Annotated in this window: 218 protein-coding genes, 2 tRNA genes and 2 pseudogenes (1 of these 222 cut by a window edge); 139 read left to right on the top strand and 83 right to left on the bottom strand. The window is 66.2% G+C overall.

The window, feature by feature from the left end; translation table 11 throughout:
- Positions 1-2,529 carry the 3' portion of an anti-phage defense-associated sirtuin Dsr1 gene (gene dsr1, locus AC5P6H_RS08205; protein ID WP_495202508.1) on the top strand. 1,302 nt of this gene lie to the left of the window's left edge, so only the last 2,529 of its 3,831 coding nucleotides appear in the window; its start codon lies off the left edge, out of view; its stop codon occupies positions 2,527-2,529.
- A gap of 171 nt (positions 2,530-2,700) precedes the next feature.
- On the opposite strand, the gene AC5P6H_RS08200 is transcribed toward dsr1, so the two are convergent.
- Entirely contained in the window at positions 2,701-3,057 is a 357-nt protein-coding gene (locus AC5P6H_RS08200) for a hypothetical protein (RefSeq protein WP_495202507.1), read from the bottom strand.
- Positions 3,058-3,603: 546 nt separating this feature from the next.
- A complete protein-coding gene (locus AC5P6H_RS08195; protein ID WP_495202506.1) occupies positions 3,604-4,521 on the bottom strand; it encodes a LysR family transcriptional regulator in 918 nt (305 codons plus the stop codon).
- Positions 4,522-4,618: 97 nt separating this feature from the next.
- On the opposite strand from AC5P6H_RS08195, the gene AC5P6H_RS08190 reads away from it, so the two are divergent.
- On the top strand, positions 4,619-5,458 hold the full coding sequence (locus AC5P6H_RS08190) for a type 1 glutamine amidotransferase domain-containing protein (RefSeq protein ID WP_495202505.1): 840 nt from the start codon (positions 4,619-4,621) through the stop codon (positions 5,456-5,458).
- Positions 5,459-5,552: 94 nt separating this feature from the next.
- Here the strand turns inward: AC5P6H_RS08190 and AC5P6H_RS08185 are convergent, their stop codons facing one another.
- Positions 5,553-6,128 (bottom strand): 5' nucleotidase, NT5C type, encoded by a 576-nt coding sequence (locus AC5P6H_RS08185; protein WP_495202504.1) that lies wholly within the window; start codon positions 6,126-6,128, stop codon positions 5,553-5,555.
- 717 nt (positions 6,129-6,845) lie between these two features.
- On the opposite strand from AC5P6H_RS08185, the gene AC5P6H_RS08180 reads away from it, so the two are divergent.
- The 4 genes and pseudogenes from AC5P6H_RS08180 (at position 6,846) to AC5P6H_RS08165 (ending at position 10,400) form a co-directional block, all read left to right on the top strand.
- Positions 6,846-7,349 (top strand): DUF1963 domain-containing protein, encoded by a 504-nt coding sequence (locus AC5P6H_RS08180; protein ID WP_495202503.1) that lies wholly within the window; start codon positions 6,846-6,848, stop codon positions 7,347-7,349.
- Positions 7,350-7,382: 33 nt separating this feature from the next.
- Positions 7,383-8,030, top strand: a complete 648-nt coding sequence (locus AC5P6H_RS08175; RefSeq protein WP_495202502.1) for a DUF1963 domain-containing protein — start codon at positions 7,383-7,385, stop codon at positions 8,028-8,030.
- A 357-nt stretch (positions 8,031-8,387) separates the two neighbouring features.
- On the top strand, positions 8,388-9,302 hold the full coding sequence (locus tag AC5P6H_RS08170; RefSeq protein WP_495202501.1) for a hypothetical protein: 915 nt from the start codon (positions 8,388-8,390) through the stop codon (positions 9,300-9,302).
- A gap of 364 nt (positions 9,303-9,666) precedes the next feature.
- Positions 9,667-10,400, top strand: a pseudogene (locus AC5P6H_RS08165) (hypothetical protein).
- A gap of 70 nt (positions 10,401-10,470) precedes the next feature.
- Here the strand turns inward: AC5P6H_RS08165 and AC5P6H_RS08160 are convergent.
- Both AC5P6H_RS08160 and AC5P6H_RS08155 read right to left on the bottom strand, forming a co-directional pair.
- Positions 10,471-12,354, bottom strand: coding sequence for a DNA/RNA helicase domain-containing protein (locus tag AC5P6H_RS08160; protein ID WP_495202500.1), 1,884 nt, complete (start codon positions 12,352-12,354; stop codon positions 10,471-10,473).
- Positions 12,351-12,725, bottom strand: coding sequence for a nucleotide pyrophosphohydrolase (locus tag AC5P6H_RS08155; RefSeq protein ID WP_401747866.1), 375 nt, complete (start codon positions 12,723-12,725; stop codon positions 12,351-12,353). Before AC5P6H_RS08155 ends, AC5P6H_RS08160 begins: the two co-directional genes overlap by 4 nt.
- 306 nt (positions 12,726-13,031) lie before the next feature.
- On the opposite strand from AC5P6H_RS08155, the gene AC5P6H_RS08150 reads away from it, so the two are divergent.
- Complete coding sequence (locus AC5P6H_RS08150; RefSeq protein WP_495202499.1) at positions 13,032-13,511, top strand: hypothetical protein; 480 nt, start codon at positions 13,032-13,034, stop codon at positions 13,509-13,511.
- 126 nt (positions 13,512-13,637) lie between these two features.
- Here AC5P6H_RS08150 and AC5P6H_RS08145 read toward each other — a convergent pair whose 3' ends face one another.
- Positions 13,638-15,014 carry a hypothetical protein gene (locus tag AC5P6H_RS08145; RefSeq protein WP_329767927.1) on the bottom strand — a complete coding sequence of 459 codons (1,377 nt, stop codon included), beginning with the start codon at positions 15,012-15,014 and terminating at the stop codon, positions 13,638-13,640.
- A gap of 166 nt (positions 15,015-15,180) precedes the next feature.
- On the opposite strand from AC5P6H_RS08145, the gene AC5P6H_RS08140 reads away from it, so the two are divergent.
- Together AC5P6H_RS08140 and AC5P6H_RS08135 are read left to right on the top strand one after the other, a co-directional pair.
- Positions 15,181-15,660, top strand: coding sequence for a tetratricopeptide repeat protein (locus tag AC5P6H_RS08140; protein WP_495202498.1), 480 nt, complete (start codon positions 15,181-15,183; stop codon positions 15,658-15,660).
- A 61-nt stretch (positions 15,661-15,721) separates the two neighbouring features.
- The gene (locus AC5P6H_RS08135; protein WP_495202497.1) at positions 15,722-16,504 is read left to right on the top strand and encodes a 3-hydroxybutyrate dehydrogenase; all 783 of its coding nucleotides are present in this window, start codon (positions 15,722-15,724) and stop codon (positions 16,502-16,504) included.
- Here the strand turns inward: AC5P6H_RS08135 and AC5P6H_RS08130 are convergent.
- Together AC5P6H_RS08130 and AC5P6H_RS08125 are read right to left on the bottom strand one after the other, a co-directional pair.
- Positions 16,501-17,265, bottom strand: a complete 765-nt coding sequence (locus AC5P6H_RS08130; protein ID WP_495202496.1) for a COG4705 family protein — start codon at positions 17,263-17,265, stop codon at positions 16,501-16,503. The two genes, AC5P6H_RS08135 and AC5P6H_RS08130, sit on opposite strands and share 4 nt — an antisense overlap.
- Positions 17,266-17,362: 97 nt before the next feature.
- Positions 17,363-17,740, bottom strand: coding sequence for a DUF4180 domain-containing protein (locus AC5P6H_RS08125; protein WP_197606635.1), 378 nt, complete (start codon positions 17,738-17,740; stop codon positions 17,363-17,365).
- 181 nt (positions 17,741-17,921) lie between these two features.
- Between AC5P6H_RS08125 and AC5P6H_RS08120 the strand changes: the two genes are divergently transcribed.
- Positions 17,922-19,172, top strand: a complete 1,251-nt coding sequence (locus AC5P6H_RS08120) for an alpha/beta hydrolase family protein (RefSeq protein ID WP_495202538.1) — start codon at positions 17,922-17,924, stop codon at positions 19,170-19,172.
- Positions 19,173-19,226: 54 nt separating this feature from the next.
- Here AC5P6H_RS08120 and AC5P6H_RS08115 read toward each other — a convergent pair whose 3' ends face one another.
- The 4 genes from AC5P6H_RS08115 to AC5P6H_RS08100 form a co-directional block, all read right to left on the bottom strand.
- Positions 19,227-19,685 (bottom strand): SRPBCC family protein, encoded by a 459-nt coding sequence (locus tag AC5P6H_RS08115; protein WP_069117095.1) that lies wholly within the window; start codon positions 19,683-19,685, stop codon positions 19,227-19,229.
- Between the two features lie 2 nt (positions 19,686-19,687).
- Complete coding sequence (locus tag AC5P6H_RS08110) at positions 19,688-20,020, bottom strand: ArsR/SmtB family transcription factor (protein ID WP_134808788.1); 333 nt, start codon at positions 20,018-20,020, stop codon at positions 19,688-19,690.
- Positions 20,021-20,030: 10 nt separating this feature from the next.
- A complete protein-coding gene (locus tag AC5P6H_RS08105) occupies positions 20,031-20,486 on the bottom strand; it encodes an SRPBCC family protein (RefSeq protein WP_197561650.1) in 456 nt (151 codons plus the stop codon).
- A gap of 182 nt (positions 20,487-20,668) precedes the next feature.
- A complete protein-coding gene (locus tag AC5P6H_RS08100) occupies positions 20,669-21,124 on the bottom strand; it encodes a MarR family winged helix-turn-helix transcriptional regulator (protein ID WP_014646885.1) in 456 nt (151 codons plus the stop codon).
- 38 nt (positions 21,125-21,162) lie between these two features.
- Between AC5P6H_RS08100 and AC5P6H_RS08095 the strand changes: the two genes are divergently transcribed.
- The 3 genes and pseudogenes from AC5P6H_RS08095 (at position 21,163) to AC5P6H_RS08085 (ending at position 24,935) form a co-directional block, all read left to right on the top strand.
- On the top strand, positions 21,163-22,299 hold the full coding sequence (locus tag AC5P6H_RS08095) for an FAD-dependent oxidoreductase (protein ID WP_495202495.1): 1,137 nt from the start codon (positions 21,163-21,165) through the stop codon (positions 22,297-22,299).
- A 200-nt stretch (positions 22,300-22,499) separates the two neighbouring features.
- A complete protein-coding gene (locus tag AC5P6H_RS08090; protein WP_014646887.1) occupies positions 22,500-23,024 on the top strand; it encodes a GNAT family N-acetyltransferase in 525 nt (174 codons plus the stop codon).
- Between the two features lie 141 nt (positions 23,025-23,165).
- Positions 23,166-24,935 (top strand): annotated as a pseudogene (locus AC5P6H_RS08085) (oleate hydratase).
- Between the two features lie 47 nt (positions 24,936-24,982).
- Here the strand turns inward: AC5P6H_RS08085 and AC5P6H_RS08080 are convergent.
- Positions 24,983-25,822 carry an oxidoreductase gene (locus AC5P6H_RS08080; RefSeq protein WP_134966714.1) on the bottom strand — a complete coding sequence of 280 codons (840 nt, stop codon included), beginning with the start codon at positions 25,820-25,822 and terminating at the stop codon, positions 24,983-24,985.
- Between the two features lie 108 nt (positions 25,823-25,930).
- Between AC5P6H_RS08080 and AC5P6H_RS08075 the strand changes: the two genes are divergently transcribed.
- The 3 genes from AC5P6H_RS08075 to AC5P6H_RS08065 all read left to right on the top strand — a co-directional run bounded on the left by AC5P6H_RS08075 (position 25,931) and on the right by AC5P6H_RS08065 (position 28,178).
- On the top strand, positions 25,931-26,875 hold the full coding sequence (locus AC5P6H_RS08075; RefSeq protein ID WP_136191653.1) for an AraC family transcriptional regulator: 945 nt from the start codon (positions 25,931-25,933) through the stop codon (positions 26,873-26,875).
- A gap of 122 nt (positions 26,876-26,997) precedes the next feature.
- Positions 26,998-27,585, top strand: coding sequence for a TetR/AcrR family transcriptional regulator (locus AC5P6H_RS08070; protein ID WP_481478963.1), 588 nt, complete (start codon positions 26,998-27,000; stop codon positions 27,583-27,585).
- A gap of 92 nt (positions 27,586-27,677) precedes the next feature.
- Positions 27,678-28,178, top strand: a complete 501-nt coding sequence (locus tag AC5P6H_RS08065; RefSeq protein WP_049440764.1) for a hypothetical protein — start codon at positions 27,678-27,680, stop codon at positions 28,176-28,178.
- A gap of 11 nt (positions 28,179-28,189) precedes the next feature.
- Here the strand turns inward: AC5P6H_RS08065 and AC5P6H_RS08060 are convergent, their stop codons facing one another.
- The 3 genes from AC5P6H_RS08060 to ftrA form a co-directional block, all read right to left on the bottom strand.
- The gene (locus tag AC5P6H_RS08060) at positions 28,190-28,657 is read right to left on the bottom strand and encodes a chemotaxis protein CheW (RefSeq protein ID WP_049440767.1); all 468 of its coding nucleotides are present in this window, start codon (positions 28,655-28,657) and stop codon (positions 28,190-28,192) included.
- Positions 28,658-28,764: 107 nt separating this feature from the next.
- Positions 28,765-29,199, bottom strand: a complete 435-nt coding sequence (locus AC5P6H_RS08055; RefSeq protein WP_049440768.1) for a BLUF domain-containing protein — start codon at positions 29,197-29,199, stop codon at positions 28,765-28,767.
- Between the two features lie 94 nt (positions 29,200-29,293).
- Complete coding sequence (ftrA, locus tag AC5P6H_RS08050; RefSeq protein ID WP_495202494.1) at positions 29,294-30,295, bottom strand: transcriptional regulator FtrA; 1,002 nt, start codon at positions 30,293-30,295, stop codon at positions 29,294-29,296.
- 328 nt (positions 30,296-30,623) lie between these two features.
- On the opposite strand from ftrA, the gene AC5P6H_RS08045 reads away from it, so the two are divergent.
- The 9 genes from AC5P6H_RS08045 (at position 30,624) to AC5P6H_RS08005 (ending at position 41,282) form a co-directional block, all read left to right on the top strand.
- Entirely contained in the window at positions 30,624-33,200 is a 2,577-nt protein-coding gene (locus AC5P6H_RS08045; protein WP_495202493.1) for a TonB-dependent receptor plug domain-containing protein, read from the top strand.
- A gap of 117 nt (positions 33,201-33,317) precedes the next feature.
- Complete coding sequence (gene msuE / locus AC5P6H_RS08040) at positions 33,318-33,899, top strand: FMN reductase (RefSeq protein ID WP_495202492.1); 582 nt, start codon at positions 33,318-33,320, stop codon at positions 33,897-33,899.
- A gap of 157 nt (positions 33,900-34,056) precedes the next feature.
- Positions 34,057-34,419: a DUF3088 family protein gene (locus tag AC5P6H_RS08035; RefSeq protein ID WP_197574368.1), complete on the top strand. Its 363-nt coding sequence runs from the start codon at positions 34,057-34,059 to the stop codon at positions 34,417-34,419.
- Between the two features lie 14 nt (positions 34,420-34,433).
- Complete coding sequence (locus AC5P6H_RS08030; protein WP_049440771.1) at positions 34,434-35,411, top strand: MsnO8 family LLM class oxidoreductase; 978 nt, start codon at positions 34,434-34,436, stop codon at positions 35,409-35,411.
- A gap of 18 nt (positions 35,412-35,429) precedes the next feature.
- Positions 35,430-36,773: an LLM class flavin-dependent oxidoreductase gene (locus AC5P6H_RS08025; RefSeq protein WP_049440772.1), complete on the top strand. Its 1,344-nt coding sequence runs from the start codon at positions 35,430-35,432 to the stop codon at positions 36,771-36,773.
- A gap of 4 nt (positions 36,774-36,777) precedes the next feature.
- Positions 36,778-37,998: an amidohydrolase gene (locus AC5P6H_RS08020; protein ID WP_197605070.1), complete on the top strand. Its 1,221-nt coding sequence runs from the start codon at positions 36,778-36,780 to the stop codon at positions 37,996-37,998.
- Complete coding sequence (locus tag AC5P6H_RS08015) at positions 37,995-38,546, top strand: GNAT family N-acetyltransferase (protein ID WP_014646902.1); 552 nt, start codon at positions 37,995-37,997, stop codon at positions 38,544-38,546. Before AC5P6H_RS08020 ends, AC5P6H_RS08015 begins: the two co-directional genes overlap by 4 nt.
- Complete coding sequence (locus AC5P6H_RS08010) at positions 38,543-40,288, top strand: amino acid ABC transporter permease/ATP-binding protein (RefSeq protein ID WP_495202491.1); 1,746 nt, start codon at positions 38,543-38,545, stop codon at positions 40,286-40,288. The genes AC5P6H_RS08015 and AC5P6H_RS08010 overlap by 4 nt, the downstream gene beginning before the upstream one ends.
- Before the next feature lie 16 nt (positions 40,289-40,304).
- Positions 40,305-41,282: an ABC transporter substrate-binding protein gene (locus tag AC5P6H_RS08005; protein WP_014646904.1), complete on the top strand. Its 978-nt coding sequence runs from the start codon at positions 40,305-40,307 to the stop codon at positions 41,280-41,282.
- Between the two features lie 59 nt (positions 41,283-41,341).
- Here the strand turns inward: AC5P6H_RS08005 and AC5P6H_RS08000 are convergent, their stop codons facing one another.
- Together AC5P6H_RS08000 and AC5P6H_RS07995 are read right to left on the bottom strand one after the other, a co-directional pair.
- Positions 41,342-44,461 carry a galactose-binding domain-containing protein gene (locus tag AC5P6H_RS08000; protein ID WP_495202490.1) on the bottom strand — a complete coding sequence of 1,040 codons (3,120 nt, stop codon included), beginning with the start codon at positions 44,459-44,461 and terminating at the stop codon, positions 41,342-41,344.
- Positions 44,462-44,627: 166 nt separating this feature from the next.
- Positions 44,628-45,704, bottom strand: a complete 1,077-nt coding sequence (locus AC5P6H_RS07995; RefSeq protein ID WP_495202489.1) for an MBL fold metallo-hydrolase — start codon at positions 45,702-45,704, stop codon at positions 44,628-44,630.
- A gap of 104 nt (positions 45,705-45,808) precedes the next feature.
- On the opposite strand from AC5P6H_RS07995, the gene AC5P6H_RS07990 reads away from it, so the two are divergent.
- Complete coding sequence (locus AC5P6H_RS07990; protein WP_495202488.1) at positions 45,809-46,420, top strand: TetR/AcrR family transcriptional regulator; 612 nt, start codon at positions 45,809-45,811, stop codon at positions 46,418-46,420.
- On the opposite strand, the gene AC5P6H_RS07985 is transcribed toward AC5P6H_RS07990, so the two are convergent.
- The 4 genes from AC5P6H_RS07985 to AC5P6H_RS07970 all read right to left on the bottom strand — a co-directional run bounded on the left by AC5P6H_RS07985 (position 46,417) and on the right by AC5P6H_RS07970 (position 50,611).
- Entirely contained in the window at positions 46,417-48,363 is a 1,947-nt protein-coding gene (locus AC5P6H_RS07985) for an EAL domain-containing protein (protein ID WP_495202487.1), read from the bottom strand. The two genes, AC5P6H_RS07990 and AC5P6H_RS07985, sit on opposite strands and share 4 nt — an antisense overlap.
- A 94-nt stretch (positions 48,364-48,457) precedes the next feature.
- On the bottom strand, positions 48,458-49,174 hold the full coding sequence (locus AC5P6H_RS07980) for an SDR family NAD(P)-dependent oxidoreductase (RefSeq protein WP_014646909.1): 717 nt from the start codon (positions 49,172-49,174) through the stop codon (positions 48,458-48,460).
- Positions 49,175-49,202: 28 nt separating this feature from the next.
- Positions 49,203-49,931 (bottom strand): GNAT family N-acetyltransferase, encoded by a 729-nt coding sequence (locus AC5P6H_RS07975; protein WP_495202486.1) that lies wholly within the window; start codon positions 49,929-49,931, stop codon positions 49,203-49,205.
- A 14-nt stretch (positions 49,932-49,945) separates the two neighbouring features.
- Positions 49,946-50,611, bottom strand: a complete 666-nt coding sequence (locus AC5P6H_RS07970; RefSeq protein WP_041863356.1) for an ArsR/SmtB family transcription factor — start codon at positions 50,609-50,611, stop codon at positions 49,946-49,948.
- 55 nt (positions 50,612-50,666) lie between these two features.
- Between AC5P6H_RS07970 and AC5P6H_RS07965 the strand changes: the two genes are divergently transcribed.
- The 5 genes from AC5P6H_RS07965 to AC5P6H_RS07945 all read left to right on the top strand — a co-directional run bounded on the left by AC5P6H_RS07965 (position 50,667) and on the right by AC5P6H_RS07945 (position 54,840).
- The gene (locus AC5P6H_RS07965) at positions 50,667-51,173 is read left to right on the top strand and encodes a DUF2938 domain-containing protein (protein WP_053494450.1); all 507 of its coding nucleotides are present in this window, start codon (positions 50,667-50,669) and stop codon (positions 51,171-51,173) included.
- Positions 51,174-51,213: 40 nt separating this feature from the next.
- Entirely contained in the window at positions 51,214-52,017 is an 804-nt protein-coding gene (locus tag AC5P6H_RS07960; RefSeq protein WP_495202485.1) for an APH(3')-II family aminoglycoside O-phosphotransferase, read from the top strand.
- Between the two features lie 97 nt (positions 52,018-52,114).
- Positions 52,115-52,705 carry a TetR/AcrR family transcriptional regulator gene (locus AC5P6H_RS07955; RefSeq protein ID WP_032959994.1) on the top strand — a complete coding sequence of 197 codons (591 nt, stop codon included), beginning with the start codon at positions 52,115-52,117 and terminating at the stop codon, positions 52,703-52,705.
- On the top strand, positions 52,702-53,736 hold the full coding sequence (locus AC5P6H_RS07950) for a DUF418 domain-containing protein (RefSeq protein ID WP_495202484.1): 1,035 nt from the start codon (positions 52,702-52,704) through the stop codon (positions 53,734-53,736). Before AC5P6H_RS07955 ends, AC5P6H_RS07950 begins: the two co-directional genes overlap by 4 nt.
- Positions 53,737-53,835: 99 nt before the next feature.
- A complete protein-coding gene (locus tag AC5P6H_RS07945) occupies positions 53,836-54,840 on the top strand; it encodes a phosphotransferase (protein WP_495202483.1) in 1,005 nt (334 codons plus the stop codon).
- Between the two features lie 111 nt (positions 54,841-54,951).
- Here AC5P6H_RS07945 and AC5P6H_RS07940 read toward each other — a convergent pair whose 3' ends face one another.
- From AC5P6H_RS07940 to amaB, 7 genes are all read right to left on the bottom strand, one after another.
- Positions 54,952-55,839: a DMT family transporter gene (locus tag AC5P6H_RS07940; RefSeq protein ID WP_014646917.1), complete on the bottom strand. Its 888-nt coding sequence runs from the start codon at positions 55,837-55,839 to the stop codon at positions 54,952-54,954.
- Between the two features lie 32 nt (positions 55,840-55,871).
- Positions 55,872-56,933, bottom strand: a complete 1,062-nt coding sequence (gene murB / locus AC5P6H_RS07935) for a UDP-N-acetylmuramate dehydrogenase (RefSeq protein WP_495202482.1) — start codon at positions 56,931-56,933, stop codon at positions 55,872-55,874.
- 8 nt (positions 56,934-56,941) lie between these two features.
- Positions 56,942-57,997 carry a quinone-dependent dihydroorotate dehydrogenase gene (locus AC5P6H_RS07930; RefSeq protein ID WP_049471279.1) on the bottom strand — a complete coding sequence of 352 codons (1,056 nt, stop codon included), beginning with the start codon at positions 57,995-57,997 and terminating at the stop codon, positions 56,942-56,944.
- 8 nt (positions 57,998-58,005) lie between these two features.
- Entirely contained in the window at positions 58,006-58,776 is a 771-nt protein-coding gene (locus AC5P6H_RS07925) for a class I SAM-dependent methyltransferase (RefSeq protein WP_495202481.1), read from the bottom strand.
- 4 nt (positions 58,777-58,780) lie between these two features.
- Positions 58,781-59,065: a DUF4190 domain-containing protein gene (locus AC5P6H_RS07920; RefSeq protein ID WP_495202480.1), complete on the bottom strand. Its 285-nt coding sequence runs from the start codon at positions 59,063-59,065 to the stop codon at positions 58,781-58,783.
- Positions 59,066-59,244: 179 nt separating this feature from the next.
- Positions 59,245-60,084 carry an SDR family NAD(P)-dependent oxidoreductase gene (locus tag AC5P6H_RS07915; RefSeq protein ID WP_041863358.1) on the bottom strand — a complete coding sequence of 280 codons (840 nt, stop codon included), beginning with the start codon at positions 60,082-60,084 and terminating at the stop codon, positions 59,245-59,247.
- The gene (amaB, locus tag AC5P6H_RS07910) at positions 60,084-61,616 is read right to left on the bottom strand and encodes an L-piperidine-6-carboxylate dehydrogenase (RefSeq protein WP_014646923.1); all 1,533 of its coding nucleotides are present in this window, start codon (positions 61,614-61,616) and stop codon (positions 60,084-60,086) included. The genes AC5P6H_RS07915 and amaB overlap by 1 nt, the downstream gene beginning before the upstream one ends.
- Before the next feature lie 183 nt (positions 61,617-61,799).
- On the opposite strand from amaB, the gene AC5P6H_RS07905 reads away from it, so the two are divergent.
- Positions 61,800-61,876, top strand: a tRNA-Arg gene (locus AC5P6H_RS07905).
- 93 nt (positions 61,877-61,969) lie between these two features.
- Here the strand turns inward: AC5P6H_RS07905 and AC5P6H_RS07900 are convergent.
- Genes AC5P6H_RS07900 through AC5P6H_RS07890 form a run of 3 tightly spaced genes read right to left on the bottom strand, consistent with a single transcriptional unit; the run spans position 61,970 to position 63,473 of the window.
- Positions 61,970-62,809 (bottom strand): tyrosine-type recombinase/integrase, encoded by an 840-nt coding sequence (locus AC5P6H_RS07900; RefSeq protein ID WP_495202479.1) that lies wholly within the window; start codon positions 62,807-62,809, stop codon positions 61,970-61,972.
- Between the two features lie 8 nt (positions 62,810-62,817).
- A complete protein-coding gene (locus tag AC5P6H_RS07895; protein ID WP_495202478.1) occupies positions 62,818-63,153 on the bottom strand; it encodes a hypothetical protein in 336 nt (111 codons plus the stop codon).
- Positions 63,154-63,164: 11 nt separating this feature from the next.
- A complete protein-coding gene (locus AC5P6H_RS07890; protein ID WP_288496656.1) occupies positions 63,165-63,473 on the bottom strand; it encodes a hypothetical protein in 309 nt (102 codons plus the stop codon).
- Positions 63,474-63,848: 375 nt separating this feature from the next.
- Here AC5P6H_RS07890 and AC5P6H_RS07885 point away from each other — a divergent pair, with 375 nt between their 5' ends.
- Positions 63,849-64,076 (top strand): hypothetical protein, encoded by a 228-nt coding sequence (locus tag AC5P6H_RS07885; protein ID WP_064239696.1) that lies wholly within the window; start codon positions 63,849-63,851, stop codon positions 64,074-64,076.
- Between the two features lie 441 nt (positions 64,077-64,517).
- Here the strand turns inward: AC5P6H_RS07885 and AC5P6H_RS07880 are convergent, their stop codons facing one another.
- The 7 genes from AC5P6H_RS07880 to AC5P6H_RS07850 form a co-directional block, all read right to left on the bottom strand.
- On the bottom strand, positions 64,518-65,390 hold the full coding sequence (locus AC5P6H_RS07880; RefSeq protein ID WP_495202477.1) for a hypothetical protein: 873 nt from the start codon (positions 65,388-65,390) through the stop codon (positions 64,518-64,520).
- Positions 65,387-65,599 carry a hypothetical protein gene (locus AC5P6H_RS07875; protein ID WP_161771697.1) on the bottom strand — a complete coding sequence of 71 codons (213 nt, stop codon included), beginning with the start codon at positions 65,597-65,599 and terminating at the stop codon, positions 65,387-65,389. The genes AC5P6H_RS07880 and AC5P6H_RS07875 overlap by 4 nt, the downstream gene beginning before the upstream one ends.
- A gap of 3 nt (positions 65,600-65,602) precedes the next feature.
- Complete coding sequence (locus tag AC5P6H_RS07870) at positions 65,603-65,986, bottom strand: hypothetical protein (RefSeq protein ID WP_329767951.1); 384 nt, start codon at positions 65,984-65,986, stop codon at positions 65,603-65,605.
- A 593-nt stretch (positions 65,987-66,579) separates the two neighbouring features.
- A complete protein-coding gene (locus AC5P6H_RS07865) occupies positions 66,580-66,795 on the bottom strand; it encodes a hypothetical protein (protein ID WP_099475733.1) in 216 nt (71 codons plus the stop codon).
- Positions 66,792-66,983: a hypothetical protein gene (locus tag AC5P6H_RS07860; RefSeq protein WP_197574486.1), complete on the bottom strand. Its 192-nt coding sequence runs from the start codon at positions 66,981-66,983 to the stop codon at positions 66,792-66,794. The genes AC5P6H_RS07865 and AC5P6H_RS07860 overlap by 4 nt, the downstream gene beginning before the upstream one ends.
- A gap of 150 nt (positions 66,984-67,133) precedes the next feature.
- A complete protein-coding gene (locus AC5P6H_RS07855) occupies positions 67,134-67,475 on the bottom strand; it encodes a hypothetical protein (RefSeq protein WP_495202476.1) in 342 nt (113 codons plus the stop codon).
- On the bottom strand, positions 67,417-67,914 hold the full coding sequence (locus AC5P6H_RS07850; protein ID WP_111201985.1) for a helix-turn-helix domain-containing protein: 498 nt from the start codon (positions 67,912-67,914) through the stop codon (positions 67,417-67,419). The genes AC5P6H_RS07855 and AC5P6H_RS07850 overlap by 59 nt, the downstream gene beginning before the upstream one ends.
- Before the next feature lie 81 nt (positions 67,915-67,995).
- On the opposite strand from AC5P6H_RS07850, the gene AC5P6H_RS07845 reads away from it, so the two are divergent.
- From AC5P6H_RS07845 to AC5P6H_RS07805, 9 genes are all read left to right on the top strand, one after another.
- Positions 67,996-68,427: a transcriptional regulator gene (locus tag AC5P6H_RS07845; protein WP_495202475.1), complete on the top strand. Its 432-nt coding sequence runs from the start codon at positions 67,996-67,998 to the stop codon at positions 68,425-68,427.
- Positions 68,428-68,533: 106 nt separating this feature from the next.
- Positions 68,534-69,064 carry a phage regulatory CII family protein gene (locus tag AC5P6H_RS07840; RefSeq protein ID WP_111190574.1) on the top strand — a complete coding sequence of 177 codons (531 nt, stop codon included), beginning with the start codon at positions 68,534-68,536 and terminating at the stop codon, positions 69,062-69,064.
- Positions 69,061-69,372 carry a hypothetical protein gene (locus AC5P6H_RS07835; RefSeq protein ID WP_069117011.1) on the top strand — a complete coding sequence of 104 codons (312 nt, stop codon included), beginning with the start codon at positions 69,061-69,063 and terminating at the stop codon, positions 69,370-69,372. Before AC5P6H_RS07840 ends, AC5P6H_RS07835 begins: the two co-directional genes overlap by 4 nt.
- 1 nt (position 69,373) lies before the next feature.
- Positions 69,374-70,264 (top strand): helix-turn-helix domain-containing protein, encoded by an 891-nt coding sequence (locus AC5P6H_RS07830; protein WP_495202474.1) that lies wholly within the window; start codon positions 69,374-69,376, stop codon positions 70,262-70,264.
- The gene (locus AC5P6H_RS07825) at positions 70,254-70,916 is read left to right on the top strand and encodes a hypothetical protein (RefSeq protein WP_495202473.1); all 663 of its coding nucleotides are present in this window, start codon (positions 70,254-70,256) and stop codon (positions 70,914-70,916) included. The genes AC5P6H_RS07830 and AC5P6H_RS07825 overlap by 11 nt, the downstream gene beginning before the upstream one ends.
- A complete protein-coding gene (locus AC5P6H_RS07820) occupies positions 70,913-71,107 on the top strand; it encodes a hypothetical protein (RefSeq protein WP_495202472.1) in 195 nt (64 codons plus the stop codon). The genes AC5P6H_RS07825 and AC5P6H_RS07820 overlap by 4 nt, the downstream gene beginning before the upstream one ends.
- Positions 71,107-71,475 carry a Ref family recombination enhancement nuclease gene (locus tag AC5P6H_RS07815; RefSeq protein ID WP_495202471.1) on the top strand — a complete coding sequence of 123 codons (369 nt, stop codon included), beginning with the start codon at positions 71,107-71,109 and terminating at the stop codon, positions 71,473-71,475. Before AC5P6H_RS07820 ends, AC5P6H_RS07815 begins: the two co-directional genes overlap by 1 nt.
- Positions 71,472-71,681 carry a hypothetical protein gene (locus tag AC5P6H_RS07810; RefSeq protein ID WP_495202470.1) on the top strand — a complete coding sequence of 70 codons (210 nt, stop codon included), beginning with the start codon at positions 71,472-71,474 and terminating at the stop codon, positions 71,679-71,681. The genes AC5P6H_RS07815 and AC5P6H_RS07810 overlap by 4 nt, the downstream gene beginning before the upstream one ends.
- A complete protein-coding gene (locus AC5P6H_RS07805) occupies positions 71,671-72,099 on the top strand; it encodes a hypothetical protein (RefSeq protein WP_495202469.1) in 429 nt (142 codons plus the stop codon). Before AC5P6H_RS07810 ends, AC5P6H_RS07805 begins: the two co-directional genes overlap by 11 nt.
- Here the strand turns inward: AC5P6H_RS07805 and AC5P6H_RS07800 are convergent.
- Positions 72,096-72,947, bottom strand: a complete 852-nt coding sequence (locus AC5P6H_RS07800) for a hypothetical protein (protein WP_495202468.1) — start codon at positions 72,945-72,947, stop codon at positions 72,096-72,098. The genes AC5P6H_RS07805 and AC5P6H_RS07800 overlap by 4 nt on opposite strands.
- A 130-nt stretch (positions 72,948-73,077) precedes the next feature.
- On the opposite strand from AC5P6H_RS07800, the gene AC5P6H_RS07795 reads away from it, so the two are divergent.
- The 21 genes from AC5P6H_RS07795 to AC5P6H_RS07695 all read left to right on the top strand — a co-directional run bounded on the left by AC5P6H_RS07795 (position 73,078) and on the right by AC5P6H_RS07695 (position 85,578).
- The gene (locus tag AC5P6H_RS07795) at positions 73,078-73,566 is read left to right on the top strand and encodes a glycoside hydrolase family 24 protein (RefSeq protein ID WP_495202467.1); all 489 of its coding nucleotides are present in this window, start codon (positions 73,078-73,080) and stop codon (positions 73,564-73,566) included.
- Complete coding sequence (locus AC5P6H_RS07790; protein ID WP_495202466.1) at positions 73,563-74,015, top strand: hypothetical protein; 453 nt, start codon at positions 73,563-73,565, stop codon at positions 74,013-74,015. Before AC5P6H_RS07795 ends, AC5P6H_RS07790 begins: the two co-directional genes overlap by 4 nt.
- Positions 74,012-74,356, top strand: a complete 345-nt coding sequence (locus tag AC5P6H_RS07785; RefSeq protein WP_495202465.1) for a DUF1064 domain-containing protein — start codon at positions 74,012-74,014, stop codon at positions 74,354-74,356. The genes AC5P6H_RS07790 and AC5P6H_RS07785 overlap by 4 nt, the downstream gene beginning before the upstream one ends.
- Before the next feature lie 162 nt (positions 74,357-74,518).
- The gene (locus tag AC5P6H_RS07780; RefSeq protein WP_495202464.1) at positions 74,519-74,782 is read left to right on the top strand and encodes a hypothetical protein; all 264 of its coding nucleotides are present in this window, start codon (positions 74,519-74,521) and stop codon (positions 74,780-74,782) included.
- Complete coding sequence (locus tag AC5P6H_RS07775) at positions 74,782-75,180, top strand: HNH endonuclease signature motif containing protein (RefSeq protein WP_495202463.1); 399 nt, start codon at positions 74,782-74,784, stop codon at positions 75,178-75,180. The genes AC5P6H_RS07780 and AC5P6H_RS07775 overlap by 1 nt, the downstream gene beginning before the upstream one ends.
- Before the next feature lie 82 nt (positions 75,181-75,262).
- A complete protein-coding gene (locus AC5P6H_RS07770; RefSeq protein ID WP_005408955.1) occupies positions 75,263-75,643 on the top strand; it encodes a hypothetical protein in 381 nt (126 codons plus the stop codon).
- Between the two features lie 3 nt (positions 75,644-75,646).
- Complete coding sequence (locus tag AC5P6H_RS07765) at positions 75,647-76,321, top strand: terminase large subunit domain-containing protein (RefSeq protein WP_495202462.1); 675 nt, start codon at positions 75,647-75,649, stop codon at positions 76,319-76,321.
- A 7-nt stretch (positions 76,322-76,328) separates the two neighbouring features.
- Positions 76,329-76,502, top strand: a complete 174-nt coding sequence (locus tag AC5P6H_RS07760) for an ATP-dependent Clp protease proteolytic subunit (RefSeq protein WP_495202461.1) — start codon at positions 76,329-76,331, stop codon at positions 76,500-76,502.
- A gap of 111 nt (positions 76,503-76,613) precedes the next feature.
- Positions 76,614-77,117, top strand: a complete 504-nt coding sequence (locus AC5P6H_RS07755; RefSeq protein WP_495202460.1) for an HK97-gp10 family putative phage morphogenesis protein — start codon at positions 76,614-76,616, stop codon at positions 77,115-77,117.
- Entirely contained in the window at positions 77,114-77,476 is a 363-nt protein-coding gene (gp17, locus tag AC5P6H_RS07750; RefSeq protein WP_372484115.1) for a tail completion protein gp17, read from the top strand. Before AC5P6H_RS07755 ends, gp17 begins: the two co-directional genes overlap by 4 nt.
- Before the next feature lie 78 nt (positions 77,477-77,554).
- A complete protein-coding gene (locus AC5P6H_RS07745) occupies positions 77,555-78,028 on the top strand; it encodes a phage tail tube protein (RefSeq protein ID WP_053497212.1) in 474 nt (157 codons plus the stop codon).
- Positions 78,029-78,151: 123 nt separating this feature from the next.
- Entirely contained in the window at positions 78,152-78,526 is a 375-nt protein-coding gene (locus tag AC5P6H_RS07740) for a hypothetical protein (RefSeq protein WP_495202459.1), read from the top strand.
- A 56-nt stretch (positions 78,527-78,582) separates the two neighbouring features.
- A complete protein-coding gene (locus AC5P6H_RS07735) occupies positions 78,583-78,819 on the top strand; it encodes a hypothetical protein (protein WP_231109155.1) in 237 nt (78 codons plus the stop codon).
- 2 nt (positions 78,820-78,821) lie between these two features.
- Positions 78,822-80,789 (top strand): hypothetical protein, encoded by a 1,968-nt coding sequence (locus AC5P6H_RS07730; RefSeq protein ID WP_495202458.1) that lies wholly within the window; start codon positions 78,822-78,824, stop codon positions 80,787-80,789.
- Positions 80,790-80,811: 22 nt separating this feature from the next.
- Positions 80,812-81,327, top strand: a complete 516-nt coding sequence (locus tag AC5P6H_RS07725) for a hypothetical protein (RefSeq protein ID WP_495202457.1) — start codon at positions 80,812-80,814, stop codon at positions 81,325-81,327.
- A gap of 68 nt (positions 81,328-81,395) precedes the next feature.
- Positions 81,396-82,088 carry a hypothetical protein gene (locus AC5P6H_RS07720; RefSeq protein WP_495202456.1) on the top strand — a complete coding sequence of 231 codons (693 nt, stop codon included), beginning with the start codon at positions 81,396-81,398 and terminating at the stop codon, positions 82,086-82,088.
- A gap of 2 nt (positions 82,089-82,090) precedes the next feature.
- Positions 82,091-82,561, top strand: a complete 471-nt coding sequence (locus AC5P6H_RS07715) for a hypothetical protein (RefSeq protein WP_495202455.1) — start codon at positions 82,091-82,093, stop codon at positions 82,559-82,561.
- 219 nt (positions 82,562-82,780) lie between these two features.
- A complete protein-coding gene (locus AC5P6H_RS07710) occupies positions 82,781-83,110 on the top strand; it encodes a hypothetical protein (protein WP_231109344.1) in 330 nt (109 codons plus the stop codon).
- A 427-nt stretch (positions 83,111-83,537) separates the two neighbouring features.
- Entirely contained in the window at positions 83,538-83,756 is a 219-nt protein-coding gene (locus tag AC5P6H_RS07705) for a hypothetical protein (protein ID WP_103282862.1), read from the top strand.
- A gap of 590 nt (positions 83,757-84,346) precedes the next feature.
- Positions 84,347-84,646 carry a hypothetical protein gene (locus AC5P6H_RS07700; RefSeq protein WP_346715502.1) on the top strand — a complete coding sequence of 100 codons (300 nt, stop codon included), beginning with the start codon at positions 84,347-84,349 and terminating at the stop codon, positions 84,644-84,646.
- Between the two features lie 482 nt (positions 84,647-85,128).
- On the top strand, positions 85,129-85,578 hold the full coding sequence (locus AC5P6H_RS07695; protein ID WP_495202454.1) for a BLUF domain-containing protein: 450 nt from the start codon (positions 85,129-85,131) through the stop codon (positions 85,576-85,578).
- On the opposite strand, the gene AC5P6H_RS07690 is transcribed toward AC5P6H_RS07695, so the two are convergent.
- Positions 85,575-85,850, bottom strand: a complete 276-nt coding sequence (locus AC5P6H_RS07690; RefSeq protein ID WP_103282856.1) for a hypothetical protein — start codon at positions 85,848-85,850, stop codon at positions 85,575-85,577. The two genes, AC5P6H_RS07695 and AC5P6H_RS07690, sit on opposite strands and share 4 nt — an antisense overlap.
- Positions 85,851-86,365: 515 nt before the next feature.
- Here AC5P6H_RS07690 and AC5P6H_RS07685 point away from each other — a divergent pair.
- Together AC5P6H_RS07685 and AC5P6H_RS07680 are read left to right on the top strand one after the other, a co-directional pair.
- A complete protein-coding gene (locus AC5P6H_RS07685) occupies positions 86,366-86,980 on the top strand; it encodes a hypothetical protein (RefSeq protein WP_312559301.1) in 615 nt (204 codons plus the stop codon).
- Positions 86,981-87,392: 412 nt separating this feature from the next.
- Positions 87,393-87,557, top strand: coding sequence for a hypothetical protein (locus tag AC5P6H_RS07680; RefSeq protein ID WP_495202453.1), 165 nt, complete (start codon positions 87,393-87,395; stop codon positions 87,555-87,557).
- Between the two features lie 46 nt (positions 87,558-87,603).
- Here the strand turns inward: AC5P6H_RS07680 and AC5P6H_RS07675 are convergent, their stop codons facing one another.
- Positions 87,604-88,308 (bottom strand): hypothetical protein, encoded by a 705-nt coding sequence (locus tag AC5P6H_RS07675; protein WP_495202452.1) that lies wholly within the window; start codon positions 88,306-88,308, stop codon positions 87,604-87,606.
- 50 nt (positions 88,309-88,358) lie between these two features.
- Between AC5P6H_RS07675 and AC5P6H_RS07670 the strand changes: the two genes are divergently transcribed.
- Both AC5P6H_RS07670 and AC5P6H_RS07665 read left to right on the top strand, forming a co-directional pair.
- Complete coding sequence (locus AC5P6H_RS07670; protein ID WP_495202451.1) at positions 88,359-88,871, top strand: hypothetical protein; 513 nt, start codon at positions 88,359-88,361, stop codon at positions 88,869-88,871.
- Positions 88,872-88,890: 19 nt separating this feature from the next.
- Positions 88,891-88,984, top strand: a tRNA-Ser gene (locus AC5P6H_RS07665).
- Between the two features lie 91 nt (positions 88,985-89,075).
- On the opposite strand, the gene AC5P6H_RS07660 is transcribed toward AC5P6H_RS07665, so the two are convergent.
- Positions 89,076-89,555 (bottom strand): tyrosine-type recombinase/integrase, encoded by a 480-nt coding sequence (locus AC5P6H_RS07660; RefSeq protein WP_495202450.1) that lies wholly within the window; start codon positions 89,553-89,555, stop codon positions 89,076-89,078.
- Positions 89,556-90,385: 830 nt separating this feature from the next.
- Between AC5P6H_RS07660 and AC5P6H_RS07655 the strand changes: the two genes are divergently transcribed.
- Together AC5P6H_RS07655 and AC5P6H_RS07650 are read left to right on the top strand one after the other, a co-directional pair.
- Positions 90,386-91,264: a hypothetical protein gene (locus AC5P6H_RS07655; RefSeq protein WP_495202449.1), complete on the top strand. Its 879-nt coding sequence runs from the start codon at positions 90,386-90,388 to the stop codon at positions 91,262-91,264.
- A 630-nt stretch (positions 91,265-91,894) separates the two neighbouring features.
- On the top strand, positions 91,895-92,359 hold the full coding sequence (locus AC5P6H_RS07650) for a GNAT family N-acetyltransferase (RefSeq protein ID WP_197561178.1): 465 nt from the start codon (positions 91,895-91,897) through the stop codon (positions 92,357-92,359).
- Positions 92,360-92,366: 7 nt separating this feature from the next.
- Here AC5P6H_RS07650 and AC5P6H_RS07645 read toward each other — a convergent pair whose 3' ends face one another.
- Entirely contained in the window at positions 92,367-92,927 is a 561-nt protein-coding gene (locus AC5P6H_RS07645; RefSeq protein ID WP_495202448.1) for a GNAT family N-acetyltransferase, read from the bottom strand.
- 146 nt (positions 92,928-93,073) lie between these two features.
- Here AC5P6H_RS07645 and AC5P6H_RS07640 point away from each other — a divergent pair, with 146 nt between their 5' ends.
- Positions 93,074-93,967 carry a helix-turn-helix domain-containing protein gene (locus tag AC5P6H_RS07640; RefSeq protein WP_197605195.1) on the top strand — a complete coding sequence of 298 codons (894 nt, stop codon included), beginning with the start codon at positions 93,074-93,076 and terminating at the stop codon, positions 93,965-93,967.
- Between the two features lie 85 nt (positions 93,968-94,052).
- On the opposite strand, the gene AC5P6H_RS07635 is transcribed toward AC5P6H_RS07640, so the two are convergent.
- Positions 94,053-94,412 (bottom strand): response regulator, encoded by a 360-nt coding sequence (locus AC5P6H_RS07635; protein ID WP_014646927.1) that lies wholly within the window; start codon positions 94,410-94,412, stop codon positions 94,053-94,055.
- On the bottom strand, positions 94,402-95,565 hold the full coding sequence (locus AC5P6H_RS07630) for a two-component system sensor histidine kinase NtrB (RefSeq protein WP_401730139.1): 1,164 nt from the start codon (positions 95,563-95,565) through the stop codon (positions 94,402-94,404). The genes AC5P6H_RS07635 and AC5P6H_RS07630 overlap by 11 nt, the downstream gene beginning before the upstream one ends.
- A 151-nt stretch (positions 95,566-95,716) precedes the next feature.
- Here AC5P6H_RS07630 and AC5P6H_RS07625 point away from each other — a divergent pair, with 151 nt between their 5' ends.
- From AC5P6H_RS07625 to AC5P6H_RS07605, 5 genes are all read left to right on the top strand, one after another.
- Positions 95,717-98,830: a response regulator gene (locus AC5P6H_RS07625; RefSeq protein ID WP_227864033.1), complete on the top strand. Its 3,114-nt coding sequence runs from the start codon at positions 95,717-95,719 to the stop codon at positions 98,828-98,830.
- Positions 98,827-99,651, top strand: coding sequence for a CheR family methyltransferase (locus tag AC5P6H_RS07620; RefSeq protein ID WP_049440811.1), 825 nt, complete (start codon positions 98,827-98,829; stop codon positions 99,649-99,651). The genes AC5P6H_RS07625 and AC5P6H_RS07620 overlap by 4 nt, the downstream gene beginning before the upstream one ends.
- Entirely contained in the window at positions 99,651-100,226 is a 576-nt protein-coding gene (locus AC5P6H_RS07615) for a chemotaxis protein CheB (protein WP_046430340.1), read from the top strand. The genes AC5P6H_RS07620 and AC5P6H_RS07615 overlap by 1 nt, the downstream gene beginning before the upstream one ends.
- Positions 100,223-101,356 carry a hybrid sensor histidine kinase/response regulator gene (locus AC5P6H_RS07610; protein ID WP_032957670.1) on the top strand — a complete coding sequence of 378 codons (1,134 nt, stop codon included), beginning with the start codon at positions 100,223-100,225 and terminating at the stop codon, positions 101,354-101,356. Before AC5P6H_RS07615 ends, AC5P6H_RS07610 begins: the two co-directional genes overlap by 4 nt.
- A gap of 83 nt (positions 101,357-101,439) precedes the next feature.
- On the top strand, positions 101,440-101,868 hold the full coding sequence (locus AC5P6H_RS07605) for a BLUF domain-containing protein (protein ID WP_075076807.1): 429 nt from the start codon (positions 101,440-101,442) through the stop codon (positions 101,866-101,868).
- A 3-nt stretch (positions 101,869-101,871) separates the two neighbouring features.
- On the opposite strand, the gene AC5P6H_RS07600 is transcribed toward AC5P6H_RS07605, so the two are convergent.
- Positions 101,872-102,195, bottom strand: a complete 324-nt coding sequence (locus tag AC5P6H_RS07600) for an ArsR/SmtB family transcription factor (RefSeq protein WP_049406519.1) — start codon at positions 102,193-102,195, stop codon at positions 101,872-101,874.
- Between the two features lie 86 nt (positions 102,196-102,281).
- Between AC5P6H_RS07600 and AC5P6H_RS07595 the strand changes: the two genes are divergently transcribed.
- The 3 genes from AC5P6H_RS07595 (at position 102,282) to AC5P6H_RS07585 (ending at position 104,249) form a co-directional block, all read left to right on the top strand.
- Positions 102,282-102,719 (top strand): YeeE/YedE family protein, encoded by a 438-nt coding sequence (locus tag AC5P6H_RS07595; RefSeq protein WP_049440812.1) that lies wholly within the window; start codon positions 102,282-102,284, stop codon positions 102,717-102,719.
- The gene (locus AC5P6H_RS07590; RefSeq protein WP_495202447.1) at positions 102,716-103,129 is read left to right on the top strand and encodes a DUF6691 family protein; all 414 of its coding nucleotides are present in this window, start codon (positions 102,716-102,718) and stop codon (positions 103,127-103,129) included. Before AC5P6H_RS07595 ends, AC5P6H_RS07590 begins: the two co-directional genes overlap by 4 nt.
- Before the next feature lie 67 nt (positions 103,130-103,196).
- Positions 103,197-104,249 (top strand): linear amide C-N hydrolase, encoded by a 1,053-nt coding sequence (locus tag AC5P6H_RS07585; RefSeq protein WP_014646937.1) that lies wholly within the window; start codon positions 103,197-103,199, stop codon positions 104,247-104,249.
- Here AC5P6H_RS07585 and AC5P6H_RS07580 read toward each other — a convergent pair.
- The gene (locus AC5P6H_RS07580) at positions 104,246-105,052 is read right to left on the bottom strand and encodes a DUF6491 family protein (RefSeq protein ID WP_049406516.1); all 807 of its coding nucleotides are present in this window, start codon (positions 105,050-105,052) and stop codon (positions 104,246-104,248) included. The genes AC5P6H_RS07585 and AC5P6H_RS07580 overlap by 4 nt on opposite strands.
- 103 nt (positions 105,053-105,155) lie before the next feature.
- Here AC5P6H_RS07580 and AC5P6H_RS07575 point away from each other — a divergent pair, with 103 nt between their 5' ends.
- Both AC5P6H_RS07575 and AC5P6H_RS07570 read left to right on the top strand, forming a co-directional pair.
- Positions 105,156-105,851: a helix-turn-helix transcriptional regulator gene (locus tag AC5P6H_RS07575; protein WP_014646939.1), complete on the top strand. Its 696-nt coding sequence runs from the start codon at positions 105,156-105,158 to the stop codon at positions 105,849-105,851.
- A 167-nt stretch (positions 105,852-106,018) separates the two neighbouring features.
- Complete coding sequence (locus AC5P6H_RS07570; RefSeq protein ID WP_241886759.1) at positions 106,019-106,969, top strand: DMT family transporter; 951 nt, start codon at positions 106,019-106,021, stop codon at positions 106,967-106,969.
- 9 nt (positions 106,970-106,978) lie between these two features.
- Here the strand turns inward: AC5P6H_RS07570 and AC5P6H_RS07565 are convergent, their stop codons facing one another.
- Positions 106,979-107,299, bottom strand: coding sequence for a hypothetical protein (locus tag AC5P6H_RS07565; RefSeq protein WP_164077554.1), 321 nt, complete (start codon positions 107,297-107,299; stop codon positions 106,979-106,981).
- Between the two features lie 27 nt (positions 107,300-107,326).
- On the opposite strand from AC5P6H_RS07565, the gene thrA reads away from it, so the two are divergent.
- The 3 genes from thrA to thrC are packed head-to-tail and all read left to right on the top strand — an operon-like array spanning position 107,327 to position 112,058.
- Positions 107,327-109,831: a bifunctional aspartate kinase/homoserine dehydrogenase I gene (thrA, locus tag AC5P6H_RS07560; RefSeq protein WP_329768006.1), complete on the top strand. Its 2,505-nt coding sequence runs from the start codon at positions 107,327-107,329 to the stop codon at positions 109,829-109,831.
- Complete coding sequence (locus AC5P6H_RS07555) at positions 109,828-110,742, top strand: homoserine kinase (protein WP_049406512.1); 915 nt, start codon at positions 109,828-109,830, stop codon at positions 110,740-110,742. The genes thrA and AC5P6H_RS07555 overlap by 4 nt, the downstream gene beginning before the upstream one ends.
- 29 nt (positions 110,743-110,771) lie before the next feature.
- Positions 110,772-112,058: a threonine synthase gene (thrC, locus tag AC5P6H_RS07550; RefSeq protein ID WP_495202446.1), complete on the top strand. Its 1,287-nt coding sequence runs from the start codon at positions 110,772-110,774 to the stop codon at positions 112,056-112,058.
- Positions 112,059-112,160: 102 nt separating this feature from the next.
- Here thrC and AC5P6H_RS07545 read toward each other — a convergent pair whose 3' ends face one another.
- Positions 112,161-112,913, bottom strand: coding sequence for a Crp/Fnr family transcriptional regulator (locus tag AC5P6H_RS07545; RefSeq protein ID WP_010482595.1), 753 nt, complete (start codon positions 112,911-112,913; stop codon positions 112,161-112,163).
- 127 nt (positions 112,914-113,040) lie between these two features.
- On the opposite strand from AC5P6H_RS07545, the gene hisS reads away from it, so the two are divergent.
- The 19 genes from hisS (at position 113,041) to cueR (ending at position 133,670) form a co-directional block, all read left to right on the top strand.
- Entirely contained in the window at positions 113,041-114,438 is a 1,398-nt protein-coding gene (hisS, locus tag AC5P6H_RS07540) for a histidine--tRNA ligase (RefSeq protein ID WP_032958002.1), read from the top strand.
- Positions 114,435-114,731 (top strand): hypothetical protein, encoded by a 297-nt coding sequence (locus AC5P6H_RS07535; protein ID WP_041863369.1) that lies wholly within the window; start codon positions 114,435-114,437, stop codon positions 114,729-114,731. The genes hisS and AC5P6H_RS07535 overlap by 4 nt, the downstream gene beginning before the upstream one ends.
- Before the next feature lie 198 nt (positions 114,732-114,929).
- A complete protein-coding gene (locus tag AC5P6H_RS07530; protein ID WP_005416326.1) occupies positions 114,930-115,238 on the top strand; it encodes a YerC/YecD family TrpR-related protein in 309 nt (102 codons plus the stop codon).
- A gap of 34 nt (positions 115,239-115,272) precedes the next feature.
- Entirely contained in the window at positions 115,273-116,184 is a 912-nt protein-coding gene (hisG, locus tag AC5P6H_RS07525; protein WP_010482592.1) for an ATP phosphoribosyltransferase, read from the top strand.
- Positions 116,181-117,476: a histidinol dehydrogenase gene (hisD, locus tag AC5P6H_RS07520; protein WP_227864041.1), complete on the top strand. Its 1,296-nt coding sequence runs from the start codon at positions 116,181-116,183 to the stop codon at positions 117,474-117,476. The genes hisG and hisD overlap by 4 nt, the downstream gene beginning before the upstream one ends.
- Positions 117,473-118,567 carry a histidinol-phosphate transaminase gene (hisC, locus tag AC5P6H_RS07515; protein WP_069118396.1) on the top strand — a complete coding sequence of 365 codons (1,095 nt, stop codon included), beginning with the start codon at positions 117,473-117,475 and terminating at the stop codon, positions 118,565-118,567. Before hisD ends, hisC begins: the two co-directional genes overlap by 4 nt.
- Positions 118,564-119,637: a bifunctional histidinol-phosphatase/imidazoleglycerol-phosphate dehydratase HisB gene (gene hisB, locus AC5P6H_RS07510; RefSeq protein WP_495202445.1), complete on the top strand. Its 1,074-nt coding sequence runs from the start codon at positions 118,564-118,566 to the stop codon at positions 119,635-119,637. The genes hisC and hisB overlap by 4 nt, the downstream gene beginning before the upstream one ends.
- A complete protein-coding gene (gene hisH / locus AC5P6H_RS07505) occupies positions 119,634-120,236 on the top strand; it encodes an imidazole glycerol phosphate synthase subunit HisH (RefSeq protein WP_032957991.1) in 603 nt (200 codons plus the stop codon). Before hisB ends, hisH begins: the two co-directional genes overlap by 4 nt.
- Complete coding sequence (hisA, locus tag AC5P6H_RS07500; protein WP_014646952.1) at positions 120,233-120,967, top strand: 1-(5-phosphoribosyl)-5-[(5-phosphoribosylamino)methylideneamino]imidazole-4-carboxamide isomerase; 735 nt, start codon at positions 120,233-120,235, stop codon at positions 120,965-120,967. Before hisH ends, hisA begins: the two co-directional genes overlap by 4 nt.
- Positions 120,961-121,737, top strand: a complete 777-nt coding sequence (gene hisF / locus AC5P6H_RS07495; RefSeq protein WP_014646953.1) for an imidazole glycerol phosphate synthase subunit HisF — start codon at positions 120,961-120,963, stop codon at positions 121,735-121,737. The genes hisA and hisF overlap by 7 nt, the downstream gene beginning before the upstream one ends.
- On the top strand, positions 121,727-122,347 hold the full coding sequence (hisIE, locus tag AC5P6H_RS07490; RefSeq protein WP_014646954.1) for a bifunctional phosphoribosyl-AMP cyclohydrolase/phosphoribosyl-ATP diphosphatase HisIE: 621 nt from the start codon (positions 121,727-121,729) through the stop codon (positions 122,345-122,347). Before hisF ends, hisIE begins: the two co-directional genes overlap by 11 nt.
- A 98-nt stretch (positions 122,348-122,445) precedes the next feature.
- Entirely contained in the window at positions 122,446-124,035 is a 1,590-nt protein-coding gene (locus AC5P6H_RS07485; RefSeq protein ID WP_495202444.1) for a calcineurin-like phosphoesterase C-terminal domain-containing protein, read from the top strand.
- Positions 124,036-124,071: 36 nt separating this feature from the next.
- Entirely contained in the window at positions 124,072-124,356 is a 285-nt protein-coding gene (locus AC5P6H_RS07480; protein ID WP_005409434.1) for a hypothetical protein, read from the top strand.
- Between the two features lie 84 nt (positions 124,357-124,440).
- On the top strand, positions 124,441-125,463 hold the full coding sequence (locus tag AC5P6H_RS07475; RefSeq protein ID WP_495202443.1) for a glucokinase: 1,023 nt from the start codon (positions 124,441-124,443) through the stop codon (positions 125,461-125,463).
- Positions 125,464-125,514: 51 nt separating this feature from the next.
- Entirely contained in the window at positions 125,515-126,513 is a 999-nt protein-coding gene (locus AC5P6H_RS07470; protein ID WP_041863371.1) for a glycosylasparaginase, read from the top strand.
- Positions 126,510-127,241: a copper homeostasis protein CutC gene (locus tag AC5P6H_RS07465; protein ID WP_495202442.1), complete on the top strand. Its 732-nt coding sequence runs from the start codon at positions 126,510-126,512 to the stop codon at positions 127,239-127,241. Before AC5P6H_RS07470 ends, AC5P6H_RS07465 begins: the two co-directional genes overlap by 4 nt.
- A 352-nt stretch (positions 127,242-127,593) precedes the next feature.
- Positions 127,594-130,551, top strand: a complete 2,958-nt coding sequence (locus tag AC5P6H_RS07460) for a TonB-dependent receptor plug domain-containing protein (protein WP_495202441.1) — start codon at positions 127,594-127,596, stop codon at positions 130,549-130,551.
- Between the two features lie 150 nt (positions 130,552-130,701).
- Positions 130,702-133,203, top strand: a complete 2,502-nt coding sequence (locus AC5P6H_RS07455) for a heavy metal translocating P-type ATPase (RefSeq protein ID WP_495202440.1) — start codon at positions 130,702-130,704, stop codon at positions 133,201-133,203.
- An 11-nt stretch (positions 133,204-133,214) separates the two neighbouring features.
- A complete protein-coding gene (gene cueR, locus AC5P6H_RS07450; RefSeq protein ID WP_329858196.1) occupies positions 133,215-133,670 on the top strand; it encodes a Cu(I)-responsive transcriptional regulator in 456 nt (151 codons plus the stop codon).
- A 78-nt stretch (positions 133,671-133,748) separates the two neighbouring features.
- Here the strand turns inward: cueR and AC5P6H_RS07445 are convergent, their stop codons facing one another.
- Both AC5P6H_RS07445 and AC5P6H_RS07440 read right to left on the bottom strand, forming a co-directional pair.
- Positions 133,749-133,943 (bottom strand): heavy-metal-associated domain-containing protein, encoded by a 195-nt coding sequence (locus AC5P6H_RS07445; RefSeq protein WP_008267227.1) that lies wholly within the window; start codon positions 133,941-133,943, stop codon positions 133,749-133,751.
- A 201-nt stretch (positions 133,944-134,144) separates the two neighbouring features.
- A complete protein-coding gene (locus AC5P6H_RS07440) occupies positions 134,145-137,222 on the bottom strand; it encodes a TonB-dependent receptor (RefSeq protein WP_495202439.1) in 3,078 nt (1,025 codons plus the stop codon).
- 1,080 nt (positions 137,223-138,302) lie between these two features.
- Here AC5P6H_RS07440 and AC5P6H_RS07435 point away from each other — a divergent pair.
- From AC5P6H_RS07435 to AC5P6H_RS07410, 6 genes are all read left to right on the top strand, one after another.
- Positions 138,303-140,768, top strand: a complete 2,466-nt coding sequence (locus AC5P6H_RS07435) for a GH92 family glycosyl hydrolase (RefSeq protein WP_329858202.1) — start codon at positions 138,303-138,305, stop codon at positions 140,766-140,768.
- Positions 140,769-140,864: 96 nt separating this feature from the next.
- On the top strand, positions 140,865-141,914 hold the full coding sequence (locus tag AC5P6H_RS07430; protein ID WP_014646964.1) for a LacI family DNA-binding transcriptional regulator: 1,050 nt from the start codon (positions 140,865-140,867) through the stop codon (positions 141,912-141,914).
- A gap of 60 nt (positions 141,915-141,974) precedes the next feature.
- Positions 141,975-143,288: an L-fucose:H+ symporter permease gene (fucP, locus tag AC5P6H_RS07425; protein WP_032957977.1), complete on the top strand. Its 1,314-nt coding sequence runs from the start codon at positions 141,975-141,977 to the stop codon at positions 143,286-143,288.
- Between the two features lie 7 nt (positions 143,289-143,295).
- On the top strand, positions 143,296-144,291 hold the full coding sequence (locus AC5P6H_RS07420) for a PfkB family carbohydrate kinase (RefSeq protein ID WP_169412503.1): 996 nt from the start codon (positions 143,296-143,298) through the stop codon (positions 144,289-144,291).
- Positions 144,288-145,514: an AGE family epimerase/isomerase gene (locus AC5P6H_RS07415; RefSeq protein ID WP_495202438.1), complete on the top strand. Its 1,227-nt coding sequence runs from the start codon at positions 144,288-144,290 to the stop codon at positions 145,512-145,514. The genes AC5P6H_RS07420 and AC5P6H_RS07415 overlap by 4 nt, the downstream gene beginning before the upstream one ends.
- 77 nt (positions 145,515-145,591) lie before the next feature.
- Positions 145,592-148,210, top strand: a complete 2,619-nt coding sequence (locus AC5P6H_RS07410) for a beta-mannosidase (protein ID WP_495202437.1) — start codon at positions 145,592-145,594, stop codon at positions 148,208-148,210.
- Between the two features lie 86 nt (positions 148,211-148,296).
- Here AC5P6H_RS07410 and mtnC read toward each other — a convergent pair whose 3' ends face one another.
- From mtnC to AC5P6H_RS07385, 5 genes are all read right to left on the bottom strand, one after another.
- Entirely contained in the window at positions 148,297-148,992 is a 696-nt protein-coding gene (gene mtnC, locus AC5P6H_RS07405; RefSeq protein WP_014646969.1) for an acireductone synthase, read from the bottom strand.
- Between the two features lie 3 nt (positions 148,993-148,995).
- A complete protein-coding gene (locus AC5P6H_RS07400; protein WP_005409451.1) occupies positions 148,996-149,553 on the bottom strand; it encodes a 1,2-dihydroxy-3-keto-5-methylthiopentene dioxygenase in 558 nt (185 codons plus the stop codon).
- Between the two features lie 92 nt (positions 149,554-149,645).
- Positions 149,646-150,287 carry a methylthioribulose 1-phosphate dehydratase gene (locus AC5P6H_RS07395; protein ID WP_041863375.1) on the bottom strand — a complete coding sequence of 214 codons (642 nt, stop codon included), beginning with the start codon at positions 150,285-150,287 and terminating at the stop codon, positions 149,646-149,648.
- A gap of 557 nt (positions 150,288-150,844) precedes the next feature.
- A complete protein-coding gene (locus AC5P6H_RS07390) occupies positions 150,845-152,272 on the bottom strand; it encodes an amino acid permease (RefSeq protein WP_046429981.1) in 1,428 nt (475 codons plus the stop codon).
- A gap of 81 nt (positions 152,273-152,353) precedes the next feature.
- The gene (locus AC5P6H_RS07385) at positions 152,354-153,829 is read right to left on the bottom strand and encodes an amino acid permease (protein ID WP_014646972.1); all 1,476 of its coding nucleotides are present in this window, start codon (positions 153,827-153,829) and stop codon (positions 152,354-152,356) included.
- A 131-nt stretch (positions 153,830-153,960) separates the two neighbouring features.
- On the opposite strand from AC5P6H_RS07385, the gene AC5P6H_RS07380 reads away from it, so the two are divergent.
- Both AC5P6H_RS07380 and AC5P6H_RS07375 read left to right on the top strand, forming a co-directional pair.
- Complete coding sequence (locus AC5P6H_RS07380; protein ID WP_197606707.1) at positions 153,961-154,575, top strand: NUDIX hydrolase; 615 nt, start codon at positions 153,961-153,963, stop codon at positions 154,573-154,575.
- Positions 154,575-154,967, top strand: coding sequence for a hypothetical protein (locus AC5P6H_RS07375; protein WP_197606709.1), 393 nt, complete (start codon positions 154,575-154,577; stop codon positions 154,965-154,967). The genes AC5P6H_RS07380 and AC5P6H_RS07375 overlap by 1 nt, the downstream gene beginning before the upstream one ends.
- A 125-nt stretch (positions 154,968-155,092) precedes the next feature.
- On the opposite strand, the gene serA is transcribed toward AC5P6H_RS07375, so the two are convergent.
- Positions 155,093-156,334 carry a phosphoglycerate dehydrogenase gene (gene serA, locus AC5P6H_RS07370; protein ID WP_005416356.1) on the bottom strand — a complete coding sequence of 414 codons (1,242 nt, stop codon included), beginning with the start codon at positions 156,332-156,334 and terminating at the stop codon, positions 155,093-155,095.
- Between the two features lie 168 nt (positions 156,335-156,502).
- On the opposite strand from serA, the gene AC5P6H_RS07365 reads away from it, so the two are divergent.
- The 3 genes from AC5P6H_RS07365 to AC5P6H_RS07355 all read left to right on the top strand — a co-directional run bounded on the left by AC5P6H_RS07365 (position 156,503) and on the right by AC5P6H_RS07355 (position 160,159).
- On the top strand, positions 156,503-157,891 hold the full coding sequence (locus AC5P6H_RS07365; RefSeq protein ID WP_495202436.1) for an FAD-binding oxidoreductase: 1,389 nt from the start codon (positions 156,503-156,505) through the stop codon (positions 157,889-157,891).
- 62 nt (positions 157,892-157,953) lie between these two features.
- The gene (locus AC5P6H_RS07360; RefSeq protein ID WP_014646975.1) at positions 157,954-158,253 is read left to right on the top strand and encodes a DUF2388 domain-containing protein; all 300 of its coding nucleotides are present in this window, start codon (positions 157,954-157,956) and stop codon (positions 158,251-158,253) included.
- A gap of 10 nt (positions 158,254-158,263) precedes the next feature.
- Positions 158,264-160,159, top strand: coding sequence for a DUF7844 domain-containing protein (locus AC5P6H_RS07355; protein ID WP_495202435.1), 1,896 nt, complete (start codon positions 158,264-158,266; stop codon positions 160,157-160,159).
- Here the strand turns inward: AC5P6H_RS07355 and AC5P6H_RS07350 are convergent.
- Together AC5P6H_RS07350 and AC5P6H_RS07345 are read right to left on the bottom strand one after the other, a co-directional pair.
- Positions 160,137-161,213, bottom strand: a complete 1,077-nt coding sequence (locus AC5P6H_RS07350; protein ID WP_495202434.1) for an ATP-binding protein — start codon at positions 161,211-161,213, stop codon at positions 160,137-160,139. The genes AC5P6H_RS07355 and AC5P6H_RS07350 overlap by 23 nt on opposite strands.
- Positions 161,213-161,929 carry a response regulator gene (locus tag AC5P6H_RS07345; protein WP_014646978.1) on the bottom strand — a complete coding sequence of 239 codons (717 nt, stop codon included), beginning with the start codon at positions 161,927-161,929 and terminating at the stop codon, positions 161,213-161,215. The genes AC5P6H_RS07350 and AC5P6H_RS07345 overlap by 1 nt, the downstream gene beginning before the upstream one ends.
- 129 nt (positions 161,930-162,058) lie before the next feature.
- Here AC5P6H_RS07345 and AC5P6H_RS07340 point away from each other — a divergent pair, with 129 nt between their 5' ends.
- The 4 genes from AC5P6H_RS07340 (at position 162,059) to AC5P6H_RS07325 (ending at position 167,551) form a co-directional block, all read left to right on the top strand.
- Positions 162,059-163,207, top strand: coding sequence for an efflux RND transporter periplasmic adaptor subunit (locus tag AC5P6H_RS07340; protein WP_126412060.1), 1,149 nt, complete (start codon positions 162,059-162,061; stop codon positions 163,205-163,207).
- A gap of 36 nt (positions 163,208-163,243) precedes the next feature.
- The gene (locus AC5P6H_RS07335; RefSeq protein WP_329768623.1) at positions 163,244-166,393 is read left to right on the top strand and encodes a multidrug efflux RND transporter permease subunit; all 3,150 of its coding nucleotides are present in this window, start codon (positions 163,244-163,246) and stop codon (positions 166,391-166,393) included.
- Positions 166,374-166,766 carry a nuclear transport factor 2 family protein gene (locus AC5P6H_RS07330; protein ID WP_046429967.1) on the top strand — a complete coding sequence of 131 codons (393 nt, stop codon included), beginning with the start codon at positions 166,374-166,376 and terminating at the stop codon, positions 166,764-166,766. The genes AC5P6H_RS07335 and AC5P6H_RS07330 overlap by 20 nt, the downstream gene beginning before the upstream one ends.
- A gap of 83 nt (positions 166,767-166,849) precedes the next feature.
- Positions 166,850-167,551 carry a COG3650 family protein gene (locus AC5P6H_RS07325; RefSeq protein WP_169411791.1) on the top strand — a complete coding sequence of 234 codons (702 nt, stop codon included), beginning with the start codon at positions 166,850-166,852 and terminating at the stop codon, positions 167,549-167,551.
- A 119-nt stretch (positions 167,552-167,670) separates the two neighbouring features.
- On the opposite strand, the gene yeiP is transcribed toward AC5P6H_RS07325, so the two are convergent.
- The 5 genes from yeiP to AC5P6H_RS07300 all read right to left on the bottom strand — a co-directional run bounded on the left by yeiP (position 167,671) and on the right by AC5P6H_RS07300 (position 171,244).
- Positions 167,671-168,237, bottom strand: a complete 567-nt coding sequence (gene yeiP / locus AC5P6H_RS07320) for an elongation factor P-like protein YeiP (protein WP_005409468.1) — start codon at positions 168,235-168,237, stop codon at positions 167,671-167,673.
- Between the two features lie 49 nt (positions 168,238-168,286).
- Positions 168,287-169,057 (bottom strand): SDR family oxidoreductase, encoded by a 771-nt coding sequence (locus AC5P6H_RS07315; RefSeq protein WP_014646983.1) that lies wholly within the window; start codon positions 169,055-169,057, stop codon positions 168,287-168,289.
- Between the two features lie 101 nt (positions 169,058-169,158).
- A complete protein-coding gene (locus tag AC5P6H_RS07310; protein WP_049440083.1) occupies positions 169,159-170,055 on the bottom strand; it encodes a hydroxymethylglutaryl-CoA lyase in 897 nt (298 codons plus the stop codon).
- Complete coding sequence (locus tag AC5P6H_RS07305; RefSeq protein ID WP_478409615.1) at positions 170,052-170,453, bottom strand: VOC family protein; 402 nt, start codon at positions 170,451-170,453, stop codon at positions 170,052-170,054. The genes AC5P6H_RS07310 and AC5P6H_RS07305 overlap by 4 nt, the downstream gene beginning before the upstream one ends.
- Before the next feature lie 2 nt (positions 170,454-170,455).
- Complete coding sequence (locus AC5P6H_RS07300) at positions 170,456-171,244, bottom strand: enoyl-CoA hydratase/isomerase family protein (protein ID WP_100449967.1); 789 nt, start codon at positions 171,242-171,244, stop codon at positions 170,456-170,458.
- 119 nt (positions 171,245-171,363) lie between these two features.
- On the opposite strand from AC5P6H_RS07300, the gene AC5P6H_RS07295 reads away from it, so the two are divergent.
- The 3 genes from AC5P6H_RS07295 to AC5P6H_RS07285 are packed head-to-tail and all read left to right on the top strand — an operon-like array spanning position 171,364 to position 173,725.
- A complete protein-coding gene (locus tag AC5P6H_RS07295) occupies positions 171,364-171,618 on the top strand; it encodes a FeoA family protein (RefSeq protein ID WP_005416370.1) in 255 nt (84 codons plus the stop codon).
- Complete coding sequence (feoB, locus tag AC5P6H_RS07290; RefSeq protein ID WP_032959475.1) at positions 171,615-173,480, top strand: ferrous iron transporter B; 1,866 nt, start codon at positions 171,615-171,617, stop codon at positions 173,478-173,480. Before AC5P6H_RS07295 ends, feoB begins: the two co-directional genes overlap by 4 nt.
- Positions 173,480-173,725, top strand: a complete 246-nt coding sequence (locus tag AC5P6H_RS07285) for a DUF6587 family protein (RefSeq protein ID WP_032959473.1) — start codon at positions 173,480-173,482, stop codon at positions 173,723-173,725. Before feoB ends, AC5P6H_RS07285 begins: the two co-directional genes overlap by 1 nt.
- A gap of 103 nt (positions 173,726-173,828) precedes the next feature.
- Here AC5P6H_RS07285 and AC5P6H_RS07280 read toward each other — a convergent pair whose 3' ends face one another.
- The 4 genes from AC5P6H_RS07280 to AC5P6H_RS07265 form a co-directional block, all read right to left on the bottom strand.
- Entirely contained in the window at positions 173,829-174,290 is a 462-nt protein-coding gene (locus AC5P6H_RS07280) for a DUF4304 domain-containing protein (protein ID WP_142234665.1), read from the bottom strand.
- A gap of 147 nt (positions 174,291-174,437) precedes the next feature.
- The gene (locus tag AC5P6H_RS07275) at positions 174,438-175,019 is read right to left on the bottom strand and encodes an NAD(P)H-dependent oxidoreductase (protein WP_049408776.1); all 582 of its coding nucleotides are present in this window, start codon (positions 175,017-175,019) and stop codon (positions 174,438-174,440) included.
- Positions 175,020-175,074: 55 nt separating this feature from the next.
- Positions 175,075-175,470, bottom strand: a complete 396-nt coding sequence (locus AC5P6H_RS07270) for a MerR family transcriptional regulator (protein WP_046429960.1) — start codon at positions 175,468-175,470, stop codon at positions 175,075-175,077.
- 4 nt (positions 175,471-175,474) lie between these two features.
- Positions 175,475-176,236, bottom strand: a complete 762-nt coding sequence (locus tag AC5P6H_RS07265) for a 3-oxoacyl-ACP reductase (RefSeq protein WP_495202433.1) — start codon at positions 176,234-176,236, stop codon at positions 175,475-175,477.
- A 90-nt stretch (positions 176,237-176,326) separates the two neighbouring features.
- On the opposite strand from AC5P6H_RS07265, the gene dapB reads away from it, so the two are divergent.
- The 5 genes from dapB (at position 176,327) to AC5P6H_RS07240 (ending at position 183,296) form a co-directional block, all read left to right on the top strand.
- Positions 176,327-177,046: a 4-hydroxy-tetrahydrodipicolinate reductase gene (dapB, locus tag AC5P6H_RS07260; RefSeq protein ID WP_080052982.1), complete on the top strand. Its 720-nt coding sequence runs from the start codon at positions 176,327-176,329 to the stop codon at positions 177,044-177,046.
- Between the two features lie 335 nt (positions 177,047-177,381).
- A complete protein-coding gene (gene carA / locus AC5P6H_RS07255; RefSeq protein ID WP_014646993.1) occupies positions 177,382-178,509 on the top strand; it encodes a glutamine-hydrolyzing carbamoyl-phosphate synthase small subunit in 1,128 nt (375 codons plus the stop codon).
- Positions 178,510-178,658: 149 nt separating this feature from the next.
- Complete coding sequence (gene carB, locus AC5P6H_RS07250) at positions 178,659-181,901, top strand: carbamoyl-phosphate synthase large subunit (RefSeq protein ID WP_014646994.1); 3,243 nt, start codon at positions 178,659-178,661, stop codon at positions 181,899-181,901.
- An 8-nt stretch (positions 181,902-181,909) separates the two neighbouring features.
- Positions 181,910-182,374 (top strand): transcription elongation factor GreA, encoded by a 465-nt coding sequence (gene greA, locus AC5P6H_RS07245; protein ID WP_181453298.1) that lies wholly within the window; start codon positions 181,910-181,912, stop codon positions 182,372-182,374.
- A 4-nt stretch (positions 182,375-182,378) separates the two neighbouring features.
- Positions 182,379-183,296 (top strand): Regulatory protein, RpfE type, encoded by a 918-nt coding sequence (locus AC5P6H_RS07240; protein WP_014646995.1) that lies wholly within the window; start codon positions 182,379-182,381, stop codon positions 183,294-183,296.
- Positions 183,297-183,408: 112 nt separating this feature from the next.
- On the opposite strand, the gene AC5P6H_RS07235 is transcribed toward AC5P6H_RS07240, so the two are convergent.
- On the bottom strand, positions 183,409-184,449 hold the full coding sequence (locus AC5P6H_RS07235; protein ID WP_049440092.1) for a DUF1176 domain-containing protein: 1,041 nt from the start codon (positions 184,447-184,449) through the stop codon (positions 183,409-183,411).
- A gap of 148 nt (positions 184,450-184,597) precedes the next feature.
- On the opposite strand from AC5P6H_RS07235, the gene recJ reads away from it, so the two are divergent.
- Together recJ and AC5P6H_RS07225 are read left to right on the top strand one after the other, a co-directional pair.
- A complete protein-coding gene (gene recJ, locus AC5P6H_RS07230; protein WP_241886774.1) occupies positions 184,598-186,355 on the top strand; it encodes a single-stranded-DNA-specific exonuclease RecJ in 1,758 nt (585 codons plus the stop codon).
- Between the two features lie 142 nt (positions 186,356-186,497).
- A complete protein-coding gene (locus AC5P6H_RS07225; RefSeq protein WP_227864418.1) occupies positions 186,498-189,410 on the top strand; it encodes a DUF2135 domain-containing protein in 2,913 nt (970 codons plus the stop codon).
- Between the two features lie 102 nt (positions 189,411-189,512).
- On the opposite strand, the gene AC5P6H_RS07220 is transcribed toward AC5P6H_RS07225, so the two are convergent.
- Positions 189,513-190,712 (bottom strand): acyltransferase family protein, encoded by a 1,200-nt coding sequence (locus AC5P6H_RS07220; RefSeq protein ID WP_495202432.1) that lies wholly within the window; start codon positions 190,710-190,712, stop codon positions 189,513-189,515.
- A gap of 175 nt (positions 190,713-190,887) precedes the next feature.
- On the opposite strand from AC5P6H_RS07220, the gene AC5P6H_RS07215 reads away from it, so the two are divergent.
- The 8 genes from AC5P6H_RS07215 (at position 190,888) to AC5P6H_RS07180 (ending at position 202,848) form a co-directional block, all read left to right on the top strand.
- Complete coding sequence (locus AC5P6H_RS07215; protein WP_032959458.1) at positions 190,888-191,748, top strand: LytTR family DNA-binding domain-containing protein; 861 nt, start codon at positions 190,888-190,890, stop codon at positions 191,746-191,748.
- A 70-nt stretch (positions 191,749-191,818) separates the two neighbouring features.
- Positions 191,819-192,944, top strand: a protein-coding gene (prfB, locus tag AC5P6H_RS07210) for a peptide chain release factor 2 (RefSeq protein ID WP_014037064.1) whose coding sequence is annotated in 2 segments (ribosomal slippage) — positions 191,819-191,893 and positions 191,895-192,944 — 1,125 coding nt in all. Because the reading frame shifts where the segments join, the coding sequence is not laid out codon by codon here.
- Positions 192,945-193,100: 156 nt separating this feature from the next.
- Positions 193,101-193,883 (top strand): helix-turn-helix transcriptional regulator, encoded by a 783-nt coding sequence (locus tag AC5P6H_RS07205; RefSeq protein ID WP_021204557.1) that lies wholly within the window; start codon positions 193,101-193,103, stop codon positions 193,881-193,883.
- Positions 193,884-194,535: 652 nt separating this feature from the next.
- A complete protein-coding gene (locus AC5P6H_RS07200) occupies positions 194,536-195,921 on the top strand; it encodes an NAD-dependent succinate-semialdehyde dehydrogenase (protein WP_049440099.1) in 1,386 nt (461 codons plus the stop codon).
- Between the two features lie 62 nt (positions 195,922-195,983).
- Positions 195,984-197,624: an acetolactate synthase large subunit gene (locus tag AC5P6H_RS07195; protein WP_478406475.1), complete on the top strand. Its 1,641-nt coding sequence runs from the start codon at positions 195,984-195,986 to the stop codon at positions 197,622-197,624.
- 187 nt (positions 197,625-197,811) lie between these two features.
- On the top strand, positions 197,812-199,323 hold the full coding sequence (lysS, locus tag AC5P6H_RS07190; RefSeq protein ID WP_012480078.1) for a lysine--tRNA ligase: 1,512 nt from the start codon (positions 197,812-197,814) through the stop codon (positions 199,321-199,323).
- Positions 199,324-199,528: 205 nt separating this feature from the next.
- Positions 199,529-200,674, top strand: coding sequence for a cyclic di-GMP phosphodiesterase response regulator RpfG (gene rpfG / locus AC5P6H_RS07185; RefSeq protein WP_032959453.1), 1,146 nt, complete (start codon positions 199,529-199,531; stop codon positions 200,672-200,674).
- The gene (locus AC5P6H_RS07180; protein WP_046430396.1) at positions 200,671-202,848 is read left to right on the top strand and encodes a response regulator; all 2,178 of its coding nucleotides are present in this window, start codon (positions 200,671-200,673) and stop codon (positions 202,846-202,848) included. Before rpfG ends, AC5P6H_RS07180 begins: the two co-directional genes overlap by 4 nt.
- Before the next feature lie 70 nt (positions 202,849-202,918).
- On the opposite strand, the gene AC5P6H_RS07175 is transcribed toward AC5P6H_RS07180, so the two are convergent.
- The 5 genes from AC5P6H_RS07175 to betI form a co-directional block, all read right to left on the bottom strand.
- Positions 202,919-203,791 (bottom strand): crotonase/enoyl-CoA hydratase family protein, encoded by an 873-nt coding sequence (locus tag AC5P6H_RS07175; RefSeq protein WP_014647007.1) that lies wholly within the window; start codon positions 203,789-203,791, stop codon positions 202,919-202,921.
- Between the two features lie 161 nt (positions 203,792-203,952).
- Positions 203,953-205,629 carry a long-chain fatty acid--CoA ligase gene (locus AC5P6H_RS07170; RefSeq protein WP_014647008.1) on the bottom strand — a complete coding sequence of 559 codons (1,677 nt, stop codon included), beginning with the start codon at positions 205,627-205,629 and terminating at the stop codon, positions 203,953-203,955.
- Positions 205,630-205,850: 221 nt separating this feature from the next.
- Entirely contained in the window at positions 205,851-207,533 is a 1,683-nt protein-coding gene (gene betA / locus AC5P6H_RS07165; protein WP_014647009.1) for a choline dehydrogenase, read from the bottom strand.
- Positions 207,534-207,634: 101 nt separating this feature from the next.
- The gene (gene betB, locus AC5P6H_RS07160; RefSeq protein ID WP_014647010.1) at positions 207,635-209,107 is read right to left on the bottom strand and encodes a betaine-aldehyde dehydrogenase; all 1,473 of its coding nucleotides are present in this window, start codon (positions 209,105-209,107) and stop codon (positions 207,635-207,637) included.
- A 38-nt stretch (positions 209,108-209,145) separates the two neighbouring features.
- Positions 209,146-209,736 (bottom strand): transcriptional regulator BetI, encoded by a 591-nt coding sequence (betI, locus tag AC5P6H_RS07155; RefSeq protein WP_014647011.1) that lies wholly within the window; start codon positions 209,734-209,736, stop codon positions 209,146-209,148.
- Positions 209,737-209,904: 168 nt separating this feature from the next.
- Here betI and AC5P6H_RS07150 point away from each other — a divergent pair, with 168 nt between their 5' ends.
- A complete protein-coding gene (locus AC5P6H_RS07150) occupies positions 209,905-211,455 on the top strand; it encodes a BCCT family transporter (RefSeq protein WP_014647012.1) in 1,551 nt (516 codons plus the stop codon).
- Positions 211,456-211,583: 128 nt separating this feature from the next.
- Here AC5P6H_RS07150 and acnA read toward each other — a convergent pair whose 3' ends face one another.
- The gene (acnA, locus tag AC5P6H_RS07145) at positions 211,584-214,337 is read right to left on the bottom strand and encodes an aconitate hydratase AcnA (protein ID WP_495202431.1); all 2,754 of its coding nucleotides are present in this window, start codon (positions 214,335-214,337) and stop codon (positions 211,584-211,586) included.
- Between the two features lie 302 nt (positions 214,338-214,639).
- On the opposite strand from acnA, the gene AC5P6H_RS07140 reads away from it, so the two are divergent.
- From AC5P6H_RS07140 to acnB, 3 genes are read left to right on the top strand one after another with little or no spacing between them, the layout of a single operon-like run.
- Positions 214,640-214,864 carry an AbrB/MazE/SpoVT family DNA-binding domain-containing protein gene (locus tag AC5P6H_RS07140; RefSeq protein WP_005409505.1) on the top strand — a complete coding sequence of 75 codons (225 nt, stop codon included), beginning with the start codon at positions 214,640-214,642 and terminating at the stop codon, positions 214,862-214,864.
- Positions 214,865-214,870: 6 nt separating this feature from the next.
- Positions 214,871-215,269 carry a type II toxin-antitoxin system VapC family toxin gene (locus AC5P6H_RS07135; RefSeq protein ID WP_005416402.1) on the top strand — a complete coding sequence of 133 codons (399 nt, stop codon included), beginning with the start codon at positions 214,871-214,873 and terminating at the stop codon, positions 215,267-215,269.
- Between the two features lie 43 nt (positions 215,270-215,312).
- A complete protein-coding gene (gene acnB, locus AC5P6H_RS07130; protein ID WP_169411803.1) occupies positions 215,313-217,904 on the top strand; it encodes a bifunctional aconitate hydratase 2/2-methylisocitrate dehydratase in 2,592 nt (863 codons plus the stop codon).
- A gap of 144 nt (positions 217,905-218,048) precedes the next feature.
- Here the strand turns inward: acnB and AC5P6H_RS07125 are convergent, their stop codons facing one another.
- From AC5P6H_RS07125 to AC5P6H_RS07100, 6 genes are all read right to left on the bottom strand, one after another.
- Complete coding sequence (locus AC5P6H_RS07125) at positions 218,049-219,524, bottom strand: XVIPCD domain-containing protein (RefSeq protein ID WP_262224578.1); 1,476 nt, start codon at positions 219,522-219,524, stop codon at positions 218,049-218,051.
- On the bottom strand, positions 219,521-220,159 hold the full coding sequence (locus AC5P6H_RS07120) for a hypothetical protein (protein WP_495202430.1): 639 nt from the start codon (positions 220,157-220,159) through the stop codon (positions 219,521-219,523). The genes AC5P6H_RS07125 and AC5P6H_RS07120 overlap by 4 nt, the downstream gene beginning before the upstream one ends.
- Positions 220,160-220,573: 414 nt before the next feature.
- Positions 220,574-221,647 (bottom strand): protein-glutamate methylesterase/protein-glutamine glutaminase, encoded by a 1,074-nt coding sequence (locus AC5P6H_RS07115; protein WP_197606439.1) that lies wholly within the window; start codon positions 221,645-221,647, stop codon positions 220,574-220,576.
- On the bottom strand, positions 221,644-222,240 hold the full coding sequence (gene cheD, locus AC5P6H_RS07110; RefSeq protein WP_014037083.1) for a chemoreceptor glutamine deamidase CheD: 597 nt from the start codon (positions 222,238-222,240) through the stop codon (positions 221,644-221,646). The genes AC5P6H_RS07115 and cheD overlap by 4 nt, the downstream gene beginning before the upstream one ends.
- The gene (locus tag AC5P6H_RS07105) at positions 222,237-223,106 is read right to left on the bottom strand and encodes a CheR family methyltransferase (protein WP_049416359.1); all 870 of its coding nucleotides are present in this window, start codon (positions 223,104-223,106) and stop codon (positions 222,237-222,239) included. The genes cheD and AC5P6H_RS07105 overlap by 4 nt, the downstream gene beginning before the upstream one ends.
- Positions 223,107-223,143: 37 nt before the next feature.
- A partial coding sequence (locus tag AC5P6H_RS07100; protein WP_495202429.1) for a methyl-accepting chemotaxis protein occupies positions 223,144-223,642 on the bottom strand: 499 nt, incomplete at its 5' end.

The raw sequence follows: 223,642 nt of genomic DNA, 5'->3' as shown, positions 1-223,642 counted from the left end.
ATTGCCGAGCGCGGGGGGCAGTTGCATGACCGCTGGAAGTGGTTGATCGAGCACCAGCTCGATCTCGTTGCAAGGCTGGAGCGCGATGGCAATACCTCTGAACTCGACGAAATTCGCTTGCAATCACCCAAAGCTGTTCCCGGTTTGTTGATCCGCACCTTGTGGCGACTTCTGCTTAGTGGACGGTTGAAGTCACATTGGCGCAATGGCGATCTGTACCGATGGAAAGGTCGTCTAAAGCGTGAGGGGTTGACCACTACCATGCGCCTAGAATTGCGAGATTTGCTTGCGCCGAAGGTGGTATTGAAGAAGCCGTTTCGTTGGGGCGAGGACGATTCGAGTGACAGCCAGGAACTCACGCGCATCAAACAACTGGTTGACTGGGAGCTAGTGCTGAGCGCAGATCACGTGCACTCGACCTTGCGCGACCTTTCCGACGAGTCGTGGAAGTCTGTGTTGCCGGTTTTGCTCGAGGATATCCAGCAACTTCTACGTGACGCATTGGACTTGTCGAGAGAGTTGGGCGAGGCGGACGACCGCAGCGACCGCTCATACTGGGATTTGCCGTCCATCACGCCGCACTGGCAGAACCGTGGTTTCCACGACTGGGTAAGCCTGATCGAACTACTGCGCGATGCGTGGCTGATGGTCCGCTCAAGCGATAGCGCGCGCGCGCGCCGTTACGCCGAGGGCTGGTTCGAGTTGCCATACCCAACGTTCAAGAGGTTGGCTCTTTTCGCCGCAAGCGAAGAAGACTGCGTCCAGCCCGAGCAATGGGTGGACTGGTTGCTGGCAAACGAAACTTGGTGGCTGTGGTCGCCTAACACGGGGCGCGAAGTATTTAGGCTACTCGTTCTGCGGGGCAGGCACTTGGAGGGGGAGTTGCAGGGGCGTCTGGAAAGCGCGATCTTGGCTGGTCCACCGCGTGAAATGTACCGCGACGACTTGGAAGCGGGGCGCTGGCAAGAGTTGGTGACTCGGTCCATCTGGCTACACTTGGCTAAACTGAGTTCATCGGGACTTGTTCTGGGTGTGCCAGCGGCGGAGCGTTTGGCTGAAATATCCGTTTCTTATCCGCAATGGCGGTTGGCCACCAACGAGCGTGACGAGTTCTCACATTGGATGAGCGGCACCGGTGACCCTGACTACCAAGAGACCCGCGACGTCGACATTGCGCCCCGGAAGCGGCAGGAACTAGTGCAGTGGCTAGCAAAGCCAATACCCGAGCGGCGGCCTTTCTACGAAGATACGTGGCGTGACGTCTGCCGTACGCGCTTCTTCCACAGCTTGTTCGCCCTTGGCGATCTAGCAAGAGAAGATGTGTGGCCAGCTGAGCGATGGCGCGACGCGCTTCAGACTTGGGCCGAGGATGAGACGGTCGCGCGATCTTGGCATTACGCCGCGCCGATAGTAGTGACAATGCCTGATGCCGTGTTTCAGGAAGCTAGCCGCGCCATCACGTGGTGGTTGGAGGCTGCCTCTAAGTCCATCAGTTGCCATGAAGAAATCCTACTTAGCATCTGCCGGCGCGTCTTGGCGCTTCCGCTGGATGAAGATTTAGGCTCTCGCCTCATACGTGATGGAGTGGAGGTGTATAACCCCGTCGGCGCTGCGATCAATCATCCCGTCGGACAGGCTACGCAGGCCTTGATCAACCTGTGGTTCAAGGATGCTCCAAGTGACAATGATCTGCTTGCAGTGAACATCAAGCCGATCTTTACCCTTCTGTGCGACGTGGAGGTAGATCGATTCCGCCACGGTCGAGTTTTGCTTGGGTCACGGCTCATAGCAATCTTTCGAGTTGATCGACCCTGGACCGAACAGTACCTCCTGCCGCTGTTCAGCTGGGATAATCCCGCTGAAGCGCAGGCTCTGTGGGAAGGTTTTCTTTGGTCGCCACGCTTGTATCAACCGTTGTTGATGGCCTTCAAGTCGCAGTTCCTGGATAGCGCAAATCACTACCTCGATTTGGGAGAGCATCGGCGGCAGTTTGCGACCTTCTTGACATACGCCGCGTTGGGGCTAGTCGATGGATACACCGCTGAAGAGTTCCGATCTGCGTTTGGCGCGCTCCCACAAGAAGGCTTGGAAGAATGCGCCCAAGCGCTATTGCAAGCACTTGAAGGCGCAGCCGATCAGCGTGAAGACTACTGGAAGAACCGTGTGCAACCTTTCTGGCATGAGGTTTGGCCAAAATCTCGCGACATTGCTACGCCGCGCATTGCCGATTCATTGACCCGTCTGGTGATTGCTGCCCGCGGCGAATTTCCGGCAGCCGTAGGTGCAGTGCAGGATTGGCTACAGCCGGTCGAGCACCCGGACTATATCCTGTACCTTTTGCACGAGTCGGGCCTGTGCAGAGCCTTCGCGGACGTTGCATTGACCCTGCTGAATGCCGTGATTTGCGATCCACAAGGGGTGCCAGTCGAGCTAAGTCAGTGCTTAGATGAGATTGCAGAGGCTGTGACAGAGCTTGAGCAGGATGCACGTTACCTGCGGCTTCGCGAAATCACGCGCAGACGCGGTTAATCGCCGAGCGCGATCTGTGCTCCAGTTTGCTGGTTTTGGTAATCAATGGCAGTGAATGGAGTTTTCCCGTCGCCTAACAGAACGTTCTGTGCGTCCGCTACTAGTCGGAAGCGGACATTGTTCGATGTGATGCTCGACGAAGTCTGCCGTAGGTATGGTCCGGAAAGCACGTCACTCCGGTCTGACTTCGTGGCAAGCCCACTCAACCAACCCCCGGCAAGCCAGAAACAACCCATCCACTACCCCTTCATCCAAATGCCGCTCCGGATCCGCTGCCACGCGGCAGCGGTCTGCAGCGTGCAGCAGTTCCAGGACCGTGAGTGCCCCGACCACCGCGCGCTCCGTCCTCGCCAGGCTCACACGGCGGCCGGGTGACACATCGGTTTCCGGCCAAGGATGCCCATCTGCACCTTCGCAGCCGCGCATGCGCTTGAGGATGCCGAGGAGGTAGTTCAGGTCGGGCAGGGGAGTGTCGTCGTTGATGGGTTCAACAACGGTGTACGAAGAGAAGGTGTCGGATTCGTTCATGGCGTCGGCTTCCGTGGCTGTGCTTAACAGCGCCACCGCGAAGGGTGGCGGACGATGCGTGGCTGCAAACCGGAAGAAGCGATGTCATAAGACCGGCGGGCCCGAGGGCCCCCACGCACCGCCCGCCATACAGGCCGACGGATTGCCCGCCGGCACCGGTTAAGGACGGTGCCGACGGGCAAGCGCAAACTACAGACATCGCTTTCTTCGGGTTTGCAGACCCGACCACCCTTTGTCGGTGGCGCGCCATGGTGTTTACGCCGCCGCTTCGAATGCCAATAGAAATTCGCGAAGGAATCGCGGAATCCGAGAGCGAAGAGCTATTGTTGCACGCACCATTCGTGTAGCACGCGACACCAGCAGACGCATTCGCGCAGCTGCTCTGCTGATGGCGAATCAAAGTGGCGCAATCGACCATGCCACAAGCGAATAGCGCGACGGCCTTCTTTGCAACAGTTCTTAGTCCGCCTCGCCAGACAACGGCGCGCGATCAGCCGCACACCCCAAAAAAAGTTCAATCGCGACATCGTTAACAAGCCCCCGACCTCAACCAACGCCAGCCTCAGCCGCATTCCCCACCAGCAACTCGATCATCGCCCGGGCCGCCGCCGACTGCCGCCGATGCGGCGCATAGATCACCGAGAACGGGCGCGATCTCCCGCGCAGTTGCGGCAGCACTTCCACCAACTTCCCACGCAGCAACCGCTCGCGCACGATGAACGCATAGCTCTGGCAGATGCCGATGCCCTGTTCGGCCAGCGATACCACGCCCAGCACATCGTCGGAGGTCTCGATGGACGAACGCGGCAGCCAGTCCACGTCGCGCCCGTCGTCTCGGAAGATCCACGGGGCCAGCCGCCCGGTACGCGGCATCACGAAGGGCAGGCACAGGTGCTGCTGCAGGTCGTCCAGCGTCTGCGGCGTGCCGCGGCGTTGCAGGTAGTCCGGCGCGGCCACCAGCAGCAGCGGCGCGTCCTCCAGCTTTCGCCCCACGAGCCCGCTGTCCGGCAGCTGGCCCAGGCGGATGGCCAGGTCGAAGCCCTCAGCCACCAGGTCCACGTTGCGGTTGGTGATGTTCAGTTCCACCTGCACCTGCGGGTACTGCTGCGCAAAGCGCGCCAGCACGGGCGGCAGCCGGTAGTGGCCATAGGTGGTGGGCACGCTCAGGCGCACGCGGCCGGCCAGCGCACCGTCCTGGGCCAGTACGTCGCGCTCGGCGTCGTCCAGCAGCCCGAAGGCGGTGCGCACCTGTTCCAGATAGAGCCGCCCGGCGTCGGTCAGGCCCACGCGGCGGGTGGTCCGCTGCAGCAGCTGCCGGCCCAGCCGCGCTTCCAGGCGGGTGACCGCGCGGCTCAGCACCGAGGGTGTGGTGGATAGGGCCACCGCGCCGGCCGTAAACGAACCGTGCTCGACCACCGCAAGGAACACCTCCACATCGCCCAGGTAGTCGAACTTGCGGCTCATTTGGCTCTCCGAGGAACAGATGTTTTGCGATGGGGCCAATTTATCGCCGCTGGGGCGATGAATAAAGTGGCGGCCATTCCCCGATAGGAGCTACCCCATGAACCTGATGACCCGGCTGGCCGCAGCGCTGGCCCTGACCCTGGCGGCGACCGGCGCGCATGCCGCCAACGTGCTGGTGGTGCTGTCCGACGAAAACCACCTGGACTTGAAGGAAGGCAAGGTGCTGTCCACCGGCTTCTATCTCAACGAGTTGATGCAGCCGGTCAAGCTGCTGCTGGACGCCGGCCACGCGGTGACCTTCGCCACGCCGCAGGGGCGGGCGCCGACGGTGGATGCGTCCTCGGTGACGCCGGCGTACTTTGGCAACGATGCCGCGCAGCTGACGCTGCACAAGAATCTGCTGGAGAAACTGGCGCTGACCTCGCCGACGGCCTCGCCGGTGGTCAGCCTGGCGCGCGTGGAGCAGCAGGGCTACGGGCGTTTCGATGCGGTCTACATTCCCGGTGGCCACGCGCCGATGCAGGACCTGCTGAAGAGCCCGGCGCTGGGCCGGCTGCTTGCCGACTTCCACCAGCGCAACAAGACCACCGCGCTGGTCTGCCATGGGCCGATCGCACTGCTGTCCACGCTGCCGGATGCGGCGGGTTTCGTGGCGAAGCTGGAAGCGGGTGCGATGCCGGCTACGCCGAAGTGGATCTACAGCGGCTACCAGATGACGGTGATCAGCAAGCAGGAAGAAGAGCAGGCCAAGCCGCTGCTGGGCGGCGGTGAGATGAAGTTCTACCCGCAGACCGCGCTGCAGCGGGCGGGGGCGAAGTTCAGCAGCAACACCACGCCGTGGACCGGGCATGTGGTGGTGGACCGCGAGCTGATTACCGGGCAGAACCCGGCTTCTGCGCTGGAGGTGGGGCAGCGGTTGGTGGAGCGGTTGAAGTAGGGCGGGGCTGCACAGCAGGTTGCCAGCCTTGGGGCCGAGGGGCCAGCGCCTCGGCCTGTCTATGGAAGTGCCACCGTGGTCGGCAGAGAGGGCATCAGCCCTTCGCGAGCGCTATTCCTGACAGATCTTCAATCTGGGAAAGCGCGTGACGCGTCGCGGTCCAATCGCTGGCGTGCCTGATCGCCACGCCTCCGGCCGCTGTCCAGGCATCACAGTTCGCTTCGAAATCGTCGATCAGAACATCGCCCGGCTGGTGCATGAAAAGAGGCTTGTGCCTGCCGCCGAGTACCGGCAACACCAGGCAGGTTGCTGACAGGTGTTCGCGGACCCACTGTCGCTTCTGCATCGCGGCGAGCGGATAGTTCGATTTCGGGCAGGCTGTGAGAATCACCGGGTTCAAGTGGTGGATGCTGTGGAAGAACTCCACCGCACCGTGCATCGGCGGAAGGTCGCGGAAGAATGACGGGTGGTTGTTGATGTGCCCCCACATTTCATCGTCGGCGAGCACGCGGTGGTCCAGGCCAAACAGGGCGGGGAATGCCGCGTCGAAGTCGGCCATGACACCATCAAGATCTACGTAGATGGTGCGTCTGGATGCACTCGATCCATCTATGTGTTGGTTGGTGAGCGGGTCCATTACCGGCATGGTCTTCACATCATCAGCGTTCATTTGCGCGTTCTCCTTTCAAGAGTGGGCATTCTTCTTCATCGGTTCCCCAGTAGAGGGGCAAAGTGCTTGGTGATTGCGACAGATATGGCAGCAATCGCGATGCTGCCGGCGTCGGTCCAGAGCGAAAGAGTGATAGCCTGCAACCCCGCCAATGCGGAACGCCAGAGTGACTTTTGAGTCCATCAGGCGCTGCTGCAGCGGGATGGTGCACCGCGCCGTAACAACACAATATGGGCGCCACCAACCAGAATTGAAACTGAGATGGGCATCGCCTCACGGCGACGCCGCCCGGCAGATGCCGTAATCGGCACGCTTGAAACGCGGTATATATCGCCGCGATTCTTCAGAGGCATGCCGAGTGGCTGCTCCGGCCGTTGCCCAAGACGCATGGCCCCAGCCACTGGCTCATTTCGCAAACCAAGGAGCAATCTGGCGCGCTGGTGATTGGATAATCCCCAAGCGCTACGGAAAGGCCGAACGGGGATATGCCTGTGGCGCTCGTTCCAGACTCAAAAGGACGTCAACGAAATGGATGCTCAGCCACATTCAATGTACCACGCCGACCAGCGCGACCAACCCTGCCGAGGCGGTGCTTGAGGCCTTCTTCGCCAAGCACCGCACCCCGGCCTTGGTGCTGCAGCGTTTCTACCCGCCGGCGGCATTCCCCAGGGTTCGCAGCCGTCTAGGCGGTCTGCCGCAATTGCCCGATGGGATGGATTGGCCGGTTGGCGAGAGTTATGGCGAAGCGGCGCCGATGCACTTCCTGGCGCGATCGATTGGCCCGAGCTGCCACGCGTGGATCCCGATATGCCCTCGCAAGGCATGCTGTTCTTCTTCGCCATGAACGACGAAGAGCAGATATGGGACACGGACGAACCACAGCAACGCGTGCGAGTGCTGTACGCGGCTGAGGTCGCGGTCGGTCAGCACGTGGGTGCGCTGCCGGACGGTATGCGTCCGATTCTGGATGAAGGCCCCTCGGACCATGCGTACCGCAATCCCGCATGGCTGCTACCTGAGGAGGACGGGCCGTGCGTGCATGTTCAATGGCCCTTGGTGGCGCGGCGCATGGATACTTGGCCGGACGAGCTGGAGCTGCCGCCAGGTGAGGAAGATCGGCCGTATTACGATATCTACCCCTCGCGCCGGGACGAAATGCGCTTGGGTGCGGTGGTGGCGGTCACGGGCCTGTTTCCGCGCGCGGATGCAGCCACGGAATAGGAGCGCGCGCAGTCACCTGCGTGGACCTTCCCGGTGCAATGGCTGCGTTTCCAAGCCGATTTTCCCCAGGTAGGCATCATCATTGACCGCATTTCGCGGGTGATCGGCAATGAGCGGCGTGCAGGCAAGCGCGGGGGTATTGATTTCGCCGATATACGCGCATGGCTGAAGCGCGCCGCCGCCATTGGCCTGGATGAAGCCCTGGATGATGCAACGCGGGAGGCATTCCGTGAGTGGATTATCGGACAGATAAGCGGCGACTTCGGACGTATGACGCTGACCGACCTGGGCATGGGCCGGGCGTTCACAAAGGGGCTCCTGGCGGCGGTTGCCTACGCGGCAGGCTCACCCGTTGCGGCCGCACGCGTTCCTGCACTGATGTACCGCCACATGCAGGAAGAACATCTGCCGTTTGATGAAAGCCTAGGCACGTTGCCTGATGGCCGCAAGCGCTGCGCCGAGACGCGCGTGCACCAGATGCTGGGGCACGTACCGCGCTTGCACGGCATCGCGCCCGAGGTGGAGGGCAAGGGTGACGCGGTCTGCCTGCTGCAGTTGGCGTGTGATCCGGCGATTGATCTGGTCTTTGGTGACTGTGGCCAAGCCACGTTCTGGTTGAGTCGTGAGGATCTGCGCAACTGTAGGTTTGACCGCGCCGTGGGTCTGGTGGAGTTGCGCTGACAATCACGAGGCGCCCGTTGCGCTGGCGCGGTCATGCCGTGCCAGCAGCCTAAACCTGCTCGGCGGTGTCGCTGGGAGTGTTGGGCCATTTGTCCGGTAATGGGCCGCTAAGCAAAGCTAGAACAATTCGAGTCGGGTGATGTGGATCAGGAGTCCTACTGCTGTTGAGTCCGGGGAGAAATGATTGTTCGCTCCGTTCGTCGGTATATCGCTTGAATCTTAAGTCATACCCGCGCGCTGGGCTTGAATTGTTCATGACATTCTCTAAGATTGGCAGGAGCGCGGGGCAGCTTAGGGGAGGAGATTCACAGGTCGGCTCGATCCCGCGACCAGAAAATACTGGATAAAATAAGTGCTATGAACAAACCCAATGCAATAAAGTTTTCTTATTTTCTGAAGGGGTGGACCTTCCTGGGAGGCGACAAGTCTGAGCTGAAAGTCAAATCGGTCAAGGTGCTTCCCTCGGAGTACCTGCAGCACATGAAGGGGCACATCTTCTGCCCCGAATGCAGTGCGCCTCTCTTTCGTTCGCCGGAGGAGAAGGACTTCGCAAAGGATGGAAGGAAAGCATTCTTTGCCCATGCGCGGGGTATACAGACTGATTGTAGCTTGCGCGTGAAGAAAGTTGATGGGAAGCGGTACGAAAACGAGGAAGAAGCTGCAAAGGCAGTGGAGGATGATGAGCTGGTTGTGGTTCACGCTTTCATGCATGAAAGACCATTGCTACCTCAACTAGATGGTCCACTTGCTTACGACAGGGAGCCCAACGAAGACTCGAAGGGGCCACTGACAATTGCTCCGATTGGTCGGCATAATGGGGAAGAGTTTAAGTTGCCCAGCAGGGTAACTACTATTCGCGGACTGTGTCGAAATTTTGATAGCAATCTAAATAAGTATTTCTTGCTGCCTGGGCAGAGATCCGCGCGGGCTTTGCAAGATCAATTGATTCCCGTGAGCAATGTAATGGGGGTTGGCGAGACTCCGAGACTCTACGTTGGTCGCATTGCAGGATCGAAGAGCTATGGGTCCAATCCTTGGAATATGCGACTAACCTTCCTCGACTTCACAAACAAGAGCGAGTTCAAGGATTTTTGCCTAAAATCAAACAACAAGATAAGCGATGAGCACGGTATAGCAGACGATTCAAAGGGGCGAATTGCATTGGCTTACGGGAAGGTTACGGAGAGTGGCATAGGCTTGTGCATCGCAGATCTTGGATGGGGTGAAGTTGCATTGCTACCGAAGAAGTATGAGCACTTGTTGGATCTATAGAAGAGCCCGACTGGCATACTGAAGCGAAGGCCAAAATGGGCTGTGTCTCCAATTGCCTATGGGTCGGTTTTCATTACCAGTAGAGGTGGGCATCAGCTGATTCTGATGATTCCTCCTACATCTAGGAAATGTCAGAACAACTAGAGTCGGATGCATGGATCGGCAGTCTTGCTGCTGACGATTTGCGCAAGTCATTGATTGTTCGTTCCGCCCGGCACCGTTGCGCATGAACTTCAATCCCATGCCGCTCCGCGCTGGGGAGGCTCAGACTCTCCTTAGGCACAGGAGGTGCCGCATGGCATCATGCAAATGGGCTTTACTCTATGGGTGGGGCTGTTTCCCTAGGGAATTCATTCAACACGACATGCGAACGTCTTTTTTCATTCTCTCCGCCCTGTGCCTTGGACTGCTGTCTGGCTGCGCCAGTGGGCCGGACTACCACCATTCCAATCGCGAGATTACCGGCGCATTCGTGGCCGACGACGGTAAGCTGTACCTGCTGCCGGTCTATGACGAGTCGATGCGCTTCGACGCCGCGCCGTTCCGTGATTACCGCGCCTTGATGGACAGCCCGCTGCGCGAGGCCGTGGTCTGCGCGCAGCTGTACTTCCGTGAGGACTGGCGCGTGCCGGCCGACAGGACCAAGGTGCATGGCAGTTACGCGCTGCTGCTGCGACCGGAGCAGGTGACGCCGGAACAGGCAGCGCAGTTCAAGCTGGAGCGGTTGGAGATCAGCCCGCGGGTGGCCAAGGCCATCGCTGCGTTGACGCGCCAGCCATACATCCTTGAAGCCCGGACCCGCTACGAGCTGGCGGCCAACCCGGACTGCAATCTTTCCAGGAGGGCGGCAGCTATTACAGCGCGCTGTTCGAGAGTGATGGCGAGCGAGTGAAATTGCCGGATGCTGCGGCGCTGGCCGCGAAGGCGAAGCTGCCGCAGTCGATCACCGCGCGGGCGGAGCGGATTCGGCCGGACGATACGGACAAGCCGGGGGTTGGGACGGCGGCCGGAAAGGTGCTGGGTGCAGCGATGGTGCCGGTGGCGGTGCCGGTGTTTGTGTTGAGCCTGCCGTTCCTGGGGCCGGATCATTGGAAGTGATGGGGCGTTGAGGGAGCGCCATCCACGCACGGCGTGGCCCTACCGCCGGCCAGCTATCAGGTGGAGGCGCTCAGGCCTCCATCTCTACAGCCTGTTCATCAGCTGCCACGCACTGCAGTCGGGCCTTGAAGTATGCGGCAACCTGCGGGTCGGTCGCGTAGACGTAGCAGCCCTTCATCCCTCGGGTCATCAAGGTGCGGTAGGTGTTCTTGATGATGGTGTCTGCAAGCTCGGCTGCATGGGCGGGATGGGACTTTGAGAGCTTCACGAAGCCCTTCATGGTCTTGTCGTGCCGATCACGCGCGCGAGGCACGGTTCTGAGGGCGCCGTTCTCCATGATGAGGTCCGGCCCGATGATGACGCCGATGTAGTCGACTTCCAGCCCCTGGCAGGTATGGATGCATCCCACTTGGTCGATCGAGTCTGGCGAGATGATCCAGAGGCTTCCGTCGTCACTGAGGTTCCATTGCCGTCGGTAGTTGCCGATGACAATGTCCATATCCTTGCTGTTCTTCTTGCTGTTCCAGGGCCAGCAGTAACCTGCTACTACGCGTGCGCGGTTGCCGGCGTTCTTTGACTCGATGGCAGCATGCAGCGCGGTCGGGTCGTCGAATATTTGGAAGTCGTAATTGATCCCGTCCAGTGTAGGGTTCGCGGTTGGGCGGATCTGCAGCACGTCATCCAGCCATGCCAGGTAGCCGTCCGAGCCGGCGCAGCGGAACTGCGATGACAGGGCGTACTCTTCCACGGTAGCACCACGGGCAATCGCAAATTCCCGGATGGCTTCCTTGGTGCCGATATCCTTGAGCGTGACTCGTTGATCCTCATCAATGAAGAACACGCTGCACAGGGCAGCGTTGATCAGCTCCATGATCTGGTTCTTGCCCTCGTTTCCGTAGAATCCGCCTTGCTCGGTAAGCCGGTGTGCTTCGTCGACAATCAGCGCGTCGAATTCGTTCTCAGGGGAATCAATGAACGCCCCGGAACCGCCAAAGAAATGGTGCAGGCGCCCGTTGTCCTTCGATTTTCCAAGCGCATTGCTGTAGACCGCACGCGGTGCAGCATTCTTCGAGATGTACTTTACGTTCAGGCCATCGCGTAGCGTGGCCAGAAGATTCACAGCGACGACTGACTTGCCCGTACCTGGGCCGCCCTCAACAATGACGACACGGGGTTTCCTGTCTGCGTGGGCCTGAGCACATGCCGCCTTGGCTGCTTCGAATACATGTTTCTGCTCGTCCAGCAAGGTGAACGCGCTATTTCCCAACAGCAGCCGATACACTTCGTCGGCGAGTGCCTTGGAGGGTCGAATGCGCCCGCTGTCCAGTTCGGCCAGTACAGGCAGGCCGTTACCCTTGCCGGTGTACTGGCCAATGAAAGTGCGCAGATCCTCGAGGTCAGATGAGCCTTTCAGAAAGAGCGGCGCACGCTGGATGTAGGGCTGGTAGTGCGGCGAGTCGATTACGCCGTCCCGCGCATAGTTGTGCAGATAGGCACAGGGGTGAAGCTGGAGCTTGCCTTCATGGACAGCTTCGTTGAAGCCCTCCAAGAAGGCAGCATAGGACCACGCCTGATAACTGGGATGGACGCGCATGTCTCCCGGGCGTAGCTCGATCATGGCGTCGCGTGCGGAAGGCTTGATCGCCGACCATTGCTTAAGTTCTACGATGATGACGTGAGGCGACCCATCTGCGGCGTGACCGGTTAGGACAACATCGATGCGCTTTCGCGATTGCGGAAGAATGAACTCCACCGCCACGCCGATGTCCCCAGGAATGGAGGGGTGGTTCAGCGCGCGAGCAACGTATCCTAGTGAGGAACGCCAGGAATTGACCTCAGAATCGCTGACCTTGGTGCTCGTCGCTGCCTTGTAGCTGGCGAGGATGACTTCCTCGATCTCCTCATTGTTGCAGTGGCGAAGGAAGGCGTCCTTGTCCGCCTGATAAACGATCATGGCTGCGCCAGCTTGTTGTACTTGGTACTGACGCCACGCGAGAGATCGACCGGGTACTTGGCGGCATTCATGACCAGCTTGCTGCTGACGGCTTCATTCAGATCGATGCCGAGCACGTCCGACAGCCGGATGAGGTACAGGGCTACATCGGCGATCTCATCGCGCACGGCCTTGGCGGTGGCTTCTGAAGACGCTGCCTTGAAGGAGTCGGCCTCGGTCATCCACTGGAATATTTCGTTCAGCTCTCCGACTTCACCAGAGAGGGCCATGACAAGGTTCTTGGGGGAGTGGAACTGCGCCCAATCACGGGCTTCGGCAAATTCCTTGAGCGCTTGGGCAGCGCCCTGAACCTCGACAAGAGGGTGTTCCATGGCATGGCCTTATACGACACGATATGGCCAATTCTACCCATCCCGGCGGGGCGTAGGCGACATTTCACGCTGTGGCATCGGGAGAAGCGACGGGGATCTGGAGCAGATCTGGTGAGTCAAGGGTTGCGTTGCAACAGCGTCAGTAGGGCCGACGACAGTGGATACAATGGCTTTCTGCACCCGATGAAGCCCATCATCGTTGAAAGTAATGGGGCGATAAGGCGATAGCATCCACGCATGGTGTGGATCTATTAGGCCCGGCGAGCGGGTCGTCGCCCATGTTGAACGTTCATCCAGGAGATCTGTGTGCCCGGCGCACTGGAATCTGTTTTGAAGGCTGTTGCCCTCGTTGTCCTCGCGGCACTTCCGTTGGTGATCCTCTGGTTCATTCTTCGGCGAATGTCAGCGACCGCGCGTTCCGGGTTGGGATCCGGGCTGCGTTTGAATCCCCCTCGCCGGATTTCCGGTAAGTCCATGACCCTGGTGATGGTGGATGGAAAAGAGGATCGGGAGCACTACTTCTTTGATGCGGCGTCCTTTTACCTGCGGCGTGGGCCGGTGCCCACGGCGGTTCCGCTTTCGCAGATCAACTCAGTCACTCGCACCTCCGACAAGATCTACGGACGTTATGTCTGGCAGGTGTGCTTCAGCAAAGCATCGGGCAGAAAGTGCGTGACGTTCACCAACAACCTGACGCTGTTCAACCGCGACTTCCTGCTGTTCCTTGAGGCGGTGCGGAAGGCCAATCCACTGGCGACTGTGGATCAGGCGGGTCTGTTCTTCTGATTGCGCGGGGACATCAGCGGCGCTGATTGGCAAATGGAGGGGACAGGGGGCGAGTTGCCTTGGACACGGTGGTGGGCGATTCAGTTGTGCGGGCGTTGAGGGAGTTAATCCACGCATGACGTGGATCTACTGGCACCTCTGCCTGCCGCCAGCCACACAGCTTGCCCGCCAGCGCTCCCAGGTCTTGCCATCGATGCCGGCCTTCAGCGCAATGCCCTGCAGCTCGGCCCAGTTCCTCGGCGACGGCGCGGCCAGCAGCCCGCGCATGAAGGCCTGCATCTTCGCTTCGCCCACCTGTTTCTCCAGCGAGAGCAACAGCAAGGGGGCATAGACGTAGCGATACATCTCGCCCAGATCGGAGTTGCCGTCGATGGCATCGAATGCTGGCAACGGCTTGTCCTGCGTGTCGATGGCCGATTGCAGTCGCGCAATATAGCGATCGGCCGCGGCATCGCCACTGATCTCGCGCAGCGCCTTGATCGACAGGAACTCGGCGCTGGACTCCAGCAGCACCCAGAAATACGGCCCCTGCGGACGGTTCAGTGTGCCGAAATAGTAATGGCCCATTTCGTGTGCGATGTACTGCACGCGCCGTTCGGCCTGCTCGCCCCCGGCCAGCAGCGAGTCGGCCACGTTGCCGATGCTGCCGCTCATGGCGATGGTGGGCCAGGTGGCAAAGCCCCATTCGCTGCCTTCGCGATCGCGCTCGATCTGGTTGAGCGTGACCATGCGCAGGAAGGTGGGGCGGTCGGCCAGCGGCATGCCCATGTAGCGGCTGTGCACGTCGGCTACCTTCTGCACCGTGCTGGACAGTGCATCGACCTTGGCCGTGGGCAGGGTCTCGTTGAGGATCGTGACCTGCGCGGTGCGGGTGATCGGGCCGCTGCCGCCGAACAACAGGATCGGCCGCGCGTTGTCGCTGCGGAATCGCCCCTGCGCGCCTTCGATGGCCGGGCTGCCGTTGAGATACAGGAAGCGGCAGCCGGCGCAGTCCACCTGCAGGTCGTAGCGGCTTTCGTTGCTGCGCACGCGGGCCTTGGGGTCGAATGCCTGCGGCAGCCACGCGGACTGTTCGGTGAAACGGGCGCTGTCGCCGTTGAAGGCCATCATGCCCTTGAAGTCGCCCAGGGCATCGTGCTTCGGGTACAGCGGGAACGCGCCCACGTACTGCACGCAGAGCGTGGCGGTGGGCTCGGCCAGGGTGTAGACGCGCGCCTCGCCATCCACGCCCGGGTCGTACCAGCCATCGAACCCGACCGGTTTACCCTCGCCATCTGTGACCCGCGCGACGTTCAGGCCGGCGTTGAGTACGAACGCGCCCCTTGATTCGGCTGGGAGGTTGGACATGCAGACATCGCCCTCGACACGGCCGCTGGCAATATCCAGCCGCACGCTGCCGGTGGTGAGCGGTGTGGCCGGTTGTGCGGCCGGTGCGGCCACGCTGGTGGCGGGAGCGAGCAGCGCGATCAGGGCGGCAGGCAGTAGGGCGTTGCAGGGGTTCATCGGGCCATCCTTGGGTGGATGGCGTTGACTATAGGGCCAACATCGATGGACGCGGAGAGTCTTCTGGTCACCCGGTCTTGTGGGGCTGGCGCAATGCCCTGGCCTGGTGCAGGCATACTGTCAGCCGGGCGAATGGTTGCCCGCGAACAGGAAGGAAGCCTGTGCCATGACGAACATGCCAACCCAGCTCACGACCGACTTCGATGCGGTGCTCGACCGTGGTGACATTGCCGAGGCGCGGCGGCTGTTGGCTCCGCAGCTTGCACGCGGCTGTGCCGAAGCGTTGTTTCTCTCTTCCTCAATGCCTGTGGGGGAGGACCACGCACATGCCGAGGCGGACAGCTTCGCGGCTCTCAAGCAGGCCGCAGAGAAGGGCTATATGCCGGCGATCCATGCGGTAGGGCTGTGCCTGCTGACCGGTGACCGCGTCGAGCAGGACGTCATGCGGGCGGCCGCGCATTTTGAGCGGGCATCGGAGGCCGGCTATCCGTCGGCCATGTACGAATTTGGCCTGGCGTTGTTCCATGGCAAGGGTGTCCCCAGCGACGTGCCACGTGCGGTGTACCTGATCCGCGCTTCGGCGCAGGCGGGGAATGAGTACGCCAGGGAGTTCCTGCTGGCGTACTCGTTGGACGTGGGCACATAGGAGGAGGGTGCGGAGGCCGATAACGCTACACTGGCGTCCTACCCCCGATGGAAACTCACCCATGTTCAGTGGAAAGGTTGCGGTGGTCACCGGCTCCACCAGCGGTATCGGTCTTGGCATTGCCACCGCGCTGGCGCGGCAAGGCGCCGATATCGTGCTGAACGGCTTCGGCGATGCGGCGGAGATCGAGCGCATTCGTTCCCGGTTGGAAACCGAGTTCGGCGTACGGGTGGCGCATGACGGTGCCGATCTTTCCCGTGGCGAGGCAGTGCGCGGCATGATCGACCACGCCGTCGCGACGATGGGCCGCATCGACATCTTGTTAAACAACGCCGGCATCCAGCACACGGCGTCGATCGAGGAATTCCCCGTCGAGAAGTGGGACGCGATCCTGGCGCTGAATCTCTCGGCGGTGTTCCATGCAACGGCGGCGGCCTTGCCCCACATGAAGCAGCAGGGCGCCGGCCGCATCATCAACATTGCGTCGGTGCACGGGCTGGTGGGCTCGGTGAACAAGTCGGCCTACGTGGCGGCCAAGCATGGCGTGGTGGGCTTCACCAAGCTGACCGCGCTGGAGAATGCGGGTACCGGCATTACCGCCAATGCGATCTGCCCGGGCTGGGTGCGGACGGCGCTGGTCGAGCAGCAGATCACCGCGTTGGCCGAGCGCGAAGGCACGGATCAGGAGACCGCCGCGCGTGCGCTGCTGGCTGAGAAGCAGCCGTCGTTGCAGTTCGTGACGCCCGATCAGCTGGGTGAGACGGTGGTGTTCCTGGCCTCGGACGCTGCGGCGCAGATCACCGGAACGGCGCTGCCGGTGGATGGGGGCTGGACGGCGCGCTAGCTGGCTGGCTGCGCCTTGCGCTGCAGCATCGGCAGTGCCACCAGCGTGGCGAGCAGGGTGAACAGCACCAGCGACGAGCCGACTGTGCCGAAGCCCAGGCCGCCCTTTTTCAGCGGCTTTGTGAGCAGATCGCCGAAGGTGGCACCGAACGGGCGGGTGAGCACGAAGGCGATCCAGAACAGGATGACCCGGTCGATGCCCTTGATGCGGCTGGCCAGTGCGGTGAGCGCGATGAGGGTGCCGATCAGCAGTGCGCCGCCGGTGAAGCCCAGCCCGGAATCGTCGGCGAGGAAATCACCCAGCGCGGTGCCGAGCGTGTTGGAGAACAGCACGGCGGTCCAGTAGAAGCCTTCGGCGCGGCGCGATGCGATGTTGCTGACCGAGATCGACTTTTCCGACACCCGCCAAGCCAGCAGCACCAGCGCCAGGCAGCCGGCCAGCAGACTGGCGCCGGTGGCGTAGCCCAGGCCGAGCGTGCGGTCGATCAGGTCGGACAGGGTGGTGCCGGCGGTGCTGGTCGCCAGCACCACCGACCAGAACAGCACTGGGTGGAAGCGCCGCGCCGACAACTGCATGCCCAGCAGGCCGGCAAAGATCGCCAGCAGGATGGCCGAGCTGGCCACGTAACCGAGGTTGAGCGTCATCGACAGCAGGTCACCCGCAGTCTCGCCGAGGGTGGTGGCGGCGATCTTCATCACCCAGAAACCGAGAGTGACCGCCGCCACTTTGCTGTGCAGGGAATCTGCGTCTGAAGCGCGCATCGAACGTCGCCTGGGGAGCCCGCGGGTGATGCTGTGGCGGGCGGCGTCGGAGTGCAGTCGGAACCAGGTTTGGCGAGGGTGAGCGTGGGGGCGGCGTTCAGCCGGCGCTGGCGGGGGCCGAAAGGCGCGCCAGCAGGGCGCCCCAGCCGGCCACGAAGCAGCCGTCGCGGCCGCGGTTGCATTCGGTGATCCACGCGTCCAGCGATTCGCTCTGTGCGCGGTAGGCGCTGACATCGCCCAGGACGGCGAAGTGCAGGCGGTAGTTCACCAGCATCTGCAGCCATTGCCCGGCCATGCCGGAGCGCAGCTCGAAGAAGTCTGCCGATAGGCGCTGCACCGGCACGGCGATCCACTCGGCTTGGTGCCCAAGGGCATCGCCGACCAGGTCGCGCAGGGCGTTGCCATCCAGCAGCGGGCCTGTATCGGCGCTGCGCAGGACGCGGGTGCTGCCGATCTGTTCTACATGTGTGTGCATCGTGCGCTCTGAAGTTCGTATCGTCCGCCCAGTATGGCCATGGGAGAGGCCAACAGTAAGCAGATGCAGCATGAATCTGGCGAACGAACGCGCTAGGCTGCGCCCGGCACCTGCACGACGCAGGTTCATCGAAACGGGGAAGGGCATGGCAGGGTGGAGGAGTCGTTCGTTGTTGAGCGCGGTGCTGGTGTGTTCGGGGCTGCCGGTTGCAGCCGCCGAGCTGTGCACGGTCAGTGCCTACGGTGACGGGCAAGGCAACATCGTGGTGCTGGGCGCACCCGCTGCGGCGCCGGCCACAGGCCAGCGCTATCTGATGCTGGACGGGCGACGTGGCGCCACCGGTGATGCCAGCGCGCCGGTGAGCTGCAGCGACGATGTGGTCAGCTTCAGGTCGCCTGCGGGAGCGACGCAGCGCTGGCAGCGACTGCCGACCCGCGATACCGAGACGACCTTCAGCAGTGCGGGAGCCAAGCTGGTCGGGCAGTTGATCGAACCGGCCGGCCCGGCCGACCCCAAGCGGCCGTTGGTGGTGCTGGTGCACGGCTCGGAACGCACGATGGCAGTGGCGGCCATCTACCAGCGCATGCTGGTGGCGCAGGGAATCTCGGTGTTCGCCTACCAGAAGCGTGGCACCGGCGATTCGGAAGGCGAGTACACCCAGAACTTCGAGCTGCTGGCTGACGATGCAGCGGCGGCGCTTGCCAAGGCGCGCGAACTGGCGAGAGGCCGGTTCGGCCGCGCCGGCTACTTCGGTGGCAGCCAGGGCGGGTGGATCGCACCGCTTGCGGCGACGCGCTCGCAGGCGGATTTCGTGGCGATCGGTTTCGGGCTGGTGGTGTCGCCGATCGAGGAGGACCGCGAGCAGCTGTTCGAGGAGGCACGGCGCATGCAGCTGGATGCAACGGCGATGAAGCAGGTCGGCCAGCTTTCAGACGCGACCGCGCAGTTGATGCGCACGCATTTCAATGAAGGGTTCGAGGCGCTGGCGAAGGTGCGTACGCAGATCGGTGCCGCACCGTGGGCAAAGAACATCAGCGGCGAATACAGCGGCGACATGCTGCGCATGAGTGACGCTGACCTGCGCCGGATCGGTCGCGCGCGCTTCGACAACCTGGAGCTGATCTGGGACTACGACGCCGAGGCCGCGCTGCGCCGCCTGAAGGTGCCGTTGTTGTGGGTGCTGGCCGAGCAGGACCGCGCCGCGCCGATTACAGCCACCCGCAGCATCCTGGGGCGCCTGCGCGTATCGGGGCAACCGATCGACACCTACCTGTTCCCGGATACCGACCACGGCATGGTCGAGTTCCGCACCGATGCCGAGGGCAACCGGGTGTCGACGCGGATCACCGACGGCTACCTGCGCCTGCTGGCCGATTGGATCAAGCAGGATGTGCATGGCAGTTATGGACGTTCGCGCAGATTGAGCGATTGACCGGCCAGGGAGCGCTGGCGGCGGATGGCGCTCCGCCGCCGATTGCGGCACGACTCAGTTCGGCTTCGCAAACACATCCAGCCCCTTGCCCGTCTCCAGCAGCGACTTCAGGCTGGACAGCACGATCGGCCAGCCCTGGCGGATGCCGGTATCCATGCCGCTGCCGGGTTCCAGTTCCTCATGGGTAACCGTCAGCCGCACCATGTCCTGGTAGGGCACGATGTCGAAGGTGACGCGGCTGTAGGCAGCGGGATTGTCGGCCTGCGAGGCGGCTGCCCAGGTGATGACCAGGCGCGAGGGCGGGGTGCTTTCCACCACTTCGCCGACCAGCTCGACCGAGCGCGTTTCATTTGCACGCACGTGCTGCCAGCGCGAGCCCGGTTTCCAGTCCGAGACGTTCTCGTGGCCCCAGTAGCGACTGGCGATCTCGGGGCGGGTGATGGCCTCGAACACCTTCTGTGGCGTGGACGCGATATAGATCACGTGGATGAAGCGGGTTGACTCTGCGGACATCGTCATTCTCCTTCCAGTTCGCGTTTCAGGTCATGCAGCAGGCTCAGGCGCTGCTGCTCGAACTTGCGTACCCAGCGTTCGTAGACTTCATGCAGGGGCACCGGGTTGATGAAGTGCAGCTTCTCGCGGCCACGGCGCACGGTGCTGATCAGGTTGGCGTCTTCCAGCAGGCCCAGGTGCTGGGTGACCGATTGCCGGGCCATGTCCAGGTGTTCGCACAGCTGGCCCAGCGTCTGCCCGTTGTCCTTGCAGAGCAGATCCAGCAGCGTGCGGCGCGTGGGATCGGCCAGTGCCTTGAACACCTTGTCTGCGTCGCGTACGTGGTCTACCGCCATGGGGAGGTCTTCAATTCCAGTTGTCGATCCTGACGTCGTGTGGGTTGGGCTGGCCCTTGCCGGTTTCCAGCAGTGCCTTCAGGCTCATCAGGAACACCGCCCACTTGGTGCTGCAGTGGGAGGTGAACTCGACACGTTCCTTCCAGCCTTCGTGGGTGAACAGCACGATGCAGTAGTCGCCTTCCTGCTTCAGCGCGAAGCGCGCGTGGGTGCCGATCCATTCGGCGGGGCCGGCGTGGAACCGCCACAGCACGAGCTCGCCTGGAACAAGCTGCTCAAGCTTCATCTCCATGGCGCCGATTTCCTGGCCGTTGTTGGTGAAACGGACCTTGACCGTGCCGCCGGCTTCGCGGTCGCCGTGCGCGTCTTCGGCCCACCAGGCGGCCACGCCTTCGGGGGTGGCCAGCGCCTGGTACACCTGGCTTGCGGGGGCCTTGATGCCGACCCTGTGTGCGATATCCACCATTGCAGTTTCCTCGCGATGGGCTGGCAGGCGCCGCCCTCGAGTGGACTATATGCAGGTAAATGCCTGCATGTCAAACCCGCCACGAACGCCCTCGCGTGGTAGTGCCGGCCGCTGGCCGGCATCCCGGTGGCGTTGGGTGCGTGCAGTTGCCGGCCAGCGGCCGGCACTACCGGGGCGATGGCTCAGTTCTCCGCGTCCTGAAGGGCGGCATGCAGTTTGTCGGTGATCCGCTGCAGTGCGGCACGATCATCCGCGGAGAGATGGTCGAGAAAATACCGGCGGACACCGGCGGCGTGTACCGGCCGTGCCGCGCGCAGCTGCGCGTGCCCTTCTGTGGTCATGCGGATCACTACGACGTTTTCGCTGTCGGTATCGCGTTCGATCAGGCCACGGCCCGCCATGCGGGTCAGCTGGTGCGAGAGGCGCGTCTTGTCCCATTCCAGGTAGTCCAGCAGTTCGCGCTGGCGGCGGCAGCGATCCTTGGACTGGTTCAGCTCCATCAGCACGATGAAGTCGGCCCTTGAGAGCCCGGTGCTGCGGGTGATGTCCTGGACGATGCGGCCCGAGGTGATTTCTGCCATGCGCCGGAAGCCGCGCCAGGTGGCCCATTCGTCGGGTGTGATGCTGGGGGAGGTCATGGCCGAACGTTGCCGGGCAATGGTTGACATGTCAACCCTTGCGGCATACGGTTGACGTATCAACTAACCTGGATCGCCCCATGGAGCACCCTCCCCGTATTGCCGTCATCGGCGCAGGCCCCGCTGGCCTCACCGCTGCGCTCATCCTGCATCGGGGCGGTCACCGCGTGAGCGTGTACGAGGGCGAAGCATCCGGGCAGCAGCGCACACAGGGCGGCACGCTGGATCTGCACGACGATTCCGGGCAGGTGGCGCTGCAGCGCGCGGGCCTGCTGGAGGCCTTCCGTGCGGTGGCGCGGCATGAGGGGCAGGAGGCGCGGATGGGCGACCCGTGGTCCGGGGAGATCACCACCGGCGGGTTCGGGCCGGAAGGGAGCAAGGACAAGCCGGAGATCGACCGCGGCGACCTGCGCCAGCTGCTGCTGGACGCGCTGCCGGCGGACACGGTGCAGTGGGGCCACAGCCTGACCGCGCTGGTATCTGCACAGGCGAACGGCCACGGCCTGCGATTCGCCAACGGCGTGCAGCGCGAGGCGGACATCGTGATCGGTGCCGATGGTGCGTGGTCGAAAGTGCGCGCGGCCTTGAGTACGTGCCAGCCGGTGCCCACCGGCATTACCTTCTTCGAAGGTTGGATCGCACAGCCTGCTGCGGACATCGCAGCGATGGTCGGGCAGGGCAGCCTGTTCTGCTTTGGCGGCGAGGAGGCCCTGTTCGTGCAACGCAACAGCCGCGATCGGCTCTGCGTGTATGCGGCGCTGAAGCGCTCTTCCGAGTGGCTTGACGCGCAGATCGCGCAGCACGGCATACGGACGCTGGTGACAGGCTGCTATACCGGGTGGGCCACGAACCTTCGGCGCCTGCTGGAGGCCTGCACGGACTTCGTGCGGCGGCCGATCTACAGCCTGCCAGCGGATTTTTGCTGGACCCCGCGCGATGGCGTGACCTTGATCGGCGATGCGGCGCATCTGATGCCTCCGGTGGGCGTGGGCGTGAACCTGGCGATGCTGGACGCGTCGGATGTGGCGATGGCGTTGTGCGCGCGGCCGGATGCGATCAGCGCGATGCGCGACGCCGAAGTGCTGGTGCGTGAACGCGCCCGCGCCCTGATGCCGGATGCGGTCGAGGGGTTCCAGCGCTGGTTCATTGCCGGAGGGGATGCTCCACGCGGTTGATGAAGCATCGAGTCTGTACGCACCTGCGACACTGGGAACAGCAGCAGATTCCTGGCGGCGCGCTGGAAGTCACATGGACTTCCGACTGCTTTGGTCCGGTACAGGTGGCCACGCTGGGGTACGCGCTAGACTGGTTGAACCGGCCGATGCTCCCCCTGTTTTCCAGGGTTGGGGAGCGTGGTATGACAGGAGCGGAACCCATGACTGAAACCGGAAAGGACGCCTTGAACATCCGCCGCGCCAGCGCGGCCGATGCCCCCGCAGTGTTGGGGCTCTTTGACGAGGTGATCGAGTGGTTCGTGTCGATCGGCAATGTGCAGCAATGGGGCAGCGAACCGTGGTCGACGATGCCGCGCCGGATTGCCCAGGTCACCGAGGCGTGTGCACTGCCAGGCGCATGGGTGGCGCAGAACGAGCAGGGCGACGTGCGGGCGTTCCTTGCACTGGGCGAGTCGATGCCCTATGTGCCGGCCCCCACCGGGCCGGAGCTGTATGTGCGGGTTCTGGTGGCCTCGCGTGATGTGCGCGTGCGTGGCATCGGCCGCCGCCTGATGGCGTTTGCCGACGAGCAGGCGCGCGCTGCCGGTGTCGACCATCTGCGTGTGGACTGCTACGCCGGAGGCAGCGGCGACCTGGTGCGCTTCTATGAATCCTGCGGGTATACGCGCATCGCGCCGTTCAACGTGGACGGCTGGCCAGGCATGCTGCTGGGAAGGACGCTCTGACGCGGCTGCGTCATTCCGTCGCAGCCTGCGTGCAGGAAACGATAGACCGGTTCGGCGCTAGAGTAGGGTCATGACCTGCATCGGATGGCTGTGTCATTCCGCTGCCGGTTCCTGATGACCCCCTCCAGGAAGGTGCAACGCATGTATTACAGCAGTGGCAACTACGAAGCTTTCGCGCGCCCGCGCAAGCCGGCCGGTGTGGATGGCAAGCGCGCCTAGTTTGTGGGCTCGGGCCTGGCCTCGCTGGCCGGCGCCGCATTCCTGGTGCGCGACGGGCGCATGGCCGGTGAACGCATCACCATCCTTGAACAGCAGCAGATTCCTGGCGGCGCGCTGGATGGCCTGAAGGTGCCGGAGAAGGGCTTCGTGATCCGCGGCGGCCGCGAGATGGAAGACCACTTCGAGTGCCTGTGGGATCTGTTCCGCTCAATTCCGTCGCTGGAGATTGAAGATGCCAGCGTGCTGGACGAGTTCTACTGGTTGAACAAGGACGACCCGAACTATTCGCTGCAGCGTGCCACCATCAATCGCGGCGAAGATGCGCACACTGATGGCCTGTTCACGCTGACCGAGCAGGCCCAGAAGGACATCATCGCGCTGTTCCTGGCCACCCGGAAGGAGATGGAGAACAAGCGCATCGACGAGGTGCTAGGCCGCGACTTCCTGGACAGCAACTTCTGGCTGTACTGGCGCACCATGTTCGCGTTCGAGGAGTGGCACTCAGCGCTGGAGATGAAGCTGTACCTGCATCGCTTCATCCACCACATTGGCGGCCTGCCGGATTTCTCGGCGTTGAAGTTCACCCGGTACAACCAGTATGAATCGCTGGTGCTGCCGCTGGTGAAGTGGTTGCGGGACCAGGGCGTGGTGTTCCAGTACGGCACCGAGGTGACCGACGTCGACTTCGATCTGCAGCCGGGCCGCAAGCAGGCCACGCGTATCCACTGGATGCGTGATGGTGTAGCCGATGGCGTGGATCTGGGCGCCGATGATCTTGTTTTCATGACGATCGGTTCGCTGACCGAAAACTCGGATAATGGCGATCACCACACCGCGGCGCGTTTGAACGAAGGACCGGCGCCGGCCTGGGACCTGTGGCGCCGCATCGCCGCGAAGGATGCGGCGTTCGGGCGCCCGGATGTGTTCGGCGCGCATATCCCGCAGACCAAGTGGGAATCGGCGACAGTGACGACGCTGGATGCGCGCATTCCGGCTTACATCCAGAAGATCGCCAAGCGCGACCCGTTCAGTGGCAAGGTAGTGACCGGCGGCATCGTCAGCGTGCGCGACTCGCGCTGGCTGATGAGCTGGACGGTGAACCGCCAGCCGCATTTCAAGAACCAGCCCAAGGACCAGATCGTGGTCTGGGTGTACTCGCTGTTTGTGGATACGCCGGGCGACTATGTGAAAAAGCCGATGCAGGAGTGCACCGGCGAGGAGATCACCCGCGAGTGGCTGTACCACCTGGGCGTGCCGGTGGAAGAGATTGATGCGCTGGCCGCGACCGGTGCGAAGACGGTGCCGGTGATGATGCCGTACATCACGGCGTTCTTCATGCCACGCCAGGCCGGTGACCGCCCGGACGTGGTGCCGGACGGTGCGGTGAACTTCGCCTTCATCGGCCAGTTTGCCGAATCGAAGCAGCGCGACTGCATCTTCACCACCGAATATTCGGTGCGCACGCCGATGGAAGCGGTGTACACCCTGCTGGGGATCGAGCGCGGCGTGCCGGAGGTGTTCAATTCCACGTATGACGTGCGCTCGCTGCTGGCCGCCACCGGTCGCCTGCGCGATGGCAAGGAACTGGACATTCCCGGGCCTGCGTTCCTGCGCAATCTGCTGATGAACAAGCTGGACAAGACCCAGATCGGTGGCCTGCTGCGCGAGTTCAAGCTGGTGCAGGAAGACTGAGCGGGCAGGGGGAGGCCGCCGGTGAGGGCATCGGCGGCCTCAAGATCTCACGCTACGCCGTCGGTCGAACGGCTCAGCTGTTCCCACGCGTCGATGCTACCGGCCATCGATGCCAGCTTTGCCCTCACCAGCTGCAGTGCATCACTGCCCAGCAGCAAGTGGCGGGGAGGAGCGTCGCTGTCGATGACCTGCAGCATGGCCTGCGCAGCCTTCACTGGATCACCGGGCTGGTGGCCACTCTTCGCCTCACGCGCGTTGCGGATGGGATCGAACAATGCGTCGTAGTCGTCAATGCTGCGCGGTGCCCGCACCATCGAGCGGCCTGCCCAGTCGGTGCGGAAGGAACCCGGCGCGACGGCCGTGACGTGGATACCAAACGGCGCGACTTCCTTGCCAAGCACTTCACTGATGCCCTCCAGCGCGAACTTGCTGCCGCAGTACCACGCGATGCCCGGCATCGTGATGAAACCGCCCATGGAGGTGATGTTGAGGATATGGCCGCGGCGCCGGGCGCGCATGTGCGGCAGCACGGCCTTGATCAGCGCGGCCGGAGCGAACACGTTCACCTCGAATTGTTGCCGCAGCTCGGCGAGCGTGGATTCTTCGAGGATGCCTTCGTGGCCGTAGCCAGCGTTGTTGACCAGCACGTCGATGCTTCCGATGTTGGTTTCGATATCGGCGACGAGCGCATTGATGGCGGCGGTATCGGTTACGTCCAGCAGGCGACCGAATGCGCGGCCGGGAGCGAGCGCTTCGAGTACCTGGCGGTCGGTTTCGTTGCGCACGGTGCCGACCACGCGGTGGCCGGCCAGCAGGGCCTGCTGGGCAAGGGCGCGGCCGAATCCACTGCTGACACCGGTGATGAGGAGAAAGCGGGAAGGGGGCATGAGGGGGCGTTCGTGGTGGGCAGGGCTTGCACGTTAGTTCTTGAACGACCGGGGTCACAGGCCTAGGATTCGGCCATTCTTGCCTATTCCTCTGGAGTGCCTGTGCCTGTGGTCGATTCCCTGCAACGGCAGGTGCAGGCGCGCATGGTCGGCCTGCTGAAGACGCTGGCGGTGGAGGAGGGCTATACGCTCACGCGCCTGCCGGGGGTGCGGTTGCTGCGATCGGACCGGCCACTGGCGCGCACGCCGGTGTTGTACGACCCCGGCATCGTGATCGTCTGCCAGGGGGTGAAGCGTGGCTATCTGGGCGGGCAGGTCTACCAGTACGACGCGCAGCACTATCTGGCAGTGTCGGTGCCGGTGCCGTTCACGATGGAAACCGATGCGTCGGCCCAGGCGCCGCTGCTGGCGATCTATTTGCATCTGGATCTGCAGCTGGCGGCGGATCTGCTGATCGAACTGGGTGAACAGGAGGGCACCCCGGCGACACCGGCGCAGAGCATGATGTCCAGTCCGATGCAGGCGCCGATGCAGGCCACGGTGCTGCGCCTGCTGGAGGCACTGGCTGAACCGTTGGAGGCTGCCGTGCTCGGCCCTGCGTTGGTGCGTGAGGTGTACTTCCGCGTGCTGACGGGTGCACAGGGCGGCGCAATGCGCGAGGCGCTGGCCATGCGCGGGCGCTTCGGCAGCATCGGCAGAGTGCTGCGGACGATCCATGCCGGATATGCCACCACCCTGGACGTGGGGCAACTGGCCACCGAAGCGGGCATGAGTGTGGCGACCTTCCACGACTACTTCCGCGCGATTACCGGCACGTCGCCGAAGCAGTACGTGAAGTCGACCCGCCTGCACCAGGCACGGTTGCTGATGCTGCGGCAGGGGATGACTGCCGAAGCGGCATCGCTGGCGGTGGGGTATGCCAGCCCGTCGCAGTTCAACCGTGAGTTCAAGCGCCTGTTCGCGTTGCCGCCGGCGGCCGAGGTCGCGCGGATGCGGCGCAGTTTCGCGCTGCCACCTCCGCCAGCCGATGCGGTATACGTGTCTTCGCATTGAGGGGCAATCGAAGGTCACGTTGCCAGCAAGCCGGCCAGCGGCCGGCTCTGCCGGGAATGATGCCTGGCGGGTGCAGCAGAGAGGGGTTGACAGGCCGTCTACCTACTAGTAGGTTTATTTCCATGAAACAGTCGCTCTCGCCCAAGGCCCAGGAAATCCTGGCGCATGCCCGTGCGCTGCTGGAAGCCGGTGGCTACAACGGCTTCAGCTACGCCGACGTGTCGGCGCGGGTGAACATCAGCAAGGCCAGCATCCATCACCACTTCCCCAGCAAGGCGGATCTGGTGCGCACGGTGGTCGAGCTGTACCGGGCCGAGGCGCGCGAAGGCCTGGCGCTGCTGGACCGGCAGCTGGCCGACCCGCTGCAGGAGCTCAACGCCTATGTGGATTACTGGTCCAGCTGCATTGCAGGGGGTACGTCCTCGTTCTGCATCTGCGCGATGCTGGCCGCCGAAGCGCCGATGATTCCGGCAGAGATCGCTGAGGAAGTGCGCGGCCATTTCGAGGACCTGAGCGGTTGGCTGGCAGTGACGCTGGAGAAGGGCGTTTCGATGGGCCAACTGCAGTTGCAGGGCTCGGCGGCCGATGAGGCCAAGGCGTTCATGTCATCGGTGCACGGCGCGATGCTGGCCGCGCGCGGTTTCGGTGATGCGGCGACCTTCGCGGCACTGGCGCGGTTGGCGATCGCGCGGGTGAGCGCGGCGTCCTGAGAAATGTGTGGTGGGCCTGCGGCGACGCGGGCCTTCTTTTTGAGTCCTATGCCTACCTACTAGTAGGTTCATTCTGTCCCTGGAGATGTCCCATGTCCCACCCTCTGTCCACACTTGGCGTGATCCATACCGCTGTCAGCCTGATCCCGGTGTTGAGTGGCCTGTATGCCTTCATTCGCCACCGCGCAATCGATCCCGCCACGCGCGCGGGCAAGCTGTACCTGGTGGGGCTGGTGCTGTCGGTGGCCACCTCGTTCACCGTGTCCAGCACGGGCGGGATCAACGCCGGCCACGCATTCGGGGTGATCGTGCTGCTGGTGGCATTCGGCGGCGTGCTGGCCGCGCGGCTGCGCTGGCTGGGGCGCGCCGCGCGTTACCTGTCGACCTTCGCACTGTCGTTCAGCTTCCTGCTCTCGTTGGTGCCCGGCGTCAACGAAACGCTGACCCGCCTGCCGGCAGCGCATCCGATTGCGGCGGCGCCGATGGCCCCGGTGGTGCTGCACACGCTGCTGGCCTGCCTGGTGGTGTTCGTGATCGGCTTTGCCGCGCAGTGCTGGAGGCTGCGAAACCGTGGTTTGGCAGGACGATCCTGAGACGCCGCCGGTCAACCCGGCGCGGCAAGTGCGCCCAGCAGTGCCGCCGGTTCGATCAGTGCAGCCGAGCGCGCCGGATCGAGTTGAATGTGCCGGCTGCAGAAGCAGAACGATTGGCCCGCTGCAGGCTCGGGGGTGTTCGCGCTCGCGTCCGGCGTCTCGATCTCCAGCACTTCGTCCACGGCCAGCGCCAGGGTTGCGGTGCCGGCGTTGATCAACAGCATGGCCGGGCTGCCACCCTCGAATGCCGGTTGGCCGCTCATGCGGCGCAGGTCGACGACGGGTAATGGCTGCCCACGAACTTCCAGGGTCGGCCTGCCGTTGCGGTCTGCAGGGCCGAATGCCTCCGGACCGCGGATTTCGACCGCTGCCTGGATGTCGATGGCGAACAGGACGGTGCCTGCACGCACGACGACGATCTCGAACAGGTCGGCAGGCGATGCGCGTGTTTCCGTTACAGGGTGGGCGGGTACGGGCATGCGATGGGCGTGGCGAAGACGATGGGAAAGGAGATCTGGATGATGACGCCTGGACGCAACGCGCGGCCGCGTCGGCGTGCGCGTGCAAGGCGATGGTTCAGTGTCTATCAGGCGGCTGCGCGTGGCGCGCCGACGGTGCCGACGCGTGGAAAATGCGGACGCAGCAGGCCGACGAGCTGGTCCATGCCCGGAATGGAGTGGCCGAACTCGTCCCAGCGCGCATTCACCAGGCCGGACACCACGATCTGCCCGGTCTCGATGTGGGTCATTGCCCAGTACGGAACGGCACGCGCGCTGATGGCCATGTCCAGTACCGGCACGACGGCAGAATGCGAGCGGCTGTCATGGATGCGGCGCTTGACTGCTTCCAAGGCGTCGGGCGGGCCTTCGATGTACTGGAAAAACCGCTGCCCGTCGACGATCAGCGCACCGGTAACGTCCACCCGGCGATTGAACGTGGCAGATTGCGAGACGATCTGGTGGAGGGCTTGATTGGACAGCTCAGCCGACATGCGGCTGGAGTAAGCAAATGCATGGAGCATGGAAGGGGCTTCTTGTGACGCACGTCACTATACGCACGCAAGCCCGGACCGTCGTGAGGCTTTGCTCACGCCGCGATTGGCTCCGCGCACTGGATCAACAGCCCACCAACCGGTCGGCACCGAGACCGCCGCGATGCTGGCTGCGGTACTCGGTAGGGCTCGCGTCGACCTGACCGCGGAAGTGCCGACGGAACGATTCCTGCGAACCAAAGCCGGCCTGTTCTGCAATCCACTGCAGCGGCCGGTCAGTGGTTTCCAGCAGCTCGCGCGCGAAAGCCACGCGCTCGCGGATCAGCCAGTCGATCGGCGACAGGCCGGTGGCGTCCAGGAACTGCCGCTGCAGCGTGCGTTGGCTGAGCGCGGCCTGCTCGGCGAGGCTGCCCAGCGAGTGGGGCTCGCGCAGGTTGCGGCGCATCCATTCCATCAGCTTTGCCAAGCGGGTGGGCTCGCCGTGGGGAATGGCGCGGCTGACGCGCTGGCTGCGCCCGGCATCACGCCACGGTGCCAGGACCAGCCGTTCGGCCACCAGGTTGGCCACGCGCGCGCCGTAATCCTTGCGCACCATGTGCAGCATCATGTCCATGCCGGTGGCCGAGCCGGCCGAAGTGATGATGCTGCCGGTATCCACGTACAGCGCATCCTCGCGCACGTCGATGCGTGGGAACTCGCGTGCCAGCGCTTCGGTGAGGCGCCAGTGGGTGGTGGCCTGGCGGCCATCGAGCAGCCCGGCCCAGGCCAGCACGAAGGCACCGGAGCAGATCGAGGCGATGCGCGCACCACGTGCGTGGGCACGGATCAGTGCATCGAGCAGTGCCTGCGGTGGGCGCTCGCTGGGTTCGCGCCAACCGGGGATGACGATGATGTCGGCCTCATCAACCGCGCTGAGATCGTAGGGAAGCTGCACCTGCGCATTGCCGAGCATGCGCAGCGCACCGGGTTCGCCCGCGCACAGCTGGGTGCGGTACCAGGCCACGCCGAGTTCCGGCCGCACCGGCGCGAACAGGCCGACCGCGCAGCCGAATTCGAACAGCCCCTGGCCGTGGCAGGCGACGATGGCAACGAGCGGCGCGGTGGGATCGGCGGGTGGGCTGGGCATGGCCTGATGCTACGGGTGGCGGTGCGTGGCGTTGCGTGATGCGCGGGCATGAGGTGATGCCGGGCGGGCATATGGGAACCGGGGTCGGATCCCTTCCGCAGGAAGGGCTCTGACCCGGTGGTGGGGAGGCGTGCGTGGGGTCAGAGCCCTTTCCTATGGAAAGGGATCCGACTCCGTGGGGGACCCTGTGCGTGTGCGCCGCCTAACGTCATTACCAGCGGTCATGTGGGTGGCCGGATGTTACGGCTGGGTGACGCGATCGCGCCTGTCGCACCAGGTGAACAGGCCCTTGAATGGAAGCGTGTTTCCGGCCCCCCCACGAGCCCCCATGCCTGCCGCCCACGCCCCTGTCCTGAGCACTCTCGCTGTTCTGATCACAGCCATCCTTGCCGCCTCGCCCAGCCATGCGGCTGAAGCAGACGCAGATCCTGCTGCCACCGCCGCGACGGCCAACGTGGCCGCGTCCACGCTGGATGCGGTGGTGGTCACCGGCTCACGCACCAGCACGCGCACGGTGAAGAACAGTTCCACGCCCATCGATGTGATCTCTGCAGAGGACCTTGCCGCGACCGGGCAGGGCAACCTGCTGGAAGCGCTGCAACGTGCGCTGCCGTCGCTGAGCCAGATCGGCGGCTACCAGAGCGACCAGGAGAGCCTGATCCGTGGCTACCAGCTGCGCAACCTGTCACCGGGCTACACGCTGGTGCTGGTGAACGGCAAGCGCCGCAATGCCAGCGCTTACGTGAGTGGCGCAAACGGTGGTGGCTTTCCGGGCCACGCCTGGGCCGACCTGGCGTTGATTCCGGTCTCGGCCATCGACCACGTGGAGGTGCTGCGTGATGGTGCGTCGGCCATCTATGGCTCGGACGCGATCACCGGCGTGGTCAACGTGATCCTGAAATCGCAGGCGCACGGTGGCGATGTGTCGGTGGAGAGCGGGCAGAGCATCGATGGTGATGGTTCGCGTACCAGCGTGCGCGCCAATGTCGGGCTGCCGTGGGGCCAGGATGGCTTCGTCAACCTGTCCGGCGAGAACACGCGGCAGCACCACGCGATCCGCACCCGCCGCTACATCGATGGCTACCTGAGCTATCCGGCAGTAGATGCCAACGGCAACCGGGTCGCACTGCGCCCGAACAACCGCTTGCCGGTGGGTGCATCGCCGAACCCGGCCGAGGCCAACCGCGATGCCGAGGCCAACACCATCCTCAGTTCGCCGTCGTACGCGTTGAGGGCTTTCGCAGTGAATGCAGGCCATGGCCTGGGCGAGAGCGCGCAGTTCTACGCCAACGCCACGGCCAGTGACCGCACCGCGCAGGCGATCCAGAACTTCCGCCTGCCGGCGACCATCTTCACCACCTACAAGGCACCCGGCGTGCTGAGCGTGTTTCCCGATGGCTTCCTGCCGGTGCTGGAGACCAAGGAAAAGCAGTACACCGGCACTGCGGGCGTGAAGGGGCAGATCGCGGGCTGGGATTACGACGCCAGCCTGACCGGCAACCGCAGCACGGTGCGCACCTATACCCGCAATTCGGTGAACTACTCGCTGCCGTATCCCGGTTCGCCCACTGACTTCTATGACGGCAAGCTGGACTACCAGCAGGGGATCGCCAACCTCGACCTGCGCCGTGGCTTCGAGGTGGCCGCCTTTGCGTCGCCGCTGGAAGTGAGCGCAGGCGCCGAGTACCAGCACGAACAGTACGAACGCGGGGCCGGGCAGTGGGAGTCGTACACCGGCTTCGGTGCCGCAGCCTTCGTCGGCTATTCGACTGCCGACGCGGTGAAGGCGACGCGCAACAGCAAGGCGGTCTATGTGGGCGCGGCCAGCAACATCACCTCGCGCTGGTATCTGGATGCCGCGGCGCGCTGGGAAGATCATTCCGACTTCGGCAGCGTGTCCACTGGCCGCCTGACCACGCGCTTCGACTTCACCGACGCGTTGGGTGTACGCGCGACGGTCAGCAACGGCTTCCATGCGCCCAGCCTGGGCGCACAGTACTACCAGGCCACGGGCAGCTGCCCGTGCGGGACCACGCTGGTGGCGCAGGTGTCTTCACCGGCGGCGGTTGCGCTGGGTGCTGCGCCGCTGAAGCCCGAGAAAGCCACCAACTACAGCCTGGGCGTGACCTGGGACCCGAGCCCGGCGTTCCATCTGGCCGTGGATGCGTACCAGATCGACATCCGTGGCCAGCTGGGCCAGTCCAGCCAGATCGGCTACAACGCGCAGGATCCGGCGCGCATCACCGACAACAGCGGTACGGTGCTGAGCGCGGCGCAGAAGAACACCATCGATGCGCTGCTGGGTTCCGCCGGCATCAGCATCCTGCCGGGTGATGCGTTCTACGCCAGCTACTTCACCAATGTGGGCAATACCCGCACGCGCGGTGTCGAGCTGACCCTGGAAGCCAACCAGGACACTGCGTGGGGCAAGCTGCGCTGGAGCTACGCGGCCAACGTCGGCCGTACCACCATCCAGAAGGTGAGCGACATTCCGGCGGCGCTGCAGGGGCTGCCGAACATCAACCTGCTGACCAAGAGCAGCGAATACGCGCTGCGCTTCCGCACGCCCAGCTACACCCAGGTAGCCGGGCTGGGCTGGCAGAACGGGCGCTGGCGCTCGAACGTCGATTTCACCTACTACGGCCCGATCAAGCGCCTGAACAACGGCGTGGAGTACAAACAGCCGCCGGTGCTGGTGACCAACCTGTCCGGCGGCGTGGAGCTGGGGGCGGGCTGGAGCGCGGCGCTGGGGATCAACAATGTGTTCGACAAGCGCACGCGCAAGGTGCCGGAGTACGCGCGCAGTGCTACCGATGTGGCCAGCATCGAGACGACCTGGGACAACGGCGACGTGTTGGGCAACGTCGGGGCGTATTGGTATGGGCGGATCAGTTACCGGTTCTGATCTGGGGCAGCCGAGCATGGCTCGGCTCTACAAAGGCGGGAAGCAGCCGAGCATGGCTCGGCTCTACAAAAGACGAAGTGCGGCCGGAGGTAGTTCGGCATTATCGAGGAGCAGTTCATGTCTTCTGCATTGAAGGTGGTTGCATTGGTGGGGTCACCGACCAGTTCGGCGACATCGCGCACGTTGCTGCTGGTGCGGCATCTGCTGGCGTCGCTGCAGCAACGCGTGCATGCCAGCGTGGAGCTGGTGGAGCTGACGCCGATCGCGCGCTCGCTGGGCCAGTCGTTGTCGCGCGATGAGGCGGGGCCGGAGGTGGAGCAGGCGCTGCAGAGCATCGAGGCCGCAGAGCTGCTGGTGGTGGCCGCGCCGGTCTATCGCGGCTCGTATCCCGGGTTGTTCAAGCACCTGGTCGACTTCGTCGGGCTGGAGGCGCTGGTGGATACGCCGGTGCTGCTGGCGGCGACCGGTGGCAGCGAGCGCCATGCGCTGGTGATCGACCACCAGTTGCGGCCGTTGTTCAGTTTCCTGCAGGCGCACACGCTGCCGATCGGGGTGTATGCCACGCCTGCCGACTTCGACGGCGAGCACATCAACAGTGCTGCCTTGCAGGCACGCATCGCGCTGGCAGCCGAGCGTGCGGCCGGCCACCTGGCGACGCAGGCGCTGGCGGTAGCGGCGCCGCTGCGACGCATCGCCTGACGCCATAACCGGCGGCGCTTTGCTTATGGCCACGCTGCATCTGCATGGCCGGATCTGACCGCCGATTGTCGCCAGGCGTCGCTGCCGCAGCCGCAGGCATCTCTAGCATCGATATCGAAGCGGCATCGCATTGCCGGCCCAGATGAGGACCCCCCCAGTGAAGCTCGACGCAGCAAGCAAACCCATCCTGTTCCTGCTCGATCGCGAGTTCGAGGACGGCCAGATTCCCGGCCAGCGCTTCTTCTGCCGGCACAGCCTGTTGCTGGAAGGTGCACTGTCGAGCATCGACGGCCTTGATGCGCAGCTGGACGTACGTCGCATCGGCTTCGCGCGGCCGCGCCGCGAGGTGATCGCCGAGATCGGCGAGCAGGACCAGTCGTTGCCCAAGCTGGTGCTGCCGCAGGGCGTACGCAGCGACCTGGCCAGTGGCGCGCACCAGGACCGGCAGTACATCTCCGGTGCCGAACCGATCCTGGCCGCACTGAACGGATTGCTCGGCATTCCCGTGGCCCACCCCTGAGCGAGGACGCGACCGTGAGCTATCAGATCAGCGTGCTGGACAAGAGCCCGGTAGCCGAGGGCGCTTCGCCGGAGCAGGCGCTGCGCAACAGCCTGCAGCTGGCGCAGCGCGCCGAACAGCTGGGCTATCACCGCTACTGGTTTGCCGAGCACCATGCCGCACCGACGTTGGCCAGCCCTGCACCGGAAGTGCTGGCGGCCTGGGTGCTGGCGCAGACCCGGCGCATCCGCATCGGCAGTGGCGGGGTGATGCTGCGCCACTACGCGCCGTACAAGGTGGCGGAGAACTTCAACCTGCTGGCGGCGCTGGCGCCGGGGCGCGTGGATCTGGGCGTGGGCAAGGCCCCCGGCGGCCTGCCGGCCTCGACTGCCGCGCTGGCAGCCGGGCGTCCGCCGTTCGCTGATTTCGACCAGCAACTGCGCGACCTGGAGGGTTATCTGGCCGGCGCCGAAAGCGAGGCGCTGGCGCGGCCGCTTCCGCAGCAGGCGCCGGAGCGTTTCCTGCTCGGCGCAAGTCCACAGAGTGCAAAGCAGGCGGCCGAACTGGGCTGGCGCTTCGTCTACGCCGCGCACTTCGATGGTGACCCGAAGCACATCGAGGCCGCGTTCGACGCCTACCGCAGCGTCGCCTCGCAGCCGCCGCTGCTGGCCACGGTGGCCTTCGCCGCACCGACTGCGGAAGCCGCAGCGCGTCACATCGGTGCGCTGCGCGTCTACAAGCTGCACCTCGGTCCCGGGCAGGCGGTGAACCTGCCCAGCGCCGAGGCAGCTGCCGAGTACGCGCGCCAGGTGGGGGTGGCCGACTTCCGCATCGAGGAAACGCGCCCCAGCGTGCTGTCCGGTGATGCGCAGCACGTGCGCGGCGAACTGGATGCGCTGCACCGGCGTTTCGGCGTGGGCGAGTTCATCCTCGATGCGCCGGTGGCCGACCTCGACGCACGCCTGACATCCCTTGAACTGCTGTCGCCCGCGCCGCGCGCGGCGGTGGCCTGACCTGCAGGAGCGTTTCCCATGAGCACGACCCCGCGCCACGTTCCGTTCGGCATCATGCTGCAGGGCCCCGGCAGCCACATGCATGCCTGGAAGCACCCGTCCAACCCGGCCGATGCCAGCGTCAACCTGCAGTTCTACATCGACATCGCTCGCACCGCCGAAGACAATGGCATCGCCTTCGGCTTCGTGGCCGACGGCCTGTACATCAACGAGAAGTCGATCCCGCATTTCCTCAACCGCTTCGAGCCGATCTCGCTGCTGTCGGCGCTGGCCACGGCCACGAAGAAGATCGGCCTGGCCGGCACGCTGTCGACGTCCTACAGCGACCCATTCACCGTCGCCCGTCAATTCGCCTCGCTGGATCTGCTCAGCGGCGGCCGCGCCGGCTGGAACGTGGTGACGTCGCCGTTGGAGGGCTCGGGTCGCAATTATGGCCGCCCACATCCCGAGCATGCACTGCGCTACCAGATCGCCGACGAGTACCTGGAGGTGGTGCAGGGGCTGTGGGATTCCTGGGATGACGATGCCTTCGTGCGCGAGCGCGACAGCGGTACGTTCTTCGCGCCGGAAAAGTTCCGCCGCCTCGACCACAAGGGCCGCTTCTTCCAGGTGGAAGGCCCGCTCAACATCCAGCGTTCGCCACAGGGCCAGCCGGTGATCTTCCAGGCCGGTTCGTCCGACGATGGCATCGCGCTGGCCGGCAAGTACGCCGATGCGGTGTTCACCCATTCGCCGTCGCTGGAAGAAACCCGCGCGTTCACCCAGAAGGTGAAGAACTCGGCGATCGCGCATGGCCGCAGCGGCAACGACGTGAAGATCTTCCCGGGCATCGGCCCCATCGTCGGCCGTACCGCAGAGGAGGCCGAAGCCAAGTACCAGGCAATCGCCGCACTGGCCACGCTGGAGGATGCACTGGCGTACCTGGGACGCTTCTTCGATCACCACGATTTCAGCCAGTACGATCCGGACGCGCCGTTCCCGGAGCTGGGTGAGATCGGCAGCAACTCGTTCCGTTCCACCACCGATCGCATCAAGCAGGATGCGCGGGAGAAGGGGCTGAGCCTGCGCCAGGTGGCACTGGAAGCCGTGAGTCCACGACCGAACTTCATCGGCACGCCGGAGCACGTGGCCGATGAGTTGATCCGCTGGTTCGATGCCGGTGCCAGCGACGGCTTCATCCTCGGTTTCGCGGCGCAGCGCGAAGGCCTGGACGATTTCGTGACCCAGGTGCTGCCGATCCTGCAGGCGCGCGGCTACCACCAGCGCGAGCTGGAAGGGCAGACCCTGCGCGAGCATCTGGGCCTGCCGTACAAGGCCAGCCGCCATTCGACCGATGCCGAGCCGGCGCGGAAGGCGGGGTAGGGCAATGAGCGGAGACACTGCGGTAGCACCGGGGCATGCCCGGCGGATTTCCCAATCGACGGGCATATTGCCCGAGATCGCGGCACGCGCCGAGGCCACCATCGCGATCCGCCATGACCTGCACCGCCACCCGGAGCTGGCCTTCGAGGAGCACCGCACCAGCGCCCGTGTGGCCGAGTTGCTGCAGCAGTGGGGCTATGAGGTGACCACCGGTCTCGGCGGCACCGGCGTGGTCGGCACGTTGCAGCGTGGGCAGGGCAGCCGTCGGCTGGGGCTGCGTGCGGACATCGATGCCTTGCCGATCCACGAAGACTCGGGGCTGGCCTACGCCAGCCAGACCGACGGCCTGATGCATGCCTGCGGCCATGATGGTCACACCGCCATCCTGCTGTCTGCCGCGCATTACCTGGCCCATCACGGCACTATCGACGGCACCTTGCAGCTGGTGTTCCAGCCAGCCGAGGAAACCGGCTCGGGTGCATCGAAGATGATTGCCGACGGCCTGTTCGAGCGCTTCCCGGTGGATGCGATCTATGGGCTGCACAACTGGCCCGGCGTACCGGTCGGCCACTTCGGCTTCGTCGACGGCCCGGCGATGGCGTCGGTCGACTGGGCGCGGCTGAAGGTGATCGGCAAGGGCGGCCACGGTGCCGAGCCGCAGGGCAGCGTGGACCCGATCCTGGTCGCCGCGCACATCATCACTTCATTGCAGAGTGTGGTGTCGCGCAATGTCGACCCGCGGCAGATGGGCGTGGTCACCGTCGGTTCGATCCACGGTGGGCAGGCCGCCAATGTGATTCCGGACGTGGTCGAGCTGAAGCTGACCGTGCGCGCCTACCTGCCCGAGTTGCGCGACACGCTGCGCCGCCGGGTGACCGGGATTGCCGAGCAGACCGCTGCCGCTTTCGGGGCACGCGCCGAAATCGAGTTCCCGCGTGGCTTCCCCAGCGTGATCAACCACCCGCAGCAGACCGCCTACATCCGCGACGTGGCCGTGCAGGGCTTCGGCCACGAACAGGTGGTGCCGGAGTTCGCGCCGCGCACCGCCAGCGAGGACTTCGCTTTCCTGTTGCAGGCGCGGCCCGGGAGTTTCGTGTTCGTCGGCAACGGCGACAGCGCGCCGTTGCACAGCCCGCGCTATGTGTTCAACGACGCGGCCATCGCACCGGCCGCCAGCCTGTGGGCGCGACTGGCCGAAGACTATCTGGTGAAGGACGTGGCATGAGCAGCAACGAACGCTTCCTCTATACCTCGGTGGATGATCCATTGGCGCGGCCGCTGTTCGATGGCCTGGAGCAGGAGTACGACAGCCGCTACGCCGACGTGCGCCGACGCATCGGCGGCAGCGCCCGCGAGGAGCTGCAACGCTATCCGGCGCAGGCCTTCGCGGCGCCGGTAGGCGCGTTCGTGCTGCTGCTGCGCGATGGTGTGGCGATCTCCGGCGGCGCCTTCATGCCGCACCGCGATCCGGACACCGCCGAATTCAAACGCATCTGGACGCTGCCCGGGCTGCGCAGGCAGGGCATCGCGCGTCGCGTGCTTCAGGAACTGGAAGACCAGGCGGCGCGGCAAGGGTACCGTCGGGTGTTCCTGACCACCGGCTTCCGCCAGCCTGAAGCCGTCGGCCTGTACCTCAGCCACGGCTATACCGCGCTGTTCGACCTGCAGGCCGACCCGGAAACCATCGCGCATCTGCCGTTCGAGAAGCATCTACGTGCGCCGGCGCCAGTGCTTTCGCCGTCGCAGACCGTGTTGCACGGAGCCCACGCATGAGCACGCCTTCGACTGCGCTGGATGGCATTGCCGCACCCCCCGCGCCAGCACCGGCGCTGAAGATCGTGCCGGCCCGGCATCCGCTGCAGGTGGTCGGAACCCTTCTGGCGTTGGCGTTGATCCTGATCGGGCTGCAATCGGTGCTGGGCAATCCGCGCTGGGGCTGGGGCACGTTCGCCGAGTGGTTCTTCGCGCGCCCGGTGCTGGAAGGCCTGGGTCGCACGCTGCTGCTGACCGCACTCGGTACTGGCCTCGGTTTCGCGCTGGGCACCTTGCTGGCGTTGGCCCGCGTGTCCGGCTCGCCGCTGCTGTCGGCGGTGTCGTGGGGCTATGTATGGCTGTTCCGTTCGATCCCGCTGCTGGTGCTGTTGCTGCTGCTGAACAACCTGGGCTACCTGTACAGCACCATCGAACTGGGCGTGCCGTTCACCGGCATCAGCCTGTTCTCGTACCCGACCACGCAGCTGATCGGCGTGTTCACCGCCGCAGTGCTGGGCCTCACCTTGAATCAGGCCGCGTTCTCGGCCGAAGTGATCCGTGGTGGCATCCTCTCGGTCGACCATGGCCAGTACGAGGCGGCAGCGGCACTTGGCCTGCCGCGTGGCCGCCAGGTGCGCCGCATCATCCTGCCGCAGGCGATGCGTTCGATCCTGCCGGCCGCGTTCAACGATGTGATCGGCCTGGCCAAGAGCACCTCGGTGGTCTATGTGCTGGCGCTGCCGGAGCTGTTCTACACCGTGCAGGTGATCTACCGCCGCAATCTGGAAGTGGTGCCGCTGCTGATGGTGGCCACCGTCTGGTACCTGGTGATACTTACCGTGCTGTCGCTGTTGCAGCGGCGCGTGGAGCAACGCTTCGCGCGCGGCCAGCTGCAGCGCGAGCGCTCGGTGTCGCGGGTGTCATCGCCCCCGCGTGTGCAGAGCGAAGCCGCACCGCGCGCAGCAAGCCGCCCGCGTATCGCCCCCCAGGTTGAAGCGGGCGAGGGCGCGGCGGTGTCGCTGCATGGCGTAGGCAAGGTGTTTGGCGACCAGCCGGTGCTGGAAGACGTGAACCTGGACCTGCGCGCCGGCAGCGTGACCGTGCTGATCGGCCCTTCGGGCGCCGGCAAGTCCACGCTGCTGCGGCTGATCAACCACCTGGAACGCGCCGACGGCGGTTACGTGACTGTCGGCGGCCAGCTGATCGGCTACCGCCGCGAGGGCGACACCCTGTACGAGCTGCCCGAGCGCGAGATCCGACGCCGCCGTGCAGAAGTGGGCATGGTGTTCCAGGGCTTCAACCTGTTCCCGCACCTGACCGCGCTGGAGAACATCATCGAGGCACCGATCGCGGTGCGTGGCGTGCCGCGCGCGCAGGCCGGGCAGCAGGCGCGCACGCTGCTGGAACGGGTCGGCCTGGCCGACAAGGCCGATGCCTTCCCGCGCCAGCTGTCCGGTGGCCAGCAGCAGCGCATCGCGATTGCCCGCGCGCTGGCGCTGCAGCCCAAGGTGCTGCTGTTCGACGAACCGACCTCGGCGCTGGACCCGGAACTGGTGGCCGAGGTGCTGAGCGTGATCGAGGAGCTGGCCCGCTCCGGCACCACGCTGGTGATCGTCACCCATGAGCTGAGCTTCGCCCGCCGCGTGGCCGACCACGTGGTGATGATGGACCAGGGCCGGGTGATCGAGCAGGGCACGCCCGAGGTGCTGTTCGAACGCCCGCGCCAGCAGCGCACCGCCGATTTCCTGGCCAAGACCCTGTAACCGAGAAAGGAACACCATGAGCCCTGCAGCACCGCGTCGTCCCTCACGCAGCACCCTGTTGATCGTGGGCGTGCTGGTCATCGGCATCACCGGTATCGTCTATTCGCGCGTGCGGCAGGCACCGGATGCCGGCACCGTGGCCGCGACCAGCCTGGCCGGTGCGAACACGGCGGTGTTGAAAGGCACGTTCGATCCAGAGGCGCAGTCATTGATCCCCAAGGGGTATCGCTTCGTCACGCCCGGGTCGTTCACCGTGGCCACCCATCCAGGGCAGCTGCCGCTGGCCGACTACGGGGCCGACAGCAAGGACGTTGTGGGCATCGAGCCCGACATCGCGCGCCTGATCGCCGATGCGCTGGGCCTGAAGCTGGTGATCGTGCCGGTGGCCTGGGCCGACTGGCCGCTGGGTCTGGAATCAGGCAAGTACGATGCGGTGCTGTCGAACGTGACGGTTACCGAAGAGCGCAAGAAGAAGTTCGATTTCTCCAGCTACCGTTTCGACCTGCTGGGCATCTACACGCGCGCAGACGGGCCGATCCAGAAGATCGAGAAGCCGGCCGATGTGGCCGGGCTGAAGGTGGTGGTGGGTGCCAGCACCAACCAGGACCAGATCCTGCGGCAGTGGGACCAGCAGAACATCGCGGCGGGATTGAAACCGGTGGAGTACCAGTACTTCGATGACGCCGTGGTCGGGCGGCTGGCGGTGATCACCGGCCGTGCCGATGTGTCGTTCGAGCCCAACGCCACCGGCGCCTATTCCGCACGCGACGGTAAGGTGCGGCGCGTCGGCCTGTTCCCCGGTGGCTGGCCGAACGCTGCGGCGATCTCGGTGACCACGCGCAAGGGCAGCGGCCTGGCTGATGCAGTGACGCAGGCGCTGAACACCCAGATCGCCAGTGGCACCTACGCGCAGGCGCTGAAACGGTGGAATGTGGCCGAGGAAGCCGTGCCGCAGTCGCAGACCAACCCGCCGGGATTGCCGACGTTGCAATGACACCGGGCGTGGCCCGGCGCGACCTCCGCTTTTGTAGAGCCGAGCCATGCTCGGCTGCTTTACCAACGCGCCTCCAGCGTTCTGAACGGTTTCGCCAGGCGCACGCCCTCGGCGTCGAAGTCGGAAACGCTGCGTCCGTCCACACGCACCGTCTTCGGCATCGTGCGCGCCGGCCACCAGACCTTCACCGCCGTTCCGCCGCGCAGCCCTTTGCCAAGCCCCACCTTCAGCACCCCGTCGCGCTGCCGCGCCTGCATCTGCAATGCGCCATACGCCGTCGGCAGGCGTTCCACCGCCAATCCATTCCCCGCCACCCACGAAGGCGGTGTGCCCGGCAGCAGCGAGAGCGCATCATCGTCTTCGCGCATCAGCATGCCGAACAGGGTGCGGCCGTATTCGGCGCCGATCCAGGTATGCGGCATGTCGCCGAGGTAGCGCGGGAAGCGCAGCCGTGAATGCACTACTTCGGCCAGCACCTGCCATTCAAGCGGGCGCCGGTCATGAAGCAGGCCCTGCAGCAGCTCGTCAGCCACGTCTGGCTGGCCCAGGTGCACATAGCTCAGCACGTTGCGGATCTCGTACGGCGTGTAGGCATACAGCGCACCGGGCTGGCTGCGCTTGCGCACGTCTTCCAGGTAGCGGGCGAAGGTGGTCCGCAACGCATCTGCCGGCAACACGCTCTGCGCGCCGGTCGGGTCCAGGGCGATCGACACGCCGGTGGGGTCACCATCGCCAAGATCGGCCGATGACGGAATGAAGTCGATGCCCTTCCACGCCATCGTTGCGCGGATCGAGGCACGCAATGCGTCGTACAGCGCTTTGTACTGCTCGCGCGCCCAACGGGCGGTTTCGTGGTCGCCCAGCGCCTCGGCCAGCCACGCGCCGTCGTGCCACCCCTTCAGGCCCCAATAGTCATCCCAGTAGCTGTGGGTGGGTGATGGATAGCCCTCATGGCTGATCGATGGTGCAAGGATGCCCGCAAAGCGTTCCGGGGCAGGCTGGTCAGCCTTGTAACCGGGCACCAGCGTGCGCTCGCGCAGTTCCTGCAGGAAGTGCAGCGCGGCCTTCACCTTCGGCAGGTAGTCACGCACCGACTCGGGTCCGCCATCCAGCCGTGCAACGTCGGCGACCAGCGCCACGTACTGGCCCTGGCTGTCGTACTCGATGTCCGAACCGAAGCCGGTGTTGACGCTGCCATCGTCATTGAGGATCGGCGAGACCAGGCCGTTGGCATGTACGCCGTGTTCGCTGTACCAGGCCAGGTAGTCGCGCGCGACCTTGGCCTCGCCCATGCGCAGCAGCACGGCCGAGGTGGCCATGCCGTCGCGGATGAAGGAGCGGTTGTAGTTGCGCGGGCCGGGCTGCATCGCCGGGCCGGTCTGGTTGATCAGCATGTAGGCGGCCTGCGCGCGCAGCATGTCCACCAGTGATGGGTCGGGCAGGCGCAGGCCGACCTGGCCCAGCCGTGCCTGCCAGTCCGCGGACGCCTGCGTGGCCAGTGAATCGAACGCCGCATTGGCATCGCGGGGAAGCGTGGCCAGATCCAGCGCAGGCGCTTCGGGCAGCACGCCATTGGCATCCGCGGCGGCGGTGCCCAACGGGAACGCGACCACGATGGCATCGCTGGTTCCCGGCGCCAACGAGACGCGGTAGTCCAACGCAGCCGAGGCAAGACCCTGGTCATCATGCGCCTGTTGCGCGGAAGGCAGTTGGCCGGCAGCGATGTCCGCGGTGATTTCCGTGGCGCCATCCCTGCCGAACGGCGCCGCGCCGGACGCAGCCACTGGCGTGAGCGAGTGCAGCAGCGTGCGGCCATTGATGCGCACGGATTGCCTGTCGATGGCCACATCGCGGATCGGCGACAGCCCGCCGTTCTGCCATGGCGGGTTCATCTGCATCGGGCGCACGACCAGGCTGAGCGTGCCGTCGATCCGGGTTTTTCCGGTGTTGTGCAGGCGATGACGCAGGAACGTTACCGGCTGGCCGTTGCGCTCGATGGCGAATACCTCGCTGCGCAACTCCAGCCCGGGCTGCGGTGACCACGTAGCGGAGGGCATCGGCTTCCAGCCATCCCGCAGCGCGTGCTGTATCGGCTGTCCTGCCGCGCCAGCGGCGCGGCCGTCAGCACTTCGCCAGATCGGCTGCACCAGTGGCGCGCCCTTGAAGGCTTCCAGATTGCCGTATTCGTCGAAGATCGACTTCTGCCGGCCTGCATGCACGCCCACTGCGGTCCAATAGGTCTGCTGCATCTGCAACGACGCCGGGAACAACGCGCGCTGCGCGCCGCTGGCAGCGATCTGGTAGCGCTTCATCGGCGTCATCACGGCTTTCGGGCCGAGCAGGCGCAGGCGCGCGATCTGCGGTGCAGCGCCGTCCACGCTCAGGCGGAATGTACGTAAGGGTTGTGCTGCAGTGGCGGCCAGCCAGCTTTGTCGATGATTGGCCGCTTGTGCATCGTGTGCGAGGTCCTGCCAACGGCCCTGTGCATCCTGCACCTGCAGTCGCGCGGCGCCGCGCGCGCCATCGGCCCAGTCGACGACCAGGCCAGCCGTTGATTGGGCCCGCGGCAGCGTGATCTCGAACGTATGGGATCCATTTGCCCCGGCCGGCATCGCGACGGTGCCGCCGCCTTGCCAGAGCGCCGCTGCCTGCGTTGCATCGATACCGCTGATGCGTGCGCTGAGCGTGCTGTCCAGTGGCTCCATCTCGAAGATCGACACGCCCCAATCGGAGGTGCGCTGCGGGCTGGCCAGCCGCAGGTAGCGTGCCTGCCGCGGCGCGAAGTACAGCGTTTCCACGTCGCCCAGCGAATCGGCCATCGTGTACGCGGTCTGCCACTGCGTGCCGTCCAGCGAGGCCTGCAGTGAATAGCCTTCCGGATTGGAGACATCCCAGGTAAGGCGCGCACCGGCCAGCAGGGTGGGCGCGCCCAGATCGATCTGGAACCAGTGGCCGGGGCTGAAGGCGCCGCCGGTCACGGTCTTCGGGTCGCCGTCGATCAGGTGGCCGATCGCCATCGCCGGTACCTGCTGCGAGGAACTGCTGGCCTGCCATTGGTTGCGCGGGGGGAGGGTCTGTGCCTGTGCGTTGGAGGCCAGGGCGGCCAACAGCAGGGCGGCGGCAGATCGCCATGGGATAGCTGAGCGGGAGACCTTGGAGCGTTCGGCGCGCAACGTCATTACAGACAGCCTCGCAGGTTCGACCGGAATCGGGCGAGCGCTACGCTAGCAAGGGATGTAATCGGTTACATGACGCACTGCAGCGCCGCAGGCCGCTTCCGTGGTTGACGCAGCCGAGCATGGCTCGGCTCTACATGGCTTCCGGCAGGTCAAACGGCATCCCCCGCTAAAGCTCCACCGTCTCCCACCATCGCGTACCCGCCTGCGGCGCCTGCATGTCCAGTGCTTCGCCCATCATCGGCGTGGCCACCGGCACGTTCTTTGCGGCCGCCAATGCCGTGATGCGCTCGAACGGCTGCTGCCATGCGTGCAGGGCCAGGTCGAAGGTGCCGTTGTGGATCGGCAGCAGCCACTTTCCGCGCAGGTCCAGGTGCGCCTGCAGGGTCTGTTCCGGCTGCATGTGCACGAACGCCCAGCGCGGATCGTAGGCGCCGGTCTCGATCATGGTCAGGTCGAACGGTCCGTACTTCTCGCCGATGGCCTTCAAGCCATCGAAGTAGCCGGTGTCGCCGCTGAAGAAGATGCGGAAGTCGCCGTCCTGGATCACCCATGACGCCCACAGGCTGCGGTCGCTGTCACCCAGCCCGCGGCCGGAGAAGTGCTGGCCCGGGGTCGCGGTCAAGCGCAGGCCACTGGCTTCAGTCGACTGCCACCAGTCCAGCTGTTCCACCTTGCTGGCGTCCACACCCCATGCAATCAGCTGGTCGCCGACGCCGAGCGGTGCGATGAAGCGCGCGGTCTTGCCGGCCAGCTGCATTACCGCGGCATGGTCGAGATGGTCATAGTGGTTGTGCGAGAGGATCACGCCGGCGATGGGCGGCAGTTCGTCGATGCTGATCGGCGGTGCGTGGAAGCGCGCCGGCCCCATCCACTGCACCGGTGAGGCGCGCTCGGAGAACACCGGGTCGGTCAGCCAGTACTGGTCACGCAGCTTCAGCAGGATCGTGGAGTGCCCAAGCCGGAACAGGCTGCGATCCGGCGCAGCATCCAGGGAGGCGCGGTCCAGCGGCTTCACCGGAATCGGGTGGGCGGGCACGGTGCCCTTGGGCTTGTTGAACAGGAACGTCCACCAGATCTCCGCACCGTCGCGCAGGCCCATCGCCGGACGGGGCAGGGCATTGCGGAACTTGCCGTCGCGGTACTGCGGCGAATCGGGGAAGTCGGGGAGGGACCAGGACTTGCAGAAGGTGTAGGCGGTCACGGCGAGGATTCCAAGCAGGAGGACAAGGAGCAGGCGCTTCATGGGTGACGTCCGCTGGGTACACTGCACAGTGTAGTTTCGCATTTTTCAAAAGTACACTACCGGGTGTAAAATGGTGGCGTCCGTTCAGCTATCCGGTCTCCGCCATGCCCCGTGCCCCACAACGCCTGACCGACCGCAAACGCGAGGCCATCGTGCGCGCGGCGGTGGAGGAGTTCCGTGCATCGGGCTACGAGGCGACCAGCATGGACCGCATCGCCGAGGTGGCCGGGGTCTCCAAGCGCACCGTCTACAACCACTTCCCGAGCAAGGAAGCGCTGTTTTCGATGATCCTGGAGGAGCTGTGGGAACGCAGCGTGGCCAGCGACGCACTGCCGTATCGCGCGGACCAGCCGTTGCAGGCGCAGCTGCTGCAGTTGCTGGGCCAGAAGCTGGAACTGCTCAGCGATGCCAACTTCATCGACCTGGCACGGGTGGCGATGGCCGAGGTCATCCACTCACCGGAGCGGGCGCAGGCCATCGTCTGCCGCATGGGCGAGAAGGAAAGTGGCGAGAGTGCGTGGATCCGCGCAGCGATCGCCGATGGCCGGTTGCGAGAGGTTGATCCGGAATTCGCCGGCCACCAGCTGCATGGGCTGGTGAAGAGCCTTGCGTTCTGGCCGCAGGTGACGATGGGGCAGCCACCGTTGACCGCGCAGGAACGCGCACGCGTCGCCGAATCGGCGGTGGCCATGTTCCTGGGTTTCTACGCGGTCTAGCTGGCGGCGAAGCGACGGAACTCGTCGGCCGGCAGTGCGGCCGAGTACAGATAGCCCTGGCCGACATCCACGCCCAGCGCGCGCAGGTGCTGTTCCTGCGCCAGGGTTTCGGTCCCCTCGGCCACCACGATCGCGCCGCAGCGGTGCGCGACTTCGACGATGAAGCGAACGATCGACTGCGACTTGGCGTCGGACAGCGTGGCGATCAACGCCTGCTCGATCTTGACCTCGGCGATGGCCAGCTGCGAAAGCAGGATCAAGGTCGAATAGCCCGCGCCGAAATCATCCAGCGACAGGGTGACTCCGGCGGCCATCAGCTGTGCGATGTTGGCATCGACCACATCGCGCTCGACGATTTCGGTCCACTCGACGATTTCCAGGCGCAGCATCGCGCCGGGGATGTCGTGCAGCTGCAGCAGTTCCTGCAGGCGCAGGCCGAATTCGGGCAGGCGCAGGGATTCGGCTGACACATTGACTGCGATGGTCAGCGCCGCGCCGTCCTGCCGGCAGTGCTGCAGGAAGTGCACCGCCGACTGCAGCGTGGCCCATTCCAGGTCTGCCAGCCGGCCCTGCCGGCGCAGCAGCGAGATCACCCGCATCGGTGCAATCGGCCGGCCTTCGCCATCGCGCATGCGCAGCAGCGCTTCGGCGCCGACCAGCTGGCGGTCCTGCAGGCGATGCTTGGGCTGGTAGCACAGCGGTGCGTCGCCCTGCTGCAGCCAGCGTTCGAGGGCGACTTCGATCAGGGCGTCGATCTCGCCGTCGCGCTGGATCGGGTCGTCGAAGAACACGACGCCGGATTCGATCGCGCTCAGTGCCACGGTGATCGCGCGGAACGGAAGATGTCCTTCGTCGGCATCAACGGGGGGCTTCAATTCAACCACCGCACAACGGAACAGTGGCCGGAAGCCAGGCCAATCGCGGCCGACCCGATCGGCCAGGTTGCTGGCCAGCTCGGTGATCTGCGGTTGTATGCGCAGTTCGGACAAGGTCATGCCGCGCACCAGGATCGCCAGCGCGGCATCACCGAACTGGTAGACCTCCACGTCGTCCACCGCCAGCGATGGCAGCAACCGGTGGACGTCGGCCGGTGTATCGCGCTGCCACAGGCCGTTGTCCTGCAATGGCCCGTAGCGCAGGCGCAGATCGCGCAGGTTGCCCATCTCGGCCACGATCAGGCAGGCCTTGCCGATGCCGTCGTTGTCGCGCCAGTACCGCTGCAGGCGTTCACCGAGCGCACGCATGTTGGGCAGGCCGCTGATCGGATCGATGCGCAGCCACGCCTGTTCGCGCTGGCGCTGCGCATCGATCTGGGCATCGTTGTAGACCAGCGCGAACACTGCGCCGAGTACCAGCAGCGAGACCGGCAGTGCCAGCACGCGCTGGATTGCCAGTTCGGCCACCGGTAGTTGATCGGCCCCAATGATCGCCACACCCAGCGCCAGGCCCAGAGCGGTCATCCCGATACGCACGGACCACGCCTGCAGGATCATGCGTGGCGAGAGTTCGTTGAGCATGCGCGGGTGCAGGCGCCTGCGCAGCCAGACGCCGGCCACCATCTGCAACACGGCCTCGAGGCTGGCAGGCAGGAAGAACTGGGTGCCGACGAACTGGTAGCGGGCGAGCAGGGCGGCGGCCAGGCAGGCCAAGCCGCCGCGCCAGCCACCGAGCAGGCCACTGACCAGCAGGATGTCGAAGCCGAGGTGCAGCTTGACCACACCCTGGGTGTAACGGGCCACGAACCAGGAATTGAACAGGTAGATCAGGCCCAGCGCTACGCCGACATACAGGCGCCGTCCTTCAATGGCGTGCCCGGCGCGACGGGTGGCGATCAGCAGCACGCCGATCATGCCGATCACCGCCGTGGCCTGCAGCAGGTACAGCGGCAGGCTGGGCAGGGCGCTGTCCAGGACCTGGGCCGAGACCCGTGAAAGCGCATCCATAGCAGGTTCCCGCCTGTGACCGACGGCCAGTGACGAGCAGGGTAAACCACAGGCGCCTGTGCGGCCACCAAGGGCCAGGCCAAGGTCCCTGCGGTCAGTAGCGCGGGTCGGCGATGGCGGGCAGCACCAGTTCGCGCACGAAGGAGGACGGTGACAGCTGCAGCAGGGTGCGTACCATCGCCACGACATCATGGACCGGAACCAGTGCGCCGTCGCCGCGCGCTGCGGCGTCCGCTACCGGCACTGACAGTGCATCGTCGGTGTTGAGGTAGCCCAGCTGCAGGCTGGTTACCGCCAGGCGCCGATCCCGGAAGCCTTCGCGCAGCGCATCGGCGATGCCGTTGAGCGCGAACTTGGATGCGCCGAACGCCACTTCCGGGCGGCCGCTGCGCGGCAGCGCCGAGGTCGAGCCGGTCAGCACCAGCTGTGGACGTGCTGCGCCCAGTACCCTCGGCAGCAGGCGCCGCAGCAGCACCAGGGTGGCGGTGATGTTGACGTCGACCAGCTGGGCAAGCGCGGCATCGCTTTCGTCGAGGAAGGCGTACTCGTCGCTGAAGGCCGTCTCTTCCCAGATGCCCAGGTTGTGGATGAGCACATCCAGATCGGCCGGCGCCTGCGCTGCGATGTGATTGGCAGCAAGTGTGGGCTGGGACAGATCCGCTTCGATCCACTGCAGGGTGACGCCCTCGGGGCATTCAAGGTCGTGCGGGCGGCTGCGCGAAACGCCGATGACGGTGTCGCCCGCACTGCACAGGCCTTCGACGAACGCTCGACCGAGGCCCCTGCTGGCGCCGATGACCATCAATTTCATGTTGCTTCCTTGTTGTGCTGCGGCGGCCTCAGTCGGTCGCCAGAATGGTGTCCCAATCGGCGAACGCGCGCAGGCCGCTGCGTCCGGCGGTGATGATCGAGGCGGTGTTGTCGAGCTGGCAACGGTATTGCGGCTGCAGCCCGGACGCCCGCGCGGACACGGCCATGGCGTGTACCAGCTGTCGCGCGTGACCGCGACCGCGGGCCTCGGGCAGGGTCAGTACGCCCATATCGGCGAAGGCTGGATCCAGGCTCCAGGGGTACATGCTTCCCGCAGCGACCAGGCGCTCGCCGTCGAAGGCACCGAACACCTGCCAGTGATCCAGCTCGACCCATGCGGCATCGAGATCGTCCTCGCTGGCGGTGGCCTGGAACGCGTTGAACGCTGCCGCGTCGGTCGCGCCGAGGCGGCGGATATGTGGTGGGGCAGGGTGTTCGGCGAGGGCGGCGAGTGTTGCGGTGGGGAAGTAGAAGACACGATCCGCGCCGTGCGTATGCTGGCCGAGCTGCTGCAAGCGCTGTTGCAGCTGCGCCAGTGTCCAGTGCGGTTGCGCACGCAGTTGCAGGCGAGCGGCCAGGGCAGGACGCAACAGCGCTCGGGCGGGGCCCGCGACCGGCTGTAACAGCATGCCGTCCTCACCCTCATCGACATCATCGCTGCACGCCAGGTGCAGCTGCGGCCCCTGCTGCAACGTGCGCTGGCCGGCGAACACGCGTTGCCAGGCAGCATCGATCAACGGGGAAATCGCATCATCCATGACAAACGGTTCGCTCAGTGTCGGGGCAGTTCAACCTGCAGGCCTGCGGCCTTCCATTCGGGATAGCCGGCGGCCAGTCGCTGCGCGCTGAGGCCGGCTTCGCGCAGCATCATCACTGCATCGTTGGACAGCACGCAGTAGGGCCCGCGGCAGTACGCGACAATGTGGACGGCGCGCGGCAGTTCGTCCATCCGCGCGTGCAGTTCCGTAGCGGGAATGTTCAGCGCGCCGGGCAGGTGCCCCAGATCGAATTCCTCGCGCGGCCGCACGTCCAGCAGTACCACGCTGTCGCGTTGCTCCAGCAGCTGCTCGACGGTCAGCCCTTCCAGTGCATCGCGGCGCTGCAGGCTGTCGGTGAGGACGCCCTGCATTTCGCTGCGCTGGTGGTCGGCATAGTCGCGCAGCGCGGCCAACAGGTTGGCTAGTGGGCCGTCAGCGCTGCGGTAGAGGATGCGCTTGCCGTCACGGCGGGTCTGCACCAGGCCGGCACGACGCAGCTGCTGCAGGTGCTGGGAGGTATTGGCCACCGACAGGCCGCTCAGTTCGGCCAGGCGCTCGACCGCACGCTCGCCCTGGGCGATGTGCTCCAGCAGGGCCAGGCGGTGCGGGTGGCCCAGGGTGCGGGCGATCTCGGCCAGCGCTTCCAGCGCGGACGGCGGCAGCTCGGTTGCAGCGTTCATGCCGGGCACGCTAGCATCGCTCTATCATTCAAGCAAATAATTGAAGGTGGGCGGAATGAGTGGCTGGGCGACGACATTGGTGATCGATGCGGTAGTGATCGGCGTGGGCGCGACCGCGCTGATGGATCTGTGGGCGTTGCTGCAGTGCAGGCTGCTCGGCATTCCGTCGCTGGATTTTGCGATGGTCGGCCGCTGGCTCGGCCACCTGCGGCGTGGGCGCTTCCGCCATGAGGGCATTGGTCGTTCGCTGCCGGTGGCCGGCGAGCGCGCGCTGGGGTGGACCGCGCATTACGTGATCGGTGTGGTCTTCGCCGCGGTGTTGCTGGCCGTGGTCGGGAACGGTTGGGTGCAGGCACCGACCCTGTGGCCGGCGCTGGCCTTCGGCATTCTCAGCGTTGCGGCGCCGTTCTTCATTCTGCAGCCGGGCATGGGCGCCGGCATTGCCGCTTCGAAGACCCCGGCGCCTGGGAAGGCGCGGCTGCGCAGCCTGGTGGCACACAGCGTGTTCGGCGCAGGCATGTACCTTTCCGCGCTGCTGTTGGCCGGGGTCCGTGCAGGATGAGCGAGAATCCGTGGGTCACCGGCAGCAGGAGCATCCCGCCATGGAAGCACCCGATCCCTTCACTGATGGCATGCCGCTGCCGTGGGCGTGGCGGGAAACATTGGCCGATGCGCGCATCGAGCGACAGTCGATCGGCGTATCGCGCGCAGACGTCGCCCGTGTGCATCGCCCGGGACAGGCTGATGCCTTCCTGAAATCGGAAGTGATCGACGCCTTCAGTGAGCTGGGCGATGAAATTGCCCGCCTGCGTTGGCTGCAAGGCCAGGGGCAGCCGGCGCCTGCAGTGATTGCCACTGCCGAAGAAGCGGGCCGGCGCTGGTTGCTGATGAGCGCGCTGCCCGGCCGCGACCTGGCCTCGTCGCCTGAGCTTCCGCCCCAGCGCCTGGTGGAACTGCTGGCCGATGCGCTGCGGGGCCTGCATGCCATACCGGTGGCAGCCTGTCCGTTCGAACAGCGGCTGGCCTCGCGCCTGCAGGCCGCGCAGGCACGGGTCGAGGCGGGCCTGGTCGACGCCGATGACTTCGATGACGAGCGCCTGGGGCAGAGCGCACAGCAGGTGTTCGCCGAACTGCGCGCTACCCGGCCCGATCACGAGGATCTGGTGGTCAGCCACGGCGACGCCTGCCTGCCGAACCTGCTGGCAGCCGAAGCCCGTTTCAGCGGTTTCATCGACTGTGGCCGGCTGGGTGTGGCCGATCGCTACCAGGATCTGGCGCTCGCCGCGCGCAGCCTGGTCCAGAACTTCGGCGACACGCGCTGGGTCGCGCCGCTGTTCCGGCGCTATGGCGTTGTGCCCGACGAACGGCGGCTGGCGTTCTACCGTCTTCTCGACGAGTTCTTCTGAAACCGCACAGGGCAGCGTAGGGCAGGGCTGAACGGTGCCCTACTAGCGGATGCGCGCGCCCTCAAAAATGGACGAACGTTCGTTCACTATTTGTAGCATGAACCGAACCGACCGCAACGAGCAACGCATCGCGCAGATCCTGCAGGCCGCCCTGCAGTGCTTTCTCGTGAAGGGCTTCCACCAGACCAGCATGCGTGACATCGCGCAGGCGGCCGGCGTCAGCCTCGGCAATCTCTACAACCACTTCCCGGGCAAGGAGGCGATCATCCTTGCGGTGGCCGTGGCCGAAGGCGAGGAACTGGCACCGTTGCTGCAGCGACTGGCCGCGTCCGATGGCGAGCGCGCACGGGTGCTGGTTTTCCTTCAGGACTTCCACGCACTGTGCCAGCAACCGGAGTGGGCAACGCTCGCCGTCGAAGTGCTGGCCGAGAGCGCACGCAATCCGGCCGTGGCCGAGGCATTTGCGGCCAATCGCAGGCAATTGCAGGCGACGCTGGCCGAAGCCCTGCAGCAGGTGGCACGGCGCGAACGTCGGCGCCCCGTGCTGGCCCCGGCACTGCAGGCACAGGTGCTGCTGGATGCCATCGAAAGCGATGCCCTGCGCCGAGGGCTGGGCGAAGCCGGGGGCACCGATGAGGCATCGCTGGATCTCGGCCTGCTTGCGCTGCTGCTGGGCGCACGCGCATGAGCGCCGTCGACCGGCGACTGCACGGCGTTGATCTGGCGCGTTACCTGGCCTTGGCCGGCATGGTGCTGGTCAACTTCCGCCTGGCGATGGCCGTGCCGGCAGAGGGCGCCGGATGGTTGGCAGGCGTCTTCCACTTTCTGGAAGGCAAGGCTTCGGCGACGTTCGTTACGCTGGCCGGGTTGGGCCTGGTACTGGGCACGCATCGGCAGGGTTGGTGGCCGGCCAGTGTGCAGACCTGGCGGCGCGCACTGTTCCTGCTGGTGCTGGGCCTGCTCAACCTGACGCTGTTCCCGGCCGATATCCTGCATTACTACGCGGTGTATTTCGCGCTGGCCGTGCTGTGGCTGCGGGCCTCGCCGCGGGTGTTGCTGGCCAGCATCGTGGGGATCGCGGCCTGTTCGTTCTGGGCGTTGCTGCACTGGGACTACAGCCAGGGATGGAACTGGCAGACGCTGGAATACGCCGGTCTGTGGCAATGGCCGGGCGCGGCCCGCAACCTGCTGTTCAATGGGTTCCATCCGCTGCTGCCGTGGCTGTGCTTCTTCCTGCTGGGCATGCTGCTGGCGCGGCTGCAACTGTCGCAACCGCGGGTCCAGCGCGCGCTGCTGGTGCTGGGCCTGATGCTGATCGTGGCTGGACATGGCGTGCAGCAGCTTGCGCAGGGAACGCCCTGGCAGGCGTGGCTGGGAACGCAGCCGATGCCACCGGGACCGGCCTACGTACTCACAGGCGCGGGCGCGGCCTGCAGTGTCATTGCAGCCTGCCTGTGGCTGACGCGTGTACGACCGGGTGACTGGCTGGAACCGTTCACCGCGGCCGGGCGCATGACCCTGACCCTGTACGTCGGCCATATCCTGCTGGGCATGGGCACGCTGGAAGGCCTGGGCCTGCTCGATGGCAGTGCGTCGCTACCGACCGTGCTGCTGTGGGCGCTGTTGTTCCTGATGCTGGCCACGGGCGCAGCGTGGCTGTGGTCGTGGCGGTTCACGCGGGGGCCATTGGAAGCGGTGATGCGGCGCGTCGCCGGCTAGCACGTCGGTCGCGCAGGCACGATGTTGTGACGGACATGTCTGTGTCGTGGCGGGCACATCTGCGATAGTTGTCGCAGATAACACTTTCCGCTTGAATCCATGTCATTCGCTTCGGCGCAGCATCTCGGCGAAGTCCTCCAGCAGTCCTATGGCATCACCGCGATCGCCGTGGTGCCACGCCCGGTTGGCGCCGATGCCAACGCCAGTGTGTATCGCATCGATGCACGGCGCGGGCAATGGTGGTTGAAGTGCCGCAGTTACCAGGTTGCCCCTGCCGTCTGGGACACCCTGCATTGGCTGCGCGGCACGCTGGGCATCGAGGAAATCGTCGCGCCCTGGCCGGCCCTGACCGGTGGAGCGTCAGTGCAGCGCTGGGGCCTGCAGTTCACCCTGTTCCCGTATGTGGAAGGCCAGTCCGGCTTCGAGGCGGCGTTGAGCCGCACGCAGTGGCAACGATTGGGCGAGGTGCTGCGGCGCCTGCACGAGGCGTGCCCGCCACCGGCGCTGCAGGAGGCGCTGCCGAGCCTGCGGATGGAAACCGCGGCGCTTGATACGGTCGGGCAATGGCTGGCCGGCGAGGGCCTGGCGGCCGCCAGGGATGGGCTGGGGCGCGCCTTCGTATCCGTCTGGGACCAGCAGCATGCGCGCATCGCGGCGCTGCATGCGCAGGCACTGCAGCTGCACGCGGCGTTGCAGGATGTTCCGGTGCGGCTGCACCTGTGCCACACCGACCTGCATGCCGGCAATCTGCTGATGGGCAATGACGGCAGCCTGCACCTGATCGATTGGGATGGCCTGTCGCTGGCCCCGCGCGAGCGCGACCTGATGTTCATCGGTGGCGCGGTCGGTGGGCGCTGGGGGCGCGAGAACCCGTTGGGATTCGAGGAAGGCTATGGCAGCGACCGCGGCGACCCTCGCTGGATTGCCTGGTACCGTCACTGGCGCATCCTGCAGGACCTGATCGAGTTCCAGCAGGTCCTGCTGGGCAGCGATGGAGAGGATCGTTCGCCGCAGCTGCGCCGGCAGTCGCTGCACTATCTGAGCGAGCAGTTCGCACCGGGCAATGTATTCGACGCGGCCGAGCGGGTGTATCGCGCGCTGTAGATCCCACGCCATGCGTGGATGGCAGTTCCTACGATGAACCCTCACGCTGCGCGGCGGGTCGGGCATGGCCCAAATCTACAGGGGCGCGCGGTGTCTGCGCGGGGTGTGGATCTACTCTGCGGGCTTGGCCGCTGCAGAGGCGGCTGCGCTGGCGGCGCGGCGCGACAGTACGGCCTCGCGGTGGGCAATGTAGGCGTTGGCGGCGAGGATGATGCCGGCGCCGATGATCGTCCAGCGGTCCACGCTTTCGTTGAACAGCAGCCAGCCGAACAGCGTTACCAGCGGCAGCTGCAGGAAGCTGATCGGGGTCAGCGCCGAGACTTCACCCAGGCGCAGCGCCCGCGTCCACAACAGCTGGCCGATGGTGCCGAGCACGCCGGTGGCCAGCAGCCACAGCCAGGCCACGCCGCTCGGCCAGACCCAGACGAACAGCGCCGGAAGCAGCGACAGCGGCACCCAGAACACGTAGGTGTAGAGCACCACGGTATCGGCGCTGTCGACGCGGGTGAGCTGCTTGATCTGGATCGCCACCAGCGAACTGAGCACCGCGGCGGCCACGGCGACCAGGCTGCCCGCGGTGAAGCCGGCGGTACCGGGTCGCACGATCACCAGCACACCGATGAAGCCGACCACGACCGCGGCCCAGCGGCGCACGCGCACGGTTTCACCCAGCCACAGCACGGCGGCAATCGTGACGAACAGCGGCGTGGAGTACGACAGCGACACCGCCTGCGCCAACGGCAGGTGGCCCAGTGCCCAGAACGCGCACAGCATCGAGCCCAGGCCAATCGCACTACGCACGAAATAGCGCGGCAGCTGCTGCGTCTTCAGCGGCGCACGGCCCGGCCGCAGCAGCATCGGCAGCAACGCCAGCAGGCCGAAGGCATTGCGGAAGAACGCCACTTCCTGGGTAGGCACGTAGCGTGTGGCATAGCGGATCGCTACCGCCATCAGGCCGAACGCCATCGTACTGCCGAGCATCAACAGCGCCGCCCGCATCGGAGTGGCGCCGGGGGAGAGGGCGAGAGTGTTCACCACTGTGCGCCGAGCAGGCGGGGCTCCGGTTCGATCGGCACGCCGAACTTCTCCAGCACCGAGGCCGAGATGCGGCGCGCCAGCGCCAGCAGTTCAGCGCCGCTGGCATTGCCGTGGTTGACCAGCACCAGCGCGTGGCTGGGAGCCACGCCGGCATCGCCGTCGCGGAAGCCCTTCCAGCCGCAGGATTCGATCATCCAGGCCGCCGAGACCTTGCGCTTGTCGTCCTGCTCGGCCGGGAACACCGGCAGGTCGGGGAAATGCTGCAGCAGCACGTCGACCTGCTCCAGCGGCAGCACCGGGTTCTTGAAGAAGCTGCCGGCATTGCCGAGTACCTCCGGGTCGGGCAGCTTGCGGCGGCGGATCGCGATCACCGCATTGGCCACGTCCACCGCGCCCGGCAGCACCACGCCCTGCGTCTGCAGCTCTTCGCGGATGCCGGCGTAGTCCATGCGCAGATCGTGCAGCAGTGGCAGTTTCAGTTCGATGGCGGTGATCAGGTAGCGATCGGGCTGTTGCTTGAACACGCTGTCGCGGTAGGCGAAACCACACTGTTCGTTATCCAGGCGCACCCAGGCCTGTTCCTGGCAGTCCCAGGCTTCGACCGCCTGGATGAACTCGCCGACCTGCGCGCCATAGGCGCCGATGTTCTGGATCGGTGCGGCACCGGCGGTGCCGGGAATCAGCGCCAGGTTTTCCAGGCCGGACAGGCCTTCCTGCAGCGACCACATCACCAGGCCATGCCAGGGCACGCCGGCGCCGGCGCGGATCACGGCATGGTCGGCGCGGTGTTCAAGGAAACTGATGTCGCGGTTGCCGAACACCAGCACGGTACCGGGCAGGTCCTCGGCGATCAGGACGTTGCTGCCGGCACCCAGCACCAGCAGTGGGCCGTTGGCCACCTCGGGCAGTGCCAGCACCTCCGGCAGCAGCGCGGCATCGTGCAGTTCCAGCAGCTGTGCGGCGCTGGCCTGCACGTGGAAGGTGTTCAGTGCCCGCAGCGGCGCATTGCGGGTGAGTGTCCAGCGCAGCGGCGCGTTGCCGTCGATGGTGTCCATGGGCGCGCTCACAGTGGGGCCACCGCGCCGCGGCTGGGCGCTTCGCGGCGGCGACGGATCGCCTCCACGCATTCGGAAACCAGCGCCGGTCCACGGAAGATCAGGCCGCTGTAGCACTGCACCAGCGCGGCACCGGCCGCCATCTTGGCCACGGCATCGGCACCGGACAGGATGCCGCCGACGCCGACCAAGGGCACCGACTCGGGCAGGCGCGAGCGCAGGCGGCGCAGCACCAGCGTGGACTGCTCCAGCACCGGCGCGCCGGACAGGCCACCGGCCTCGTTGGCCAGCGGATCGCCGGCCACCTTGCTGTGGTCGATGGTGGTGTTGGTGGCGATCACGCCGTCCACCTGCAGCTCGCCCAGCACGCGGGCGGCGGCATCGATGTCGCGCTCGCTGAGGTCCGGCGCCACCTTCACCAGCATCGGTACGCGGCGGCCGTGGCGGGCCGCGAGCTCTTCCTGGCGGTCACGCAGCTGGCTGACCAGCTGGCGCAGCGCGGTTTCTTCCTGCAGCTCACGCAGGCCGGCGGTGTTGGGCGAGGAAATGTTGACAGTGATGTAGTCGGCCAGCGGGTACACCTTGTCCAGGCAGGCGATGTAATCGTCCACGGCCTGTTCGTTGGGGGTGTCCTTGTTCTTGCCGATGTTGATGCCGAGCAGGCCGCGGCGGTTGCGCGCGCGCTCGACGTTGCGCACCAGCGCGTCCACGCCCGCATTGTTGAAGCCCATGCGGTTGATGATCGCGTTGTGTTCCGGCAGGCGGAACAGGCGCGGCTGCGGATTGCCGGCCTGCGGGCGCGGGGTGATCGTGCCGATTTCGACGAAGCCGAAGCCGAGCGCGAACAGCGCATCGATGTGCTCCCCGTTCTTGTCCAGGCCGGCGGCCAGGCCGACCGGGTTGGGGAACGTCAGCCCGAACACCGTGCTGGGCATCGGCGCGATGCGTGCGGCCAGCAGCGGCGTGGTGCCGGTGCGATAGGCCAGGTCCAGTGCGGACAGGCCAAGGCCGTGGGCGCGCTCGGCGTCGAGCGAGAACAGGAAGGGGCGGGCAAGCGAATACATGCGTCGGTTCAGTCCAGCGTGCCGAGGAAGGCTCGGGTTCGATATTCAAAAGCGACCTGGCCGTCGACCGCGTGGGCGGCGAACAGGTGCTGCAGAGCGTCGATCATCGGTGCGTGGCGCGGATGACCGGATTGAGGGGCGTAGGAGGAGGACAGCAGGCGCCCGCGCAGGGCGTCGAAGTCCAGGTGCTGCACGTTCGGCAGCTCCACCCTGCCGCGCAGGCCAGCGCCGAACCAGGCCTGCATGGTGGCGTCGTCCTGGTAGCGCTCGGCCACGGCGGTGTAGTCGGTGCCGTAGTCCAGCAGCAGCTGTTCGTAGCCGACCAGGAACGGGCTGGCATCGAGGAGGCGAGAATTCCAGTAGATGAGGGCCTGGCCGCCGGGGCGCAGGATGCGCTGCCACTCGGCGCGTACCGCCACGGTGTCGAACCAATGGAAGGCCTGCGCGACGCTGACCAGATCGATGCTGGCATCGTCCAGTGCGGTGGCCTCGGCGCGGCCGTCCACCGCACGGAACTGCGGGTACTGCGGTGCCAGCCATTCTTTGGCCGCGCCCCGCATGGCCGCATTGGGTTCAACCGCGACAACAGGATGGCCGCTGGCCAGGAACAGGCGGCTGGAAATGCCGGTACCGGCGCCGATGTCAGCCACACGCGCCTGCTGGCTGACACCCACCGGGCCATGCAGCCACTCCAGCAGCGCGGGTGGGTAGTCGGGCCGGTAGCGGACGTAGTCGGCGACGCGGCTGCTGAAGCGTTCAGTGCTGTCGGAGGCGGTCATGGCGTCAGTTCGACACCGCCGCCAGCCACGCCAGGCCGCCGAAGAACAGGATGAAGACCACGATGGCGGCAAGTGCCGCGCCGACCATGACCCAGCCCAGCACCAGGCCGGTGACGGCCAGGCCATCGCCTTCCAGTTCGTGCGGGCGGCGGCGGATTTCGGCGCGGGCCATGTGGCCGGTGATGATGGCGAGGATGCTGGCCACGAAGGGCAGGACGGTCCAGCTGGCGATGCCCATGACCAGGCTGACCACGGCCAGGGCGCTTGTCTGTCGGGGTGCCACGCTCATCGGGGTCCTCCTTGGCAGTGTGCACATGATAGTGCCTCTGCCCCGGCAATCCCATGCCCGGCGGATGCGATGGCAGGCGTCGACCCTGGCCGACGAATGGGATTTCGGCCCTGGTAGGCGTCGACCTTGGTCGACGAAAGGCATGCCAACCAGGGTTGGCGGCTACCGAAGTGCCGGTATCAGCCCATCAACACCTGGCCGCCATCCACATTGAGCACGCTACCGGTGACCCAGCGCGCCAGCGGCGAGCACAGGAACAGGGCGGCGTCGGCGATCTCGCGCGGGTGGCCGAAGCGGCCGAACGGAATCTTCGCCAGGGTGCCGTGGTACAGCGCTGGGTCCTCGACGCGGCGACGGTCCCAGAGGCCGTCATCGAACTCGATCGAGCCCGGGGCGATGGCATTGACCCGGATCCGGTCCTTGGCCAGCGCCAGCGCCTGTGACGTGGTGTAGTGCGAAAGCGCCGCTTTGGCCGCAGCATACGGCGCGCCACCGGGGCGCGGCTGCTGCGCGGCAATCGACGACAGATTCAGGATGCAGGCGTCGCTGGAGGCACGCAGCCATGGCAGTGCCAGGCGCGAGGCACGCACGGCCGCCATCAGGTCGATCTGCAGGCTGGCCGCCCAGCCGTCCTCGTCATCGGCCATGCCGTAGCCGGTGGCATTGTTGACCAGTACATCGATACCGCCGAGGGCATCGGCAGCGGCCTGCAGCCAGGCCTGGATCTGGCCGGGATCGGCCAGATCGGTGGAAAACGCGTGCAGTTCGAAGCCCTGCGCCCGTGCATCGGCACGCAGGGCATCCAGGCCGGCCTGGCCGCGGGCGCAGACCGAGACCTGTGCGCCGGCGCCGGCAAAGGCCAGCGCCATTTCACGGCCAATGCCCTTGCTGCCGCCGGCGATGAGCACGCGGCGGCCGCTGAAATCGAGGGTCGGAGCCCCTGCGGGGATCCGACCCCTCGCTGGGGCCAGATCCCCGGAGGGGCTCTGGCCCACGGACGTGTCCGCGTCGTTTGCCATCACAGGTCGAACTTGATGCCCTGGGCCAGCGGCAGCGAATCCGAATAGTTGATGGTGTTGGTCTGGCGGCGCATGTAGACCTTCCACGCATCCGAACCGGACTCGCGGCCACCGCCGGTGTCCTTCTCGCCACCGAAGGCGCCGCCGATCTCCGCACCGGACGTGCCGATGTTGATGTTGGCGATGCCGCAGTCGCTGCCGGCGGCCGACAGGAACTTCTCGGCAGTCTTCAGGTTCTGGGTGAAGATCGAGGACGACAGGCCCTGCGGCACGCCGTTCTGCATGTCGATGGCTTCATCGAGGGTGTCGTACGGCATCACGTACAGGATCGGCGCGAAGGTCTCGTGCTGGACCACGGCGTCGCTGTTCTTCAGGCCGGAGACGATGGCCGGCAACACGAAGTTGCCCGGGCGGTCGATGCGGCTGCCACCGGTCTCGATGGTGCCGCCGGCCGCCTTGGCCTGGGCGATCGCATCGAGGAACTGCTGCACGGCGCCTTCGCTGTTCAGCGGGCCCATCAGGTTGGCCGCATCGGTCGGGTCGCCGATCTTGCCTTCCACCTGCTTGTAGGCCTTGACCAGGGTGGCCAGCACGTCGGCGTAGATCGAGCGGTGCACGATCAGGCGGCGGGTGGTGGTGCAGCGCTGGCCGGCGGTGCCGACGGCGCCGAACACGATGCCCGGCACGGCCAGCTTCAGGTCGGCGGTTTCGTCCAGGATGATGGCGTTGTTGCCGCCGAGTTCCAGCAGGCAGCGGCCGAGGCGGCGCGCGACCTTCTCGTTGACGGTGCGACCGACCTGGGTCGAGCCGGTGAAGCTGATCAGCGGCACGCGGCGGTCATCGACCATCTTTTCCGACAGCGCGGTGCCGGCATCGTTGATCAGGAAGAAGATGTCCGGGAAGCCGGCTTCGCGCAGGGCGTCGTTGCAGATCTTCAGCGAGGCGATGGCGGTCAGCGGTGTCTTGTTGGACGGCTTCCAGATGCATACGTCGCCACAGATGGCGGCCAGGAACGAGTTCCAGCTCCACACCGCGACCGGGAAGTTGAAGGCCGAGATGATGCCGACCAGGCCCAGCGGGTGGTACTGCTCGTACATGCGGTGGCCGGGGCGCTCGGAATGCATGGTGTAGCCGTACAGCATGCGGCTCTGGCCCACGGCGAAATCGGCGATGTCGATCATCTCCTGCACTTCGCCATCGCCTTCCGGCTTGCTCTTGCCCATTTCCAGCGCAACCAGCGAACCCAGGGCGTCCTTGTGCCTGCGCAGTGCTTCACCGCACAGGCGCACGGCTTCACCGCGGCGCGGGGCCGGCGTGGTGCGCCAGACCTTGAAGGCTTCCTGGGCGCGGGCCACGACGGTCTCGTACTCGGCCTCGGTGGTCGCGCGGACCTGCGCGATCGGCTCGCCGGTGGTCGGATTGACCGGGGTGATCAGCTCACCGCTGGTCGCGCTCGACCACTCCCCGTTGCCCAGGTACGTGCCAGCGTTGATCGCGTCCAGGCCAAGGGACTTGAGCAGCTCGGAAGACATGCAGACTCCTGTATTTCGTTACGTTGTTTGGTGCCATCGCGGGCAGGTGGGGGACGCGATGAACTGAATCGCCGATGGTAGCAGAGCGCCCCGGCCGGCCATGGTGCAACGCGCCAGTCAGGCCTGGCCGAACATGAATGCTTGGAGGGCAGGGCACGTTGCCTGTAAACTTCCCGGCTGCATGGCCCCGTAGCTCAGCTGGATAGAGCGTCCCCCTCCTAAGGGGAAGGTCGCCCGTTCGAATCGGGCCGGGGTCACCAGAATCAATAACTTAGGCAGACTCAGTGGTGAGCATTTCCCACTGTTTCCCGCATATCCACAGGATTTGGTCCCAGTGGTCCCATCGGTCCCGCCTAGTACTTGAGCTTTGCCACGGCGCCATCATCGCCCTCAGGCGTTAGGTGGGCATAGAACTTCTCGGTCGTGGCGTAATCAGCGTGCCCGGCCAGAATCTGCACCCTTCGCAATGGAACGCCGGCCATCACCATGTGGGCGCAGAAGGTGTGCCGTAGCCGGTGGAGGCTGCCGCCGATACCCGCCCGCTTAGCATCGGATGCGAACCAGTCAGACACGGTGTCCTTGTGGACGGCCACCAGCGGATCGGGAAGGTGGCGCAGCGCCCAGCGCGCATACCGGTTTAGTGGCACCTCGCGCCATTTGCCCGACTTCGTGCGTCCATGGCCATCTTCGTCTGGCTCGCTCTCGACCCTGAGCCTGCTCCCTGCAACCGAATCTTTGCCCAGTCCGACCAGCTCACCGCGGCGCAGCCCCGTGTGGGCCATGAACAGCCACAGGGGTGCCCGGGCGGGGTTCGCCCGGTACAGCTTGCGCATCGCGGCCCGGTCGTAGAATCGCACCGCCACGCTGCGAACGCCTCGCGGTGCCCGGGTTTCCTCCAGCGGGTTGAAGTCCAGCTCCTTCCACTGCACGCCACGCCGGAACGCGGCCTGCAGCCTGCGCACTTCCTTCCCCACAGTCTCCGGTGACACCTTGTCCTTGGTCAGGCGGTCCGCTTTGTAGGCCTCCATTTCCATCGGACGCAGCGTATCGATAGGGCGATGGCCGAAGCGGGCCATAAACAGCCGAACCTCGCTCTTGGCCTTGCCGTGCGTAGTGGGATGCTCGGCCTTGTACCACTCCAGGTAGGGCTCCAGGAAGTCGCGGACCGTGGGCAGCCGGGGAAGGATGCGCACTCCATGGGTCAGTTCCGCTTCTTTCGCCGCTCGTACGCCCTCAGCTTCGCGTGGGCTGACGCGACCAATGGCGACACGGCTTCGCTTGCCGCCCTCCCGCCAGTTGAGGTACGCGGCGCCATCGCGCCAGAAGATTGTGACCTTGACCATTGCTTGGAGCCGTAGATTGCAGAGTAGAGGGCAGCCTTCTCGTAGAGCTTCCTGCCCATGAAATTTCGTGGTTCGATGCCGTAGTCGGCGATGTTCGAATCGAACTGGCTTCGTGACACCCCGCAGTAGTGCGCGGCCTCGTCCACGGTCAGCCAGTCCTTTCCGACGATGTCCAGCTTTTCAGCAGCTCCCATCGGGTCCTCCTTCAGCTCGCCGCCAGCGCCGCGCGCTGGGCTTTTGGTTTGCGCTCGGCTAGGCCGAGCTGGAACTGCAGAACGTTGTCGCTCGCCTCAGGCACCGCTGCGGGCCGGGCGCTGCGCGCGGGCCGGTTGAGTCGGCGCCATGCTGCAATGGCTGCCGCGGGATTCGCATGCTTACTGGTTGACCTGCAGGCGCACTCGACCAGGTGACCACCGCCGGCGGACGCGCAGCGCTTGTCGTGGATGTGGCGCGCGCGGTGGCCGGCGGCGCAGTTCGGCAACCCTTCCGGGTGGCTGATATGTTCCTGGGTCATGGCTTCTTGCACTCCTCGATGTGGGCGACCAGCATTTCCAGCAGAAAGGCGGCTTGCGCAGCGCCAATTACGCGGTGACCGTCATCCATGGCTGGCTTCCTTCGGGCATTGGTTGCAAGGGGCTGTGTGAGGTGCGCGCAAGGAGAACCTGGTGCCTCGCACGTGCTCGCCGGGGCGGATCACGACGTGGCCGCACGACAACAGACATTGGAACCGAGCGGAGAGAGCGCTTGCGCCTGGCGAAGCAACGAACTGCGCGCTGGTGACGTTGCGTACTGGTGCGGCGATGGGGAGCGGCCCAGCCGCCAGACTGGATGCTGTCGCCTTGCCGCATTCAGCTGTACAGTGCTGCAAGTCCCCTACCGCGCTCGGCCCATGACTACCCGTGGCTTTCATCGAACCCTGCGCGGTTTCCACGATGGCTACCATTTCGTGCTGACCATCACGAGCAGCGTGGATCACGTTTTCTCGTACACAGCCGAAGTCGACGGCATCGCTGTCGAGTTGCGATCCGAGGGTGTGATCAGGAGCAAGGGCGACGCGATGCAGCTCGGCATGGCTGCGGTTGAGCGCCACGTGGCGGGCCTCGCGTCCAGGCGCTGAAGGCGCGCTGGTAGAAGCCGTGGTGAGCAACTGGTCAGCCATGGGCGGGGTCCCTCGCTGGACTGTCGCCCCCTGACCGGATGCGCGTGTCCGCAGCTCCTGACGGGCCGTTCACATGCTTCCTGCGTTTATTCGACAATAGGCACGCGGAGAGAGGGGTCTCACCGTTCTGGATGCCAACGTCACTCAGGGAGGGGGTGCGCGGTGTACGAGTCGGTGGGGCCGTATCTTGTTGAATGGCACGCGGTCGGGGAGCAGCGGGGACGGGATGGCGCTTGGATAGGGATGTGGCGCGTTCATTGGATCGGCGCACGTGATTGCAGCCGCCCGGTTGCTGAGGGGTCAACGAAAGCGGCATACAGTTACTGCGAGGCAGCAGAGGTTGCGAAGCGGTAGGCGTTGCATGCCGCTGCTGCGCTTTGTGCGATGGAGTAGGGGAGATCATTTGCCCACCGCCTGGCTGTCGATCTTGGACAGCACCTCCTCCATGACGGCGATCCCCTCGCGGTAGATACGCACGCCGTTGTTGTAGTCATGCTCGCCCTTGGTCTCAATCTCGCGGGTTCCAGGTGCGCCAGGATCGGCGGGCAGGTGCGAGCGCCACTGCTCAATCCGTCGCTGCAACAGTGCACGCATCGCGTCCAGGTCCACGGCCTGCGCGGGCTCGCCGATAGCAGGCGCGGTCCCGTCCAGCAGGATGCAGCCTTCTTCCTCGGCGCCGACGCATTCGCAGTAGAGGCCGGGTCCACTGTGGCCTGTTTCCGGCCAGAAAATCCGGACAAGGCTTCGATCTTCGAACGGGACATCCAGTTCGGGGTCACCCGCCATCAGCAACGCTTCATGCAGCTGGCACGCCGTCAGTTCGATTCCGCCCGAGTTGTACGGCTGCTCTTCGTCCCCCACCGGCTGGCGGGCGGCGAGTGCTTCGATTGCAGCTCGAACGGTTTCAAGATGGATCGGGTTTGGGTCTACGTCTTCGAAGTAGTCCTCAACGTCACGTAGCTCTGCCAACAGATCGCTGTCATCCCCCTGACCACCCGGGGAGGGCTGGGCGGAGAGGTACTGCCAAGCGCGCCACGCCCTTGCCGTCACTTCGAAGGCATAGCCACCGAGCTTGCCCCTGGCAAGCGGCAGACCTTCCGTGCGGCCCCACGCCTCAAACCGCGCCCGCTCGGCCTGATCCCCCAGCCTCACCCTCCCACCGGGCTGCACGTCCGCCAGGGTGGCGCGCGCTGCAGGCGGATTGGGCGTATCGATCGGCCCCATTGCGTCGTAGGGCTCGCGCGCGGCGGCCGTGATCTTGTCGTTGCTCATGCCTGCATGTCCTTGCTGTTGGTGGAGCGCGCGCCGCGCGCCCTGGCTTCAAGTTGTTCGGCCACGCCGAGGTAGTAGGCATGCCGTTCCAGACGGATCGATTCGGGGAACTGGAAGTGCCTCAGCGACTCTTCCGCCTGCACGCGCCAGGCGGCTGCCTCGCGCGCTGGGTCGTCGTCGAAAATGTCCATCTGGACCGGCTTGGCCATGGGTCAGTGCTTGTCGACGGCGCGGTGGCGGCTGTAGCCGACGCCTTCGATCGGGATGCCACACCAGGTGAGCGTGGCGCCCGGGATTGGCTCGGGCTTCGCTTCGCGCCATGGCTGCTTCGACCCGGCCTTGCGCGCCCGCATCCATGCTGCCTTGGCTTCATCACGATGAGGCTTCTGCATGCGGGCGAGGATCCGGCGCACACAGTGCTTCAGGTCTGAAGCCTGCACGACGATGCGCTGTGGCCGCTGGCCCTTGGCGGTGGTATAGCCCTCAACGAACCCGGCAACCTGCTCGCGGATCAGTTCAACTCGGGGGAGTTCGCCGTTCTCCTTCTTGGCGAACTCGGGCTCGTGCTGGAAATCGACAACGACTGAATCGGTCATGGCGGATCTCGATGTGGAATGGGTTGCCGGCTGCTGGAACCCGGCCGGCGCGGGTTCCCTGCGCTACAGGGGGAGAGCGCAGGGCAGGGGGGCAGTGGGTGTCGTCGGCGGGCAGCGGTGTGGGCGCTCTCTCTGCCGCGCGCTGCCGCATCTCGTCGCGGAACGCGGGCCAGTTGCGCCGCAGGTCGCGCACGCCGCACCAGGTGAAGAAGACAACGCCGGCACCAAACGGCGGCTGGAGGGAGCCGGCACCGGTGTAGATGGCGCGCGCGAGCAGCGCCAGCAGCAGGCCGACGACGGCGGCGCAGTAGAAGGGCAGGGCCAGGTGGCGCATCACTCTGCCCCGCCTTTGCCACGCGCCAAGGCGCGTTGGCAGCGAGGGCAGGTCACAGGATGCGATTCGCAAGCGGTCCAGCCCACGGAACGGCGGCCTGGGGCTGCTCCGCATAGGGCCTTGCCGGTGGCCTCGACATATCCACCATGGCGCCGCACCTGCGCGGACGGGATCGCATGCAGCTTGGTGCCCTGTCCCCGCTCGAGGCCGTTTGCACAGCGGCCGGCCAGCTTCGCCGCCAGCACTTCAGCAGCGGCGCTCATGCAGCACCTGCCTGCGCGCGCGCTGCGCGGCGAGCGGCGGCGACGGCGCCGGCAGCGCTCTTGCCCTGCCGCAGGACGGCATTGGCGGCGATGCTGGAGGCGATGACGACCTGGTAGGGGAGGAGGCCCCAGCGGCGGCCGGCGCGGGCGACGATGCCGGCGGCTGCAGCGGCGCGCTGAGCGGTGGAGTGGTTGGCGAGGGCGGCGCTCATGCGGCGGCGCCATGCTGCGCGGCGCGCAGCTGCTTGGCGGCTTCCAGCAGCTGGCCGGCATAGCGCTCGGCTTCGTCAGCGGACTGGAGGAGGCGGGCAGCGCCCAGGTCGGAAACCACCTTGGCGCTGAGGCTGTCGGCGGCGACGGTTGGCGTCGACTGGCGGACGCCGAGGGAAAGGATAGCCATGCGTGATCTCCTGCGCTGGCCCCGGAGTGAGGCGCTGTCGAGCGGCGCAAGTAAGATCACACAATGTGATTATCGATGCAACACGTTACGTGATTTTTGGTATTACAAATTCTGAACGACGTTGTTTTCGTTCAGACTTCAACGCGACGCCTAGTCAAACGTGTGCCGGATCAACCCAGCATCTTCAAACGAAATATCGTCCCTGATGCATTCGCGGGCGCGGTCGAGGGCACGGTGCAGCTCGATCAGATCATCGTCGCCGAGGTCATCAATGGAAGCGTGCCCCAAGGTTGCCTGGTCGATGATCAATTGCACCCCAAAGGGGCGGTATATCTTGGCAAGGCTGCGGATCATTCGCAGGTGACTCTCGCGCGCGACGGCATCAAAGTGCGTCGACCGCTTTCCAACCACCGCGCTGAGCGCGGGCTTTCTATCAGGCGCGGCGCTTATCCGTTCGACCAGCTTGTGCAGCAGCGCGTCCGTTTTGCTCATTTCTTGCAGCTCCCCTTTGTGAATCGCGCTTCTCGCGCCATGCAGCAAAATCCACCAGGTTGCGCTGATCTGCGGGTCGTTCATCCGACAGGATCCACTCGTACACGTCGGCGAACAGATCTGCCTCGGACTCAATGTCGAAGGCTTTGCCAAGCGTACCGAACGCCTTGTCCAGGAACCGGTGGGTTTCGGCAAGGATTGCAGGATCGGGTCGCGGGGACTGAGACGCTGGGGCCTCCCCAAAAAGGGACGCGATGCTCACCCCGAGCGCCGCAGCTAACAAGGGTACTTCCGAAACCTTGGGCTCGCGCGCGCTGGCTGCCGACGACTCGTAGTTGGCAATACGACTCTGACCCGACCATCCGCACGCAAGTGCCAGGGCTTCTTGGGTCATGCCAGCCTTGAGCCGGGCGGCGCGGAGGTTGTCGGAGAAGGCCATACCGAGATTCTTCACGGTATGTGATGCGATGCTAACACGAAATGTGTTGCGCGAAGGATCACGATATGTGATTCTCCCCGTATGGACGCACTCGACAGAGCCGTGAAAGCCGCGGGCGGGGTTACATCCCTTGCCACCCATCTTGGTGTTCGCCAAAGCGCTGTCAGCAATTGGCGCTCCCGGGGGCGCGTGCCCCCTGCAATGGCCATCCCCATCGAATCGGTTACGGGCGTCTCGCGCCATGACCTCTGCCCGGAAATTTTCGGGCCCTTGGCCGGACTGGCCCCAGTCACGAAGCGGGATCTTCTCGCCAAGCTCGGTCTGTCCAACGATGCACATCTCGCGGTCGTGCTGGGGTTGCCCGCAGACCGCGTCGCTGCTTGGGAGGTGGACGCAGCTGTGCCTGCCTTGCCGAGCGTTCTCGCCCTGCTGGGGCCCGCAGTTGGTGCTGCTTCGCCCTGCGTCGATACGGACCCCGACGTTGACCGCATCGGCCCTGTCGACAGTGCCTGAAAGGCCATCCATGGCCGTCGTCCCTGAGTTGATCTCCATGGCGCTCATCGTGCGCCACCCGGGCTCAGCCCGAAACCTTGAAACGCAGTCCACCCCAAGGTGACCCATGACCTGCCGCACATCCGCTCTCAACTGGCTCGACGTCCTCTACAACTCCGTGCGCAAGACGCCCGGTGGGGTCGTGGACGCGGCCGCTTTCCTGGCCGACCGACGCGGCAAATCCATGCACCCGGAGACGCTGCGCGCGAAGTTGCGCGGGCTGGAGGGTGAGTCCGTGACGATGGAGATAGCCGAACTGCTGACCGAGTGGATGCAGGAGAAGGCAGGCGGCAGCGATTACGCCCTGGACTGGATGCAGGCGCTGGCAGGGCAATTCGGCATGGCGGTGGCCACCGTTCCGCCTCCGCCGGAGGGTGGCTGGTCGGACGAGATCGGGGCCATCCAGACCAAGCTGCTGGAGATCACCACACGCGTAGGACGCTTGTCTGGCACCGCCGTGGACGCGATGGCCGATCACCATATCGACAGCGACGAAGCGAAGCTGATGGTGGAAGAGGCCAACTCGCTAATCACGATGGCACACCGGCTGATCCGTAACGTGTCGCGCGCTGCAGCGAAGGGGAGGGCACGCCAATGAACCACCCGGCCCGCTCCACTGATCCGCGGTCCAGTCACATTGCCGCCGCCGCGCTCGCTGAAAGCGGCGCGCTTCGTGTCCAGCATGCCAAGACCGAGGCTGCGGTGATCCGCCATCCTGGCCAGAGCAGCCTGCACCTGTCGACGCTGACTGGCCTTGATCGCCACATGTTGGGTCGCCGACTGCCTGAGCTGGCCCGCGAGGGACGCATTTGGCGCGGCCCGACCGCGCCGTGCGCAACCACCGGCAAGCCCGCATGCACCTGGTGGCCTGTTGCGCCGGGCGAGAACCTGACGCTGGGGCTCTGACATGTCGACCATCATCATGTCGCAGTGCTGGCCGCTGCAGGGCCTGAGCGTCACGCAGAAGGCTGTGCTGATCTCGCTGGCTGATCAGGCCAACGACGACGGTGTGTGCTGGCCGGCGGTGGGCACCATCGCCGCTCGCTGCTGCATGTCGGCGCGCGCTGTGCGTACGGCAATGGATCATCTGGAGGCCGTCGGCCTGCTGACCCGCGACCGCCGGTTCAACAGCAGCACGGTCTATAAGGTCACTCCGGCCAACTTCGACAAGGCCGCTGCGCCGTCGAAGGCTGGCCGTAAGTCTGGAAAAGCAGGTACTGCACCGGGCACAGGGGCTGCGCCCCATGCAGGGGGTGCGCCCGCTGCAGGAGGGGATGCGCCCCATGCAGGAGGGGATGCACCGGGCGCAGGTCCAGGGGTGCGCCCCGTGCCGCCTAACCGTCATATAACCCTCAATGAACCGTCAGGAGAACCGTCATTTCCGGCGGGCCTGCCGGCCGCGCCGCTGGCGGTGGTTTCCGAGACCGACCTACAGGCTGCGTGCCGTGCTACCTGGGCGGCCTACGCCAGTGCCTACCGTGACCGCCACGGTGTGGCACCGGTGCGCAACGCCAAGGTGAACAGCAACGTCCGGCATATCGTGCAGCGGCTCGGCCACGGCGAGGCCCCGCTGGTGGCCGCGTGGTTCCTGACCGTCAACGAGCGCTACGTGGTGCAGAACATGCACGACCTGGGCGCGCTGCTGGCGAAGTGCGAGGCATACCGCACGCAGTGGGCCACCGGCCGTCAGGTCACCGAAGAGGCCGCGCGGCAGACCGACAAGACGCAGACCAACCTCGGCGCCGCCGACGCGGCCAAGGCTCTGCTGGCACAGCGGAGGGCGGCACATGCTCGGTAATCAGGAGCAGGATCGGCTGGTCGATCTGCTGGTGGCCACCGCCGAGGTGATTGGCGACCAGCTCAGCCCGAACGCCGCGGCCTACATGGTTTCGGATCTGGCGCAGTACCCGCTGCCGATGCTGGAGCGCGCGCTGGCGTCGTGCCGCCGGGAGCTGAAGGCGCGACTTTCGCTGGCGGCGATCCTCGAACGCATCGAGGACGGCCACCCGGCACCGAATGAGGCATGGGCCAACGCGATCCGTGCCGCCGACGAAGGTGCGACCGTGGTGTGGACTGAGCAGACCCGCGATGCGTGGGCGGCAGCGTTGCCGCTGGTGCAGGCGGGCGACAGGATCGCGGCCCGGCCGGCATTCCTGGAGGTGTACACCCGGCTGGTGAAGGAAGCGCGCGCTGGGCACCGCACGGCCACCTACCAGCTGTCCCTCGGCGGCGACGGGTCCGGTCGGGACAGCGTACTGCGGGAAGCGGTGGCCGCTGGCCAGCTGTCGAAGGAACAGGTAGCGGAGTACCTGGCCCTTCCGCCCGCCACCCCAGCCTTCAACCCGCTTGCGCTGCTGGCCGGAACGGTTGAGGCATCGCCGACAGCGGACGAACGGACCCGTTCGCGCCTGGCCGAGATCGTCGCGCTGCTGGAGGGCAAAGCAGCATGAGCCCTGACCACTTCAACGTCGAAGTGCGCCCTGTGAGCGAGCCGGTGGCCGAGGCGGGCTGGTATCTGGCCTACGGCTACGGGATCAAGCCGCTGGTGGTCTACGCGACGCGCGGGATGACTGTCTGGCGCGAGGGCATGCGGCGTATCCCGATCACCCGCTACGCCGGCCCGATCCCGGAGCTGCGCTGATGTGGTCGAAGGCACCACAGCCGACCAGGGAAGAAGCCACCCGGATCGAGCTGGCCAAGACAGGACCGTGCATGGCCTGCCTGGCGCTGCAGATGCAGGAGCTGCTGGACCCGGAGCTGGTGGTCTACGGCTGCGACTACAACCACGCCAAGAGCGGGAACGTGCGGCGCGGTCACATGTTCGGCTACGCCCTCTGCAAGTGGCACCACATGCGGCATCCGATGGAGGGGAACACCTTCGCGACGATGCGCCAGATCTACGGCCCGAGCCTGATGGATGGCTCGCGGACCTTCCACGAGACGTACGGCTCTGACGACGAGCTGATTGCAAACCAGACCTACATCAACGAACTGAGGGCGGCAGCATGAAGAAGACGAAGGCCATCGCGCCGAGGGTCAATCCCCAGCGTGCGCCACGCGAGCGGCGGATGGACCACAACACGGTATCCCGGCCCAAGCGGGTGAAGCCGGGCGCGATCGCCAAGGGCCAGGACGAGACGGTGGAGCAGTTCAAGGCGCGCGGCGGCCAAGTTCAGTATCTGTCGACTAGCTGGGAGGCAGAATATGCAGCTTGATACGTTCGGCGTCTACGTTCGCGCGGAGCTGGAGCATTGGGGCGAAGAATTCGCACTTCACCGAGACCGCGACTATCTCGGGCGCGGGCCAAAGAGCGTGCTTGCACTGTTGATCGAACACAAGGGCGACATGCCCGTTAGGGCTCTCGGGTTCAAGCCGCTGGAGACTGGTGCTCGCGCTCAGATGATCGAGGACATTGTCACGAGCATAAGCCATGACAATGTCGCTATGGCATGCTCCCTGCGTGCGTACTACTGCGGTCGGGGGCGAAGAAAGGTGGAGCGCTTTGAGACGGCGATACTGCTACTGGCAAACTGCGGGCACCGCGCAGTATCGAACCGGCAGTATTTGAGCCTCGTGGAGCTGGGTTTCCAAAGAGTGCGTGGTCGCCTCGAGGGCTATTCGCAAGCAGCCTAGGGATTCTTCCGGTTCCATTTGTTCAACATCGTGATGGCGTTGGCCAGCTCAGTGTCGTCCCTAAGCGCAGATCCGAGCCTCTCGGCGGTCGCGAAAAGCACCGTTCTGACCACGCCGGCAACTTGAAGGCAGTCCTCGTCGCTCTCCGCATGCAGCCCTTGACTCAAGGCAGAGTGCAAGAGCTGAATTGGGTTGTGACCGTTGACTAAGAGGGAGGAGGGCAAGGCGTGTTTAATTGTGTCAAGCGATGTAGAGAATTGAGTCTCGTTTTTTGCTCTTTCCAGCTCAGGAATTATCCCATTGCTGGGATCGACTGCACTCAAAACACGAATGAACTCGTTGAAGATTCGTGACTTCTGATTCTCAATAACGCGTCTATAGTACGAGAACGCACCAACCCCCAAGCCTTGAAGCTCACACCTGCGTCCCTTTAGGAATAGATCCCTGTCTCCGCCGATAAGAGTCATAGCTTTTGAGGGGGTTGGAGGTCCGAACGCTGGCTCCTCGCCGAGCTTAAGCGCTTCAAAGTAAATTGCGCTGTCGGCAGACTTGGCCTTGAATCTCAAGGCGATCACCTTAACCTCGAAATCGCAGTCCTTGCAGACATAGACTGCAAAGGTCCTGAAAAATCGGCCCGGCACTACGTTTGCGAAGACAATTTCCGTCCGCGACTGAAATTGCCGTACGCCGTTGCAACCCTTTGACGAACAGTGAAGCCGTATATTCGGGAAAGTGAGCTTCGGAGGTGAGGAGGCACGGACAATAGCGTCCCGAGGGATATCAATTTCCAGTTCAACCCTCGTAGGCGATCCCGGTGGGACTTCAGTTAGAAAAGTGACGAGATCCATGTCAGACCGTAGTTGATTGGGATCCATACGATACCCGTTGACAGGTGCGCACCTCTAGCGTACATTTTTAGTCACGATGATATAGAAGCCCTCGGCGCGAGCCGAGGGCTTTTTCGTTTCCGGAGACGCTATGGCGCAGATCACTCCCCAACAGGCTGGCGGCGTGAACGTCGTGGCCTTCCTCGACATGCTTGCCTGGTCCGAAGGTACGGACAACGGCAAGCAGCCGACCAAAGACCGTGGCTACGACGTGATCGTTGGCGGGCAGTTGTTCAAGAGCTACGCCGACCATCCGCGCGTGCTGGTCGACCTTCCGAAGCTCAAGATCCAGTCCACTGCGGCAGGCCGCTACCAGCTGCTGCGCCGCTACTACGACGCCTACAAGAAGACGCTCGGCCTGAACGACTTCTCGCCTCTGAGCCAGGACCTGATTGCACTGCAGCAGATCCGGGAGCGCCGCGCGCTGCCGCTGATCCAGGCGGGCAAGATCGAGGAAGCCATCAAGGCCGTCCGCAAGATCTGGGCGAGCCTGCCCGGCGCGGGCTACGGCCAGCACGAACAGAAGCTTGCCGATCTGCTAGCCGTGTACCGCAAGGCCGGCGGGACGGTGGCGCCATGATCGGGGTCGACGTGGATTGGCAGGCAATCGGCACCGCCGTCGGCGGCCTGATGGTTGGGGCTGGCGGTGTGGCGCTGTGGTGGCGCAAGCAGTTCGTAGAGACAGCCAGAGAAGGGGCCGAGGTCAACGTGATCCAGCTGATGCGCGAGGAGGTGACCCGGCTGGGCGAACGGGTTGGCCGCATGGAGGCCAGGGAACTGCGCCTGACCGTCCCTGCTGCTGTTGTGGCTGACCTGCGCGCTGGGCGTCTCCAGCTGCGCGACGACCTCGCCACCTGCAGCACCAGCCTCCTGTCCCAAGCCGTCGCCGGCGCCGTCGAACGTGATGCGCACGCCGAACTACGAGCAGAAGTTGCGGGAGCTGCTGTTCAAATCGGCCGCGACGCCGACGACCACGTCCGCGCCAGTCAAGCAGTAATCGCGGCCGACCGGCAAACGGTGACGCAATGAATCGCCGGATGCTGGCCCTTGGCCGGCTGAAGACCGGCGAGATGAACAGGACCGAGGCAGCGTATGCCGAGCTCCTGCGCGCGCTGCAGGCCGTGGGCAAGGTCCAATGGCACCGGTTCGAGGGCATGAAGCTGCGCCTGGCGGACAACACGTTCTACACCCCGGACTTTGCGGTCATGGCTGCCGATGGCGTCATGGAGTGCCACGAGGTGAAGGGGCACTGGCAGGACGATGCACGGGCCAAGATCAAGATCGCAGCGGCCATGTACCCGTTCCGCTTCATTGCGGTGAAGGTCAGGCCCAAGCGCGACGGCGGTGGCTGGGCAGTGGAGGAGTTCTGATGACTGCGACAGTGCGGGCGTCGATATGCATGCGGTGGTGGCTTCGGTGGTATCTGGCTGCGGTGGTGTGGTTTGCCCGGGCCACGGGCATGGAACCGGACTGGGAGCGGGTTGAGTGGTGGATCCGCCGCGGCCTGGTGCTGCGAACGACGAGGGTTGGTGATGGACGCTGCACGGATTGAAGAGGCGGCGCGCGCTGCGGCCGCTACGGCCCTGGCGGGGCTGACTGAGAGCAGCACCGACAGCCGTATTGACCGACTGGTCGGGATCATCGAGCAGCAGGGCAAACAGATCGCCGAGCTAGCAATGCACGTTGGTCTGCTGGTGCAGGCCGTGGCGCAGCTGCTGGGCGAGGAGGCCGGCACGCCGGTGCATGACGAGGCTGCCGAGCCGGAGCGAGTCGACCTGGACGGGAAGCCTTACTGATGCCGACCCGGCCACCCCAGCACCGTGCGGCCGGCTGGCGCCCGTACAAGGAGACCACCGCCCAGGTCCGCAAGAGGCAGGCACGCCGCGCCCTGCCCACCAACTGCTCGCTGTGGCGCCGGCTCCGTGCGGTGGTGCTGGCTCGTGAGCCGCTGTGCAGATGCTGTGCGGAGCAGGGGAGGGTGCGGGCGGCCACTGAGGTCGACCACATTGACGGGGACGACGGCAACAACGCCGATAGCAACCTGCAGCCGCTGTGCCGGCCGTGCCATAGCGCCAAGACGGTGCGGGAGAACGGCGGGTTCGGCAGGGACGCGCGCCAGCAAGGCGGAGCTGAACCAGCGGCGAGTTATCCACCGAAAGCTGAACGGATAGGGAGGGGGGAGGGTCAAAGTTGAGGGCCTTCCTCGCCCGATACGCGCGCCCCCCTTTCTTCTCGCGTCCACAGAATTTGAATTTTGGATTCGGAGCTGACCGGCGATGGCCAGGCACAAGCAGCCCGCCGAGCTGGCAAAGCTCAAGGGGGCGGACAAGCGCAACCCGCAGCGTTACAGGGCCGAGGTGCCAAAGACGGGGAAGGCACTTGGCAAGGTTCCCGGCCATCTGCCGGACGAGGTCGCGGTGGTCTGGAAGGAGCTGGAGAAGTGCGCCCTGCCTGGCGTCCTGACCAGCGCCGACCGTTTCATCATGGAGGTGGCGTCATCGCTGCTTTCCGAGTTCCGTGCCAACCGCGGCGAGTTCGTTGCGGCCAAGTACTCCCACCTGATCGGCTGCCTGGCGCGCCTGGGCCTGACCCCGGCTGACCGTCAGAAGCTGGGGACCGAAAAGACCCCGGAGGGCAACCCATTCGACGAGTTCTGATCCATGACGCCGAGCGAATCAGCCAAGGCATACGCCAAGGGCGTCACGTCAGGAAAGATCCCGGCCGGCGAGTTCATCCGTCTGGCGTGCCAGCGGTTCCTGGATGACCTGAAGCGCAAGGGGGCCGACTGGCCCTACAAGTACGACGCCGAGAAGGCGGACCGCGCGGTGCGGTTCATGGAGAAGATGCCGCACACGAAAGGAAAGTGGGCGGCGCAGAAGCGCCTGCTGGTGCTGGAGCCCTGGCAGCACTTCATCGAGTGCAATCTGTTCGGCTGGGTCCACAAGAAGACCGGGCACCGGCGCTTCCGCCGCGCATACGAGGAGATCCCGCGCAAGAACGGCAAGTCGTTGCGACTGGCTGCCCGTGGCCTGTACCTGTTCTGCGCTGACGGCGAGGCGGGCGCGGAGGTCTATTCGGGCGCAACCAGCGAGAAACAGGCATACGAGGTGTTCCGCCCGGCCTGGCAGATGGTCCAGAAACTGCCGGCGCTGCGCGCCCGCTTCGGTATCGAACAGGCGGGCAACCCGAACTACGGCGTTTCCGTGTTCGAGCAGTTCCTGCTCGACCAGCTCGCCAAGGCAAAGCGGTCGGCCAGCAAGCAAAGCGCGTTCCGTACCAAGCACCTGAACGACTGGGTCGGCGCCAAGCTGGCATGGATGGTGGGGCGACATTGACGAGACAATGTTTGCCCAGGCCATGGCCGGCATCGAGGCGGACGTGATTCATCTGCGCATCGACTCGCCCGGCGGCGACGTGTTTGCGGCCCGGTCCATGATGACCGCCATCGCCCAGCACAAGGCCACTGTCATCGCCCACATCGATGGCTTGGCTGCCTCGGCTACCTGCCCGGGGTAGTGCCGACCATGCGCGTGATGTTCGACGGGCAGGTGTACGCGATTCGTGCGGTGCTGCCGGATGCGACGGCACGCGGGCATATCACGCTGATGGTCGATGCTGGGGTGTCCGATGGCTGAGCAGGTGAAGATCGACGGCCTGGACGGCCTCCTGCGTTCACTGCGGGAGGCACCCAAGGCGATTCAAGGGCGAGCTGTGCAAGCCGGTATGCGCAAGGGCGGCAACGTCATTCGCGACGACGCCCGGCGGCGGGCTCCGAGAGCATCGGGGTTCATGGCCTCGCAGATCGTCACCCGCCGGGCCAACACCAAAGGCCGGCAGCGGGCAGGTGTAGGCCAAGGCGGCGAGTACTTCACGGTTGGGGTTAAGACCGGTCGCCGCCGCAAGTACGCCAACACCAAGCGCAACCGGCGCCGCGGCCGCGTCGGGAAGGTCTATGAGGAGGCGGGCTGGGCCTATTACTGGCGCTTCTTGGAGTTCGGCACGAGGAAGATGCGGGCTTCGCCGTTCCTGACGCCCGCCGGCGAGGCCAAGGGGCCGGAGGCGGCGCAGGTGATCATCAATGAAACCTGGGCGGCGCTCGACAAGCAGCTGAAGAAGGATGGCTGGCGATGATGGTTCCCCTGATCCAGTCCCTGCTGCAGGGTGATGCAGCGGTTCGGCACGCGCTGGGCGACCCGATCCGATTGTGGCCGGGAACCGCGCCACAGGATGCAGCACTGCCCTACGCGACGTGGGAGGTGGTCGGCGGTTCGCCCACCGCGATGCTGTCCGAGGCGCCGCCGGCCGACGGCTGGCGAGTCCGATTGACCGTTTGGGGCAAAGCCCTGACGCAGGCCAACGGCGCGGCCGTCGCCATCCGCGACGCGATCGAGCGCGTAGGCAGCATCGAATCGTACAACCCGACGCCGGATAGCGACGACACGGATGCGATGGGCATTTCATTCGACGTGCGGCTGCTGCAACTGCGCTGAACCACACAACGGCAACCCACTGGCCCCGCAAGGGGCCTTTTTCATGCCCGGCGACGGGCGTAACACAAGGAAACCCCTATGGGACAGGTAATCAAGTCGAAGCATTCGCAGCTGTTCGTCGCCATCGCCGCGGCCGAGGTCATCAAGGTGACCCGCCTGCGTTCGGTCGGCTTCCCCGATGGCCAGGCGTCGGAGATCGATATCTCCGACTACGACGACGACTGGGACCAGTTCGTCGCCGGCCGCAAGCAGACCGGCAGCACCAGCATCGAGATCATCTACGACAGCGTCGACCACGAGAAGCTGGAAGAGCTGCACGAGACCGGTGCCGTCGTGAACTGGCTGGTGACTGCGCCGCTGTCGGAAACCGAAGGCGTGGCCAAGCCGACCGCCGTTGCCGGCAAGATCACCCCGCCGGACACCGTGCTGTCCAAGCAGTTCGACGGCTTCGTGCAGAACTTCGCGGTGACCAGCCAGGACAACGACGTCTGGAAGGCGACGATCACGATCCGCGGCTCCGGCGCCGTCACCACGCACCGCCCGACGCCGTAAGGCTGCGGCAACGGCGCACCCAGGCCCGCTCCGGCGGGCCATCTCTCTGACGGGGCGCGCGGATCCTCCGCGTGTTAGCCGTGCGCGGCCCGCGCGCCCTGTCGCCATTCAAGGAAACGGCCAATGAGCAAGCCCAACGAAACCACCCAAACCCAGCCGCAGCAGCCCGTGAGCATCCTGCAGTCGTTCACCAACCTGGGCATGTTCGCCTCCAAGGACGTTCGCGCCGACACGATCACCTTGCCCAACGGTGCCAAGGCGCAGTTCCATGTTCGCGAGCTGCCGGATGCGGAGTTCCGCAAGCTGTGGGGCGAGGGCGACCGCGCCAAGCTGATCGCAGCGACCATCTGCGACGAGGACGGCAAGCCCGTCATGAATGTGGAGCAGGCCGCCCAGCTCAAGCCGCTGGTTGCCGCTGAGCTGCAGCGTGTGGCTATGAAGCATTCCGGCTTCGGCGAGGATGCTGCCCAAGCCCAGGCCGACGCGGGAAACGGCTAAGGCAGCGCGGTGAGGACTGGTTCTGGAAGGTCCTCGCCGGCCACCTGCATCGCACGGTGTCTGAGCTGCAGGCGAGCATGTCGCGCCGGGAGTTCTTGGAATGGTGGGAGTTCCATAAGCGGAATCCCATCGACCCCGTAAGCCTGCACATTAAGCCCGCTGCCTTCGCCGCGTACATCACCGCCTCACACAGCCAGGGCGGCACCAAGCGCTCCTTTCAGGAGTACCTGGAAACCCTCGTACCACGTTCCGAGGAGGACGAGGCACAGGACTGGTTCGATCGACTGGGATAGCCATGACCGACACGTTTGGGCGCTTTGCCGCGCTCCCTATCGGCCCGCTGCTCGCTGCGCGCGACGGTGGACTCACTCTTGCCACGACGGCCGCAGCCGACCTCAAACGCTGCGCCCGGTCTGACTTTGCCCTCAGCGCCGGCGTTGTCGGCGTCGAGTTCGCGATGTGGGGCGATGACGACCTCTCGGCCGTCGTGGGTTTTGTCACGGCAGCAGCGCCCCTCAGCCAAGCGCCGGGCGCGAACGGGGAGGGTATCGGCTGGGAACTGGCCACCGGTCGCCTGATCCAAGGCATCGGCGCGATCGCGACCGGTCTGCCCCTGGTTGCGCTGGGCGATATCGTGGGGATGCGGGTCTCCTTCGGCAGTCCCTCCCGGCTCCACCTGTATCTAAACGGCGCGCTGGTCCACCAGCGCGACCTGCTGCTGGCCGGCCCGCTCCACTTCGCCGCCGCACTGGCTGCGACGAAGGCCGGTGGGCTGTGCCTGGCCGTGAACGCTGGGCAGTGGGGCGCCCGCAGCGATGCCGCTGTTGCCGGTTGGAAGCTGGACCAGGCCCAAACGCCGACCACTCGGCTGGCCGACGATGACTGGCTCTCCGCACCAGGCGATAGCCCGGCCAATGCCCGGTACGAAGGGCTGGTGGCCGAGGGCGTCAATCTCGTCCAGGAGCTGAGCTTCTGGCCGTGGGGTGGCGATCCGGTGTCTCAGATGGCGGCGGCGGAATGTGTGGTCGCCGACGCCGAGGGGCTGCTGGATGACCTGGCATTGTCCGGTGCCTCGGGGGCTGCGGTGCGCATCCTGCAGGTGCATGACGGCGGCATGCTGGCCGACGCCGCTCCGGTGTTCCGCTGTGTCATCGATCAGATCGAGGTGAACGACGACGGCAGCAAGACCCTGCACCTGCGCGACGCGCACGACTACCTGGGCCAGACCATCAACCGGGGCGTGTTCCTGCCCAACATCACCTCGCTGGCCTGGAAGCCGCAGCCGGTAGTCATCGGCGCGGTGGCCAGCGTGCCGGCAGCCGGCGCCAATTCCGATGCGACAGCGATGTTCCTGGCCGACAGCCCGGTGCACGTAAACGCTGTGATGGACCGCGGCGATCTGATGGAAGACGGCACCTTCAGCATGGCGACGGACGGCCAGCAGCTGCTGCTGAAATCTCCGCCCGTCACCCCTGTGGTGGTCGATGGGTCGAGCATCGGCCCCGGCATGGCCCCGGCGCGCCTGGAGCAGGCCGTGGGCGACGTGATGGCTCGCCTCGGGGCAGGGGCTTGGTCGGCAGCCGACTGCGCGGCCGTGGACGCTGCAACCGGCTACGCCGGTATCGGCTACTACGCCGGAGCGGCCATCACGGGCAGGGATGCCCTGAACGCGATGCTGCCCAGCTACGGTGTCGGGTGCTACCAGGATCCTAGCGGTGCACTACGCTTCGTGCAGGTGGTTGCTCCGGAGAGCTATCAGGGGCAGCCGGCGTTTGAGATCTCGGAAGCCGACATGGCCAGCGACCTGGTTGGCGTCCCGGACGACGCGCCCAACCTGACCCGGCGCATGGCCTACCGGCCGAACGCTCAGGCCCTCGGCGCCTCCGACCTCGTCACCGACGTGGTGGACCTGCCGCAGAGCCGCCGCGACGAGCTGACGGGCCTCTACCGAGGTCAGGTGTTCGCTGCGGGCGCACTGGACGCACACTACCGCCGCGCCGACGCCGCCGATCCGGTCATTTCGCTGTTCTGGCATGCCGCCGATGCGCAGGCCGAGATCAACCGCGTCGTGGCGATGTATCAGCGGCAGCGGTTCTTCTACCAGGTCGCCATTCGCGGCGATCAGGACATGGCCCCGCTCCCTGGTCAGATCGGCCGGCTGACCTACAGCCGCTACGGCCTGGCCGATGGCAAGCCGGTGCTGGTGCGGCGCGTAGAGCGCAACCCTGCCACGGGGGACGTGGTGCTTACCCTGTGGGGATGATGACGTGTTGATTGGATATGGCATGCCGGCGGTGGAAACGGCCACCCTCACCGGTGGAACGTGGTTGTCGGCCGACCAGGGCGCCGCGCTCTTCGATGGCAAGCCGGGGCGATCGTCGCGGATCCGGCGCACCGGTTCGCTAGCGATCACGATCACGCTGGCCGAGGCCGTTGTGCCGGGGATCATCGCCGTCCTCGGCCTCAACATCCCGCCCGGCGTTCAGCTGAGCGCTGCCGGCGCGACCGGGGCCACCGTGCGACTGCCCGACGGCAGTGTCTGCGCATGGCTGTTTCCGCAGGCCAGTGCCCCGGTGTCGACAGTGTCCGTCGAGATCGCCACAACTGCCACGAACGTGGACGTTGGCGAGGTCGCGATTTTCCGGGCAGTGGAGGTGGGCATCAGCGACGGCTGGGCGGTGGCCACGATCGACACCAGCGTGCACACCCGCACCAAGGGTGGGCAGGTCAACACGGTTCCTGGGCCTCTGTACCGCCGGCTGACGTGCACCCTGTCGGGTACCGTATCGAGAACGGTGTAAGGCTGCTTGCAGGAAAAACGGTTACCGTCAGTATGCTGGTGCGTGCATCGTCGGCTACCAAAATCGGAATGGAATTCGAAATGACGTTTGGTACGGGCGGCTCTCCGTCTGCATCGATCGTTGGAAATAGTCAGCTTGTAACGGGTATTACTGGTGGATGGCAACGTATCAGCAGGACGTTCACCCTTGCGGGTATCGCAGGCAAGACGTTCGGAACCACAACTGAGGGCTATCTTTCGCTGATCCTGTGGCTGGATGCGGGTAGCAATTGGGATGCTCGTGCTGCTGGCGTTGGGCGCCAAGCTGGTGATTTCCAGTTCTCCAACATTCAAATCGAAGTAGGTAGTGTTGCTACTGATTTTGAGCAACGCCCGGATGCCTTGGAATTGGCGTTGTGTCAGCGCTACTACCGCAAGTCATTTCCGACGGCTGTGGTCCCAGCGAACAACAGCAACTACTGTTTGCATCGGCCCGCTACTGCATACAATTCACAGGGGCTGCGTACGTCGGTTGGATTTGGCACGACGATGCGCGTTGCGCCTGCCGTCACTTTCTACGGTGGCAGTGAAGGTGGAAATCTGACCCCGGCAAGCAGCTGGCGCTGGTACGACTCCGCAGGCGGTGCATGGCGAGCCGCAACCGCCATGCAGGTTGTGGGTGTGTTCCAGAACGGATTTATCGTTGACAGTGTCACCACCGGTCACGCTGTCGCCGCCACCTACCTTGTTGCTGGTGAATACACCGCAGACGCGGAGCTTTGACTATGTATCAATTCACTGAAGATGCGGATGTGATCCGCTGCATCGAAACCGGCGCTTTTATTCCGCGCGGTCACTACCTATGGCCGACCGAATGGCTGGACGAGAACACGCCGTTGCCGGCATCTGCGCCGGGCCTTGGATTTGAGCTGCACACGCCCGCGCACTACCGCTACATCCGTGATCAAGCATTCGCCTGGATGCGCGCCGAGGCGGTAGAGCGCGGCTACGACGGCATCGAGTCGTGCGCCAGCTACTACAGCAGCGGCGTGGCCCGATATCGCGCGGAGGCGCGGGCGATGGTCGCCTGGCGCGATGCTGTGAACCAGGCGCTGGAGCAGCTGGTGCTGGCGCCGCCGGACGGCATCGAGACTTGGGAGCAGGTGCGCGCGCTGTTGCCTCAGCCGGAGTCGTTCGCCTGGCCGGAGAAGGCGGAGCTACCGCTGGATGGACTGGCACCGCAGCCCGTGACTTGATCCTTACGCGGCGGCAACGGCGCTTGCGGCGAGATGGCATCCATGTGCTATTCCGCCCAGATCACCCCTGCCTCCCTTAGGACGGCCATGGCCATCGTTGAACTGACCGGCTATCGAGACACGGGGGCGGGTTTGGCGTAAGGATGTGGGCTTTGCCAGATGGTGGATCCGAGTATTGTGGAGGATACTCAAACCAACTGTGAGCAAAGGGATCAACCGTTGAGCGCTTCCATGCTTCCGAGAATTGTCGGTTTCGATGTGCCGCAGCTGCATGAGCGCGTCGATTCCTCCACTGATGAGGCCATCATTGCGTTGTTGGATCTTGCGCCAGGAGCCCGCTGGACTGAACTCTTCGTGAGGAAGTGCGAGGCGCTGGCGTCTCAGCTCTCCTTGGCAGAAGTTCGGGTTGAAGGCTCCAGGATCTATTTTTACGGGTCAATCAGCGACTCAAGAGCGCTCGCCGATGCGGTCATGTCCATCGTTCACGTGCTGAATGATCAACTCATGCGAGAAGGGAACGACGCAGCCTCGCGGGAAGAAAACTCCTAGGAGCAAGAGAGGCGCGACCAGCATTGACCTGCAATATCCCCTGCGCCAGGGTGACCACGAAGACTGGATCGGGCCGCAAGTCTGCCCTCGAGGTCGTCCAACCATTCTGCGTGGGTTCCATGCGGATCCCTGACGTAGATGTCACATGCGATCCGGATGACCGGGTCAACCTCATGGCGAAAGCTAACAGCAGGTAGGGCACCAGAGTTGAATACCAAACTCCAGTGGGTGAGCTCGCGTTCGACGTCAACGAAATCCTTGTTCCTCATGCGTTCCATGTTCTGCTCCTATCGGGACTGCACTGTACACCCTTCAGAACATCGGCCTGTTCATGACACTTGTTCATACTTGCGCCAATCCGGCACGGCTGCGTAACGCTCTGGCGAGCACTGTGGGTTGGCAGCAGATGGCTGCATCGGAGTAAGACATGAACAATTCTCCCCAGAACCAAAACGACCGTCCCAACTCGGATGGCGAGAAGAAGCAGCCAGGCCAGCAGGGTCAGGTGGACGGGAACGAGCTTGGCGGTGAAGACCTCGCCGGAAAGCAAGGCCAGCAACAGCAGCAGCCGGGAAGCAAGGAGCGTGAACAGTCGACCCACGGTCAGGACCAAAAGGGCAGTGCTGGTCGCGATAGCCGCCGTTGACGTCTAAGGAGTGGCCGCGCCCAGCGCGGCTCCTTCTGTATCAATAGGAACGTTGATATGTCGTCCCATGCTCAAGCTGTGAACTTGATGACCAAGATCATGTATCAATCGCGCCCGGCGAGCACGACGACGATGGCTCAGTGCCGGACCTGTCAAGGGCAAAGCCCTGGTGGAATGGAGTGTGCGCGGTGTTTGACTGAAAAGCTGGGAAGGGTGATCGCCAATCGAGGCGCTGCTCTTTGCTGGCTTGAGTCTTTCCTGAAAGTTCAGCGAGACGAAGCACACGTGTTCATATGTGCAAAGAGAGTTGATGCGTCAGCCTTGTAGCAGTCGCATTCCGGCCTGACATTGCGCAAGCGTATGCTCATTACATCTAGGAGCAACGCTATGAATTTCCCGATATGCATCTACGATCGAACGGGTACGGGGCTCCGGCTTCCTTCCGAGTGGTGGATTGATCTGCAGTCAGATCTCCCCGCTCTAGTGAACGGTAGTGAGCGCATAGATCTGCCACGTGCCTCGAAAGATGAGCGCCCCCGCCTGGATCCTCAAGTTCTCAATGATCTATCCAGACGAATCCGGGGCTCGCAATGGCTAGATTAGATCCAGCTCAAGCGCCAGGCGTGCGTTGGCTTTTCTTCCGACTTCGCAATGGGCAGTCGATCAGCCCTGCTAGGCTAATGTCTGTCTGGCGCGAAGCTACGGAATCAACCGAGTGCGCAGTCCGCCGCGAAATCATTGATGGCGCTGGCTACGTATATGCTCTCTATGCACCAAATGGACTGCGCTCCCCCCGTCGTGTGGAGCTGCGCATGAGAGCACTTCTGGAAGAAGCCGGGTATGCCTTCACGATGGGGAGTTTGGCTGGGAGGCACCCAGCCGACGGCTGAGGTGCGACGCTGATTATGTCACCCGATTTGGCCACGAAGAATGGCCCTGGCAGCATGTGTTGCCGGGTCGTCGAGCCTTAGGACGTGGTCGAATTCGACCAAGCGCGCGTTACTGACCGCTTGCCGCTTCCCGCATCCTGCGCATGCGAGCAGGGTGCCTCCTGGCATGGTCTCCAAGCCAGGTGTTTTGGAATGCGTGATGTGTCGGCAGTGGTTGCAGCGGATGCTGATTGTGTTCACGCGTTCGATATTGCCTTCGTCGCGGCGCACCACATGTATATCCAGAACGTAGAAAAGGCCAGTGTCGGGCATTGCTTAGTACCGAGAACGTTCGTGCATGGTGCATGTCGCTGGGCCTGCATCATGTGACGAAGTTCCGAATTCAGCAACATGCGAACCTGACGCGTTCAGGGCTCGTCCGCCACCTCGCGCTGACATGAACCCGTTGCTAGTAAGCTGATCCCTCGTCAAGGAGGTGTGCCATGCCCATCAGGGCTGTCGCATACGTGAGCAGCGCTGGCGACGAGATCGCCGGCGACAGGCTGGGCTTGTCCAACGGAAAGCTGGATCAAGTTGTGGACGACGCGGCCCGGTTCAACCGTAATGCTGGGGTTACGGGGGTGCTCCTCTTCGATGGCGAACGGTTCCTCCAGTATCTGGAGGGACCGGAAGACGGGCTTTCGGTGTCCTATTCCCGAGTGCTGGGCGCCAGCAGCCACAACGGTGTTGTCGAGCTGCAGAGGGGCAGGGTGGGACAGCGCCGACTGCCGTTCTGGCCCATGAAGTGGCTTCCCGTGGAGCCGGAAGAGTTGCGGCGATTGGCCCACGCGGACTGGACCCGGTTCAATCAGCGCGGCAACGCGGACGACACGAACGCAACGGCGATGGATCTACTGACAGCGTTCGTGACGCCATTCGCCGTGGCAGCTTAGGAAGGCATGCTCTCGGCGCCTATCTGCTCAGTAAGAACCGTCAGAGATTGTTGGAAGGCGGCAGCGAAGAGCTCGCCGCCGTCATCTTTGTGCCTCGCAGCGATGCTGGGCAGCAGCTGGAGCCACGCTAGGTTCAACCGCTCGGGCTCTGGATGGGTGAGTACAGAAATCCGCAGCGCGTATTCCATTGCTTTCAGATAGCCACGGTGGACTTCAATCGCAACTTCACAGGAGTGGAGGCGGTCCAGAAGTTCAGAGACGGCATCGTTCATTTCGGGTCCTCGGTATCGAGTGGATGGTCGGGCGTTGGGTCGAAGAGCGCCAGTAGTCGTTCACGACGGCATTGCTCAAGCCAGTGATGCCAGATCTCTATTTCATCCATCAATCCTGTGGATCCGCAAGCTGGGCACTTCAGGGTCGTGCCCCTGACGTCCGTATGGAATCCAGCATCGTGGGCCAGTGATGACCTAAGCCCACAGTTCTTGCAGGTTGAGCGCACCTGCTCCAGGCGGATGATTGCGCCATTTGGCGCAAGCAGGGGCAGGATCGAGTGGATCCTGAAGGCATTGGGAGGATGCATAGCCGTGCCGCTGAGGGGGCTGGACACGGGAGCAAGGAATATTGCACCGGAGAAGAGCCGTGAGACAGCAGTGTCTACTACATGATGTGAGCCTCGCATCACACCAAGCTCAAGTGGACGCTCGCGCTTACTTCCCTGAGCCTCGTGGCTGGTGGACTCGAAGCGCTCAAGCTGCGATATTTCGCAGAACTTCCGGTTGCTTTCTAAATGAGCATCCTCAACGTTCTGCTCACTCGCGAACACCTAGTCGTCGCTGTAGACACGCTGGCAGAGGATGCCAGGACAGGGGCGCATTCCGCGGGGGCGAAGCTGCTGCTGATCCCTCAGCACAACCTGGTACTGGCCACTCGGGGTTCCACCCAGTTCTTTCTTCGCATATACGAGCTGGCACTGCAGGCCAGCTTCCGTGCGGACTTCACGATGGAGCAGTTGTCCGCCGAGCTGGGGTTGGTGGTGGATCAGCTATGGCCGAACTACGAGAAGGCGGCAGCGGAGGCCGGGCTGCCGCTCGACCAGCTCGGGACCGAGTTGGTGCTGGGCGGCTGGTCGCCCAAGAACGGCCGGATGATGGCCACGGGGTATGCCAAGAGCGACAGTCAGCGCCCGTGTACGGTCCAGGCGATCGACGGGCAGCTGGCGTCCCCCGGGGAGCCGCTTCAGGCTTTGACGCCGAGCATGGCTCAGGCCGATCTCATGGCCCATGCACGTCTGCAGGCTAGTTACCTCAATGAGCAGATGGGCCGGCAGGTGGCGGGAGGCCGGCTGTTAGCCGGCTTCCTGCAGGCGGGGCAGGCCGTGATCAAAGATCTAGGTGAGCTTTAGATCTTCGGGCGTTAGCCCGGCCAAGGCGAGGATCCTGTCCTGCCTCATCTGCTCGGCCCAGAGAATCCACGCTTGGTCTACGGTCAAAATCCCTGTCACCTGGCATGCCGGACACGTGAGCTCTACCCCTCCTTCCACCTCGGCAAGGCCATATCCTCGGGACATACGTGACTCGTCGCCGCATGAACCGCACTTGGCGTGCAGAGTTTCGACTTGCTCGATCGTTCCGTTGACGCGCAGCAGCGGGCGGATCCGAAGGACCCGGAAAGCTGTTAGGGGTGTCATGTGTCGTGCCTGTAGGGGGCTAGACACGGGGGCGAAGGATTTCGCGCCTGAGAGGAGCCAGATGGGTCAACCATACAGCATGAATCGTTAAGAACTTCGTGCTGGACAAATTCTCTACGACGGATGCTTGGCCGGCAAGCAGCTCAACCCGGAGCGGATCAACTGCGCCACGCCAGTGGCCATCCCGAACGATTCAGACATGTGCCTGCGGCTTAGCAGGATCTGCGACCGCCTGCTGGCCGCGTTCCTGCAAAAACGCCCAGCCGTCGTGAAGGATCTTGGGCCGCTGTAAAGCAGTGTCCCCGCTCGCGCGGGGACATATCGAGCTCAAGTACGAACTACTGGCAGACGTACTCTTCGGAGCTTTCGTAGAACCTGTCGTAGAAGTCGTCGGGCATGTGACCGGAGCCGAAGTAGACGAGTTCTCTGCGGTAGAGGTGGCTTACGCCATAGATCCCAGGCGAGCTACAGGTCGCCGGCATTGGGCCTTGGTAGGTCTGACCGCCGAAGGTGTGGTGGTTCTCTTCGCAGGAGTAGCCGCCACCAACGCCCTGGGGATCCGGTCTGCATGTGCCGCCGGAGCCCTTCATCTCCTGAAAACCGGTGTATGGGTCGGTCGGGCACGAGCCGAACCCTTCCGAACCCCAGTCGCCGTACAGGTAGACGCCGCTCGGCCCATCCACGCCGCCCTGGCAGAAGTTGGTATAGGCCACTGGGTAAGGCTGGATAGTTTCCGAATCCACCCAGAGTACTCGGCCTGTCGGCACCCATTGGCCGGCGAAGGCGCTCGGGGCAAAGCCCGCTGACAACAGAGCAAGTGACATGCCCAGCATCAGGCGGCGAGGGGTTGAGCGGGCGGTTCTGCAATCGCTTTGCATTGAGTTCACTTCCATCTCTCCATGAGTAGGGTAGTGCTGCACTGCCCGCGCAAGGTCGCAGCCCCTCATCAGGGGGGCAATCAGAAAACCGGCCATTTCCGTGTAGGTAAAGCCCGACGAAGGCGAGGGCTGTGACACGCGTTCGAATGTGACCGGTTCAGACATGTACCCGCCGCTTCGCAGGATCTGCGACGGCCAGCCGTATCCTTCCGGCCATGTATTCCTCCCACGCCTACCAAGGCTTCCGCACCGCCCCAATTCCCTCTGGCTGGGTCCAGACCGGCGAGCGCTGGGCGCTCTGGTACAACGGCCGCGAGACGGCCAGCGTCACGCCCGACGGCGGTCCCGGGGTCCGGCTATGGATGGAAGGCCAGAAGATGTGGCAGGTGAAGGAAGTGCGCGCGGCCAACGTCCGGCAGGCGAAGCGGTACGCCGAGCGCTGGTGTGCGGCCAGGCTCTATCCCGATCTGCCCCTGCGCCAGGCAGTCGCCCGGGTGACCGACAGCACCCCGACCCAGCCGCCGCTGCCACTGCCCGGCCTGCCGCCGACCCGCGAGCAGCAGCAACAGGCCCGGCGCCTGGCCGAGGCTGGGGCGAAGGAAATCGAGCGGATCAAGGCGGCGCTTGAACCGCGCGAGCCGCCGGCAGAGACGAAACCCCGCGCGAGGGACGTCCGCACCAAGGCGTGGGTGAGGGCAGGGCTGCAGCAGATGCGGCGGGGCATTTGAGCGAAAATGGACCCACGCCGGTCCCATCTGTCTCGTAAGCCATTGATTAAACGAACAGTGGAAGCCCCCTCCTAAGGGGAAGGTCGCCCGTTCGAATCGGGCCGGGGTCACCAGAGTCAATGGCTTGCGATAGCGGCTATATCGCCATGGGCCATATCAGGCCATCAGAAGGCACCACTTGGTCACGGTGGTCACAATGGCGAATCAATAGGTTAGCTTCGCCACCGCGCCATCATCGCCCTCAGGGGTGAGGTGTGCGTAGTACTTCTCTGTAGTGGCGTAATCAGCATGACCGGCCAGGAGCTGCACGCACCGCAATGGCACGCCAGCCATAACCATATGGGCGCAGAACGTGTGCCTCAGGCGGTGAAGACTCCCGCCAACGCCTGCCGCGGTCGCATCATCCTTGGACCAGTCGCTCACGGTGTCCTTGTGAACGCTTACCAGCGGATCGAGAAGGGTGGCTAGAGGTGCAGCGGCATGGGCGTTCAACGGCACCTCTCGCCAATTCCCTGACTTCGTGCGTCCGTCGCCGTCCTCGTCCGGATCGCTCTCGACCAGCAGGCGACCAGCAACCACGTTCTCGTGCCTCAGGTGCATCAGATCGCCGCGCCGGATTCCGGTGTGTGCCATGAACCGCCATAGGTTGGCCCGGGAGGCATTGGCCGCGTAGAGCTGCTGCATGGCATCAGCTGTATAGAACCGGACGGCAATGCTTCGCACCCCTCTTGGTGCCTGGATCCCCCCAAACGGGTTCGCATCCATTCCTTCCACTGCACGCCACGGCGGAGCGCGGCCTGCAGCCTGCGAACTTCCTTCCCCACAGTCTCCAAGCAAGCAAGCCAGGTCCACGCCTTCCACCTCGGGCAGAGCGTGCAACCTACCCGGAAGAGACCGAAGTCGATCAGTCTTGAGATTCTTCGCGTTCTTACTGAGAAGCTCGCGTGAACTGATGCTTCCGACGAAAGCGTCTTCGCAGAAATCCGCTCCCAGCCCCATAAACCCATATATCACCATCGTCCGCAGCTGCAACTCCTTAAGTTCCACGTTGCAATAGGCCAAAGCAACTGCTTTCTGACGATGCCAAGAAAGATGGTCGCAGACACCGCTACTACGGCGACGACAACCGAAGCGTGCAAATGAGATCGCAAGAAACTACTCGGATATGGCAGCCGAAGCCATTGGAGAACATGCTGCTAGTCCTGGACGCTGAAGTGGTTGCCGGCTTGTGGAAATCTCGCCGACTGCGCCGGCCGGGCGGTTGCTCGGTGCGTGTCGTCGGCGGGCAGCGGTGTTCGTGCTTTCTCTGCCGAGCGCTGCCGCATCTCGCAGAACGCGGGCCATCCGGGCGGCGCCGCAGCACAGGTGATCTCAGTACCTGGCATTGGCTGTGGTTATCGCGATCGCGATGGAATTGCCGACCTTTTTTCTTACCAAGCGATTGGGATAGCATCGACTTGGCTTTCGAGGGAAAGAAGCCTCGATCGCCGATCGGTCTAACATGGAGATGGACAATGCTTTTGAAATACGCTCTTGCTGGGATGCTTGGATTTGTTGGCTTAGGCGCTCTTGTCGCAGACGTGAATGCTGCCGCTGTCCGATGCGACACCTGTCGAATTGATGGTGACTATCGCGCTGAGGCCGTTCGTCAAGGGCCCGGGACTCACCTGATTTTTAATGTTACTGACAACCAGATTCAGCAGTACTACGTTGGTACAAGCTCCGGTGGCGGCGGTGGTGGCATTGAGCCGAGAGCCGCAGGACCTCTGGTTGTGCGGGAGAATCCACCGGCGGGTGCCGTTGAAGAGGTGAACCGAGCTCATCGCGTACAAGTCGTTGGTGGTGGCACACTTCGTCCCACGTTCATCGTGCCAATCGCGACGCTCGGCCTCAATCCGAGCGCAAGTGCTATGACGGCTTACGAGTACGTATCGGACTACAACCTCCGTGCAATGGTCGAAACTGCGACGGGTAGCACGGATGTCATTTCCAAGGTGGTCGGAACCGACGTTTTCACGGCAATGGCCGACCTACTGCAGCACGTTACGAACTACACAGGCCTGCGCGATCAAGCGAGGATCATAATGAAGGTCGTGTTTAAGGACGGTTCCTCGGTTGTTGTCGTCGTCAACCTCGAGCATCAGAATGGACAGTCCGAAGTCGGTAGTGAGCGTACCGCCGCAGGGCAGTTGATTCCGACCGATATTCAGCAGGTGAATGGTACCTGGACTGACTACGGCGGAGAGAATCTTGCAAGGATGGTCACCCATCTTCAAGGTCTCGGTGCAACGATGTCGGCATCTGGCCCGTCGTCGACGGGTAGTGTCAAGGCAATTACCTGTAGTGGCGCCGGGGTCGCTAAGGTTTGCAACGTCGAATATATGATCCGCTGATGGCGTGTTGGGCGACTTGCTATAGGCAAATGGGGCCGCTTTAGCGGCCCCATTTTGTTTGAACTCTCAATTGGCTTCTTATTTCTTGCGGCGACTGAGCGCAAGGACTATCGCAATAATCGCTACTGGGATCAGGATAACCGCCAGTAGGATGATCCAATGCCAGATGCTGAAACCACCCATGCTTTATATCCCTGTGAAGTGACGCTTGGATGGTAGCATCTCGAAGTCGATGCCTCTAAAGCGTGATTCGTATCGAATGACACAGATCAACCTCGCTGCCGCACGCTAGGATGCAGCACGACCGTGGTGCTTGAGCGGCGCCGTGCGAAGGAGTTGAGTCGAGCACGCCCATCGAGTCCACGCCAGCGGCTGCGAGTCGCTCGACCATCCCAGCGAAGGCGTGCAGGTCGATGCCCTATTCGGTCACCGGCGTAAGAGGCAAGGCGCTGAGGCCGTGGATCATGCCGGATCCCGAGGGCAGAAGGAAAAGAGGGGTTGTCAGGTGTGGCGGCGGTGGACGATCGGCATTGCTTATTACCCTGGGACAAAATTCAAGCGCTGCCGTGCAACGTGATTCGGCCACCGGGATCGCGCACCATGGCGGCCATCCTTCCTTGCGGGCACGCCATGAGTGAGTACCTTCGCCCCGTGCAGCCTCCGCACTTCGCCGCCATCGGCGCGTGGCTGGATTCGGCCAGCGCAACCCGGCGCTGGGCCGGTCCCGGCGTGGCGTATCCGCTCGTGCCGGACGCATTCGCGCAGGCACTGCAACTGCAGCAGCGCCCGGGTTGGGTGCTGTTGGATGCGCATGGCCACTGCCTTGGTTTCGGCCAGTACTGGCCAACGACCTCCGGCACGCTGCACCTGGGCCGCATCATCGTTTCGCCGCGGGCACGCGGGCGTGGACTGGGACGTGTACTGATGCAGGCGCTGATGGCGCAGGCGTTGCAGTCGGCCGGGGCGGAGCGGCTGACCCTGCGTGTCTATCGTGACAACGTCGCGGCGGTGACCCTGTATCGCGACCTGGGCTTTCAGCCGATGGAAGACGCTTCGACACCGGAACTGCTGTTCATGCAGCACCGTGCCGGCTGAGTGGTGATCACGCGCGCAGCGCGGAAGCCTGTTGCGCCTGCCATTGATCGCGGTTGATGCGGCTGATGTGTTCGGTGCGGTAGTCGCCGAGGAAGCTGTTGAACTTGTTCACTTCGGTATGGTGATGCTGGAAACCGCATTTGCTCTGTACGCTCAGGGACTGCAGGTTGTCGGCGAAGTAGCCGCACCACAGTGCGTCCAGGCGCAGGCCGAGGAAGGCGTGCCGCATCACTTCGCGCACTGCTTCGGGCACCAGGCCGCGCCCCCAGTACGGTACGCCGATCCAGTAGGCGATCTCGCCTTCGCGTTCGCCGATCTCGAAGTTGCTGTCGGCACCGATCAGGATGCCGACACAGCCGATGGCGCGGCCATCTTCGCGGCTCTGCAGCGCATAGACCTCCGGCCGGTTGAACACGGTGCGGATGATCTCGGTACTTTCCTCGACGCTGGTGTGGGCTGGCCATCCGGCGATGGGCCCGACGCGCAGGTCGCGGGCGTATTCGTACAGGTCGGCGGCGTCGGTGTCGCGCCAGGGGCGCAGGATCAAGCGTTCGGTATGCAGCGGCATGGCCGTTCCAGGGGCAGGGAGAGAGCGCACAGGCTAGGCCGCGTCGGGCGGAGGGCACAGGGCGGGACCTTGATGGTTTCGGTACTTTTCACAACTCCCCGGCGTTGCCCGGTATGCTGTGCCGCGGAATGCAGCCGGATCGGCCAATGGACCGCATACCCCAGCTTCTGGATCAGGACGAATCGATGCGCCTGGAGGTCAGTACGCTGGCCGAGGGGCAGGGGGTTCCGCTGTCGTTCGGGCACGCGTATCTGGCGGTACTGGTGTGCGTGTCCGGGCGTGCGCGCTTCGCACTGAACTTCCGTGAGGTGGCGGTGCAGCGGCACGACGTGCTGGTGCTGGCCGAGGACACGCTGGCGCTGCTGCGGAAGCGATCGCGTGGCTTCCTGGCGGTGGTCTGCCTGATGCCGAAGGCGCTGGCGTCGGAGGTGGCCTACGTACTGCCCAACGCGCTGTTCAAGTTCCTGCATGAGCATCCCCATTGCGTGCCGTCGCCGCTGGAGGTGCCGCTCCTGCAGGGCTGGCTGCAGCAGCTGATGGACGCGCAACATACTGGGGGCCGCTATCGGCACGTGATGCTGCGCAATCTACTGCAGACCTTTTTCCTGAAATTCGCCACGCTGTTGCCGGCACAGAAGGGGGCCGCAGCGTCGGTCAGCCGGCGCGAGCGCCTGGCCTGGAATTTCTGGGAACTGGTCGGCCAGCGCAGTACCCGCCAGCGCGACGTGCAGTCTTATGCCGATGCGTTGTGCATCACGCCGTTCTATCTTTCACAGCTGACCCGCGAGTGCTTCGGTGAAACACCCAAGGCGTTGATCGACCGCCAGGTGGTGCTGGAGATCAAGGCGCTGCTGAGCTACAGCGAGCTGCCGATCGGGCGCATCGCCGAGCGATTGTGCTTCGAGGATGCGTCCTACCTGTGCCGCTACTTCCGGCGGCACACCGGGCAGTCGCTGACCGGCTACCGCCGTGCGGGGCAGGGCGGCCCTAGTGGGATACGAACAGCGGTGCCGGCACTTCGGACAGCAGATCCTCGGTAACCCCGCCGAGCATGCGTTCGACCACGCAGTCGCGGCGGTAGGGCCCCGGCACCCGTAGATCGGCTTCGCCAGGCCTGGCGAAAGGTCAATCCTGCTTCAACAGCTCGACCAGCTGGCGCAGGCGATAGGGCTTGGGCAGGAACTCCACCTGCTCTGGCAGCGGCGGCAGCTGCGAGCGCGCATAGCCGGAGGACAGGATCATGCGTGCCTGCGGCTGTTCGCGGGCGACGTGCTCGCTGAGTTCGATGCCGGACATGCCGTTGGGCATGCTGACATCGCTGAACACCACGTCAAAACGCGCCTCGCCCTTGAGCAGCTCCGCCGCCTCGTGGCCATCGGCGGTGGTGGCGACCTCGATGCCGAAATCGCGCAGGGCCAGGCCGATCATCTCGCGCAGATCGTTCTGGTCCTCCACCATCAGTACGCGGATGGGTTCATCGGTCATGGGTTGCTTCCTCTGATGCGGGTAACAGCAGGCTTACCGTCGTGCCGACACCGGGCGTGGTGGACACATCGACGAAGCCGCCGCTCTGGGTAGTGAATCCGAACACCTGGCTCAGGCCCAGTCCGCTGCCCTTGCCGATGTCCTTGGTGGTGAAGAAGGGCTCGCTGGCGCGCTCGGCGATGTCGGCCGCCATGCCATGGCCTTCGTCACAGACGCTGAGGGTGACATAGCCGCGTTGCAGCGTAGTGTCCGCATCCGGGTCGAGCCGATGTTCCAGCGCGGTGCCGATCAGGATGCGCCCGCCATCGATGGTGGCCTCCACGGCATTTGCCACCAGGTTGGCCAGGGCAGCCTGCAGCTGCATCGCGTCGGTGCACACCTGCGGCAGGCCCGGCGTGAGGCAGGCGTCCAGCGTCACCGTGGGTGGGCAGGCGCGCTGCAGGCCCGGCAGCCATTGCTGTACCAGCGTGTTGATGTCCAGCGGTTCGCGGATCAGGGTCTGGCCCGTGCTGAAGGCCAGCAGCTGGCGGGTCAGCAGGGCGCCGCGGTCGGTGGCCGCCTGCGCAGCGTCCAGCAGCTCAGCGGCGCGTGCATCGTCACCGCGGACGCGTAGCGACAGCAGGTCCAGTGCGTTGCCGATGGTGGTCAGCAGGTTGTTGAACTCGTGCGACAGGCCGCGGCTGAGCCGGCCGACCGTCTCGAACTGCTGGGTGTTGCGCAGCGCACGCTGGGCATCGCGCAGCAGCCGCTGCGCCTGCCATTGCTCGGTGATGTCGCGGGTGATCTTGACGAAGCCAAGCAGTTCGCCCGCTTCAACGACCGGCTCGATGACCACGCTGGCGCGGAACGAGGAGCCGTCGCGGCGTACCCGCCAGCCCTCGCTGGCAACATGGCCCTGCTGCGCCGCGAGGCGGAGCAGGCGCTGCGGTTCGCCGGCCTCGCGCTCGGTGGCCAGGTAGAAGCGACCGAAGTGCGTACCCACCACTTCATCGGCTGAATAGCCCTTGATACGCTCGGCGCCCGGGTTCCAGCTGCAGACGATGCCTTCAGGATCAAGCAGGTACAGCGCATGGTCGCGCACGCTGTCGATCAGCAATCGCAGTTGTCGGGAAGGGTCCGTCAGCACGGACGTCGTAGAGGCAGCTGCGTCCACGTGTAGATAAGTGTTACCCCTGTGAGGGACGTGAAGCTAGGCATTCAAGTGTGAAGGATGCGTGCACACCTGACACGTGCCATTTGTCCTGTGCGGCTGAATGCGACACGGAGTACCATCTTCCACCCTTTGCCTTCTGGAACCGACCTGCATGCGTCCTGGTGCGACTACGCGTGACCGCTGGATCTGGATGACCTCTGCCGTATTGCTGGCGGCGACCATCGCGCTGGAACTGGTGGTGCCGCTGGGATACGCGGTCTGGCTGGCCTATTTCCTGGCCGTGGGCGTCACGGTGTTCCAGCGCAGTGCGCGCGCGCCGTTCGTGGTCGCGATGATCGCCTGTGTCCTGCTGGTGATCGGCTTCAACGTGGCGCCCGCCAGCAACAACTCGTCGTTCTCGTTCGTCAACCGCACCATCGGTGGCTGCGCCTTCCTGATGATCGCGCTGATCGTCTCGCGCGCCATCCAGGCCCGCCGCCAGGCCATGCGCGCGCTCTGGCTGCAGGAGGCCGAGAACGCGGTTGCGTCGAGCCTGCGCGGTGACCTGGGGCCGGAGCAGATCGCCGAGGCGGCTGCGACGAGCCTGGCCGGGCAGCTGGACGCGGAGGTCGGTGCGGTCTATCGGCTGGAAGGCGGACGGCTGCAGCTGACCGGTGGCATGGCGCTGCCTTCGGGCGCGCCGGCCTCGCTGGCCCTGCACGAAGGGCTGGCCGGGCAGGTCGCTCGTGATGAACGGATCCGCCACCTGCATGGCGACGATGCCGCCGTGCTTGAACTGCAGACCAGCCTGGGCCGGCTGCCGGTGCGCGAGCGCATCCTGGCGCCGCTCAGCAGCGACGGTGCCGTGGTCGGCATCATCGAACTGGGCCGCGCCCGGGTCGGTGAACAGCGTGATCTGGATCGCGAGCTGCTGGAGCGCTGTGCCGAGACCATCGGCATGGCGCTGCGCGCATCGCTGTTGCGTGCGCAACTGGTGGTGCTGCTGGAAGAGTCGCAGCGCCAGGGCGAGGAGCTGCAGGCCCAGCAGGAAGAGCTGCGCGTGGCCAACGAGGAACTGGAAGAGCAGAGCCGCAGCCTGCTGCAGTCGCAGAGCCACCTGGAAGAACAGCAGGCCGAGCTGGAACAGAGCAACGTGCAGCTGGAAGAGCGCACCCACGAGCTGGAGGCGCAGAAGCAGGCGCTGCTGGTCGCGCAGAGCCAGCTGGTGCGCAACAGCAACGAACTGGCCGCGACATCGCGCTACAAGTCCGAGTTCCTGGCCAACATGTCGCACGAACTGCGCACGCCGCTGAACAGCTCGCTGATCCTGGCCAAGCTGCTGGCCGACAACAAGGACGGCACGCTCACCGAGGAACAGGTGAAGTACGCCCGTGCGATCCTCTCGTCCAACAACGATCTGTTGGCACTGATCAACGACATCCTCGACCTGTCGCGCATCGAGGCCGGCCATGTCGAACTGTCCGATGAAGTGGTGGTGGTCGACAGCGCGCTGCAGCGCCTGCGCGAGACCTTCGAGCCGATGGCGCGGCAGAAGGGCCTGGCCCTGCAGATCGAAGCCGATGCGCTGGCACCGAGCCAGCTGGTGGTCGACAGCCAGCGGCTGCAGCAGATCCTGAAGAACCTGCTGGCCAACGCGGTGAAGTTCACCGAGCACGGAAAGGTCAGCCTGCACGTGCGTGCGGCCGGCAACGGCCGCATCCGGTTCGAGGTGTGCGACACCGGCATCGGCATCGCCCGCGAGCAGCTGGACGTCATCTTTGAAGCCTTCCGCCAGGCCGACGGCAGCACCCGCCGTCGCTACGGCGGTACCGGCCTGGGCCTGTCGATCTCGCGCGATCTGGCCGAGCGCATGGGCGGCCAGATCCAGGTCGACAGCGAGCCCGGGCGCGGGAGCTGCTTCATCCTGGAGCTGCCATTGCAAGGCGCCCCCGCGGCGAGCGCAGCCGAGGCTGCCGAGGCCCCCGTGGCAGTGCCGGCGCCGGCACGGACACCGGCCGTGCTGCCGCCCGCGCCGGTGCGCGCTGCCACTGCGGCGGCACCGGCCATTGCGTCGGCCGGCGTGGCCGACGACCGCGGCCGCCGCCAGCGCGCCGGGCGCCTGATCCTGGCGGTCGAGGACGATGCCACGTTCGCCGAAGCACTGGTGGCCCTGGCCCATGAACTGGACTTCGACTGCGTGGTGGCGGGTACGGCGGAAGAAGCGCTGACACTTGCCAGTGAGCTGCGTCCGAACGGCATCCTGCTTGATATCGGCCTGCCGGACGTGTCGGGCCTGAGCGTGCTGGAGCGCCTGAAGCGCAACCCCGAAACCCGCCACATCCCGGTGCATGTGGTCTCGGCAACGGACCGCAGCCAGGTGGCGCGCGAGCTGGGCGCGATCGGCTTCGCGATCAAGCCGACCACGCGCGAGCGGCTGGTGACGGCCATCGAGCAGCTGGAACAGACCAGCCAGCGCGACGTGCGGCGCCTGCTGATCGTCGAGGACGACAGCGAGCTGCGCAGCAACCTGGAACTGCTGCTGGGCCGCGACCAGCTGCAGATCGTCGCGGTGGGCACCCTGGCCGGCGCACTGGAACAGCTCAGCACGGTCACGTTCGACTGCATGGTGATGGACCTGTCGCTGCCCGACGGCAGCGGCTACGACCTGCTTGAACACATGGCCGGGAACGATGAGGTCGGTTTCCCGCCGGTGATCGTCTATACCGGCCGCGCGCTCAGCCGCGAGGAAGAGCAGCGCCTGCGCCGATATTCCAAGAGCATCATCATCAAGGGTGCGCGTTCGCCGGAACGCCTGCTGGATGAAGTGACCCTGTTCCTGCACAGCGTCGAGGCCAGCCTGCCGACCGACCAGCAGCGCCTGCTGCGCGAAGCGCGCCGGCGCGACACCGTGCTCGATGGCCGTACCGTGCTGCTGGCCGAAGACGATGTCCGTAACATCTTCGCGCTGTCCAGCGTGCTCGAACCGCTCGGCGTCACGCTGGAGATCGCGCGCAATGGCCAGGAAGCGGTGGATCGCCTGGCCGAGCGCGAGGTCGATCTGGTGCTGATGGACATCATGATGCCGGAGAAGGATGGGCTGGCCGCGATGCGCGAGATCCGCGCGCAGCGCCACCTGCAGGACCTGCCGATCATCGCGCTGACCGCCAAGGCCATGCCGGACGACCGTGAGCGATGCCTGCAGGCCGGTGCCAACGATTACATCGCCAAGCCCATCGATGTCGACAAGCTGGTCTCGCTGTGCCGTGTCTGGTGCTCGCGGCAATGAACGAGCAGGCGCTGTTCGACCTGGAACTGAAGGTGCTGCTGGAAGCGCTGTACCAGCGCTACCACTACGACTTCCGCAGCTACGCGGTATCGTCGCTGCGGCGGCGCATCCGCCAGGCCATGCAGCGCTACGAGTGCGAGCGGCTGGCCGACCTGCAGCACCGCCTGCTGCACGAGCCGGACCTGTTCGCGCAGGCGATGCAGTTCTTCACCGTGCAGGTGTCGGAGATGTTCCGTGACCCAGCCTATTTCCGTGAGCTGCGCGAGCAGGTGGTGCCGGTGCTGCGCACCTATCCCTCGGTGAAGCTGTGGGTGGCTGGCTGCAGTACGGGCGAGGAAGTGTGGTCACTGGCGATCCTGCTGCACGAGGAAGACCTGCTCGAGCGCAGCATCGTTTACGCCACCGACATCAATCCGGCAGCGCTGGCCACCGCCGAAGCCGGCGCCTATGGCATCGACCGCATGGCCCAGTTCAGCCGCAACTACCTGGCGGCCGGCGGCACCGCTTCGCTCTCCGACTACTACGCCACGGCCTACGATGGCGCGGTGTTCAACCGCCAGCTGCGCCGCAACGTGGTGTTCGCCGACCACAGCCTGGCCACCGACACCGTGTTCTCCGAAGTGCACCTGGTGTCGTGCCGCAACGTGCTGATCTATTTCAACCGCGACCTGCAGGATCGCGCGGTGGGCCTGTTCCGTGATGCGCTGGTGCATCGCGGCTTCCTTGGCCTGGGCAGCAAGGAGTCGCTGCAGTTCGGGCGCCACCAGGGTGTGTTCGAGGTCTGCTCGCGCGAGCATCGCCTGTACCGGAAAGTCGCCTGATGAGCCTGCCGATACGACCGGCCGTGCTGGTGATCGGGGCCTCTGCGGGTGGGGTCGCAGCGCTGCAGACGGTGCTTGGCGCGCTGCCTGCGGCACTGCCGGCGCCGGTGCTGGCAGTGCTGCACCTGCCACGCGATCGCAGCAGCCGCATCGCCGAAGTGCTGGCGCCGTACTGCGCGCTGCCGGTGCGCGAGGCCGAAGACAAGCAGCCGCTGCAGCCTGGCACGGTGACCTTTGCGCCACCGGACTATCACCTGCTGGTGGAAGACGCCGGTTCGCTGGCGCTGTCGGTGGACGCCCCGGTGCTGTTTTCTCGCCCGGCCATCGATCCGCTGTTCGAGTCGGCGGCCGCGGTGTTCGGCGCGCAGGTGCTGGCCTTGCTGCTGACCGGTGCCAGCAGTGATGGCAGCGAAGGCGTGGCCGCCGTGCGCGCCGCTGGTGGCCGCGCCTGGCTGCAATGTCCCGAGGAGGCCGAGGCATCGATGATGCCGGCCTCCGCCCTGCAGCACGCTGGCGCCGATGCCGTGCTGCCCCTTGAACTGATGTGCCGTCGCCTGAAGGAGTTGTTTGCATGAACCTGTTGCCACCGGACCCTGCGCAGTCGCAGACCCCGGTCAACCTGCTGATCGTCGATGACGTGCCGCAGAACCTGGTAGCCATGCAGGCGCTGCTGCAGCGCGAGGGCGTGAACCTGCTGCTTGCGGGCTCGGGTGCGCAGGCGCTGGAGCTGCTGCTGGAGCACGAGGTGGCGCTGGCATTGCTGGATGTGCACATGCCGGAGATCGATGGCTTCACCCTGGCCGAGCTGATGCGCGGTTCGCACCGCAGCCGCGATGTGCCGATCATCTTCCTGACCGCCTCGCCGGATGACCCGGTGCGTGCCTTCAAGGGCTACGAAACCGGTGCGGTCGATTTCCTGCACAAGCCGGTCGCACCGCAGGTGATCCTGAGCAAGGTCAACGTCTTCATCGAGCTCTACCAGCAGCGCCAGCTGCTGAAGGCGCGCAACGAGGCGCTGGAACGTTCGCTCAAGCTCAACGAGACGATGGCGGCCGTGCTCACCCATGACCTGCGCACGCCGCTGTCGGCGATCCTGCTGTGTGCCGACAAGCTGGCGCTGGAGCTTCCAGAGGACAATGCCGGTGCGCAGCAGACCCTGAAGCACCTGGAAGCCAGCACCCTGCGCATGGCGCGGATGGTCGAGCAGCTGCTGGACTTTTCGCGGATCCGCAGCGGCGGCCTGCGCCTGCAGGCAAGTGCCTGCGATCTTGCGGAAGTGACGCGTGCCGTGGTGGCCGAAGCGGGCAGCGCCCACGGCCACGCACGGGTGCATCTCGACATGCAGGGCGATACCCGCCTGCAGGGTGATCTGGATCGGCTTGGCCAGGTCGCCGCGAACCTGGTCGGCAACGCGCTTACCCATGGCAGCGAGGCGAGGGTGGAGGTGGACGGCCGCGATCCGCGCAGCGTGCTGCTGCGGGTAAGCAACGCCGGGCGGATCGACGACGCGCTGCTGCCGCGATTGTTCGAGCCGTTCAAGGCCAGTTTCCACCCCAGCAATGGCCTGGGGCTGGGCCTGTACATCGTTGATCAGTTCGTCCGCGCGCACGGCGGCCACATCGGCGCGCGCAACGAGGCGGGGCAGGTGGTGTTCGAGGCGACGCTGCCACGGCGCTCTGAAAGCCCGGCAACGGCGGCCAGCTGAATCCTTCAGCAAGCGACGCGTGGATCTGAGACGGGCTCGTCCGCAACTGCTACCGTGGCGGCAGATATTGCCAAGGAAGCACCATGCCACTGCGTGCGATCGCCTATGTCAGCCGGGCGCTGCCGGATCTCTCCGCTCGACGGCTGCAGGCGCTGGTCGACGATGCGGCCCGCTTCAACAAGATGGCCGGCGTGACCGGCGTGCTGCTGCACGACGGCGGGCGTTTCCTGCAGTACATCGAAGGGCCGCCGGATGGCATCGGTTCGGTCTACGAACGCATCCTGCAGGCCGGCAGCCATATCGACATCATTGAACTGGCGCGCGGCCGCCTGGGCCAGCGCCAGTTTCCGTACTGGTCGATGCGCGCGCTGCCGGTGGAGGAGGCGCTGTTGCGCCAGCTGTCATCCAGTGACTGGTCGGGCTTTACCCGTACGCTGCAGGGTGATCGCTCCGCGCCGACGCCGGTGGACCTGCTCGACAGCGTTGTGCAGCCAGCACTGCACGCCGGCTGAGCGTCAGCCCGAGGCGCCGCCGCCGCAATAGGCGGCATGCAGCGCCTGCAGCACGCCCAATGCGGGCCCTTCCTGCATGCGGTAGTGGATGGCCTGTGCTTCGCGCCGGGTCGCCACGATGTCCATATCGCGCAGCACAGCCAGGTGCTGCGACAGCGCGGACGCACTCAATCCGGTCAGCGCCTGCAGCTCCGGTACCGGCGCTTCGCCTTCGACCAGGCGGCACAGCACGCGCAAGCGGGCAGGATGGGCCAGGCGCTTGAGCAGGGCAGCGGCCTGCGCGGCGTGCTTGGCCATCGCGGCACTGTCGAGCGGGGTGCTGGGCATGGTTGACCTTTTTGTTTAGACGTGTCTAATTTAGATAAATCTAAATAAAAGGGCAATCCCATGAAGGGCGTGAATGAGGGCGGGGCATGAACCTGCCGTGGACTGCGGTAGCCGGCGGTGGGTTGATCGGCGCCGCCGCAGTGCTGTTGCTCGCCACCCTCGGGCGTGTGGCCGGTATCAGCGGGATCGCCGCAGGCAGCCTGCGCGCAGCGGAAGGCGAGCGCGGATGGCGCTGGGCCTTCCTGTCTGGCCTGCTCGCGGCGGCCGGGCTGGTGCTGTGGTGGCAGTCGCTGCCCGAAGCGTTGCCGCGGGTACAGTTGCGCGATGCCTTGCCTGCCTGGCAGTTGATCGGCGCCGGCCTGCTGGTGGGCTTCGGCACCCGCTTGGGCAGTGGCTGTACCAGTGGTCACGGCGTCTGTGGCATGGCTCGCGGCTCGAAGCGCTCGCTGCTGGCGGTGCTCGTGTTCATGGCCTGCGCGATGCTGACGACGTTCCTCATCCGCCACGGCGGAGGCCTGGCATGAGCCGCGCGACAGGGGCCGCGGCAGCGGCGGGTGCGCTGTTCGGTGCGGGGCTGGCGCTTTCGGGGATGACCGACGCGCGCCGTGTGCGCGGCTTCCTCGACATTGCGGGTGATTTCGATCCCACCCTGGTGTGGGTGCTGGGCTCGGCGCTGCTGGTCAGTGCGGTCGGCCAGCGCTGGGTGCTGCGCCGCGCGCAGCCGTGGTTCGCGCTGCGCTTCCAGCTGCCCAGAGCGCGTGATGTCGATGCGCGCCTGCTGCTGGGTGCCGCACTGTTCGGTATCGGCTGGGGATGGGCTGGCTATTGCCCGGGACCGGCCATCGCCGGGCTGGCAGTCGCATCGCGTGAAGCGCTGTGGTTCGTGCCTGCAATGCTTGCAGGTTTCTGGCTGCACGATCGGGTCGTACGCTGAGGCTTCACCCCTGTGTCACCCTGCGTGCGGTCAGATCCGGGGTTCACGGGGAAAGGAGCACAACGACATGGTACGGATGAAGTGGACGGGCAGGGCAATGCTGGCGGTCGCACTGGCCGCTGCGGTGGCACCGGCGCTGGCCTGCACGCGCGCGGTGTACCTGGGTGACAACGGTGATGTGATCACCGCACGCTCGATGGACTGGAAGGTCGACGTGGCGACCAACCTCTATGTGCTGCCGCGCGGCATCGCGCGCACCGGCCAGGCCGGACCGAAGTCGCTGGCCTGGACAGCGCGCTATGGTTCGGTGGTGGCCACCGGCTACGACGTGTCGACCACCGATGGCATGAACGAGAAGGGCTTGGTGGCCAACCTGCTGTGGCTGGTCGAATCGGAGTATCCGCAGCAGCGCGGCAACAAGCCGGGACTGGCGATTTCGCTGTGGGCGCAGTATGTGCTGGACAATTTCGCGACCGTGGACGAGGCGGTGGCGGCGCTGAAGCGTGAGCCGTACTCGATCGTCACCGACAAGGTGCCGGGCGAGGACCGCCAGGCAACGCTGCATCTGTCGCTGTCCGACGCGAGCGGCGACAGTGCCATCGTCGAGTACATCGGGGGGCGCCAGGTGATCCACCATGACCGGCGCTACCAGGTGATGACCAACTCGCCGATCTTCGAGCAGCAGCTGGCACTCAACAGCTACTGGCAGCAGATCGGTGGCACGGTGATGCTGCCAGGTACCAACCGCTCGTCCGACCGCTTCGCGCGTGCGTCGTTCTACATCAATGCCATTCCCAAGGCCGAGGACCCGGTGGAAGCGCTGGCCAGCGTGTTCAGCGTGATCCGCAATGCGTCGGTGCCGTATGGCATCACCACGCCGGGCGAGCCAAACATCTCATCGACGCGCTGGCGCACGGTGGCCGACCACAAGCGGCGGTTGTACTTCTTCGAATCGGCGCTGACCCCCAACACCTTCTGGATCGATCTGAACAAGGTCGATTTCGGCGGCCAGGTGCTCAAGCTCGACCTTGGCAAGGACCAGCGCAACACGTTCGCCGGCGATGCATTGGGTCACTTCGTACCCAGTGCACCGTTCGCCTTCCTCGGCGTGGACGGCTAGCGCGAGGCCTGGTCCGGCGCGTCCTTCGGATAGACCGCCAGCACGCTGCAGCCCGGGCGGGCGAAGCGCGGCGTGCTGGCGCGCATGTCGCCGGGGATTCCGGACGGCGTCTCCACGATGCGATCGCCCGGATTGCCACAGATCAGGCCGTTCTGGAAACCGGACTGGAATTCCACCGAGGTCGCCCCGGCCAGGATCGAGCAGCTGCCGGCCAGTTCGACGCGGTAGTAGCGATTGCCGCCATTGCGGCGCGGATTGGTCTCCACCACCACGCCTTGCGGATCCTCGTTCCAGCTGCGCACATGGCGGGTGGCGAAGCAGAACGCTGGCGAGGCCTGGAAGGTATGGCGCGGGCTGCTGCCGCCACGGCTGGGCTTGCCTGTGGCGGTCACGTTCACCGGCGGCAGGGTGGCCGCGTACAGGCGGCTGCTCTGGCGAGCGGTGCTGGCGAACTCCCGGTTGTCGATGGGGGTGACACTGCCGACGCCGCAGCGGCGGCCATCCACCATCACCTGTTCACTGGGGCGGCCGCAGGCCCAGCCCGAAGGCGCCTCCAGCCGCAGTGCGCTGGCTTCGTTGACACCCGGGCAGGCTGCGCTGAAGTCGATGCGGAAGGCCTGGCCCCTGCCATCACGGACCGCGATGGCGGTCGGTGTCTCCTGCTCGACCTGGCGTACGTCACGTGCGTCCAGGCAGTGCGGTGCAGGTGCGATGCGCTCGGCGGCCGATGGCGCGGATGGCGCCTGGGCCAGGGCGGCCAGGGGTAAGGCGCTGGCCAGTGCCAGCGGAAGCAATCGGATCATGCTGTTCATCCTGCCATCCCTGCGTCTGTAACTGGCTGGAACATAGCATGGCCGGTGCCGGGGCCGCGTTGCAGGGAAATGCCAGCACGCGCACACTCGTCATATGGGCGCGATCTTCCACCTGCGGCACTACGGCCAGGCCACCGGCCTGGACCGTCATGACTACGCGCAGTGGGTGCTGCCGCTGCAGGGCGAACTGCAGTTCGAGATGCAAGGCCGCGGTGGTCGCCTGGACCTGCTGCAGGGGGCCTTCGTCGCGGCTGGCGAAGCACACGACCAGATGGCCGATGGCCCGAATGCTTTCGTGATCGTCGACTGCCCCCCGGGTGTGCTCGATGACGGTACCCAGGAACACCTGTGCCGCCAGCGCTGGCTGCATCTGCCACTGGCGCTGCGACAGCGCCTGGCGCAGGTGTGTGAGGGCCAGGCACTGCCGGCCCTGTTGCCGCAGCTGCTCCAGGTGTTCGCACCGGCGGGCAGTGGTGCGCGCCTGCAGGGCCTGTGCGCGGCGGTGCAGGTTGATCCGGGCCAGGCGTGGCCGGTAGCACGCATGGCCGCCTTCGTCGGTGTCAGCGAAAGCCGGTTGCATGCGCTGTTCCAGCGGGAGTTCGGGCTGAGCCCGCAGGCCTGGCTCAGTGCAAGCCGGTTGCGTTGGGCCAAGCACCAACTGCGTACCAGTGCGGCGCCGATCAGCGATATCGCGCTGGCGGCAGGCTATTCCGAGCAGAGTGCACTGACCCGTGCGCTGCGTCGTGAGTGCGGGCAGACGCCGGCCGCCTGGCGCAGGGGCGCCATCTGACCTGTAGAGCCGAGCCCACGCTCGGCTGCCCTTATCTGCACAGCGGCCAATCGCAGCCGAGCATTGGCTCGGCTCTACAGAGATGACAAGGCAATAGCCTCGGTCAAGAGCGCCCGCTGGCCAGCGCTTACACTGCGCGGCCCGTTCTCTTCCCCCGAAGAACCCGAATGCGCAACAACCCGATGGCCCTGGGCATCGCCAATGGCGTTGCCGCTGGCGCGCTGTGGGGCGTGGTCTTTCTCGCCCCCGCCGTGCTGCAGTCGTTCAATGCCCTGCAACTGTCCGCCGGTCGCTACCTGGTCTATGGCCTGATTGCCATCGCTCTGCTGCTGCCGCGCTGGAAGCGGCTGGCACCGCGGCTGGGCCGCGCCGAATGGTTCGGGCTGCTGTGGCTGAGCCTGGCCGGCAACCTGGTGTACTTCCTGCTGCTGGCCACGGCGGTGCAGTGGGCCGGTGGCGCGGCGGCGTCATTGATTGTCGGCCTGATTCCGGTGGTGGTCACTTTGGTTGGCGTGCGCGAGCAGGGCGCGGTGCCGTTGAAGCAGCTGCTGCCGGCGCTGGGCCTGTGCGTGCTCGGCGTGGCGCTGGTGGGCTGGGAAGCATTGATGTCCGAACACCTCGCAACACCGTGGCGGCAGCGCCTGATTGGCCTGCTCTGTGCGTTCGGTGCGCTGTTCTCGTGGGCGCTGTACTCGATCGGCAACAGTCGTTGGCTGGCGCGCCGGCCGGACCTGTCCAGCCACGACTGGTCGTTGCTGACCGGCGTCACCACTGGCGGCCTGGCCCTGCTGCTGGTGCCGATGGCCTTCATCGGCCACAGCGGTACCCACACCGCGGCGCAGTGGAGTGGCTTCTGGGCGATCAGCGCCGGCGTGGCAGTGGTGGCCTCGATCCTCGGCAACGCGTTCTGGAACCGTGCCAGCCGCCTGCTGCCATTGACCCTGACCGGGCAGATGATCGTGTTCGAGACGCTGTTCGCGCTGGCGTATGCCTTCGCCTGGCAGCAGCGCTGGCCCTCGCTGCTGGAGGCGCTGGCGATCGTGTTCCTGGTGGCCGGCGTGATGCTGTGCGCGCATGCCCATCGCTCGCCACGGGCGATCGCCGAACATGCAGGCTGAATGTGGGCGTCAAGCGTGCTGATGTCGGCTTGGTCTCAGATGCAACCAAATGCCGGCACGTTGGCCGATGATCGCCGCAATGATTTTTTGCATCGCAGCACTTGACAGCGGACCGGCGCACAGTGTTTTCTGTGCGTCATGGTCCTTGATGCCGCCCACGCCAGCCTGATCGCCCCCGCCATTGCGGGCCGTCCGACTGCGCCGGTCGCCACCACCACCATTACCACCACCACCGTCACCACTGCCCTGGTGCGGCCCGTCGTCTTCGTGTAACTCCCGAAAACCACGGCCCCGCACCATCCAGGTGACGGGGAAACTCGACACCTGCATGCGACGGGGCCTCCTAACGAGGTCTGCATGTCTTCCCACGCCCCCGCCCATCCCGTTGCCCCGGCCGATCTGGCTGCACCGTCCACTGTCGTGCACAAGTTCGGCGGCACCTCGGTGGCCGATGCCGAACGCTATCGCCATGTTGCCGGCCTGCTGCTGGCCCGTCCTGAGTCGCTGCAGGTCACTGTCGTCTCGGCGATGAAGGGGGTCACCGACGCGCTGATCGATCTGGCGCAGCTGGCGGCAAAGGGTGACCAGGGTTGGCGCGAGGCCTGGCATGCCCTGCGCGCGCGCCACCGTGGCGCCGCCGTGGCGCTGCTGGGCGAGCAGGTCGGCGAGACGGTCGAATGGATCGACGCCCGCTTCGATCAGCTGGCCGAAGTGCTGGCGGCGCTGGCGGTGATCGGCGAGCTGCCGCGCGAGGTGCTGGACCGCGTGCAGGGCCTGGGCGAAGTGTTCTCCGCGCAGCTGCTTGGCACCCACCTGCGTGCCTTGGGCGAAGACTGTGCGGTGCTCGATGCGCGCGATGTGCTGGTGGTCGGGCATGGCGAGCTGGGCGTCGATGTCGACTGGGAAGCCAGCGCCGACCGCCTCGCGCAATGGCGCCTTCAACATCCTCAGCCGCGCCTGGTCGCCACCGGTTTCGTCGCGCGTGACCGTGATGACCGCATCACCACCCTGGGCCGCAACGGCAGTGACTACTCCGGAGCGGTCTTCGCCGCGCTGTTCAACGCCGATGAACTGCACATCTGGACCGACGTCGACGGCGTGCTGTCAGCCGACCCGCGGCTGGTACCCGAAGCCGTGCAGCTCGAATCGCTCAGCTACGACGAGGCCTGCGAACTGGCTTACTTCGGCGCCAAAGTGGTGCACCCGCAGACGATGTCGCCGGCGATCCGCCTGGGCCTGCCGATCTTCATCCGCAATACGTTCCAACCGGCGCATCCGGGTACGCGCATCAGTGCCGAGCGCTCGCCGCGTGGGCCGGTAAAGGGCCTGACCCTGAGCCCGGGCCTGGCCCTGTTGAACCTGGAAGGCACCGGCCTGATCGGCGTGCCAGGCACTGCAGAGCGCGTATTCGCTGCCCTGCGCCAGGCGCAGGTGTCGGTGGTGATGATCTCGCAGGGTTCGTCGGAACATTCGATCTGCTGCGTGGTGCGCGCCGCCGAAGCTGCACGTGGCCGCGAGGCGCTGCTGCATGCGTTTGCGCATGAGCTGTCGGTGGGCCAGGTGCAGCGCGTGCAGGTCAGCGAGGGCGTCAGCGTTCTGGCGGCGGTGGGCGACGGCATGGCCGGCCAACCTGGCGTGGCGGCACGCCTGTTCGAGGCGCTGGGCCGCGCACAGGTGAACATCCTGGCAATCGCGCAGGGCTCGTCCGAGCGCAACATTTCGGTGGCGGTGGACAGTGCCGATGCCACCCGCGCCCTGCGCGCCGCGCATGCCGGCTTCTGGCTGTCGCCGCAGACCTTCGCGGTGGGCGTGATCGGGCCTGGCAACGTCGGTGCCGCGCTGCTGGACCAGCTGCTGGCCGCGCGCCCGCAGTTGCTGGCCAAGGCCAATGTCGACCTGCGCCTGCGCGCACTGGCCTCGCGTTCGCGCATGCGGCTGGATGCGGATGGGCTGCATGCCGACTGGCGCGAAGCCCTTCAGCAGGCGGGTGAGCCCAGCGATCTGGATCGCTTCACCGAACACCTGCTGGCCGCGCACCTGCCGCATGCGGTGGTGATCGACTGCAGTGGCAGTGCCGAGGTGGCCGAGCGCTATGAGGGCTGGCTGGCAGCCGGCATCCACGTGGTCACCCCGAACAAACAGGCCGGCGCCGGGCCGCTGCCGCGCTACCAGCGCATCCGCGCCGCGGCGGCGGCCAGTGGTGCGCGTTTCCGCTACGAGGCCACGGTGGGCGCGGGCCTGCCGGTGATCACCACGCTGCGTGACCTGGTCGATACCGGTGACGAGGTGCTGGCCATCGAAGGCATCTTCTCCGGCACGCTGGCCTGGCTGTTCAACCGCTTCGATGGCAGCCAGCCATTCTCGCAGCTGGTCGCGCAGGCGCGGTCGATGGGCTACACCGAGCCGGACCCGCGTGACGATCTTTCGGGCGTGGACGTGGCGCGCAAGCTGGTGATCCTGGCCCGCGAAGCCGGCCACGCGCTCAGTCTTGAGCAGGTGGAAGTGGAAAGCCTGGTGCCGGCGCTGCTGCGCGAGGGCAGCGTGGATGACTTCATGGCGCGGCTGGGCGAGTCCGACGCCAGCCTGCTGCAACGCCTGCAGGATGCGCGGGCGCGTGGTGCGGTGCTGCGCTATGTGGCACAGCTGGGTGCCGACGGCGCCTCGGTGGGGCTGCAGGAACTGCCGGCCGATCATGCCTTCGCCAACCTGCGGCTGACCGACAACGTGGTGCAGTTCCGCACCCGTCGCTACTGCGACAACCCGTTGGTGGTGCAGGGGCCGGGTGCGGGTCCGGAGGTGACGGCAGCGGGTGTGTTCGCGGACCTGCTGCGGGTCGCCGCCGGTGAAGGAGCGCGGCTGTGATCGCACGTGCGTTCGCGCCTGCCTCGGTGGCCAACGTGGCAGTGGGCTTTGACATTCTCGGCCATGCCATTGCCGGTATCGGCGATACCGTGAGCGTGCGCCGCATCGACGAGCCGGCGGTGCGGATCGATGCGATCCGTGGCAGTGCCGTCGCGCTGCCACTGGACGCCGCCGGCAACACCGCCGGGGCTGCGCTGATGTCGCTGCGCGAAGGCCTGGGCCTGGATTTCGGTTTCGCGGTCGAGATCGACAAGGGCATACCGTTCGGTTCCGGCATGGGCGGTTCGGCAGCGTCGAGTGTCGCGGCGCTGGTCGCCGCCAATGCGCTGCTGCAGGCCCCGTTGCCGCGCGAGGCGCTGTACCCCTATGCGCTGGACGGTGAGGCGGTGGCCAGTGGTGGCCGTCACGGTGACAACGTCGGCCCGCTGCTGCTGGGTGGTCTGGCGCTGTGTACGGCCGATCGCCTGTTGCCGGTCCCGGTGCCTGCCAGCTGGCACAGCCTGCTGGTGCATCCGCACGCGGTGCTGGAAACGCGCCGTGCCCGCCAGGCCCTGCAGGGCAGCTATGCGCTGGGCGAGTTCGTGGCCCAGAGCGCGAACCTCGCGCTGGTGCTCAGTGGTTGCCATCGCAGTGATGCGACGCTGGTACGCGCGGGGCTGCGCGATGTGCTGGTCGAACCGCGACGGGCCGGATTGATTGCCGGCTTCGAGGCCGCCCGTGATGCAGCGCTGTCGGCCCATGCAATGGGCGCGGGCATCTCCGGTGCCGGACCCAGTGTGTTCGCCTGGTTCGAGGATGCTGACCAGGCCCGTGCCGCCGTGGCGCCGGTGCAGGCAGCGTTCGCTGCGGCCGGCTTCGACAGTGACGCCTGGGTATCGCCGCTGGATGCGCCGGGAGCCCGGCTGTGCTGAATCCTTCCCCTTCTCTGGATAACGATCCCATGCAATTTGTTTCGACCCGCGGCCAGTCTCCCGCCGTTGGCCTCAGCGCCGCGATCGCCGCCGGATTGGCGCCCGATGGCGGGCTGTATGTTCCCGCGCATCTGCCGGCCGCGCGCGAGCTGCAGGCCGGGGCGACCCTGGCCGATACCGCCGCCGATCTGCTGGCACCGTTCTTCGCGGGCGATGCACTCGAGACTGCGCTTCCGGGGATCTGCCGCGAAGCGTTCGACTTCCCGGTGCCGCTGCGTGCGCTCGGCGAGGGTGACCATGTGCTGGAGCTGTTCCATGGGCCGACGGCGGCATTCAAGGATATCGGCGCGCGCTTCCTGGCCGGTACGCTGTCGCGCCTGCAGGGCGGCAAGGATCGCGATCTGACGATCGTCGTCGCCACGTCCGGCGATACGGGTGCCGCCGTTGCGGCGGCCTTCCATCGCCAGCCGGGCGTGCGCGTGGTGGTGCTGTATCCGGAGGGTCGCGTGTCTCCGCGCCAGGCGCATCAGCTCGGTTGTTTCGGCGACAACATCCAGGCCCTGCGCGTGACGGGCGCATTCGACGATTGCCAGGCGATGGTCAAGCAGGCGCTGGCTGACCGCGAACTGCAGGCGCAGGTGCCGTTGAGCTCGGCCAACAGCATCAGCCTGGGCCGACTGCTGCCGCAGATGAGCTACTACGCGCATGCAGCGTTGACCCACTACGCCGCGCATCGTCGCCGGCTCAACCTGGTGGTGCCGACCGGCAATCTGGGCAACGCGATGGCGGCCGTGCTGGCGCGCGCGCTGGGCGTGCCGATCGGCCAGGTCGTGCTGGCCACCAATGCCAATGCCGTGCTGCCGGCGTACTTCAATGGTGGCGACTACCAGCCGCAGGCCAGTGTGGCGACGGTGGCCAATGCAATGGACGTGGGTGCGCCGAGCAACTTCGAGCGACTGCGCTGGCTCTACCACGGCGACGACGCAGAACTGCGTGCAGCTTTCCGCGCGTTCGCGGTAGATGACGTGACCATCCGCGCGACGATTGCCGCAGCGCATGCCAGCCGCGGCGAGCTGTTCTGCCCGCACACGGCGACGGCGGTGAAGGTGCTGCAGGATCTGCGCGCGCGCGGTGCCAAGGGCGACTGGGCGGCGGTGGCTACGGCGCATCCAGCCAAGTTCGAGGCTGTGGTCGAGCCGCTGATCGGCGAAACGGTGGCGGTGCCACCTGCGCTGGATGCCTTGCTGCAGCGACCAGCGCGCGCCGAACCATTGGCGGCAGATTACGCGGCCTTGCGCGAGGTGTTGCTGCGTTGATCGCAGATGGAGGTGGTTGCCGGCCAGCGGCCGGCACTACCCGTGTTGCATCCGTCCGGTAGTGCCGGCCGCTGGCCGGCAACCCAACCAACCGCGATACGGTCAGATCAACCCTTCACCGGCCAGCGTGCGCAGACCATCCTCGTCGAGGATCTCCACCACGTTCAGGTGGGGCAGGGCGATCAGCCCCTGCTGGCGTAGCTTGGTGAAGGTGCGGCTGACCGTTTCCATGGTCAGGCCCAGATGGTCGGCGATATCGCCGCGGCCCATCGGCAGCGACACGCGCAGGCCGTCGCCCCCCAGCTTGGCCTCGCGCGCGGCCAGGCGCAGCAGGAAATCGGCCAGCTTCTCGGCCGGCTGCAGGCGTGCCAGCGCCAGCGCAGCATCCTGTGCGGCATCCAGTTCCTGGCAGGCGCGCTGCAGCAGCTTGCGCTCCAGGTGCGGGAAGCGGCTGCGCAGGGCCTTCATCTGTGGCAGCGCGACACGGCACACGCGGCTGTCGGCGATGGCCTCGATGTCGTAGCGATGGTGGTCGCTGCCGCTCAGGCCCAGGTAGTCGCCGGGCAGCACGAAACCGTTGATCTGGCGCCGGCCGTCGGCCAGGGTGCGCACCAGGCGCAGTGCGCCGGCGGTCAATGTATAGACATGGTCGCGCTCTTCGCCGGTGCGGGCCAGCGTGCTGCCCATGCTGACCTGCTGCGAGACGGTGACCTGTTCCAGCGCCTGCACTTCGTCTGGCGACAGCGCCGAGCACACCGCAAGGTGCCGAACCGAGCAGTGCAGGCAGTCCAGCGTGGTGCAGGACGGCGAGGCGGGATCGTTGGTGGCGGGCGGAGCGCCGGAAGGCCGTGACATGTTGCGGGGGGCGTATCGCGGGCGGGGAGGGCCTTATGATACTTCAAGCGGCCGTTCGACCCTGCCGGAGGCGGGGGCGCTAGAATGTTGCCCCCTCCCACGTCCCGTTCCAGCAGGAGTTCCGCCCGTGATCAAGCCCCGTACCCCGCCCGGCACCCTTGAGCTGCTGCCGCGCGAGCAGATTGCGTTCCAGCGCATGCTGGACGTCATCCGCCGCAACTACGAGCGCTTCGGGTTCCTGCCGGTGGAGACGCCGGTGTTCGAGCTGTCCGACGTGCTGCTGACCAAGTCCGGTGGTGAGACCGAGCGCCAGGTGTATTTCGTGCAGTCCACCGGCGCGCTGGCCAACGCGGCCGAGTCGGGCGACCGTTCGCTGCCGGAAATGGCGCTGCGCTTCGACCTGACCGTGCCGCTGGCACGCTACGTGGCCGAGCACGAACACGAACTGACCTTCCCGTTCCGCCGTTACCAGATGCAGCGCGTGTACCGCGGCGAGCGTGCCCAGCGCGGTCGTTTCCGCGAGTTCTACCAGTGCGACATCGACGTGATCGGCAAGGACAGCCTGAGCGTGCGGTACGACGCTGAAGTGCTGGCGGTCATCCATGCGGTGTTCTCGGAACTGCGCATCGGTGACTTCAGCATCCAGCTGAACAACCGCAAGCTGATGCGCGGCTTCTTCGAGAGCCTGGGCGTGGCTGAAGGCGAGCGCCAGCTGGCGGTGCTGCGCGAAGTGGACAAGCTGGACAAGCGTGGCGCCGATTACGTTCGCGAGACGCTGGTGGGCGAGGGCTTCAACATCCCGGCAGAACAGGTCGAGAAGATCCTGGCCTTCGTCGCTGTGCGTTCGCAGGGCCATGCCGATGCGCTGGCGCAGCTGGCCACGCTGGAAGCCGACGCCGGTTCTTCGGAGATCCTGCGTACCGGCGTCGCCGAACTGCGCGAAGTGCTGCAGCTGGTGCAGGCGCTGGGCGTGCCGGAAACCGCATACTGCCTGAACTTCTCCATTGCGCGCGGCCTGGACTATTACACCGGCACCGTCTACGAGACCACGCTGACCGACCACCCGCAGATCGGCTCGATCTGTTCGGGCGGCCGTTACGAAGACCTGGCCAGCCACTACAGCAAGTCGAAGCTGCCGGGCGTGGGTATCTCCATCGGCCTGTCGCGCCTGTTCTGGCAGCTGCGCGAGGCGGGCCTGATCGACGGCATCGAAGCCAGCAGCGTGCAGGCGCTGGTGGCGCTGATGGACGAGCAGGGCATGCCGCAGTCGCTGGACATCGCGCGCCGCCTGCGCGCCGGTGGCATCAATACCGAAGTGCAGATGGAGCCGAAGAAGATCGGCAAGCAGTTCCAGTACGCGGCCAAGGCCGGCATCCGCTTCGTGGTGCTGGCCGGTGAAGACGAGCTCGCGCGCGGCGTGGTGGCGGTGAAGGACCTGCTGCGTGAACAGCAGTTCGAAGTGTCGCGCGACGAGCTGGCCAGCACCCTGCTGGTGGAGCTGGAGCAGTCCAGGGCGATGGTGTGAAGCCGGCCGTCGCAGGGGTACTCACCGTGCTCCTGTTGGCGGGCTGCCAGAGTGACCCGGTGCTGCGCAGTGATCGGCTGGGCCCGGCGCAGTACCGGCTGCAGGTTGATCGCTGTCACGTGATCGACCGCGCGCAGCTTGAGGGCGACCTGCGGGCCCTGGCCTCGCGGACGTGCCCGGCGGGTGCAGGGGCGTTGCAGAACATCCAGTCCCTGCCGAGCCGGCAGGGCAGTCTGTTCGGGGAGTGCCTGCGGCGCGGGACGCTGCAGGCGGAGGTGCGTTGCCTGCCCTGAGTCGAGCCAGGTTGTTGATTTGAAAGCAGAACGCCCGCCCTTTGGTGGGCGTTCTGCATTTCCGGCATCCGGTCCAGGGGTCAGATCCGTTTTCCTTTGGAAAACGGATCTGACCCCATGAGGCTCCGATTTGACGCACTGCGCAAGAATGCGCTAATGTACTAACGCGCTATTACATTGATGCATGGACCCGACCCCGTGAAAGCCCGCCCCGAGATTGCCGCCAAAGACCCGAAGGCCGACCTGGAAGCCCTGGCCCGGGCCTTTGCCGCGCTGCGCGAGCCGGAGCAGGTCGAGGCATTCCTGCGCGACCTGTGCACCCCGGCGGAGCTGGAGGCCATGGCCGACCGCTGGAAGGTGGTGCCGCTGCTGCAGCAGGGCGTGCCGTACCGCGAGATCCACGAGCGCACGGGCGTCAGCGTGACCACCACCGGACGGGTGGCACGCACGCTCGAGCATGGCCATCGAGGCTATGCCGCCGCCATCGACCGCCTTGCTTCGCGCTGATCCGCGCCCCGTTCCGAACTTCGAGACCTCCCCCATGAGTGCAACCCAGGCAGCGCCGGCACGAGACCGGCTGCGTATCGCCATCCAGAAGAGTGGCCGGCTGGCCGAGCCCGCCCGCAACCTGCTCAGCGCCTGTGGTCTGAGCTGGCGCGAAAGCCGCGACAAGCTGTTCTGCTACGGCGAATCGCTGCCGGTGGACCTGTTGCTGGTGCGCGACGACGACATCCCCGGCCTGATCGCCGATGGCGTCTGCGACCTCGGCATCGTCGGTCGCAATGAACTGGACGAGCAGGCCGCGGCACGCCGCCAGATCGGCCTGCCGGACGCCTACCAGGCGCTGCGCGGGCTGGGCTTCGGCCAGTGCCGGCTGATGCTGGCGGTGCCCGAGGAATGGCAGTGGCAGGGTCCGGCGCAGCTGGCCGGCACCCGCATCGCCACCAGCTACCCGGCCATCCTCAAGCAGTGGCTGGCGGAGCAGGGCGTGGACGCGCAGGTGGTCGAGCTGTCCGGGTCGGTGGAAATCGCCCCGCGCCTGGGTACCGCCGACCTGATCTGCGATCTGGTCTCCAGCGGCGCCACGCTGCGTGCCAACCAGTTGACCCCGGTACACAACCTGCTCGACAGCGAGGCGGTGCTGGCTGGTGCGGTGCGCGTTCCGGATGACGCACGTGCATCGCTGCGCGCGATGCTGCTGCGCCGCCTCGACGGCGTGGTGCAGCGCCAGGACCGCAAGCTGCTGATGTTCCGTGCCAGCGAAGATCGCGTCGACGCGCTGGCGCAGCTGCTGGCCGATGCCGAGCCGCTGGTGCGGCTGCCGGCCGATGGTGGCGCGCTGCGCCTGCAGACCATGTGCCCCGGCCCGCTGAGCTGGCAGCGCATGGAAGAACTCGAGCGCGCGGGCGCGCAGGGCCTGATGGTACTGAGCGTGGAGCGATCGCTGGCATGAACCGTCTGATCTGGTCCCGACTTGATGAGGCCGCGCGCAGCGCGGCATTGACCCGCCCGGTGCAGGCCGTGGCGCAGCAGACCCGCGATGCCGTAGCGGCCCTGATCGCGCAGGTGCGTGCACAGGGCGACGATGCGCTGCGTGCGATTACGGCGCGTTTCGATGGCGTCGAGCTGGCCTCGTTTGAAGTTTCCGAAGCCGAATTCGCCGCTGCCGAAGCCGCCGTGCCCGCCGAACTGCGACAGGCGATGGTGGACGCCGCCGAACGCATTGCGCGCTTCCACGCCGCTGGCATGGGCAAAGGCTATGCAGTTGAAACCGCGCCGGGCGTGGTCTGCGAACGCATGCTGCGCCCGATCGGCCGGGTGGGCCTGTACGTACCGGCTGGCAGCGCGCCGTTGCCGTCCACCGCGTTGATGCTGGGCGTTCCGGCGCAGCTGGCCGGTTGCCCGCAGGTGGTGCTGTGCACCCCGCCGCGCGCCGACGGCAGTGCCGATCCGGCAGTGCTGGTAGCCGCCCGCCTGACCGGCGTGCAGCGCGTGTTCAAGCTGGGCGGCGCGCAGGCGATCGCGGCGATGGCCTATGGCACGGCCAGCATTCCGGCCTGCGACAAGCTGTTCGGGCCGGGCAACAGCTTCGTTACCGAAGCCAAGCAGCAGGTCGCACAGGACGGGGCCGCCGCCATCGACATGCCTGCCGGTCCTTCGGAGGTGCTGGTGATTGCCGATGCTGGCGCCAATCCGGCGTTCGTCGCCGCCGACCTGCTGTCGCAGGCAGAGCACGGTCCGGATTCTCAGGTGCTGCTGCTGACCGACGACGCCGTGATGCTGGCGGCGGTCGAAGCCGAGGTTGAGCGCCAGGTGGCCCTGCTGCCGCGCCAGCAGATCGCGCGCCGGGCACTGTCGGCATCGCGGCTGGTGCAGGTCGATGCGCTGGACGAGGCGTTCGCGATCAGCAACCGCTATGCACCAGAGCACCTGATCCTGGCCCTGCGTGATCCGCGCGCATGGCTGGACAAGGTACAGGCGGCCGGCTCGGTGTTCCTGGGCGATTACACCCCCGAAGCACTGGGTGACTACTGCAGCGGCACCAACCACGTATTGCCCACCGCCGGTGCCGCGCGTGCCTACAGCGGCGTGAGCGTTGCCAGCTTCCAGAACCTGATCAGCGTGCAGAGCGCCAGCGCCGCCGGCCTGGCCGCGATCGGCGGCTGCGCGCGCATCATCGCCCGTGCCGAAGGCCTGGATGCGCACGAGCGTGCCGTTGCGTTGCGCATGGAGGTGGCGGCATGAGCGCGGCGATCGATGAGGTGCTGGCACTGGTGCGCCCGGACCTGCAGGCCTTCGCCGGCTACAGCTCGGCACGCAGCGCGGCGGTGCAGGGCGAGGTCTGGTTGAATGCCAATGAGTCGGCCTGGGCCAATGCGGCCGATCCCGCAGGCAGCAGCCGGCGCTATCCGGAGCCGCAGCCGCTCGCGCTGCGCGAGGGACTGGCGGCGCTGTACGGCGTGACGCCACAGCAGCTGCTGATCGGTCGCGGCAGCGACGAAGCCATTGATCTGCTGGTGCGCGCGCTGTGCGTGCCGGGTCGCGATGGCGTGCTGGTCACGCCGCCGGTGTTTGGCATGTACGCCGTCTGCGCACGCCTGCAGGGTGCCGCCTTGATTGAAGTGCCGCTGGTGGACAGCGAGGATGGACTGCGCACCGATCTGGATGCGGTGATCGACGCGGCCAAGGCGCAGGGTGCCAAGCTGGTGTTCCTGTGTGCGCCGTCGAACCCGGCCGGCAGTGACATCGCCCTGGATGAGGTCGAGCGCGTGGCGGTTGCGCTGCGCGGGCAGGCGCTGGTCGTGGTGGACGAGGCCTATGTCGAGTATGCACAACGGCCGTCGGCGACCACGTTGCTGGCCGCGCACGCCAATCTGGCGGTGCTGCGCACGCTGTCGAAGGCGCACGCGCTCGCGGCCGCCCGCGTTGGCACGCTGATCGCTGCCCCGGAGCTGATTGCCCTGCTGCGTCGCTGCCAGGCGCCGTACCCGGTGCCGACGCCGTGCGCGGAACTGGCCGTGCAGGCACTGCAGCCGGCCGCGCTGGCGCGCACCGCCGAGCGCGTGACCACGGTGATCGCCGAGCGCGAGCGCCTGCGTGCAGCCCTGGCCGGCCTGCCCGGCGTGTGCCGGGTGTATGCCTCGGCCGGCAACTACCTGCTGGTCCGCTTCGCCGATCCCCAGTCCGCGTTCGATACGCTGCTGGCTGCGGGCGTGGTGGTGCGCGACCAGCGCGCTGCGCCGCAGCTGGGTGATGCGCTGCGCATCAGCATCGGCAGCCCCGAAGAGAATGACCGCGTGCTTGCGGCCCTGTCGGCGCGGAGGGCCGCAGCATGACCCCGATCCTGTTCATTGACCGCGACGGTACCCTCATCGAGGAGCCGTCCGACTTCCAGATCGACGCCTACGAAAAGCTGCGCTTCGTGCCGCAGGTGATCCCGGCGCTGCTGAAGCTGCGTGATGCCGGCTACCAGTTCGTGATCGTCACCAACCAGGACGGCCTCGGCAGCGACAGCTACCCGCGCGCCAGCTTCGATGGCCCCAACGACCTGATGCTGCAGATCTTCGAGAGCCAGGGCATCACCTTCCGTGACGTGCTGATCGATTCCAGCTGGCCGCAGGACAATGCGCCGACCCGCAAGCCGGGCATCGGCCTGATGACCGCCTACCTGCAGGACCGCAGCATCGACTGGGCACGCTCGGGCATGGTCGGTGACCGGATCACCGACCTGCAGTTTGCCGCCAACCTCAACATCCGTGGTTTCCAGCTGCGCACCGCGCAGTTTGGTGGGGAGTGGGACTGGCCGGGCATCGCCCATGCGCTGGCCGACGCGCCGCGCACCGCCGTTGTCCAGCGCAACACCAAAGAAACGAAGATCCGCGTTGAGCTGGACCTGGACCGCGCGGGCGATGCACGCATTGCCACCGGCCTGCCGTTCTTCGACCACATGCTGGAGCAGATCGGCAAGCACGGCGGCTTCGCGCTGGACATCCAGGCCGAGGGTGACCTGCACATCGACGAGCACCACACCATCGAGGACACCGGGCTGGCCCTGGGCCAGGCCCTGCGCGAGGCGTTGGGCGACAAGCGCGGCATTGGCCGTTACGGCTTCACCCTGCCCATGGACGAGACCCTGGCCAGCGCTGCGCTGGACTTCAGCGGCCGTCCCTATTTCGTGTTCGAGGGCGAGTTCAAGCGCGAGCGCGTGGGCGATATGCCGACCGAGCTGGTGCCGCACTTCTTCCGTTCGCTGTGCGATGCCAGCGGTTTGAACCTAAACCTGCAGGTGTGCGGCGACAACGATCACCACAAGGTGGAGGCCTGCTTCAAGGCGCTGGCGCGCGCGCTGCGTCCGGCGCTGGCCCGGCAGGGCACGGCACTGCCGAGTACCAAGGGGGCGTTGTGAGCGATGTTGCGCTGATCGATGCCGGTGGCGCCAACCTGGGCTCGGTGCGCTACGCACTGGAGCGCCTGGGCGCGACGGTGCGGCTGGTGCGCGATGCGGACGGCCTGGTTGGTGCGCGGCGGGTGATCCTGCCCGGCGTCGGCGCCGCCGGTCCCGGCATGCAGCGCCTGCACGCTCAGGGCCTGGTGGAACCGCTGCAGCGACTGGAGGTGCCGTTGATGGGCATCTGCCTTGGCATGCAGCTGCTGTTCGAACGCTCCGAGGAAGCGGGCGTAGAGACACTGGGACTGATTCCGGGCGTGGTACGCAAGCTGGTGCCGGCCTGTGGCATCCGCGTGCCGCACATGGGCTGGAACCGCCTGCTGCCGCTGCGCGAATCGCTGTTGCTGCAGGGCGTGCCGGAACGCGCCAGCGCCTACTTCGTGCACAGCTATGCGGCGCCGCTCAATACCCACACCGTCGCTGCCTGCGACCACGGTGGCCTGTTCACCGCCGTGGTGGAGCAGGGGCGCTACTACGGCGCACAGTTCCATCCCGAGCGCTCCGGCGAGACCGGCTCGCTGATGCTGCGCAACTTCCTCGAGGGCACTGCTGCATGAGTTTCATCGTCTACCCCGCGCTGGATATCCGCGACGGCCGCGTGGTGCGGCTGCGCCAGGGCGACTACGCGCAGGAAACCTCCTATGGGGATGACCCTCTGCCGCGCGCGCAGGCCTTCGCCGCGCAGGGCGCGCAGTGGATGCATCTGGTCGACCTGGATGCCGCACGGGCCGGTGGCTACACGCTGGCGCCGCTGTTGGCATCCATTCGTGCGCAGACCCCGCTGCAGGTGCAGACCGGCGGTGGCGTGCGCGGCCGCGACGATGTGGCGCGCATCCTCGACGCTGGCGCCGGCCGCGTGGTGGTGGGTTCGCTGGCGGTGCGTCGTCCCGATGAAGTGGTCGGCTGGCTGGAGGAATTCGGCGCCGATCGCATCACGATTGCGCTGGACGCGCGCCAGGACGCACAGGGGCAGTGGCAGCTGCCGGTGCACGGATGGACCGAGAACGCCGGGGTGACCCTGGATGACCTGGCCCGGCGCTACGCGCGCGCCGGCATGCGCCATCTGCTGTGCACCGACATCGCCCGCGACGGCATGCTGGCCGGGCCCAACATCAGCCTCTACCAGCACCTGTCGGCGCTGTTGCCGGGTGTGGCGGTGCAGGCGTCCGGTGGCATCCGTGACGTGGCCGATGTGGCCGAGGCGCGTGCTGCCGGCTGCGGCGGTGCCATCCTCGGCAAGGCACTGCTGGAGCAGCGCATGGACCTGAGCGAGGCGTTGGCATGTTGAGCCGCCGCATCATTCCGTGCCTGGACGTGCGCGATGGCCGCGTGGTCAAGGGCGTGCGCTTCCGCGATCACGTCGACATGGGCGACATCGCCGAGTTGGCACAGCGCTATCGCGACCAGGGCGCGGACGAGCTGGTGTTCTATGACATCGGCGCCAGTCCCGAGGCACGGTCGGTTGACGTCGCCTGGATCGAGCGCATCGCGCGCCTGATCGACATTCCGTTCTGTGTGGCCGGTGGCATCGACAGCGTGGAAACCGCGCGCCGCGTGCTGTTCGCCGGTGCCGACAAGGTGTCGATCAATTCGCCGGCGCTGGGCCGGCCGGAGCTGATCACCGAGCTGGCGGACGAGTTCGGCGTGCAGTGCGTTGTGGTGGGGGTCGATTCGGTGCGCGAGGCCGACGGGCAATGGCGGGTGCGTCGTTTCAGCGGCGATCCGGACAAGACCCAGGCGGTGCCGCTGCGCACGCTCGACTGGATCGTCGAAGCGCAACGGCGTGGAGCCGGTGAGATCGTGCTGAACTGCATGGACAGCGACGGTGTGCGCCGTGGCTACGATGTCGTGCAGCTGCAGCAGGCGCGGGCGCTGTGCCAGGTGCCGCTGATTGCCTCCGGTGGTGCCGGAGCGATGGAGCACTTCGCCGACGCCTTCGACCAGGCCGACGTCGACGGTGCGTTGGCGGCCAGTGTGTTCCACAGCGGCGCCATCGCCATTCCAGAATTGAAGCGCTACCTGCGCGGACAGCAGATCGAGGTGCGGGATGTCTATTGAAGTGAGGCCATCGCTGGATGCGCTGCAGGCGCTGGACTGGGGCAAGGGCGACGGCCTGCTGCCGGCCGTGGTGCAGGATGCCGATACCCTGCAGGTGCTGATGCTGGGCTATGTCAGCGCCGAATCGCTGGCGGCCACGCTGGCCATCGGCCACATGACCTTTTTCAGCCGCAGCAAGCAGCGGTTGTGGACCAAGGGCGAGCAGTCCGGCAACGTGCTGGTGGTGCAGTCGATCCGTGTCGACTGCGACGCCGATACGCTGCTGGTGATGGCGCGCCCGGCCGGGCCGACCTGCCACACCGGTGCCGAGAGCTGTTTCGACCAGGCGCCGAAGGATTTCCTGGGTGGGCTGGGCCAGCTGGTGGCCATGCGTGACGCGCAGCGCCCTCCCGGCAGCTACACCACCAGCCTGTTTGAAGGCGGCATCCGCCGCATCGCGCAGAAGGTGGGTGAGGAGGGCGTGGAGACCGCATTGGCCGCCGTGGCGCAGGATGATGAGGCATTGCTGGGCGAGGCGTCGGACCTGCTGTACCACCTGCTGGTGCTGCTGCGCGCGCGCGGGCTGTCGCTGGATGATGCGCGCGCGGTGCTGGAAAAACGCCATCGTTGAGGAAGGCGTACGGACCAACGGTCCGCACCCACCTCTGCAATGCAGCCGAGCATGGCTCGGCTCTACAATAGGTGGTCTTCTTCTTTCCCGGACCGCCCATGAAACTGCCTGCCGCCTGGCTGTGCTGCCTGTTGCTGACCTCGCCGGCCTGGGCCGCGGACACCGTGGTCAGCGGCAAGGTGTATCTGGAGCGTGACGGCAAGCCCGGCCGCGGTGCGACCGATCCGGGCCTGGCCGGGGTGCAGGTTTCCAACGGCGAGACCATCGTCAAGACTGCCGCTGACGGCAGCTACAGCCTGCCGGTGCGCGACGGCCAGACCGTATTCGTGATCAAGCCCGATGCCTACGCCTTCCCGAAGGCGGCGGACGGCCTGCCTTCGTTCTGGCGCCACTACCGCCCGAACGGCTCGCCGGCGCTGAAGTACGGGGGCATCGCCGCGACCAGCGACGTCACCCGCAACTGGGACTTCGCCCTGCAGTCGGATCGGCATGACAGCCGTCGTGGTTTCCAGATGCTGGTGTTCACCGATTCGCAGACCGCCAGCCTGAAGGACATCGGCTACTACCAGCAGTCGATCGTGGCGCCACTGGTCGGCCAGACCAGGGCACGCATGGGCACCACCCTGGGCGACATCGTCAACGACGACCTGACCCTGTACCCGGCGATCAACAAGGTCACCACCGAACTCGGCGTGCCGTGGTTCCACGTGCCGGGCAACCATGACCTCGACTTCGATGCGGCCAGCGACGAACACTCACTGGACAGCTGGCGCAACATCTACGGCCCGGACACCTACGCGGTGGAAGAGGGCGGCGCCAGTTTCGTGTTCCTGGACGACGTGGTGTACAACCCCAAGGCCAGGCCGAAGTACATCGGCGGCCTGCGCGAAGACCAGTTCGCCTTCCTCGCCAGCTACCTGAAGGGCCTGCACAAGGACCGCCTGCTGGTGCTGGGCATGCACATCCCGCTGTTCGACGCGGCGCCGGGGCGCGAGACCTTCCGCCATGCTGACCGCCAGCGCCTGTTCGACCTGCTGAAGGACTTCCGCAACGTACTGGTGCTCAGCGGCCACAGCCACACCCAGCAGCACGTCTACCACGGCAAGGCCGAGGGCTGGAACGGCGACAAGCCGCTGCACGAATACAACGTCGGTGCCAACTGCGGTGCGTTCTGGTCGGGCGTGAAGAATGCCGCTGGCGTGCCGGACAGCACCATGAGCGACGGCACGCCGAAGGGCTATGCATTGCTCGACGTGGCCGGCAACGGCAGCTATCGCCTGCAGTACCGCGTGGCCGGCAGGCCGGCCAGCGAGCAGATCGGCCTGCACGCGCCGAAGGTGCTGCGCCAGGGGGCCTACCCGGCGTGGGGTGTCTACGCCAACGTCTACATGGGCGAGGATCGGAGCGTGGTCGAGTACCGTGTCGATGGCGGCGCCTGGCAGCCGATGAAGCAGGTCAGCCAGCCCGACCCGCGCCTGATGGTGGAGAACGTGGCCGATGATCTGGCCAGCAGCCTGCGCGGCTACGACCGTTCGCCGGAGGCCACTGCGTCGCCGCACCTGTGGCGTGGCGCGCTGCCGACCGATCTTGCAGTGGGCAGCCATAAGGTCGAGGTACGCTCCACCCAGCCTGATGGCGCAGTGTTCACCGCCACCACCAGCTACAGCCTGCAGACTGCCCAGCCCTGACCCCCGCGCACCAGCGCTCCAGCGAAAGGACCCCGCATGGATATCCGCTTCATGGCCGGCACCACACCGGTGACCCTCAGCCGCCACTGGTTCACCGGCGCGATGCTGCTGCAGAGCGCCACCGAGAAGGTCTGGGTGCAGCACCCGCTGCATCCGGGCACCCACTTCTCGTTCTCGCTGGTACAGTCGTGGCTGCGCCACATCGCCGGCCACGAAGTGCTGGTCGAGCGCACCCGGCCGCTGTTGTTCGCCGGCTTCCGCCCACAGCGCCTGCGCGTGCTGGTGGATGGGGTGCAGGTGGCCGAACAGGAAGGCATGTAGGTTCACCTGAACCACCGGCGCGCTAGGCAAAGCCGTCCCGATGCCTGAGAATCGGGGCGATTCAATCGATCCAAGCAGGCCAGCGTGACCATCGCAGCAGCGTCAACGGTTTCCTCCGACTCCGCCCGCGGCGGTCTTCCGCGCCGTCTGGTCGTCGCCGATGTCGGCGGCACCTTTGCCCGGCTCGCGCTGGCGGAAAGCCGACCCGGCCAGACGCCGCTGCTGGGCAGCCACCGTACCTATGCCTGTGCCGAGCATTCCAGCCTGGCCGCGATCCTCGCCGATTTCACCGCCGGCCTCGGCCACCCGGTGCAGACCGCGGTGGTCGCCATCGCTGGCCTGCTGGATGGCGATGTGCTGATCAACTCGAACCTGCCGTGGACGGTCTCGCTGTCGGCCACCCGCGCGCAGTCCGGGCTGCACGACCTGCAGCTGATCAATGATTTCGAAGCGGTGGCGCTGGCCATCCCCTACCTGCAGCCGGAAGCCCTGGTGCCACTGAACGGTGACGCCGATCCGGCGAAGGCCTTCCCGGCGCTGGTGCTGGGCGCGGGTACCGGGCTGGGCGCCGCGCTGCGTTTCGCTGATGGCGAGCGTCCGGTGCTGGCCAGCGAGATCGGTCATGCCGCGCTGGGCGCCGGCAACGCGCTGGAACTGCAGGTGCTGGGCCGTCTGCTGCAGCGTTGGCCGCACGTGGACAACGAACGCGTGCTGTCCGGCAGCGGCCTGATGAACCTGTATCCGTGCCTGTGCGAACTGCGCGGCGTCACCCCGGTGTGGAACAGTACGGAGGCGCTGATCGGCGCCGCGCGTGGCGGTGAGGATGCACTGGCGGTGGAAACGTTGCAGGTCTTCTGTGCGTGGCTGGGCAGCCTGGCCGGCGACGCGGCGATCGCCGTCGGCGCGCGCTCGGTGTACCTGGCCGGTGGCATTTCCGCGCATGTGCAGGATTTCCTGGCCGATGGCCGCTTCCGTGAGCGCTTCCTCAACAAGGGCGTGCTGACCGAGGTGCTGCGCCAGGTGCCGGTGTGGCGCGTGGAGCATGGCCAGCTGGGCGTGCTCGGCGCAGCGGTCTGGCACGCCGCACGGCAGCCCACGCACGACTGATCGGCAGGGTTGGCATCGGGCCGGCCGTGCATTGCAGACTGGGAGGGGAAAATGGTGGATCGCAGGCAGTTCCTGCAGGCCGGTGCACTGGCCGCAGGCATGGCGGCATTGCCGGGCGTGCAGGCGCGCACGCAGGGTGGGGCCCGGGTGGTCTCCACCTGGGACTTTGGCGTACCGGCCAACCAGGCCGCATGGAAGGTGCTGGCGCAGGGTGGCAGCGCGCTGGATGCGGTGGAGGCGGGCGCACGCTGGGCCGAGAGCGAGCTGTGCAACCCTACCGTTGGCCATTGCGGCAATCCGGATCGCGACGGCGTGCTGAGCCTGGATGCGAGCATCATGGACGGCGATGGCCGTTGTGGTGCAGTGGCCGCGCTGGTGGACATCCTGCATCCGGTGTCGGTGGCCCGCAAAGTGATGGAGAACAGCCCGCATGTGCTGCTGGTCGGCGAGGGCGCGCAGCAGTTCGCGGTGCAGCAGGGGTTCGAGCGCAAGCATCTGCTGACGCCGCAGGCCGAAGCGGCCTGGCGCGAGTGGCTGAAGACCGAGAAGTACCAGCCGCAGATCAATGCCGAGCGCCGTGGCATTCCCGGCAACAGCGACAACCACGACACCATCGGCATGCTGGCACTGGATGCCAAGGGCCAGCTGGCCGGTGCCTGCACCACCAGCGGCATGGCGTGGAAACTGCACGGTCGCGTTGGCGACAGTCCGATCATCGGCGCCGGCCTGTACGTCGACAACGACGTCGGCGCGGCCACTGCTTCGGGGGTGGGTGAAGAGATGATCCGCAACGCGGCTTCGTTCCTGGTGGTCGAGCTGATGCGCCAGGGGCGTTCACCGGCGCAGGCCTGCCGTGAAGCCATCGACCGCGTGGTGCGCAAGCGCCCGGAAGCGAGCAGAACGTTGCAGGTGTGCTTCCTGGCCATGAACAAGCAGGGCGAGGTCGGCGCCTACGCGCTGCATCGTGGCTTCGTCTATGCGGTGTGCGATGCGCAGCGCCAGGATGACCTGCGTGACTCGCCGTCGATCTACACGAGCACCCAGGCGTGAGTACGCGGCGGACCCTGGAGATCGCCAGCAACTCGCTGGCCTCGGCGCTGGCCGCGCAGGCCGGCGGCGCCGACCGCATCGAACTGTTCGACAACCTGGCCGAGGGCGGCACCACGCCGTCGTTCGCCAGCATCGCGATGGCCCGCGAGCGCCTGTCGATTCCGCTGTTCGTGCTGGTGCGGCCACGCCCGGGCGACTTCCACTACGACGCGCTGGAAACCGAACTGATGCTGCGTGACATCGCGCAGTGCCGCGCGCTGGGTTGCGATGGTGTGGTGATCGGCGCGCTGGACGTGCAGGGCGGCATCGACCTGGCGCTGTGCCGGGAACTTGTGCAGGCCGCCGGGCCGTTGCAGGTGACCTTCCATCGCGCCTTCGACGCCGCCCGCGATCTGCCGGCGGCGCTGGAGCAGGTGATCGGGCTGGGCTGCCAGCGCGTGCTGACCTCGGGCGGGCAGGTCAGCGTCGAGGCCGGTGCCGATGTGCTGGCGGGCCTGGTCACCCAGGCGGCGGGGCGCATCACGGTGATGGCTGGCGCCGGATTGGCCCCGGGCAACATCGCAACCGTCGCGCGGCAGACCGGCTGTACCGAACTGCACGCCTCCGCAAAAGGCCTGCGCCGCTCGGCGATGCAGTTCCAGAACCCGGCGCTGCGCGGTCTGGACCCGGACTGGAGCCAGACCGCCACCGCTACCGTGGCCGCGCTGCGGCAGGCGCTGGACGGCTGATCGCTGCCCAGGGTCGGATCCCTTCGCAGAAGGGCTCTGACCCCGGCGCTGTCCCGCGACGGACAAAACCGTTCCGCGCGCGGTTGTCGTGATCATGTCACTACTTCGTGCGCTGTTCTGTCAGCGATGTTTCGCAACCCTTTGATTGTTCTGGGCACCGGCAGCCGATAGCGGCAATCCGCCGGCTGTTGCTGCGTTGCCGCATGCCGGGCGTGGTTCAGCTGTGCTTTAGTTTGGATCGATCCACAGGGGAGGTGCCATATCGGTCGTGAACCGATCCAAGCGCCTGGATCCGTCGTAGTGCCGCGCCACCGCCCGCCCGTGCGTCCACATCTTCGAAGAGCAACCACCCATGGCTCAGATCGTCCACAAGCGTCGCCACCTGCTGTCCCAGGCCCTGATCCTGGCCCTGTTGCCGCTGGCAGCCAGCGCGCAGGAAGCTGCCAGTTCGTCCACCAAGGATCTGGACGCGGTCACCGTCACCGGCTCGCGCATCAAGCGCGCCAGCGTCGAGGGCCCGGCGCCGGTCAACGTGATCACCGCCGCGCAGATCCAGAAGGAAGGCTTTGTCAGCGTGTACGACGCGCTGAAGACCCTCACCGAGGCCACAGGCACCGTTGAAGCCGCATCGCAATGGGGCTCGCATACGCCCAATGCCAGCGGCCTGAACCTGCGCGGGATGGGCCCGAACCGCTCGCTGCTGCTGGTCAATGGCCGTCGTGTAGCGGATTACCCGCTGCCCTACGGTGGCGAAACCAACTTCTCCAACTACGGCAACATTCCGGCCGCGGCGGTGGAGCGCATTGAAGTGCTGACCGGTGGCGCCTCGGCCATCTACGGTTCGGATGCGATCGCCGGCGTGGTCAACGTCATCCTCAAAACCAACTACGACGGCGACGAAGTGCGCGTGCGCGGCGGCACTTCCAGCGAAGGCGGACGTGATACCTGGGATCTGTCCTGGGCCGGTGGCAAGACCGGCGAAAACTGGAGCGTGACCTACGCGCTGCAGTACACCAAGCGCGACCCGCTGTTCGGGCGTGATCGCCCGCAGATGGACGATGCCGACGATGCGCCGTACCCGTCCTGGAACATGGAACAACGCAAGGTCGGCTTCCGTCCCACCGCCGGTCTGGCGCTGATCGATCCGACCACGGGCCAGCGCCTGGCGCCGCCCACCGGCACCTGCGAAAAATTCGACGGCGAGTATTACACCGCCGATCGATTGGTCTACAACTACGCCGCCAACCGCATCACCAACACCGGCCGCCTGTGCGGCATGAGCGCCGACTACGCCAACTGGCTGCTTACCGGCGGCGCCGAGAACGTGTCCGGAAACCTGTACGCCACCTTCGATTTCAGCAATGACCTGCAGGCCTGGACCAACCTCGCGGTGTATCGCTCCGAAGCGATCTGGGGCACCAATCCGCCCGGCGTGTCGCTGATCGACGATGACAACGGCTATTACTGGGATGCCAACCGCAACCGGCCGATCCTGGGCGTGCGCCAGTTCACCCCGAACGAAGTCGGGGGCCTGGATACGCTGCGCAACACCAACCGCGAACTGTCCTGGGACTGGAGCGCGGGCCTGCGCGGGCGCCTGGCCGACCGTTTTGACTGGAGTGCCACGGTGGGGCGTTCCTATTACCGCGTGGAAGAACGGCAGAACGTGGTCGACAAGCAGAAGTCGTATGACTACTTCCTTGGCCCGCGCCTGGGCACCACCGCCGATGGCGAGGCGATCTATGCGTTGAACGAATCGCGCTGGTGGAACCCGCTGACGCCGGACCAGTACTGGCAGATGGGGACCGTGGCGAAGAACCGCGCGGCGTCATGGGTCAACCAGGCGTCGGCGGATATCACCGGCGAGCTGTTCCAGGGCTGGGCCGGCCCGATTTCGTTTGCGGCGGTGGCTGAAGTCGCGCAGCAGGGCTATCACCTCAGTCCGGACCCGCGCGCTGGCATCGACTTCGACCTGCAGAATGTCGATCGCGGCGGCGGCGAGCGTACCCGCTACTCGGCCGGCGTCGAGTTCAAGATCCCGCTGCTGGACAGCGTGACCGCCACTGCGGCCGCGCGCTACGACCGCTATGGCAACTACAAGGCCGATGACAGCAGCGAAGCGCTGGACATCGGCAGCCAGAAGGAAACCACCTGGAACGTCGGCCTCGAATGGCGCCCGGTCGAATCGCTGCTGGTGCGTGGCTCGTACGCCACCAGCTTCCATGCGCCGGACATGCATTACCTGCTGGGCCAGCCGAGCAGTTCGGAAGTGCAGACCTATGACCGCCTGCGCTGCATCCAGAGCGGCACGTACCTGGTCAACAACTGTGGCGTGGGCAACACCGACGTCTGGTACACGTTCGACGTGAACCGGCGTGGGACGCCGCTGCTGCGCTCGGAGACCGGTGATTCGTGGACGGTCGGCTTCGTCTGGGACGTGCTGCCGAACCTGTCGGTCAGTGCCGACTACTGGGCGATCAAGCTGGAAGACATGATCGTCGACGTCGGCGCCGATGAGGTGCTGGCCAGCGAGGCCGGCTGCCTGACCGGCAAGAACATGGACGGTACGCCATGGGCCAACCCGGCCGGTGGCGAGTACTGCGCCGGCATCCTGGCCCGCGTGAACCGTGACAGCAACGGTCGCCTGGTATCGATCGAGCGCGGCCCGTTCAACCTGGCCAGCCGCGAGGTGCGCGGCATCGACCTGACCGCGCGCTATCGCCTGGAAACCGCGCGGTGGGGCAGCTTCCAGCTGGGCGTGAACTACACCAACCAGATCTCGACCAAGGAGCAACGCTACGCCGCCGACCCGAATCCGGAACGCCGCGATCGTGACCTGCGCAGCAAGCTGCGCGCGAGCCTGGCCTGGCAGCGCGGCAACTGGAACGCCAATGTCTATGCCGACCGCATCGGTTCGGTGCCGGGCGTGCGCTACCACTGGGGTACCGACCGCTTGGACAACCCTGGTGGCTGCCTGCCGTTCGCCGATGGCTACGTGCCCAGTGACAGCCCGTCGCTGAACTGCCTGGAGCCGGCACGGCTGCCGGATGGTTCGGTGAACCCGAACCCCAACGCCGGGCAGCAGACGGCGCGCTACTACGGTCGAGTGGGGCCGTTCATCACCTGGAACTTCAACGTGGGCTACCAGGTGACCGAACACGCGAAGGTAAACGTGTACGTCAACAACGCCTTCAACGCCGCCAGCTGGAACCACAAGGACCCGTACAAGCTGGATTACGACTTCGCTCCGACCCGCCTGCTGGGCGCGGTCGGCCGCGAGTTCGCGTTGGAGTATGTGTTCACCTTCTGAGGTGACCTGCCTCCGCCGGTAGGTCCACGCCATGCGTGGATATGGACACCCGGGTGCCCATTCAGGAACTGCGGACAGGCTGGATTTGACCTTCCCACGATGGCAAGGTTTAGCCTGTCCGCATCCAGAAGGAGCCCCGGGAATCCGATCATGAGCACGCCCCGCGCCACTGCAGCCCCCGCAAGCCCTGCCACCATCAGCCTGCCCATCAAGGGCATGACCTGTGCCAGCTGTGTCGGCCGGGTCGAGGCGGCGCTGTCCAGGGTCGAAGGCGTGGGCAGTGTTTCGGTCAATCTGGCCACCGAGCGCGCGGATATCCGCCCGTCCGGTCCGGTCGATCGGGCCGCGTTGATCCAGGCGGTGGAGCGGGTGGGCTACGACGTGCCCGCTGCCACCACCGAGCTGTCGGTCGAGGGCATGACCTGTGCGTCCTGCGTGGGCCGAGTCGAACGTGCGCTGTTGGCCGTGCCCGGCGTCAGCCAGGCCAGCGTGAACCTGGCCACGGAGCGCGCCACGGTGCGTGGCGTGGCGGAAGTTGCAGCGCTGGTCGCCGCGATCGACAAGGCCGGCTATGACGCACGCGTGATTGAAGCCGGCGTGCAGTCCGATGACGAGGCCGCGGAAAAGAAGGATGCCGAGCGCGCCGAACTGAAGCGCGACCTGATCGTGGCGTCCGCGCTGGCGCTGCCGGTGTTCGTGCTGGAGATGGGGTCGCACCTGATCCCCGGCATGCACGAATGGGTGATGTCCACCATCGGCATGCAGGCCAGCTGGTACCTGCAGTTCGTGCTGACCGCGCTGGTGCTCGCCATCCCGGGCCGCCGCTTCTACCAGAAGGGCATCCCCGCGCTGCTGCGGCTGGCGCCGGACATGAATTCGCTGGTGGCGGTGGGCACTGCCGCAGCGTTTGGCTACTCGGTGGTGGCCACGTTCCTGCCGACGCTGTTGCCGGCGGGCACGGTGAACGTCTACTACGAAGCAGCGGCGGTGATCGTTGCGCTGATCCTGCTCGGCCGCTTCCTTGAGGCCCGGGCCAAGGGCCGCACCTCCGAGGCGATCAAGCGACTGGTCAATCTGCAGGCGAAGGTTGCCCACGTGGTCCGTGACGGCCGGACGGTGGATGTCCCGGTCAATGAAGTGCTGAGCGGCGACGTGGTGGAAGTGCGCCCGGGCGAGCGCGTGCCGGTCGACGGCGAGGTGGTCGAGGGCCGCAGCTACATCGACGAGTCGATGATCAGCGGCGAGCCGATCCCGGTCGAGAAGCAGCCGGGCAGCAGCGTGGTGGGCGGTACGGTCAACCAGAAGGGCGCACTGACGGTACGTGCCACGGCGGTGGGCGCGCAGACCATGCTGGCGCAGATCATCCGCATGGTCGAACAGGCGCAGGGCTCGAAGCTGCCGATCCAGGCGGTGGTCGACAAGGTCACCCTGTGGTTCGTGCCGGCGGTGATGCTGGCCGCGCTGGCGACCTTCGCAGTCTGGCTGATCTTCGGGCCCTCGCCAGCGCTGAGCTTCGCGCTGGTCAATGCGGTGGCGGTGCTGATCATTGCCTGCCCGTGCGCGATGGGGTTGGCGACGCCGACCTCGATCATGGTCGGGACCGGCCGTGGCGCTGAAATGGGCGTGTTGTTCCGCAAGGGCGAGGCGCTGCAGCTGCTGAAGGACGCGCAGGTGGTGGCGGTGGACAAGACCGGTACGCTGACCGAGGGCCGCCCGCGCTTGACCGATCTGGAGATCGCCAGCGGTTTTGATCACGGCACGGTGCTGGCGGCGGTGGCGGCGGTGGAGTCGCGCTCGGAGCATCCGATTGCCCGCGCCATCGTCGATGCAGCCACCGAGCAGGGCATCGCGCTGCCGTCGATGGTCGATTTCGAATCGGTCACCGGCATGGGCGTGCGTGCCAACGTTGATGGTGCGCGGGTGGAGGTCGGTGCCGATCGCTTCATGCGCGACCTGGGCGTGGACATCACTTTGTTTGCGACGCTGGCGGCAGAGCTGGGCACCCAGGGCAAGTCGCCGCTGTATGCCGCCATCGACGGCCGCCTGGCCGCAATCATCGCGGTATCCGATCCGATCAAGCCGAGCACGCCGGCCGCAATCGCGGCACTGCATCAGCTTGGCCTTAAGGTGGCGATGATCACCGGTGACAACGCCGGGACCGCGCAGGCGATCGCGCGTCAGCTCGGCATCGACGAAGTGGTGGCCGAGGTGCTGCCGGAAGGCAAGGTCGAGGCGGTGCGCCGCTTGAAGGCCACACATGGCCATGTCGCCTTCGTCGGCGACGGCATCAACGATGCGCCGGCGCTGGCCCAGGCCGATGTCGGCCTGGCCATCGGCACCGGCACCGATATCGCGGTCGAGTCGGCCGATGTGGTGCTGATGTCGGGCAACCTGCAGGGCGTGCCGAATGCCATTGCACTATCGAAGGCAACGCTGGGCAACATCCGCCAGAACCTGTTCTGGGCCTTCGCTTACAACACCGCATTGATTCCGGTGGCGGCCGGCGTGCTGTATCCGGTCTGGGGCGTGCTGTTGTCGCCGGTGTTCGCGGCCGGTGCGATGGCACTGTCCAGCGTGTTCGTGCTGGGCAACGCGCTGCGCCTGCGCCGCTTCCAGCCGCCGATGGCGGACGCCCCCGCCGCGATCCATTGAGGGAGAACCGCATGAATATCGGTGAAGCCGCCAAGGCCTCCAGCGTGTCGGCGAAAATGATCCGCTATTACGAACAGATCGGGCTGATTCCTGCGGCTGATCGCACCGAGTCGGGCTACCGGGCGTACTCGCAGGCGGACATCCACCGCCTGCGCTTCATCCGCCGCGCGCGCGATCTTGGCTTCCAGGTTGCCGAGATCACCGATCTGCTGGGCCTGTGGAACGACACCTCGCGGCACAGCGCCGACGTCAAGCACCTGGCCGAACAGCACATTGCCGACCTGGAGCAACGCATCGAGCACATGCGGCAGATGGCCGACACGTTGAAGTCGCTGATCAGCTGCTGCGCGGGCGACGAGCGCCCGGAATGCCCGATCCTGGAGCGGCTGGGCGAAGACCGTGATGCCCCGGTGCCGGTCGTCGCCGCCAAGACCGGCGCGGTGCGGCGACGCGCACAGAAGCATTGAATCGATATCGCGTGCATGAAAAAGCCCGCCCTGTGACAGTGCACGGGGCGGGCTTGGTTCTGGATGCAGTGCAGGAAATCAGGCAGTGCGAGGCGGGAAGCCGGCATCGTTCACCGCGGCGAACACCTGTTCCTGCGACGCGGTGGTCTGTACCTTGACCAGCCCGGTCGGCGGATCGGCGACCACGCTGGCGTTGGGATCGATCTGCTGGATCGCACGGGTCACGCTGCGCGCGCAGCCGCCGCAGGTCATGCCATCGACATGGAATTCCATCTGTAGCTCCTCCGGTGCTCTTGGGATGGAGTCAGTGTGCACCTTCCAACGATGGCAGGGTCAAGCGCCGGGCTGAACGACAGGCAAGGCGCCGACAAAAAACGGCAGCCACCTGTACCAGCGCGGCTGCCGTGGAGGAACGTCCCCGCCAGGGCGGGGCGTGGGGTGCACCGGGGCGCGCCCGGGCAACCCGGTGTTGCCTTAGAACTTCCAGGTAGCGCCGAAGTACAGCTGGCGGCCTGCATAGGTATTGGAGATCAGGCGTGCCTTGGTGTCGCTTCCCAGGTGCACGCGCTGCTCCGACTTGGTGGCATTGATCACCGAGGCGGTCAGGGTCCAGTCCGGGGTCAGGTTGTAGGCCACGTTCAGGTCCAGCTGGTCATACGGCTCGGTGTAGACCGTCATGCCGTTCTGCAGGCCGCCCACCACTTCGCCGCGACGGTTGAACGAGGCACGCGCAAGGAACTTGTCGTTCTCGTAGAACACCGTGACGTTGGCCTGGTTCTTGGCGCTGCCGACCAGCGGCGACGAGCCGATGTTCTGTCCGTCAATCACGATCGATGCCAGGTTGGTGTCGTTGTAGGTGTAGTTGGCCTGCACGCCGAAGCCGAAATCGAAGGTGTACTGGCCATACAGTTCCACGCCCTGCGAAACACCATCCTGGCCATTGGCCTTGGTCTTGTAGTTCTGCACGGTCACCACTTCGCCGCCGACAGCCATCTGCGTGTCGCGCACGACCGGCACGGTGAAGTTGCTCACGTCCTTGCGGAACAGGCCGACACCGGCCACGGCGCCCGGCTGGAAGTACCATTCCAGGCCCAGGTCGTACTGCGTGGCCTTGAACGGCTGCAGCTGCTTGTTGCTGCCTTCGCCGGCCCAACCCGGGTTCGGCGCACCGCCGGCGACGCGACGATCGTCGACGTACTCGGCGCTGTAGAAGCTCAGAGCGCCCGGAGTGGCGATATCGGTGTAGCCCGGACGGGCGATGACCTTTGACGCGGCGCCGCGCAGCACCAGAGTGTCAGTGATGTCCCAGGCAATGTTGAAGCTCGGCAGGATATCGGTATACGTGCGGTCGACGCCGATCAGTTCATGGGTCTTGCTCTGCGCCAGGTCATGCGGCAGGCGCACGAAGCCGCTCTCGCAGCTGTAGGTCGGGTAGGCCGCAGCGGCGGGGTCGGTGCACGCCATCGGCGCGCCGGACGCGTTGTCCAGGAAGTAGTCGTTGAACTTCTCGATCGAGTCGGAAGACTGCGCGAACTGCTTGGTGCGCACCACACGCACGCCGACATTGCCGCGCAGCCGCTCGGTGCGGAAGTTGGCCTGGAAGTAGCCGGAGTAGATCTTCTCGTTGACGTTGTAGACGAAGTCTTCCTCGGTACGGTTGTGCGAACCACCGTAGGTCTTGTTCAGATAGTCGATGTACGCCGGGTAGTTGATGCCCGGGAACACGTTGGCATTGAAGCCACCGGCAATGTTGCTGATCGGGTTCGACAGGAAGAAGCCGGGCTGCGCATCGCCGGCAGTCGGATCGCAGCCACTCTGGTAGCGGCTGTTGTCATAGTCGGCCGGGTCACGGCCCGGGCATACCCAGTAGGTGTTGCCCGTGTTGCGGTGGACCTTGCCATCACGGTATTTGGCACCGAACTGGATCGAATCCAGCCAACCGGACTCGAACAGCTTGGTCACGTCGGCCTGGAAGTAGTTCTGCTTGACCTCGGTGCGCTTCCACGACGAATCGGTCGAGCCGGTGTCGACTTCGGCGATGCCGTTCATCAATTGCTGCTGCAGGTCGGGCGAGAAGGTGGCAGACGGCGTGCCGGTCAGGTCCCATGCGCTGTACTGGTTACCGGACAGGTAGTCGTTGCCGACCTTGCGGCGCGGCTTGGCCGACATGCGGAAGTTCATCGACGGACCACCTTCGGACCAGGTGCGGCCACCGGTGAACGAGGCCTTCCACAGCGGGCTGATGTCCCAGTCGATGGTCAGGTCGGCGGTCTGCGACAACGCCTTTTCCTTGCTGTAGCCACCGGTCAGCTGCGGTGTCGGAATCGTGCAGTCGTCCGGGCCCCAGCCGCCGGGCTTGAGGCCGGCGGCCTTGGCCTGGTCTTCGCTGCAGTAGTAGGTCTTTCCAGCCAGCTTTTCGAATTGGGCACCCGTGACGGTGTTGCCGCTGGCATCGAAGTCCAGGCCATTGAGAAGGCGGCCTCCGGCCCAGTTGCCGTCCTGGTTGTAGCGCGCCATGCTCCATTCCGGAATCTTCAGCATGTTCTGGGTGTAGTCACCCTGCAGTTCGAAGCGGAAGTAGTTGGCGGTCATCGTGACGTTGTCGACCGGCTTGAACTGGAAGGTCAGCTGGCCGCCCTTGCGCTCGCGCTTTTCTTCCTTCACCGCGAAGTTGACCGAGGTCGGCATGAAGAAGTCGCTGTAGTTGCCGCCGGTCTGGTTGTTGAAGCCGGACTTGCCCCACCAGTAGTGGATGCCATCCTGCTGCTGCACGTTGCCATAGGCGTCGCGTGCCTTGCCGGCGCCGTACCACTGGTAGTCCTCGGTGCTGGCCTCCATGGTGCGGGTGGTGCGCTTCTGCTGGGTCACGCCGACCAGCACGCCGAAGCGCTCATCCTTGCTGTGCCACGAATACAGGGCCGAGGCCTGCGGGTCGATATCGTGGTGGGTATCGGAGGAGGTGCCCTCGAGCGTGACGAAGCCCGAGTTGGACTCCATGTCCAGCGGACGGCGCGTGTGCAGGATGACCGTGCCGCCGATGCCGCCTTCGTCGATGCGGGCTTCCGGCGACTTGAACAGCTCGGCGCTGGACAGCATGTTCGACGGCAGCAGGGTGTAGTTGAACGAACGGGTGGCTTCGTCGTTGGTTTCCGACGTGGCCACGTAGTTGCCATTCAACTGGGTCAGGGTCAGGTCCGGCGCAAGGCCGCGCACGCTGACACTCTTGCCTTCACCACCGCTGCGGGTGATGACCACGCCGGGCACGCGCTGCAGTGCGTCGGCCACGTTCTTGTCGGGGAACTTGCCGACGTCCTCGGCGGTGATCACTTCGACAACGGCGTTGGCGTCGCGCTTCTGCTCAAGGCTCTTTTCGATGGCGTAGCGGTAGCCGGTGACCTGGACGCTGTCCAGAGTCGTGGCGTCCTGCGAGCCGGTGGACGTGGCCTGCTGCGCGGCGGCGCCTGCCGGAATGACGGCGGCAGCCAGGGCCAGCGCGATGGCCAGCGACAATGCGTCCTGGCCGTGCGTACGTGTTGAATGCTTCATTCCCATCTCTCCCTCTCTCCTGGATTGATCCGGTGACGTGGCACGGACAACTTGAATCGATCTAATTTGAAGTGAATTTGTCGCTGTCGCCATGCAGTGGCAGTAGCACCGCACGCGTGGCCTGGTGTACGTCCTGTTGCTGCTCCCCCAACTCCCGGCCATCGCAGCGTCGTCTTGGATCGATCTAAGCGATGGGCGGGCGATTTTTAGCATGGGTCGTCCTTGGGCGCATGCTGCTCCGCAATATGGTACTGGCGTGGCGTAGGGATGACGGTTTGCTGAAATCAGTGAAATCGTTTTCGTGCGCAGGGAGGGGGGGGGGGGCGGGAGGGCTGCGCCCTGCACCTGCGGGTAGTGCCGGCCGCTGGCCGGCAAGAGCCAAAGCCAAAGCGGCTCTGGGTTGTCTGGGTTTGGCGGTGCGGTGTGGACTGGCAGGACACGCCGTAAACCCTTCCATGGGGGCTCGATGGCGCCATCCATGGCGCCAACGGTCCTGCCAGCCCACACCGCCCCACCTTTGACAGTTTCCCGGTGACGGTTGGACTGATCCTGGAACGACATGGGGTCATGGGGTCAGATCCGTTTTCCGTTGGAAAACGGATCTGACCCCGGATTGATTTCGATATCTGACAGAGATTCATCCACGCATGGCGTGGATCCATCCACAGATCGCGGAAATCTGTCGAAGGCGGGGTGGGTCCGGTTGCGGGGGTGTCCGCGGCATGGATGCCGCGGCCAAGCCCCCAGGGATGGGTTTACGGCGTCCCCCGCAACCGGACCCACCCCGCCATTCCACGGATCGCCGGCTTTTGCTGTTGCTTCGGCTGTTGCTTCTGAGGTTGCCGGCCAGCGGCCGGCACTACCGCAGGGTGCAGGGCGCAGCCGTGCCGAATACACCCTCATGCTGCGCCGCAGAATGCATTCGGCTGAACCTGCATGCTCTACTTGAATCGATCTAAATCCACGGTCACGTGGGTCGGGCGTCATTCCAGGGGGAGCCTTCTGCCGGTCCAGGCAGAGCTCAGCGGAACGGTGCCGGAAGGCCCGGGCCGTCTGTCTCTGCGTCATCGACTACAGGAACCCGACATGCGTCCAGTGCCGTCCGCTCCCGCCGTCCCATCATCCTCGCGCCCGCTGGTGCGCCTGGCCTGCCTGCTTGCGCTGTCGGCGGCGCCGATGCTGCTGCAGGCCGCGCCGGCAGCGCTGGAGCGCGAGGTCAACACCTTCATCGGCAGCAAGGACGACGGCAACACGTTCCCGGGTGCGTCGGCACCGTTCGGCCTGATCCAGGTCAGCCCGATCGGCAGCCACTATTCGGGTTGGCGCTATGACGACGAGAAGATCCGTGGCTTCGGCCACTCCTTCATCTCCGGTGCCGGCTGCTGGGAACAGGGCGGCCAGGTGTCGGTGCTGCCGGTCACAGGCTCGATCGGTCCGGGCGGCGATTTCGATACCGGCAACGCCAGGCAGTTCGACCACAAGGCCTACGCTGCGTCCTACACCCACGATGGCGAGGTCGGCCAGGCCGGCTACTACAAGGTGCGGCTGACCAGCTACGGCGGCATCGATGCCGAGGCGACCGCGCGTACCCGTGCCGCGGCCGAGCGCTACACCTTCAGCCAGCGCAGTGGCGATGGCCACGTGCTGGTCAATGTCGGCCAGGCCAACGAGCGCCATTCGGTGATCGGCAGCGTGGTCGATGTGGTCGGCGACCGCGTGGTCGAGGGCAAGCTGGTTACCAAGAGTTTCTGCGGCGGCCATCAGTACACCACCTGGTTCCGCATCGAGTTCGACCGTCCGTTCAAGGCGCATGGCACCTGGGGTGAGGGCGGCGGCCTGCCGGGCGCGCGCCACAGCATGGAAGGCGAGCAGAAGCCGAACGGTGCCTGGCTCAGCTTCGACCTGGCCAAGGGCCAGTCGGTGACGGCGGTCAGCGCGATCTCGCACGTGGATGCCGAAGGCGCGCGCACCAACCTGCGTGCCGAGGGCATGCAGGGTGGGTCGCTGCTCGGTTTCGACCGCATGCGCGCGCTGTCGCAGCAGGCCTGGCGTGAGCAGCTGGGCCGTGTACGCGTGCAGGGCGGCACCGCCGATGACCGCACCGTGTTCTACAGCGCGGTCTACCACGCGCTGCTGCAGCCGATGACCGGTAACGATGCCGATGGCCGCTACCGCGGCTATGACGATGGCATCCACCGTGCCGATGGCTGGACCTATTACGAGTACTTCTCGCTGTGGGATACCTATCGCGCGCAGAACCAGTGGCTGGCACTGACCCGCCCGGACGTGGCGCGCGACATCGGCCGCACCCTGCTGGCGATCGATGAGCAGGGCGGTTGGCTGCCGCGCTGGGGCTATGCCAACTTCGAAACCAACATCATGACCGGCGATCCGGTCACCCCGTTCATGGTCGACCTGTGGCGCTTCGGTGCACTCAAGGGCCGTGAATCGCAGGCGTGGGATGCGCTGCGCCGCAATGCCTTCGGCACGCCGCCGCTGAACTCGCGCATGGCCGGCCGCTCCGGCAACCCGACCTACCTGGACAAGGGCTACGTGGCCTATGACCGTGCATTCCCGTCCAAGGGCATGGACGTCGATCCGCACCACGGTGGTTCGGCCACGCTGGAGTACGCGCTGGCCGACTGCGCGCTCTCGCAGATGGCCGACGGCCTGGGCCATGCCCAGGATGCGGCGACGCTGCGCGAGCGCGGCCGCAACTGGCGCAAGGTGTGGGACCCGCAGGTGCGCGACGCCGAGACCGGCTTCACCGGGTTCCCGCGCCCGCGTACCGAGGACGGCCAGTGGTACACCCCGTCCGACGGCCATTACAGCCCGCGTTCGCACCACGGTTTCCACGAGGGCACGGCGTGGCAGTACCAGTGGCTGGCGCAGCAGGACGTGCCGGGCCTGGTCGAAGCGATGGACGGCCGCGAGCAGGCGGGCCGCCGCCTCGATGCGTTCTTCGCGATGGACGCGCTGCAGGCCGATCCGCTCAATGCCGCCCGCAAGGCGTGGGTGGTCGGGCCGTACAGCTACTACAACCAGTTCCGCTACAACCCGAACAACGAGCCGGACCTGCACTCGCCGTGGCTGTACACGCTGATCGGCCAGCCGTGGAAGACCGCGGCCGTGGTGCGTGCGGCGCAGCAGCTGTTCACCAATGCCCCCAACGGTGTGACCGGCAACGATGACCTCGGCACGATGTCGGCCTGGTACCTGTTCAGTGCCATCGGCGTGTACCCGGCGGTGCCGGGCAGCGGCCAGTTCCTGCTGCACACCCCGCGCTTCAGCAAGGTGGAAGTGGACATGGGCAATGGCCGCACCCTGCGCATCGACGCGCCGGGCGCCGATGGCCGCCGCCTGCAGTATGTGCAGGGCGTGCAGGTCGATGGCCAGGCGCATGCACCGGTGTGGCTGGACTGGAACCGCCTGCAGCAGGGCCCGCGCGTGCGCTTTGCGCTGGATGCGAAGGTGCCGGAGCAGGGCTGGGGCACGGCGGTGAAGGATCTGCCGGTATCCTGGTGCGCGGCACCGGGCAGCCAGCTGCGCTGAGCCGGACTGTGCCGTTCGCGGTGACCCAGCGAACGGCACGGCACGACACGGCCCTGATCCATTAGGCTTGAGCTTCCAGCGGAGTCCGGGAAGACGATGAACGACAACGGCAGCAGTCCCAGCAAGCGCGCCGGTAAGGCGGTGACGGTGACCGACATCGCGCGTGCGATCGGCGTGTCACGGGCAACCGTGTCGCTGGTGCTGCGCGGCAGCCCGCTGGTCAATGTCGATACCCGCGCCAAGGTCGAGGCCGAGCTGCGCCGCCAGCGCTATGTCTACAACCGCGCGGCGGCCAACCTGCGCCGGCGCACCTCGTCGAGCATCGCGCTGGTGATCAACGACCTGTCCAACCCGTTCTTCGCCGAATTCGCGTCAGGCGTGGACGAGGCGCTGGGCGGGCGCGGTTACGTGACGTTGCTGGGCAGCACCGGGGAATCGCCAGAGCGCCAGCAGGCCGTGCTGTCCACGCTGATGGAGCACACCCCGGCCGGCCTGATCCTGTCGCCTGCCGAGGGCAGCGACACCGCGCAGTTGCGGCAGGCGCTGGGCGCCAATGCCAACGTGCTGCTGTTCAACCGCGAACTGGCCGGGGCTGACTGGGACTTCCTGACCCTGGACAACCAGCACGGCGCCTATCTGGCCACGCGCCACCTGATCGAGCGCGGCCATCGCCAGATCGCCTTCTTCGGCGGCCACGCCGCATCCAGTTCCTGCCACCAGCGCCGCGCCGGTTTCCAGCAGGCGCTGGCCGAGGCCGGGCTGTCGCTGCCGCCGGGTTGGATGATCGAGTCGGCGCCGAACCGCCTGGAAGCAGCAGCGCGCACCGATGAACTGTTTGCCGATGGCCATCGTCCGAGTGCGGCGGTCTGCTACAACGACACCGTCGCGCTGGGCCTGATGCTGGGCTTGAACTCGCGTGGCATCCGTCCCGGTGGCGACTTTGCCGTTACTGGTTTCGATGACATTTCCGAGGCTGCGGTGGCGGTGCCACCGTTGACCACGCTCACTGCCGACCCGCGCGAGCGTGGCCGGCAAGCGGCCGCGCTGCTGCTGCAACGGCTGGACGAACCGGATGCGCCGCCACGGCGCACGGTCGCGCCGGTGCAGCTGCGCATCCGCGAAAGCAGTGCTGCGCGACCGAACTGATTCCTTTCATACACCCCTTCCACGCAACAACGACCTTCCGCGCATCGAGGCGCGTACCGCATGCCGATTTCCGCAACGCCCCGTCCATCGGGTTCCTCGGGCAACGCACCCGCCGTCACCAACGGCAAGGCGTTGGCTGTCGTCACCACGATCTTCTTCATGTGGGGCTTCCTGACCTGCCTCAATGACATCCTGATCCCGCACCTGAAGGCGGTGTTCGAACTGAACTACGCCAAGGCGATGCTGGTGCAGTTCACCTTCTTCGGCACCTATTTCCTGATGTCGCTGCCGGCGGGGCGGTTGGTGGCGGCGCTGGGCTACAAGAAAGGCATCGTCGCCGGCCTGGTGATCGCCGGCATCGGCGCGCTGGGCTTCTGGCCGGCGGCCGAACTGCGCGTCTATGGCGCCTTCCTCGGCGCACTGTTCGTGCTGGCCACCGGCATTACCGTGCTGCAGGTGGCCGCCAACCCCTATGTCGCGCTGCTGGGCCCGGAGCAGACCAGCTCCAGCCGCCTGACCCTGGCGCAGGCGCTGAACTCGCTGGGCACGGCCATCGCCCCGATCTTCGGCGGCATGCTGATCCTGTCCAACACGGTCAAGAGCGCTGACGACATCGCGGCGCTGCCGGCCGCCGAGCAGCTGGCCTACCGTGCCGCCGAGGCGCAGGCTGTGCAGGGTCCGTACGTGGGCCTGGCGGTGGCGCTGGTGCTGCTGGCGCTGTTCGTATTCCTGTTCCGCCTGCCGGCGCTGAGCGACGCCACCGAGCAGGCCGACCAGGGCCACCACCACAGCTACCTGGATGCGCTGCGCAAGCGCCACCTGCTGCTGGGCGTGCTGGGCATCTTCTTCTACGTCGGTGCCGAAGTGTCGATTGGCAGCTTCCTGGTCAACTACCTGTCGATGCCGAACATCGGTGGCTTCAGCGAGCAGCAGGCCACGCATTACGTGTCTGCCTACTGGACGATGGCGATGATCGGCCGCTTCGCCGGTTCGGCGCTGCTGGCGCGCTTCTCGCCCAGCCGTCTGCTGGCGATCTTCGCGCTGGTCAACGTGGCGCTGCTGGTCACCACCATGCTGAGCTCCGGCAACGTCGCGCTGTACTCGGTGGTGGCCATCGGCCTGTTCAACTCGATCATGTTCCCGACCATCTTCGCGCTGAGCATCGAGCGCCTCGGCCCGCTGACCAACAAGGGGTCCAGCCTGCTGATCATGGCCATCGTCGGCGGTGCCGTGGTGCCGTACCTGCAGGGCGTGCTGGCCGACCACATCGGTGTGCAGGCCAGCTTCATCCTGCCGCTGCTGTGCTACGGCTACATCATTTTCTACGGACTGGTCGGCGCGCGTACGCCGGCCTCCGCAACGCAGGGAGGCTGAGTCCGGAATGGGTGCCATCGTTTGCTTCGGCGAAATTTTGATCGATCTACTAGCACAGCCGCCGGCCTCGGCCGACACCCCGCGTGCGTTCCTGCAGTACGCCGGTGGGGCGCCGGCCAACGTCGCGGTGGCGGCTGCGCGGCTGGGTGCGAAGACCCAGTTTGTCGGCATGCTGGGCCGCGACATGTTCGGCGACTTCCTGGCCGACAGCCTGGTCGAGCACGGCGTGGGTACCGATTACATCGTGCGCACCGACGCGGCCAAGACCGCACTGGCCTTCGTGGCCCTGGATGCCAATGGCGAGCGCAGCTTCAGTTTCTACCGCCCGCCGGCGGCTGACCTGCTGTTCCGTGACAGCGACTTCCAGGCGGCGTGCCTCGACAGCGCGCAATGCTTCCACGTCTGTTCCAACAGCCTGACCGAGCCGGCCATCGCCGAGGCGACCTTCGCCGGCATGGAACGGGCCCGCGCTGCCGGTGCGGTGGTCAGCCTGGACCTCAACCTGCGTCCTGCCCTGTGGCCGGCGAACGAGGACCCGACGCCGCGCCTGTGGCAGGCGCTGGAACGCGCCGACCTGGTCAAGCTGTCGCGCGAGGAGCTGGACTACCTGGCCGCGCCGCTGGGCGCCGATGGCGAGGCGGCGGTGCTGCGGCGCCTGCTGGCCGCGCGGGCGCGCTGGGTGATCGTCACCGATGGTGCAGCCACGCTGCACTGGTACACCCGCGACAACCACGGCACTGTCACCAGCTTCCGCGTGGCCACGGTCGACACCACGGCGGCCGGTGATGCCTTCGTCGGTGGCGTGCTGGTTGGCCTGCTGGAGCGCGGCGGGGCCGGTGCCGGTTTTACCGCCTTCTGCCAGGACCCGGAGGCGATCACCGCCACGCTGCGCTTCGGCGCAGCGGTCGGCGCGCTGGCTGTTACCCGCAAGGGCGCGTTCGCCGCGATGCCCTCGCTCGATGAAGTGCAGCAGCTGCTGCAGGCACAGGACATTACTGCATGAGCACCTCGCCCGATTTCCGTTCGCCCGCGTTCCTGCGCGCGCACATCGCCGATACCATGGCGTTCTACCATCCGCGCTGCATCGATCCGGACGGTGGCTTCTTCCACTACTTCCGTGACGACGGCAGCATCTACGATGCCAGCCATCGCCACCTGGTGAGCAGCACCCGTTTCGTCTTCAACTACGCGATGGCCTACCGCGAGTTCGGCAATGCCGAGTACCGCGACGCGGTCGAGCACGGCGTGCGATACCTGCGCGAGGTGCACCGCAACCCCGCCACCGGCGGCTATGCCTGGACCCTGCGTGATGGCAAGGTCGAGGACGACATGAACCACTGCTACGGCGTGGCCTTCGTGCTGCTGGCCTACAGCTGCGCGCTGAAGGCAGGTATCGAGCAGGCGCGCGCGTGGATGGACGAGACCTGGCAGCTGCTGGAAGCGCGCTTCTGGGAGCCGCAGCACGGGCTCTACAAGGATGAAGCGGACGGCCAGTGGAACTTCACCGGCTACCGTGGACAGAACGCCAACATGCACATGTGCGAGGCGATGCTGGCCGCGTTCGAGGCCAGTGGCGAGCAGCGCTATGTGGAGCGCGCGCTGCAGCTGGCCGACAACATGACCCGCCGCCAGGCGGCCAAGGCCGGCGGGCTGGTCTGGGAACACTACGATGAGAACTGGGAGATCGACTGGGACTACAACCTGGACGACCCCAAGCACCTGTTCCGCCCGTGGGGCTTCCAACCGGGGCACCAGACCGAGTGGGCCAAGCTGCTGCTGATCCTCGATCGCCACGTGCAGGCCGACTGGCTGGTGCCGACCGCGCAGCACCTGTTCGACGTGGCCGTGGCGCGCAGCTGGGACGAAGCGCGAGGTGGCCTGTACTACGGCTTCGCACCGGAATCGCGCCGGCAGCCGGGCATGGATGGCGCGCCGATCGGTGGCGACAGCTTCGTCTGCGACGACGACAAGTACTTCTGGGTGCAGGCCGAAACGCTGGCGACCGCCGCACTGATGGCCAAGCGCACCGGCGATGACCGCTACTGGCAGTGGTACGAACGCATCTGGGCGTATTCGTGGGAACACTTCGTCGACCATCAGTTCGGCGCCTGGTTCCGCATCCTCGATGCCGACAACCGCAAGTACAGCGACGAGAAGAGCCCGGCCGGCAAGGTGGATTACCACACCATGGGCGCGTGCTACGAAGTGTTGAACGTGGTGCGTTGAGGCGCGTGTCGCCATACGCATGATGAATCGGAATCAGTAGCGCCGGGCCACGCCCGGCGGAAAAACAGGAGCTCCGCGTGCATCGTCTTTCCCTCGTTGTCCGTCTGCTCCTGCTGCTGGTCGCAACGTCGGCCTTCCCGGCAATTGCAGCGCCTCTGCAGGCACAGTGGGAGTTCCGCATGCTGCCCGGCGACGCGCAGGGCGCCGCCCACCCAGGCCTGCAGCAATGGCGTGCGGCAACGGTGCCGGGCAGCGTGCACACCGACCTGCTGGCGCATGCGCTGATCCGCGACCCGTACGTGGGTGCGCCCGAAGCGGAGCTGCAATGGATCGGCCTGGCGGCCTGGGAGTACCGCGCGCGCTTCGACGTGGACGCGGCGATGCTGGCCAAGCCCCATGCCGAACTGCGCTTCGACGGGCTGGACACTTATGCCGAAGTAAGCCTCAACGGCAAGCCGCTGCTGCGCGCGGACAACGCGCACCGGACCTGGCGCGCGCGCGTGGAAGGGCATCTGCGCGCCAGGGGCAATGAACTGCAGATCGTGTTCCGCTCACCGATCCGCACGCTGCTTCCGGGCGTACAGGCGATGCCACACAGGATCGCTGGCAACTACCCGTCGCCGTATGGCGATGAGCCGAAGGACGCGATGGTCGGAAACTTCGCGCGCAAGCCGGCCTACCACTTCGGTTGGGACTGGGGCCCGCGTTATGTCACCGCCGGGGTCTGGCGCGGGGTCGACCTGCAGGCCTGGGATACGCACCGCCTGACCAGTCTTGCCGTGCGCACCGATGCATTGAGCGCGGAGCAGGCGAAGCTGGCGGTGCTGCTGCAGGTGGAGCAGGGCAGCGCCACCGGTTCTGCGGTCGTCAATGTGGAAGTCCTCGATCCGCAGGGTCGCAGCGTGGCCCAGCAGCAGCGCACCGTACTGCTGAAGCCCGGGCAGAACAGTGTTGAACTACCGATTGAACTGGCGGAACCGAAGCGGTGGTGGCCGGTCGGCCATGGTGCGCAGGATCGCTATACCGTGCAGGCGCGCCTGGATGGCGGTGCCGACGCAACGCTGGTGCGCGAGCAGCGCATCGGCCTGCGCACGGTCGAACTGCGCCGCGAAGAGGACGGCAAGGGCGGGCAGGGCTTCGCCTTCGTCATCAACGGCGTGCCGATCTTCGCCAAGGGCGCCAACGTCATTCCGTTCGATGCCTTCCCCGCACGCGTCGACGCAGCACGTCTGCGCCAGGTGCTGACCGCCGCGCGCGACGCCAACATGAACATGCTGCGCAATTGGGGCGGTGGCTACTACGAGGACGACGCGTTCTTCGACATCGCCGACGAACTGGGCCTGCTGGTCTGGCAGGACTTCATGTTCGGCGGCGGCATGCAGCCGGGCTACGATCCGGCCTTCCGTGCCAGCGTGGTGGCCGAGGCGCGCGACAACGTGCGCAGGCTGCGCCATCACCCCAGCATCGTGCTGTGGTGTGGCAACAACGAGGAAGAAACCGCCTGGAAGGACTGGGGTCACGGCCGCGACCTGAAGGCGGCCGACCCGGCATTTGCGGCGAAGGTCTGGCAGGGCTATGTCGACCTGTTCGGCAACGACCTGCGCCAGGTGGTGGGCGAGGAAGGACTGGGCGTACCGTACTGGTCCAGTTCGCCCAGCAACGATCTGGACGAGAAGGCCAACGATTCCACCCGCGGCGACAAGCACTACTGGCAGGTCTGGGGCAATCCGGCGCTGCCGGTGCAGGCCTACCTGCGTGAGACGCCGCGCTTCATGTCCGAGTACGGGCTGCAGGCGTGGCCGTCGGTGGCGACGGTGGACCAGATCGCCACCCGCGCCGAACAGCGCATCGACAGCCCGGTGATCCGCGCGCACCAGAAATTCATGGCCGGCGAGGGCAACAGCCGCCTGCTGCACTACATCGAACAGGGCTATGGCACGCCGAAGGACTTCGAGGACTTCGTCTACCTCAGCCAGGTCATGCAGGCCGATGGCATTGCACTGGCGGCGCTGCATCATCGCGCCTCCCGGCCATACACGATGGGTTCGCTGTACTGGCAGCTCAACGATGTCTGGCCAGGCGCCTCGTGGTCCAGCGTGGATTACTTCGGCCGCTGGAAGGCGCTGCACTTCGCCGCGCGGCGCTTCTTCGCGCCGGTCACGGTAGCCGCGCTGCGCGATGAGGGCAGCACGCGGGTACGCCTGATCAATGACGGTGTGGCGCTGGATGCACGTTGGCGGCTGCGGGTGATGGACGTGGAAGGGAAGGTGCTGCGCCGTCGCGAGGATGCGGTGACGCTGGCGGCGTCGGGCGTCACCTCGATCGGTGATTTTCGCGATGCCGAGTTGCTGGCCGGTGCCGATCCGAAGCGCACGGTGGCGGTGTTTGAGCTGCTGCAGAACGGGGCGGTGAGCGCACGGCAGGTGGTCGGATTCGTCGAAGCCAAGGACCAGGTATTGCCGCGGCAGAAGCTCAAGGCCACCTTGTCCATCGAAGGCGACCACTATCGACTGCGGCTGGAAAGCGCGGCGTATGTGCGCGCGACGTGGATCGACTTCGGTGCGCTGGACGTGCAGGTCGAAGAAAACCTGCTGGATCTGCTGCCGGGTGAAATCCGCGATATCGCGGTGCGCGGCCCGGTGGATCTGGTTACCCTGCGCGAGGCGCTGAGGGTGAAGACCCTCAACGACCGTTGAGCAAAAAAGGGGACGGAGGGGATTAAGTCGTTTGTGGCACACATGGGCCACAAACGACTTAATCCCCTCCGTCCCCTTTTTCCTGCTTACAGCTGGATCTGCTGGAAGTTCTCGACCCGCTCGTGGCCGTTGGCGGACTGGCCGGTACGCGGCATCGGGTAGTCATCCAGGCGGTCGATCAGCCGGGTCTGCAGGCCGGCTTCGCGGGCAGCATCCAGTTCTTCGACCACATCGGACAGGAACAGGATCTCGCCGGCCGGCACGCCAATGGCCTGCACGATGCGGCGGTAGCTGTCGGCCTCACGTTTGCCACCCATCTCGGTATCGAACCAGCCCGACACCAGCGGGCTGAGGTCACCGGCATCGCTGAAGCCGAAGAACAGCTTCTGCGCCGGCACCGAGCCGGAGGAGTACACGTACAGCGGCAGGCCGGAGGCATGCCAGCCCTTCAGCACCGGTGCCACTTCCGGGTAGAAGTGCGCGGTGTAGTCGCCGCGACGGTAGCCCTCATCCCAGATCAGGCCCTGCAGCGCCTTCAGTGCGGTGTGCTTGCGGTCCTGGTCAATCCAGCCCTGCAGCGTCTCGGCCACCAGGCTGTCCTGGCAGGCGCCGCCGATCTCGGTAGCCACCGCGTCCAGCCAGCGGCGGACCTCCGGCTGCTGGCCATGTTCGGCGACGAACGCGGGCAAGGCCTTGCGGGCATAGGGGAACAGCACGTTCTTGACGAACGAGATGCTGCTGGTGGTGCCTTCGATGTCGGTCAGGATGACGCGGGGCTGCATGGATCAGGACGCCTGGGTAGGTACGTAACGGGGGAACTTCTGCGCGATGTCGGTGCCGGTGAAATGACCCACCCAGCCGTCCGGTTCGGTGAAGAAGCGGATCGCCACGAAGCTCGGTTCATCGCCCATGTCGAACCAGTGGGTGGTGCCATCGGGCACGGCGATCAGGTCGTCCTTCACGCACTCGATCTCATAGACCTTGTCACCCACGTGCAGGGTGAACAGGCCCGAGCCTGCGACGAAGAAGCGCACCTCGTCTTCCTTGTGGAAGTGCTCGTCGAGGAACTTCTTGCGCAGCTCGGCGCGGTTCGGGTTGTCCGGGGCGATCGAGGCCACGTCCACGCTCTTGAAGCCGCGCTCGGCGACCAGGCGGTCGATGTCCGCACGGTAGGCGGCGAACACTTCCTCCTGGCTGGCGCCCGGCGCGACTGGCGCGGTGGCCTGCCAGCGCTCGAAGGTGACGCCGATCTTCTGCAGCTCGGCAGCGATGACCGCGCCGTCCTGGGTGTCCAGCAGCGGCGATTCGGGGCGGGTGTCGTCGTAGATGCGCAGTCGGCTCATGGCGGCAGCTTGAACGTCTCGGGGGGAAGACAGGGTAGCAGGGTGGGGGCGAGGCGCAGATTCCGGATCGGCATCTGCACCTGCGCGCGGGCTCAGCCGCGCAGCTTGCGCAGCTCGAGCTCGCAGTGGAACAGGAATTCGAAGGCTTCCAGGTGCCGGCGCGCCTCGGCCATGTCACGGCCCCAGGCATACAGGCCGTGGCCGTCGATCAGGTAACCCCACAGGTTCTGCCGGTCGAGCAGGTCGTCGACCTGCGCCGAGAGCACGTTCATGTCCTGGGTGTTGGCGAACACCGGTACGTCGATGGCCATTTCATGGGTGCTGTTGCCGGCGAAGGCCTTCAGCAGCTCGTAGCCTTCCAGGCGGATATGACCCTGCGGCGCGTACAGGCGCGAAGCGATGGTCTGCACCGGCGAATGCGTATGCAGCACACAGCCGATTTCCGGGAAGCGGCGGTACAGCTGGGTGTGCAGCAGGGTCTCGGCGGACGGGCGCAGCGGGCGACCGACGGCCAGGCCGTCGAAGTCCACCACCATGATGTCGTCCTCGATCAGCCGGCCCTTGTCCTTGCCGGACACGGTGATCGCGGCGTGGCGGTCATCCAGGCGGTGGGAGAAATTGCTGCTGGTGGCCGGGGTCCAGCCGGCGTGCGCCAGTTCGCGGACGTTGTCGATCAGCAGCTGGGCCAGTTCGCTCAGGCGCGCGGTGTCGTACGGGAAGGTGGGGGCGTTCATGCCGGCGATTTTACTGGATTCGGCCAACGGCTGAGCCCCTCGTGGCGGGTCGTGTAGAGCGGTTCATGGGCGGGGCGGGGCGGGTGGGCCGTGCAGGGGACGCTGCAAGTACGTCCCTGTAAGCTCGATGGCGCCATACATGGCGCCAACGCCCCTGCACGGCCCACCCGCCCCGCCTCGGACAGGTTCCGGCGTGCGGCCAGCCACGGAGTGAAGAAGAAAAAGCGGAAAGCGGGTCGCGGCGCTGGGCTTGCTCGGAGCCGAGCATGGCTCGGCTCTACAGGGGATTCATCGACCGGAGAGAATTCATCTCTCAGACGCAATTCATCCACGCATGGCGTGGATCTACCGGACGTGCCAGGAGACTGTCGGAGGCGGGGAGGGGGGAGGTTGCGGGGGCGTGAGCCGCATGGATGCGGCGACCGAGCTTACAGGGATGTACTTGCAGCGTCCCCCGCAATCTCCCCCCTCCCCGCCAAACCCTCAGCCCAGCTCTTGCCGGCGCTCCGGCTTCAAAGGCGGGTGCAGGGCCGCAGGCCCTGCAATACAAAAACCCCTTACTGACCCCGCAGGCGGCTGTGCCGGAACCCGTAGCAGAAATAGATCACGAAACCGACGACCGTCCACACCCCCATCAGCATCCAGTTGTGCATCGTCATCGCCGACAGCAGCGCCAGGCAGCTCAGCACGCCCAGGCCGCAGATCAGCCACGCCATCGGCATGCGGAACGGGCGCGGCAGGTCCGGCTGGGTGCGGCGCAGGATCAGCACGCCGGCACAGACTGCGGCGAACGCGATCAGCGTGCCCATCGAGGTCAGCTCGCCCAGGATGTCCAGCGGGAACAGCGCCGCCAGCAGCGCGATGCCGATGCCGGTGATCACGGTGTTGATGTGCGGGGTGCGGTACTTCGGGTGGATCCTGGTGAACACCGGTGGCAGCAGGCCGTCGCGGCCCATGATCATGAAGATGCGCGGCTGGCCGATGATCATCACCAGCACCACCGAAGACAGGCCGACCAGCGCACCGACCTCGACCACCCAGCGCAGCCAGCCCAGCTGTGGGTGCGCGGCCACGGCAGTCACCACCGGCTCGTCGGTGCCCAGCAGCTGGAACGGCACCAGGCCAGTCATCACTGCGGCCATTGCGATATACAACACGGTGCAGATCACCAGCGACAGCATCATGCCGATCGGCATGTCACGCTGCGGGTTCTTCGATTCCTGCGCCGCCACCGATACCGCCTCGAAACCGATGTAGGCGAAGAACACCATCGCCGCGCCACGCAGCACGCCTTCCATGCCGTACTTGCCCGGGCCTTCATTGGCCGGAATGAACGGGGTCCAGTTGCTGGTGTCCACGTATTTCCAGCCGACCACGATGACCAGCACGATCAGGCCGGTCTTGAGCACGACCATCGCCATGTTCATCGCCGAGGACTTGCTGATGCCGACGTAGCACAGCCAGGTCAGCAGCAGCACCAGTGCGGCGGCGGGCAGGTTGGCGATCGCGCCGGTGGGGCGCAGCTGCGCGTCCAGTGGCGCGCTGACCAGTGCCGCCGGTAGATGGATGTCGAACTGGCTGAGCAGGCTGAGGAAATAACCGGTCCAGCTGACCGCCACCGCCGAGGCGGAGACGCCGTACTCGAGCACCAGCATCCAGCCGATGAACCAGGCCGAGAGCTCGCCGAAGGTGGCGTAGGTGTAGGTGTAGGCGCTGCCGGAGACCGGCACCATCGAGGCGAATTCGGCATAGGCCAGCGCGCAGAAGGCGCAGCAGATGGCGGCCAGCACGAAGGACAGCATGATCGCCGGGCCGGCGTGGTTGGCGGCGGCCTGGCCGGTGATGACGAAGATGCCGCCGCCGATCACCGCGCCGATGCCCAGGGCGGTCAGCCCCCAGGGGCCAAGGTGGCGACGCAGGCTCAGGCCGTTGGCGTCTTCATGGGCGGCATGCGGATGCTTGGTGGCCCACAGTTGCTTGAACATGTGTGGTGGTCTTGTCGAAGCGCGCCATGGGCGGCGCGCGGGAAAACGGACGGGCCGGCGCGAGGCCGGCCCGAAGGCGGATCAGGGCGACTTGGCGAGCTTGCTGTTGCGGATGCCGTAGCCCAGGTAAATCAGCAGGCCGAGCAGCGTCCAGCCAACGAACAGGTGCCAATGCACCACGAACGCCTGCCAGAACAGGAACAGGCAGGTGGCCGCGCCGAGCGGGCAGATGATCCAGACCATCGGCACGCGGAACGGGCGGTGCAGGTCCGGCTTGGAATAGCGCAGCACCAGCACGCCGATGCAGACCGTGGCGAAGGCCAGCAGGGTGCCCATCGAGACCAGCTCGCCCAGCACGTTCAGCGGCACCAGGCCGGCCAGCGCGGCGGCGATCACGCCGACCACGATGGTGGCGACGTACGGGGTGCGGAAGCGGGCGTGGACCTTGCCGAAGAACTTCGGCAGCAGGCCGTCGCGGGAGATGGTGTAGGCGATGCGGGTCTGGCCCATCATCATCACCAGCACCACCGAGGACAGGCCGGCGATGGCGCCGACTTCCACGAACGTCTTCAGCCAGGACAGGGTCGGGTAGGGCTCCAGCGCGGTCGCCACCGGCTTGTCGGTGCCCAGCAGGTGGTACGGCATCATGCCGGTCAGCACCGCACAGACGATGATGTAGACGATCGTGCACACGGCCAGCGAGCCGAGCAGGCCGATCGGCATGTTGCGTTGCGGGTCCTTGGTCTCGCCAGCAGCGGTGGAGACCGCATCGAAGCCGATGTACGCGAAGAACACGATGGTGGCGGCGCGGAAGATACCGCTCCAGCCGAACTCACCCGGCACGCCGGTGTTTTCCGGAATGAACGGGTGCCAGTTGGCCGGGTCGATGTGGGCCGCGCCGATGCCGATGAACAGGCAGATGACGGTGACCTTGATCGCCACGATGATCGCGTTGACGAACGCCGACTGGGTCACGCCCACGTACAGCAGGCCGGATACCGCCGCCACGATCAGCACCGCCGGCAGGTTGAACAGCTTGCCGGAGGAGACGAACTCGCTGCCGGTCCAGGCGATGGGCGCGGCGCTGAGCATGTCCGGGAAGGGCATGTGCAGCGTGGTGGTGATGAAGCTGATCAGGTAGGCCGACCAGCCCACCGCGACCGAGGCCGAGGCGAACAGGTACTCCAGCACCAGGCACCAGCCGATGAACCAGGCCATGCCTTCGCCGAGGGTGGCGTAGGAATAGGAGTAGGCACTGCCGGAGACCGGCATCATCGCCGCGAACTCGGCATAGCACAGGCCTGCCAGCGCACAGGCGAAACCGGCCAGCACGAACGACAGCATCACCGCCGGGCCCGCGTGGTTGGCTGCGGCCTGGCCGGTCAGCACGAAGATGCCTGCGCCGATCACCGCACCCACGCCCAGCAGGATGAGGTGTTTAGCCGTGAGGGTCCGTTTCAACGTGGCTTCGCCGTCCAGGCTGCCTTCGATGGGTTCGCCGGCATCGACGTGCCCGGCCGGCTCGACCGGCTTGACCCTCAACAGAGCTTTCAGCATGCAGTACTTCCTAGTGATCGGATGGGGTGGGCGGCCGATACGTTGCCGGCTGCCTTGATGGTGAAGGCCGTGCGAACGGCCCGCTGTACCTTAGCCAAAGCTGAAGCCAACGCACAAGCGCAATCGCAACAATGAACGGCGATAATGAGCAGTATTTTTCCGAACCGCCCCCATTCATGAGCCAGACCGCCGAAACCCTTGCCGCGCTTGACGATCGCCTGCGCGGCCTGCTCCGGGACTACGCGCGCCGCGAACCCGCCCACGACGCCCTGGCTGCCGAATTCGGCACATTGCTGGATGATCCGGAAGATCCGTTCCGCCGCGAGCGCCTGGCCGGCCACTTCACCGCCAGCTGCTGGCTGGTCAGCGCCGATGGCCAGCGCCTGCTGCTCACCCACCATCGCAAGCTGCAGCGCTGGCTGCAGCTGGGCGGCCACGCCGACGGTGACCGCGACCTGGCCCGGGTGGCGCTGAAGGAAGCCGAGGAGGAGTCCGGTCTGAGCGGCCTGGTACTGGAAGACCCCGCCATCTTCGATCTGGACAAGCACTGGATTCCCGAGCGCAAGGATGTGCCGGGGCACTGGCACTACGACGTGCGTTTCGTGATCCGGGCGCTCGGTGGCGAGGCATTCGTGCTCAGCGAGGAATCGCTGGACCTGGCCTGGCGGCCGGTAACCGAGGTCGCGGCCGACCCGGCGTCGGATGAATCCATGCAGCGCATGGCGCGCCGCTGGCTGGCACGTTGATGCTCTCGGACGGCTGTGCCGCGTTTGTTGCGGCTCATGCCTGTGGCGAGGCGAAGCACGATGCTGCCCTTGCGATGATCAAGGCTGCATTGCCAGTCATCACATCCATCGACTGGGAGCGCGTGCCATCGCGCCTGGAGGTCCCCGGGGTGGGGCGGGAGCGGCTGGCGCAGGAGTTGAGCGCCATTGCAGATGCTGTTGGCTTGCCAAGCGAGGCTGCGTTGACGGTTGTCCAGGTGGATGGGGCGGTACCTTCGCTGGGCAGCCGCCCGCAGGACTGGCTGGTTCATGCCGAGGAGCTGGATTTCGTCGATACGCTGTTCCTGTCGATGGAAGACAGGGTTCTGATCCATTGGGACTTTTACAAGAACCTCCACGCCGTAAGGTTCTGAGGTGTTCCATCCACGCATGGCGTGGATCTACTGCGGGATAGCGCGAAACGCCAGTAGATCCACGCCATGCGTGGATGGTGCGACGCCGGAAGCAATCCGCCGGGGCATGCCCGGCGACGCCTTGCTCAATACAAGATGCGCGTCCGCAGCGTGCCTGGAATCGCGGCCAGTTCGTCGCGGACGGCGGCGGCCTGCGCCTCGCTGGCGGTGATGTCAATCACCACGTAGCCCACCTTCGGGTCGGTGCGCAGGAACTGGCCGTCGATGTTGACGTTGTGGCGCGAGAAGATCTCGTTGACCCTGGACAGCACGCCCGGCACGTTCTGGTGGATGTGCAGCAGGCGCAGGCTGTCTTCGTGTTCGGGCAGGGTCACTTCCGGGAAATTGACCGCCGACAGGGTGCTGCCGTTGTCGCTGTAGCGCACCAGCTTGGCCGCCACCTCCACGCCGATGTTGTCCTGCGCTTCCAGCGTGCTGCCGCCCACGTGCGGGGTCAGGATCACGTTGTCGTGGCGGGTCAGCGGCGATTCGAAGATATCGCCATTGCCCTTCGGTTCGACCGGGAACACGTCCAGCGCGGCACCACCGACGTGGCCGCTGGCCAGGGCCGCGTCCAGTGCATCGATGTCGACCACGGTGCCGCGCGCGGCATTGATCAGGTGCGCGCCCTTGCGCATCTTCGCCAGCTCGGTGCTGCCGATCATCCACTGCGTGGCCGGGGTCTCCGGCACGTGCAGGGTGACGATGTCGGCGCGGGCCAGCAGATCGTCCAGGCTCGCCGCGGCACGGGCATTGCCCAGCGCCAGCTTGGTTTCCACGTCGTGGAAGATCACCTGCATGCCCAGCGATTCGGCCAGCACGCCGACCTGGGTGCCGATGTGGCCATAGCCGATGATGCCCAGGGTCTTGCCACGCACCTCATGGCTGCCGCTGGCCGACTTCGACCAGCCGCCGCGATGGCATTCGGCGTTCTTCTGCGGAATGCCACGGGTCAGCATGATCGCCTCGGCGATCACCAGCTCGGCCACGCTGCGGGTATTGGAGTAGGGCGCGTTGAACACCGGGATGCCGGCCAGCTCGGCCGCGTCCAGGTCGACCTGGTTGGTGCCGATGCAGAAGCAGCCCACCGCGATCAGGCGCTTGGCCTCGGCCAGCACCTCGGCGCTGAGCTGGGTGCGCGAACGGATGCCGACGATGTGCGCCTCGGCGATGCGCGCCTTCAGTTCGTCCTCGGGCAGTGCCTTGGTGTGCGCCTCGATCTGGCTGTAGCCGGCGGCGCTGAACACCTCCACGGCGGTCTGGCTGACCCCCTCCAGCAACAGCACGCGGATATCCTGCTTGGGGAACGAGGTCTTCTTCGGCGACATGGGGCAACACGGCCAGTGGGACAGGGGCTGACCACTATGCCAGATCGAAGCGCCCATGGTGCAGTGCGCAATTGGTTGCATCCGTAGCTATCTGTATCGCTGCGGGGCTGGACGCTGGCGCGTACCGCTGGCACGCTTGCCCGTCTTCACGCACCGCGTTGGACCGTCATGACCGATTCCCGCATTGCCTCGCTGCAGCAGGCCTGTCCCGGCCTGAAGCTGAAGATCGACCCGGCTGACCTGGAGCATTACGGGCGCGACTGGACCCGGCGCTGGACGCCGGCGCCGCTGGCGATCGCACTGCCGGCCACGGTGCAAGAGGTACAGGCGGTGATGCGCTGGAGTGCGGGCGAGGGCGTGCCCGTGGTGCCGTCCGGCGGCCGTACCGGCCTTTCCGGTGGCGCGGTGGCGGCCAATGGCGAGCTGGTGCTGAGCCTGGAGCGGATGAACAAGGCGCTGGCCTACGACGCGGTCGATCGCACCCTGGTGGTGCAGGCCGGCATGCCGCTGGAGGCCGTGCACAACGCCGCGCTGGACCACGGCCTGATCTACCCGGTGGACTTCGCCGCGCGCGGGTCGTGCACGATCGGCGGCAACATCGCCACCAATGCCGGCGGCATCCGCGTGATCCGCTACGGCAACACCCGCGAGTGGATCGCCGGGCTGAAGGTGGTTACCGCCAGCGGCGAACTGCTGGAGCTCAACAAGGGCCTGATCAAGAACTCCAGCGGCTATGACTTCCGCCAGCTGCTGATCGGTTCGGAAGGCACGCTGGGCGTGATCGTCGAGGCGACAGTGAAACTCACCGATCCGCCGCCGGCCAGCAACGTGATGCTGCTGGCAGTACCCAGCTTCGAGGTGCTGATGCAGGTGTTCGCCGCGTTCCGCGCGCGCCTGCAGCTGCAGGCCTTCGAGTTCTTCACCGACCGGGCGCTGGAGCACGTGCTGGCGCATGGCGCGCAGGCACCGTTCGGCGAGGTGCATCCGTACTACGTCGTCACCGAGTTCGCGGCCAACGACGAGGCACAGGAAGCCGCGGCGATGGCGGCCTTCGAGGACTGCATGGGCAACGGCTGGGTCAGCGACGGTGTGATCAGCGCCAGCGATGCCCAGGCCGCCCAGCTGTGGCGCCTGCGCGAAGGCATCACCGAATCGCTGGCGCGCTACAAGCCTTACAAGAATGACGTCTCGGTGCGGATCTCGGCGATGCCGGCGTTTCTGGCCGAGACCCAGGCACTGATCGGGCAGGCCTACCCGCACTTCGACGTGGTCTGGTTCGGCCATATCGGCGATGGCAACCTGCACATCAACGTGCTCAAGCCGGACGACACCAGCGACGCCGACTTCGTGGCGCAGTGCGAGCACGTGACCAAGCTGCTGGCGCAGGTGCTGGCCCGCTTCGATGGCAGCATCTCGGCCGAGCACGGCATCGGACTGGTCAAGAAGGGCTACCTGGACAGCACCCGCGGCCCCGCCGAGATCGCGCTCATGAAGGCGGTCAAACGCGCGTTCGATCCCCAAGCGCGGCTGAATCCCGGCAAGCTGTTCGACGCCTGAGCCGGGCAAATCCTTCACGTACCCGTTACGCTCCACGCACCTTCACAACCGGCTTCGAACCGATGACCCGTCCGCTTCTGCTGCTCGCCCTGCTGTCCCTGCCGCTGGCCGGCTTCGCTTCCAGCTTCGCTGGCACCTCGGCCGGTTCGGCGACCGGTGCCTCCTCCGGTTCCTCGGGCAGCAGCTCGGGCGACGACAAGGTGGTGCGAGCCGCGCGCGACGATGCCGCTGCGTTCGTCGCCAGCGACGGCCAGATCCGTGGCGCCCGCCTGCAGGCCGCGCTGGTCCACCTGCGCGAGCAGAGCGCTGCCGCACAGCAACAGAGCGACCTGGAACTGGCCCGCGCGCTGCTGGCGCGTTGATGCGGGCTGCATGACCTCGGCGTCATCGCGTTCTGCAGAGCCGAGCCATGCCCGGCTGGATGCCCGGCGCACCCGGATCGCAACAGCAGCCGAGCATGGCTCGGCTCTACGGAAGCACAGCGTGCGGTGCGGGTGGATCGCCGCATTGGCATGGCTGCTCATCCCTTCCGTCCACGCGGCTGATCGGCTGCAGCTCGATCCCTCCGGTCTCGATCCGACGCAGCAGCAGCTCGCCAGCCAGACCCTGGCCGACGTGCAGTCCCTGCTGCCGGAAGGCCTGCTGCGCGCTTTGCCGGCTCAGGTGCAGGTGCGCTGGAGTGATGACCTTCCCGCCGAGGTGCACGGGCGCGCTTTCGCCGGCCGCATTACGTTGCGCCGCACCCTGCTGGATGACGGCATGCCCGGCAACCGCCGCGCGCGCCGCAGTGCGCTGGTGCATGAACTGACCCACGTCGCCGACCGTGGCGGTGCGAACTGGTCGCAGAGCGTGCGATGGCGTGACCTTGCGGGCTGGCAGCGCAGGCCCTGGCACCTCGGCCGGGGCGATAACGATTTCCGTGATCGCAGCCCGGATGTCTATGAACTGGCGAACCCGGCCGAGTACCTGGCCGTGAATGCCGAGCATTTCGTGCTCGACGGCGAGTTCGCCTGCCGGCGGCCCGCGTTGGCGCAGTGGTACCAGGCGCATTTCGGAACACCACCGTCGCTGCCACGGCCGCGGTGCGCCACGACGCTGCCCCTGCTGCAGGCCGAATCGGAGGAGGGCGCTGCATCGCTGCTGCAGTTCGACCCGGCGCGCGTCTACGCGGTGGACTACCTGTTCGCCGAAGGCAGTGCGCAGCCGATGAGTCGCTGGGGCCACAGCATGCTGCGGCTGGTGGTCTGCAAGCCGGGCCGCGTACCTGGGCCGGACTGCCGCCTGGACCTGGAGTACCACCGCGTGCTGTCGTTCCGCGCGTTCGTGGGCGACGTGCAGATATCCAACTGGCGTGGCCTGACCGGCGGCTATCCGTCGCGGCTGTTCGTGCTGCCCCTGCAGCAGGTGGTGGACGAGTACACCAAGGTCGAGCTGCGCGGGCTGCAGTCGCTGCCGCTGCAGCTGGGCCGCAGCGAAATCGCCAGCCTGCTCGAGCGCACCGCGCAGGTGCACTGGAGCTATGACGGGCGCTATTACTTCGTCAGCAACAACTGCGCGGTGGAAACCGCCAAGCTGCTGCAGGCCGGGGTGCCGCGCCTTGGCGAGGCGGGCCTGGCCCAACTGAGTCCGCGCGGCCTGAAGCGGCGACTGGTGCGGCTGGATGTGCTCGACGAGAGGGTACTGGCGGACCGCACTGCAGCGCAGGCGCAGGGCTACTACTTCGCCTCGGCGCGCGACCACTACCAGCAGTTGTTCGCAGTGGCCGCGGCTCAGCTGGCCTTGCCCGCTCGTGATGTGCGCGGCTGGTTGAAGCTGTCTGCACAGCAACGCGCACCGTGGCTGCTGCAGGGTGACCTGCGTGCCAGTGCCGGCCTGTTGCTGCTGGAACAGGCCGCGCAGCGGCGCGCCGAGCTGCGCGCACGCGATGTGCTCAAGCGGCAGCTGCTGGCCGCACCGGACAGCGCTGAAACGCGCAGCCTGCGCGGGTTGCTGGAGCAGAGCGGGCAGTGGCTGCGCCCGGGGACGCTGCTGCAGGATGACGGCTATGGATTGCCGCTGGGCGACGAGCAGGCGCTGCTGTCCGCGGCCGTGGCCACTGCCAGTGCGCAGGCGGTCCCGGCGTGGCAGGCATTGCGTGGCCAGCTGCGCCAGCAGCTGCCGATCCGCCAGCGCGAGGAAATGGATGCGATCGACGCCAATCTGGCCGCACTCGGTGCACACCTGCGTACGCAGGCAGCCCGCCCGGCTACTGGCGCGGCAGTTCGATGACGAAGCGGCTGCCGCCGGCGCTGCCCTGGATGCAGTAGACGCGGCCACCGTGCGCGTCGGCGATGGCCTTGACCACCGCCAGGCCGAGCCCGCTGCCGCCGCCCTGTCGCGAACGCGAACCGTCGCCACGCATGAACGGGGTGAAGATATCCGCGTGCAGTTCCGGGTCGATGCCCGGACCCTCGTCTTCGATCGCCACCTGCACGTGGCCGGGCGTGTCATGCACTGCAATCCGCACCTTGCCCGGGCTGGCATAGCGCCGCGCGTTCTCCAGCAGCGCCAGCAATGCCTGGCGCAGGCGGGTCGGGTCGCAGTGCGCGTTGTGTTCCTCGCGGCTGGTTTCCAGCTCCAGCACGAAGCCGGCGGCGCGGAACTGTGGATCGACCAGGGTCATCACCGAATGCACCTCGGCCACCACGTCGGTGCGCGCGCGACGCACGTCCAGCCGCGCGTTGTCGGACAGGCTCAGCACGCGCAGGTCCTCGATCAGCCGTGACAGCCCTTCGACCTGGGCCAGCAGGCTGCGGAACTGCGACTCGTCTGGCTGGAACACACCCTCTGCCAGCCCCTGCAGGCGGCCACGCAGGATCGTCACCGGCGTGCGCAGCTCATGGGCGATGGCCGCGTGCCACATCGCGCGCTCGCTCTCCATGTGCTGCAGGCGGCGCGCCATCGCATTGAAGTCCTCGACCAGGGTCGCCACTTCGCCCGGCGAATTTTCCTCGACGCTGGCGCGTGCACCCAGGTCGCCGCCCGCGAGCGCACGCACGCTGTCCACCAGCGAATTCAGCGGCGACAGGATGCGGTGGGCGAGGCGGAACGAGGCGGCGATGGCCAGCGCCAGCCCGGTCAGGATCACGCCCACCATCCATGCCAGTTCCGGGCCGGTCGGCAGCCAGCTTTCCGGCTCCTCTGCACTGCCGGGGAAGAACTCGACCAGCACCGCGTACAGCAGCCACGATGACAGGATCATCATCACGATGACGCCGATCACCATCAGCGACATCGAAACGATGATGTGGCGGCTCAGCCCGGAGCGGCGCAGGGAGGGCATCAGCGATCGGCCATCAGCCGGTAGCCGACGCCACGCACGCTGGCTGGGACGTTGACCATGCCCACTTCATCCAGCTTGCGGCGCAGCTTGCTGACATGGCTGTCGACGGTGCGCTCCAGTGCTTCGCTTTCCGGCAGGCATTCGTGCATCAGCTCGCTGCGGCTGAAGATGCGCGTCGGCGCCAGCGCCATGCAGTGCAGCAGCTTGAACTCGGTGAGGGTGAGCAGCACTTCGTGGCTGTAGCCTTCGCCCTCCACGTGCACCGCGTGGGTGGCCGAGTCGATCAGCAGCGGGCCGACGCGCAACGCGGTGGGTGCGTCCACGCGCGCGGCGCGCAGCGTGCGCCGCAGTACGGCGCGCACGCGCGCGGCCACCTCGGCCGGGTTGAAGGGCTTGACCACGTAGTCATCAGCGCCCATCCGCAGCGCGGTCAGCTTGTCCAGGTCCTGGTCCAGTGCGGTCAGCATGATCACCGGCGTCTCGCCGCGCTGGCGCAGCTGGGTCAGCACGCTCCAGCCGTCCAGGCGCGGCAGCTGCACATCGAGCAGGACCAGGTCGGGCCGGGCGCTGCGGTGCAGGTCCAGTGCGCTGTGGCCATCGGCGGCGCGCAGCGTGCGCAGTCCTTCGCGTTCCAGGTAGGCGCAGAGAATGTCAGCGATCTCGGCCTCATCCTCGACGATCAGGACGAGGGCGGCGAGGGCAGGGGAGGCATGCATGCAGGGGCGGGGCCGTAAGGTGCTTGCCTCCATCGTATCTCCACAGTTCCTCCATCGAAACCCCATCATCGCCACGCAGACTGCGCGCTTCAGAACCTATCCCCCGCCTGCGCGGCATTGTGCACAGCAATGAGAACCTTCAGGACTCCGGTCGCGTTGATCGCGGCCCTCGCCTTGGCCATGACGGCCTGCTCCACTCCCGAAGCCACCCCCGAGGCGGCGCCGCGCGTCAGCGTGATCAGCGTCGGCCCGCAGGTGGTGCAACGTGACGACGAACTGCCAGGCCGCGTCGCGGCGGTGCGCACCGCGCAGATCCGCGCACAGGTGGGCGGCATCGTGCAGCGGCGCCTGTTCGACCAGGGGGCGGAAGTCAGTGTCGGCCAGGCCTTGTTCCAGATTGACCCGGCAGCGTTCCGGGCCGACGTCGATTCGGCGCTGGCCGCACTGCAGCGCAGTGAGGCGGCGTTGGGCCGCAGTCGCGTGCAGTCGCAGCGCCTGCACGCCCTGGCTGCCGCGCAGGCGGTCAGCCAGCAGCATCGGGACGACGCCAGCGCCGAGTACGAGCAGGCACGCGCGGCAGTGAATGAAGCGCGCGCGATCCTGTCCCGTCGCCAGCTCGACCTGCGCTATGCCACGGTCAGCGCACCGATTGCCGGCCGTATCGATCAGGCATTGGTGACCGAAGGTGCGCTGGTCGGCGTGGCCGATGCCGAGCCGATGGCCGTGGTACAGCAGATCGACCAGGTCTACGTGGATGTGCGCCAGCCGGCGGCACAGCTGGAGTCGCTGCAGCGCAGTGCGGCCGGCGGCGACAAGCTGCCGGTGACCATCATCGGTGCCGCCGGCAAGCCGCTGCCCGAGCGTGGCCAGCTGCTGTTCTCCGGTATCAATGTCGATGCACGGACGGGTGATGTGATCCTGCGCATCCTGGTGGACAACCCGCGGCGGCAGCTGCTGCCCGGCATGTATGTGCGCGCGAGGGTGCCGCGGGGTGCCCCGGCCAGCGCGTTGACCGTGCCACAGCAGGCGGTGCTGCGCAGCGCCGGTGGCCAGGCCTATGCCTGGGTGATCGGCGCCGACGGCAGGGCGGTGATCCGCACGCTGGAGGTGGACGGCAGCGTCGATCGCCAGTGGCTGGTGCGCGCGGGCCTGAAGGCCGGCGAGAAAGTGGTGGTCGAGGGCCAGGAGCGCCTGCAGGAAGGCGTGGTGGTCGATGCGCGCGACTGGCAGAAGCCGGTCGCCAGCGCCGGTGCGGTGCAGGCCGGCAGCAAGGGCTGAGCCTTTACCGGGACAGCCCCTCCAGGAAAATCCAACATGGCACGTTTCTTCATCGATCGCCCGGTGTTCGCCTGGGTGCTGGCGATCTTCATCATCCTGGCCGGCGCGCTGGCGATTCCGCGCCTGGCCGTGGAGCGCTATCCGGCGGTCGCGCCGCCCAGCGTCAGCATCTATGCCAGCTACCCGGGTGCGAGCCCGCAGACGTTGAACGATGCGGTGGTCGGCCTGATCGAGCGCGAGCTGTCCAGCGTCAAGCATCTGCTTTACTTCGAATCGTCGGTGGACACCTCCGGCGAAGCCTCGATCACCGCCACCTTCAAGCCCGGCACCAATCCGGAACTGGCGCAGGTGGACGTGCAGAACCGGATCAAGGCGATCGAGCCGCGCCTTCCGCGCAGCGTGCGGCAGAACGGCCTGTTCGTGGAGGCCGCCGATTCCGGCTTCCTGATGCTGGTCGGCCTGCGTTCGCCGGATGCCAGCGTCAGCGAGGCCGCGCTGGGCGATTTCATGGCGCGCAACATCATCGAAGAGCTGCGCCGCATCGATGGCGTCGGTCGCGTGCAGTTGTTCGGTGCCGAGCAGGCGATGCGCGTGTGGCTGGACCCGACCCGGTTGACCGGGTACGGCCTGACCATGGGCGATGTGGCCACTGCCATCGAGCAGCAGAACCTGGAGATCTCGCCGGGGCGCATCGGTGATTCGCCGGGTGTTCCAGGCCAGCGCATCACCGTGCCGCTCAGCGCCGACGGCCAGTTGTCCACGCCGGAACAGTTCGCGGCGATCGTACTGCGCGCCGGGGCCGACGGTTCACGGGTGGTGCTGGGTGATGTCGCCCGCGTCGAACTGGGCGCGCAGAGCTATGCCTGGGGCACCCGCGAGGACGGCCATCCGGCCACCGCCGCCGGGGTGCAGCTGCGGCCGGGCGCGAATGCGGTGCGCACGGCGTCGGCGGTCCGTGAGCGCATGGCCGAGCTGGCGCCGCTGTTGCCGCGCGGCGTGGAGGCGAGCATCCCGTTCGACACCGCGCCGTTCGTGAAGATCTCGATCCAGAAGGTGGTGCAGACGCTGCTGGAGGCGATGCTGCTGGTGTTCGCGGTGATGTACCTGTTCCTGCAGAACTGGCGCTACACGCTGATTCCGGCGCTGGTTGCACCGATCGCGCTGCTCGGTACCTTCGCGGTGATGCTGGCACTGGGCTTCTCGATCAACGTGCTGACCATGTTCGGCATGGTGCTGGCGATCGGCATCATCGTCGACGACGCGATCGTGGTGGTCGAGGGCGTGGAGCGGATCATGGCCGAGGAGGGCCTGCCGCCGCGCGAGGCGACCATCAAGGCGATGCGCGAGCTGACCGGCGCGGTGATCGGCATCACCCTGGTGCTGACCGCGGTGTTCATTCCGATGGCCTTGGCCAGCGGCTCGGTGGGCGCGATCTACCGCCAGTTCACCGTGGCGATGGCGGTGTCGATCCTGTTTTCGGCGCTGCTGGCACTGAGCCTGACACCGGCGCTGTGCGCGACCCTGCTGCGCCCGAACACCCACGGCCATCATGGTCGTGGCGGGCTGTTCGGCGCCTTCAATCGTGGCTTCGAGGCGTTGACCGGGCGCTACCAGCGTGGCGTGGCCTCCGTGCTGCAGCGAAGCGGCCGGGTGATGGGCGTGTTCGCCGCGCTGGTGGCGGCGCTGCTGCTGGGCCTGCACTGGCTGCCGGGCGCGTTCCTGCCGGAAGAGGACCAGGGCTATTTCATGACCTCGATCCAGCTGCCGGCCGAAGCCACCGCCGAACGCACGCTGGCGGTGGTCGAAGCCTACGAACGGCACGTGGCCTCGCGCCCGGGCATCGGCTCCAACCAGTCGATCCTCGGTTACAGCTTCTCCGGTTCCGGCCCGAGCGCGGCGCTGACCTACACCATGCTGAAGGACTGGGGCGAGCGTGCTGGCGCCACCGCGGCCGGCGAGGTGGAGGCCGCGCAGCAGGCGATGGCCACGGTTGCCGAGGGCGAGGTGATGAGCGTGATGCCGCCGGCGATCGACAGCCTGGGCCGTTCGTCCGGGTTCTCGCTGGCCCTGCAGGCGCGTACCGGGCAGAGCCAGGCCGAGCTGCGCGCGGCCCTGCAGCAGCTGCTGAAGCTGGCCGACGCCAGTCCGCTGCTGTCGGAGGTGCATGCCGATGGCCTGCCGGCAGGTACCAGCGTGCGGCTGGACATTGATCGCGCCAAGGCCGAGGCGATGGGCGTGGGCTTCGAGCACATCAGCAGCACGCTGTCAGCGGCGATGGGCTCGCAGTACGTCAATGATTTCCCCAACAAGGGCCGGTTGCAGCAGGTGATCCTGCAGGCCGACGCGCCGCATCGCATGGAACTGGAGGACGTGCTGAATCTGTACGTGCGCAACAGCGAGGGCGGCATGGTGGCGTTGTCGGAACTGGTGACCCCGCACTGGACCGAGGCGCCGCTGCAGCTGCAGCGCTACCTCGGCTTCCCGGCGTTGAATCTGTCCGGCGCACCGGCCTCCGGCGTGTCGACCGGCCAGGCCATGGCGGAGATGGAGCGGTTGGCCGGGAAGCTGCCGTCCGGTTTTGCCCTGCAGTGGACCAGCCAGTCGCTGCAGGAGCGTGAGTCGGGGGCGCAGGCGCCGTGGCTGCTGTTGTTGTCGATGCTGGTGGTGTTCCTGGTGCTGGCGGCGCTGTACGAGAGCTGGTCGATTCCGCTGGCGGTGATGCTGGTGGTGCCACTCGGCCTGCTCGGTGCGGTCGCCGCGGTGCTGTTGCGTGGCATGCCCAACGATGTGTTCTTCAAGGTCGGCATGATCACCGTGATCGGGCTGTCTGCGAAGAACGCGATCCTCATTGTCGAGTTCGCGCGGCAGCTGCAGCAGCAGGGGCGCGGCCTGGTCGAGGCGGCATTGGAGGCAGCCAGGCTGCGCCTGCGCCCGATCGTGATGACCTCGCTGGCATTCGCGCTGGGCGTGGTGCCGCTGATGCTGGCGCAGGGCGCGTCGAAGGAAACCCAGCAGGCGATTGGAACCGGTGTGTTCGGCGGCATGGTCAGTGCGACCGTGCTGGCGGTGTTCTTCGTGCCGGTCTTCTATGTAGTGGTGCAGGGCGCGCGGCAGTGGATCGCGCAGCGCCTGCGCAGGCGCCGGCCGATGCCGGGAGGAACCGTGGATGGAACGGAACATCGTTGAAGATCTGCATGAGCAGCAGTTGATGGCGCTGGAGCAGCGCCTGTGCGCTGCGCTGCTGGAAAATGACCACGATGCGTTGAACGCGCTGGTATCGCCGGCCTTGTTCATGATGGAAGGCCACGGCGGCCGCATGCTCGATCTGCCATGGCTGGGCGATTGGCTGGCCGGCAGCCTGCAGGTGCGAAGCCTGCAGCTGCACGCGGTGGAGACGCTGCTGTGTGGCCGCCTGGCGTTGCTGTCCAGCGACGTGCGGTTGTCCGTGTCGCGGCAGGGCCGGGAGCGTGAAGTGAAGCTGCGCCTGCTGCGGGTCTGGACCTGCAGTTCCGCCGGCAGCGGTGCGCAGCTGTTGTCGATGGCGGTACTGGCCGCGTGAGTACGGTCAGGCCGCTTTCAGGCCGCGCTCACCGGCAGGTGGTAGGGTCGAAGGTCTCTGTAGTGTCGACAAGGAGTCGAGCCATGCGTGTAGTTCCCAGTCTGTTGGCAGCCTCGCTCGGGTTGGTGCTGGCCGCGTGCCAGCCGGCCCAGGCACCCGCTGCGGGCGGCACCGATGCCGCGCCGCCGGCGGCGCCCGAACCGGCTGCCAGCACCAGCGCCGGTACCGGCAGCGAGACCACGTACCAGTGTGGTGATCTGAGCGTGCGCGCGACTTTCAATGGCGAGGATGCGGCCACGGTGGTGATCGGCGAACGTACCTTCGCCATGACCTCCGAACGTGCGGCGTCGGGTGCCAGGTACGGTGATGGCCAGGGCAACAGCTTCTGGACCAAGGGCAGCGATGACGGCCTGTTGAGCCTGAAGGGCGAGGCGGACCGCGAGTGCCATGCGGTCGAAGCGACCGAAGGCGATGGCAGCGCGGGCACGGCCGCGTTCCGCGCCACGGGCAACGAGCCGGGCTGGTTGGCGGTCGTCGATGGCGACGCGCCGGGCCTGCGGGTGGAAGTTGACTATGGCGAGCGTCGCTTCGACGTCGCCACGCCCACCGAAGGTGCTGACGGTTGGAGTGGCAAGGCGTCCGACGGTACCGACGTCAAGCTCAGCTTCCAGCGCACCACCTGCCAGGACGACATGAGCGGCGAGTCGTTCGATGCCAAGGTGAACCTGACCATCGGCACCCGCCAGTACCACGGCTGCGGCAACTTCGGTGCGAAGCAGCCGTAAGCCTTCTGTAGAGCCGAGCCCACGCTCGGCTCTACACGATCGCTACATCCGATGCGCTGCCCGCTGCCTGCGGCGAGCACGCCGCAAGCAGGGACAGGCAGCCGATCAGCGCAAGGCGCTTAGTCGGCGCGGCCGGCGAATTCGCCGGTGGCGGTGTTCACCAGCACGCGTTCGCCGTTGACGATGTATTCCGGCACCATGATCTCGATGCCGGTGTTGAGTTTGGCCGGCTTCGGGCGCTTGGTGGCAGTGCCGCCCTTCAGTTCCGGCGGGGTCTCGATCACTTCCAGCACCACCGAGGCCGGCAGCTGGATCGCCACCGGCTGCTCGTCGATCACCTGCACGTAGATGCCGGTCAGGCCGTCGGTGATGTAGCCGGCGTCGTCGCCGATCACGTCCGCGTCCAGGGTGTAGGGCGTGTAGTCCTCGTCATCGAGGAACACGAAGGCATCGCCGTCCTTGTACGAATAGGTGGACTGGCGGCGCAGCAGTTCGACCTCGACCAGGTTGTCGTCGGCATCGAAGCTGGCGTCGAGCTTGTTGCCGCCCGGCACGCTGTACATGATGAAGCGGAAGCGGACGTTGCCGCCGCGACCCTGCGGCGAGCTGCGCTCGATGTCGCGGATCTGGTACACGCCGTTGTTGTACTCGACGACGTTGCCCTTCTTGATGTCGTTGGCTTTCATGGTGATCTAGGTCGTTGGGGGAGGGCGCCGTCCCGGCGCCCGGGGGGAATCACTTCGGAGCGAGGCGGGTAGCGCCGTCCAGGCGGATGGTCTCGCCGTTGAGGTAGGTGTTGCCGAGGATGAAGCCGACCAGGCTGGCGAAGTCTTCCGGCTTGCCCAGGCGCGACGGGAACGGGATCGAGGCGGCCAGCGACTGCTGCACGGCTTCGGGCATGCCATCGACCATCGGCGTCCAGAACACGCCAGGAGCAATCGTATTGACGCGGATGCCGAAGCGCGACAGTTCGCGCGCCATCGGCAGCGTCATCGACACCACGCCGCCCTTGCTGGCGGCATACGCGGCCTGGCCGATCTGTCCTTCATAGGCAGCGATGCTGGCGGTGTTGATGATCACGCCGCGCTCGCCGTCTTCGCCGGCGTCGTTGTGCTGCATGCGGTTGGCCGCGGCCTTGGCCACGTTGAAGCTGCCGACCAGATTGACCATCACCGTGCCCTGGAAGCCGGCCAGCGGCATCGGGCCTTCCTTGCCGAGCACGCGACCGGCGCCGAGGATGCCGGCGCAGTTCATCGCCACGTTCAGGCCGCCGAGGAAATCGTGGGCCTGGTCGATGGCTGCAGCCACGGCCGCCTCATCGCTGACGTTGACATTGAAATAGCGGGCCTTGTCGGCACCCAGCCCGGCAACGGCAGCTGCACCCTTGTCGTCGTTGAGGTCGAACAGAGCCACCTTGCCGCCCTGGGCGACGAGGTGCTGGGCCACGGCCAGGCCGAGGCCGGAGACGCCGCCAGTGATCACGGCACGTACGGAAGACAGCTGCATTGAACGGTCCTGCAGGTTCGAGAACCGCCGATTCTAACGGAAGCGGCGACCGTCGCCGTTGTGCGCTGCGCCGCCCGAGCGGGAGCGGCGCAGCGGGGTGCTCAGCCGGTCGCTGCGAGCGCCTGGCCGGTGCGGCTGGCGGTGGCGCGGCCGAGCAGGCCGGCCAGCCAGCGGCCGGTCTCGGCCAGTGCCGGCAGGTCCACGCCACTGTCCAGGCCCAGGCCCTGCAGCAGGTAGACCACGTCCTCGCTGGCGACGTTGCCGCTGGCCCCCTTCGCGTACGGGCAGCCACCGGCGCCCGAGACTGCACTGTCGACCACGCGCACACCTGCTTCCAGGCAGGTGGCGATGTTGGCGATGGCCTGGCCGTAGGTGTCGTGGAAGTGCACGGCCAAGGCTTCCATCGGGATCTCGGCAGCGACCGCCTGCAGCATCGCCCGTGCCTTGCGTGGGGTGCCGACGCCGATGGTGTCGCCCAGCGAGATTTCGTAACAGCCCATCTGGTGCAGCGCGCGCGCCACCCGCACCACGTCGGCCAGCGGCACCTCGCCCTGGTAGGGGCAGCCGAGCACGGTGGAGACGTAGCCGCGCACGCGCACGCCATCGGCGGCGGCGCGGCGCAGGATCGGCTCGAACCGGGCCAGCGATTCGTCGATGCCGGCATTGGTGTTGGTGCGGTTGAAGGCCTCGGACGCAGCGGTGAACACCGCCACTTCCTCCACGCCCACCGCGCGGGCGCGGTCGTAGCCCTGTTCGTTCGGCACCAGTACCGGGTAGTGGATGCCCGGCCGGCGCTGGATGCCGGCGTAGACCTCGGCGGCATCGGCCAGCTGCGGAATCCACTTCGGGCTGACGAAACTGGTCGCCTCGATGCTGCGCAGGCCGGTGGCCGACAGGCGGTTGATCAGTTCGATCTTGTCGGCGGTGGACACCGACTGCTTTTCGTTCTGCAGGCCGTCACGCGGGCCGACCTCGACGATGCGGACGTAGTCGCTCATGCAGCCACCTCGCCGACGGGGCGATGGCAGACCGCTTCGATGTTGTTGCCGTCCGGGTCGAGCACGAAGGCGGCGTAGTAATCCGGGTGGTACCACGGGCGCAGGCCCGCCGCGCCGTTGTCGCGGCCACCGGCGGCGAGGGCGGCGGCGTGGAAGGCGTCCACCTGCGCGCGGCTGGCGCAGGCGAAGGCCACGTGCACGCCGTGGCTGGCGGTGCCGCCATTGCCGAGCCAGAAGAACGGCTTGCCGTCGCTGCCGAAGCCGATGTGGTCGTGGTCGCCGGTCTGTTCGGCGCTCACTTCCATCACCACGCCGATCTGCAGCGGCGCCAGCGCCTGCAGGAAGAAGGTCTTGCTGCGCGCCAGGTCGGCGCTGGTCAAACCAAGATGATCGAGCATGTTCAGGCTTCCGTGACCCAATGGGGGGCGCGCTTGTCGAGGAAGGCACCCAGGCCTTCCTGGCCCTCGGCGGACACCCGCAGGCGCGCGATCAGGGCGGCATTATCTCGATCCAGCGCATCGCGGTCATCGCTGTCGCGGACCTGCCGGACCAGCTGCTTTGCGGTGGACGAGGCGATCGGGCCGGCCTTGTCGAGCAGGGCCAGCTGGCGCTCCAGCGCCTCATCCAGGCGCTCGGGCTCGACCAGCTGGTGGACCAGGCCGATGCGCAGTGCGGTATCGGCGTCGAAGTGCTCGCCGGTGGCGAACCAGCGCCGCGCCTGGCGCGGGCCGATGGCCTCGATCACATAGGGCGAGATCACCGCCGGCAGCAGGCCGAGGCGGCTTTCGGTCAGGCCGAAGCGGGCCGAGGTGCTGGCGATGGCAATGTCGCAGCAGGCAACCAGGCCGACGCCGCCACCGAAGGCCGCGCCGTGGACCCGGGCCAGGGTCGGTTTGGGCAGCTCGTCCAGGGTGCGCATCAGCCGTGCCAGTGCCAGCGAGTCCTCGCGGTTGTCGGCCTCGCTGGCCGCCGCCATGCCGCGCATCCACTGCATGTCGGCGCCGGCCGAGAAGGAGGCGCCGTGGCCGGCGACCACCACGGCCCGGACCGAATCATCGCGGCCGGCGGCTTCCAGCGCGGCGGTCAGCCGGGCGATCAGGCTGGCGTCAAAGGCGTTGTGCAGCTCCGGCCGGTTCAGCCAGAGGGTGAGGACGGCGCCACGGCGCTCGATCTGCAAAGCATCGTTCATGGGATTCCAGGGTCACTCCATACCTGTATGGATCATAGCGGGCCATTGGTCATGGGCCATGACGCGACGCGGGAATGTTAGAATCGAGAACCATTTACATCCAGCAGAGAACACGCTAGATGACGCTGTCCGAACTGCCGCTGCACACCTCGGCCGTGGTCGAGTCCGTGCAGGACCTGCATGCCAACGATGCCATTGCCCGTCGCCTGCGCGAGCTGGGTTTCGTGAATGGCGAGGAAGTGCGCCTGGTGGCCAAGGGCCCGGTGGGCGGCGAGCCGCTGCTGGTGCAGGTCGGGTTCACCCGGTTCGCGCTGCGGATCAGTGAAGCCAAGCGGGTCGTGGTCGACGCCGCCAGCCAGGAACGACGTGCATGACCGCAATCGCCGCCACTGCCCCCCTGCGCATCGCGCTGGTCGGTAACCCCAACAGCGGCAAGACCGCGCTGTTCAACCAGCTGACCGGCAGCCGGCAGAAGGTCGCCAACTACACCGGCGTCACCGTCGAGCGCAAGGAGGGCCGCCTGCGCGCGCCGTCCGGCCGTGAATTCGCCGTGCTTGACCTGCCGGGCGCCTACAGCCTGCATCCGGCCAGCCTGGACGAGGCGATCACTCGTGACCTGTGCCGGGGCTTCTACCCGGGCGAGGCCGCGCCGGACGTGCTGCTGTGCGTGATCGACGCCACCAACCTGCGCCTGCACCTGCGCTTCGCGCTGGAGCTGCGCGAACTGGGCAAGCCGATGGTGGTGGCCCTGAACATGGTCGACGCGGCCCAGCGCCGCGGCATCCAGGTGGATGTGGCCGCGCTGGAACGCGAGCTGGGCGTGCCGGTGGTGGAGACCGTGGCGGTGCGCAAGCAGGGCGCCAAGGCCCTGGTCGAGCGCCTGGACGCCATGGTGCCGCACCTGGATGCGCCGGTGCCGGGCCCGGAAGGTGGCATCGATTACCACGCCAAGGTGCGCGGGATCCTGTCGGTCGCCGTGCGCATGCCGGCACGGACCGCGAAGATCGACGACGCGCTGGACCGCTGGCTGCTGCACCCGGTGTTCGGCCTGGTCAGCCTGGCGGTGGTGATGTTCCTGATCTTCCAGGCGGTGTACGCCTGGGCGACGCCGCTGATGGACGGCATCGAGGCTGGCTTCGCCTGGCTCGGCACCTTTGTTGGCAGCGTGCTGCCGGAAGGCCCGCTGGCCAGCCTGCTGACCGACGGCATCATCGCAGGCGTCGGCGGCGTGGTGGTGTTCCTGCCGCAGATCCTGATCCTGTTCTTCTTCATCCTGGTGCTGGAGGAGTCCGGCTACCTGCCGCGTGCGGCGTTCCTGCTCGACCGCATGATGGCGGCCGCCGGCCTGTCCGGCCGCTCGTTCATCCCGCTGCTGTCCAGCTTCGCCTGCGCGGTGCCGGGCATCATGTCCACGCGCAGCATCCAGGACCCGCGTGACCGCCTGGCCACGATCCTGGTGGCGCCGCTGATGACCTGCTCGGCGCGCCTGCCGGTGTACGCGCTGCTGATCGGTGCGTTCATTCCGCAGAAGACGGTGTGGGGCGTGTTCAACCAGCAGGGCCTGGTGCTGTTCGGCCTGTATGCGGCGGGCATTCTCAGCGCGCTGGCGATGTCGTGGATCATGAAGAAGTGGCGTCGCGACAAGAGCGAGCACCCGCTGATGCTGGAGCTGCCGTCGTACCGCCTGCCGCATGTGCGCGACCTGGCGGTGGGGCTGTACGAGCGCGGCATGATCTTCCTCAAGCGCGTCGGCGGCATCATCCTGGCGCTGACCATCCTGCTGTGGGTGCTGCTGTCGTTCCCGGCGGCACCGGCCGACGCCACGATGCCAGCCATCGACTACAGCTACGCCGGCCAGATCGGCCATGCGATGGCGGTGTTCTTCGCGCCGCTGGGCTTCAACTGGCAGATCTGCATCGCGCTGATCCCGGGCCTGGCCGCGCGCGAGGTGGCGGTGTCTTCGCTGGCCACCGTGTATGCGCTGTCGGCCGCCGATGACGATGCCGCCAGCCAGGCGCTGACCCCGCTGATCAGCGATGGCTGGTCGCTGGCGACCGCGCTGTCGCTGCTGGTCTGGTACATCTACGCCCCGATGTGCATCTCGACGCTGGCCACCATCAAGCGCGAGACCAATTCGTGGAAGCAGATGGGCTTTGCCGCGTTCTACCTGTTCGCAGCGGCTTATGTGGCCGCACTGATCACCTACCAGGTGACCAGGGCGCTGGGAGGCGGCTGATGGATACCGGCCTGCTGATCCAGTACCTGATCATCGCGGTGGCTGTGCTGGTCAGTGCCTGGGTGGTGCTGAAGAAGCAGTTCCCGGGCACCGTGCGCACGCTGCGCGGTGCGTTGGCGTTGGCCCTGTTGAAGCCGGGCCGCGCCGCCTGGCTGCAGGCGCTGGGGCGGAAGATCGCGCCGCCGGCAACGGGCGGTGGTGGTGCCTGTGGCGGTTGCGACAGCTGCGGGCCGACCAAGAAGTAGCGTCGAGCCATGCTCGACGGCCGGCCGGTGGGTGCGAACCTTCGGCCGGTGGTGCGGGCCTTCGCCCTGTGGGTGCGAACCTTGGTTCGCACGCTCTCGGGATTCAGACCTCTCTGCGGATGATCGCCCGGAAGTTCCCGTCCCGGTTCAATCGCCGCACCGATTCCCTGTTCCCATGGGCTGCCGCGAAACCTGCCACGTCGGCCAGGGCATCGAGCAGCAGGGCCTTCAACGCGTCGCGGTTACCGGCCTCCAGCAGATCTTCAAGATCCTGCTGGATGAAGGTCCGGCGCAGGCCCGGCGTTTCTTCGATCCGCCAGTCGACATGGGGCGTGGGGATGCTGGAGCGGTACCGGAAAGCCGTTTCAAGATCGTCAGGCGCGAGGGGATACGTGAGCAGTTCCGGAAAGTAGAGTCCAGCATTCACATAGAAGCCCCGGCTTTCGCTGGCGCGCTGGTGATTCACGACAAGCAGCGCGGCGTCCAGCAAGCGGTAGCGGGTCGTCGACGTCCCGGCAAAGCCGGTCTTCCTGGCGCACTTGCTGAAGACAGTCGAGGATTTCATGGGCTTTGCCTGGGCCGTAACAAGGGTCCACAGCCTTGAGGCGCAGTGCCTGACGGTCAATTGGCAAACGCGACACCCGCAACGAGCGCCCCAGGTGGGTGCGAACGCTCCAGGTGGGTGCGAACCTTGGTTCGCACGCTCTTCCAGCTAGTTGGCCCGTGAGCCCAGCTCCGCTGCCAACGCCAGCCACCGGTTGCGTTGCTCCGGCGAGCTGCTGCGCACCGCACCGAGTCGGCTGACCCGCACCGGGCGGATGCCGCAGAATTCCAGAATAGTGGCGCGGATCTGGGTGATGCCCGGGTCGCGGTAGATCCAGCGGTAATACCAGGGCGGCGTATCCAGCGTGGTGATCACCCGTGCGCTGCGACCGGCCAGCAGCCGGTCCCACCAGACTGAATCGCGCCGGTAGCGGAAGGCGTACCCCGGCAGCAGCACGCGATCGAAGAAGCCCTTCAGCAGCGCCGGCATCGCGCCCCACCAGGTGGGATAGACCAGCACCAGATGGTCGCAGGCCTCGATCGCATCCGCAGTGTCCTGCAGGTCGGCTTCCAGCGGCTGGATCTGGCGGTAGCCATGGCGCAGCACCGGATCGAACTCGAGTTCGCCCAGTGCGATCAGGCGCACCCGATGGCCAGCATTCTCGGCGGCGGTGGCGTAGCGCTGGGCGAGGGCACCGCACAGGCTGTCGCGGTCGGGATGGCCGAGCAGGATCAGGATGGAACGGGACACGGCAACCTCGGGCAATGGAAAGTGCGCGAGGTTGGGCTATGCCCTTGGGGCAGAGTCAACGACCAGCGGCGCAGCCGCTGGGTTCCAGGATGCAGTCACCGCTGCCGGAGTGCAGCCACTGCCGCAGTTCGTCGCTGACCTGCTGCAGGTCGAGCTCGACCTGCGCCAGCCGTGCCCGCTCGCTGGCGATGCGGCTGCGTTGTTGCTCAAGCAGGGCCAGCACCGCGGGCCAGTCGAGCCGTCCGTCGCGGCCCTGCAGGCGGGAGATCGCGGCCAGGGTGATGCCCAGCGCCAACGCCTGGCGGATCAGCTGCACCCAGGCCACATCCTGTTCGCTGTAGTCGCGATAGCGGTTCAGCCGAGGCACCGGCGGCAGTAGTCCGCGCGCCTCGTACAGGCGGATGGCCTTGGCGCTGGCGCCGGTCAGGCGGCTGACCTCGGAAATGCGCATTGGCTCAGTCCCGCACCAGCCCGCCATCGACCACCAGGTTCTGCCCGGTCACCGCGCGCGACCAGGGGCTGGCGAAGAACAGCGCGGCATCGGCGAATTCTGCTGGCGTGGTAACGCTGCGCAGTGGCGTGTTGGCGGCGATGTAGTCGAACACTGCCTCCGGCGTGGCAGCGCTGGCATCGGTGGTGCGCAGCAGGCCGCCGGACAGCATGTTCACGGTGATGCCATGTGGGCCGAGGTCGCCGGCCAGCGTGCGCGTGAGGGACAGTAGCGCGGCCTTGGCGGCGGTGTAGTCGTGGTAGGGCACGACCGGGTTCTGGAACAGGTTGGTGCCGATGTTGATGATGCGGCCGAAGCGGCGGGCCTGCATGCCGGGCAGGGCGGCCTGCACGGTGTTCAGCGCGCCGCGCACGCTGCCCTCGAACTGCGCCTGGAACGCCGACCAGCCGATATCGGCGGCGCCGTCGCGGGCATCACCATTGAACGAGAACGCGGCGAGCGCGTTGTTGACCACCGTGGTGACACCCTGGCCGAAGTGGGCCAGGGCGTGCTGCAGCATTGCATCGACCTGGCTGCGGTCGGTGACGTCGGCCGGCAGCGCGATCGCCTGTCCGCCCAGCTCGGTGGCCAGCGCCCGTGCGGGGCCTTCGCTGCGGTGGTAGTTGACGATGACGCGCGCACCCTGCGCCGCGAACGCGCGGGCGATGTGCTGGCCAAGGCCGCGGCCGGCGCCGGTGATCAGCACCAGCTGTTCGCTGATCTGCATGAGGGAGCTGCCATCCATTGCATGAAAGGGCATGCAGCGTAGCAGCGATGGCGCTTGCCGGAGCGGGCGTGCTGCCGCTAGCCTGCAGGCATGAACCAGACTCCTCTGCGATTGCTCATTCACGGTGCCTCCGGGCGCATGGGCCAGGCCCTGCTGCGGCTGGCCGCCGAACATCCTGAAACCCTGCAGATCGTGGCCGCAGTGACCGGCCGTGCGCCGGCACAGCGCGTAGTCGACGGCGTGCCGTTCTTCGGCGCCAGTGAGCTGCCCGGCGCGCCGGTGTTCGATGTGGCGATCGACTTCAGCCTGCCGGAGGGCTTCGACCCGATGCTGGCGCTGTGCGTGGAGCGGGGTGCCGGGCTGGTGTCGGGCACCACCGGTATCTCCAGCACGCAGCGCCAGGCGCTGGAGGCCGCGGCGGCGAAGATCCCGCTGGTATGGGCCTCGAACTTCAGCCTGGGCGTGGCGGTACTGGACGAGCTGGTGGAGCGCGCGGCGCAGGCGCTGGCCGGCTGGGACTGCGACATCGTCGAATCGCACCACACCCAGAAGAAGGATGCGCCATCGGGCACCGCGCTGACCCTGGGCGCGGCCGCGCAACGGGGCGGGGCGGAGCCGCACTACGCCAGCCTGCGTGCCGGTGACATCGTGGGCGAGCACCTGGTGCAGTTCACCGGTCTGGGCGAGCGCATCGAGCTGGTGCATCGGGCCACCAACCGCGACATCTTTGCCCGCGGCGCCCTGTTCGCCGCCCGCCAGCTGCAGGGGCGGGCGCCGGGCAGCTACCGGGTGCGGGACCTGCTGCAGTAGGGCGGGCTGATTCGTGGGGTCGGATCCCTTTCCTGCGGAAAGGTCTCTGACCCCATCCGAGGGCGCCTGGGGTCAGAGCCTTTCCCATTCGGGAAAGGATCCGACCCCGCCTCCGGCCTGCATACGCCGCCGGATTGAAATGAATGCGCAATCGCCTGTTCATGAAGCGCGATAACCGCTGGCGCGAGCGCCCCGGCAGCGCTACAATTCGCACTCGCCGAATCACGAAAGCCGGACCGGTCCCAGACCGTACGTCCGCGCTTTTTTGCAACCGGATTTCCGTGAAGCGCAGGCGTGACTTCGGCAGCCCCCTCGGTAGCCAAAGTGAGATTCCCGTGACCCAAGCCGCAATCCTCGTCCTCGAAGACGGCACCGTATTCGAGGGCGAATCCGTAGGCGCGCCCGGCCTGTCCGTCGGTGAGGTGGTGTTCAACACCGCCATGACCGGCTACCAGGAAGTGCTGACCGACCCGTCCTACGCCCGGCAGATGGTCACGCTGACCTATCCGCATATCGGTAACACCGGCATGACCGACCAGGACAACGAAGCGTCCAAGGTGTGGTCGGCCGGCCTGATCGTGCGCGACGTTCCGCGCCGCCCCAGCAACTGGCGCAGCCAGGTGTCGCTGCAGGACTGGCTGATCCAGCGTGGCGTGGTCGCCATCGCCGGCATCGACACCCGCAAGCTGACCCGCATCCTGCGCGAGAAGGGCGCGCAGAACGGTGCGCTGATGGCCGGCGACATCGACGTGGAAAAGGCACTGGAAGCCGCCCGCAAGTTCCCGGGGCTGAAGGGCATGGATCTGGCCAAGGTCGTCACTACCGAGAAGACCTACACCTGGACCGAGGGCCAGCTGGACCTGGATGCCAACGCTTTCGTCAGCGTGCCGGCCCGGTTCAAGGTCGTGGCCTACGACTTCGGCGTGAAGACCAACATCCTGCGCATGCTGGCCGAGCGTGGCTGCGAAGTGACCGTGGTACCGGCGCAGACCCCGGCCGCCGAAGTGCTGGCCCTGAAGCCGGACGGCGTGTTCCTGTCCAACGGCCCGGGTGACCCGGAGCCGTGTGACTACGCCATCGAAGCGATCAAGACCTTCATCGATGTGAAGATCCCGACCTTCGGCATCTGCCTGGGCCACCAGCTGCTGGGCCTGGCCTCGGGCGCGCAGACCATGAAGATGGGCCATGGCCACCACGGTGCCAATCACCCGGTGCAGGACCTGGACAGCGGCCGGGTGATGATCACCTCGCAGAACCACGGCTTCGCGATCGATGAAGCGACCCTGCCGCCGACCCTGCGCGTGACCCACCGTTCGCTGTTCGACGGCACCAACCAGGGTGTCGCCCGCACCGACGTGCCGGCGTTCTCGTTCCAGGGCCACCCGGAAGCGTCGCCGGGCCCGACCGATGTCGGTCCGCTGTTCGACCGCTTCGTGGTGCTGATGGAGCAGGCCAAGGCGTGATCAGTACGCCGCCGGCCCCCCGGTGGCGTCGCGATGGACCGTAAACCCCGCATCGCTGCTGCCCCCGGCGCGGCGCTGCGGATCAAGATTCCTGATCGACAGCGTGCGATCACTCCCCCTTGTCACGCTGTACTGACTTAGAGAAGAAAATGCCCAAGCGCACTGACCTCAAGACCATCCTCATCATCGGTGCTGGCCCGATCGTCATCGGCCAGGCCTGCGAGTTCGACTACTCCGGCGCCCAGGCCTGCAAGGCCCTGCGTGACGAGGGTTACCGCGTGGTGCTGGTCAACAGCAACCCGGCCACGATCATGACCGACCCGGAGATGGCCGACGCCGTCTACATCGAGCCGATCAACTGGCAGACGGTCGAGAAGATCATCGCCAAGGAAAAGCCCGATGCGCTGCTGCCGACCATGGGTGGCCAGACCGCGCTGAACTGCGCGCTGGACCTGGCCGACAACGGCGTGCTGGAGAAGTACAACGTCGAACTGATCGGCGCCAAGCGCGAAGCGATCCGCATGGCCGAAGACCGCGAGCTGTTCCGCGTGGCCATGGGTGAGATCGGCCTGGAATGCCCGACCGCCGCCGTCGCCCACACCCTGGACGAAGCGCTGGAGATCCAGACCCGCGTCGGCTACCCGACCATCATCCGCCCCAGCTTCACTCTGGGCGGCAGCGGTGGCGGCATCGCCTACAACCGCGAAGAGCTGGTCGAGATCGTCAGCCGCGGCCTGGAACTGTCGCCGACCACCGAGGTGCTGGTGGAAGAGTCGGTGCTGGGCTGGAAGGAATTCGAGATGGAAGTGGTCCGCGATACCGCGGACAACTGCATCATCGTCTGCTCGATCGAAAACCTTGACCCGATGGGCGTGCACACCGGTGACTCGATCACCGTGGCGCCGGCGCAGACCCTCACCGACAAGGAGTACCAGCGCCTGCGCGATGCCTCCATCGCCGTGCTGCGCAAGATCGGCGTCGATACCGGTGGCTCGAACGTGCAGTTCGGCATCAACCCGAAGACCGGCCGCGTGGTCGTCATCGAGATGAACCCGCGCGTGTCACGTTCCTCGGCGCTGGCCTCCAAGGCCACCGGCTTCCCGATCGCCAAGGTCGCCGCCAAGCTGGCCGTGGGTTACACCCTGGACGAACTGAAGAACGAAATCACCGGTGGCCTGACCCCGGCCTCGTTCGAACCGTCGATCGACTATGTCGTCACCAAGATCCCGCGTTTCGCCTTCGAGAAGTTCCCGGCCGCCGACGCCCGCCTGACCACCCAGATGAAGTCGGTGGGCGAGGTGATGGCGATGGGCCGTACCTTCCAGGAGTCGGTGCAGAAGGCCCTGCGTGGCCTGGAAACCGGCAAGGTCGGCTTCGACCCGACCGGCCTGGACCTGGCCAACGAAGACGACCTGCAGACCCTGCGTCGCGAGTTGAAGGCGCCGGGCCCGGAGCGCCTGTTCTTCGTCGCCGACGCGTTCCGCGCCGGCATGAGCGTGGAAGAGATCTACGCACTGTCGTTCATCGACCACTGGTTCCTGGACCAGATCGAGGAAATCATCGCTGCAGAAGGCGAAGTCGCTGCCGGTGGCATCGACGCGCTGGATGCCGCACGCCTGCGCAAGCTGAAGCGTGCTGGCTTCTCCGATGCGCGCCTGGCGCAGCTGACCGGCACCAATGAAGCCGCCATCCGCGCGCTGCGTCGTGCACACAAGGTGCGCCCGGTCTACAAGCGCGTGGACTCCTGTGCGGGTGAATTCTCCACCGGTACCGCCTACCTGTACTCGACCTACGAGGACGAGTGCGAGGCCGCGCCGAGCAACCGCGACAAGATCATGATCCTGGGCGGTGGCCCGAACCGCATCGGCCAGGGCATCGAGTTCGACTACTGCTGCGTGCACGCGGCACTGGCGCTGCGCGAGGATGGCTATGAAACCATCATGGTCAACTGCAACCCGGAAACCGTGTCGACCGACTACGACACCTCCGACCGCCTGTACTTCGAACCGCTGACCCTGGAAGACGTGCTGGAGATCGTCGAACTGGAACAGCCGAAGGGCGTGATCGTGCAGTACGGCGGCCAGACCCCGCTGAAGCTGGCGCGCGCGCTGGAAGCCAATGGCGTGCCGGTGATCGGCACCAGCCCGGACTCGATCGACCTGGCCGAAGACCGCGAGCGCTTCCAGCAGCTGGTCGACACGCTGGGCCTGAAGCAGCCGCCGAACCGCATCGCCCGCAACGACCAGGAAGCCCTGTTGCTGGCCCGCGAGATCGGCTACCCGCTGGTGGTGCGCCCGAGCTACGTGCTGGGCGGCCGTGCGATGGAAATCGTCTACGGCGAAGCCGACCTGGCCCGCTACGTGCGCGACGCGGTGAAGGTGTCCAACGATTCGCCGGTGCTGCTGGACCGCTTCCTCGACAACGCCGTGGAGTGCGACGTCGACATCATTGCCGATGCCCAGGGCAACGTCCTGATCGGTGGCGTGATGGAGCACATCGAAGAAGCCGGCGTGCACTCGGGCGATTCCTCGTGCTCGCTGCCGCCGTACTCGCTGTCGGCTGAAACCCAGGCCGAGCTGCGCCGCCAGGTGGTGGAGCTGGCCAAGGCCCTGAACGTGGTCGGCCTGATGAACACCCAGTTCGCGATCCAGACCAGCGACGAGGGTGCCGACACCATCTACCTGCTGGAAGTGAACCCGCGTGCCTCGCGCACCGTGCCGTTCGTGTCCAAGGCCACCGGCATGCCGCTGGCCAAGATCGCCGCCCGCTGCATGGCCGGCAAGACGCTGGCCGAGCAGGGCGCGACCAAGGAAATCGTGCCGGACTACTACTCGGTGAAGGAAGCGATCTTCCCGTTCGCCAAGTTCCAGGGCGTCGACCCGATCCTCGGGCCGGAGATGCGCTCCACCGGTGAGGTGATGGGCGTGGGCCGCACCTTCAACGCCGCCTTCGCGCGGGCGCAGGAAGCCGGCGGCATCAAGGCCCCGCCGGTTGGCAAGGCCTTCGTCTCGGTGCGTGATCCGGACAAGAAGCGCGTGCTGCCGGTGGCCAAGGCGCTGCTGGCGCGTGGCTACAGCCTGGTCGCTACCCGTGGCACCGCCGCCTGGCTGCAGCAGCACGGCATGGACTGCGAGATCATCAACAAGGTGGTCGAAGGCCGTCCGCACATCGTCGACTCGATCAAGAACGGCGAGATCGTCTACATCGTCAACACGACCGAAGGTCGTTCGGCGATCAACGACTCGTTCTCGATCCGTCGCGAGGCGCTGCAGCATCGCGTCACCTACTCGACCACCATTGCCGGCGCCAAGGCGCTGGTGGATTCACTGGAATTCCGCGGCACCGGTCCCGTCTGGTCGCTGCAGGAGCTGCACAAGGAGTTGAATGCATGAGAGCCCCCATCACCATGAAGGGCGCGCAGAAGCTGCGCGACGAACTGGATCACCTGAAGTCGGTCAAGCGCCCGAAGGTGATCGCCGCCATCGCCGAAGCGCGTGAGCATGGCGACCTGAAGGAGAACGCCGAGTACCACGCCGCGCGCGAGGAACAGGGCTTCATCGAAGGCCGCATCAAGCAGCTGGAAGGCGAGCTGTCGCACGCCGAGATCATCGACGTGAGCAAGCTCAACGCCGGCTCCAAGGTGGTGTTCGGCGCCAGCGTGACGCTGGCCGACGTGGAAACCGACGAAGAGAAGAAGTACCAGATCGTCGGTGACCTGGAAGCGGACATCAAGCAGGGCCTGATCGCGATTTCCTCGCCGGTGGCGCGCGCGATGATCGGCAAGCTGGAAGGCGATTCGATCGTGATCGACGCCCCGGCCGGCCAGCGCGAGTACGAGATCGTCAGCGTCAGCTACGTGGACTGACACGGTGGCAACGGCGACCCTGCTGTTGCCGGCCCGCAGCCGCTTTGCCGCGGCTGCGTTGCCGGACGATGTGGCACGTGCGCTCGGCCGTGCCACGACCGTGCAGGTCGCGCCTGGCGAACGCGCGCAGCTGACGCGCCATTTCGCGGTTGCCGCGCCGCACTGGCCGGTGGCCGCGTTGACCCGCCAGCGCGACGTCGGCGATGCGGCCGGCGCCAGCTGGCTGCGTGCCGATCCGGCCTGCATGGTGCCGGACATGCATGGCGCGCGGATGATGGCCTACGGCGAAACCCTGCGGCCGACGCTGGCCGACAGCCTGGCCCTGCTGCCGGTGCTGCAGCCCTTGTTTGCCGATGCCGGGTTCGTGCTTGACGCACCGGACCCGTCGCGCTGGTACCTGCGGCTTCCAATCGACCTGGTGCTGCCGGACTTCAATAGTCCGGACGAGGTGCTGGGCGATGACCTGTTCTCGCATCTGCCGGAGGGCGAGGGCGGCCGTCGCTGGCGGGCGCTGATGACCGAAGCGCAGGTACTGCTGCACAACCATTCCTGGAACCAGCAGCGCGCCGCTCAGGGACAACAGCCGATCAATTCGCTGTGGTTCTGGGGCGGTGGCGTGATGCCGGTGTCGGTCAGCACGCCGCACGCACAGGTGCGCAGCCGCGATGCCCTGCTGCAGGGCCTGGCCCTGGCGGCTGGCGTAGCCGTGGATGGCGAACAGGCGGTGGATGCACTGGTCGACCTGCGCCAGCTGCGTTCGCTGCAGCAGCTCGGCAATGATGCAATCCGGCCGCTGCTGGCCGCGCTCAAGCGTGGCGAGCTGCAGCGGCTGGTGCTCGATTTCGAGGACGGCCTGCAGTTCCAGCTGGACCGCGGCCAGCGCTGGCAGTTCTGGAAGAAGCCGCGGCAGCTTCACGATTGATCGGGGTCGACCGATCGGGGTCGGATCCGTTTTCCATCGGAAAACGGCTCTGACCCCCAGGGTTTGTCGGGGTTGCCGACCAGCGGCCGGCACTACCGCAGGTAGCGGCGCCTCAACGGACCTCGCTGACCACCGTCGGCAGTGTCCAGTGCCCGCCGAGCATATTGCGACACTGGCCCGTCGTGAAATCGCTGCTCTTCACGAAGCGCTCCCCGTCCCACACCCAGTCATTGGCGGAGATGCAATCGCCGACACCGCGGCCTCGGGAGCGGCCTCGCAGCGTAGCGTCATCGCGGTCAAAATCTTCGGCCAGGTTGGTGACAAAGGTCGCCTGGTAAGGCGATCTGTCTCGCACCACCCAGTAGGCGTTGCTCATGTTGTAGGCACCCACGAAGCAACTGGTGCTTGCCAGTACATGCTGGGCGTCCAGTCGCTGGATCTCGATCTCATCTGCCCCGCCATCGCTCAGGCGGCCGCACTCATCCGGCTTCGGCAGGCTGGCGATCAGCGCCTTGCGCAGGCCCGGTGCCTTGGCCAGCGCCGCGTCCGAGGCGCGCGGTGCCATCAGCGTGCCGCGCACGATCACTGGCACCGGCAACGCCGCAGGCACGCTCGCTTCGGGCTTGTCGCCACGCCGCACCAGCGCACCGGGCGTGCCCAGCCGGCCCTGGGCCTCGTCCATCTTCAGCAGTACGGCCGCTGCGCCGCTGTCGGAGATCGGCCACGCCTTGCCCTTGCCGTCGATGATCTCGATGCGTGCCTGGCGCGGCAGTGCGGCGACCAGTGCATCGGTCTGTGCCTGCTGCAACAACACGTTGTCCCCGTCGCCGGTGTCGTGCACCGGGCCCAGGTCCTTGCCGTTCAGGCGCAGGCGCAGCGCCCCGGTCGGCGTCGGGCTTTCGCCATCCTCGCCGTTGCGCAGCCGCGCGAGCACCTTCGTACCCGGGCCGCCCGCGCGTTCCAGCATCAGGCTGAGCAGATTGCCGGGTTCTTCCGGGCTGTAGCCGGCGGCGCGGCAGGTGCGGGTGTTGTCACAGGCCAGCGACCAGTCGTTGTGCTGGAACTGCACGCCGGCCTTCGGTTCGGGCGTGGCGGCGTGGGCGGCCGGGGCCAGTGCGAGGCCCAGCAGCGCGGGAAGCAGCGTGCGATGCATGCGTTGAAGTCCATTTCAGGGCCGACAAGCATGGAAGATATGCTGGCAGATTCCAAATGCTCGCGATCAGGGGGGGGGAGCCTCCTGCGGGCAGAGAGATCCGACCCCGCGCTATCATGGGGATGTCTTCCGCAACCCGGCGATGCCGATGTCCCTTGCCGCCGATGCTGTGCAGCCATTCCCTGATACGCCGACGATCCGCCGCCGCGATGCGGTTGCGCCCGGCAGCTGGCCGGAGGGCACGCTGCCGCTGCTGGCGCGTCTCTATGCCAACCGGGGCGCGGGTACACCGGAGTTGGCGCAGCCGAAACTGGGCCATCTGCACGCCCCCGAGCTGCTGACCGGCATCGATGATGCGGTGGGTCTGCTGATCGAGGCCATCGCCAATGACAAGCGCATCCTGGTGGTCGGCGATTTCGATTGCGATGGCGCCACCGCCTGTGCGGTCGGCGTGCGTGGCCTGCGCATGCTCGGCGCGCAGCATGTCTTCCACGCGGTGCCGAACCGAATGGTGCACGGCTACGGCCTGTCACCTTCTCTGGTGGAGGAGCTGGCCGAGCTGCAGCCGGACCTGCTGGTTACGGTCGACCACGGCATCGCCTGCCATGCGGGTGTGACCGCGGCCAAGGCGCGGGGCTGGCAGGTGCTGGTCACCGACCATCACCTACCCGGGCCGCAGCTGCCGCCGGCCGATGTCATCGTCGATCCCAATCTCGACGGTGATGCCTTCCCCAGCAAGTCGCTGGCCGGCGTCGGCGTGATCTTCTACGTGCTGATGGCGCTGCGCCGGCACATGCGCGAGGCCGGCGTCTTCGCCGATGGCAAGGGGCCGGACCTGACCACGCTGCTGGACCTGGTGGCGGTCGGCACCGTCGCCGACCTGGTGGCGCTGGATCCGAACAACCGGGCACTGGTCAGCGCGGGCCTGCGGCGTCTGCGCGCGGGGCAGGGCTGTGTCGGCCTGCGTGCGCTGATCGAAGCCAGCGGCCGTGATGCCGCGCGGCTCACAGCCACCGACATCGGCTTCGCGCTCGGCCCGCGCCTGAATGCCGCGGGCCGGCTGGAAGACATGGCGCTGGGCATCGCGCTGCTGCTGACCGAAGACCCGCGCCAGGCGCGCGAGATCGCGCAGACGCTGGAGCAGATCAATTCGGAACGGCGCGCCGTGCAGCAGTCGATGACCGACGATGCCGAGCAGGCGTTGACCCGGGTGGTGCTGGACATGGCCGGTCAGCGACCGGTGGCGGCCTGCCTGTTCGATGCCGACTGGCATCCGGGCGTGGTCGGCCTGGTCGCGTCGAAGATGAAGGACCGCCTGCATCGCCCGGTGATCGCCTTTGCCCCGGCCGAACCGGGCGCCGACACCCTGCGTGGCTCGGCGCGCTCGATTCCCGGCCTGCACATCCGTGACGCCCTGGCGCTGGTCGACGCGCGCCATCCGGGCCTGATCGAACGCTTCGGCGGCCACGCCATGGCGGCCGGGCTCAGCCTGCGGCGTGACCACGTCGATGACTTCAAGGCCGCCTTCGTCGCCGTGGTGCTGGAAATGCTCGATCCGGCGGCACTGCAGCAGCAGGTCCTCAGCGACGGTGAGCTGGCCGCCAACGAACTCGATCATCGCCATGCCGATGCGCTGCGTCTGGCAGGCCCATGGGGCCAGGGCTTCCCCGAGCCGCTGTTCGACGGCCACTTCGAAGTGGCCAACTGGCGCGTGCTGAAGGAGCGTCACCTGAAGCTGGAGCTGCGCCTGCCGGGCGTGCCCGGCACCATCAACGCGATCCACTTCGGCGGCTGGCACGGCAACGCGCCCGGTCGCCATGTGCATCTCGCCTATCGCCTCGCCTGCGACGACTATCGCGGCGGCAGCGCCATCCAGCTGATCGTGGAGCACTGCCTGCCCGCATAGAAAAAGGGGACGGAGGGGATTAAGTCGCTTGTGCCTTGTTTGCCACTTGCGACTTAATCCCCTCCGTCCCCTTTTTGGGGGCGCCAACCCCATTACGGTTGCTGGTGCGTTCAAAGGTTCACGATCCCACTGGAGTCCGCTCATGGTCTTCGTCCGTTGCTGCACTGTGTTGTTGCTGGCCCTCGCGGCCTGGCCCGCTGGCGCGCAGTCGCCGCCGATCTCCCGGCCGCAGGCCAGCATGCCTTTGCTGATTGCCCCGGCCGCCGAGCAGGCGGTGCAGCTGCGACACGCCCGCATCGAAGGCGAAGTCCAGGCCGGCATCGCCCAGACCCGGATCACACTGGAATTCCACAACCCGAACCGGCGCGTGCTGGAGGGCGAGCTGCAGTTCCCGCTGGCCGACGGTCAGCAGGTCAGCGGCTTCGCGCTGGATATCAACGGCGAGATGCGTGACGCGGTGCCGGTGCCCAAGGATCGCGGCCGCCAGGTGTTCGAGGAGATCGCCCGTCGCGGGGTCGACCCGGGCCTGCTGGAACAGACCGCCGGCAACCAGTTCCGGTTGCGCATCTACCCGCTGCCGGCCGGCGGTAGCCGGCGCGTGGAGCTGGTGATTCGCGAGCCGTTGGCCTTCGCCGGACAAGGCTGGCAGTGGACGCTGCCGCTGCAGTTCGCCGCCGGCGCGGCCTCGGTTGAACTGAAACTGCAGACACCCGGCGCGACCACTGCAGGTACGGCACCCTTCCGCATCAGCGCGGGCCAACTGCTGTGGCAGGGCAAGGGCGCGCAGTTGCCGCAGCAGCTGCAGTGGAACCTGCCGGCAGCACGTCAGGCGCAGGTCCAGGTGGCGCCCTGGCAGGATGGGCACTACCTGCTGGCACAACTGCCGGTGGCGGCCAGCAGTAAGCCGCGCACGCTGCCCAGCGAGATCGGCCTGCTGTGGGACGGCTCCGGATCGGCGGGACAGCGCGATCGCTCACGGGAGTTCGCCCTGCTGGATCGCTACTTCGCTGCGCTGGGTGACGGCACCGTGGCCTTGACCGTGCTGCGGGATCGCGCCGAGCCGGTAAGGCGCTTCCGCATCCGCGCCGGTAACTGGAGTGAGCTGCGTGCGGCACTGCAGGCCGTACGCCCGGACGGTGCCAGCGCGCTGGCGCAGTGGCAGCCGCAATCGAGCGTGAAGGAATACCTGCTGTTCAGCGATGGCCTGCTGACCTATGGGCCGGAACAGCTGCCGGCGATGGCGCCGGACCAACGCCTGTTTGCGGTCAGCAGCGCCGGCGCGCGCACCGATGCCGTGCGACTGCGTGGATGGAGCGAAGCGCATGGCGGTCGCTTCGTAGCGCTGGGGAAGGATGTCGAATTGGCCGCCCGTGAGCTGCTGTCGTCGCCGCTGGATGTGCAGGTCGATGCAGGGCGCGGCGTGCAGGACGTGGTGATCGATCGTCGCAGTGAAGCCCAGGGCTGGTTGTGGCTGCATGCACGACTGGCGGCCGACGGCGTGCCGATGCGGGTGCGCGTGGGTGGCGGCGAATGGCAGGCGCTGCCCGCCACGCAGAAGAGCAAAGACGGTGAACTGCTGGCAGGCTTGTGGGCGCAGGCGCGCCTGCAGCAGCTGGCCGCCGACCGCCGTGGCAACCGTGAGGCGATGCAGCGCCTGTCACAACAGTTCGGCCTGGTCGGGCCGGATACCTCGCTGATCGTGCTGGAGACGCTGGAGGACTACCTGCGCTATGCGATCCGCCCTTCGGGCACGTTGCGCGCCGAGTACGACGCCAGGTTTGCAGTGCAGGTAAGTGATCGCGCCGCAGCCGATCGCCAGCGCCTGGATGAAGTGGCCGCTCGCTGGAAGGAGCGCCAGCAGTGGTGGAACCGCAGCTGGCCGAAGGGTGTGCCGCCGCAGCCGAAGGGCGGGGCACTCGAAGTGGCCTCCGCGGACTACGCGATGGAATCAGCGCCGGTGGCGATGCTCGCCGCGCCGGCCCCGGCGGCACCACCCGCCCCGGCACCGATGGCCGCCGCCGCCGAGCAGCGCATGGAAGCCAGCAGCGCGCGTGCGCGTCGCTCAGCGCCTGCATCGAACAAGGCCCTGGATTCAATCACGGTCACTGGTGGCCGTGTCGCTGCGCCCGCTGCTGCCAACGACGGCCAACTCGGCATCCAGCTGGCGGCCTGGCAGCCGGACTCGGCCATCGCCCGGCGCCTGCGCGAGGGCCCGCCGTCGCAACTCTACGACCGCTATCTGGCCGAGCGCGATGCCCACGCCGACAGCAGCGCGTTCTTCCTCGATGTGGCCGACCTGCTGCTGGAGCAGGGCCAGCGCGAACTGGCACTGCGGGTACTGTCGAACCTGGCCGAGATGGATCTGGACAACCGGCATCTGCTGCGCGTGCTCGGCTACCGGCTGATGCAGGCTGATGCCCCGGCACTGGCGGTGCCGGTGTTCGAGCAGGTGCTGGCGATGGGCCAGGAAGAACCGCAGAGCTTCCGCGACCTGGGCCTGGCGCTGGCAGCGGCCGGCAAGCCGCAGCAGGCGCTGGCGCCGCTGTACCAGGTGGTGGTGCGGCCGTGGGACAGCCGCTTCGATGGCATCGCCCTGATCGCATTGGATGAGCTGACCAACCTGGTGGCGCGCAGCACGCCACGGCTGGATACCTCGGCCATCGACCCGCGCCTGCTGCAGGCAATGCCGCTGGACCTGCGCGTGGTGCTGTCCTGGGATGCCGACAACAGCGACATGGACCTGTGGGTGACCGACCCGAACGGCGAGCGTGCCTACTACGGCAACCGCCAGACCTACCAGGGCGGGCGGATGTCGCAGGACTTCACCGGCGGCTATGGCCCCGAGCAGTTCTCGCTGCGCAACGCCAAGCCGGGCAAGTACAAGGTCGAGGCGAACTATTTCGGCAGTCGCCAGCAGCTGGTGACCGGTGCGACGACGCTGATGCTGCGCCTGACCACCCATTGGGGCACGGCCAAGCAGAAGGACCAGATGGTGACGATGCGGCTGAAGGATCGCGCCGAAACCGTGCTGGTGGGCGAGTTCGAGGTGCGTTGATCGCTCGGGCACCCGTGTAGAGTCGAGCTGGCTCGACTGCCTCAATGTAGAGCCGAGCCTGCGCTCGGCTCATGGCAGAAGCAGCCGAGCGTGGGCTCGGCTCTACACTACTGCGGTGCGCGCCATTGGCGCCGCCGGCGGATTCGCACGCAGGCCGAACAGGGGCCGCAGCCAACGCACGCGACGGATCAGCAACTCATGGATCAGCAGGCAGCCGCCGACAGTACCGGCCAGCAGCAGGGCCGGTTCCATCCACGGGCCCAACTGAAGTGGCTTGAGCCAGAACAGCAGCACGATGATCAGGCTCTGGTGCAGCATGTACCAGGGATAGATCGCCTCGGTGCAGTACGGCAGCCAGCGGAACGGGCGATCGAGGAAGACCTTTCCCCAGCCGAGGATGGCCAGCAGCGCGGTCCATACGTAAAGCGACTGGCTGGCCCGGCCCTGCAGGTCCCAGAACGGTTCGGGCCATTGCCGCAGCTGGGAATCGGCGGGCAATACCTGGCCGAGGATGCGCAACCCCAGATACCAGCCGACGGCAGCCAGCGCCAGCCATAGCGTGGTGCGGCGCAGGGCGACCACGCGCTCCCAGAACACCGGTTCACGACCCAGCAGGTAGCCGGCCAGGAACACCGTCGCGTACTTCGCGTGCTGGTACCAGTCGCCGAGCAGGGCATTGGTGGACGGGTAGATCGGCTCCAGCCAGATCACCCAGGCCAGCAGCAGGGCGGACGGAAGGCCGATCAGCAGCATCGGCGATGCTGCGCAGAGCGCCATCGCGCGGCGAACCACCGCCGTTCCCAGCAATGGCATCAACAGGGCCAAGGCCAGCGTGTAGTTCCACAGATAGGCCAGGTACCACAGGTGGTTCCAGGTGATGCCGTACTGCCAGCCGGCGAAGCTGCCTTCCGGCCACGGCCGCACCTGCCAGTAGCGCAGCAGGAACTGGCCGAAGCCGGGTACCACGTGGCCGTTGGCCACGCCTTCGCAATAGGGCTGGATCGGCACGATCACGAACATGCCGAACAGCAGCGGCAGCAGCAGCCGCCAGGTGCGCAGGCCGGCGAAGCGCAGCAACCTGCCTTCCGGCCGCATCAGCGCGATGGCGATACCCGAGATCAGGAACAGCAGCGACATCCGCCAGCGGTTGACGAACAGCATCGGCCACTGCAGCCATTCGGCGGTATGCACGCTCTTGAGGTGAAAGCCCCAGTCGTCCACGTAGGCCATGGCGGTGTGGTAGAGGATCAGCAGGGCGAAGGCGAACACGCGCAGGGCGTCGATGTCGTAGCGTCGGGTCATGGTGGTGGTGTGCCGGAGAGTCGAGCCAAGGTGACGCCGCCCGGTCCGTGCGGCGACTGGCAAGGGGCCGCTGGAACCGACGCAGTGACCAATGGCGGGGGTGGTGGGATCAATGGAGCCGCTACCCTTTGTCCCTTGAGGCAGGCTGGAGCACCGCAACGACATGGATGCAGCAATGACTCAGGGCCGACCATCGCGCTGGCGTACTTCAACCCGGCTGCTGGTATGGGCGGCGATCCTGTCGGCCTCGGCAGTGACCAATGCGCTGGTGGAAGTGATGGACGCCAGTCGCCGCGGCGCCGATCTCGGGCTGTGGGAGCCGATGATCTGGGAGTTCAGCAGCCTCGGCCTGGTCCTGTTGACCCTGCCGCTGCTGTGGTGGGGCTGCGAGCGCTGGCCGCTGCATGCCGATACCTGGAAGCGGCGATTGCCGCTGTATCTGCTGGCCAGCGTCGGCTGGTCGCTGCTGCACGTGGTGGGGATGGTGCTGCTGCGGCACCTGGCCTACGGGTCGCTGGGCCATCGCTACCAGGATGATGCCGGCTGGCTGGAGCGTTTTGCCTACGAATACCTGAAGGATGTACGCACGTTTGCGATGTTCGTGGCACTGGAGCACTTTGCCAGCTGGTTCGGCCGGCGCAGGCAGGGCGAGGCGAGCCTGCTGGCCGAGCCGGACGTCGGCCCGCCGGTGGAGCCGGTCGAGCGCCCCCAGCACTTCCTGGTGCGCAAGCTGGGCAAGGAGTTCCTGGTCGCCACGGCGGACGTGGAGTATGCCCAGGCCGCGGGGAACTATGTGAACCTGCGGGTACGCGGCCACGACTATCCGCTGCGGATCACCATGGCGGTGCTGGAGCAGCGGCTCGACCCGGGCGAGTTCCTGCGCCCGCACCGCAGCTGGCTGATCCATCGGGGCCAGCTGCGCTCGATCGAGCCGCTGGACGGTGGCGAGGCCCTGCTGCACATGGCCGACGGGGCGAAAGTGCCGTGCAGCCGGCGCCAGCTGCCGCTGCTGCGGCAGGCGCTGGGGGCAGGGTGAGGCCCTCATTCCGGGCACCCGCAGCCTGCGGTATCATTACCAGTCATCTTTTGAATGCATAACCGCCGACATGATCGAACTGAATCCTGTCCGCCAGCGCATCACCGATCTGACCGATCGCGTGCTGTCGCTTCGGGGGTATCTTTGACTACGACGCCAAGAAAGAGCGTCTTGAAGAAGTAACGCGGGAGCTGGAAAGCCCCGACGTCTGGAACAACGCCGAGTACGCCCAGAACCTGGGCCGCGAACGTTCCAGCCTGGAAAAGACCGTGGGCGGCATCGCCTCGGTGCTCGATGGCCTGAACGATGCCACCGAGCTGCTGGAGCTGGCCGAGTCCGAGCAGGACGAGGACACCGCCCTGGCCGTGGTCGCCGACCTGGACAAGCACCAGGCCCACGTGGAGAAGCTGGAGTTCCAGCGCATGTTCTCCGGCGAGATGGACAATGCGGCGGCGTTCGTCGACATCCAGGCCGGTGCCGGCGGCACCGAAGCCCAGGACTGGGCCGAGATCCTGCTGCGCATGTACCTGCGCTGGTGCGAGTCGCGCGGCTGGAAGACCGAACTGATGGAAGTGTCCGGTGGCGACGTTGCCGGCATCAAGTCGGCCACGCTGCGCGTGGAAGGCGACTATGCCTATGGCTGGCTGAAGACCGAGACCGGCGTGCACCGCCTGGTGCGCAAGTCGCCGTTCGACTCGGACAACCGCCGCCACACCAGCTTCACCTCGGTGTTCGTGTCGCCGGAAATCGACGACAACATCGACATCACCATCAACCCGGCCGACCTGCGTACCGACGTGTACCGTTCGTCCGGTGCCGGTGGCCAGCACGTGAACAAGACCGAGTCGGCGGTGCGTATCACCCACATCCCGACCAACATCGTCGTGGCCTGCCAGACCGGCCGCAGCCAGCACCAGAACCGCGACAACGCGATGAAGATGCTGGCCGCCAAGCTGTATGAACTGGAGATCCAGAAGCGCAATGCCGAGAAGGACGCGGTGGAAGCCACCAAGTCCGACATCGGCTGGGGCAGCCAGATCCGCAACTACGTGCTCGACCAGAGCCGCATCAAGGACCTGCGCACCGGCATCGAACGGTCGGACACGCAGAAGGTGCTGGACGGCGACCTGGACGAGTTCGTCGAGGCCAGCCTGAAGGCCGGCCTGGCCGTGGGCTCCAAGCGCGTCGATGCCTGATCGGCGCGCCTGCGCGGATATCGTCACCCTCGTGCGCAACGCCGAGGGTGGCTGATCACGCTTCCGATGTGGGGCCGAGCCCATGCTCGGCTGCTGTTGGCGCAGTAGCAGATGCGTCGAGCATGGCTCGACGCTACAACGGGTACGGCGGTAGCGATGATGCGCAGCGAAAGTGAACGCAAGGAACTCGGCGGCTTTCTCAAGGCCTGCCGCGCCCGTGTCGATCCTGCCACGCTCGGCCTGCCGGCCGGGCGCCGGCGTACCCCGGGCCTGAAGCGCGAGGAAGTCGCGCTGGCGATCGGGGTGAGCGTCAGCTGGTACACCTGGATCGAGCAGGGCCGTGAAGTGCGCGCCTCGCCCGAGGTGCTGGAGCGCCTGGCGCAGGTGCTGCGCATGAGCGACGACGAACGCGCCTACGCGTTCGCGCTCTCCGGCTACGGCGTGCCGCTGGAATCACCGGACGAGAGCGTGACCGACGGCTTGCGCCAGCTGGTGGAGGCGATGCAGCCGATCCCGGCCTATGTGCGCAACACCCGCTTCGACATCCTGGCCTGGAACCCGGCCATCGCCGATCTGTTCGTGGACTACAGCCAACTGGCGCCGCATGAGCGCAACACGCTGCGGCTGATGTTCCTGTACCCGCCGTACCGCACGCTGATCCTCAACTGGGAAGAAATGACCCGCGGCCTGCTGGCAGGCTTCCGTGCGGCGATGGCGCAGGCGCCGGACAAGGCGCCGTTCCTGGCGCTGGTGGAGGACATCGCGGCGCATAGCGAGGAGTTCCGCCAGTGGTGGCCGGAGCACGACGTGCGCCGGTTCGATGAGGGTGCGAAGAAGCTGAACCATCCCACGCGCGGGCTGCTGGACCTGCAGTACGTGGCGCTGGTGCCGGAGAGCCGGCACGATCTTTCCCTGGTCACTTACCTGCCGCGTAGGTAGGTTGGTCGGCAGGGCTTGCAGCCCTGCACCTGCTCAATGCAACGGCCAAAGCCAAAGCCAGAGCCAGAGCTAGAGCTGGATTCCGTGGGTTGGCGGGGCGGTGTCGGAGTGCGGGGACGCCGTAAACCCGTCCCTGGGGGCTTGGCAGCCGCATGCATGCGGCTGACACCCCGCACTCCGACACCGCCCCACCTTTGAAAGGTTCACGCGGCTGTTGGTAGGTGTCGACCTTGGTCGACACATCTGTCAGATATCGAAAGAAATTCCGGGGTCAGATCCGTTTTCCTATGGAAAACGGATCTGACCCCAAGAGCATTTCCGACAGATCGCGGAAAACCGTCGAAGGCGGGGTGGGTCCGGTTGCGGGAGTGTCCGCGGCATGGATGCCGCGGCCAAGCCCCCAAGGACGGGTTTACGGCGTCTCCCGCAACCGGACCCACCTCGCCATCCCACGGATAGCCCGCTGTTGCTGCTGCTTCGGCTGTTGCCGTTGCCTCTGCGGGTGCAGGGCGCAGCCCTGCAAGAGCCCCCATTCAGACAGGTAAGTGCAGGTCACAGGATAAGCAGACGCCTTGTTGCCTCCGCCAATCGGGTCCACATTCCTGTGCAGGAGACGGGCCGCCGCCCGTCGTCGAGACACCAGGAGACCTGCATGTCCGCTGCCCCCACCACCGCCATTTCCCGCGATCCGGCCACCGGCCAGCAGATCGCCAGCCATCCCTTCGCCACGGATGCCGAGCTGGAAGCGATCCTCGATCGCGGTCAGGCCGGTTTCGCCGCCTGGAGCGCCCGCAGCCTGGAACAGCGAGCGCAGGTGTTGCGTGCGATGGCGGGCGTACTGCGCCGTGACCGCGAGACGCTGGCCGCGCTGGCCACTGCCGAAATGGGCAAGGTCCAGGCCGAAGCACTGGCCGAGATCGAGAAGTGTGCCGTGCTGTGCGACTGGTACGCCGACCACGGTGCGCAGTTCCTGCGCGACGAGCCGACCCAGGTGCCCGACGACAAGGCTAACGTGTCCTACCTGCCGCTGGGCGTGGTGCTGGGCATCATGCCGTGGAATTTCCCGTACTGGCAGGTGATGCGCGCGGCGGTACCGATCCTGATGGGCGGCAACGGCTTCCTGCTGAAGCCGGCCGAGAACATCGTCGGCACCGCGCAGCTGCTCGATGCCGCCTGGCGTGATGCCGGGCTGCCGGAAGGCACCTTCATCGCCGCCAACATCAGCCGCGAGGGTACCAGCCGTGCGATCGCCGATGACCGCATCGCCGCCGTCACCCTGACCGGCAGCGTGGCCGCAGGCCGCAGCATCGCTGCCCAGGCCGGGCAGGCGCTGAAGAAGGTGGTGCTGGAACTGGGCGGCTCGGATCCGTTCATCGTGCTGGCTGACGCTGACCTGGATGCGGCCGTCGATGCGGCGGTGACCTCGCGCTTCCAGAACACCGGGCAGGTCTGCATTGCCGGCAAGCGCATCATCGTTGAAGACGCGGTGTACGACCGCTTCGTGGCGCAGTTCTGCCAGAAAGTGCAGGCGCTGACCATCGGTGATGGCCGTGAAGCGGGCAATCGCATTGGTCCGATGGCACGCCAGGACCTGCTGGAACAGTTGGACGCGCAGGTGCGCGCCTCGGTGGACGCAGGCGCGAAGCTGCTCGTCGGCGGCCATCAGCTCGATCGTCCGGGCGCGTTCTATGCGCCCACCGTGCTGGCGGACGTGGAGCCGGGCATGCAGGCCTTTGACACGGAAACGTTCGGGCCGGTGGCCTCGATCAGCCGCGCCCGCGATGCCGACCACGCGGTGGAACTGGCCAACCAGAGCGAGTTCGGCCTCAGCGGCAACCTGTGGACCGGTGACCGCGCGCGGGCCATGCAGCTGGCGCGCCGGCTGCAGACCGGCGGTGTGTTCGTCAACGGCTTCTCCGCTTCCGACCCTCGCGTGCCGATCGGCGGTGTGAAGAAGAGCGGCTTCGGCCGCGAGCTCTCGCACTTCGGCATCCGTGAATTCGTCAACGCGCAGACAGTGTGGTTCGACAAGCATTGACGCGCGGCTCTCATCCTTCCTGCAACGATCCACCATCAGTCCAGCACAAAGGACGGCATCCGATGTCCAAGGGTTCAGATCTGCTCGTCGCCGCACTTGAGAACGAAGGCGTCGAGCGCATTTTCGGCATTCCCGGCGAAGAAAACCTCGACGTGGTCGAGTCGCTCCGCCATTCCAGCATCGAACTGGTCATCACCCGCCACGAACAGGCGGCGGTGTTCATGGCGGCCACTTACGGCCGCCTGACCGGCAAGCCGGGCGTATGCCTGGCCACGCTCGGCCCGGGCGCGCTCAACTTCACCACCGGCGCCGCCTATGCGCTGCTGGGTGCGTGGCCGGTGATCATGATCACCGGCCAGAAGGGCATCGTCGCCAGCAAGCAGGCGCGCTTCCAGATCGTCGACATCGTCGGCACGATGAAGCCGCTGACCAAACAGGCGCGGCAGATCGTCTCGGCACGCACCATTCCGACCATCGTCCGCGAGGCGTTCCGTGTCGCCCAGGAAGAGCGCCCGGGCCCGGTGTTGCTGGAGCTGCCCGAAGACATTGCTGCCGATGAGGTCGAGGGCGTGGCGCTGATTCCGCCGCACGCGGTGGACCGTCCCATTGCCAGCCCGGAGGCGCTGGATCGGGCAGCAGAGCTCATCCGCAATGCAAAGCGGCCGCTGCTGATGATCGCTTCGGCGGCCTCGCGGCCGCAGTCCAGCGACGCGCTGTCCGCGTTCGTGCTGCGCGCCGGCATCCCGTTCTTCACCACGCAGATGGGCAAGGGCGCGGTGGCCGGTGGTTCAGGCCTGTACATGGGCACCGCGGCGCTGACCGAGCGCGATTACGTGCACATGGCGATCGACCAGGCCGACGTGATCGTGACCATCGGCCACGAGGTCACCGAGAAGCCGCCATTCGTGATGCGCCCGGGTGGGCCGACGGTGATCCATATCGGGTACTCGCAGGCGGCGGTGGAACAGGTGTATTTCCCGCAGGTGGAGGTGATCGGCGATATCGGTCGTTCGCTGACCCAGCTGGCCGACCGCATCGAGGGCGCGGTGCCGAATGCCGCTGCGCTGCTGCCGCTGCGCGCGACCATCCTCGAACACCTGGCCGACCGGGCCGAAGAGGTCGGGTTCACCCCGCAGCGGCTGGTGCGCGACGTGCGCCAGGTGATGCCGCCGGATGGCATCGTGGCGCTGGACAACGGCATGTACAAGATCTGGTTCGCGCGCAACTACCGCACCCAGGTGGCCAACACGCTGCTGCTGGACAACGCGCTGGCGACGATGGGCGCGGGCCTGCCGTCGGCGATCATGGCCTCGATCCTGTATCCGCAGCGGCGGGTGCTGGCGGTGTGCGGCGACGGCGGCTTCATGATGAACAGCCAGGAGCTGGAGACGGCCCGCCGGCTGGGCCTGAACCTGGTGGTGCTGATCCTCAACGACGGTGCCTACGGCATGATCCGCTGGAAGCAGGCCGTGGACGGATTCACCGACTACGGCATGACCTTCAGCAACCCCGATTTCGTGAAGTACGCCGAGGCCTATGGCTGCAAGGGCCACGAGGTGACGGCCATCGAGCAGTTCATCCCGACCCTGGAAGCGGCCTTCAACGAGGGCGGGGTGCACCTGGTGTCGGTGCCGGTGGACTATTCGGAGAACCAGCGGGTGCTGGTGGATGAGTTGCGCCAGGCGTTCCCCGGCAACAGGTAGCGGCGGAGCAGGGCCGGCCGATCCGCCCGGTAGGTGTCGACCTTGGTCGACACGCACAGCGCCAACCAAGGTTGGCGGCTACCGGGGCGGGCCCGGCCCAGGGCTGGGACTGGGCGGTTTTGGTATGCTGGGCAACCGGCTGTGCCGGGCGCTGCATCCCCCCTCACTACACGATTCCCGCAGATCCATGAGCGAAGCTACCGATACCCCCCCCGTCGACGAAAACAAGTTGATCGCCGAGCGCCGTGAGAAACTCAAAGCGCTGCGTGGGCAGGGCATCGCGTACCCGAACGACTTCCGTCGCGAGGACTTCGCCGGCCGCCTGCAGGAAGAATTCGCAGATGCCGAAACCTGGACCGCCGAGGCCCTGGAAGGCAACGGCCGCCAGGTGAAGATGGCGGGCCGCCTGATGGCCAAGCGCATCATGGGCAAGGCCAGCTTCGCGCAGATCCAGGACGAGTCCGGCCGCATCCAGCTGTTCCTGCAGGGCGCGGTGCTGGGCGATGCCTATACCGCCTTCAAGGGCTGGGACGTGGGCGACATCATCGCCGTCGAAGGCGGCCTGACCCGTACCAAGACCGGCGAGCTGTCGGTCAAGGCCGAATCGATCCGCCTGCTGACCAAGTCGCTGCGCCCGCTGCCGGACAAGTGGCATGGCCTGGCCGACGTCGAGCAGCGTTACCGCCAGCGTTACGTCGACCTGATCGTGACCCCGGAGTCGCGCGCGGTGTTCATCAAGCGCTCGAAGATCATCCGCGCCATGCGCGCGTGGCTGGACAACCGCGACTTCCTGGAAGTCGAGACGCCGATGATGCATTACATCCCCGGCGGCGCGGCGGCCAAGCCGTTCACCACCCACCACAATGCGCTGGACCTGGACCTGTACCTGCGCGTGGCGCCGGAGCTGTACCTCAAGCGCCTGACCGTGGGTGGCCTTGAGCGCGTGTACGAGATCAACCGCAACTTCCGCAATGAAGGCGTCAGCACCCGCCACAACCCGGAATTCACCATGATGGAGCTGTACGAGGCCTATGCCACGTACAACGAGATCATGGACCTGACCGAAGGCGTGATCCGTGACGTGGCCAAGGCCGTCAACGGTGGCACCGAGGTCGAATGGGACGGCGCGAAGATCGACCTGGGCCCGGCATTCCGCCGCTGGCGCATGGACGAGGCGGTGCGCCACCACAATCCGGAAATCTCTGCGGCGGACTGCACCGACCGCGACGCGCTGCTGCGCCATTGCGAGCGCCTGAAGATCCGCGTCAAGCCGTCCTACGGCTGGGGCAAGCTGCTGCTGGAGATCTTCGAGGCCACCGTCGAGCACACCCTGATCCAGCCGACCTTCATCACCGACCATCCGGTGGAGGTCTCGCCGCTGGCCCGTGCCAACGACAATGACCCGGGCTACACCGACCGCTTCGAGCTGTTCGTCAACGGCAAGGAGCTGGCCAACGGCTTCTCCGAGCTGAACGATCCGGAAGACCAGGCCCAGCGCTTCCAGGCCCAGGTGGCGGCGAAGGAAGGTGGCGATGACGAGGCCATGCACTACGACGCCGACTACATCCGTGCGCTGGAGTACGGCATGGCACCGACCGGCGGCCTCGGCATCGGCGTGGATCGCCTGGTGATGCTGCTGACCGGCAGCAGCTCGATCCGCGATGTACTGCTGTTCCCGTACATGCGTCCGGAGCAGTAAGTCGCCTTTCTGACTCCCGATTGTGCGCGCCGTCCCGAAACGAGACGGCGCGATTGACGCGTCCCGCACTCGGCGTATCGTAATTGCACTACCTTGACGCCTGTTATGGCTTGATCGGCGCCAGGGGGAGGGCACGGTGTGGGGAGTCCGCTTCACATTGTGATGACGATCATGAATCGGGACGCATGACACGGGAGTCAGGCCGATGCAGGGTGCGAGCGTTCGCAGCGGCAGAGTATCCTCGCCTGCTGATGATCCAGCGTGGTCGAGAAACCAGGCAGAGTACGCGTTGAACATCGTCATCGTTGACGACCAGACTTCGGCCCGGACGATGCTGCGTCACGTCATCGAAGACATCGCGCCGGAACTGAGCGTGTATGACTTCGGAGACCCGCTGACCGCATTGGCCTGGTGCGAAGCCCATCCGGTCGACCTGCTGCTGCTCGATTACCGCATGCCGGAGATGGATGGGCTGGAATTCGCCCGTCGTTTCCGTCGCCTGCCCAAGCACCGTGACATTCCGGTGATCCTGATCACCGTGGTCGGTGACGAGCCGATCCGGCAAGCGGCACTGGAAGCAGGCGTCATCGACTTCCTGGTCAAGCCGATCCGCCCGCGCGAGCTGCGGGCGCGCTGCTACAACCTGCTGCAGCTGCGCCAGCAGACCGAGAACGTGAAGCAGCGGGCGCTGTCGCTGGAGCAGCGCCTGCTGGCCAGCATGCATGAGGTCGAAGAGCGCGAGCGCGAAACGCTGTCGCGGCTGGCACGCGCGATCGAGTTCCGTGATGCCGGCACCAGCGCCTACCTGGAGCGCATGGCGCGCGTGGCCGGACTGATCGCCGAACAGCTCGGGCTGCCCGAAGAGGAGGTGCGCCTGATCGAAATGGCTGCGCCGCTGCATGACATGGGCAAGATCGCCATTCCCGATGCGGTGCTGCTCAAGCAGGGCAAGCTCAACGAGGAAGAACTGGCGATCATGCGCCGGCACCCGCGGATTGGCCATGAACTGCTGAGCGGCAGCCAGAATCGCTTCATCCAGGTTGGCGCGTTGATCGCACTGCGTCATCATGAGCGCTATGACGGCAGTGGCTATCCCGATGGGCTGGTCGGCGACGCGATTCCGCTGGAAGCGCGCATCGTGGCCGTCGCCGATGTCTTCGACGCCCTGATTTCGCCCCGTCCGTACAAGGAAGCATGGACCATGGAAGCCACCCTGGCTTATCTCTACGCCCAGCGTGGCCGCCTGTTCGATCCCCGATGCGTGGACGCGCTGCTGCGCGGCCGCGAACAGCTCGACCAGATCTGCGCCGAGCATTCGATGGCGTCCGCGCGCCCGGGGCTGGGCGCGTGAAACGCCTGTTGTCGCAGCTGCGGCTGCGCCTGTCCCAGCGCCAGGACAGCGAGCACGGCCAGCAGATCGTCCGCATCGTGCTGATCAGCCTGATCCTGGCCTACGTACTGTTGCCGGCACCGCGCCACGATCTGCCGCATACCCAGTACGTCGGTGTGCTGGCGATCGTGCTGACCGGCCTGAGCCTGTCACTGTTGCTGTTCGGCTGGCTGCTGTGGCGGCCGGCGCGTTCCGATCCCCGCCGCGTGCTGGGCATGCTGGCTGACTACGGCCTCATTGCTGCCGGCATGGTGCAGATGGGTGAGCCGCTGGCCTGGGTCTACATCGTGGTGATGTGGGTGACGGTCGGCAATGGCATGCGCTTTGGCAACCACTATCTGTACGTGGCGGTGGCCATGGCGATGGTGAGCTTCGGTTGCACCGTGATGCTGACGCCTTACTGGCAACAGAATTTCCGCCTGGCCATCGGCCTCTGGCTGGGCCTGGCAGCGGTGCCGCTGTACTTCTCGACATTGCTGCGGCAGTTGACCGAAGCGATGGCCGAGGCGCGCCGCGCCAGCGAGGCCAAGAGCCGGTTCCTGGCCAACATGAGCCATGAGTTCCGCACGCCGTTGAACGGTCTCAACGGCATGACCGAAGTGCTGGCCACCACGCGCCTGGATGACGAGCAGCGCGAGTGCCTCAACACCATCCAGGCGTCGTCGCGCAGCCTGCTGGCACTGGTGGAGGAAGTGCTGGACATCTCGGCCATCGAGGCCGGCAAGCTGCGCGTGGTGGCCGAGGACTTCGCCGTGGCCGACGTGATCCAGGCGATCGGTCTGATCCTGTTGCCACAGGCCAAGGCCAAACGGCTGGATTACCGGGTGAAGGTGGCCGATGGTGTGCCGCCACGCGTGCGCGGCGATGTCGGGCACCTGCGGCAGATCCTGCTGAACCTGGCCGGCAACGCGGTCAAGTTCACCGACCATGGCCGGGTCGAGATACGTGTCGGCGTGGTGCAGGCCGATGCCAGCGGGGCGGTGCGGTTGCGCTTCGACATCCTCGACACCGGCATCGGCGTGCCACCTGCCATGCGTGCACGGCTGTTCGACGCGTTCGAGCAGGCCGATGTCAGCATGGCGCGCCGCCACGAGGGGACGGGGCTGGGCACGACCATCGCCAAAGGCCTGGTCGAGGCGATGGACGGTGACATCGGTTATCTGGAAAACCCGCCGCGCGGCAGCCACTTCTGGGTCGAGCTGCCGTTCGCGCCGCCGCAGCCGCAGGTGCCGGGCGCGGTGCCGAGCCTGAGCGGCGACGAAGACGCGGGCCCGGGCGGCAACGTGATCGCTTTTGCCGATCCGTTCCTGCGCCATCGCGCCCGCGTGCGCAGCATGCAGATCCTGGTGGCCGACGACCACGAGGCCAACCGCATGGTCCTGCAGCGCCTGCTGCAGAAGGCCGGCCATCGCGTGCTGTGCGTGGACGGCGGTGAGGCGGTGCTGGATGCGCTGGCCGACAGCGAGTTCGACGCGGTCATCGTCGATCTGCACATGCCGGGCATGAGCGGGCTGGACATGCTCAAGGAACTGCGGGTGATGCAGGCCGGCGGCGGTCCGCGCACGCCGGTACTGGTACTCAGTGCGGATGTAACGCCCGAGGCGATCCAGCGCTGTACCCAGGCCGGCGCACATGCCTTCCTGGCCAAGCCCGTCGTTGCGGTGCGCCTGCTCGATACGCTGGCCGAGATCGCCAGCAATGCCCAGCTGAAGACCATGGCCGCACCGGTGGTGCGACCGGCGGCGCCGCTGCAGGATGGCGTGCTCGACAGCAGCGTGCTGGACGAACTGGCTTCGCTGGGCATGGGCGAGGGCTTCGAACGTGAGTTCATCCGCCAGTGCCTGGAGGACGTGGCGAGCTGCATGGGCAAGGCCGAGCAGGCCGGCGAGGCCACGCAGTGGGATGTGTTCCGCGAACAATCCCACGCGATCAAGGGCGTGGCCAGCAATCTCGGCCTGATGCGCGCGTCCAACCGTGCCGGCGAGCTGATGCGGATGGCCGACTGGCAGCTCAAGACCGAATGGCGTCAGCGCCTGGGCATCCTGCAGGAGGCGATCAAGGAAGGTCGGCGCGCGCTGGACGCGCGGGCCGAACGCCGCATGCGCGGCGCCGCCGATGATGGTGAAGCGCGCTGAGGCGTGGCGTGAACCCAAAAAAAGCCCGGTGGCCAGCCGGGCTTGAACCCATCCTGGGGGAGGGGAGGAATCAGGCCGCGTCGAGACTGGCGCGACGGGTCTGGGCCTTGATCAGGCGATCCATGGTGCGCAGCGAGCGGTCGCCGAGTGCGAGGGCGGAATCGACCCATACCTTGGTGATCTCCAGCAGTTCGTCGTAGCTGACCGGCTGGGCGATGGCGCGTGCGGCGTTCATCGCCAGATAGGACTGCGGCGTGCGCTGCTGCTGGCGGATCAGTTCCTCCACCGCCGCCCGGCCTTCGCCCTTCTTCACCAGCACGTCGACCACGCCCATCGCGTGCATCTCCTCGGCGCTGTAGACCCGGCCGTCGAGGATGATCTTCTCGGCCAGGTGGGGGGACACGCGCCGGCACAGGAAGGAGTACGCACCCATGCCCGGGAACAGGCCGAACAGCACCTCCGGCAGGCCCAGTCCGCTGCCTTCCTCGGCGACGATGGTGTGGCAGGCCAGGGCCATTTCCAGGCCGCCGCCGAGGGCGTCACCCTGGATCAGCGCGATCGAACGGACGTCGCCGCCGAACCCGGTGTGCAGGTGGTGCACGCCCTCCACGCAGCGCTGGGCGTAGTTCAGCAGGAGGTCGCGGTTGCCTTCGCGGATCAGGCGGGTGAACAGGTCCAGGTCGCCGCCCAGGTTGTAGGCGACGGCATCGGAGGCCAGCACGAAATGCCGCAATGTCCCGTTGTGGCGTTCGGCAGGGCTGCGGGTGATGGCCGCCATGTAGCTCCACATTTCGTCGAGCATGTCCTTGCGGCAGCAGGGACGGATCCCGGTGGCGGCATCGGCGTGCATGAACAGCCAGTGGGCAGCGCCGTCGGCGCTGTCTTCGGTACGGATGGTGGCGAACGGTGAGCCGCTTGAAGGCAGCTTTTCGATGGTACTCATGGAAGGGTCCTCGGCATGCGGCCCGCAGTGTCAGGTGGGTGGCCGGCGGGCCGAACGGTCCACACACGCGGCGATGCTACACCGCCTCAGCGGCGTCGCATGCGAAAGGGCCCGGGACGTTTCCGCCCCGGGCCCTGCACTGTCCAGATTGCCGCAAACCCTTACTGGGCGGGCGTATCGCGGAGTTCGCGACGGAGGATCTTGCCGACGTTGGTCTTCGGCAGCTCCTTTCGGAATTCAACGATTTTGGGGTGCTTGTAGCCGGTCAGGTTGGCCCGGGCATGCTCCTTGACCATTTCGGCGGTCAGGTTCGGGTCCTTCTTCACGATGACCACCTTCACCACCTCGCCGGACTTGTCGTCCGGGACGCCGACCGCGGCCACTTCCAGCACGCCCGGCATCATCGCGATCACGTCCTCGACTTCGTTCGGGTACACGTTGAAGCCGGACACCAGGATCATGTCCTTCTTGCGGTCGACGATGTAGAAGAAGCCGTGTTCGTCCATCTTGGCCATGTCGCCGGTATGCAGCCAGCCGTCCGCGTCGATGGCCTTGGCCGTTTCCTCCGGGCGCTGCCAGTAGCCCTTCATCACCTGCGGGCCCTTGATGCAGAGCTCGCCGACCTCGCCCAGCGGCAGGATGGCACTGTTGTCATCCTTGATGCAGGCATCGGTGGAGGGGATCGGCAGGCCGATCGAGCCGTTGTACTCGGTCAGGGTAAGCGGGTTGATGCAGGCTGCCGGCGAGGTCTCGGTCAGGCCATAGGCCTCGACCAGGGTCACGCCGGTGACCTTCTTCCAGCGCTCGGCGACGGCGCGCTGCACCGCCATGCCGCCGCCCAGGGTGACCTTCAGCGAGGAGAAGTCGACCGTGTCGAAACCGGGGGTGTTGAGCAGGCCGTTGAACAGCGTGTTGACGCCGGTGATGGCGGTGAAACGCACCGACTTGAGCTCCTTGACGAAGCCCTTCATGTCGCGCGGGTTGGTGATCAGGTGATTGCAGCCACCGAACTTCATGAAGACCAGCCCGTTCGCGGTCAGCGCGAAGATGTGGTACAGCGGCAGGGCGGTGATGATCCACTCCTTGCCCATCTCGATGCCGGACGCACTGATCCAGGCCGAGGCCTGCTGCATGTTGGCGATCAGGTTGCGGTTGGTCAGCATCGCGCCCTTGGCCACGCCGGTGGTGCCGCCGGTGTACTGCAGGAACGCGATGTCGTCGTGGTCGATCTCGACCTTGGGCAGGCTGTGGCGGCTGCCGAGCTTGAGCGCCTGGCGGAAGCGCACCGCGCCCTTGAGATGGTAGTTGGGCACCATCTTCTTGATGTACTTCAGCACGAAGTTGACGATCACGCCCTTGGCGCCGAGCAGGTCGCCCAGGCCGGTGGTGACCACATGCTTGACCGGCGTATCGGCGATGACCTGCTCGACGGTGTCGCCGAAGTTGTCGACCACCACCAGCGCGGTCACGCCGGCATCGACCAGCTGGTGCTTGAGCTCGCGGGCGGTGTACAGCGGGTTGACGTTGACCACGGTCAGGCCGGCGCGCAGCACGCCGAAGGTGGCCACCGGGTACTGCAGGCAGTTGGGCATCATCAGGGCGACGCGGTCACCCTTCTTGAGCTTGAGCTCACCGAGCAGGTAGGCCGCGAACTGTTCGACCAGCGCGTCGGTCTCGCCGTAGGTGAGGACCTTGCCGAAGCTGGAGTAGGCGGGACGGTCGCGGAATTTCGCGACGGAAGCGTCGAAGACCGAAGCTACCGAATGGAACTCGTTGACGTCGATCTCGGCGGGAACGCCTTTCGGATAGCTCTGCAGCCAGGGACGATCCAGACTCATATTCCCCCTCCAGGAATCGTGATGTATTAGGTCCGGCCCTGAGCGTATCGACAACGGCCGGTCATTGCAGCATACCCCGCCGTAGGGAAAACGCGAAGAGGCCCCGAAGAGCCTCCTTGCTGGGTAGTGCCGGCCGCTGGCCGGCATCTGCGCTGGACGGACCATACGATGGATGCCGGCCAGCGGCCGGCACTACCGTGGCCCCAAGCGGGCCGGCTGCGTCAACCCTGCTTGCGAACGGGTGCGCCGTTGGCCTTGTAGTACGGCGCGGTGCTACGGGCGAGCGGGGTGCGGCCGCGGATCACGTCGGCCAGCTTCTCGGCCATCATGATGGTCGGCGCGTTGAGGTTGCCGGTCACCACCTGCGGCATGATCGAGGCATCGACGATGCGCAGGCCTTCCAGCCCGTGTACGCGGCCCTGGCCATCGACCACCGCCATCGGATCGTCGGCATGGCCCATCTTGTTCGAGCACGACGGGTGATAGGCAGTCTCGGCGTGCTCGCGCACGAACGCATCGATCTGCGCGTCGGTCTGCAGCGCGCTTCCCGGCGAGATCTCGCGGCCGCTGTACGGGGCCAGCGCCGGCTGCGCGAAGATCTCGCGGGTGATGCGGATCGCCGCACGGAACTCGCGCCAGTCCTGGTCGTGCGACATGTAGTTGAACAGGATGCTCGGATGTTCGCGCGGGTCCTTCGAGCGCACGTGGATGCGGCCGCGGCTGGGTGAGCGCATCGAACCGACGTGCATCTGGAAGCTGTGCGCCTTGATCGGGTTGGAGCCGTTGTAATTGATCGCCACCGGCAGGAAGTGGTACTGCAGGTTCGGCCAGTCGAATTCGGCGTCGCTGCGGATGAAGCCACCGGCCTCGAACTGGTTGCTGGCGCCGATGCCGGTGCCCAGGAACAGCCACTCGGCACCGATCGCCGGCTGGTTGTACAGCTTCAGTGCCGGCGCCAGCGACACCGGCTTCTTGCACTCGTACTGCAGGTACATCTCAAGGTGGTCCTGCAGGTTGGCGCCGACGCCCGGCAGGTGGTGCACCAGGTCGATGTCCAGGCTGCGCAGCAGGTCGGCCGGGCCGACGCCCGAGCGCTGCAGGATCTGCGGCGAGGCGATGGCGCCGCCGCACAGCAGCACTTCGCGGCGGGCGGTGGCGCGCTGCGGCTGGTCGCTGTGCAGCCACTGCACGCCCACGGCGCGCTTGCCCGAGAACAGAATGCGGTCGGTCAGCGCGTGGGTGACGATGGTCAGGTTCGGGCGCGGCTTGGCCAGGTCCAGGTAGCCGCGGGCGGTGCTGGAACGACGGCCCTTCGGGGTCACCGTGCGGTCCATCGGGCCGAAACCTTCCTGCTGGTAGCCGTTGAGGTCGTCGGTGCGCGGGTAGCCGGCCTGCACGCCGGCTTCGACCATCGCAGCGAACAGCTCGTTGTTGCCGGCCTTCGGCGTGGTAACGCGCAGCGGGCCGTCGCCACCGTGGTAGTCATTGGGGCCGATATCACGGGTTTCGGCCTTGCGGAAGTAGGGCAGGCAGTCCAGGTAGGTCCAGTCTTCCAGGCCCGGCATGCTGGCCCAGTTGTCATAGTCCATCGCGTTGCCGCGGATGTAGCACATGCCGTTGATCAGCGACGAGCCGCCCAGGCCCTTGCCGCGGCCGCAGTCCATGCGGCGGTTGTTCATGAAGGGCTCGGGATCGGTCTTGTACGCCCAGTTGTAGCGCTTGCCCTGCAGTGGGAAGGCCAGTGCCGCCGGCATCTGGGTACGGAAGTCGAGCCGGTAGTCCGGGCCACCGGCTTCCAGCAGCAGCACGCTGACATCGGCATCTTCGGTGAGGCGGGTAGCCAGCACGTTGCCGGCCGAACCGGCGCCGATGATGATGTAGTCGTACTCGTTGTGGGTGCTCATGGGTGTCTCCTGCAGGCCGGGGCGTGCTGCATGCAGGCGTCCCGGCGGGATGTCGGATCGGCGCGGTGGCCGGACGATGGGGCGTGCTGGCGGCGCGCCGGTCAGAACACGCTGGCGTAGTCGCCCAGCTCGACCTGCACCGACTTGATGCGGGTGTAGTGGCCGAGGGTCGAGATGCCGTTCTCACGGCCGACGCCGGATTCCTTGTAGCCACCGACCGGCATTTCGGCCGGCGATTCGCCCCAGGTATTGATCCAGCAGATGCCGGCTTCCAGGCGGTGGATGATGCGGTGGGCGCGGCTGACGTCCTTGCTGACCACGCCGGCGGCGAGGCCGAAGGTGGTGTCGTTGGCACGACGCACCACTTCGTCTTCGTCGTCGTAGGCGAGGATGCTCATCACCGGCCCGAAGATCTCTTCCCGGACAATCGTCATGTCATCGCGGCAGTCGGAGAACACGGTCGGCAGCACGTACGCGCCATTGGCCAGCGCGCCTTCGGTGGCACGGCCGCCGCCGGTCAGCAGGCGGGCGCCTTCGGCCTTGCCGCTTTCGATGTAGCGCAGCACGTTTTCCATGTGCGGGAAGCTGGTCAGCGGGCCGAAGTTGGTCTCGGCGGCCATCGGGTCGCCGATGCGGATGCGCTTGACGCGCTCGACAACGGCGGCCTCGAACGCGGCCAGCATGCTGCGCGGCACGAACACGCGGGTGCCGTTGGTGCAGACCTGGCCGGAGCTGAAGAAGTTGGCCATCACCGCGATGTCGGCGGCGCGGTCCAGATCGGCGTCATCGCAGATCACCAGCGGCGACTTGCCGCCCAGCTCCATGGTCACTTCCTTCAGCGACGAGGACGCCGCGCTGGCCATGACCTTCTTGCCGGTGGCGACGCCGCCGGTGAAGGAAATCTTCTCGATCACCGGGTGCTCGGTCAGCCACTGCCCGATCTCGCGGCCCGGGCCCTGCACGACGTTGAACACGCCGGCCGGCACGCCGGCTTCGGTGTAGATCTCGGCCAGCCGGATCGCGGTCAACGGGGTCACTTCGGACGGCTTGAAGACCATCGCATTGCCGGCGGCCAGGGCCGGGGCCGACTTCCACATGGCGATCTGGATCGGGTAGTTCCAGGCGCCGATGCCGGCCACCACGCCCAGCGGTTCGCGGCGGGTGTAGAAGAAGCTCGATTCGCGCAGCGGCAGCTGGATGCCTTCGATGGCGGTGGCCAGGCCAGCGTAGTACTCGACCACGTCGGCGCCGGTGACGATGTCCACGGTGGTGGTCTCGGCCAGCGCCTTGCCGGTGTCCAGGGTTTCCAGGTGGGCCAGTTCGTCGTTGCGCTCGCGCAGGAGCTCGACGGCGCGGCGCAGGATGCGCGAGCGCTCCATGGCCGTCATCGCGGCCCACACCTTCTGGCCTTCGGCCGCGCTCTGCACGGCGCGCTCGACGTCGGCCTGGCTGGCAACCTGCACTTCGGCGATCACCTCACCGGTGGCCGGGTTGACGGTCTTGAAGGTCTTGCCGCTGGTGGCATCGACGCGCTGGCCGTGGATGTAGAGCTGTTGGACGGGCAGGGTGGTCATGGGGCGTACTCCTTGGAAGGGGGCGGGTGCTGAAGCGCTTATAGCGCGGCAGCCTGCAACTGGAAGTCGATGTAGCCGTAGGCGATGCGCCGCGACTTGTCGGCGTTGAACTGGCCGCCGACCAGGCTGCCACGCAGCCACAGGCCGTCGATCATCGCGGCCAGGCCACGGGCGGCCAGGCGGGCCTGCGGGTGGGGCAGCAGGCGGTTGAACTGGTGGCACAGGTTGGAGAACAGGCGCTGGTCGTTGGCGCGCTGCAGCCGGGCCAGTTCCGGCTGGTGCATGCTGGCGGCCCAGAACGTGAGCCAGACGCGCATTGCGGTACCGTTGATCTGACTGTCGTCGAAGTTGCCATCGACGATGGCACGCAACTGCTCGCGGGGGTCATCGCTGGCCTCGGCGCGGTAGCGGGCGACGGCGTCCTTCAGTTCGCGCAGGATCTGCCGCATTGCAGCATTGAGCAGGCCGTCCTTGTCGCCGAAGTAGTGGGCGACGATGCCGCTGGACAGCCCTGCCTTCTTCGCGATGGTGGCGACGGTCGCGTCGGCCATGCCGATCTCGTCGATGGTCTGGAAAGTGGCCCGGATAAGCTGTTCGCGCCGTACCGGTTCCACGCCTTTCTTCGGCATTGTCTCTCCACGGATTGCGACCCGAAGGATCGGCTGCCCGCCATTATGCTTTTTATTGATTGAACGTTCAATCAATAAACCCTAGGATGCGCTCGCGCCCCACGCCATGGGCCCGGTTTACCGGTCCGGCCCCGCCCATGTGCTCCCCCGGACTGATGAGACGATCCCATGTCTTCCCTGGCTCATCCCAAGCGTTCGCCCTTGCGCTTGAACCGTTTTGTCTTTCTCAGCTCCTCGGTGTCGATCGGCATCCTCGGGCTGCTCACCGTTCTCTATCCCGAAGGCAGCGAGCACTGGCTGCAATGGGCGCAGGCCGAGGTGTCGGCCGCGTTCGGCTGGTGGTACATGCTGCTGATCGTGCTGTGCCTGGGCTTCGTGCTGTGGCTGGCGTTCTCGCCGTATGGCCGCATCCGCCTGGGCCACAACGAGGAGTCACCGGCCTTCGGCTACGTTGCGTGGGTCTCGATGCTGTTCTCGGCCGGCATCGGCATCGCGCTGCTGTACTACGGCGCCTACGAGCCGCTGGACCATTTCCTGCATCCGCCCGGGCAACCCGGCGGGACCGTGGCCGCCGGCCGCGAAGCGATGGTGCTGACCTTCCTGCACTGGGGCCTGCACGGCTGGGCGCTGTACGCGCTGGTCGGCGTGGCGCTGGGCTACTTCGCGTACCGCCGCGACCTGCCGCTGGCGCTGCGCTCGGCGCTGTACCCGATCTTCGGTGAGCGCATCCACGGTCGCATCGGCGACATGGTCGATGGTTTCGGCATCCTGGCCACGCTGATCTCGATGGTGACCAACCTCGGCATCGGCGCGCTGGTGGTGCAGTCCGGCCTGGTCTACCTGTTCCACATCCCGGATACGCCGCAGGTGCTGGTGGCCATCGTGCTGGTGATGATGGTGGTGGCCACCATCGGCGTGGTCGCCGGTGTGGAAAAGGGCATTGCCTGGCTGTCCAACCTCAACGTGCGCCTGCTGTGTGGCCTGCTGCTGTTCGTGCTGGTCACCGGCCCGACCCTGCACCTGTTCGATGGCCTGATCCAGAATACTGGTGATTATCTCGGCGCGTTCGTGCGCAAGAGCTTCGACATGTACCTCAACGACCCGAAGGGCCGTGAGTGGATGGGCTCGTGGACGCTGTTCTACTGGGCCTGGTGGATCGCCTGGGCGCCGTTCGTCGGCCTTTTCGTGGCACGCATCTCGCGCGGTCGCACCATCCGCGAAGTGATCATGGGCGTGCTGCTGATCCCGCTCGGCTTCACCCTGGCCTGGCTGTCGATCTTCGGCAACACCGCCATCGACCTGGTGCTCAACCACGGCCAGGCGATCCTGGGTGAGGTGGCCCAGCACGATGCGGCGATGACGCTGTTCAAGCTGCTGGAATACCTGCCCGGCGCGCCGTACGTGGCCGGTGCTGCGGTGGTGATCGGCTTCGTGCTGTTCCTGACCCCGGTCGACTCGGGCACGCTGATGATCGCCAACCTGTGCACCCGTCGCGTTGACGATGGTGTGGAAGACGGCCATGACGCGCCGATCTGGCTGCGCGTGTTCTGGGCGGCCGGCATCACCGTGGCCAGCGTCGGCCTGCTGCTGGCCGGCAATTTCAGTGCGATGCAGACGGCGGTGGTGCTGTGTGGCTTGCCGTTCTCGTTCACCCTGGCGTTCTACATGTGGGGCCTGCTGAAGGCGCTGCGCACCGACCCGGACGCACCCCGCCGCTGAGCGCGTCTGTAGAGCCGAGCCCATGCTCGGCTGCTGTTGGCGCAGAAGCAGCCGAGCGCAGGCTCGGCTCTACAGGGGGGCATCGCAGACGGAAAGGGCCGGATCCGTGCGGATCCGGCCCTTTTCCGTTACTTGCTGGCCAGCTGGCGCAGCACGTACTGCAGCAGACCGCCATGACGGAAGTACTCGACTTCCTTCGGGGTCAGCAGCATCACCGAGACCTCGAAGGTCTTCTTCGTGCCATCGGCCTTGGTCGCGGTGACCGTGGCGCGCTTGCTGGCACCGTCCTGCAGGCCGGTGATGTCGATCACTTCCGAGCCGTCCAGGCCCAGGCTCTGCGCGTTCTCGCCGTTGCGGAACTGCAGCGGCAGCACGCCCATGCCGACCAGGTTGGAGCGGTGGATGCGCTCGAAGCTTTCGGCGATGACCGCCTTCACCCCCAGCAGCAGGGTGCCCTTGGCCGCCCAGTCGCGCGACGAACCGGTGCCGTATTCCTTGCCGGCCAGCACCACCAGCGGCACCTTGTCGGCCTTGTACTTCATGGCCGCATCGTAGATCGCCAGCTTCTCCGGCTGGCCACCGCCGGCGGGGTAGTACAGGGTGTTGCCGCCTTCCTCGCCACCGAACATCAGGTTCTTGATGCGGATGTTGGCGAAGGTGCCGCGGACCATGACGTCATCGTTGCCGCGGCGGCTGCCGTAGCTGTTGAAGTCGGCCGGCTGCACGCCGCGTTGCTGCAGGAAGCGGCCCGCCGGCGAGTCCTTCTTGATGTTGCCGGCCGGGGAGATGTGGTCGGTGGTGATCGAATCGCCGAACAGGCCCATCACGCGTGCGCCGTGCACGTCGTCGATGCTGCCGGTCTGCATGGTCATGCCATCGAAGTACGGCGGGTTCTTGATGTAGGTGGAGGCATCGCTCCACGCGTACAGGTTGCCGTCCGGCGAGGCGATGGTGTTCCAGCGGGTGTCGCCCTTGAACACGTCGGCGTAGTTCTGCTTGAACATCTCCGGGCCGATGGTGGCGGCGATGACATCGCCGATTTCCTTGTTGCTCGGCCAGATGTCGCGCAGGAACACCGGCTGGCCATCGCTGCCGGTGCCCAGCGGCTGGGTGGTCAGGTCGATGTCGGTGGTGCCGGCGATGGCATAGGCCACCACCAGCGGCGGGCTTGCCAGGTAGTTCATCTTCACTTCGGGGTGCACGCGACCCTCGAAGTTGCGGTTGCCCGACAGCACCGAGGTGACCACCAGGTCGCCGGTGGCGATGCCGGCGCTGACTTCGGTCGGCAGCGGGCCGGAGTTGCCGATGCAGGTGGTGCAGCCGTAGCCGACCACGTAGAAGCCGATCTTCTCCAGCTCCTTCAGCACGCCGGCCTTTTCCAGGTAGTCCGTGACCACGCGCGAGCCCGGCCCGAGCGAGGTCTTCACCCACGGCTGGCGGTTCAGGCCCTTGGCGGCCGCATTGCGGGCCAGCAGGCCGGCACCGATCATCACCGCCGGGTTGGAGGTATTGGTGCAGGAGGTGATGGCGGCGATGACCACCGCGCCATCCTTCAGCCGCACCTTGCGGCCTTCGATCTCGATGTCGGCGAAGCCCTTGGCCAGCTGCTCGTTGCCGACCGCCGCGCCGCCGCCTTCATTGACGAACGAGGAAACACCATCACTGCGCTTGTCGCGGTTGCTGGTCATGCCAACCAGTGCTTCGCGGTAGTTCTTCTGCACGTCCTCCAGCAGCACGCGGTCCTGCGGACGCTTCGGGCCGGCCAGCGACGGCTTCACCGTGCCCATGTCCAGTTCCAGCGTGGTGCTGTACTGGGCATGCGGGCTGCCCGGTTCGTGCCACAGGCCCTGTGCCTTGGCATAGGCTTCGACCAGGTCGATCTGCTCTTCGCTGCGGCCGGACAGGCGCAGGTAGTTCAGCGATTCGGCGTCGATCGGGAAGATGCCGCAGGTGGCGCCGTACTCCGGGGCCATGTTGCCGATGGTGGCTCGGTCGGCCAGCGGCAGGTGCTGCAGGCCGTCACCGTAGAACTCGACGAACTTGCCGACGACGCCCAGCTTGCGCAGCATCTGGGTGACGGTCAGCACCAGGTCCGTAGCGGTGGCACCCTCGGGCAGCTTGCCGGTCAGCTTGAAGCCGACCACCTGCGGAATCAGCATCGACGACGGTTGGCCGAGCATGGCGGCCTCGGCTTCGATGCCGCCCACGCCCCAGCCAAGCACGCCGATGCCGTTGATCATGGTGGTGTGGCTGTCGGTACCGAACACGGTATCGGGGTAGGCGACCGCCTTGCCGTCCCTGTCGGCGGTCATCACTACGCGGGCCAGGTTCTCCAGGTTCACCTGGTGGACGATGCCGGTGTTCGGCGGCACCACCTTGAAGTTGTCGAAGGCCTTCTGGCCCCAGCGCAGGAAGCCGTAGCGTTCCTGGTTGCGCTGGAACTCGATCTTGCCGTTGAGGTCCAGCGCGTCCGGCTTGCCGAACACATCGACCTGCACCGAGTGGTCGATGACCAGTTCGGAGGGGATCTGCGGGTTGATCTGCTCCGGCGAGCCGCCCAGCTTGACGACCGCGTCGCGCATCGCGGCCAGGTCGACCACGCAGGGCACGCCGGTGAAGTCCTGCAGGACCACGCGCGCCGGCATGAAGGCGATCTCGGTGTCCGGCTCGGCCGCCGGGTTCCAGCGGGCCACGGCTTCGATGTGGTCCTTGCCGACGGTGATACCGCCGTCCTCGTGCCGGAGCAGGTTCTCCAGCAGGATCTTCATCGAGTAGGGCAGGTGGGAGATATCGAAGCGCTGGCCCAGCGTGGGCAGGCTGAAGTAGTCGTAGGTCTTGCCGCCGACGTTCAGCTGGCTGCGGGTGGAGAACGAATCGCTCATGCGGGGTAACTCCTTCTTGCGGATGGCTTGCAGTGGCCCGCGCATGGGCGGGCCTGCTTGCGGTCGCCGCGGGCCTGACGGCCCCGGTCGTCCCAGTATGAACCTCAGACTGAATGGATTCATCCGGGCCGGGTCCCGGCCTGCGGCATCGGTTCCAGACTACAGGGGAAGGTGTATGGCGTATGTCACGTTTGTGGCCGATCCTTTGCGAGGCAAGGGCTGGCGGGGCGCCGGTCCTGTTCAGGGTGGAAGTATGCCCGGGGAAGTATGTATAATTTGTGCATACTCTGGAGGGCCTACCGATGGAAGCCACTGTTGCAGAACGCGGACAGATCACCCTGCCCAAGGCGGTGCGTGATGCCCTCGGCCTGACCAAGGGCACGCTGCTGAAGGTCGAGCTGGACGGCAGCCGCATCATCCTGCGCAAGAGTGTTGACGATGCGATTTCACGGGCGCGCGGCAAGTTTGCGCTGGACGGCTTCGAATCGTCCGACGCAGCGGTACGCGCGGTGCGTGACGAGGAATAAGCCGTGATGATCGCCGTCGATTCACCGGTGCTGGTCGAGCTGCTCAGCAATGGTCCGCAGGCCGATGCCGTGGAAGCCATCCTCCGGCAGAGCCTGGTCGGTGGCCGCGTGGTGGTCTGTGGCGCGACCCTGGCCGAGGTCTGCGCATCGCTGCGCGGCGGCGCCGAGGTGCTCGAAGCGCTGGAAGAAATGGGCGTGCACTTCAACCCGATGGAAGCCAAGTCGGCGCTGCGCGCCGGCGAGATGCACCGCCGTCATCGCCAGCGTGGCGGCAGCCGCCGCAGCCTGGACGAATTCATGGTCGGCGCCCACGCACTGCTGCAGTGTGACGGCCTGATCACCTGGAACGACACGTTTTACCGCGACTACTTCAAGGGCCTGAAGCTGATCGTGCCGCACGCCTGAGCCCACTTTGTTATTTCAACCTACGCATTACCCGGGAGTTGTCATGTTGGAAGCCTACCGCCACCACGTCGCCGAGCGCGCTGCGCTTGGCATCCCGCCGCTGCCGCTGAGCGCGCAGCAGACGGCCGATGTCATCGAACTGCTGAAGAACCCGCCGCAGGGCGAGGCCGAGTTCCTGCTCGACCTGCTGACCCATCGCGTGCCGGCCGGTGTCGATGACGCGGCCAAGGTCAAGGCCTCGTACCTGGCGGCGATCGCCCTGGGCAGCGAGCAGAACCCGCTGATCAGCCGCGAGCGCGCCACCGAACTGCTGGGCACCATGCTCGGCGGTTACAACGTCGCCCCGCTGGTGCAGTTGCTGGACGACGCCAGCGTCGGCACCATCGCCGCCAACGGCCTGAAGAAGACCCTGCTGGTGTTCGATGCGTTCCATGACGTGCAGGAAAAGGCCAAGGCCGGCAACGCCAACGCCCAGGCCGTGCTGCAGAGCTGGGCCGATGCCGAGTGGTTCACCAGCAATCCGGAAGTGCCGCAGAGCCTGACCGTCACCGTGTTCAAGGTGCCGGGCGAGACCAACACCGACGACCTGTCGCCGGCACCGGACGCGACCACCCGCCCGGACATTCCGATGCACGCCCTGGCGATGCTGAAGAACAAGCGCGACGACGCGCCGTTCACCCCGGAAGAAGACGGCAAGCGCGGCCCGATCCAGCAGATCCTGTCGCTGAAGGAAAAGGGCCACCTGGTTGCCTACGTCGGCGACGTGGTCGGCACCGGTTCCTCGCGCAAGTCGGCCACCAACAGCGTGCTGTGGTGGACCGGCGATGACATTCCGTTCATCCCGAACAAGCGCGCCGGTGGCGTCTGCCTGGGTTCGAAGATCGCCCCGATCTTCTACAACACCATGGAAGATGCCGGCGCGCTGCCGATCGAGCTGGACGTGTCGAAGATGGAACACGGCGATGTGGTCGAGCTGCGTCCGTACGAAGGCAAGGCGCTGAAGAACGGTGAAGTGATCGCCGAGTTCCAGGTCAAGTCCGACGTGCTGTTCGACGAAGTGCGTGCCGGTGGCCGCATTCCGCTGATCATCGGCCGTGGCCTGACCGGCAAGGCGCGCGAAGCGCTGGGCCTGGCCCCGACCGATCTGTTCCGCCTGCCGGTGCAGCCGGTCGACACCGGCAAGGGCTTCTCGCTGGCGCAGAAGATGGTCGGCCGCGCCTGTGGCCTGCCGGAAGGCCAGGGCATGCGCCCGGGCACCTACTGCGAACCGAAGATGACCTCGGTGGGCTCGCAGGACACCACCGGCCCGATGACCCGCGACGAGCTGAAGGACCTGGCGTGCCTGGGCTTCTCGGCCGACCTGGTGATGCAGTCGTTCTGCCATACCGCCGCGTACCCGAAGCCGGTGGACGTGAAGACCCACCACACCCTGCCGGAGTTCATCTCCACCCGTGGCGGCGTTTCGCTGCGCCCGGGCGACGGCGTGATCCACAGCTGGCTCAACCGCATGCTGCTGCCGGACACCGTCGGCACCGGTGGTGACTCGCACACCCGTTTCCCGGTGGGTATTTCGTTCCCGGCCGGTTCGGGCCTGGTCGCCTTCGCCGCGGCCACCGGCGTGATGCCGCTGGACATGCCGGAGTCGGTGCTGGTGCGCTTCAAGGGCAAGATGCAGCCGGGCGTGACCCTGCGTGACCTGGTCAACGCGATCCCGCTGTACGCGATCAAGTCGGGCCTGCTGACCGTGGCCAAGGCTGGCAAGAAGAACATCTTCTCCGGTCGCATCCTGGAAATCGAAGGCCTGCCGGAGCTGAAGGTCGAGCAGGCGTTCGAACTGTCCGATGCCTCGGCCGAGCGTTCGGCGGCCGGTTGCTCGGTGCGCCTGAACAAGGAACCGATCATCGAGTACCTGACCAGCAACATCACCCTGCTGAAGTGGATGATTGCCGAGGGTTACCAGGACCCGCGTTCGCTGCAGCGTCGCATCGAGAAGATGGAAGCGTGGCTGGCCAACCCGCAGCTGCTGGAGCCGGATGCCGACGCCGAATACGCCGCCGTCATCGAGATCGACCTGGCCGACATCCATGAGCCGATCGTGGCCTGCCCGAACGACCCGGACGACGTGAAGACCCTGTCCGAAGTGGCCGGCGCCAAGATCGACGAAGTGTTCATCGGTTCGTGCATGACCAACATCGGTCACTTCCGCGCCGCTGCGAAGCTGCTGGAAGGCAAGCGTGACCTGCCGACCCGCCTGTGGGTGGCCCCGCCGACCAAGATGGATGCTTCGGAGCTGACCAAGGAAGGCGTGTACGGCACCTTCGGCGCTACCGGCGCGCGCATGGAAATGCCGGGCTGCTCGCTGTGCATGGGCAACCAGGCGCAGATCCGTGAAGGCTCCACCGCGATGTCGACCTCGACCCGCAACTTCCCGAACCGCCTGGGCCGCAACACCAACGTGTACCTGGGTTCGGCGGAACTGGCGGCGATCTGCTCGCGCCTGGGCCGCATCCCGACCAAGGAGGAGTACATGGCGGACATCGGCGTGATCAACGCCAATGGCGCGGAGATCTACCGCTACATGAACTTCGACCAGATCGAGGAATACCAGGACGTGGCCAAGACGGTCGCTGCCTGATGCGGTAACTGAAAACCCCCGGCTCGCGCCGGGGGTTTTTTTGTGGGCGGATGACGCATGGTAGTGCCGGCCGCTGGCCGACAACCCGTTGAAACGAAGAACCTCCGGTGAAAGCCGGGTTTTTATTGTGCCCGGCCAGGTGGCCTAGCCCATGCGCATCGCGGTTCGGGTCTGCTCCTGGGCGTGGTCTTGCTGACCGACCTGCTGTGCCTGCGCAATCTGTTCGGCCTTGGCGATCGACTGCTCCACCGGCGTATTGATTGCCTCGCTGATCGGAACCGACGCCCGCAGGTGTGCCGGATTGCCCGGTGCTCCCTGCACAACGAACAGGCGAGGGCCCGAGCCATCGCTGGGTGGAATGCCCAGGACCACATGATCAACGCGTTCGAGGCCGCTGCTCTTGGCCGTCGCAAGCAGGCTGGCCGTCATGCGCTCACTGGTTTCATCGAAGCTGCGCCCGTGCCTGGCATCCACGGCGGATACACCATCGCGGATCTGCTGGTAGAGCACATGGTCTGGATGGCCTTCCTTCCTGGGATCCAAGCCTGCCTTGTCCAAGGTTGACTCAATGCTCTCCTGCAATGGACTCCTGGGAGAGAAGCCGGGATTGCCGAGAGAGGGCGAGCCCTTGTCGGTTGCATCCTGGGTCAGTTGCTCCCCCGGCCTGAGCGCATTCTGGGCCCGCTGCTCCGCTTCAGCCTCGCGGCGGGCATATGCACCGGCTTCCTCAATACCGCGCAGGTAGTTGACCCCGTCGCGCAGCAGGCCAGGTCCGCCGCCGACCAGCACGGTCGCGCCTGCGCGCAACTGATGAACATCACTGCGGTAGTCGGCAATCCTGCGCAGGTCTTCGGGATCTGTGATCCGGGCCTGGGGATTGTCCAGTACAGACGGCACCGGGCCCTTGTCGGTCACGCGATCAAGGAAATGAACCAATCGATGGGAGTCGCCCAACTGGACCGCCACCGCGGCGGACATGACATGGCCGCTTTTCATCCCAGGTGTTCCAAGCGAGGCGATGCGCTGGCCGTGCTCGGCGTTGCGCAGGACCTCCAGTTCCCTGGGCAGCGCATACATCTCGACCTTGCCGTAATGAGGACCGCCCGCGCTGACCAGGTCGCCTGCCATCACATGGTTGGTGAAGGGCGCCGCGTTGGCCGGCTGGCCCTCAGGTAGGCGATACGCCAGCCCGGCAGCACCGTAAGGATTGAATGCGTCGCCGGGGAGGTTGTAGTGGTGTGCAGTGATCTGGGCGAGCGCGCCGCCCAGCGAGTGGCCGGTGACGTACACCGGACCATACCCATTCTCTTTAGCCAGATCGATCGCCTGCTTGGTCAGTGCGAGGGCATCACCGAGTTGTGCGTTGACTCTTGCGGTGACCATCGCAGCGTCGATGCCGCCGTCAATCAGAGGCTGGCGATCAAACTCGGTACCGCGATGGGTGACGATTACTTCTTTGGATTCGAGATTATGGTAAATGACGCCTTGGTAGCCGGTGGCGGAGTTTAGGCTGGCCAATACACGATATTCCGTCCCGGCAATGGTAACAATGGCCTTGGGCGCAGGGAGCGGATCCTTGTAGACATGATCTGAGAGGGCTGCATTTGCTCCAGGATTCATTGGGCTGTTCCTTCAGTCCGTGTGGAGATTTCGATTGGGAAGTAATCCTTTCGCTTATCTTGAGGCATCTTCTCGTACCAAGTCGAAGGCTCGGTAGGCGTCCACTGTGGCGATCCCCCTGAAGTCATGGGGCGTAAGGCGCGATGTACGTAGGTAGTAGCGAGTTTCTCGGTTTCAAGCTTTGTGAATGAAGTCCATGCGGTTGCTTGGATAGGGCGATCATCGATGATGAAGGCGAATGAAGCTTCCACGAGCACGGGCGTCCAAGTGCACGGGCCGCGACCGTAATAGTCGGCAACTTCCATGCCATCGTTGAATACAACACTGCTGAATTCAGTGGCACTGAGGCGCTGTGCCTGAAGCTCAACCTTGTGCTGGTTCGGCTCGTACTGCACCCCCTCCCAATTGTTGACCGGAGGGAGACAGAGTGGGTCTATCTCATACGTGACGAAGACCGAAGGAACGGGGACATCCACGGGTGCATCGTGGACCCGAATCACAATAGGCAGCGCATCCCTGGGTGCAGGATTCTCGCGATAGACCGGGTATGAGCGTTCCTTGTTGCAGCCCGGAACGGCCAGTGTGATCGAGGCGATCAACGCAACGTGAGCAAGGGTCGGGAGAACTTTCAGCATGAGCGGTCCATGTCGCTGCAGGATTTTCCTTGATCCCTGGAACATGCGGTCTCATCACGAACGACGGCGCCGCATCCGGGCAAGTGCGACAGGTTGCGCAGTGGGTATTGCCCGCTATCCGGACCTCCCTCCCTGCGTACCCGAGCAGCGCGGCCTTGCGGGGTAACGTTCATCGGCGTTCCATTGCTGTGCGATACCTGACTATACGACCCGCTCCAGCCGCGCTCCAAGTCGGTGTCCTGCGGGCCTCCCGTTTGGCGCGCATGGCTTGCGGCAGGATCAAACCTCGATCAGCGTCGTTGAAACATCAATGGTCGAAAGTGCTGGCGGCGGATCGGCAATGGAGCCTGACGTCTCTTGGAGGTGTCCAGCAGGGTGCAGAGCCGAGCGTGGGCTCGGCTCTACAGGGGCCTGTCAGCCGCGGGCGAGGGCGAGCAGCCGCTCGGCGATCCGCTCCAGTGGCACCTGTTCCTCGGCCGCGCCCAGCTTGAACGCGGCACCCGGCATGCCCCAGACCACGCTGGTGGCTTCGTCCTGCACCAGCGTCGGCGCGCCGGCCTGGCGCATTTCCAGCAGGCCGCGTGCGCCGTCGTCGCCCATGCCGGTGAGGATGGCGCCGATGGCGTTGCCACCGGCGTTCTGCGCGACCGAACGGAACAGCACGTCCACTGCCGGCTTGTGGCGGTTCACTGCCGGGCCATCGTCGACGCGGCAGCGCCAGCGCGCACCGTCGCGGATGATCCGCAGGTGCTTGCCGCCGGGTGGCAGGTAGGCATGGCCAGGCAGCACTGCTTCGCCATCGCTGGCCTCGCGCACGGCCATCGCCGAGTGCCGGTCCAGGCGTTCGGCGAAGGCACTGCTGAAGCTGGCCGGCAAATGCTGGGTCATCACCACGGCGGGCGCGTCGGCAGGCATGCCTTCCAGCACCACGCGCAGCGCTTCGGTGCCGCCCGCCGAGGAACCGATCGCGATCAGCCGGTCGGTGGTGCGGAACTGCGGCGCGGCCGGGCGTATCGCGGGCGCGGCGTCCAGCATGAGCTTCGGCGCGGCAGCGCGCACCAGCGGACGTACCCGCGAGCGCGCCGCCATCTTGACCTTGGCGATGATCTCGTCGGCGTAGCCCTGCAGGCCGCGGGCCACGTCCAACTTCGGCTTGGATACGAAATCCACGGCGCCCAGCGCCAGTGCCTGCAGGGTGGTGTCGGCGCCGCGCTCGGTCAGCGAGGAGATCATCACCACCGGCAACGGGTGCAGGCGCATCAGGTTTTCCAGGAACGCCAGCCCGTCCATGCGCGGCATTTCCACGTCCAGGGTGATCACGTCCGGGGCCAGTCGCTTGATCTTTTCACGGGCCAGCAGCGGGTCGGCGGCGGTGCCGACCACGTCGATGGCGGGATCGCTGGACAGGATCTCGGTGAGCATCTGGCGCACGACGGCAGAGTCGTCGACGATCAGCACCCGGCAGGGGGCGTTGCCGGTAGAGGTCATTCGAACAGCTCCACGCCACCGGTGACCGGCGCCTTGGACAGGCGCGCACGCACCGCCGATTCGGTGGCGGCCACTTCGGCCTCATGCGCATGCGGCAGGCGCTGCACCACCACGCGGCCGGTGTCGGCGAAGAACCAGATCTTGCGCGGATGGATGCCGCACAGGTCCTCGGCGATGATCGGGATATGCTCGGCCTGCAGGTACTGGCGCACGAACTCGGCGTTGCGGGTGCCCACTGGATTGCTGGTGAAGCCCTTGAGCACGTTGGCGCCGCCGAACACCTTGGCTTCGATGCGCTTGCGGTGGGCGCCCCGCTTGAGCATGTCGTTGATCAGCAGTTCCATCGCATAGCTGCCGTAGCGTGCGGGTGCGCCGTCACCGGCGTTGCCCTCCGGCAGCAGGAAGTGGTTCATGCCGCCGATCTTCAGCACCGGGTCGCGCAGGCACGCCGCCACGCAGGAGCCCAGCGTGGTGGTCAGCGCAGTGGTGTCATCGACCACCAGGTACTGGGTCGGCAGCAGCTTGGCGGCGATGGTCTGGAAGCGCGCATCCTGGTAGCGCATCACATCGTCGGTACGCAGCGAGGCATTCATGCGCCGGCCTTTGCCGCACGGCGGTACAGGGTGCGGCCGCAGGGCTGGATCAGGTCGGCGGCGTGCAGGTAGTTCTCCGAATGGCCGGTGTAGAGCAGGCCGTCATCGGCCAGGTGCTGGACCAGGCGACCGAGGATGGCGCGCTGGGTCGGCTTGTCGAAGTAGATCATCACGTTGCGGCAGAACAGCGCGTCGAACGGGCCGCCGACGTCGTAGCGCGGGGCGAGCAGGTTCAATGGGCGGAACTCGATCAGTTCGCGCAGCGCCGGCAGCACGCGGCACTGGCCCTCGTTGGGGCCGCTGCCGCGCTGGAAGTAGCGGCGGCGCAGGTCCGGATCGAGGCTGGCGACGCGATCGATGTTGTAGACGCCGCGGCCGGCGGTGGCCAGCACCTGGGTATCGACGTCGGTGGCAATGATGCGTACCGGCGGCTTCAACGTGCCGAAGGCCTCGCAGGCGGTGATCGCCATCGAGTAGGGTTCTTCGCCGGTGGACGCCGCGCACGACCACAGCAGCAGTGGGGTGCGGCTGGAGCGCTGCTGGAGTTCCTCGCGCAGCTTGTCGAAGTGATGCGGTTCGCGGAAGAACGAGGTCAGGTTGGTGGTCAGGGCGTTGGTGAACGCCTGCCATTCGTCACCATCTTCCTGCTCCAGATGGTCCAGGTACTGCTGGAAGCTGCGCATGCCCAGCGTGCGCAGGCGGCGCGACAGGCGGCCATAGACCATGTCGCGCTTTGCCGGCGCGAGGGCGATGCCCACGCGCTGGTAGATCAGGTCGCAGACGCGGCGGAAATCGCGGTCGGCGAACTCGAATTCGCGCGGGCCGGTGACGATGGGGGTAGGACTTTGCACGGGGGACGTGTCCATCGGCAGAGGCGGCGGCCGCAGCCGCCGCGGGTGGGTCTCAGAATTCCTGCCAGTCGCTGTCGCTGGCGGCGAAGGTGCTGGCGTTGCTGCTGCGGCGGACCGGAGCGGGCGTGCTGGTCGGCTGCGGGCGTGCCACGGTGGTGACACGGGCCGGCTCCGCGCGCGCGGCCACGGCCTTCACTGCGGCGGACACCTGGTTGTCGAGGCGGAAGATCGCCACGGCGTCAGCCAGCTGGCCGGCCTGGTCCTCCATTGCGCGTGCCGCAGCAGTGGCTTCTTCCACCAACGCAGCATTCTGCTGGGTGGTTTCGTCCATCTGCACCACGGTCTGGTTGACCTGCTCGATGCCGGCGCTCTGTTCCTGCGAGGCCGCAGAGATCTCGGCCATGATGTCAGTCACGCGCTGCACCGAGGCGACGATCTCGCCCATGGTCGCGCCGGCCTTGTGCACCAGCGCCGAGCCGTCGTTGACCTTGCCGACCGAGTCGTCGATCAGGCCCTTGATCTCCTTGGCGGCCGCGGCCGAGCGCTGGGCG

The sequence above is a fragment of the Stenotrophomonas sp. YJH_SMC_110 genome (assembly GCF_059369255.1).
This window is presented reverse-complemented; position numbering and strand designations above follow the sequence as displayed.

Bases quoted from the DNA above. Each gene is read 5' to 3' on its own strand.
- AC5P6H_RS07575 (WP_014646939.1), top strand. From the start codon at position 105,156: ATGGGCGCGATCTTCCACCTGCGGCACTACGGCCAGGCCACCGGCCTG.
- AC5P6H_RS07460 (WP_495202441.1), top strand. From the start codon at position 127,594: ATGGCTCAGATCGTCCACAAGCGTCGCCACCTGCTGTCCCAGGCCCTG.
- AC5P6H_RS07945 (WP_495202483.1), top strand. From the start codon at position 53,836: ATGTCATTCGCTTCGGCGCAGCATCTCGGCGAAGTCCTCCAGCAGTCC.
- AC5P6H_RS08065 (WP_049440764.1), top strand. From the start codon at position 27,678: ATGTCCCACCCTCTGTCCACACTTGGCGTGATCCATACCGCTGTCAGC.
- AC5P6H_RS07140 (WP_005409505.1), top strand. From the start codon at position 214,640: ATGGAAGCCACTGTTGCAGAACGCGGACAGATCACCCTGCCCAAGGCG.
- AC5P6H_RS07785 (WP_495202465.1), top strand. From the start codon at position 74,012: ATGAATCGCCGGATGCTGGCCCTTGGCCGGCTGAAGACCGGCGAGATG.
- AC5P6H_RS07200 (WP_049440099.1), top strand. From the start codon at position 194,536: ATGTCCGCTGCCCCCACCACCGCCATTTCCCGCGATCCGGCCACCGGC.
- AC5P6H_RS07745 (WP_053497212.1), top strand. From the start codon at position 77,555: ATGGGACAGGTAATCAAGTCGAAGCATTCGCAGCTGTTCGTCGCCATC.
- hisD (WP_227864041.1), top strand. From the start codon at position 116,181: ATGAACCGTCTGATCTGGTCCCGACTTGATGAGGCCGCGCGCAGCGCG.
- AC5P6H_RS07610 (WP_032957670.1), top strand. From the start codon at position 100,223: ATGAACCTGTTGCCACCGGACCCTGCGCAGTCGCAGACCCCGGTCAAC.
- AC5P6H_RS07335 (WP_329768623.1), top strand. From the start codon at position 163,244: ATGGCACGTTTCTTCATCGATCGCCCGGTGTTCGCCTGGGTGCTGGCG.
- AC5P6H_RS07300 (WP_100449967.1), bottom strand. From the start codon at position 171,244: ATGAACGATGCTTTGCAGATCGAGCGCCGTGGCGCCGTCCTCACCCTC.
- hisA (WP_014646952.1), top strand. From the start codon at position 120,233: ATGAGTTTCATCGTCTACCCCGCGCTGGATATCCGCGACGGCCGCGTG.
- AC5P6H_RS07705 (WP_103282862.1), top strand. From the start codon at position 83,538: ATGAACAATTCTCCCCAGAACCAAAACGACCGTCCCAACTCGGATGGC.
- thrC (WP_495202446.1), top strand. From the start codon at position 110,772: ATGCAATTTGTTTCGACCCGCGGCCAGTCTCCCGCCGTTGGCCTCAGC.
- acnB (WP_169411803.1), top strand. From the start codon at position 215,313: ATGTTGGAAGCCTACCGCCACCACGTCGCCGAGCGCGCTGCGCTTGGC.
- thrA (WP_329768006.1), top strand. From the start codon at position 107,327: ATGTCTTCCCACGCCCCCGCCCATCCCGTTGCCCCGGCCGATCTGGCT.
- AC5P6H_RS08015 (WP_014646902.1), top strand. From the start codon at position 37,995: ATGAGCAGCAACGAACGCTTCCTCTATACCTCGGTGGATGATCCATTG.
- AC5P6H_RS07570 (WP_241886759.1), top strand. From the start codon at position 106,019: ATGCGCAACAACCCGATGGCCCTGGGCATCGCCAATGGCGTTGCCGCT.
- AC5P6H_RS08080 (WP_134966714.1), bottom strand. From the start codon at position 25,822: ATGCCCCCTTCCCGCTTTCTCCTCATCACCGGTGTCAGCAGTGGATTC.
- AC5P6H_RS08055 (WP_049440768.1), bottom strand. From the start codon at position 29,199: ATGCTCCATGCATTTGCTTACTCCAGCCGCATGTCGGCTGAGCTGTCC.
- AC5P6H_RS07980 (WP_014646909.1), bottom strand. From the start codon at position 49,174: ATGAAATTGATGGTCATCGGCGCCAGCAGGGGCCTCGGTCGAGCGTTC.
- AC5P6H_RS07420 (WP_169412503.1), top strand. From the start codon at position 143,296: ATGGGTGCCATCGTTTGCTTCGGCGAAATTTTGATCGATCTACTAGCA.
- AC5P6H_RS08190 (WP_495202505.1), top strand. From the start codon at position 4,619: ATGAACCTGATGACCCGGCTGGCCGCAGCGCTGGCCCTGACCCTGGCG.
- cheD (WP_014037083.1), bottom strand. From the start codon at position 222,240: ATGAATGCCTCGCTGCGTACCGACGATGTGATGCGCTACCAGGATGCG.
- lysS (WP_012480078.1), top strand. From the start codon at position 197,812: ATGAGCGAAGCTACCGATACCCCCCCCGTCGACGAAAACAAGTTGATC.
- AC5P6H_RS07725 (WP_495202457.1), top strand. From the start codon at position 80,812: ATGCCGGCGGTGGAAACGGCCACCCTCACCGGTGGAACGTGGTTGTCG.
- AC5P6H_RS07925 (WP_495202481.1), bottom strand. From the start codon at position 58,776: ATGACCGCCTCCGACAGCACTGAACGCTTCAGCAGCCGCGTCGCCGAC.
- AC5P6H_RS08100 (WP_014646885.1), bottom strand. From the start codon at position 21,124: ATGACCTCCCCCAGCATCACACCCGACGAATGGGCCACCTGGCGCGGC.
- gp17 (WP_372484115.1), top strand. From the start codon at position 77,114: ATGATGGTTCCCCTGATCCAGTCCCTGCTGCAGGGTGATGCAGCGGTT.
- AC5P6H_RS08010 (WP_495202491.1), top strand. From the start codon at position 38,543: ATGAGCACGCCTTCGACTGCGCTGGATGGCATTGCCGCACCCCCCGCG.
- hisB (WP_495202445.1), top strand. From the start codon at position 118,564: ATGACCCCGATCCTGTTCATTGACCGCGACGGTACCCTCATCGAGGAG.
- AC5P6H_RS07360 (WP_014646975.1), top strand. From the start codon at position 157,954: ATGACCCGTCCGCTTCTGCTGCTCGCCCTGCTGTCCCTGCCGCTGGCC.
- AC5P6H_RS07225 (WP_227864418.1), top strand. From the start codon at position 186,498: ATGGTCTTCGTCCGTTGCTGCACTGTGTTGTTGCTGGCCCTCGCGGCC.
- AC5P6H_RS07365 (WP_495202436.1), top strand. From the start codon at position 156,503: ATGACCGATTCCCGCATTGCCTCGCTGCAGCAGGCCTGTCCCGGCCTG.
- AC5P6H_RS07650 (WP_197561178.1), top strand. From the start codon at position 91,895: ATGAGTGAGTACCTTCGCCCCGTGCAGCCTCCGCACTTCGCCGCCATC.
- AC5P6H_RS08140 (WP_495202498.1), top strand. From the start codon at position 15,181: ATGACGAACATGCCAACCCAGCTCACGACCGACTTCGATGCGGTGCTC.
- hisC (WP_069118396.1), top strand. From the start codon at position 117,473: ATGAGCGCGGCGATCGATGAGGTGCTGGCACTGGTGCGCCCGGACCTG.
- AC5P6H_RS07845 (WP_495202475.1), top strand. From the start codon at position 67,996: ATGGACGCACTCGACAGAGCCGTGAAAGCCGCGGGCGGGGTTACATCC.
- AC5P6H_RS07590 (WP_495202447.1), top strand. From the start codon at position 102,716: ATGAGCCGCGCGACAGGGGCCGCGGCAGCGGCGGGTGCGCTGTTCGGT.
- AC5P6H_RS08145 (WP_329767927.1), bottom strand. From the start codon at position 15,014: ATGAACCCCTGCAACGCCCTACTGCCTGCCGCCCTGATCGCGCTGCTC.
- AC5P6H_RS07850 (WP_111201985.1), bottom strand. From the start codon at position 67,914: ATGGCCTTCTCCGACAACCTCCGCGCCGCCCGGCTCAAGGCTGGCATG.
- AC5P6H_RS07215 (WP_032959458.1), top strand. From the start codon at position 190,888: ATGACTCAGGGCCGACCATCGCGCTGGCGTACTTCAACCCGGCTGCTG.
- AC5P6H_RS08185 (WP_495202504.1), bottom strand. From the start codon at position 6,128: ATGAACGCTGATGATGTGAAGACCATGCCGGTAATGGACCCGCTCACC.
- murB (WP_495202482.1), bottom strand. From the start codon at position 56,933: ATGGACACCATCGACGGCAACGCGCCGCTGCGCTGGACACTCACCCGC.
- AC5P6H_RS07455 (WP_495202440.1), top strand. From the start codon at position 130,702: ATGAGCACGCCCCGCGCCACTGCAGCCCCCGCAAGCCCTGCCACCATC.
- AC5P6H_RS07780 (WP_495202464.1), top strand. From the start codon at position 74,519: ATGGACGCTGCACGGATTGAAGAGGCGGCGCGCGCTGCGGCCGCTACG.
- AC5P6H_RS07950 (WP_495202484.1), top strand. From the start codon at position 52,702: ATGAGCGCCGTCGACCGGCGACTGCACGGCGTTGATCTGGCGCGTTAC.
- AC5P6H_RS07940 (WP_014646917.1), bottom strand. From the start codon at position 55,839: ATGCGGGCGGCGCTGTTGATGCTCGGCAGTACGATGGCGTTCGGCCTG.
- AC5P6H_RS08000 (WP_495202490.1), bottom strand. From the start codon at position 44,461: ATGACGTTGCGCGCCGAACGCTCCAAGGTCTCCCGCTCAGCTATCCCA.
- AC5P6H_RS08155 (WP_401747866.1), bottom strand. From the start codon at position 12,725: ATGGAACACCCTCTTGTCGAGGTTCAGGGCGCTGCCCAAGCGCTCAAG.
- AC5P6H_RS07195 (WP_478406475.1), top strand. From the start codon at position 195,984: ATGTCCAAGGGTTCAGATCTGCTCGTCGCCGCACTTGAGAACGAAGGC.
- AC5P6H_RS07645 (WP_495202448.1), bottom strand. From the start codon at position 92,927: ATGCCGCTGCATACCGAACGCTTGATCCTGCGCCCCTGGCGCGACACC.
- AC5P6H_RS07170 (WP_014647008.1), bottom strand. From the start codon at position 205,629: ATGAGTCTGGATCGTCCCTGGCTGCAGAGCTATCCGAAAGGCGTTCCC.
- AC5P6H_RS07565 (WP_164077554.1), bottom strand. From the start codon at position 107,299: ATGCAGGTGTCGAGTTTCCCCGTCACCTGGATGGTGCGGGGCCGTGGT.
- AC5P6H_RS07640 (WP_197605195.1), top strand. From the start codon at position 93,074: ATGGACCGCATACCCCAGCTTCTGGATCAGGACGAATCGATGCGCCTG.
- AC5P6H_RS08105 (WP_197561650.1), bottom strand. From the start codon at position 20,486: ATGGTGGATATCGCACACAGGGTCGGCATCAAGGCCCCCGCAAGCCAG.
- amaB (WP_014646923.1), bottom strand. From the start codon at position 61,616: ATGTCTTCCGAGCTGCTCAAGTCCCTTGGCCTGGACGCGATCAACGCT.
- AC5P6H_RS07860 (WP_197574486.1), bottom strand. From the start codon at position 66,983: ATGGCTATCCTTTCCCTCGGCGTCCGCCAGTCGACGCCAACCGTCGCC.
- AC5P6H_RS07285 (WP_032959473.1), top strand. From the start codon at position 173,480: ATGGATACCGGCCTGCTGATCCAGTACCTGATCATCGCGGTGGCTGTG.
- AC5P6H_RS07305 (WP_478409615.1), bottom strand. From the start codon at position 170,453: ATGCTCGATCATCTTGGTTTGACCAGCGCCGACCTGGCGCGCAGCAAG.
- AC5P6H_RS07235 (WP_049440092.1), bottom strand. From the start codon at position 184,449: ATGCATCGCACGCTGCTTCCCGCGCTGCTGGGCCTCGCACTGGCCCCG.
- AC5P6H_RS08060 (WP_049440767.1), bottom strand. From the start codon at position 28,657: ATGCCCGTACCCGCCCACCCTGTAACGGAAACACGCGCATCGCCTGCC.
- AC5P6H_RS07695 (WP_495202454.1), top strand. From the start codon at position 85,129: ATGCCCATCAGGGCTGTCGCATACGTGAGCAGCGCTGGCGACGAGATC.
- AC5P6H_RS07270 (WP_046429960.1), bottom strand. From the start codon at position 175,470: ATGCGCATTTCCGAGGTCAGCCGCCTGACCGGCGCCAGCGCCAAGGCC.
- AC5P6H_RS07760 (WP_495202461.1), top strand. From the start codon at position 76,329: ATGTTTGCCCAGGCCATGGCCGGCATCGAGGCGGACGTGATTCATCTG.
- AC5P6H_RS07885 (WP_064239696.1), top strand. From the start codon at position 63,849: ATGACTACCCGTGGCTTTCATCGAACCCTGCGCGGTTTCCACGATGGC.
- AC5P6H_RS07970 (WP_041863356.1), bottom strand. From the start codon at position 50,611: ATGAACGCTGCAACCGAGCTGCCGCCGTCCGCGCTGGAAGCGCTGGCC.
- msuE (WP_495202492.1), top strand. From the start codon at position 33,318: ATGTCTTCTGCATTGAAGGTGGTTGCATTGGTGGGGTCACCGACCAGT.
- AC5P6H_RS07930 (WP_049471279.1), bottom strand. From the start codon at position 57,997: ATGTATTCGCTTGCCCGCCCCTTCCTGTTCTCGCTCGACGCCGAGCGC.
- AC5P6H_RS07955 (WP_032959994.1), top strand. From the start codon at position 52,115: ATGAACCGAACCGACCGCAACGAGCAACGCATCGCGCAGATCCTGCAG.
- cueR (WP_329858196.1), top strand. From the start codon at position 133,215: ATGAATATCGGTGAAGCCGCCAAGGCCTCCAGCGTGTCGGCGAAAATG.
- AC5P6H_RS07690 (WP_103282856.1), bottom strand. From the start codon at position 85,850: ATGAACGATGCCGTCTCTGAACTTCTGGACCGCCTCCACTCCTGTGAA.
- AC5P6H_RS08045 (WP_495202493.1), top strand. From the start codon at position 30,624: ATGCCTGCCGCCCACGCCCCTGTCCTGAGCACTCTCGCTGTTCTGATC.
- AC5P6H_RS07890 (WP_288496656.1), bottom strand. From the start codon at position 63,473: ATGACCCAGGAACATATCAGCCACCCGGAAGGGTTGCCGAACTGCGCC.
- AC5P6H_RS07220 (WP_495202432.1), bottom strand. From the start codon at position 190,712: ATGACCCGACGCTACGACATCGACGCCCTGCGCGTGTTCGCCTTCGCC.
- AC5P6H_RS08135 (WP_495202497.1), top strand. From the start codon at position 15,722: ATGTTCAGTGGAAAGGTTGCGGTGGTCACCGGCTCCACCAGCGGTATC.
- AC5P6H_RS07480 (WP_005409434.1), top strand. From the start codon at position 124,072: ATGGATATCCGCTTCATGGCCGGCACCACACCGGTGACCCTCAGCCGC.
- AC5P6H_RS07755 (WP_495202460.1), top strand. From the start codon at position 76,614: ATGGCTGAGCAGGTGAAGATCGACGGCCTGGACGGCCTCCTGCGTTCA.
- AC5P6H_RS07815 (WP_495202471.1), top strand. From the start codon at position 71,107: ATGTGGTCGAAGGCACCACAGCCGACCAGGGAAGAAGCCACCCGGATC.
- AC5P6H_RS08070 (WP_481478963.1), top strand. From the start codon at position 26,998: ATGAAACAGTCGCTCTCGCCCAAGGCCCAGGAAATCCTGGCGCATGCC.
- AC5P6H_RS07810 (WP_495202470.1), top strand. From the start codon at position 71,472: ATGAAGAAGACGAAGGCCATCGCGCCGAGGGTCAATCCCCAGCGTGCG.
- AC5P6H_RS07720 (WP_495202456.1), top strand. From the start codon at position 81,396: ATGGAATTCGAAATGACGTTTGGTACGGGCGGCTCTCCGTCTGCATCG.
- AC5P6H_RS07315 (WP_014646983.1), bottom strand. From the start codon at position 169,057: ATGCAGCTGTCTTCCGTACGTGCCGTGATCACTGGCGGCGTCTCCGGC.
- AC5P6H_RS07625 (WP_227864033.1), top strand. From the start codon at position 95,717: ATGCGTCCTGGTGCGACTACGCGTGACCGCTGGATCTGGATGACCTCT.
- fucP (WP_032957977.1), top strand. From the start codon at position 141,975: ATGCCGATTTCCGCAACGCCCCGTCCATCGGGTTCCTCGGGCAACGCA.
- AC5P6H_RS07840 (WP_111190574.1), top strand. From the start codon at position 68,534: ATGACCTGCCGCACATCCGCTCTCAACTGGCTCGACGTCCTCTACAAC.
- AC5P6H_RS07395 (WP_041863375.1), bottom strand. From the start codon at position 150,287: ATGAACGCCCCCACCTTCCCGTACGACACCGCGCGCCTGAGCGAACTG.
- AC5P6H_RS07880 (WP_495202477.1), bottom strand. From the start codon at position 65,390: ATGAGCAACGACAAGATCACGGCCGCCGCGCGCGAGCCCTACGACGCA.
- AC5P6H_RS07385 (WP_014646972.1), bottom strand. From the start codon at position 153,829: ATGCTGAAAGCTCTGTTGAGGGTCAAGCCGGTCGAGCCGGCCGGGCAC.
- AC5P6H_RS08170 (WP_495202501.1), top strand. From the start codon at position 8,388: ATGAACAAACCCAATGCAATAAAGTTTTCTTATTTTCTGAAGGGGTGG.
- AC5P6H_RS07445 (WP_008267227.1), bottom strand. From the start codon at position 133,943: ATGGAATTCCATGTCGATGGCATGACCTGCGGCGGCTGCGCGCGCAGC.
- AC5P6H_RS07985 (WP_495202487.1), bottom strand. From the start codon at position 48,363: ATGGATGCGCTTTCACGGGTCTCGGCCCAGGTCCTGGACAGCGCCCTG.
- AC5P6H_RS07740 (WP_495202459.1), top strand. From the start codon at position 78,152: ATGAGCAAGCCCAACGAAACCACCCAAACCCAGCCGCAGCAGCCCGTG.
- AC5P6H_RS08115 (WP_069117095.1), bottom strand. From the start codon at position 19,685: ATGTCCGCAGAGTCAACCCGCTTCATCCACGTGATCTATATCGCGTCC.
- AC5P6H_RS07875 (WP_161771697.1), bottom strand. From the start codon at position 65,599: ATGGCCAAGCCGGTCCAGATGGACATTTTCGACGACGACCCAGCGCGC.
- AC5P6H_RS07585 (WP_014646937.1), top strand. From the start codon at position 103,197: ATGGTACGGATGAAGTGGACGGGCAGGGCAATGCTGGCGGTCGCACTG.
- AC5P6H_RS07330 (WP_046429967.1), top strand. From the start codon at position 166,374: ATGGAACGGAACATCGTTGAAGATCTGCATGAGCAGCAGTTGATGGCG.
- mtnC (WP_014646969.1), bottom strand. From the start codon at position 148,992: ATGCAGCCCCGCGTCATCCTGACCGACATCGAAGGCACCACCAGCAGC.
- AC5P6H_RS07125 (WP_262224578.1), bottom strand. From the start codon at position 219,524: ATGAATCCTGGAGCAAATGCAGCCCTCTCAGATCATGTCTACAAGGAT.
- rpfG (WP_032959453.1), top strand. From the start codon at position 199,529: ATGCAGGGTGCGAGCGTTCGCAGCGGCAGAGTATCCTCGCCTGCTGAT.
- AC5P6H_RS07600 (WP_049406519.1), bottom strand. From the start codon at position 102,195: ATGCCCAGCACCCCGCTCGACAGTGCCGCGATGGCCAAGCACGCCGCG.
- AC5P6H_RS07415 (WP_495202438.1), top strand. From the start codon at position 144,288: ATGAGCACCTCGCCCGATTTCCGTTCGCCCGCGTTCCTGCGCGCGCAC.
- AC5P6H_RS07775 (WP_495202463.1), top strand. From the start codon at position 74,782: ATGCCGACCCGGCCACCCCAGCACCGTGCGGCCGGCTGGCGCCCGTAC.
- AC5P6H_RS07340 (WP_126412060.1), top strand. From the start codon at position 162,059: ATGAGAACCTTCAGGACTCCGGTCGCGTTGATCGCGGCCCTCGCCTTG.
- AC5P6H_RS07580 (WP_049406516.1), bottom strand. From the start codon at position 105,052: ATGATCCGATTGCTTCCGCTGGCACTGGCCAGCGCCTTACCCCTGGCC.
- AC5P6H_RS08110 (WP_134808788.1), bottom strand. From the start codon at position 20,020: ATGGCGGTAGACCACGTACGCGACGCAGACAAGGTGTTCAAGGCACTG.
- AC5P6H_RS07715 (WP_495202455.1), top strand. From the start codon at position 82,091: ATGTATCAATTCACTGAAGATGCGGATGTGATCCGCTGCATCGAAACC.
- AC5P6H_RS07615 (WP_046430340.1), top strand. From the start codon at position 99,651: ATGAGCCTGCCGATACGACCGGCCGTGCTGGTGATCGGGGCCTCTGCG.
- AC5P6H_RS07995 (WP_495202489.1), bottom strand. From the start codon at position 45,704: ATGAAGCGCCTGCTCCTTGTCCTCCTGCTTGGAATCCTCGCCGTGACC.
- AC5P6H_RS07830 (WP_495202474.1), top strand. From the start codon at position 69,374: ATGTCGACCATCATCATGTCGCAGTGCTGGCCGCTGCAGGGCCTGAGC.
- hisG (WP_010482592.1), top strand. From the start codon at position 115,273: ATGAGTGCAACCCAGGCAGCGCCGGCACGAGACCGGCTGCGTATCGCC.
- AC5P6H_RS08125 (WP_197606635.1), bottom strand. From the start codon at position 17,740: ATGCACACACATGTAGAACAGATCGGCAGCACCCGCGTCCTGCGCAGC.
- AC5P6H_RS07820 (WP_495202472.1), top strand. From the start codon at position 70,913: ATGAGCCCTGACCACTTCAACGTCGAAGTGCGCCCTGTGAGCGAGCCG.
- betA (WP_014647009.1), bottom strand. From the start codon at position 207,533: ATGAGCACCCACAACGAGTACGACTACATCATCATCGGCGCCGGTTCG.
- AC5P6H_RS08195 (WP_495202506.1), bottom strand. From the start codon at position 4,521: ATGAGCCGCAAGTTCGACTACCTGGGCGATGTGGAGGTGTTCCTTGCG.
- AC5P6H_RS07765 (WP_495202462.1), top strand. From the start codon at position 75,647: ATGACGCCGAGCGAATCAGCCAAGGCATACGCCAAGGGCGTCACGTCA.
- AC5P6H_RS07865 (WP_099475733.1), bottom strand. From the start codon at position 66,795: ATGAGCGCCGCCCTCGCCAACCACTCCACCGCTCAGCGCGCCGCTGCA.
- hisIE (WP_014646954.1), top strand. From the start codon at position 121,727: ATGTCTATTGAAGTGAGGCCATCGCTGGATGCGCTGCAGGCGCTGGAC.
- AC5P6H_RS07350 (WP_495202434.1), bottom strand. From the start codon at position 161,213: ATGCCCTCCCTGCGCCGCTCCGGGCTGAGCCGCCACATCATCGTTTCG.
- AC5P6H_RS07805 (WP_495202469.1), top strand. From the start codon at position 71,671: ATGCAGCTTGATACGTTCGGCGTCTACGTTCGCGCGGAGCTGGAGCAT.
- AC5P6H_RS07295 (WP_005416370.1), top strand. From the start codon at position 171,364: ATGACGCTGTCCGAACTGCCGCTGCACACCTCGGCCGTGGTCGAGTCC.
- AC5P6H_RS07175 (WP_014647007.1), bottom strand. From the start codon at position 203,791: ATGAGTACCATCGAAAAGCTGCCTTCAAGCGGCTCACCGTTCGCCACC.
- AC5P6H_RS07915 (WP_041863358.1), bottom strand. From the start codon at position 60,084: ATGGCAAACGACGCGGACACGTCCGTGGGCCAGAGCCCCTCCGGGGAT.
- AC5P6H_RS07635 (WP_014646927.1), bottom strand. From the start codon at position 94,412: ATGACCGATGAACCCATCCGCGTACTGATGGTGGAGGACCAGAACGAT.
- AC5P6H_RS08020 (WP_197605070.1), top strand. From the start codon at position 36,778: ATGAGCGGAGACACTGCGGTAGCACCGGGGCATGCCCGGCGGATTTCC.
- AC5P6H_RS07355 (WP_495202435.1), top strand. From the start codon at position 158,264: ATGACCTCGGCGTCATCGCGTTCTGCAGAGCCGAGCCATGCCCGGCTG.
- AC5P6H_RS07975 (WP_495202486.1), bottom strand. From the start codon at position 49,931: ATGGATGATGCGATTTCCCCGTTGATCGATGCTGCCTGGCAACGCGTG.
- feoB (WP_032959475.1), top strand. From the start codon at position 171,615: ATGACCGCAATCGCCGCCACTGCCCCCCTGCGCATCGCGCTGGTCGGT.
- AC5P6H_RS07685 (WP_312559301.1), top strand. From the start codon at position 86,366: ATGAGCATCCTCAACGTTCTGCTCACTCGCGAACACCTAGTCGTCGCT.
- AC5P6H_RS07280 (WP_142234665.1), bottom strand. From the start codon at position 174,290: ATGAAATCCTCGACTGTCTTCAGCAAGTGCGCCAGGAAGACCGGCTTT.
- AC5P6H_RS08200 (WP_495202507.1), bottom strand. From the start codon at position 3,057: ATGAACGAATCCGACACCTTCTCTTCGTACACCGTTGTTGAACCCATC.
- AC5P6H_RS07700 (WP_346715502.1), top strand. From the start codon at position 84,347: ATGGCTAGATTAGATCCAGCTCAAGCGCCAGGCGTGCGTTGGCTTTTC.
- AC5P6H_RS07675 (WP_495202452.1), bottom strand. From the start codon at position 88,308: ATGTCTGAACCGGTCACATTCGAACGCGTGTCACAGCCCTCGCCTTCG.
- AC5P6H_RS07345 (WP_014646978.1), bottom strand. From the start codon at position 161,929: ATGCATGCCTCCCCTGCCCTCGCCGCCCTCGTCCTGATCGTCGAGGAT.
- recJ (WP_241886774.1), top strand. From the start codon at position 184,598: ATGTCCCTTGCCGCCGATGCTGTGCAGCCATTCCCTGATACGCCGACG.
- AC5P6H_RS07620 (WP_049440811.1), top strand. From the start codon at position 98,827: ATGAACGAGCAGGCGCTGTTCGACCTGGAACTGAAGGTGCTGCTGGAA.
- betB (WP_014647010.1), bottom strand. From the start codon at position 209,107: ATGACCACCCTGCCCGTCCAACAGCTCTACATCCACGGCCAGCGCGTC.
- AC5P6H_RS07960 (WP_495202485.1), top strand. From the start codon at position 51,214: ATGGAAGCACCCGATCCCTTCACTGATGGCATGCCGCTGCCGTGGGCG.
- AC5P6H_RS07440 (WP_495202439.1), bottom strand. From the start codon at position 137,222: ATGGGAATGAAGCATTCAACACGTACGCACGGCCAGGACGCATTGTCG.
- AC5P6H_RS07800 (WP_495202468.1), bottom strand. From the start codon at position 72,947: ATGGATCTCGTCACTTTTCTAACTGAAGTCCCACCGGGATCGCCTACG.
- AC5P6H_RS07655 (WP_495202449.1), top strand. From the start codon at position 90,386: ATGCTTTTGAAATACGCTCTTGCTGGGATGCTTGGATTTGTTGGCTTA.
- AC5P6H_RS07380 (WP_197606707.1), top strand. From the start codon at position 153,961: ATGAACGGCGATAATGAGCAGTATTTTTCCGAACCGCCCCCATTCATG.
- AC5P6H_RS07990 (WP_495202488.1), top strand. From the start codon at position 45,809: ATGCCCCGTGCCCCACAACGCCTGACCGACCGCAAACGCGAGGCCATC.
- AC5P6H_RS08090 (WP_014646887.1), top strand. From the start codon at position 22,500: ATGACTGAAACCGGAAAGGACGCCTTGAACATCCGCCGCGCCAGCGCG.
- carB (WP_014646994.1), top strand. From the start codon at position 178,659: ATGCCCAAGCGCACTGACCTCAAGACCATCCTCATCATCGGTGCTGGC.
- AC5P6H_RS07770 (WP_005408955.1), top strand. From the start codon at position 75,263: ATGGCCAGGCACAAGCAGCCCGCCGAGCTGGCAAAGCTCAAGGGGGCG.
- AC5P6H_RS07855 (WP_495202476.1), bottom strand. From the start codon at position 67,475: ATGAGCAAAACGGACGCGCTGCTGCACAAGCTGGTCGAACGGATAAGC.
- serA (WP_005416356.1), bottom strand. From the start codon at position 156,334: ATGTCGCCGAAGAAGACCTCGTTCCCCAAGCAGGATATCCGCGTGCTG.
- AC5P6H_RS07120 (WP_495202430.1), bottom strand. From the start codon at position 220,159: ATGCTGAAAGTTCTCCCGACCCTTGCTCACGTTGCGTTGATCGCCTCG.
- AC5P6H_RS07150 (WP_014647012.1), top strand. From the start codon at position 209,905: ATGTCTTCCCTGGCTCATCCCAAGCGTTCGCCCTTGCGCTTGAACCGT.
- AC5P6H_RS07595 (WP_049440812.1), top strand. From the start codon at position 102,282: ATGAACCTGCCGTGGACTGCGGTAGCCGGCGGTGGGTTGATCGGCGCC.
- AC5P6H_RS07670 (WP_495202451.1), top strand. From the start codon at position 88,359: ATGTATTCCTCCCACGCCTACCAAGGCTTCCGCACCGCCCCAATTCCC.
- AC5P6H_RS07605 (WP_075076807.1), top strand. From the start codon at position 101,440: ATGCCACTGCGTGCGATCGCCTATGTCAGCCGGGCGCTGCCGGATCTC.
- AC5P6H_RS07870 (WP_329767951.1), bottom strand. From the start codon at position 65,986: ATGACCGATTCAGTCGTTGTCGATTTCCAGCACGAGCCCGAGTTCGCC.
- AC5P6H_RS07795 (WP_495202467.1), top strand. From the start codon at position 73,078: ATGGCGCAGATCACTCCCCAACAGGCTGGCGGCGTGAACGTCGTGGCC.
- AC5P6H_RS08160 (WP_495202500.1), bottom strand. From the start codon at position 12,354: ATGATCGTTTATCAGGCGGACAAGGACGCCTTCCTTCGCCACTGCAAC.
- hisF (WP_014646953.1), top strand. From the start codon at position 120,961: ATGTTGAGCCGCCGCATCATTCCGTGCCTGGACGTGCGCGATGGCCGC.
- AC5P6H_RS07895 (WP_495202478.1), bottom strand. From the start codon at position 63,153: ATGGGAGCTGCTGAAAAGCTGGACATCGTCGGAAAGGACTGGCTGACC.
- acnA (WP_495202431.1), bottom strand. From the start codon at position 214,337: ATGAGCGATTCGTTCTCCACCCGCAGCCAGCTGAACGTCGGCGGCAAG.
- AC5P6H_RS07430 (WP_014646964.1), top strand. From the start codon at position 140,865: ATGAACGACAACGGCAGCAGTCCCAGCAAGCGCGCCGGTAAGGCGGTG.
- AC5P6H_RS08025 (WP_049440772.1), top strand. From the start codon at position 35,430: ATGAGCACGACCCCGCGCCACGTTCCGTTCGGCATCATGCTGCAGGGC.
- AC5P6H_RS07660 (WP_495202450.1), bottom strand. From the start codon at position 89,555: ATGCAGCAGCTCTACGCGGCCAATGCCTCCCGGGCCAACCTATGGCGG.
- AC5P6H_RS07470 (WP_041863371.1), top strand. From the start codon at position 125,515: ATGGTGGATCGCAGGCAGTTCCTGCAGGCCGGTGCACTGGCCGCAGGC.
- AC5P6H_RS08130 (WP_495202496.1), bottom strand. From the start codon at position 17,265: ATGCGCGCTTCAGACGCAGATTCCCTGCACAGCAAAGTGGCGGCGGTC.
- AC5P6H_RS07115 (WP_197606439.1), bottom strand. From the start codon at position 221,647: ATGACCTCTACCGGCAACGCCCCCTGCCGGGTGCTGATCGTCGACGAC.
- AC5P6H_RS07265 (WP_495202433.1), bottom strand. From the start codon at position 176,236: ATGCAGATCAGCGAACAGCTGGTGCTGATCACCGGCGCCGGCCGCGGC.
- AC5P6H_RS07835 (WP_069117011.1), top strand. From the start codon at position 69,061: ATGAACCACCCGGCCCGCTCCACTGATCCGCGGTCCAGTCACATTGCC.
- AC5P6H_RS07310 (WP_049440083.1), bottom strand. From the start codon at position 170,055: ATGAGCGACTACGTCCGCATCGTCGAGGTCGGCCCGCGTGACGGCCTG.
- dapB (WP_080052982.1), top strand. From the start codon at position 176,327: ATGAACCAGACTCCTCTGCGATTGCTCATTCACGGTGCCTCCGGGCGC.
- AC5P6H_RS07205 (WP_021204557.1), top strand. From the start codon at position 193,101: ATGATGCGCAGCGAAAGTGAACGCAAGGAACTCGGCGGCTTTCTCAAG.
- AC5P6H_RS07730 (WP_495202458.1), top strand. From the start codon at position 78,822: ATGACCGACACGTTTGGGCGCTTTGCCGCGCTCCCTATCGGCCCGCTG.
- AC5P6H_RS08005 (WP_014646904.1), top strand. From the start codon at position 40,305: ATGAGCCCTGCAGCACCGCGTCGTCCCTCACGCAGCACCCTGTTGATC.
- AC5P6H_RS07545 (WP_010482595.1), bottom strand. From the start codon at position 112,913: ATGTCACGGCCTTCCGGCGCTCCGCCCGCCACCAACGATCCCGCCTCG.
- AC5P6H_RS07375 (WP_197606709.1), top strand. From the start codon at position 154,575: ATGCTCTCGGACGGCTGTGCCGCGTTTGTTGCGGCTCATGCCTGTGGC.
- AC5P6H_RS07920 (WP_495202480.1), bottom strand. From the start codon at position 59,065: ATGAGCGTGGCACCCCGACAGACAAGCGCCCTGGCCGTGGTCAGCCTG.
- AC5P6H_RS07400 (WP_005409451.1), bottom strand. From the start codon at position 149,553: ATGAGCCGACTGCGCATCTACGACGACACCCGCCCCGAATCGCCGCTG.
- AC5P6H_RS07965 (WP_053494450.1), top strand. From the start codon at position 50,667: ATGAGTGGCTGGGCGACGACATTGGTGATCGATGCGGTAGTGATCGGC.
- AC5P6H_RS07485 (WP_495202444.1), top strand. From the start codon at position 122,446: ATGAAACTGCCTGCCGCCTGGCTGTGCTGCCTGTTGCTGACCTCGCCG.
- AC5P6H_RS07135 (WP_005416402.1), top strand. From the start codon at position 214,871: ATGATCGCCGTCGATTCACCGGTGCTGGTCGAGCTGCTCAGCAATGGT.
- betI (WP_014647011.1), bottom strand. From the start codon at position 209,736: ATGCCGAAGAAAGGCGTGGAACCGGTACGGCGCGAACAGCTTATCCGG.
- AC5P6H_RS07105 (WP_049416359.1), bottom strand. From the start codon at position 223,106: ATGGACACGTCCCCCGTGCAAAGTCCTACCCCCATCGTCACCGGCCCG.
- AC5P6H_RS07435 (WP_329858202.1), top strand. From the start codon at position 138,303: ATGCGTCCAGTGCCGTCCGCTCCCGCCGTCCCATCATCCTCGCGCCCG.
- ftrA (WP_495202494.1), bottom strand. From the start codon at position 30,295: ATGCCCAGCCCACCCGCCGATCCCACCGCGCCGCTCGTTGCCATCGTC.
- AC5P6H_RS07325 (WP_169411791.1), top strand. From the start codon at position 166,850: ATGCGTGTAGTTCCCAGTCTGTTGGCAGCCTCGCTCGGGTTGGTGCTG.
- AC5P6H_RS07390 (WP_046429981.1), bottom strand. From the start codon at position 152,272: ATGTTCAAGCAACTGTGGGCCACCAAGCATCCGCATGCCGCCCATGAA.
- AC5P6H_RS07825 (WP_495202473.1), top strand. From the start codon at position 70,254: ATGCTCGGTAATCAGGAGCAGGATCGGCTGGTCGATCTGCTGGTGGCC.
- AC5P6H_RS07790 (WP_495202466.1), top strand. From the start codon at position 73,563: ATGATCGGGGTCGACGTGGATTGGCAGGCAATCGGCACCGCCGTCGGC.
- yeiP (WP_005409468.1), bottom strand. From the start codon at position 168,237: ATGAAAGCCAACGACATCAAGAAGGGCAACGTCGTCGAGTACAACAAC.